Source organism: [Bacillus] caldolyticus (genome assembly GCF_003595605.1).
In the GTDB taxonomy this organism is placed as follows: domain Bacteria; phylum Bacillota; class Bacilli; order Bacillales; family Anoxybacillaceae; genus Geobacillus; species Geobacillus thermoleovorans.
This window is the reverse complement of the sequence record NZ_CP025074.1, coordinates 346,029-573,045: the sequence shown is the minus strand read 5'-3', so window position 1 is coordinate 573,045 and position 227,017 is coordinate 346,029. Positions and strand designations below refer to the sequence as shown.

The following is a 227,017-nucleotide window of genomic DNA, read 5'->3' as shown; positions in this document are numbered from 1 at the left end:
CTCAATGGGTTGCGCGACCGCGTCGTTCTAGAAACCGACGGCAAATTGATGACCGGCCGTGACGTTGTGATGGCGGCGCTGTTTGGGGCCGAAGAATTCGGATTTGCGACGGCACCGCTCGTCGTTTTAGGCTGTGTCATGATGCGCGTCTGCCATTTGGATACATGCCCGGTCGGCGTGGCGACGCAAAATCCGGAACTGCGTAAAAAATTCACCGGGAAGCCAGAACATGTCGTCAACTTTATGTACTTTGTCGCTCAAGAAGTGCGGGAAATTATGGCGGAGCTCGGCTTCCGCACGATCGACGAAATGGTCGGCCGCGTCGATGTCTTGAAGGTAAGCGAGCGGGCGAAAGCGCATTGGAAAGCGAAACATCTCGATCTGTCGCGTCTTCTGTACCAAGTCGATGGACCGCGCACTTGCATCAAAGGGCAAAACCATCGTTTGGAAGAGACGCTTGATCATACAGAAATTTTGCCGGCGGTGCAGCCAGCGCTTGAACGGCAGGAGCCGGTCGAACTTCACCTCGCCATCCGCAACGTCCACCGCACGGTCGGGGCGATGACCGGCAGCGAGATTTCGAAACGCTACGGTGAGGAAGGGTTGCCGGATGATACGATCCGCCTCCATTTCACCGGATCGGCCGGGCAAAGTTTTGCGGCGTTTGTGCCGAAAGGGATGACGCTCGAGCTCGTCGGCGACGCGAACGACTACGTCGGCAAAGGGCTTTCCGGCGGCAAAGTGATCGTCCGTCCGCCGCATGAGGCGCCGTTTGCCGCAGCGGACAATGTCATTATCGGCAACGTCGCTTTCTACGGGGCGACGAGCGGCGAGGCGTACATTCGCGGCCGCGCCGGTGAACGGTTCTGTGTGCGCAACAGCGGCGTTCATGCCGTTGTTGAGGGAGTCGGCGATCACGGGTGTGAATATATGACCGGCGGCCGCGTCGTCATCCTCGGTTCGGTTGGCAAAAACTTCGCCGCTGGCATGTCCGGGGGCATCGCTTACGTTCTCGCTGACGAAGACAGCTGGCAGCAAACCGCCAACCTTGAGCTCGTCTCGTTTGAGCGGCTCGAAGACGAGGAAGAAATTCGCGACGTGCGTCGGATGATCGAAAACCATTACCGCTATACGGGAAGCCCGCGGGCGGCGTTAGTGCTCGAAGAGTGGGATGCGTATGTCCGCCGGTTTGTCAAAGTCATTCCACACAACTACAAACTGATGGTGGAAACGATTCAAGCGCTCGAACAATCCGGGTTTTCGTATGATGAAGCTGCCTTGGCGGCGTTTGAAACGGTGGCGAAACGGAAAAAAGCGGCTGCCGTCGGTGTCCATGTGTTGCAAGCGGCCGCGAAATAAGGTCTTCCTTTCGGGCGGCTGTGGCATGGCGGCGCCGCTTTGGCCCCGCGGCCGCGCGGGGCTCGCTTTTTGACTGGCCTAACAGGCGGGAAGGCCGCATCGGGGAGAAGAGAGGACGTGTACGGAAAGAAGGAGGGGGAACCATCGTGGGAAAAGCAACAGGGTTTATGGAATATGCACGCGAGGAGGAAAAAAAGCGCGACCCGCTTTCCCGTCTTGATGATTGGAAAGAATATACACAGCCGTTTTCGGAAGAGGTGCTGGCCCGCCAAGGCGCCCGCTGTATGGACTGTGGCACGCCGTTTTGTCATATGGGATTGGAGCTGAACGGCCTTACCTCGGGGTGTCCGGTGCACAACTTGATCCCAGAATGGAACGATTTGGTGTACCGAGGGCGCTGGAAAGAAGCGCTTGACCGACTTTTAAAGACCAATAATTTCCCGGAATTTACTGGACGCGTCTGTCCGGCGCCATGCGAAGGATCGTGCACGGTGGCCATTTCCGACCCAGCGGTTGCGATTAAAGGAATCGAACGGGCCATTATTGATAAAGGGTTTGCTGAAGGATGGGTGAAACCGCGCATCCCGAAGACGCGCACGGGGAAAAAGGTGGCCATCGTCGGCTCCGGCCCGGCCGGGTTGGCCTGCGCTGACCAACTCAACCAAGCCGGCCATTCGGTGACGGTGTATGAGCGGGCTGACCGCATCGGCGGCTTATTGATGTACGGCATTCCGAATATGAAGTTGGAAAAAGAAGTGGTCGAGCGGCGGGTGCGTCTGCTCGAAGAGGAAGGCATCACGTTTATTACGAACACCGAAGTCGGCAAAGATATTATGGCTGACGAACTTCGTGCTCAGTACGACGCCGTCGTCTTGTGCATCGGTGCGCAAAAGCAGCGCGATTTGGCCATTGAAGGCCGGGAGCTTGAGGGGGTCCATTTTGCGATGGATTATTTGACCGGCGTGACGAAAAGTTTATTGGATTCGAATTTTGCCGACGGCCAGTTTATCGATGCCAAGGGAAAACGTGTCATCGTGATCGGGGGCGGCGACACGGGGGCCGACTGCGTGGCGACCGCGCTGCGCCAAGGCTGCAAAAGCGTCGTCCAGTTTGGCAAACACCCGGCTTTGCCGGACAAGCGCCCAGACAATAACCCTTGGCCGCAATATCCGCTCGTTTTCACGCTTGATTATGCGTATGAGGAAGCGAAGGCGAAATTTGGGGCAGACCCGCGTCAATATTGCATTCAAACGAAAAAAATCGTAGGCGACGAGCACGGCCGCGTGAAAGAGCTGCATACGATTCAAATGGAAAAAATCATTGATGAAAACGGCAAAGCGATCTTTAAAGAAATTCCGGGGACGGAACAAGTATGGCCGTGTGATTTGGTGTTTATCGCCATCGGGTTTGAAGGGCCAGAGCAGCCGTTGTTGAAGCAGTTTGGCGTTGAAACGATCAACAACAAAGTGAAAGCCCCATACGGCAAATATACAACAAACATCGAGGGCGTGTTTGCGGCTGGCGACGCCCGCCGCGGCCAAAGCCTGATCGTTTGGGCGATCCACGAGGGCCGGGGGGCGGCCCGTGAAGTGGACCGGTTCCTGATGGGAGAGACGAAGCTGCCGTCGTAACGGTTGTTTCCTCCTTAAAAAGTGTTGCTTTTTAAGGAGGATTTTTCTTTTGTTCATGAAAATATATTAAGTTATAATGAGGAACTTTCAATGTTTCCTTTTGGTTTGATCTCCGTACAAATCGACTTTGATATCCAGTGGTGGGCAACCGACTGATGCGGTTGTGAGGAAGCATCAACAAGGAGTGAGTCAGAGTGAACCGACGATTATGGATGATAGCGGCTGTCGGCGCGGTCTTTTTTTTGGCTGTTTGGGCAAGCGTGGCAGCCGGGGTGACAAAGGCGGCTGACGAAGGTGGGCTGCAGCTGTTTGATTCATGGCAATGGCTCGATCCGTTTACGTTTCTCGGCAATGGGAAAACAATAGGCATCATCAGTGTGATGCTTGTCATTGGTTTATGGTTTTTCCGCCGCGATGTCTATGGAATGGTGTTGGTTGTCGTCGCTGTTGGTGGGGGGTATGGCATCAACGAATGGATCAAGCATGTTGTGGGGCGGGAGCGCCCGCCGCATGCCGAGATCGGGGGGTTCAGTTTTCCGAGCGGCCACGCGATGATCGGGACGATTTACTTGTTGCTTTTAGCGTATTTTTTGGCGCAAACGCGCACCAAGCGTGGAGAACGGGCGGCCATTTACGGCGTGTTTGCGGCGCTGGCGCTCTTAACTGGCTTAAGCCGGTTAAGCTTGCAAGTGCATTATCCGTCTGATGTGCTTGGCGGGTTTGTGCTTGGCGGTGCTTACTTGGCGGCCTGTCTTGCTCTTTATCGGATGTGGATTCATCGAGGCGGCCGTTTGTAGCTGATCATCAAAAAATCATTTTTTGCCCCATGTTGATTTGATGATGAAGCCGATTCATCGGTTTGATTTAGCGTCTGATCTTGTCGAAAAGGAGAAGAAAATCTCTTTTTCTATACTATGACGTTGTGTGGGACAATGATACAATGGGGGAAAGGAGGTGAGAAACGATGAGCCAAGCCGAACTCGTGCAACTAATGGCTGAATTGCTTGACCAAAAGTTGAATCCGATCCACATGCGGCTCGATCGGATCGAAGGCGATGTCCGGGCCCTTCAAGAAGGACAAGCGCGTTTGGAAGGCGAGATCCAAGCGCTGAAAGAAGGACAGGCGCGCTTGGAAGGTGAAGTGCAGTTGTTGCAAGAGGGGCAAGCCCGCTTGGAACAGCGGCTTCACCGGGTGGAAGAGGATGTGCGCACATTAAAAGCGGACATGGACATGGTCAAAGGCGACGTGCAAACGTTGAAAGCGGACATGGACGCGGTCAAAGGCGACGTGCAAACGTTGAAAGCGGACATGGACGCGGTCAAAGGTGACGTGCAAACGTTGAAAGCGGACATGGACGCGGTCAAAGGCGACGTGCAAACGTTGAAAGCGGACATGGACGCGGTCAAAGGCGACGTGCAAACGTTGAAAGCGGACATGGACGCGGTCAAAGGCGACGTGCAAACGTTGAAAGCGGACATGGACATGATCAAGGGCGACGTGCAAACGCTCAAAGAAGGGCAACAACGGCTTGAAGCGAAAGTTGAACGGGTCGAAGAAAAAGTTGACAACCTCGCAACAGAAATGCGGAGCCACTTTCGCCACATCGAGAACATGCTTCATAAGCATCAGGCCGCTCTTGATCTGGCTTCGCGCGAGTTCTCTTCCAAACAGGCATCCATCGATTATTTGATGAAAAAAGTGACAGAGCATGATATGGAAATTTTCCACTTAAAAAATTATCTCCAACCATAATGTTCTTCACCGCAACAAAGAAAAAAGTCTAAAAGGCCGGTGGTAACTAGGAAAATGCGATGGAATAAGGCGTGTTTTCACTGGTCTTCTAGACAGCTTTTTCAGCATATGCTTTATAGAGGAAAGATCTGAGTCACAGGGAGGAAGCGATATGGCGGCCCGGATCGTGAAAACGGGGTATGCGTTGGCGTTTTTGTGCATCATTGCCGGCATTGTGTATTTTTTTGCCGCCAACTGGCCGGGGATGGGGCGAGAGGTGAAAGTCGGAATCAGCATCGGCATGATGGCGGCATTTTACATCGCAAGCGCGGCGCTTTGGGGCCGCCATCGTTTCTTAGGGCGCTGGATGCTGATCGGCGGGGTGTTGTCATTTGGCATTGCGTTGGCGTTGCTTGGACAAATTTACAATTCGCATGCTGACAGTTATTGGCTGTTTCTTGCCTGGCTTGCGCCGACCGCTTTGTTGGCGCTGCTGACAAAAGAACGGGTGCTGTCCGTGATCGCGATTGGGTTGTTGCAGCTTGCGTGCTGGTTTTATTATTTTCCGTCCGCTTATCGGATTGAGTGGACGGAATGGTCGTCGTTTGGTTTGCTCTTATTGTTTGCAGCGATCAACGGCGTGCTGGTTGGTGTCAGCCGTACGCCGTTAGTCGCCCATCTCGCTTATATTGCCATGCAAGGTTGGCTGCTTGTGATTGACGTAACCGGTTTTTCCTATGGGCGCGACGCATGGTGGCCATACGTGTATACCGTGTTGCTCGCCGTGTTGCTTTATTATTTTCTTGTCATCGCCAAGCAGCGGCCGTACGTGTTGTTGACGAGTTTGTTTGCTGGACTGTTTTTGTTCATTCAATACATTCGCTTGCTCGCAGATCATTTTGAAACGTGGCTGCTTCTCATTGGGCTTATGGCGGCCGCTGCTGTGCTGTGCGGCGGCGTTGTGCTATTGCGGCGGGCTGGGCTGTTTTCAGCGGAGACGAAAGCTGGAAGGCGTTTTTTGGCGTCGTTTCAAGCGATTGTCACGCTTGCGGCTTCCGCGTTGGCCATACAAAGCCTGCTTGGCTTGTATTTCCTTTGGACAGAGTCATGGTCGCCTTACGTGCTCTTTTTCATTTCCATCTTTGGATTTGTCGTTCCCGCCTCATTTGGCCGGCATTGGAATCCGGTCGTTCGTTATACACTGCTTGCTATTGGTTACGGGCTCGGGGTGGCGATGGCGTGGGAGGTCTCGCGGTCGACTCTGTTCCTCTATGCCATTGGGCTTGCGATTGGCGTCATCCGATCATCAGACAGCGGAGTGCGCCGGTTGACGACGGCGGCGCTGACGGTCTATTTAGGGATCGCCTTAAGTTCGGTGATGGATGACGGCCGGATGGTGTTGCTCACCTTGGCTTTGGTCAACGGCGGGTTGTATGCGTATGGCCGCTTTCGCGAAACGCCGTTTCTCACTCCGCTTGTCTTGGCGTTCGGCGCGCTTGGGATTGCGACAAGCGTTGATGTGTTTGCGGCTGATGGACTGTACGTGACGTTGAATATCGCCATGATTTTGGCGCTTGCCTTCTTTCTTTTCCGCGGTCGGCAACTGGAGCGGAAGACCGCTTGGGTGTACACAGCGCTTTATCTCGTGCTGAAATATTATGAACTCGCATGGAATTTGCTTCATAAATCGGTCAGTTTGCTGGCGGCGGGAGCGGTGTTGCTCGCATGGGCGGTATGGCTTGAGAAACGAAATGGCTTCACATGGAGGCTGGGCGTGCGCTGGGGGCGGCGCGTTTCGTTGTTGACGCTCATAGTCGTGATCGCTCAATTTTCATTTTTAGGTTATACCGTGTGGCAAAAAGAACGATTGTTGCGATATGGTGATGTAGTAAAGTTGGAACTTGAACCGTTGGATCCACGCTCCATGTTGCAAGGGGATTATATTCAGCTTCGGTACGATATTTCCACCATTCCGTCGCTTGACGGAAGCGGACGGGTGCAAGTCGGGCTGCGAAAAGGAGAGGACGGGGTGCACCGTTTGGCTGGCGTATATATGGTCAATGGGGAAAAAAGGCCGGGATACACGCCGCAACCGGGGGATGTGATCATCACCGGTACGTTTCACGGCCCGCAAGTCGTGTATGGCATTGAATCGTATTTCATTCCGGAAAAAACGGGGATGAAACGGCAAGAGAATGTTCGGTTTGCCTATGTGCGCGTGAGCGAAAACGGTGATGCGCTGCTCGAAGCGATCCGTGCTGAATAAGGATGGCGGGGGAAGCAGGAAAAACTACTCCCCCGCGTAACGATCCAGCACGCGGTCAACCGCGCTGCCGTATGTTTCGCCAAATAAATTTAGATGAACGAGCAAGTAAAACAGCTGGTAGAGTGGTTTTCGGCCATGATAATCAGCCGAGAGCGGCATAAGCTCGCGATAGCTCTCATAAAACCGGACTGGGAAGCCGCCAAACAGCTCGGTAAACGCGATCTCAAACTCATGATGGCCATACAAAACAGACGGATCGATCAAATACGGCACTCCGTCTGGCCCTGGAATCCAGTTGCCGCTCCATAAATCGCCATGCAAAAGCGATGGAAAACAGTCATCCGGGAGCCATTGGTCAAGCCGCTCGAGCAGCCATTCGAGACGTTTGCGCCGCTTGACGGGCAGGAGGCCTCTCTCCGCCGCTCGCGTCATTTGTGGTCTAAGGCGGGCGTCGCGGTAATAGTCGGTCCAGCGGCCGTACCAGCCGTTGCGCTGCGGCAGCATGCCGATATAGGTATCGCGGTCAAGGCCAAACGCCGGCCCGCGGCATTGATGGAGGCGGGCAAGGCCGCGGCCGAGCTGTTCGGCCGTCTGTGTCGTTTCCGTTCCTTCGACCCATTCCAAGACGAGCCAGCCCCAGCCGTCCGCTTCCCCGAAGCCGAAGGTATGCGGAACGTCGATGGCGCGTGCTTGCCTGATCAGCTCGAGGCCCATCTGTTCGGCAGCGAAAAATCCACTCGGCGGGAAACGTTGCATTTTGATAAAGTACGTTTGTTTGCCGCTTTGGACGCGATAGACGTCATTGATGTCGCCGCCCGAGACGCGGCGCCAATGGCGGATGCGGGAGTGGTCGCCGATCGATTCGAGCGCCATTTGCAACATCGTTTCTTTGTTCATTCCGCCGCCTCCGTCAACTGCCGCTCCAGCTCGTTCAGCACCTCGCCGATTTTCCGGCCGTGAATGACAGCGTCGGCGAGATCGTCCAAGTCAGTCGGCTCCCAATTGATGATGACAAGCTTCGCACCGTTTCGTTTGGCGACAAGCGGCAGTTGATTGGCCGGCGACACTTGCAGGGAGGAGCCAAGCACGAGGAATAGATCAGCCTGTTGGGCAGCCTCCCATGCTTCCGTGATGGCTTTCTCCGGCAGCGGCTCGCCAAACAGCACGACCGACGGGCGCAAAACTCCGCCGCATTCGCACGTCAACACACCGTGCAAATAGACAAAGCTGGGTTTTGACTCCCCGCACCGCTGACAATGGACGGTGCGGAGCGAGCCATGAAGTTCGATGACGCGTCGGCTTCCCGCTTCTTGGTGAAAGCCATCGACATTTTGCGTCACAATCGTTTGCACGATCCCGCGCCGCTCCCAATCGGCCAATAAGCGGTGTCCGTCATGCGGTTGGCATTGTTGCAAGGTGCGAATGCGATATTGGTAAAACTCGACGAACGATTCACGGCGATGGTACAGCGCATCGATGGTAGCGAGTTCGCTCGGGTTAAAACGCGCCCACAGCCCGGTGCGCGGCGAGCGGAAATCGGGCAGCCCGCTTTCGGTTGACATGCCGGCGCCGGTCAGCACGACGGTGTGGCGCGAGGCGGCCAGCCATGAGGTGATGGTCATTCTGTTTCCCTCCTTACTGTCGCAACCATAGCGACTCTCGTTTCTGCTGCTTCATACCTTTCCACCAATCATTTTACTTTTCCTTTTCACTCGTTTCCAGTATGATAGAAATGAAAGAAAAAAATGGACAAGGAGGCGGGAATCCATGAGCAAAAAAGTGCTGATCATCACGGGTGATGCTGTTGAGGCGCTTGAAGTATACTATCCGTATTACCGCTTGCTTGAAGAAGGTTATGAAGCGACGATTGCCGCGCCGAAGAAAAAGAAACTGCATACGGTCGTTCACGATTTTGCCGACTGGGATACGTACGTGGAAAAGCAAGGCTATTTGATCGACGCCCATGCGTCGTTCGCCGAAGTCGATCCGGCGCAATACGACGGATTGGTCATTCCGGGCGGGCGCGCTCCGGAGTACATTCGCCTTGATGAGAACGTGCAGCGCATCGTTCGCCATTTCTTTGAGGCGAATAAGCCGATTGCCGCCATTTGCCACGCCTCGCTCATTTTTGAAACAATGCCGGATTTGCTGAAAGGACGGAGTTTGACAGCGTATATTGCCTGCAAGCCGGGGGTTGAGGCGCTAGGAGCGACGTATGTGTCTGACCATACAGTCCACGTTGACGGCAACCTCGTCTCCGCCCATGCGTGGCCGGATTTGCCGGCGTTTATGCGTGAGTTCCTTCGATTGCTCCAATAGCCAAAAAGCGGTCTCCCTTTGGGTGAGGGGAGACCGCTTGTGCATGCAACAGGGTTTTGGGTGCGGCGGGCGGCGCTGTTTTTCATGGCTAAAGGTTCCCGCTTGTGATGGCGGGTTTTATTTTTGATGATGCTGTCCGCCAAACGGCCCGGCCGTCATCCTGCGATATCCACTTGTTCCGTCTTCACTTTCGGCGCTTTTGTCGCCAAATAGACGCCGAACAAGACGATTGCGCCGCCGGCCAGCTGCAGGACGGATAGAGCACCGCCAAGCAAAAACGTGATCACAGCGGTAAATACGGCAATTAAGTTTAAATATACACCGGCATGGCTCGGACCGACTTTTTGCACTGAGATGTTCCAAAATAAGAAGGAAAGAATGGACGGAAACAAGCAAATATAGACCAATCCGGCGAGCCCAGCTGCACTTATGTGATCAGCTGGAAACGGATAAAAGAATGCGAACGGCCACAGCAGCAGCAAGCTAAAAAAAACGGAGCACGTTGTCGCTGTAATCGGTGGGACGGGTAGTTTTTTGCCGATGATCGAATAAAGCGCCCAGACGACACCGGCGGCGAGCATCATCAAATCACCGCGGTTGTAGTTCATTCGGAAGACGTGTGCTATATGCCCATCCGTTAAAATAAACAATACACCGGCCAGCGACAACAAAAAGCCGGCAATATTGGTTTTTGACAGCCGCTCCCGCAGCAGCGCATACGACAACACGACGATGATCGCCGGATTGAGCGAATTGACGATCGCTGCGTTCATCGGCGATGTATAGGCGAGCGCGCCGTATAAAAGCAAATTATAGCCGATGACGCCAAGAATTCCGGCTGCAGCGAGCGGCAGCCAATATTGTTTGATGATGTCCTGGTAGCGCGGCCGCTCAAGCCAGTACGATACGGGCGCCAACACGATAAAAGCGGCGCACCAACGGATCAACGTCAGCCAAAATGGGCCCGTTTCCGCAATGATGGACTTCCCGATGACGTAATTGCCGGCCCAAAACAAGTTGGCCAGCACGAGAAACAGCTTTTCTCTCATTCTTTTTCGCTCCTGTCTAGTTTTTCCTTTCTTTTACGTTTACTTCATTGCTGCTCTGATTTCCTTCTTGCATGTTGTTTTTCTGCCGTCAGCCACCCCTGTTGCTGTTTTGCCAACAGCGGAACATGAACGGTGGGAAGAAGGCTGCGCTGGCTCAGGACGCATGCTGTTTCACGTTCGGCGGAAAGATGCATGTGTTTGCCGAAAGGGGTGTACAATAAGGGTTGTCTTTTTCCGGTTCATAGGATAACATTTGTACCGTAAGATGATTTACTGATTTAAACAAAAATAGAGAAAAGGAAGGACGATTGTTATGGCATTACCAGGCGGGGCAGCGATGAACATTACGATTCGTCTCCAGTTCGAAAAAGATATCGTCTCGTTCAGCGATATCGCCGCCGCAATCGGCAAAGCGGGCGGGGACATTGTCGGAATTGACGTCATTTCATCAAGCAAAGTTCACACGGTGCGCGACATCACCGTCAGCGCCCTCGACACGAAGCAGTGCGATTTGATCATTGAGGCGCTGAAAAAAATTCGCGGTGTCAAAATCATCAACGTTTCCGACCGCACGTTTTTGATGCACATCGGGGGGAAAATTGAAACAAATTCAAAAATCCCAGTGAAAACGCGCGACGACTTGTCGCGGGTGTACACGCCGGGCGTGGCGCGCGTCTGCACGGCCATCGCTGAGGATCCGCGCAAGGCGTATTCGCTGACGATTAAACGGAATACGGTCGCCGTTGTCTCGGATGGCACGGCGGTGCTCGGGCTTGGCGACATCGGCCCGTATGCGGCGATGCCGGTCATGGAAGGGAAAGCGATGCTGTTTAAGGAATTTGCCGGAGTGGACGCGTTCCCGATTTGTTTGGATACGAAAGACACGGAAGAAATCATTCAAATTGTGAAAGCGATCGCCCCGGCGTTTGGCGGCATTAATCTCGAAGACATTTCCGCTCCGCGCTGCTTTGAGATTGAAAAGCGGTTGAAGGAAGAGCTTGACATCCCGGTGTTCCATGACGACCAACACGGCACGGCGGTCGTGCTCTTGGCCGGGTTGCTTAATGCGTTGAAAATCGTCGACAAAAAGCTCGAGGACATTAAAGTGGTTCTCACCGGCATTGGCGCCGCTGGCATCGCCTGCACGAAAATTTTGCTTGCGGCCGGCGTACGCAACATTATCGGGGTCGACCGCCACGGCGCCATCCATCGCGATGAAACGTATGAAAATCCGTATTGGCAAGAATATGCGCAAATCACGAACCCGGATAATCTGAAAGGAAGCTTGTCCGATGTCATCGCCGGCGCAGATGTGTTTATTGGCGTCTCAGCTCCCGGCATTTTAAAAGTGGAAGATGTGAAAAAAATGGCGCGCGACCCGATCGTGTTTGCGATGGCCAACCCGATTCCGGAAATTGATCCGGAGCTGGCCGAACCGTACGTGCGCGTTATGGCGACCGGACGTTCTGATTATCCGAACCAAATTAACAACGTCCTTTGCTTCCCGGGCATTTTCCGCGGGGCGCTCGACTGCCGGGCGAGAGAAATTAACGAGGAAATGAAGCTTGCCGCTGCGAAGGCGATTGCCTCTGTCGTGACGGAGGATGAATTGAACGAAACATACATCATCCCGAGCGTCTTCAACAGCAAAGTCGTTGAACGCGTCAGACAAGCGGTCATCGAAGCCGCTTACCGCACTGGGGTGGCGCGGAAGGACAATATCCCGGTTGGCGGATATACAGGGCAGTAAAGCAAGGAATGCGATGGAACCGACGGACGGCTTCCTTTATAGGGGAAGCCGTTTTTTTGGCTGCAGGAGCGGGTCTAACTGTGGCTGCGGCGGGCTAAATCTAGTTTAGGGATAGGAAATCAAGCGCTTAAGGGGCGAATGGCCGATGATCAATCAATATTTCCAAAAAATCAATGAACATCTGGAACTCGTTTTAAGCCATGAAAAGGACAATCCACGAGTGTTGATTATCCAAAATTAGACATACGCCTTCCATAAATTTGGGCATACTCAAACAAAGCAGCGGCCATCCCGGATTTCCAATCGAGAGGAAGCTGCCCAGAGAAAAAACGGCGAACGAACGAAATGAAGGAAAGAGAGACGTTCGTCTGTTTTTTGGTTTGATCATACAGCCATCGCAGCAACACATACGCGATGAACGCCGCAAACAGTTGGTTGTATACCGCATTTTCCGTCGTGCCAAACAAGGTCGGGACATTCAGATATTGCTTCACCCAACGGAAAAAGACCTCAACAGTCCAACGTTGTTGGTACATGTCGGCAATGGTTTCCGCAGACGCATGGAAGAGGTTCGTCACGACCCGAATGTCGCGGCCATTCGCATCTCGAAAGATCACCACCCGGTGACGCTTGGTGGAGCGGCATTGTTTCGTCCCCAACTGGCACGTGAAGTCGGCTTGAACCGATGAGGATGTGCTGGAAAGGCGTTTCAAGCTTTTTTTCTGATGAAGTTCGATGTTGTCCTTCATCCGAATGACAAAGAGCTGATGCTGCTCCACAAATCGATCGAGGCGTTCGATTTTGAAATACGCCCGGTCTTCCACCAGCACTTGTTGAGCGTTCGTCAACTGTTCTCCCACCGGGCCATCATGACGCAGTCCGATGGTTTCCACCACGTCTGCCGGCAACGAGGATTCCGGCGAATACGCGACGTGCAGCTTCACTCCGGCGCGTTCGCCGTGATACGGCGCCCATGGCAGGCGGTTTTTCCCGACCGTGACGGTCGTCGAATCCACCACCCGAAGCGGTTTGGGAAACCGAAGCGAACGGCGGGTTTGGCGGTTGCACTTGGAAATGATCAACGCCAACAAGCGTTTCATGATGTCATAGGGAACTTCTTTCGCTTTCTTGGATACAGTTGAATAATGGAATCGCGGCAATCCATACAGAGGCCCCACATCGGCTCCATGGCGAAAGCTTTTCCATTGATGCATGGCGGCCAGCAGGAAGAAGTGAATCAACTCGCGCAACGTAAAGGTTCGAGACGAATCACGATACCCAACCGCTTCGGCAATCCGTTGAATCTCTTCATCCGAAACAAGTTTTTGCATCAAATTCGGGAGTGTGGTATGCTTGTTCATAGAGAGCACCTCCTGGGTTTGTTTGTGTCGCTACTCACATTCTACAGGAAAGGTGCTCTTTTTTCTATACCCTTTGGATTTTATTGGATAATCAACACGCCTGAGGACAATCTAAAAAAGGCCGCCCATATGGTAAGCGAAGCGATTCAAAACGGCGGAATCGTTCAGTTATTCGGATGCGGCCACTCCCATATTTTGACAGAGGAAGTGTTTTACCGGGCGGGAGGGCTTGTTCCGGTGAAACCGATCTTTGTCGAGCCGCTGATGCTTCACGAAGGGGCGGTGCGGTCGTCCATGTTGGAGAGAATGAATGATTTGGCACAAAATTTTATCAATCATGAGGATATCCGTCCTGAAGATGTGTTTTTTGTTTTGTCCACATCGGGGCGCAATCCTGTTCCGATTGATGTGGCGTTGGCAGCAAAGGAGAAAGGGGCGTACACGATCGCGATTACATCTTTGGAATATTCGAAGAGTCAACCGTCGCGGCATAAGAGCGGTCGGTTATTGTATGAAGTGGTGGACTTGGTGATTGACAATCATTGTGTGAGAGGAGACGCGATTTTAGCTCATCCGAATGTTTCCGTTCCATTTGCCCCTACTTCGACCGTGATCGGCAGCGCGATTTTAAACGCCGTTTTCGCCGAGGCGATTGTCCTCATGGCGGAAAATGGAATAGAACCGCCGATCTTTTTAAGCGGCAACATTGAGGGGGCGGACGAACATAACCGCCGATGGGTGGAGAAATATAAAGAACGCATTCCGGTGTTGGTTAAGGGGCATCAACTATCGCAATAGAAGAGGCGCTCTATAGCCAACCGCCATCCGTTCTTGCTAAAATAGTAGCAAACGATGAGACGGTGGGGGATGGAGATCGATGCGCTTTGACGAACGGGTGCGGCTGTATGCCGATAAGCTCCTCTTTTACAATTCAACGCCAACGATAACGACGGCGGCGTTCCAATGGAACAAGCCGTTTTCGGGCGTTTTTCGCGCGAATCTCAACGAGGAGCCGCTTGACTCGCTCGCGGCGGACGAATGCGGGACGTTTGCCGTCGAGGTGAAGCCGAATGAAGTGCAAACGGTGCTCGTTGTCGACTAGGAACGAAAAAGATCATGACAGAAGCTGGGGCTGATCGCCACCAGCTTCTTTTTTAAAACAAGAATGTGAATATCTCCCCTGTTTTGTAACACAGCTGTAACAATTGTTAAACGAAATGGTCCAAAAAAGAGGCTGTCAACTCCCTTTTTCCTAGAAAAATGTGGGTGGCTAGAATAATAGAGGGGAAAAAGGAAGGGCAGTTAGTGAAAGGATGCCGCTTCCAATCGTTGCAACTGCCGTGATGGGCAGCCAACTGGCAATGAAAACAAGCGCTTGTTTTTCCGGGTGTTGCCAGCCTGCGTTTTTTTCCATTTTAGCCCAAAAATATTACAAAAAACCCGTGTTATAATGAGGGCGAAGGCGAGGGAACAACGAAACCGTTCCTCTTCGAATCTCATCGTGTAGGCATGACTGACGGACGCAATATCTCTGAAACTTTCAAATAGAGGATACAAGGAGGAATTCCGATGAAGAAAAAAATGGTAGCAACAATCGCAGCTTCGGTCGCACTCGCCGGCGCTTCGTTCGCGGCAACGAAAACGGAAGCAGCTGGGACGACGTGTCCGACAGCGAATGCGTATCAAGTAAAATATGTCAGCACAAACGTTCAAGATTTTGAGAAATGGCTGCAACAATACTTCCCGTTCGTGTCGTTCCAACCCGTAAAACCGGCAACACAACAACCGGCGGCAAAACAGCCAACGACAAAACCGCAAGCGCCGGCAACGGTCAAACAGCCAGCGACGAAACCGGCTGCGAATACGCCAGCACCGGCGAAAACGCCAGCGACGGCCCCAACAGCAGCACCGCAAAAAGCAACTGGCTTAAACGCCTATGAGCAACAAGTCGTTGAACTGACGAATAAAGAGCGGGCAAAATACGGCTTGCCGCCGCTTCAAGTTGACTTGGCCCTCAGCAAAGTCGCACGCGAAAAATCGCGCGATATGGCCGTGAACCACTACTTCTCGCACAACAGCCCGACGTACGGTTCTCCATTTGAGATGATGAAAAAATTCGGCATCTCGTACACGGCTGCCGGGGAAAACATCGCCAAAGGCCAACGCACACCACAGGAAGTCGTCAATGCGTGGATGAACAGTGAAGGCCACCGCGCGAACATTTTGAACAAAAACTTTACGCACATCGGCGTTGGTTTTGAAGAAAATGGATATATTTGGACGCAGCAATTCATCCGCAAGTAAGAGACAAAAGAAATGCAAGTCGAGGGTGTCCCAAAAGGATCGGGACACTTTTTCCGTGAAAATCCCCACCACTTGGTGAGTGCGGTATACGCTCCTGATCCGTGAGGGTATACTGAAAATGGCCAAAAAAGGCAATAGGAAAGCAGAGGTGCCCGATTTTAGGCATCTCGTATAACCTGTCTGCCTTTTGGCTAGACTAAATAAGTTGTGGTTGGCGGAACGGCTCTTTGCGGGAGATCATGCAAAAGATGATCACCAACATCCGCCGAGCAATGGCGATGAGGGCTTTTTTCTTCCCGCACCGGGCCGCCAACGACCAAAACTTTCGGGACAAGGGATGCGTCTTGGATCGAGCTGCTGACCATGCCGCCTCGCATAACGCCGATCGGAGATGGGGATTGCCTTTTGTCGTGCGCGTGCTCTTTCGCTTTCCGGCGCTTTCATGGTTGCCGGGGGACAATCCAGTCCATGAAGCCGCCCGTTCCGGCGTTTCAAAGACGCTCATGTCGGTTCCCATCTCGGCTATGATGACGGCGGCGGTTTGTTTTTTCACTCCGGGCATGGTCATCAGCAGGTTCACTTCCTCGCGATACGGCTCGAGCAGGCGGTCGATGTGTTGGTCGACTTCTTCGATGAGCCGCTCCAATTCCTCAACGTGTTTCCACAAGAGGCGAAGGAGACGGAGCTCGTGTTCGGTCAAGGTGCCCAGCAGTGAATCGTACACCGCCTGCTTTTTCGTTTTGAGCCTGCCGCGCAGGCATTCATCCAACTCGTCCTTGTCCACGTATCCCTTCTCCAGCAGCCGGGCAAGGATGTTTCTTCCGGAAACGCCGAAGAGATCGGAGAGGACCGAGCTGAGTTTGACATTGGAAGACTCGAGCACTTTTTGAATCCGGTTTTTCTCCGACGTCAGCTGTCCGACCCATTTTTTGCGGAGGCGGGTAAAATCCCGCAATTCGCGAATATCCGCCGGGGGGACGAAACTTTTTTCAACGAGTCCATGGCGGAGCAGCTTGGCGATCCACTCGGCGTCCGAGACATCGGTTTTTCTTCCCGGGACATTTTTGATCCGCTGCGGATTGGCCAGTGTCAAGTCGACATAGCCCTCGAGGAAGGCGAAGACCGGTTTCCAATACACGCCGGTGGATTCCATGGCGACATGGGTGACGCCATGTTCTTCGAGCCACTCGAGCAGGTCACCAAGTCCCTTCGAGAACGTGGAGAAGGTTTGAATGTCCTTTTGAATGTGTCCATCTTCTTCCCATAGCGCGCAGGCGACGATGGTTTCGGCATGAACATCCAATCCTGCGCAGCGAGGATAGATGACATCCATGATGAAAATCCTCCTTTTCGATGATCGAGTGCGCAAACAGCGAATCCACGGGAGAAATGCGGCAGTTTTCCGTTCGTCGTCACCTTTCCTCCGCATCGGGAAAGGGCGGACAATGGGTGGTGCACCCAGTGGATTCGAACGCTTTTCTGTACAGGGTCCAAGCCACCATTAAGTATAACGTCCTATTGAGCTGTTTGCGCCTACTCTTCATTATGGGAAGAAAAGGGGGATTTTCATGCCCGGGTGGAGAGCAAAAATTGCTCATGGAACTTTTCCGTGAAAATCCCCACCACTTGGTGAGTGCGGTATACGCTCCTGATCCGTGAGGGTATACTGAAAATGGCCAAAAAAGGCAATAGGAAAGCAGAGGTGCCCGATTTTAGGCATCTCGTATAACCTGTCTGCCTTTTGGCTAGACTAAATAAGTTGTGGTTGGCGGAACGGCTCTTTGCGGGAGATCATGCAAAAGATGATCACCAACATCCGCCGAGCAATGGCGATGAGGGCTTTTTTCTTCCCGCACCGGGCCGCCAACGACCAAAACTTTCGGGACAAGGGATGCGTCTTGGATCGAGCTGCTGACCATGCCGCCTCGCATAACGCCGATCGGAGATGGGGATTGCCTTTTGTCGTGCGCGTGCTCTTTCGCTTTCCGGCGCTTTCATGGTTGCCGGGGGACAATCCAGTCCATGAAGCCGCCCGTTCCGGCGTTTCAAAGACGCTCATGTCGGTTCCCATCTCGGCTATGATGACGGCGGCGGTTTGTTTTTTGATTCCAGGCATGGTCATCAGTAAGTCCACTTCCTCCCGATACGGCTCGAGCAGGCGGTCGATGTGCTGGTCGACTTCTTCGATTAACTGCTCCAATTCCTCAACGTGTTTCCACAAGAGACGAAGGAGACGGAGCTCGTGTTCGGTCAAGGTGCCGAGCAGCGAATCGTACACCGCTTGCTTTTTCTTTTTGAGCCTTCCGCGCAGGCATTGATCCAACTCGTCCTTGTCCACGTATCCCTTCTCAAGCAGCCGGGCGAGGATGTCTTTTCCGGAAACGCCGAAGAGATCGGAGAGGACCGAGCCGAGTTTGACATTGGAAGACTCGAGCACTTTTTGAATCCGGTTTTTCTCCGAAGTCAGCTGTCCGACCCACTTTTTGCGGAGGCGGGTAAAATCCCGCAATTCGCGAATATCCGCTGGGGGGACGAAACTTTTTTCAACGAGTCCATGGCGGAGCAGCTTGGCGATCCACTCGGCGTCAGAGACATCGGTTTTTCTTCCCGGGACATTTTTGATCCGCTGCGGATTGGCCAGTGTCAAGTCGACATAGCCCTCGAGGAAGGCGAAGACCGGTTTCCAATACACGCCGGTGGATTCCATGGCGACATGGGTGACCCCATGGTCTTCGAGCCACTCAAGCAGGTCGCCAAGTCCTTTCGAGAACGTGGAGAAGGTTTGAATGTCCTTTTGAATGTGTCCATCTTCTTCCCATAGCGCGCAGGCGACGATGGTTTCGGCATGAACATCCAATCCTGCGCAGCGAGGATAGATGACATCCATGATGAAAATCCTCCTTTTCGATGATCGAGTGCGCAAACAGCGAATCCACGGGAGAAATGCGGCAGTTTTCCGTTCGTCGTCACCTTTCCTCCGCATCGGGAAAGGGCGGACAATGGGTGGTGCACCCAGTGGATTCGAACGCTTTTCTGTACAGGGTCCAAGCCACCATTAAGTATAACGTCCTATTGAGCTGTTTGCGCCTACTCTTCATTATGGGAAGAAAAGGGGGATTTTCATGCCCGGGTGGAGAGCAAAAATTGCTCATGGAACTTTTCTGTGAAAATCCATAAAACCCGGTCAACTCTGTATATCCTGTGATCAGTTTGGATACACTACAAATGGCCAAAAAAGACAACAGGAAAGCAGAGGTGCCTTATTTTTAGGCATCTCGTATATTCTGTATTCATTTTGGCTATACTAACTTACTTGTGGTCCCCAAAACGGTTCTTTTCGGGAAAGCATGCAGTAAATGGTGACAAGCATTCGGTGCGCGATCGCAACGAGTGCTTTTTTCTTTCCCCGGCGAGCCGCCAATGACCAAAATTTCGCCGCCAACGGTTGATTCCTGCATCGGGATAACGCCCATGCCGCCTCGCATAACGCGGATTTAATATGAGGATTACCCTTTACCGTTCGTGTACTTTTGCGTTTTCCAGCGCTTTCGTGATTTCCCGGGGCCACCCCAGCCCAAGAAGCGAGGCGCTGCGGTGTCGGGAACTGTCCCATATCCACTCCGATTTCGGCGATGATGACGGCGGCGGTTTCCTTTTTCACTCCAGGAATCGTCATCAGAAGATCCACTTCCTGTTGATACGGTTGTAAGAGATGGTCGATGCGTTGGTCCATCTCCTGAATCAAGCTTTCCAAATACTCGATGTGCTTCCACGATTGGCGAATCATGAACAACTCATGTTCGGTTAATGTCCCAAAGAGCGATTCCTGAATTTGTTGCTTTTTCCCTTTCATTCTTCCGTGAAGGCAAGCGTCGATATCGGCTTCTTCGATGTACCCCTGTTCCATTAAACGGGTCAAGAGTTTTCGGCCCGATACTCCGAAGATGTCGGAAATCACCGTACCCAGCTTGATATTGGAACACTCCAATACTTTATGAATTCGGTTTTTTTCCGCAATCAATTGACCCACCCACTTTTTGCGTAAACGGGTCAAGTCCCGCAATTCTCGAATTGGCGCGGGTGGCACAAAACTCTTTTCAATCAGTCCATAACGCAATAATTTAGCGATCCATTCCGCATCGGATACATCCGTTTTTCTCCCTGGGACATTCTTGATTCGCTGAGCGTTGGCCAAGGTAATGTCAAAGTAGTCCTCTAAAATGTTAAAGACCGGTTTCCAGTAAACCCCCGTACTCTCCATCGCTAGATGAGTGATTTCTCGATCCTCGAGCCATTTCAGGAGGCGAAACAAGTCTTTGGTAAACGTCGAAAACGTTTCGATCTCCTTTTGAATGTGGTCTTCTTCTCCCCAAAGCGCACAAACGACAATCGTTTTGGCATGAACATCTAAACCTGCGCAACGATGATAAAGCACATCCATGATCCGGACTCCTTCCATTGATGAATTCGCAAACAGTGAGTCCACTTGTTCGTTAGGCATTTTTCTGTTCGTAGTCACCTTTTCCAAATGAAAAGGGCTTACAATGGGTGGAACACCAAATGGACTCAAACAGTTTTTTGTACAGGGTCGAACCACCATTAAAAAGCACGTCTTTCCAAACTGTTTGCGTTCATCCTCCATTATGGAAGGAGAGATAGATTTTCATGCCTGGGTGGGGAGTAAAATTTACTCATGGATGTTTATTATGTATATAGGCATGAAACAATATGTTGTGTTTGGTTTAAGGAAAAACACCCTTTTGGGTCAGCCCTTTTTTATTTGAAAAATATTTCTCCGATCCCCTATAAAAATATGATATAATTTCCAAAGAAATTCGAAAGACGAAAGATTAGGGGGACAGCGGATGCGAATACGCGATTGGGACCGCAACCTAAAAGTGCGCCTGTTTGGCGAGGCGCTCATGAATACGACCTTTTGGATGTTTTTTCCGTTTATATCGATTTATTTTGCCGATGCCTTTGGCAAAGAGACAGCGGGGTTGTTGTTGATTGTTTCGCAGTTGTTCTCGGTCATCACCAATTTAATGGGCGGCTATTGTGCTGATGTATTCGGACGCAAGCGGATGATGGTGTTATCCGCCTACGGACAGGGGGCGGCGTTTTTCGTTTTCGCCTTGGCCAGCTCCCCGTGGTGGTCGTCGCCGTTTGTTGGATTTCTTAGTTTTACAGAAAATGCCGTCTGAAAGCCCACGGTTTGAATCGTGGGATGAAAGACGGCGTTGCTCGGTAATCTCTTCATGGGATTGCTTAGAGCAACCATTTTTTATCTTTAATTGTTTGAGTATGACCATTAAACTGATACAATTAATAATATGGAACAAAAATATCGAAGAACGAAAACAACTGTATCTTTAATTAACTACCATTTTGTTTTTTGCCCGCGTTATCGAAGAAAAGTGTTAGTGAACAAAGTGGAAGAGCGATTCAGGCAGTTAGTAGAAGAAATTTGCCAAGAGAATGATTGGATTATTCTTGCTTTCTTGCTATGGAAGTGATGCCTGATCATTGTCATTTGTTCTTGAATGGCCTCCCTTCTGATTCTCCATCAGATATGATGACAAAAGTGAAAGGAGTGACTTCCCGACGATGAAGGGAAGAATTTCAACACTTGTCTCATCTGCCAAGTCTTTGGACACGCTCTTTCTTCGTGAGTACAGCAGGGAATGGATCAAGTGAAATCATCAAACGCTATGTGGAATCTCAAAAGAAAAGGGGGTGAATCCATGCCGACGATCACGCTAAGGCTGGAACTGCACAACCCAACGAAAGTCAAACAGGAAATGTATGAACGGATGACAGAAGTGAACACAGAGTTTGCGAATTGGCTGTTGGATCATCCAGAACTGAATCAAGCGACGAGTAAAATTTTTAAAGCGTTTTCGTCACAACGATTTCCTTCCGCCGTCGTGAATCAAACGATTCGAGAAGTGAAGTCCCAAAAGAAAAACCAGAAAACAAAGAGGTTTCGAACATTATGGTGTTGCTTTAACAATCAAAACGTGAAGGTGGAAAAGAAAGGAGAGTTCTACACCGTTTCATTCCCAACATTAGAGAAGCGAGTCGGTGTGCCGGTGGTCACGCGTCCCTATCAAGAAGCATGGCTGAATCGATTGTTGAACGGAACCGCCAAACAAGGGGCGGCCAAGCTCTACAAAAAGAGAAAGAAATGGTGCTTGGCGATCGCGATCACCTTTGAAGTCAAGCCGCGACACGAAACAAAGGTGATGGGGGTTGACCTTGGACTTCGCTATCTCGCTGTTGCCAGCGTGGGAACGAAATCGTGGTTTTTCAAAGGGAACCAATGCGCCTTTGTACGCCGACGATATGCGGCTTTGCGAAGGAGATTAGGAAAAGCCAAGAAGCTCCATATGATTCGCAAAATCGGCCGTAAAGAGTCCCGCTGGATGAAGGATCAAAATCACAAAATCAGCCGTCAAATCGTGAATTTTGCGCTCGCCAACGGTGTTGGCGTGATTCGAATGGAAGAGTTGACGGGCATTCGGAAACGGGCAACATCGGCCAAAGAAGCAGGACGAAGCCTTCATGCTTGGGCGTTTCATCAACTGCAAATGATGATTGCCTATAAAGCGGAAATGGCGGGTATTCGGGTGGAGTGGGTGAAGCCGACCTACACGAGCCAAACGTGTAAATGTGGACATCGGGAAAAGGGAAATCGCAATGGCATCCACTTTCAGTGTAAAAAATGCGGATACACCCTCCACGCCGACTTAAATGGCGCCATCAACATCGCCAAAGCAATTTCGGGCTTCGCCGCCTAACCTAGCGCACTGGTCACAGGTGCGCCGCCCATCGGGGTACATTCTAACCCGATGGGACGGGGTGATGACACACCCCTGATCTTGGGCGTGGTCCGAACCAGAAATGGATGAGGACGCGAATGACCCAAGAATCCCACGGCTTTAGCCGTGCGGAGTGTCAAACAGCTTGACTTGCTGATCCCGGTATATACAAAAGAAACGGTCGAAGCCGAAACATTGGCAGGATGGACGATTGACGGCGCGAGCGCCTTTAGTTGGCTCATTGCCGAAAACGGTCTGTTGGTCGCACTATGCACGGTGGCTGTGACGCGTTGGATGTCTCGCTACTCGGAGCGGCAGGCGTTTGTCGGTTCATCCGTCTTATACGGCATCTCGATGTGGCTGTTTAGTCAAACGTCTTCGCTGCTCGGATTGATCGCGGTCATGGCGCTGTTTACGCTGGCTGAGTTGATGACAGCTGGCTTGCAGCAGTCGTTCATTTCCCGCTTGGCTCCGGAGGCGATGCGCGGCCAATATTTTGCCGCCGCCAGTCTCCGTTTTACGATTGGGCGGATGTTGGCGCCGCTGTCGCTCGCCGCGGCGGAATGGATCGGCTATGCATGGACGTTTGTTGTCCTTGGGATGCTGGCGCTAGGAAGCGCGGCCTTATACGCCTGGATGTTTCAACAAGTCGGGCGGCGAATGGAGCAACCGAACGCTTCGTTTTCGCGATAATGGGCGGTGCAAACGGCTATCCGTTTTTCGCTCAGGCGGGTATAATAAAAAGCGCACCGTTGTTCGTGTAACATATATTCCCTGTCTCTGACATAAAGTGGAACTAGGCAGCGAGAAGGAGAGGGGAAGCGCTCATGAAACCGCGCGTGTTCGAACCGGATGCCATTGAGGGGGAAACGGGAAGCCGCGGCGGTCAGAACGGCGCCGCGGCGTTGGCGCGCAGCGAAAAGAGGCAGCAGGCGCGCGTTTTGTCTCGGGAAAAGAGGAGAAAAAAGCAATACCGTCTCATCGGCTGGCTGCTTGTCGCCATCGTCGTTCTGTGGGGGGCGAGCACGCTTCTTTGGAGCGGGTATGGGGCGTTGAAGACGGCCGCGAGCCGAGAAATGGCCATTATGCGTTTAAAAGATGCGATCGAAGACCGCGATGTGGCCGCTTTGCAGGCGATGCTGCGGGTGACGGAGGAAAGCGTGCCGATCAACGAGAAAACGTTGGCGCCGTTGTTCGCGTATGTGGAACGGCACCCAGAAGCGTATAAACAGCTAGATCGGGAGTTTGCCCGCCAGCGCAAGAGCGGCCACGTGTATATTAAAGGATTGACATCTTACCCGCCGGTGTTTACGATTCATGTGTTTGAGGACCGGTATGTGTTTGAGCCAGCCCTCTATTTTCTCCATGTGCGCGTCGATGATCCGGAGGCGTCGCTTGTCGTCAATGGGGTGAAAACGGAAGAGGAGGCGACGAAAGACCCATTTGTCAAAAAAATCGGCCCGTATTTGCCGGGCGCGTACGCTGTGACCATCGTCCATTCGAACGGGAAAAAGAAAACCACCCGCGTCGAGCTGTTTGGCGGCGCTCGTGTCCATGAAGTCGACATCACGAAATGAACGAATAAGCAAATACCGCTTCCACGACGGCGGTAATGACAACATCTTGCGTCTGCACAGGCGGCGCTGATGAGGGAACGCTGAGAACAGCCGGACCGTATGGCGTCGGCCGGATCGATGACTGTTCTTTCAGTTCAATCGGCGTGTCATAAAGAGGCAAGCTGAGAGCGCGGGCGATGGCCAGCGCTTTTTCTTTGGCGTTTTTCACGGCCAACGCCAATGCCTGCTGGTAATAGGCTTGTTCGTTTGCTAGACGGAATTCCAAGCCGCGGGCGAGGTTTGCTCCATGGGCAACGGCCGCCTCGTAAATGGCGCCGGCTTTTTTAGGGTCGCGGACGGTGATTTCAAGCCAATGTTCGACTCCATAGCTGGATAATACGTCGGCTCCATTGTGATGTTCGTATTGGGGATAGATGGAAAACGCCGTCGTCTCCAAATCTTCTGTTTGCACGCCAAGCGCCTTGAGTGCTCCAATGACTGCGTCGGTGCGTTTCGCGTTGTCAGCAAGCGCTTCTTGAATATGGACGTGTTCGGTGCGCACCCCGAGCGCAATGAGGACGGTGTCTGGCTTGGCGATGACTGTCCCTTGGCCGGTGACGGTCAGTGCGGCGCGGGAGGCGGTTGGCGGTGTGGGGCGGTGCCAAGGCTGCATCGTGTTCCCTCCTTCTGCTGTTAGGCAGTTTTTTTGTCATCATCCGCCGCCTGCCAATAGTAGACGCGCGGCAGTCCGGCATAGCACCAATATTCTTTCAACAGCGAGATCGCGACAAAGGAGACAAGCTGCCAATTGATCGCTTTCATCCCGATTCCCCTTTCGATGGCCCTGTTACTATAGCCTATTCGAAACGGCCATTGTCCTATGCGCGCCGTCCAGTTGGCGATGAAACTTCTTTGGGCGCTTGTACGTATCATGGAATGGACATGCTATAATGAAAGAAAAGATAAAGAAGGAGAGGGACAATGAAGCAGCTGCTTCGTACGATATGGCGTTGGTTTGTCTCATGGAACGCAGGGGTCATCGTCGCGGTGATCGTATTCATCACTGCTGATTTTCGCTTTTGGCCTTCGATTTTATCCGGAATGGGGGCGATGTGGGGGGTGTCCGCCATCATGAAAAGGCGGCATCATCGCCTGCCGGCTGATGTGTCCGCTGAGGAGCTTGTCTACGTTCGCAGCCAGCTTGGCGAAGCGCGCGCGTTATGGAAGCGGCTGCGTCGCGCTCGCTATCGGCTTCGTTCTGTGGTGATGTGGCAAACGGTTTCCCGGTTGAGTGCCATCGTCGATCGAATCATTCGCGCCATCGAGCAACAACCACATCAACTGCGCCTCGCCCAGCCATTTTTCTTAAACGAATGGCCGACGGCGGTGGAGATGGTGGAGAAATACGTTTATTTGGCGCAGCAGCCGGTGCAAAGCGCCGATATGGCAAAAGCGTTGCAGGAGACGGAAAGAGTGCTTGACGAGCTGACTTCAGCGGCTGAACGGCAGTTGCTTGAGGTGTTATCGAACGACATCTGGTCGCTGCAAACGGAAGCGAAATGGCTCGAGCGATCGCTCCGACAATCGGATGGGCTTCGTCTGCCGCTGTCAAAGAAAGGAGAATGACGATGGACGAACGGAATCACGGGATGGAATCGACGGATTGGCTGCAAGGGCTGGAACGGACAAGTTCCCTTGATGAGCTGCTTGCAAAGCCGTTTTCTTCGCCGGCCGAATCGCGGCTCAAGGAGGAAGAAAAGCCGGCGCGCGCGCTTGATGCGTTGAAGCCTGAGCATCGGGAAAAAGCGCTTGCGCTCGCCAAACAAATCGACCCGGCCAACCATCAGGCCGTCTTGCAATACGGTGTGGCGGCGCAAGCCGAGCTGTCGAAGTTTTCTCATGCGATTTTGCATCATGTGCAAACGAAAGACGCTGGGCCGGTCGGCGAAGTGATCAGCGAACTGATGGCCAAAATTAAGGAGGTCAACCCCGATGACCTAATGCCGGCGAAAAAAGGGTGGCTGTCCCGCTTGTTCGGCGCAGTGGCCAAGCCGCTGCAAGAGATGGTGGCGAAATACCAAAAAATCGGCGTTGAAATTGACAAAATCGCTGATCGGCTTGAGAAGCACCGGCATTTGTTGCTTCGCGACATCATGATGCTTGAGACGCTCTATGAAAAAAACAAAGACTATTTTGAAGCGCTCAATATTTATATTGCGGCAGCGGAATACAAACTCGAAGAGCTGCGGACGAAGACGATTCCAGAAAAGCAAGCGGAAGCGGAGCGCTCCGGCGACCAAATGGCATGGCAGGATGTACAGGATTTGCGGCAGTTTGCCGAGCGGCTTGAGAAGCGGGTGCATGACCTAAAGCTCAGCCGGCAAGTGACGATTCAAACGGCACCGCAAATCCGCATGATTCAGCATATGAACGAAACGCTTGTCGAGCGGATTCAATCGTCGATTTTGCATGCCATCCCCCTTTGGAAAAATCAAGTCGTGATTGCCTTGACGCTGTTTCGGCAGCAAAGGGCGGCTGCGGCGCAAAAGCAGGTCGCCGAAACGACGAATGAGCTGTTATTGCGCAATTCGGAGATGTTAAAAACAAACAGCATCGAAATCGCCAAGGAAAACGAGCGTGGCTTGGTTGATATCGAAACGTTGAAGCGAACACAAGAAAATTTGATCGCTACGCTCGAAGAAACGTTGAAAATCCAAGCGGAAGGCCGCTTAAAACGGCAGCAGGCCGAACGCGAGCTGGCGGCGATGGAAGCGGAATTGAAACAGACGCTGCTTGCGCTGAAGCGACCGGAGCAATAAGGGCGGATAGGAGATCGTCCTGTTTCGGCTTGCGGCCAAACGTCCGATGGATCCGCCCATGGCTGTAGAAGAAAGCGCCGAAAAACCAAAGATCCTCATGCGAAACGGGTGTCTAGCGAACGAGAAGACACCCGTTTTTTCGTTCGCCATCTGTGTTATGATTTCCCAATTGAAGCTCCCCCACTTCCCTTTTGTACAGGGCGCAACCCAAAACGAAGTGGAGATGCAGCCATTGAATGTTCCAAACAAAGGTGGAGTCATTCACGTTGAAGCCCTGTTTGGAAGGAAGGAGAAGCGGCTGGCGTCTCAGACTGCAGCCGCCAACATTTGTTCCTCCTTCATAGGATGGGGGGATGGGGAGGCTCTTGATGATGCTGTTCATCCTCTTGTTCCGCTCGTTCACGATCGTTGCCGTCCGGGCGGGCGGCGCGGACATCAAACTCTTCTGCCGCCTCCGTTTGCCATTGGCGGCCGATGAGCGGGGCGTCTTTTTCACCGTGCTCGACAGTGACAAATCGCAGCACATAGGCGTGAAACAGCAATTCTCCGAACGCTGTAAGCAGAGCAGAGAAAAACGCCGCGTTTAATATGGCGGCGCCGGCGATGTCATAAAACGCACCGATGCCGATCCATACCGCCACAAACACAAGTCCAAAGTCGGCAATCGTCGCTGAGACGTTGCCAAGGCGCCGCAGAACGTACAAGTCGCCGAGCGCATAGGCGACAAGCGTCAGCCAAAGGCTGAACCATAAAATCTCTGCCGATGAAATGCGCAAAAACAGCGGTAAAATGGCAAACATCACCGTGGCGGTCAGCAAATATTTCAGCACTAACGCAAGCAAATGTCTCATTGGGATTCGCCGCCTTTATTCTGCTGGATGGTTTGGACCTTCTAGTTTTTTATCGCCGCATCCCGGCTGTTTTTCCCTGTCTTTGTCCGGTTGCTGCTTTTTTTGTTGCTGTTCAACGCTGTCGTTTCGTGTTGGCTTTCTCATCGGGGCTATCATCCTCTCTTGATCGTTGTTTATTCGTTAGTTTGCCACGTTTGCCTTTCTATATGCATTCATCATCCATAAACTTCCTCTGTTCATTTTTCGCTCTTGTTTTCACACTAATCACGAAACAGCATTCATGTAGGAGGAATGGTGGATGACGAAAAAGAAACGGCCCGTTGCGATTGCGGGGCAGCAATACGATCCGGCAGATGGCGGGGACGAGTCGTTTGTGTATGAGGCGCTCTCTGAGACGCGCGAACAGGTAAGCGATGTGTATGCAGAAGGAACGATTGAGGCGGCAGTGAATCAAGAAAATGGTTCGAACATCCCCCTTTCGCAGTAGTAAGAAACGTCAAGGAGCTGTTCCTTGGCGTTTTGGTTTATGTTTGTGAAACGGGAGGGGAAAAAGGAAAGAAAAACAGTTCGTACTTTCCCCCATCGTCGTCTATACTAGTAGTGCGCACGGCGATTCACCGATATAAGGGGGATGATCATCGTGAGATGGCAGCGGGCTTTATTGGCGTTGCTCAAAGAGCGGAAAGACCATTCCATCGCGTTGGCGATCGACACATCAAACCGTCCGGAGCGGCCAATGCTCATTCAAAACATTGTGAAGCTGTTTGAAAAGCTGCGTCCGGATACGCTGCTCGTCCAAGCGGATTTTAAAATTCGCGATGTCTCTCCGGTTGGCGTGGCGACGATTAAATATTTCAAGCACGGGAAATCGTCGTACACCGAAGTGTTGGAATGGGCCGCTGCGCAAAAAATCGATACGTTGTTTTACATTACCGATGTAACCGGCTATTTTTATGAAGAACTCGAAGTCGACTATGAAGTGTTTTGGCTTGTGCCGGACGATTATATGCCGCGCGTGCCGTTTGGCAAGCCCATTCGTGTGGCGTAACACTGTGAGGAATGCCCCTCGTGATGAGGGGCATTCTTTTTTTGTTAAGAAATTTAACAAACTTTTTGTGTTTGAAACCGATTGCAACCAAAAACACGCGTTGCTTTTGGTCGGTTTATGTTATATATTATGACATATAAAAGGGATGATAAATGACAAAAGGGGGATGCGTAAAATGGATGAAAAAACGTTGACGCTTGGGCTGGATGCACTCTGGGTCATGCTTTCGGCGGTGCTCGTCATCGGCATGCAGGCAGGGTTTGCTTTGCTTGAGGCCGGATCAACGCGCATGAAAAACTCCGGGCATGTGGCTGGCAAACAAATTTTAAGCTTTGCCATCGCCTCATTGGCGTTTTGGGCGTTCGGCTTTGCGATTACGTTTGGGGCTGGGAATAGCTTCATCGGGACGGAAGGATGGTTTTTAAAAGAAGGAAAAGGAACGTTTGACTCGTTGTCGTGGGCGAATGTGCCGCTCGAGCTCAAATTTTTATTCCAGCTCGGCTTTGCCGGCGTGTCGCTGGCCATCGCTTGGGGCGGCTTCGCTGAGCGGGCGAAACTGTCTGTTTATTTTCTTTTCGGCACGATTTTTACGATCGCCATTTACCCGGTGATCGGCCATTGGGTGTGGGGCGGCGGCTGGCTTGGAAAAATGGGAATGCAAGATTTCGCCGGTTCGACCGTTGTTCACTTGCAAGGAGCGATTGCGGCGCTCGTGGCTACAATTTTGCTTGGGCCGCGCATCGGCAAGTTCAATAAAGATAAGACTCCAAACGTCATTCCTGGGCATAACCAAGTATATACGGTCATTGGCGGATTGATTTTATGGATCGGCTGGTTCGGCTTTAACGCTGGCAGCACGATGGCGGTTGGCGACGGATTTTTCGGCTATGTCGCGCTGACGACGAATTTGGCCGCCGCGGCGGGAGCGATCGCCGCGATTGTGACGGCGAAAATTTTGGTCGGCAAAGCGGACATTCCAGCGATGGTCAACGGCGTGCTCGCGGCTTTGGTTGCCATTACCGCCGCGTGCGCGTTCGTCGAACCGTGGGCGGCGGTTGTGATCGGTGCAGTGGCGGGGTCGTTTACGTTCTGGACATCCATCTACTTTGAACGCAAAGGGATTGACGATCCGATTTATGCTTTTTCCGTCCATGGTGTCGCTGGCATTATTGGCACGATTTCAACCGGGTTTTTCGCCTCGCCGCGTTTAGTCGAGATCACGGGCATCGGGAAGGCTGGACTGTTTTACGGCGGCGGATTTGATCAGCTGATTGTGCAAACGGTCGGGGTGCTCGGCGCTGCGGTGTATGTCGCTGCTGTTTCGTTTGTCATCTTATATGCCCTGAAGAAAACGATCGGGCTGCGTGTCACGGCGGAACAAGAAATTTCAGGTCTTGATATTAGCGAGCACGGTTCTTATGGCTATCCGGAACAGCTCGATCCGGCGTATCAGCCCAAGACCCTCGCCCAGCAGTAGCCAGGAGGGGAAAGGTGATGGAATCGTTGGCGGCAAAGGTGGTCGAGCGGCTAAACCGAGCCGAGTCGGCCGCCGAACTTCGTTTTTGCCACGATGAACTGGCGCGCGAACTGCGGCGCTGTCTAGCACCTGAACAAATGAAGCAGCTTGCAGGCGACGTCGTTTGTGTGCATGAAGCCATCCTTCGCCGCGCGTTCTTCCTTGCGGAGCGGGAGACGATGAAACGGTCGGTCGGCATTCGTCCCCCGGCGTGGTGCTGGTATGTGATGGGAAGCATCGGCCGGTGTGAGCCGACGATTTGGACGGACCAGGACCACGGCATTTTATTCAACTGTCCTGAGGAAGAGGAGGCGGCTTGTTATGAATTCATTCGCCATATGGCGGCGGTTGGGGTGGACATGTTGCATGAGGCCGGCTATCCGTACTGCTCCGGTTACGTGATGGCGACGAACAAGCGGTGGGCGCAGTCGGTCCGCGGTTGGGAGCAACAACTTTCTTCCTATTTAGACAGCGGGTGGCCGAACGACATTCGTTTTTTGTTGATTGCAATGGATATGCGGCCTCTTTATGGGGAAGCAGAATTGGCTGAGAAGGCAAGAAAGGCGCTGTTTGCGGCGTTGGCCAAACGGCCGCCGCTGTTGGCGCGCATGGGCGAGCACGTTCAATTTCCTCCGGTTCCGCTCGGTTGGCTGGGCAACGTGCAAACGGAGCGATGGGGGCCGTACAGCGGGGCCGTTCATATGAAACAAAGCGGCTACGTGCAACTCACTAACGCTCTGAAATGGTTGGCCTGTTTTGCGCACGTCCCGACGGCGGGCACAGCCGAGCGGCGGCGGGCGCTTGAAGCGAATGGCGTATTGACGGCGCCGCTTTCCGACGCCGTTTGCGAGGCGCTTTCTGTTTACTATTCGATTCGCCTTAAGTACAGCACTGAGGCGGGGGACGGACGTGAATATGTGTTATGGCGGGCGCTTGAGCGGACGGAACAAAAGCAGCTGAAACAAGCGATGCGCACCGCAAAACGGTTGCAGCGCTTTGTCGCCCGGCGGGTGGCTAACATTCATGCATGAGCGGCACCGGTTTTGGCAACGGGCGCTCCGCTTGTTGTCGCTCGGCGTTCCGCGCGAGGCATCATCCGCCTTATTTGGGCATGACCATTCGCTGCAACAGGAAACATGGCTTCGCTCGCTGCAAAAGGAAAAACAGCACATCATCGATTGGCATGACCGTTTGACTGACATCCCGTTTGTCATCATCGATATGGAAACGACCGGCTTTTCCCCGGAGCAAGGCGATGAAATTTTGGCCATGGCGGCAGCGAAAACGGTTGGAGGAGTCGTGACGGATGCGTACATGACGCTCGTCAAGCCGGAAAAGCCGATTCCGGAACATATTTCCGCCTTGACCGGGATTGAGGCGAAGGATGTGGTGTTCGCTCCGCCGCTTGCCGAGGCGCTGCGCACGTTTGTGCCGTTTATTGCCGCCGGCGTCTTAATTGGCTATCATATCGGCCATGATTTGGCGTTTTTGCGCCATGCCCTTTGGCGCCATTATCGGCAAAAATGGAGCGGACGTTTTGTCGACTTGCAGCCGATGATGACGCTGATCGGCCATTCGTGCCCGACGTTTGACGATGCGTTAGCTTGTTATGGCATCCGTTGCCCGCGCCGCCATACGGCGGATGGCGACGTCGAAGCGATGGCGAAGCTATGGGCGATCTTGCTTGATGAATTCCGCCAGCGCGGCATCGAAACATTGCATGACTTGTACGCCGCGCTCAGCCGGTGTTGATGTTGCCTGTGCGAAGCCTTTGTGAACTCTCCTTGAGAGGAGCGAAATCCAGTTTCAGCAGCCTTGTTTCTGTTGATCGAAAAGCAGTGGGCGCTCGGTGGGGCAAACGGGGGACTGGCTGCAATGAAAAAAGCGCCGGATTTGGCGCTTTTTTTCGTTCGTATTAGAGCGGCTTTGTCGGCGTCGGTTCGGCGTAGCCTTCTTTATATTTTTCATCGATCATATGCCGAATGTCTTTGATCGATTTCCCTTGATCGTAAGCGGCGATCGATTCAGCGGCGATGTCGAGGCAGACGCCGCATTTGGTCGCATGATCATCCCAGACGACCGAGCCGTCTTTTTTATTTTCATAGACAAAGCAGTCATAATTGTTCTTATGGCCAGCTGATTGCCCGCAGCCGCAATAGCAAGGGATATTCTCAAGCAGCTCGCGGTGTTCAGCAGCCTGTTGGTACAAGGCAGCCATCTCTTCTTCAAACGCACTCAAAAAGCTTGGCAAATGCTCGATCGATTTTGTCGTCTCCCGAATATCGCCGGTGGCGGTTTTCGTCATCTGCGAGTGGCTTTGTTCCTGAACGCCGTCATCGGTGCAGCTTGAGAGCAGAACGCTGAATGACAATACACATGCGGTGATGAAGGTAGAGCGTTTCACCATCTTTCTTCCTTTCCGTGCGAGGTTTGCATTTTGAATGTACCATACCGATGGATAAGCAGCAACTATATAGATGCAACAAAGAAGTTTAACATATCCTTGACAGAAAAGTGGTTTGCCCATTTTCGACTGTCGAAGGCAAGCGTGTGGCTTGCCTCCGTCACGCCTTAGCGTGACGGAAGACCGAACAACGACTCGCTTCACAGACCCATTCATGGGTCTGGAAGCGGCGTTGTTCGGTCACTCGACAGTCGGATGCAATGACCGGCAAAGACGAAAAATGTTAAAGCTTTAAATTGCATCTATATATTTTTGCCCTTGGGAAATGAAGTTAGCGTCGAGACGAGCCACAGGGCAGGAATGATGGAAGAGGGAAAAGGCAGAAGCAGCTGACCGCTTCTGCCTTTCGTTAGCGGGCGATTATTGCCTTTGCAAGAAATATTTCTCAATATCATCCAACATCAAATGAGCCGCGAGCACACCGCCGTGTGAGTAAAATATTTGTGGGTGACATTCCGAAATGATCCCCGACGAGGGTTGCGAACTTTTGTTCGCGACGCTCGTCGGGGCCACCAAGCGAAGCGCGGTAGAAAAAAGCAAATGTCATGCAAAAAGGACTCTCTCCCTGCTATGATGGTGATTGTCAACATCAACCGAAAACAGGAGGGAGAGAGTCCATGAAACATCTTACCACAGAATGGCCTTTATTAAAAGAGCTGGAGGAACAATTAGTCAGAACTCTTCAAAAGGTGTTCGCTGTCTTGTTGGCGGCCCTTTTGGAGGAGATTGATCAACAACTGGCGGAAGCGCGGGACAAGCGCCGGTATCAGCTGAAAGACAAACGGCCGACTACGATCCAAACGCTGTTTGGAGAAGTGACGTTTCGACGGAACTACTACTATGACCGGCAAACGGGGAACTATACCTTCTTGCTGGATGCCGAATTAGGCTTTGATGGGGCCCGATCGATCAGTCCTTGCCTCGAGGAAACGGCGGTCGAGTTGGCCGTAGAGTGCTCTTCCTACCGCAAAGCGGCCCGTACGTTGGAGTCGATCGTGGGGTATGCGGTCATGAGCCACGAGGCGATTCGCCAACTGGTGCTGGAGGCCCCTGTCTCGCTGCACCGCCCTGTTTCCCAACGGCACGGCCGGGTGCTGTTTGTGGAGGCGGATGGACTGTTTATTTCCCGCCAGGGGAAAGGGAAACGGGCGAAAGAAGAGAAAATCCTGGCGGTTCACGAGGGATGGAAACGAAACGGTTCGCAGCTCGAGCTCGTGAACCGGCGCCACTACCTCCATGAAGGGGAGGGAGACGTGTGGGAACGGTTCGAAGAGTGGCTGATGAACGAATATGCCTATGATCCGTGCCGGGACCTGTTGATCATCAACGGCGACGCGGCGTCGTGGATCACGGCCTGCCGGGAGTATTTTGGGAAGCGGGCGTGCTTTCAGCTGGATCGATTTCATGTGGCGCGGGAGCTGCGTCAGTGTCTGTCCGGCCATCCGCGTTGGCGGGAGGTGCGGAAGAAGCTGGCGAAACAAGACGAAGAGGGGCTTCTCGTGGAGCTGAACAGCGCGGTCGGCACGTTGGAGGACGAAGCGAAAGAGAAGCAGATGGCTGCCATGATCCGCCGGATCGAGTCGATGCCGGGATGCATCCGGGACTATCGGGAGTGGCTGTCGGAGCAAGGGGTGGAGACGACCGGCATGCGTCCGATGGGCCACGCCGAGAGCGTGATGAGCCGGTTTGCGCATCGGGTGAAATCCCGCCGCAGCTGGAAAGACCAAGGGCTTCGGGCGTTTCTGAGGGCGATGGCGGCCCGAATCGACGGGATTTGGCGGAGAAATGGGCAGTTGGTGGAGGAAGAAGAGACCCGAACGGCGGCCTCGGCCTCAACAAAGTCCAAGCGGATCGAACAGGCCAAACGGAAGGCCGGACGGTTATGGGCAGATGTGGTGCGTCAGAATCTACCGTGTCTGCAGCGGTCATCCGGGACACCGATCCATCAAGCGTTGTCGGCGCTCCGGGATGGTGGTTGGGTGTAAAAAAATGGAATATCGTATCATCGCCTCAAGATGAGGGATGAGAGTCCGAAAGCGCTTACGATATTAATTCCTGAAAATGGTTCGCTAACTAGTGATTGACAACGCCCGTAGTGAACCGAAAAAATGTTCTCCACAAAGTCTTGACTGACTCCACACCGCCAGCCGTGTTCCAAATCGTGTCGCTCACTTTGTATACTTTTCCTTGTTTAGCGACATTTAAGTTTTGAAAGAGCGGGTCGTTGATCCATTCTTTTTCAAGTTCGCTCGCTTTGCCGTCCCCCGTCTCATATGTAAAGTAGAACAGGATGTCGCCATCCATTGCTGGAATGCGTTCTCTCGTCACGCCGGTTTCCGCAAAGTCGTTTACGTTTTGCGATTCCGGGCGGGCGAAGCCAAGTTGATCCAAAATGACGCCGGAGAACGAGTCTTTATGGTAAATGCGCACGTCGCCGGCCATAAAGCGGACGATGGATACTTTCATCTTCAGCTTGTCACCGAGTTTTGCTTTTAAGTCTTCAATGCGTTTGTCATATTCTGCAATGACTTGTTTCCCTTTTGCCTCTTGGTTTACGGCTTTCGCATAGAGCATAAAGTTGTCTTTCCAGTTGCCGCGCAGCGTTTCAGAGAAAACGGTTGGAGCGATTTGTTTCAACTGTTCATAAATTTTTTCATGACGCAGTTTGTTGCCGATAATCAAATCTGGTTTCAAGGCGGCGATCGCTTCAACGTTCGGCTCTGATTCCAAACCGAGCTCTTTGACGCCGTCCATTTTGTCTTTAATATGGTCGTACCACGGATCGCCCGTCCACGATTTGACGGCGCCGACCGGCTTTATGCCTAGCGCCAGCAACGCTTCTGTTCCTTCGTTTGTCAATACAACAACCCGTTTGGGCGTGCCTTTGATTTCGGCCGTGCCCATGGCGTGTTCGACTGCGTAGCTTGCTTCTTTCGATTGATTGCTGTCCTTCGGTTTGGCCGTTTCTTCCTGTTTTCCGCCGCAGCCGGCAAGAAGCAGGAGGGAAAGGATGAAGGCGGAAAGAAGGGTGAGATGTCGTGATTTCACTAGCCAATCCCCCTTTGTATTTGATAATGAATTTCATTTCCGTGTTATATAGTAATAAAAGTGAGAATCATTGTCAACTATAAAATGAAAAAATGATAAAAAAATCATAAGAAAACGTGAAAAAACATTGACGATGAGAGTCATTATCAAATAGACTTGACGATAGAGATATAGAAAATGAAGCAAGGGAGATCTCAGAGATGCTGGTGACAAACCGTCAAAAAATGGTTGGCCTCATCGGTTTGCTGATTGTGCTGCTTGCCGCCATGTGGATGAGCATCGTTTGCGGATATACCGATACGAGTTGGCGGCAGGCGGTGGCGGCTCTCATCGACAATGATGGATCGAATGCCCATTTAGTCGTGGCGACGGTTCGGCTGCCGCGAGCGTTGATTGCGGCTGCCGTTGGCGCCAGCTTGGCGATGGCCGGAGCGCTCATGCAAGCGCTGACGCGAAACCCGCTCGCTTCGCCAGGCATTTTCGGCATTAACGCCGGGGCCGGTTTTTTGATTGTTGTGATGGTCACCTTTTTTTCCATTTCTTCATTGCAAATGTTGTCTTGGGTCGCATTTATGGGGGCGGCGATGGCGGCGTTGATCGTGTTTGTGATCAGCGCCGCGGGGAAAGACGGGCTGACGCCGCTCAAAATGACGCTTGCCGGCACGGCGGTCGCGGCTTTATTTGCCTCGCTGACGCAAGGGATGCTGGCGATGAATGAAAAAGCGCTTGAAGAAGTGCTCTTTTGGCTGGCCGGGTCGGTCGCCGGCCGGAAGCTCGAGCTGTTGGCAGCCGTCTTTCCGTATTTGGCCGCCGCCTGGCTTGGGTCCATGCTGCTGGCGCGCCATGTCAACATCTTAATGATGGGAGACGATGTAGCGAAAGGGCTCGGGCAGCGGACAACCTTCATTAAAGCGGCCGCCGCTCTCTTAGTTGTCCTGCTCGCCGGCGGTTCGGTCGCTGTTGCCGGTCCGATCGGCTTTATCGGCATCATGGTGCCGCATATGGCGCGGGCGCTGGCCGGCGTCGACCACCGCTGGCTGCTTCCGTATTGCGCCTTGCTTGGCGGGATTTTGCTTCTTATGGCCGATATTGGGGCGCGCTACGTTCTGATGCCGCGCGAAGTGCCGGTCGGCATCGTCACCGCCTTGCTCGGCGTTCCATTTTTCATCTACATTGCCCGCAGGGGGATCGCCGCAAAATGAAAAAATACATCACGGTCCGAATGGGAAAACACATCTCGTTTTTCTATGACAAAAAAGCTGTTGCGGTGCTCGCCGCGCTCATAGCAGCGGCCGTCTTACTTTTCCTGATCAGCATTGGCAGCGGCGAAATGCGCATGTCCCCGCTTGAGGCCGCTGCCGCGCTGTTCGGATACGGAGAGGAAATTCATCAGACGGTGATTGTGACGTTCCGCCTGCCGCGTGTGCTTGTCGCTTGGTTGGCCGGAATGGCGCTGGCTGCCGCGGGTGCCATTTTGCAAGGAATGGTGCGCAATCCGCTCGCTTCGCCGGATGTGCTCGGCATCACCGGCGGAGCGGCGGCCGCGGTCGTTGGCTTTTTGGCGCTGTTTAGCGATGAAAACAACTCTTTGACCGTCAGCATCCACTGGCTGCCGCTTGCCGCCTTTCTCGGCGCAGCGGCCGCTGCTTGGCTCGTGTATATGCTGGCGTGGAAAAACGGCCTCGCCCCGCTTCGGCTCGTGCTTGTCGGCATCGGCGTTTCTGCGCTCATGCAGGCGTTGACGACACTGTTGATGATCACAGGACCCATCTATCGGGCGAGCCAGGCAAACGTGTGGATTACGGGCAGTGTGTATGGAGCTTCTTGGCAGCACGTTTCGCTCATGGCGCCATGGGTCATCGGACTGCTCCTTGTGGCGATATTGGCCGCGCGGCATGTCAATGTGCAGGAGCTGGGCGATGAGCTGGCGATTGGGCTTGGCGGCGCGGTCGAACGGCAACGGCTAGGCCTTGTTTTGCTTAGCACCGCGCTCACCGGCGGCGCGGTCGCTTTCGCCGGCGGCATCGGCTTTGTCGGGCTGATGGCGCCGCATATGGCGCGCCGCCTTGTCGGTTCGGCGTTTGGCGCTCTTCTTCCGACCGCTGCGCTGTTAGGCGGTGTGTTCGTCATGGGGGCGGATTTGGCTGGGCGGCTGCTTTTGGCGCCGACGGAAATTCCGGCTGGGGTGTTTACCGCGGCGATTGGAGCACCGTATTTCATTTATTTATTGTACCGAAGTCGGAAATTATAAGGAGGGATGCGCATGCATGGGTTGCAGGCGAAAGAGTTGACGCTATCCTATGGCGAGGCGATCGTTATTGACCGTTTAGACTTGACGATTCCAAAAGGAAAAATCACGGTGTTCATCGGCGCGAACGGCTGCGGCAAGTCGACGTTGCTGCGCGCCTTGGCCCGGCTGCTAAAACCAACAAGCGGCGCTGTGCTGCTGGATGGAAAAGAAATCGCCAAACAGCCGACAAAAGAAATCGCCCGCCGGCTCGCCATTTTGCCGCAGTCGCCTATGGCTCCGGAAGGACTGACCGTGTTGCAACTTGTGAAGCAAGGGCGCTACCCGTATCAAACGTGGTTCAAGCAATGGAGTGACGAAGATGAGCGGGCGGTTGTGCGGGCCCTAGAGGCAACTGGACTCGCCGAATTCGCCGAGCGGCCGGTCGATTCGCTTTCCGGCGGACAGCGCCAACGCGCATGGATCGCCATGACATTAGCGCAAGAAACGGACATCATTTTGCTTGACGAGCCGACGACGTATTTGGATCTCGCGCATCAAATTGACATTTTAGATTTATTGTTTGAGCTGAATGAAAAAGAACGGCGGACGATCGTCATGGTGCTTCACGATTTGAATTTAGCGTGCCGTTACGCCCATCATCTCGTCGCCATTCGCGATAAAACGGTGTATGCCGAAGGAAAGCCGGAAGACGTCATTTCCCGCCAGCTCGTGAAAGATGTGTTCCAAATGGATTGCCAAATCACGTACGATCCGATCTTTGGCACCCCGCTTTGCATTCCGTATGGGAAAGGACGGCGAATTTTACAGAAAGAAGGCGTATCGTGATGAGACTGCGTGAAGACGAAATGAAAGCGTTGGAAACGTACCGTTTTTCAAGCGGGGCGGCTGATGTCTCGTCGTCGATGTTGTTTGCTTGGCTGCTTCATGACGACGGGCAGCTCGCGAAGTATGTCGCGCACGTCCGCACCGAGATGGGAGCGGCAAATGACGCCGTTGCGGCGTCGATGCTCGTCAAACGATTAAGCTTTTTGGCACCGATGACGCTATACGCCATGTCGGTATGGAACAAGCGGCTTGTGCTCGATCCTGGGCGAATTTGGCTTGACACGGACGGCGAAGGGGAGATGTGGATGCCGCGGTTTCGCTTTGAGCCGCCGGAAGCGGAGGCGTGCGGCATTGAGCGCAGCCGCTGGCGCGAGCAAGTCGTTCGCGACGTGTTCGCCGGCTTGTTCGCTCCGCTCATCGCTCGGTTGCGGCGTCTGACGCGCATATCGCCGCTCGTCTTATGGGAAAATGTCGCGATTTACGTGTATTGGGTATATGAACGTTGGCTTGAGGATGAGTCGCTTGCCCCGGTCGCCGACCGGCTGCGCGATGATTTCCGCTTCCTTATTCATGAAGCAGACGGCCGGTTGTTTGGACAAAAAGACAACCCACTTCGCCGCTTTTTTAAAGGAGCAAGCGGCATGCAGCGGACGACGTGCTGCCTGTACGTGCACACAAAAGGAGGGACGTGCTGCCAAACGTGTCCCACTCGCGCCCGCCAGCGGCAAACCGGGTGACCGGAAGGCCGCCGGTGGGCAGTTCCATATTTTTGACAAAATGTTTGCGAAATTTGTTGATTTTTGCCGTGATTTTCGTGAAAATGGAAGTGTGGACATCGCTTATTTTGGTGAAACGGCGAGGTAGCAATTGCATGGACAAATATACGGCCTTTTTCCATCACTTCACAGAAGCAGTGGTCATCTTGAATTTGCAAGGCGTGATCATTTACAACAATCCGGCTTTTGCCGGCTTGGCGCTGAGTGAAGAAGAACAGAGGACGCTGTCCGTCGAAGGACGGGCGTTGGTTGAACGGGTGAAACAGCGCCCGGCTGCCTTTCGCTGGGAGTTGCTTGACGGCTTATTGGTTGCGGGCGTGTCGCCGATCATCGGTGAAAACGGACAGACGGCCGCCGTCTTATGCGTTCTTCGCCGCCAAGCGGAGGAGAGCGGCCTGCAAGCGCGGCTTGCCGAAGCGGAACGGCGTCTGCAGCTGATTGTTGAGCATTCGAACGATTACGTGTTGATTTTTTCTCCCAATCGTGAGTTGTCATACATTCCGCCGTCATGGAAGCGAAAAACAAACAAGCGCCTTCCAGTGTCATACGAAGAGGTGCTGACATTTGTCCACCCTGATGACGCCCCGGTCGTGGCACAAAAATTGGCTGAGCTGTACGATACATACGAGACGCAATCCGCCGAATTTCGCAAGCAAGGCGAGAAAGGCGAATGGGTTTGGATGGAGGCGCAAGGGAAGGCGATCATCGATGAAGCGGGGACGCTCGATTGCGTCATTGTGACCGTGAAAAACATCAGCGAGCGGAAGCGGTACGAAGAAAAGCTGCGCCAACTTGCCTATTTCGATTCGCTCACGGGCATCGCCAACCGCAGCTATTTCGAGCGGCATATTCATGAGCTGATCGCGAGTCAGACGCCGTTTGCTCTTTGTTATTTGGATTTTGACAAATTCAAATGGATCAACGATCATTTTTCCCATCAAGCCGGCGATTACTTTTTGCGCGAGGCGGTCAAGCGCGTCGAGCGGGCGTTGCGTCCCGGCGACTTTTTTGCCCGCATCGGCGGTGATGAGTTTGTTCTCTTGCTGCCGAACATAACGAAAACAGAGATGACCGCCTTGGCGGAACAGCTTGTCAGTTCGTTTCACGAGCCGTTTTATTACGAAAAACAGCTGATTCAATCAACATTGTCGATCGGCATCGCTTTTTTCCCGAAAGACAGCGATCGGATCGAGCAAGTGATGAAATATGCCGATCAAGCGTTGTACGAAGTGAAAGAGCGGGGGCGGAACGGCTATGCCTTTTACCGGCCGACCGAGCATCGGCATGCGGTGATCGAGCAAGATTTGCCGTTTGCCATTATGCGCGGGCAGTTGTATTTATGCTATCAGCCGAAAGTGCAACTTGCTAAAGGAAAGGCGATGGGGGTTGAGGCGCTTTTGCGCTGGCGTCATCCGTCGCTCGGTGAAATTCCGCCGCTCGATTTCATTCCGTTGGCGGAGGAAAGCGGGTTTATTTTTGAAATTACATTATGGGTGTTGGAACAGGCGTCCCGTCAAGTGAAAGAGTGGGAAAGAAAATTTCCGGGCCTCAAGCTCGCAGTCAACTTGTCGCCGTTTTTGCTCAATCGTCCGGAGCTCATCGAGCATGTGAAGCGCATTTTGCGGGAGACGGGGCTTTCGCCCGATCGGCTCATTTTGGAAGTGACCGAAAGCGGACTGATGGAAAACATCGAAACAGGGCAGCACATTTTAACCGAATTGCAACGTCTCGGTGTGCAGGCGGCGATCGATGACTTTGGAACCGGTTTTTCATCATTGGCTTACATCCGCAATTTGCCAGTGTCGCTGTTGAAAATCGACCGCAGTTTCATTGAAGGCATTGCGGAAAACTCGAAAGATGCAACGATTGTTGATACGATCATTCATTTAGCAAAAAGCCTGGATATTGAAGTATTGGCCGAAGGGGTGGAGAGTGAATCGCAAGTGGCGCTTCTTTCGCAAATGCATTGCGACTATGCACAAGGGTTTTACTTCAGCCGCTCGCTCGAAGCGGAAAAGTTGCAGCAATGGCTTGAGGAGTACAACCGCACGGCTTGCAATGGGCCTTCGTCATAAGTCGGTCATTTCCACTCATGAGTTTCCTCGGCTTGCCGCAAACTACACTTGATGACTAGGCAAGAGGAGGAAAAACCATGGAATTTGCGCCAAGAAGCGTTGTGATCGAGGAGTTCATCGACACGCTCGAGCCGATGATGGAAGCCTATGGACTCGACCAAGTCGGCATTTTTGAAGAGCATGGTGAAGGCAATCGCTATTATGTCGGCTATACGATCAACAAAGACGATGAGATGATCACCATTCACATGCCGTTTGTAAAAAACGAACGCGGTGAACTGGCGCTTGAGAAGCAGGAATGGACCGTTCGAAAAGACGGTCGGGAGAAAAAAGGCTTTCATTCGCTGCAAGAGGCGATGGAGGAAGTGATTCATTCATGATAAGCGGCCGGGCTCGGCCGCTTTTTCGCCATCGAAAGGGAGAGGAGCATGATTGCGGAACTTCACATAGCAGACGACGAAACGGCCGTTAAGGTGCTGCACCTACAGCGGCGCGCGTATACGATCGAGGCGCAGATCATCGGCAGCACGGCGCTCCCGCCGCTTCACGATACGATCGCTTCTCTGCAACGATGCGGCGAGCGCTTTTTCGGCTATTTTCAAGGGGAACGACTCGTTGGGGCGATCGCTTGCAAGCGGAATGGGAAGACGCTTCGCCTTTGCCGGCTGATGGTCGATCCGGATTGTTTCCGCCAAGGGATCGCCAGCGCGTTGCTCGACTTTGTCATCAAGCAAGAGCCGTCGATAAGCGAGATCGTCGTGACGACCGGAAGCGGCAACGCGCCGGCCATTCGCTTTTACGAACGCCATGGGTTTCGTGCCATCGAGCGCATCGAAACGCCGGAAAGAATCGAGTTAACGAAACTCGTGAAACGAAGCGGATGACACGCGGGTACGAGTTTCCGGTTGTGTATGATGCCGATTTTGGCCATACAGATCCAATGGCAGTGTTGCCAAAAGGCATTCAAGCAGAGATGAAAACGGACAAAAGCGGATCTGTTGCGTTTCGCTTGCCTGAGCGGGCGGTTGAATGAGAGGTAGATTAATAGAGAGGAGACATGAGGGAAGACATGGCGACAACCTTGTATTTGACCAGACATGGGGAAACGAAGTGGAACGTCGAAAGGCGGATGCAAGGCTGGCAAGACTCGCCGCTCACGGAAAAAGGGCGGCAAGACGCCATGCGGCTTGGAAAGCGGCTTGAAGCGGTGGAATTGGCCGCGATTTACACAAGCACAAGCGGCCGGGCGCTTGAGACGGCGGAGATTGTCCGCGGCGGGCGGCTCATTCCGATCTATCAAGACGAGCGGCTGCGCGAGATTCATCTTGGCGATTGGGAAGGAAAGACGCATGACGAGATTCGGCAAATGGATCCGATCGCGTTCGACCATTTTTGGAACGCGCCCCATCTGTACGCTCCACAGCGAGGCGAGCGGTTTTGTGACGTGCAGCAGCGGGCGCTTGAAGCGGTGCAGAGCATCGTTGATCGGCACGAGGGAGAAACGGTGTTAATCGTCACTCACGGCGTCGTGCTGAAAACGCTCATGGCGGCGTTCAAAGACACGCCGCTTGACCACCTGTGGTCGCCGCCGTATATGTACGGCACGAGTGTGACGATCATTGAAGTTGACGGTGGGACGTTTCACGTGGCCGTTGAAGGAGATGTGTCACATATTGAGGAAGTAAGGGAAGTATAGCGCTGAATAATTGATTAAGACAGGAAGGACGGACGCTTGACCGTTGCCCGTCTTTTTTTTTGTGAAACAACAGCTTCTTAAATATAGGTCATAACGATCCATCGCAACAATGTTGGATGGCTGACTCCATTGTTACGTAGGGGTTGCGGCTATGAAAACGGAGATGTCTATGCATCATCATCCGTTTTTTGTTTGTCTGTCGATCGCTATTTCATTTTTCGCTTCGTTTTTGACATTGTTTATCCTGTTTGTTGCCTGCCGTGTAAAGAACGATCAGTTTTTAAAAAAGGCGGTTCGTTCCGTTGTCCTGGGAGGAGGAATCGCAGCAATGCATTATATATCGATGAAAGGAACATTGTTCCAACTGCCTTATGGCCAAGAAATAATGCGAGCGGAATCGGCATCCTTGATTTCGGTTAATAGTTTGGCTTACATCCTCGCTTTTATTACAATGGCTATATTGATCATGACTAATGTAATTGCTTATCTCGAACGGCGTGAAGTTTTGCGAAAAAAAAAAACTTTACTGAAGCTCATTACAAATGTTTAGTCGATTACAATCCGCATCTTGTGTTGTCTGCTGACCTTAAGGGGGAAATTGTAAGCATCAATCCAAAGGCGATGGAGATCCTGCATGTTCATCAAGATGCACCGTTGACCAGTTTATACGACCTATTTTATGAGCATGATGATGAAAAAATTGATGAATGCTTAAGAAAAGTAGAAAAAGGTCAATCATGTTTCTTTAAGGCTTCAGTGAAAACGTCTCGGGAAGAAAGAGTCATCATGGAGTTTACTTTTATTCCGATAGTGGAAAAGAAAGATGTCATAGGGTTGTTTGTGGTGGGAAAAGATATTACAGAGCTAATAAAATATCAGGAGCGCATCAAAAAAGTGCAACGAGATTTATGGAATGCCATGTGCCAGCAGCAAGGCATGATTTTTAAATTTGTGAAAAGAGAGGAAAGTTTTATTCATACGTTATGCGGAGGGGAGTTACTCAATGATTTCGGCATAGATCCTAAACAAGTGCTAGGTAAGAGATTACATGATTTTTTACCGGAGCCTATTGCCGATCAAAAAGAACAATATTATCGGTATACATGGGAAACCGGGGAAACATTGTACTATGAGGGGAATATAAACGGGATTGATTATTTAGTCAGTTTACGTCCCATAAAAAAAGATGGCAAAGTGATTGAAGTGGTTGGTTCGGCGATCGATATTACAGAAAGAAAAATGATGGAACAAGAGATGCTGCGGGCAAAAGAGGAGGCGGAGAAGGCCAACCAGGCGAAATCTAATTTAATTTCACGCATGAGCCACGAAATTCGAACGCCATTGAACGGAGTGCTAGGGTTCGCCCAATTGTTGGAGATGGATCCTTCCTTAAAGGGCCGGCAGCGGGAGTTTGTGCAAGAAATATTGGGAGGTGCCCGCCATTTATTAAATTTAATCAACGAAATGTTAGACTTGGCAAGGATCGAAACAGGAAGGCTGCCCTTAACTTATGATGTAGTCCATCCAGACGACATTATTAAAGAAAGCATTAAATTAGTCGAACCGTTAGCCAATAAGAAAAACATCGACATTCAAGCTCGATCGAGCTTCAGTGAACAAGTGTATTTATACACAGATGCGACGAGAGTGAGACAAGTGTTATTAAACTTGCTTGACAATGCCATTAAATACAATCGTGATGGCGGTACCGTCCTCATTGAAGGGAAATATGATCAGGAAAAAGTGGTTATACATGTAAAAGATAATGGGATAGGCATCCCGGATGAAGAACAAGAAAATATCTTTGAACCATTTTATCGCATAAAAGGCACTCATGTCGACGGCAATGGCATTGGGCTCGCTTTTGTCAAGCAGATTATCCGTCTTTTGGGCGGCACGATTGAGGTGAAAAGCAAGTTGGGCGTGGGAAGCGACTTTTCGTTCAGTCTTCCGGCTGTCAGTTATTTTCACAGCTGGCCGCATTCATCACGAAACAAACCGGTGAATCAGGAGAGGCTATTGAAGCTTGGAAACAAAAAAATTTTATACATCGAAGATCATATATCCAACTTGAAACTGTTGGAGCATATCTTGAAGCCGTTTCCCAATCTTTTGTTAACGTTTGCCTGCAATGGCGGCGAAGGCTTGCAAAAGGCTATCAGTGGCTGGTTTGATTTGATTCTCATCGATATTCATCTCCCAGATATAAGCGGATATACGGTGTTGGAGATGTTGCAAAGCGATGAACGAACAAAGCATATTCCGATGATTGCGCTCAGTGCCAATGCGGTACCAAAAGAGATTGAAAGGGCTTTAAAAGCAGGATTTACGGATTACATGACAAAACCGTTGGAGGTAAACGTGTTTCTTGAAAAACTAATACACATATGGGAGGAAAAGCGCCCTCATAAGTAAGGGGCGTTTTTGCATTTTATGACAAAAAATAACGAAAACGAGAGTTGAACATGTCGTAAAAAGTCGAAAAAAAGGTTTTATATGTCCTTTTGTGTGCTTCTAAAGTCTGTATAGATGCTTCATGTGCGAGAATGGAGTTAGACAGGTACATGAAAAAAGGTTAAGGTTAAAACAAAAGGTGTATTAGGTGAATTGTCCCATTCATCGATGGTGTGTATAGGATTAAATGACTATGGAAGGATAGTGAAAGCGTGATCCCGGTCTCTATCAGAGAAATGATCGACAAACGACAGTTTGAACATGTTTACCAGCCGCTGTGGGACTTGTTTAACTGGAGCATCTTTGGATATGAATCGCTGTTGCGGGTAAACGGGATCAATAACGTTGAGCATCTTTTTCAAAAGGCTCGGGAGGAAGGATGTTTATACGAACTCGATCTCGCACTGCTGGAAAGTTCCATCTTTCAGTTTCCTTTTTTAGAGAATAAGGGAAGGCTGCTTTTTTTGAATGTATATCCCTCTACTATTTTGCATCATGAATTTAAACCGTTTTTGGAAAGAGTAGTTGAACGCTTTCCGTATATTGAAAACCGAATTGTGTTCGAATTGAACGAGACAAAAGAAGAAGAGGGTATATGGAAGGATGGAGAGTTAAAAGCAGCTATAGAGTTGATGAGAGGGTATGGTTTTTACATTGCTATTGACGATGTTGGCAAAGGGGCATCGACCTTGCAAAAAATTATTGAATTGCAGCCTGATTATGTGAAGTTGGATCGGTACTTTGCTCAAGGGCTGGCAGCCAATGAAGAAAAACAAAAAATGGTCAGTTTGTTGGCAAGCTACTGCGGCCGCAAAATGGTGCTCGTTTTAGAGGGAATTGAGGAAGAAGTGGATCTCGCCCAAGCGAAGCTTTTGAGAGTGCCGGCAGCGCAAGGGTATCTTTTAGGAAAACCGGGTAAGTTAACATAAGCAAAACATCAATGTTGGCAGGTGTATAAATATTGCTTTACTTAACACGTACAATTGCATTTTCGGCAGCACACCGGTATTGGATTGAGGATTGGAGTGTGGAAAAAAATAAAGCTGTTTTTGGCCTATGCAGCAACTTGAACGGGCATGGCCATGATTATCAGCTTGACGTGACGGTAAAAGGGCTTGTCAATCCGCTCACCGGTATTGTCGTTAATATCACTCAAGTCGATGCCATTATGAAAGAAGTAGTTTCTGCCGAATTAGACGGAAAATTTCTCAATCAAGAACATCCATATTTTCAAACACATATTCCGACGACTGAGATGATGGTCACGTACATTTGGGATGTTTTGCAAGGAAAATTTAGCTGCTGTCAACTTTGCAAAGTGAAACTGCAGGAAAATGAGACGCTTTATGCAGTCAAGGAGGAACAAGAGTTGGTCCAATTGACGAGAAGGTACTATTTCAGCAGCGCCCATCGGTTGCATAGCGATCAATTGACTAATGAAGAAAACCAAAGGTTATTTGGCAAGTGCAATAATCGTTACGGCCACGGCCACAATTATTGTCTGGAAGTCACTGTAATCGGAAAACCCGATCCGATTACTGGGATGGTGGTAAACTTAGCGGAATTAGATGAAATTGTAAATAGGGAGGTTTTAGTGAAATTTGATCATAAACATCTTAACCTGGATACAGATGAATTTAAGCAAATCAACCCGACGGCAGAGAATATAGTGATCGTCATTTGGGAGCTTCTTGCCCCGTATCTTTCGTCTCTTTATAAAATTGGACTATGGGAGACACAGAAGAACTATTTTGAATATTTCGGACCGCATAAGGAGAAGTAAAAACATGTTTGATATGAAGGCATTAAAAGGAAAAAACATTGTTATTACGGGGGCAAGTCGCGGCATTGGGTATGAAACGGCGAAACAACTAGCAAAACTTGGATCTAATTTAGCGTTAGGCAGCCGGACGATAAAACAGATGAGCCCAGAACAGTTCAGCAGTTACGGGAATGTTTTCTTGGCGGAAGTGGACGTTGCTGACGAACGTTCAGTCAAAGATTTTGTATGCGATGTGGTTAGCACGTTAGGCTCGGTCGATGCCTTGATTAACAGCGCGGGGGTCGGAACGTTTGCGAATGTGCTCGATTCACAGACCGATGAGTTTGATACGATGATATCGGTGAATTTAAGAGGAACGTATTTATGCTGCAAACATTTTGGGCGGCATATGGTGGAGCGGAGAAAAGGAAGAATTTTAAATATGGTATCCGTCGCGGGCGTCACCGCAATTCCAGGATGTGGAGGGTACTGCGCCTCGAAGTTTGGAGTGCTCGGTTTAACGAAGGTGCTTCAGTCGGAGTTAAGAGCCCAAGGTGTATATGTTTCCGCCGTCATTCCTGGGGCGGTAAGAAGCAGTTTTTGGGATCGTATCGACCATCAACTGGATGTCAAGCAAATGATTCCAGTTGAAACATTAGCGAAGCATATTGTTTACATGCTTGCCCAACCGGAAGATGCCTTGATCGACGAAATCGTCATTACCCCGCCTCTTGGAATATTATAGGAGAGAAGGTGGGATGGTGGCGAAACTGTTTAAAAGCTTCTTTCGTCGCTCCGATGAAGAAACGGCCTCTTTTCCCTTGTTTTGCATGCCTGAGCTGCCGCTGCCGGAGTTGTTACATCGAACGAAACGAGCGTTTCTTGCTAGAAAACTAGGCCAATATATTGGGATTAGGGCACGGGGTGTGGATCGTTTCTTTTATGAATCGCTAGCCACGAAAACATTTAAAAATAACAAGAAAGACTTGGAAAGTTATGTCCTTTATTTAAGTGAATTGATGCTCGAGTGGGGCGAGAATGGACAGGATATTCAACAAGAAATAAAGGAGTTAAACGAAACAGCCATTTTCACTAATGCCATGTTAAAAGCGTATGACATATACAAGGATGAGCTGTTTGGCCGCCCTGCGCATTCCTGTTCTTGTCAGCCAAAATGCAATGTTCGTGATATTGATGAGAAAAAGTGGGAAATATACCGCGATGTGATGCACGCCGCCACTCAAGGGAAATTTCTGCTCGTTAAGGAGGAAGAAGTGGGGCGGCTTGAACAAGGAACGATCATTTGCCGGGCCGGAATCCGCTCCCGCTCAGACATTCCGAAATGCAGGGAGTTGGCCAAGCAGGCGTTTGAAGCTCTCGGCGTTGGCCCATTGGCCCTTGTCAGCTGGTTGCTTGCCGTCTCCGAAGCAGTGACAAATGTCATTAAACATGCGGAATGGGGAGAAATGTCGCTGATCCAGGACAAGGCAAGCAAGGAGTTGCGGTTGATTGTGAAGGACCAAGGACCTGGATTCCCGATGAAGGAACTTCCGAAAATGGTGCTTCTATCCGGATATTCAACAAAGAAATCGCTTGGTCAGGGATTTACGTTAATCATGAGAATAGCCCAAAAAGTGTTTCTATCTACTTCCTCGCAAGGTTCCGTGCTTGTTTTAGTTTTTTACGCCGAGGAGGGAGCCAATGTCAACGGATTGCTTAAAGACGATGCAAAAAACGATCATCGCCGCCAAGTGGATTGATGGTTTTTGGGACCGATGGATTGTCCATGGGGTGGAGAAGGACGATATTTCTTCGATCCGCTCTTTTTTGGTCGATAAAGAAAGCTGGGTGGAAACATGGGGGGCGCTCGCCCGTTCATGGGCTGAAAGAGCGGTGAGTTTGCCGGCTGCGGAGGCGGAAACCGCTTGGCGGAAGGCGAGCCTTTATTACCATTTGGCGCAATGGATCATCCCGGAACGGAATGAGGAAAAGAAGGAATGGCTGTTAAAAAGCTTGCAAGCCGCCCGCATAGCTGATGAGCTGTCGCCGCTCGAAACTCATTACGTCCAACTCGATGTGGAGGGTAAGACGTGTTTTGGAAGGGTTCGGCTGCCCGTTAAGGCCAAAGGGGCGGTCATTATCATCAATCCGCTTGATTCAACGAAAGAAGAACTTTTCACATATGAGGACGATTTTTTGCAAAACGGGTTTGTGACTGTCAGTTTTGACGGCCCTGGCCAAGGCGAAACGTATGTGCATAGCGGCTTAAAAGGCGCCGCCGGGCGTTGGGAGCAGTTTATTCATTTATTGATCGACTGGACATCTTCGCACTTTTCGCTGCCGATTTGCGTATTTGGCACCAGCTCTGGCGCTTCTTGGGCCATTTACAGCAGCGGCCATCCGAAAGTGAGAAAAGTGGCGGCTGTTTCTCCAGCGTTCGAGAGTAAAGAAATTCAGCTGCCTGCCTATTTTGTTGAGAGGGTACAGTTTGTCAGCGAAGAAAAGGGGTCGGTTTGGCTCCCACAGTTAGAAAGGACAACGTTTCGCCATCCGGTTTTGCTTGTGCATGGAAAACGGGATACTATGGTGCCAAGCGAGCACATTTATCGCCTATATGATCGGTTGCCCGTTGGAAAACAACTGCTCGAATTCGACGATGAAGGACATTGTTGCAATTATAAACTGCACTATATTCGCGGATATGCCGCATCATGGTTTCAAGAATAGCGGGGGATATCGATGGGGTTTTCTGACTTTTGCCAATTGATTGCTGAAGAGGCAAAAGTGCCGGTGGAGCAAGTAACCGCCGAATCTTCGTTTCAAAATGACTTAGGGGTTGATTCGTTGCAACTTGTTCATTTGCTTGTCGTATTGGCTGAAAAGCTTCAGTTAGAAATTGGGCAAATTCCTCACGATTTGGACTTCCGAACCGTTGGTGGACTGTACAAGTCGTTAGTTGGGAAAGGAGAAATAATATGAGCCAGCTATACAAATGGATATTTGAGGAAGGGAAAAACGAAGATGTTCATAAGACGATTTTAACGTCGCAAACGGGCAGCTATTCGCTAGACGATATACGGCAGGAAGTAAACAAATACTGTTCTCTCCTGACGCAGCTCGGCCCCGTCCAAAGAAAAAGAGTAGCGTTTATGATTCCATATGCTTCCAGTTTCCTTAGTTTACTGTTGGCCGTTAACCGCCTCGGAGCGGTTGCTGTGCCGATCAGTCCGTTTTTAAGAAGCGAAGATTTATCCCGCTTGCTCGAATTCATAAATCCGCATGTGATTTTGACCATCAGGCAACATCAAAATTTTCAATTTTTCAATGCCGTTTCCCAATGGGCTCATGGCACGGGAGAGGAAACGATCATTTATGATTCGGTAAAAGGGGATCATTGGAAAGCAACGGTCGTTGCCGGGATGCCTAAGCCGGTTGAAAGCGAGCCTGTTGACATCATTGCGTGTACGTCAGGGAGCACTGGGGTCCCAAAAGGGGTGATGGTTGATTTCAACTTTATCCAATTTGGCGATGCAGCGTTATCTGCTGCGCTGTCTCTTTCTGCATCGGACAAAGTGCTTGGGATAGTTCCGTTTTCAGGATTATTCGGGCTATGTTTAATGGTAGTATCGATCAAAAAACGGCTGCATTTTGTTGCTACTGAATCATTTCACTTTCCCGATATCATTCGACTGTTGCACACCCATCCTGTCAATAAGTTGGTGACAAGCCCGTCACTATTTCGATCGCTGTACTTGTTGGCGAAAAAACCGGTGCTCGAGCCGCTCGAGCTCATCGGGTTGGCGGGGGAGAGGATTACGGCCGATTTTATCGAAGCCGTGCGGCCGATTGACCATTGCCGCATCATAAGCATATATGGCTTGACGGAGATTGGCGGTGTGATGTTTAGCAAAAACGATGTTCGCCAAGGAATGGATTGGGAATTAGTTCCAGGGGTTGAGGCGGCCATCGTCAATGCTCCGGACAAAAGGGAGATCGGTGAATTGGTCGTCAAGACGCCTAACGGATTTTTAGGATATTATCAGCGCCCGGATTTAACGCAGGAAGCCTACCGGGATGGATGGTTTTATACCGGAGATGTAGCGCGGATGACAGAAAGCGGGGCGATTGAAATCGTCGGCCGCAAAAAAGAAATGATTAAAAAAGGTGGGCAACAGGTGATTCCGGGAGAGATCGAGAGTTTGTTGGCCAGTCATCCGAGCATTTTTGCGGCAGCGGTTGTGGGGATTCCTCATCCAATTTTTGGAGAGCAAATTGTCGCCTTCGTTGTTCCGAAAGAACATGTAAGCGATACGAATCTTTACTCATTTTGCCGCGAGCGGCTCGCTTCTTATAAAGTGCCCGATCATATTTTCACCATCGATGAGATCCCGGTCAGCCAAGGGAAGGCCGATAAAGTCAAATTGCAGCAGTTGGCGACGAAGCGGATTGCTGCCCGTGAATAGCAGGCGAAGGAGTTGGATGGATGAGGCGAATAACGTTAAGAAAGCGGTTTTTAGTGCAAGTATTTTCTTTGCTTATCGTCATTGCGTGCCTGTTTGGTATATTGCAAGTTTATTTTATGAATCGGCAAATCGAAGCCGATATTTATGAAAAGTCGTTGCTCATAGCTCGCGGCGTCGAGCAAGGGATCGAGGAAACAGAGCTGGCGTCGAAAATGATCGAGCACCAAATTGACTTGCAAATGGTAGCGGTCGCACGGCATATCGGCGATCTTCTCCGTACGCCGGAAGCCCGACATATTCGCCATGAGCAGTTGGAAGAGATGAAAGAGAGGTTTCAACTGGCCGGGCTGACGATTTTTGAACGAAAGGGCGACGATATTGTAGCGACGAAGTCGACGGATCCAAAAGATATTGGATTCAGCACCAAAAGTTACGGAAAAACCGTGTATGCATACGCGGACACCCTCTTAAAAGGGGGAATGCCGCGGGTTGCCGGGGAGGAAGGGTATGCGAGCCAAAACATCTTCGTGCTCCCAATTGTCCAATCCGGCTCCCATAAGGACAAGCCGCGCTTTTTTAAGTACGCCTACTATCATCCGCCCGGATCGGATTATATTATTAACCCGTTTATTCAAGCGGGGGACGTATACCAGTTCACCAAGCAGGCGGGTCCGGATCAGTTGATCGAACAAATCAAGCGAAGAAGCTCCTATATCAAGGATATTTCCGTATTAAATGCGGCGGTATTTAAAAACCCTGCTTTGGAAACAAACTTTTATCCGCCGGTGAAGAAAATAGAATACGGCGAGTTTAAGTACCATACAAAACAAGATATTGATATGATGAAAGAGTTGGTAGACAATCCGGCAAAAAAACTGTCTGTCCAAGAAGTCAACAGCGAAAAACTGTATAAAGTTTTTCTGCCGATCAGCGATCATCGCATTCTTTATTTAGTGTTGGACTATCAAAAAATGACTGCGCCATTCTATAACTATTCGATTATTTTAATCGCTTCAAGCTTATTGTCTTTGCTGTCGCTGTTTGTAGTGACGATTCCATTTTTTAACCGCATTTATGAAAACATTCAAAAACTGAAACGGCAAATGCAACAGTTGGCGGCTGGGGATTTGACGGTAAAAAGCCATGTGAAGGATGGCAGCGAGTTAGAAGAACTTTCAAACGATGTGAATCAAATGGTTCAAAAGCTGAATGTGCTCGTCACAGACGTAAAGGAGCAGGCGGTCAAAACTCAGCGTTCATCCGTCGTGCTTGAAGCAGAGGCTTCGCGGTCGGTCGAGAAAATGTATGAGTTGGCCGTGGGAACAACGCTTCAATCGAGAGAATGGCTGAATGAAATCCATGCATTTTTAGACGAAATGGCAAATGTATTAAAAGCATTTCCGGGGGATCAAAAGGTGATGACTGTTTTGGAGAAGGTTGAGCAAATGAGAGTGATCGCCAATGACCGAACGGCGGTAGTCACAGAGATGACGATCCAATTGTCTGATTTACTGAAAGAGCTTCATGGTCAGTCAAAAGAGCTTTCATACATCTCTAATGCGCTGCTTCAACAGATGAGCCGTTTTATCCTTTAATTTTGTTTAGATAGGAGTGAAAAACAGCTGCTATGGGGTTACAGATCGGGTTGCACTTCGATGATGAGGCAGCCAATTTGGAAATCAGGGGAATACTTGATATATCGACCGCCCATATATTGGAAGGTTATATACAAAAGCTTATAGGCATCAAGGGGTTGACTATTGATCTTTCTGGATTGGAATTTATTGACTCTACAGGGGTTGGAGCGATCATGGAAATCATTTATCATTCCATCGAACATTCATTTTCAATCGAACTAAAAGGGATGAGTGGGCCAATACACGAGATTTTAGAAACGGTCGGTTTATTGACGATGTTGGAGACGATTGCCGGGAGGGCGGTTTGATGTATTTCAGTGAGAACATCTATCTATACGGTCGGCCGCTCGCCAATAAACCGGATATGGAGAAATGGCTGGAGCGAGAAATTCAGTTGGCGAAAAATATTCAAACGAAATTGTTGAATGGCTCGGTTCCTGATGTAAAAGGTGCAGAAGTGAAGGGCCTTTCCATTCCAGCTAGGTTGATTGGCGGAGACTACTATGATTTTTACCCGCTCGGCAACGGAAAAGTCCGTATCGTGATTGGCGATGTGATGGGAAAAGGGATTCCCGCGGCAATGTTAATGATTTTGACGCGCGGAGCGTTTCGCAGCGCCTCAGAAAGCAGTAAAAGCCCAAGTCAGACGCTGACGGCGATGAACAAAGCTCTCTGTCAAGATTTGCGCTCCTTGAAATCGTTTGTCACACTAGTTTGTGCTGATTGGGACCCGCATACGAACGTTCTGACATATGCGAGCGCCGGCCATATGATGCCTTTGCTGTTGAAAAGCAAAGAAAGGAAAGTCGTTGAACTTCCTAAGACGTTGGGGATCATGGTTGGCGCGTTCCCTGAATATGTGTATGAAGAAAAAGAGATCGCTCTTGAAACGGACGATGTCGTGTTGTTTTATACTGATGGCATTATCGAGGCGGAAAACCGGAAAAAGGAGCAATTTCAGCGTGATCGTCTTATCCGCGCATTATTAAAATACGCCAGCTGTCCAGCGCATCAGGCGGGGCAGCGTGTGATAGAGGATATTTACACCTTTACGGAAGGCGCTATGCAAAAAGATGATATGACCATGGTGATAGTAAAAATTCATCAAGAAACATAAACTTTTGGCAAGGGGGGGCGGCGATGGGGCAAACGATCATTTCGAAAGGAAAAAACATCGATGAGGCGATTCACGTTGGCCTAGCGATTTTGCAAAGCAAACGTGAAGAGGTGCAGATCGAAATTATCCAACGGGAAACAAAAGGAATTTGGCGCATCGGTTTCAAACCAGCAATTGTAAAGCTGACGAAAGTAGAAAGGCAGGTTGAGCCGTCTAGCGTTGCTGAAGAAGAAAAATCCGATTCGGCCAGTGTGGGCGGAGCGCGGTCCAAAGTAACTGAGGATCATTTGAGCGGAAAAGCATGGGTACGAGGAGGGCAAATTTTTTATCGTCCATCGCCGCTATGCTATCCGACCATTACCGTGGGGCAAGGCGTTCTGCTTTTAAAAAATGGCGAGCCAGTGACGGGGACGACGGTCATCACGGAAGGCGACCAATTAGAAATACAAACGGCGGAGGAAACGGTCGAGACAAAATGGGATATCATCGTTGATGAAGACAAGCTGCACGCCATCTTGCGCATAGAGCCGGGGGTGAAAAAACGCTTTCAAATAAAAGATATCGACCCTGATTACCATATTGAGTTAAAAGCCGAACAGCACATTGAAGTGCAAAACACTCTCGAGTACAAACCGGTTTTGCAAAAACTAAAATCGTTGAATATTGTCCAAGGGCTTGATTTTATCGCGATGGCTGAAGCGGCCAAAACGACAAAACCGGGTGATTTCGTCATTGCTAGAGGAGTGAAACCGCAGCAAGGAAAAAACGGTTGGGTGGAGTTAACGGTCAATTTGGACAGTAAACAGGCGGGGCCGAAACTGCGGGAAGACGGCACTGTTGATTTCCGCGAAGTAAACAATATTCCTTCCGTTCATCCGGGGCAAGTCATCGCGATCGTTCATCCCCCGGTCCCGGGCGTTCCGGGCGTGACGGTGACGAATGAGCCGATTCCGCCTAAACCTGTCTACCCGGTGGCTGTCTATTTAGGAAAAGGAGTAACGGCGATTGAAAATGGAACGAAAATTGTGGCGTTGGCCAACGGGCGGCCCGTATTTCGGCAACAAGGGCTAGATGTGCATATATTTATAGTGGACAAGCTTACTCATCAAGGCGACGTCGATTTAGGTTCGGGCAATATTCGGTTTCATGGCGACGTCGACATTACCGGCAACGTCGAAGACGGGATGAGCGTCGAGGCGGAGGGCAATATTACGATATTTCAAAATGTCACTCGAGCGACGATTACGTCAAAACAAGCTGTCTTTATCAGACGAAATGTCATTGGAAGCGTCATCTCGGCGGGAACAGGCCATATACTGACTTCCGAGCTCGCGCATTTGTTAATCACAATCGAAGGATATATTGAAAAAATGATTTCCTCTATAAAGCAGCTAGTCAGTTCCCCGGCGTTTAAAAGGACAGATTGGAAACAGAACGGACTGTTCCCATTAATCAAGCTTTTAATGGATTATAAATTCCGCCCTTTAGTTGCAGTAGGGCACAAGTATATTGAGGTGACCAAAAGGGGCGACCGCCAGCAGTTTCATCCGGTTTGGTTCGATTTAGCTGAGCGGTTTCAACGCTGTTTTTTCTCGAGCATCCCGAACGAGCTCCATTCCCTTGAACAGCTCGCCAAGCTGCTTGAGGACATAAAGACAACAATGAAACAATACACGGATGTCAATGGCGAAAGCAGTTATATCGAGATGGCCTACGCGTTGAATAGCACGATCTACTGCAGCGGCGATATAACCGTTTTTGGCCAAGGATGCTATAACTGTACGATTCATTCCGGCGGTTTTCTAAACGTAAAAGGGGTTATGCGCGGCGGCCGCGCCTACGCCCGAAAAGGGGCGTCTATTCAAGAGGCTGGTTCAGATTCCGGGGTCGTTACACACATTGCCGTGCCTGAGGGCCAAACAGTGAGATTTGGTGTGGTGAAAGAGGGGACAATAGTTCAAATCGGTAAAACAGCTTACACGTTCCAAAAAGAACATCGCCAAATTGAAGCGGCGTTAGACGAAAACGGACAAATGATTTTCGATTAAAAAAGTTGAGGGGGATACAATGTTTTTATATGAGTTGGCGAAAAATGGGCAGAATGTAGATGTTTATTTTAAAGGGGACTTAGATATTGAGGCAACAGAGGCAATGGAAGCGATGTTTCAAGAAATCAGGTGTTTCCATACGGTTTCTTTCGATTTGTCAGCTGTCCCTTTTGTTGATTCGACGGGGATCGGGCTGCTCGTTCATTTCATTGATGCCTTAAAGGAGGACGGAAAACAAGTGATGATTTTCGGAATACAACCGGAAGTAAATGAAGTATTTCGCATTGTTCAGTTAGAGGAAATTTTAGGAGTGCCGATGTTCTGTCAATCGCGAGGGGATCAGTTGGAATAGGAGGATAGAAAGAAGGGAAGGAAGCAATGAATGATTTAAAAATCGTGATTGCTGATGATGATGTGTCTTCAAGAACGATTTTGCGGCATTTTATCCACTTATTCCCCAATTACAACGTTGTGGCTGAGGCGACAAGCGGAGAGGAGTTTTTGCAGCTTGTGCTCCAAGAACAGCCGGATATTGTATTGGTCGATATCAATATGCCTGGGCTCGATGGCATGGAGGCGGTCAAGATATGCAGGCAGCTTTTGCCTGCCCTCCAGGTGATTTTTATTACTGGATACGATGAATTTGCCGTAGAGGCTTTTGAAGTGTCCGCTACGGATTATATCGTGAAACCGATTGAGCGAACGCGTCTCTTTTATGCGTTGGAAAAGGCCCGCAAATTGATTGAAATGGCCAAGCAATGCGCCGCTGTAAAAGCGAAACAGCCGAGCAAAAGGCTTGGAATCCGATCGAAAAACTCTATTGTTTTGCTGCTGATGGAAGATATTTTATTCGTGGAAAAGGAAAGCAGAAAAACGGTCATTCACACGGCAAATGAGCAATATGAAACAACGGAGACGCTGAACGAAATTGAAAGGGAGCTGGACAATTGTTTTTTTAAGACTCACCGCTCTTATATTATCAATTTAAAAAAAATAATAAAAATTACCCAAGTTGGCGAAACGTATTTGGCTCATTTTTTCGATAGTGAGAAAGTCGCATATATTTCGAAACTGAAATTTCATGAAGTGCAGAGAAGAATTTTCGATATGAATAATTAGGTGAGTTTTTCAGCAGGAAGCAGAGAGCAGCACGGAATTGCTGAAAGACAGCGCTGGGCAACCTACAATCAGCATAGGAATCGTTGTTTGCCCATCGGATGGAAACACCTCGAAAAAAGTTGAGCGTCCACGCCGACCAGGTCTTTATCAAGCAAAGGGGGAGCGCAACAATTATACGTTTTATGGCCGGAAGGTTCGAAGGCTTGTCAAGAAGGCTCTATATGATCCGCAGGTGTTAGCAAGGAACATCGATGCCAAACATGAAGGATGTCCTCAAAAAAAGCGGGACATCCTTCTTTATTGTCGGCACTACTTACTGAGAAGCCTCTCCTCTTGAAACAGAAGGTGAGAGGAGAAAGTTCGGAGCGGGACAGCCTGTTAAGCCAGTCTCGAGAAGAGATCAAATAAGCCCCAACCATCTCGCCAGCTGTGCGGTCGTAAAGGTGACCGCAATGGCAATCGCTGTCGGCAAGGCAAAGGCGACGAACGTCCATTTCGCGCTTTTCGTTTCTTTGTAAATGTTGACGAGCGTCGTGCCGCATGGGTAGTGAAGCAGGGAAAACAGCATCATATTGAGGGCGGTGAGCCACGTCCAGCCGTGGTCAAGCAAAATTTGTTTTAGAGAATGCAGGCCATCGACTTCAGTGAGCGCCCCCGCGGATAAATAGCCCATCAGCAAAATCGGCACGACAATTTCATTGGCTGGCAAGCCTAAAATGAACGCCATCAAAATGTAGCCATCCAATCCCAATGCTTTGGCAAATGGGTCAAGCCAGTCGGCTAAATACGCCAGCACGGTCGTATCTCCCACGTGAACGTTGCCGAGCACCCATGTCAGAATGCCGGCCGGCGCCGCAACCGTTACCGCCCGTTTCAGCACATAGAGTGATTTGTCGAGGGTGGCCCGGATGATCGTCTCCATGATTTTCGGGCGTCGGTACGGCGGCAGCTCCAGCGTGTAATGGGTCGGAATGCCGCGCAAGGCCGTCTTGGATAAGACCCATGAAACGGTCAACGTGACGACGATGCCAAACAACACCATGGCGACGACCACACCCGCCGTAACGAACGTTTTCCATCCGCCTGTATAGCCGGCTGCCATAAATAAGGACGAAAGCAGGATCAGCGTTGGCCAACGTCCATTGCAGGGGACGAAGTTGTTGGTCAAAATGGCCAGCATTCGTTCGCGCGGTGATTCGATAATGCGCGTCGACATGATGGCCGCCGCGTTGCAGCCGAAGCCCATGGCCATCGTCAGTGATTGTTTGCCATGCGCCCCCGCTTTTTTAAACAAGCGATCCATGTTAAAGGCGACACGCGGCAAGTAGCCATAATTTTCGAGCAACGCGAATACGGGAAAGAAAATGGCCATCGGCGGCAGCATCACGCTGACGACCCAAGCCGTGCCGCGGTATAGGCCAAGTACAATGAGGCCGTGCAACCAGTCGGGGGCGTGCATCGCTTGAAACGCCATGGTGAGATACGTTTCGATCGTTCCGAACAAGCGGGCGAGCGAATCGGAAAAGACGTTGGCGCCGGCGATTGTCATGTACAGGACAGCGGCGAGCAGCGCCAGCATAATTGGAAATCCCCACCGCTTCGACGTGACGATCCGGTCAATTTGTTCCGTTCGATCACGTTTTGCGACCGCTGTATGCGTGACACATTCTTGAGAAAGCGCAGCTGACGTTTGGAAAATGGCAGAAACGATCTGTTCACGCGTGTCAGCCGGTGCTAATGACTTGGCTTCTTTCATTAGCTGGTCAAACTGATTTGACAGATCCGCAGCAGGCATACGCGTTCCCCTCCTTGATCAATGGTTGCGGCGGTTGTTTCAGCGCTTGAAGCAGCGATGTATCGCCGTCAAGGAGACGAAGAGCGATCCAGCGAGCAGGATACGTGTCTCCCATCACGTCTTTCACGAGTGGAAGAAGTTTGGCAATGCCTCGTTCGATTTCCGGGCTGTACCGGATGGAAAGCGGGTTGGTGTTGATGCGGCCATGCGCCATGGCATCCACTGTATCAAGCAGTGCATCGATTCCTTCCCGGTTGCGGGCCGAGATCGGCACGACCGGCACGCCGAGTTTGACGGCTAATTTTTTTGTATTGATATGAATGCCTTTCTTTTTCGCTTCATCCATCAAATTGATAGCGATAATGACGCGGTCGGTCATTTCCAATACTTGAAGCGCTAGATTCAAGTTGCGTTCTAATGCCGTAGCGTCGACCACAACGACCGTGACGTCAGGACGTTGAAACAGGAGAAAATCGCGCGCCACCTCTTCATCGGCTGAATTGGAATAGAGCGAATACGTTCCCGGCAAGTCGACGATCCGGTACAACGTGCCGCGGTGGCGGCATTCTCCTTCCGCATGAGTGACCGTTTTCCCGGGCCAGTTGCCGGTATGTTGGCGCAGGCCCGTTAAGACGTTGAACAACGTGCTTTTGCCGGTGTTCGGATTTCCCATTAAGGCAATCGTATACGTCATATCAGTCATGGCTGATCTTCTCCCCGTAAATATAGTCACTTTCTTCTTTCCTTAATGCGATCGTCGTGCCACAAACGCGATAGGCGGTCGGGTCGCCAAGCGGGCTTCTTTGTCCAACCTTCACTTCCCCGCCGGGTACAAATCCCAAATCAAGCAACCGCCTTTTTAACATAGGATCAGGAACATCAACCTTTTCGATGCGAAAGCGATCGCCCGGTTTCATATCGGAGAGGCGGCAACGTTTTCCTTGTGCCATAAAAGTTTCCCTCCGGTTAATATTTTTTATAAAAGACATTTTTTTTGCTTAGACCAACTTTTGTGTTTATCATATTCCAGTTGCCTCGCTGTTGTCAACAAATTTGTTTCATCTTTTTCTGACAGAGTTGTCGAACTGGCGACTATTCAAAACAATAGGAAATCATGTTATCATATGAATAGTCTGAACAAACTATCGGCAGAAAGGCGGTGACGGCGTCCATTGACGCACGATGAAATGAAAGCGATTACGGAAGGGACGATTCTTTGGCAGCCGACGGAGGAGCAAATTCGGCAATCGAACATTCGACGGTATATGGACTGGCTGAAAGAGAAAAAGGAGTTGTCATTTAACTCGTACCGCGAACTATGGACATGGTCAGTTGAGCATCTTGAAGAATTTTGGGAAACGGTTTGGGAATATTGTGGTGTTCAGGCGGCAACGCCGTATGAGTGTGTGCTGCGGGAGCGGAAGATGCCAGGGGCGGAGTGGTTTCCAGGCGCTGCGCTCAACTATGCGAAACATATTTTCCGGCATGCGCGCGCCGACCGCCCGGCCATCATTTTCCGCTCGGAACGCGTGCCGTACCGGGAAGTGTCATGGCAGGAGCTCGGCGAAAAAACGGCGGCGATCGCCAAAGCATTGCGAGCGATGGGAGTGAAGCGCGGCGACCGCGTCGTCGCGTATATGCCGAATATCCCCGAGACGGTGATGGCGTTTTTGGCGTGCGCCTCGATCGGCGCCATTTGGTCAAGCTGCTCGCCGGATTTTGGCGCTGGCAGCGTCATTGACCGGTTCGCGCAAATCGAGCCGACTGTCTTGTTTGCCGTCGACGGCTGCCAATACAACGGCAAAGAATTTGACAAAATGCCGGTCGTATCCGAATTGCGCGCCAAATTGCCGTCATTGAAAAAGACGGTGCTGCTTCCGTATTGGCGCGGGCAGATGGAAGCACCGGATGAGGGCGTCGTGCTGTGGGATGATGTCGTGGCGGACAAGGCGGAGCTCGTCTATGAAGACGTTCCGTTTGACCATCCGCTTTGGATTTTGTATTCTTCGGGAACGACCGGTTTGCCGAAGCCGATCGTCCAAGGGCATGGCGGCATTTTGCTTGAACATTTGAAAGCATTGACGATTTCAGAAAACTTGACGAAAGACAGCACGTTTTTCTGGTTTACGACGACTGGATGGATGATGTGGAACTTTCTCGTCGGCGGACTGCTGGCCGGGTCGACCATCGTGCTCTATGACGGCAGCCCGACGTATCCGGATGGCAACGTTTTATGGGAGCTCGCCGAGAAGGCAGGCATCACCCATTTCGGCACAAGCGCGGCGTTTATCAACATCTGCATGAAGCTCGGCCTGAAGCCAAAAGAGCAATATGACTTGTCAAAGCTCGAGGCCGTGCTCTCGACCGGTTCGCCGCTGACGGTCGAAGGGTTCGCCTGGGTGTATGAAAACGTCAAGGATGACATTTGCCTGGCATCATGCAGCGGCGGAACGGATGTGTGCACCGCGTTTGTCGTCGGTTCGCCGATTTTGCCGGTGCGCGCCGGCATCCTCTCGTGCCGCGCGTTGGGCGCGGATGTGCAGGCGTTTGACGAAAACGGCCAGCCGCTTGTGAATGAAGTCGGTGAACTTGTGATTACAAAACCAATGCCGTCGATGCCGCTCTTTTTCTGGAACGATCCAGACGGCGAACGGTATCGGAACAGCTATTTTGACACGTACCCGGGCGTCTGGAAGCACGGCGACTGGATTAAAATTGACGAACAAGGGGGATGCGTCATTTACGGACGCTCCGACTCGACGATCAACCGCGCCGGCGTCCGCATGGGCACGAGCGAAATTTACCGTGCGGTCGAAGCGGTCGACGGGGTGTTCGAAAGCCTCATTGTCGATTTGGAAATGATGGGCAAGCAATCGTTTATGCCGCTGTTTGTCGTCCTCAAGCCGGGCGCAGTGCTCGATGACGAGCTGAAAGAACGCATCCGCCAATCGATTCGGCAACACGTCTCGCCGCGCTTTGTTCCAGATGAAATTTACGAGGTGAAGCAAATTCCGAAAACGCTAAATGGAAAGAAAATGGAGATTCCGATCCGGAAACTGCTCTTAGGCTTCCCGCTCGAAAAGGCAGTCAACCCGGGCTCAATGGCCAATCCAGAGGCGCTCGACTTTTTCCTCGAGCTGGCGAAGACGCTGGCGGCGAAGACGCAGACAAGCTGAAATGCGAAAGGTTGTTATTAAGTGACGATGCTTAATAACAACCTTTCTATGTATTAGTGAATTATAAATAGAGGAGTCGGGGGCATGGAAGAAAGCAAGCGGACTAGGCCAGTTTGGAAATCCATCGGTGATTGAGGAGCGGACGACGGTGAAAGAGATGTTGGGGCGATGAGACGAGACGGTGTCCGTTTTCATGATGAGAAAGTCCGGAAGATCTGTTTAGGAGAACCTTCCGGGCTTCATTTGCGGCGACGATGATTCGGAGTTTTAGTATGACGTAAGCAGGGGGATGTTGTTTGATGATGGCTATGTTCACACAGGATATGGAACAAGCTTTAAACGTCGAAGAGATCAACGAAATGGAGCGGACTGACGTCTAGTACATATTGAGCGCCGTCTTGACCCGCTTGATCTCCTTTTTGTTTTCGAACAGCTCTTCAACTAAAATGTTTTGGCCGTTGGCGACATCGGTGATCCGTTTGTCCATGTCGGCCACTTGCTGGCTTAATTGGTTGAGTTGCTCATTCGTTTGCTGCACTTGTTTGGCGAGCTGGTCGACTTGCTCATGAGTTTGCTGTACTTGGTGGTTCAGCTGCTGCACTTGGCTGTTAAGGTGTTGGACTTGTTGGCCCAGTTGCTGCACTTGCTCATTTGTTTGTTGCACCTGTTGGCCCAGTTGCTGCACTTGCTCGTTTGTTTGTTGCACCTGTTGGCCCAGTTGCTGCACTTGTCCGTTCGTTTGTTGCAGCTGCTCGGCAAGTTCTTTAATGGCTTGCCAAATCATTTCATTTGAGATCGCTCCCATTCGACAATCCCCTTTCTGGTTCGATTCTCCTTCTATTATACATGACGAAAGAAAGAGATGATAGAAGAAAGATGACGAAACGTTTTTCTTTGCGGCGCGTCCTTCGAATGTGATATAACAAAAGAATGTCAGTAGTATGCACATACTGGAGGATGAACATGGTGATCCGTGTCAGCCATTTGCATAAATCGTTCCGCGTCCATCGCCGCGAAGCGGGATGGCTTGAGGCGGCGCGCAGTTTATGGCGGCGCGACTACCGCGTCATTGAGGCGGTGAAGGACGTTTCGTTTACGATTGAAAAAGGGGAGATTGTCGGCTTTTTAGGTCCAAACGGGGCGGGGAAAACGACGACGATGAAAATGCTTGCTGGCCTCTTGCATCCGACATCAGGAGAGATCACGGTCGGCGGGTTTGTGCCGTTTGAGCAAAAGCCGGAGTTTAAAAAAATGATGAGCTTGGTGATGGGGCAAAAAAGCCAGCTCATTTGGGACATCCCGCCGATGGAGACGTTTTTGGTCAATAAAGCCATTTATGACATCGACGATCGGGCTTTCCGCCAGACGCTCGAGGAATTGACGGAACTGCTCGACTTGGCGTCGCTGTTGGACAAGCCGACGCGCAGTCTGTCGCTCGGGCAGCGGATGCGCTGCGAGCTGGCGGCGGCGCTTTTGCATCGGCCGCAAGTGTTGTTTTTGGATGAGCCGACGATCGGGCTTGACGTTCATACGCAAGAAAACGTGCGTCGCTTTATCGTTGACTACAATCGGGAGCACGAGACGACGATTTTGTTGACATCGCATTACATGGGTGATGTTGCAGCGCTTTGCGACCGGGTGATGATCATCAACTACGGGCGATTGATTTACGACGGGGAACTGTCAGTGCTGACGGAGAAGCTGGCGCCGTACAAGCGATTGGAAGTCCGGTTTTCACGGGTTCCGGACATGGATTGGGGAGAGTATGGCGAAGTGGCGGAAATCGAAGAAGGAACAGTCGTATTGCGGGTGGCGCGCGAGAAGGCGGCGGGGACAGCAGCGCGGTTATTAGAGCGGTTTGATGTCCGCGACATCAATATTGAAGACCCGCCGCTTGAGGAAGTGATTACGCGCGCGTTTCAGGAGGAGCGTGTATGATTCGCAAATATATCGCTTTGTTGCGGATGAAATACATCGAAATGCTCGCGTATCGTTTGGCGACGTTCGTCTGGATGACGGGTGCGATCACGCAGCCGCTGATCACGATGTTTGTCTGGATGAACATTCATCCGGAAGAGAGCGATTCGTTTGTCTTTTATTTTATGGCCGTCATTTTTGTCGAACGAATGACGAGCGCGTGGGATGTATGGGAGCTGGACCGTGAAATTCGCGAAGGGACGTTTTCGAATTGGTTGCTGCGGCCGCTTCACCCGATCCATTGGGCGATCGCGGAAAACATCATTTATAAATGGCTGTTTGCCGTCATTTTAGTGCCTGTCTGGGTAGTGGCAGCGACATTTTGGCCGGCGCTTCGTCCTCACATGACGGCAAGTCAAATCATGTTGTTTTTGATGGCGGTTGTATTGGGTGCGGCGCTTCGTTTTTTGCTTAGTTACTCGTGCGGGTTGCTTGCGTTTTGGATGACGAAAGTGGCGGCTGTGTACGGCGTGATCGACGTCATTTCGTTGTTTTTGTCAGGACGGATCGCGCCGCTTGAGCTGCTTCCGCCGCAGCTTCGCGAATGGAGCGAGTGGCTGCCGTTTCGCTATATGATCAGTTTTCCGATCGAAATCGCCACCGGGGCGGCGGATGGAGGAGAGTTGGCGCGCGGCTTTGCGATCGCCGCCGGGTGGATGATGGCGCTGATTGGTGCTTTGCAATGGCTGTGGAAAGCGGGGATGAGAAAAAATCAGGCGGTAGGTGGATGAACATGCGGCGATACGGGCGGGTGTTCCGCGAGTTTTTCCGCGCTTGTTTGGTCGAGGAAATGGAATACCGGAGCGAATTTTTCGGCAATTTTATCGCCAGCTTTTTTGGCATCGCAATCGCTCTGTTGACCGTCCATATCTTTTTTTACCAGACGGATCGCTTAGGCGGCTGGACGTATGGGGAAGTGCTTGTGCTGCTCGGCGTCTTTAATACGCTGCGCGGATTCATCGATTTTGCGCTCCGCCCGAACATGCCAAGGCTGCTTGAGCATGTCAGGCGCGGCACGCTCGATTATATTTTGACGAAACCGGTCGACAGCATGTTTTACGTCAGCTTCCGCCACCTTGTCTTTTGGCGGCTTATCGATGTGGCGCTTGGCATCGGCGTCATCGGCTTCGGCTTGTATGTTGAACGCTACGTGCCATCGGCGGCCGACGTATGCATGTTTCTGATCGTGATGGTCGCTTCTCTTTTGCTCATTTATTCGCTATGGATGATGTTGATGACGACCTCGTTTTGGGTCGTGCGCATCGATGACTTGTCGTTTATTTTCGATTCGTTTTTTGATACGGCCCGCTTTCCCGGCAGCATGTACCGCGGGGCGGTGCGGTTGGTGATTACCTACATCTTGCCGGCGGTGTTGATCACCAATACGCCGGCTTTGGCGCTGCTTGGAAAATGGCGCATCCCGACAGCGCTGGCGGCTTTGGCTGCGGCCATTCTCTTTTTATGGCTGGCCCGTCGCTTTTGGCGGTTTGCCTTGCGCTTTTACACCGGGGCGGGCGGGTGAGGAAACGGCTCCTTAGACAGGGGCTTTTTTCTTTTGTCATGGTGATTTCGCCAGGGAATCAGCGGCGCGTATATCGACCCATGCCGTCCGATTCGCTTCTGGCCGCCATGAATAATGGAAAAGCGTTTCAGTGCTGATGACCTGTGCGTTCGGTCGACTGTCTCTTTCTTTGCATTGGCTTAGGATGTCTCCTTTCGCCGACGGCTCCCAGATCCATTTTTTCCATATTGATGGTTGGATGGCGGAGAGAATGGACACGGAGAAGGGGGAGGATGACTGTTTCTTTGCTTTCATATTCGTTGACTTTTACGTAAACGTCAATTAAAATAAAATTCAGAATATTGATTCTAGAAAAGGGATGGCCATGCACTATTTCACCATTTCCGATTTGGCGCAAGAGTTTGATGTGAGCACACGGACGATCCGCTATTATGAAGAACGCGGATTGCTCTCCCCAATCCGGACCGAGTCAGGGCAGCGGCTGTATACGAAAAAGGAGCGGGCGAAACTCAAGCTCATTTTGCGCGGCAAACGGTTCGGCTTTTCGCTTGACGAAATTCATGAGATGATTGCGCTGTTTGATGAGGATCGCACGGGGAAGAAACAGCTTGAAAAAACGGTCGAATACGGGCGGCGGAAATTGAAGGAGGTGAGCGAGCGGATCGAGGATTTGCTTCAGCTGAAGGCGGAGATGGAAGCGCTGCTTTCCGATTTTGAACAGCGATTGCGAGAATGGGAGGAATCGGATGGATGAACATTTCAGAGCTGCTCGCCCGGAATGCGAGGAAATTTCCAGAGAAAACGGCGGTCATCGAAGGAGAATCATCGCTGTCGTATGCCGAGGTCAACTGCATGGTCAATCGCTTGGCCTCATCATTGGCTCGGCTTGGTGTGGGACGCGGCGATAAAGTCGCGCTGTATATGCCCAATACCAAGGAGTTTGCCGTTTCGTACTTTGCTGTTTTGCGCCTTGGCGCGGTTGTTGTGCCGATTAACGCGCGCTTGACGGCGGCTGAGGTGCAGTATATTCTCGGCCATAGCGAGGCAAAGGCGCTCATCGCCCACGATTTGGTGCATCAAGTGCTCGCCCCGCTTGTCGGTGGAAGCGATGGAATCTGGGTGAAGACCGGGAAGGCGGAAGGCGGTTGGCTGTCGCTCGAGGAGTTGATCGATTCGGGTGATCCAGAAGAGATCGTCTGCCCAGCCAAAGAGGATGATGAGGCGACGATTTTGTATACATCGGGGACAACGGGGCGGCCAAAAGGGGTGTTGTTCACGCATCGCAATGTGATCACGGTTGCGGACATGATCGTGATCGAAACGAAAATCGACCGTCAAAGCCGCCTGCTGCATCTCATGCCGCTCAGCCACTCAGCGCCGCTTCATTTGTTTTTCATAGGCGGCACGTACGTCGGTGCGACCCATGTCCTAGCGCCTGCGTTTTCCCCGGATGCGTTGCTCGAACTGGTCGAGCGTCACAAGATCACCCACTTTTTCGGCGCGCCAGTGGCGTATTTGTTGACGGCGAAGCATCCGCGGTTTGACGAATACGACCTTTCTTCGGTCCGTTGCTGGATGTACGGCGGGGCTCCGCTGTCGCGTGAGGAAGTGAAGTTTGTCGCCAGCCGCTTTGGCGCCGGGCGGATGATGTGTTTATACGGTTTGACCGAAGCCGGCCCGAACGGGACGTACTTGTCTCCTGAGGAGCATGGCGAAAAAGCGGGGAGCGTCGGCCGAGATGCCGCTCTTCATTGCGAGGTGGCCCTCGTCGATGAGAACGGACAGGAAGTTGCGCCCGGCGAGGTCGGGGAGATCGTGCTGCGCGGGGAGAGCATCATGAAAGGATACTACAAGGACGAAGAAAAAACGAACGAGGTGATCAAAGACGGCTGGCTGTACACCGGCGATTTGGCGCGCCGCGATGAAGACGGCTACATTTGGATCGTCGACCGGAAAAAAGATGTCATCATTTCCGGCGGTGTCAACATTTATCCAAAGGAAGTCGAAGATGTGCTGCGAACGCATCCGGCGATCGCCGATGTTGCCGTGATCGGCGTGCCGCATCCGGAGTGGGGCGAAACGGCAAAAGCGTTTGTTGTATTGAGCCAACCGCTCGAACCGCTTGCGGAAGAGTGCAAGCGTTTCCTATCTGACAAGCTGGCTGACTATAAAATTCCGCGTCTGTATGAGGCGATCGCTGAACTGCCGCGCAATGCGACGGGAAAAGTGTTGAAACAAGTGCTGCGGATGTGGGAGACGACGGCGCAGGGAGCACAGGGACGATAAGAAGAGGGGAAAGGGGAGAGACGATGAAACCGCTTTATGAAGTCGATCCGAATTTGCTGGCGAATTTGAAACGGCATTTGGATGACGAATTGTATCGGTATGCGGAAGAAAAGCTCGCGTCGTTTTACGAATTTTGCTTGACGGACGTCGACCGCCGCGCCGTGCACACCGACCGCGAAGGGCAGCCGCGCCTCATCAAGTACGACCGGTTTGGGAACGACATTTCCGAAGTATGGGTAAACGAAGGATACGTGCAGACGGCAAAACAGACGTACGAAACGGGCATTGTCGGTTATGTGCACAAACCGATTCCCGAGCTTGGAAGAAAAGGAAACTACATGTATTCGTACGCCCAAGGGTACATTTTATCCCAAGCTGAGCCCGGGTTTTATTGTCCGGTGACGCTGACGATGGCAACCGCCTATGTGCTTGAACATTTCGCCGACGACGAGTTAAAAGCACGGTACTTGCCCCATGTCACTTCCACCGGTGAGGTCGAACTGTATGAAGGGGCGACGTTTTTAACCGAGCGCCAAGGCGGGTCGGACGTTGGCGCCAACGCGGTGCGTGCTGTGCCGTGCGGCGACCATTATAAACTATATGGGGAAAAATATTTTGCCAGCAATGCCGGCCGCTGCGGCGTGGCGCTTGTATTGGCGCGCATCGACGGGAGCGGGCCGGGGACGAAAGGGCTGAGCTTGTTCCTTGTCCCGTGGCGCAAGGAGGATGGGACGTTAAACGGCATCTCGATTCGCCGCCTGAAAGATAAGTTAGGAGTGCGCGCCGTGCCGTCGGCCGAAGTCGTGTTTGACGGGGCCGAGGCGTATGTGGTCGGCGATCCGCGGAAAGGCTTCTACTATATGATGGAAGCGCTTAATCTCTCGCGCGTCTGCAATGCGGTTGCTTCCGTCGGCATCATGAAGCGGGCGCTTGAAGAGGCGAAACAATACGCTGAGCGACGCACTGCCTTTGGCCATGTCTTGACGGATTACCCGATGGTGCGCGAGACGCTTGCCAATTTGACGGCGAGACAGGAAGTGGAAACGAGCGCCTGCTTTGACATGATCGCCTTGTTTGACCGCGTCATGGCCGCGCCGCATGAAGCGAGCGAGGCGGAGAAAGCATGGCTCAGGCTGCTGATTGCGCTCCTTAAGATGCGCACCGCCGAAGAGGCAATCGCGTTCAGCCATGAGGCGATTGAAATGCATGGAGGCAACGGGTATATTGAAGATTTTGTCACGCCACGCCTGTTGCGCGATGCGCAAGTGCTGACGGTTTGGGAGGGGACGGCGAACATTTTGGCGCTCGAGGTGCTGCGGTTGATGCGCAAATATCGCATCCACGAACGGTTTGCCGCCGAGATGCAGGAGCGCCTTGAGCGTTTGGCAGCTGACGTGAAGCCGCTCGCCCGCCCGGTCGAAGAAGGGCTTAAGGAATGGGGGGCAGCACTGGCGCGTCTTAACGGCCAGTCGGAAGAGGTCCAGACGTTCCACGCGAAAGCGATCGCCAATCGGATGTGCGATCTGTATTTGAGCATCATCGCCCTTGAACGCGGGCAAGAAGACGAACGGAACAGGTTGATCGCTGAGCTGTTTTTGCGCCATGTTTGGGAGCGCGGGCTCGTCGATGAACGCATGACGTCGGTGCGCGAGTTTGACTTGATCGTCAGATGTAAAGGAGCGTCTGCGCCGCTCGCGCATTCGTAAGTTGGCGGCATGAAGCGGGCCATGGGCGAAAGGGATGTTCGTTTTTGGCGGACATCTCTTTTTTTGACTGCCAAATGAGCAATTCAACAAGTAGGATGAAAGAAAGGAAGGGGAAAACGGACATGGAAGTGGTGCGCACGCCGCGCCGGACAAAACGGCGCGTTTGGATTTCTGCGGCCATTGGCGTTGTCATTTTGGGGTTGCTCGCCTGCGTCGGTTTGTCCGTTTATGTCGGCTGGCAGCTGACGCATAAACCGCGCGAGCCGGTTACCATGACGCCGAAAGACTATGGCATGGCGTATGAAAGTGCGACATTTACAAGCAAAGATGGGAAAACGGCGCTCGAAGGCTGGATCATTCCGCCTAAAGGAGCGGCGAAGATGACGGTCATTTTTGCCCATGGGTATGCCGGCAACCGGATTCAGAAAAACGTGCCGTTTTTGCCGCTCGCCAAGCGGCTTGTTGACGACGGGTACCGCGTCATCTTGTTTGATTTTCGCGCGAGCGGCGAGTCGGGAGGCGATATGATTACGATCGGCGTCAAAGAGAAAGACGATCTGCTTGGCGTCATCGATTACGCGAAGCGGCACTATCGCGAGCCAGTCGCCTTATACGGCGTTTCAATGGGGGCGGCGACATCGATTTTGGCGGCGGCAGAAGACAGCGATGTTCGCGGGGTGATTGCGGACAGCCCGTTTAGCGACCTCGAATCGTATTTGCGCGCCAATATGCCGGTATGGACGCACTTGCCCGATGTGCCGTTTACGTATTTGATTTTAGCGATCGTCCCGGCGCTTGCGGATTTGGATTTGGGTGTGTCTTCGCCCATCCATGCGGTCGATCGTGTCGCGCCGAGGCCGATTTTGTTCATCCACAGCAAAGACGACCGTTCGATTCCATACAAAGAAAGTGTGAAGTTGTACAACACCCATCCGCATGCGTTTCAACTATGGCTGACGGACAAAGCGGATCATGTGAAAAGTTTTTCTCTCTACAGCGATGAGTATGTAGAAAGAGTGTCGGCGTTTTTGCGCTCATTGGTAAAAACTTCTTCGTAAGGCGGCTGCGATTCGTGTTCGGCCGCTTTTTGTATTATAATGGAAGAAATAGAGAATGAAGATGGCATTGATCAACGAATCGAGGAGTGAATGCCATGTGCGGTCGGTTTACGTTGACAGTTGATTTGGAAACATTGCGGGCGTTGTTTCGTTTCCGTTATCAAGGTTCGCTTGCGCCTCGGTTCAACATCGCCCCGAGCCAGGAGGTGTTGACGGTCATTGTGGAAGAAGGGGAGCGAATCGGCAAAATGATGCGCTGGGGGCTTGTGCCGTTTTGGGCGAAAGATGATCGCATCGGTGTCAAAATGATCAACGCCCGGGCGGAAACAGTCGATGAGAAGGCGAGTTTTCGCCATGCGTTCAAGCGGCGGCGCTGTTTGATTTTAGCCGATGGATTTTATGAGTGGAAAAAAGAGGGATCGAAAAAAGTGCCGTATCGGTTTACGCTTGCAACGGATGCGCCGTTTGGGTTTGCCGGTCTGTGGGAGCGCTGGGAGGGAGCGAGCGGGCCGCTTGAGACGTGCACGATCATGACGACGAGGGCGAACGAGCTCATCGCCCCCATTCACGATCGGATGCCGGTCATATTGCCTCCCGAGCAGCATGAAGACTGGCTGGATCCGCGTTTAGACGACAGCGAGTATTTGAAATCGTTGCTGCGTCCGTATCCGAGCAGCGAGATGCGCATGTACGAAGTGGCGCCGCTGGTCAACTCGCCGAAAAACGACGTGATCGCCTGCATCGAGCCGGTCGACAGCCGGTCAATGGAGGGAACGTGATGCATCCTGTCATCTTATTTGATGGCGATTGCCTGTTTTGCCATGCGAGCGCACACTGGATCGCCGCCCGCGACCGCCAGGCGGTGTTCCGCTTTGCGGCGCAACAGAGCGCCGTTGGTCAAGCATTGTTAGCCAAGCAGGAGATGTCAGCGGGAGACAGCGTCGTCCTCATCGAGAACGGGTGCTGTTATGTAAAATCTGATGCTGTCCTGCGCATCGGACGTCGTCTTGCTTGGCCTTGGAATTGGCTGGCAGCGTCTGGATTTCTCATCCCTCGGCTGTTGCGCGATCATATATATGACACGGTCGCCAACCATCGGCATCGTCTCACTCTGAAGCGCGATCATTGTCAGCTGCCGCCGCCTGAGCTGCGATCCCGCTTTCTTGATGAATGGCCGCTGTGGTGAAGAAGGAAAATACGCCCGTTTGTCGTATTGAAAAGGGAAAGAAACGTGGGAGGGGAAATGGATATGGCAAACGGAACAACACGGTGGCTTGATGAATGCACGCCTCGGGCGCTTGAGCGTTTTGCCGATGAATTGATCGCTATGGCCGAGCAAAGGGAGAACGAGGATCGGCGCCGGTTTTACGAAGGGATGGCGGTGGCGGCGAAACTCATCGCGCTCCGTTGGGAAGGAAAATGTGCCTATATTGATGATCATTTGCTTGATAACGTATACGAGGCGTTGGCTGTCTTCTCATTGGAAAAACTTGAGGAAACGCTGGCCTTGGAGGCAGAAGAGGCGCATGGCGGCGGCCGCTGCTCGTTTTGTCTCAAAGAAAAACCAAGGCTGGCCAAAGGTCCGCTGGCGGCAATTTGCGACGATTGCCTGCAGTTTGGGCTGCAAGTGATCGCCAAGCAGCCGTAATCGAGGCGGCGGTCATCGTGAAGGCGATGGCCGTCGTTTTTCTGCATAGCGGATAAGCGGGTAGGACAAGGCGAGCAACACGGCGATAAAGGGATGACGCCGCTCCAATGAAAATGCGCCTAGACGCAGCCGCCGGCTGTTCCGGCAAGGCTTCCCTAAATCATACATTGATGATGGGAAGGCGCGGCAGGGAATGCCAAACGTTTCATGAACGCTCCATGAAGACCGTTCCATCGGACATCGTGGTTCGTTCTCAAAGCCTGATTCTCCCATGGCCAACATGTGCAAAAGATGGAGCGCCAAAGGGGACGAAGGCCAAAAGAAGAGAGGAGGAAGGAGAATGATTCCGGTCGTAACATCTGATGAAATGTACGCCATCGACCGAGAAGTGACGGAGCGGATCGGCATCAGCGCTGATTCGTTGATGGAAAACGCAGGGCAGGCGCTGTTTCGGGTGCTGAAAGGGCGGATTCCGCGCGCTGATAGGGTGGCGGTGCTTGCCGGGGCGGGCAACAACGGCGGGGATGGGTTTGTCGTTGCCCGTATGTTGAAAAGCTGCGGCTACGAAACCGATGTATGGCTCATTCCACCAAAGGAAAAGGTGAAAGGAGCGGCGCGCACCGCGCTTGAGGTGTACGAGCGGTCCGGGTATTCGTGGATTCCGTATGAAGGGAATGAACAAGAGTTTGCGATGCGTGCGCCGCACTACGACGTGATCATTGATGCGCTCCTTGGCATCGGCGTGAAAGGCGAGGTTCGCTCTCCGTATCAAGAAATCATTGAACAACTGAACCGCTCGCGGGCTGTTGTGTATGCAATCGATGTGCCAAGCGGGGTGCCGGCGGATGGCGGTGATGTCGCCGCGGCCGTTCGCGCGGATATGACGCTCACCATTCAATGCCCGAAGCTTGGGGCGTACACATTCCCAGCGGCCGATTATTACGGGGAACTCGCCGTTGTAGATATCGGCATTCCGCCGCTCGTGGTCAAAACGAATGCAGCCCGTCGGTTCGTGTGGGAGCGAAGCGATGTCATGCGGACGATGCCAAAGCGGAGGCGGTCCTCGCATAAAGGAACGTATGGCAAACTGCTTGTAGTCGGCGGATCGAAAGCTATGGCAGGAGCAGTGACGCTCGCCGCCAAGGCAGCGCTGCGAAGCGGGGCCGGACTTGTGACCATGGCTGTTCCAGAAACAGTGTACGAAGCGGTTGCCAATCGGATGCCCGAGGCGATGTGCAGGCCATGGCCGGCCGAAGGGGGAGCGTTTGCCGGCGCGGCCGATTGGGACGGGCTGGATGTCGATGCGCTCGCCGTTGGTCCAGGCATGGGGAGAACGGAAGGGGTGCGCCGTCTTGTTGGGGAGTTGGTGCGAAAGCCGGTGCCCCTTATCCTCGATGCCGATGCCCTATTTTTCTGGGATGATTACGCTGAACAGGTGCGCCGCCGAAGCGCGCCGACGGTGATCACCCCTCATCCGGGGGAAATGGCGCGCATCGTCCGTCGCTCCATTCGCGAGGTCGAGCACGACCGCTTTGGGTTATCCAAGCGGTTGGCGATGGAATATGGCGTGTATGTCGTGTTGAAAGGGCCGTATACGATTGTTACGGCGCCGGATGGATCGCAATATGTCAACACGACCGGCAACCCGGCTTTGGCGAAAGGCGGCAGCGGTGACGTGTTGACGGGCATCGTGGCGGCGTTTTTGTTGCAGCACGAGGCGGTGCAGCCTGCGGTGAGCAATGCGGCGTTCGTGCATGGAAAGGCTGCTGATTGGCTTGTTCAACACGGTCATTCGCCTTGGGATGTATTGGCGTCGGACGTTGTGGAGGCCTTGCCGGCTGTGCTCGCTTCGCTGGCGTGATCAACCGGTCCATTGAAAGGGGCGCTGGGGGATGAAAACGATCCAGCTGGCTTGCGAATAACCGGCTGGCGTTTTCTTTCTCCCAGCCTTCTGCGCATAAGGCATGTGGTTCGGGCGCAAACTTTACCGCTGAGGCCGTATTTGCGGCTGCAGCTGTAATCGTTGGTTTATCAGCCGACAATCTTCCACTGATCGCTGGGCTGCGCCCTTCACGCGCCTGAAGCGGGAGTCTTCTTTCGAAACGATGATCAACGTTGCGGAAAGGCGGAAGTTCCATTTTTGGACAAACATGGATATCATGAATGTAGAAATAGAAGAAGGGAGATGGGAGTCATGCCGCAATTTGTTTGGCTCGAGACGGAGGAGGAAGTAAGAAGCGCTTTTCCGGTCATGCGGGAGCTGCGCACTCATTTGGATGAAGAAACGTATGTCGCGCTTGTGCGTGAAGCGCAAGAAAAAGAAGGGTATAAGCTTGCGGCGTTATATGATCAGGACAAAATGGTTGCCGTTGTCGGATTCATGCCGATGATCACGCTCTATAACGGCCGTTTTATTTGGGTTTGCGATTTGGTCACGACATCAGCCGAACGTTCGAAAGGGTATGGAAAAGCGTTGCTGTCGCATGTGCACGAATGGGCGAAGGAGCACGGCTACGGGATTGTCTCGCTGTCATCCGGCCTGCAGCGGGTTGACGCCCATCGCTTCTATGAGGAAAAAATGGAATATCAAAAAGTGAGTTATGTGTTTTTGAAACGCTTATCGATTTGAATCCAACGGCGTCCGTTCAGCGGGCGCTTTTCATTTTGTGGTAGAAAGTTGTTCCACTTTTCATTATAACTCACATTTCGCACCCTCCCAACGAAAATCGGGAGGATTTTTTCGTTCCGATGTCGAATGAATCCTTGACACACAAGGAAAGTGAAGGAGTTTTTCTCTCATGAACGTTCAAGTCAAAAAGGTCTATCGTAATGATTATTTGAATATAATAAGTGCCCTATTCAAGAAACTGGGCCTGCCCCAATTGATTGACCATCTCGTTCCCGTTGATCCACAGTGCCAGACTCGAGTCAGCGATGCCGTTCAGGCCATCATCTACAATCTGTTTGACGGCCGGCAAGCCCTCGTTCACGTGGAACGATGGGCTCAGGAGATCGATCTAGAGAAACTCATCCGTCCCGGTCTCCATCCTTCCTGGTTGAACGACGATGCCTTGGCTCGTCATCTCGACCGCTTGTATGAGGCCGACATTCACAAGGTGATCAGCACTTGCTTGATTCACATTTATCGCAAAGAAGGCCTTTCCCTCCGAGCCTTTCACGCCGATACGACGGACAAGACGGTTTACGGCGCGTATGAATCGGCCTCATTAGAGGCTTTGCAGATCACACATGGCTATAACCGCCATCATCGTTGGCAAAAACAGATCGGCTTCGGACTGGTCGGCAACGAGGACGGCATCCCGTTTTACGGCGATGTGCACGACGGCAACCTGCCTGACAAAACGTGGAATCCGGAGGTGCTGTCCCGTGTCCACGAACAGCTCAAACAAGCCAAGATGGAAGACGAATGGATTTACGTGGCCGATTCCGCCGCGATGACAAAAGACACTCTGGCGCAAACCAAAGCGGCCAACGCCTTTTTGATCACCCGAGGCCCTTCGTCGCTTCGGATCGTGAAACGGGCATTAGCGGAGGCCGATTCGCCTCACATCCCGTGGAGCGAACCCTTTACCCTGGCGGAGAGAAACGGCGCCACGTACCGGGTATGGGAAACATCCTCCACCTATGAAGGCCACCCCGTTCGGCTGATCGTCGTCGAATCGAGTGCGCTCGACCAGCGAAAAGGAAAGACGCTCGAAAAAGAACGAACCAAAGAAGCGGAGCTTCTTCGCGAGGAACAAGCCCATTGGGAGCGCCACCCTTTCTCCTGCCGGGAAGATGCCGAACAAGCCTTGGCGTCCCTCAAGGCGTCCCTTCGCCCCCGGTTTCATCGGGTTGAGGCCGCGGTCGAAGAGATCGTACGCCCGAAAAAACGGCGCGGACGGCCGAAAAAAGGGGCGGAACCCGAGGTGGAGACGCTGTATTTCTTGCACCTTGACGTCGAATTCGACCAAGACGCGTGGGAACAGGCGAGACGGAAAGCGTCCCGGTTTGTCCTTGTCACGACCGTTCCGAAGGAATGGAAGGGCCAACCCATGGATGCCCAAGAGATCTTGAAGCTGTATAAAGGGCAGATCTCGGTGGAAATGAACTTCGCTTTTTTGAAAGATCCGTTTTTCACGGATGAGATTTACGTCAAAAAACCAGAACGGGTCGCAGTATTAGGCTATTTGTTTCTGTTGGCCTTGGCTATTTACCGCGTTTTTCAGCGCCGAGTGCGTCAGTTTATTACTCCAGAACACCCGTTGAAGGGTCCTGGAGGCCGCAAGCTGACCCGGCCGACGGGACAGGCGATTTTTCAGCTGTTTCAATATGTGAACGTCGTCCTGTTCAAGCTGCCGGATGGGCGCATCCAACGCTCACTGGATCGCTCCCTTACCCCTGATCAGCGAAGGATTCTGCAGGGGTTGGGGCTGGATGAGAGCATTTACGTGTAACGTCATACGGAACGACCAGCGATGGTAAAAAAAGGATTGCCATCGCTCGTTGTGTTGGTCAAAAAGTTATTCTGAAAAACTAAATAAAAAATCCTTTGTTTTGACCTTGTTAGGGTGCGAAATGTGAGTTATAATAAAAAATATATAACTCGTATTTTGGAATTAATATTCTGATATTCGGAACAGAGGGGCAATGATGAATAAAACGGTCTTAAAAACAAAAGAACTGCTTGATTTGTTTCTCGATTGCGAACGGTTGACGCTGCCGGAAATGGTCGAGCGGCTTCGGATGCCCAAAACGTCGGTGTACCGGATGGCGCAGTCGCTTGTTGTCCTTGGTTTTTTGCAAAAACGAGGCGATTACTATGAGCTCGGTTTAGCCTTCTTGACGTTTGGCGCGCTCGTCGCCGAGCGGCTCGATATTCGCCGGGCGGCGCTGCCGGTGATGAAGCGGCTGAAAGAGGAGACGAACGAAGCGGTGAATCTTGTCATTCGCGACGGCGATGAGGCGCTGTATATTGAAAAAGTCGAGACGTCCGAGCCGGTGCGCGTCTATACGAAAGTCGGGCGGCGCGCCCCTCTGTATGCCGGGGCGTGCCCTCGTGTCTTGCTCGCGTTTATGGACAAGGCGGATCGGGAACGTTATTTAGAACAAGTCGAGCTTGTCAAAATCGCCAAACATACGGTGACCGACAAAGAAGCGCTGCGCCGGTTGTTGGAAGAAGACCGGGACCGCGGCTATACGGTCAGCTATTCTGAGCTGGAAAACTATTCGGCCGCCGTTGCGGTGCCGATTTTCAACCATGAAGGCGCGGCGGTTGCCGGGCTGAGCGTTGCCGGGCCGGAACAGCGCTTTTCGCCAGATGATGTGGCGCGCATCGTTCCGCGATTGAAGCAGGCGGCGATGGACATTTCGCGCGAACTCGGCTTTCGGGGGAAGGGATGACGGTGGAGTATACGTTGTTTCCATTATGCGAATATGCGGTGACGGTTCGGTTTTCAGACCGCATTGACGAGGACGTGAATGATATCGTCCACCAAACGGCCGCCCGGCTTCAGGCCGAGCGAAAAGAAGGCATCGAGGAGATCGTGCCGGCGTTTTCGTCACTCACCATCTACTATGATCCATTGGTGATCGATTACATCGGCATAGGCGCATGGCTAAGGAAAAACATCAGGCGGTCTGAACAAGCGGTGCGGCGTTCGGCGCGGACGGTCGTCATTCCCGTCTGTTACGGCGGCGAATTCGGTCCGGATTTGCCGGATGTCGCTCGTTTCCATGGGATGACAGAAGACGAAGTGATAGCGCTCCATTCGGCCGGACGCTACCGAGTTTATATGATCGGCTTTTCTCCTGGATTTGCCTATTTAGGAGGGCTGTCGCCGCGCTTGGCGACGCCAAGGCGGTCGGTGCCGCGCACAAAAGTGCCTGCCGGTTCGGTCGGCATCGCCGGCGGACAGACGGGCGTCTACCCGCTTGCGACGCCGGGCGGCTGGCAACTGATCGGTCGAACGCCGCTGAAGCTGTTTGACCCGCACCGAGAGAAGCCAAGTTTGCTTGCGGCTGGCGATATCGTCGCGTTTCAGCCGATTGGGGCTGATGAATTTGCACGTTGGAGCGAGGAACATGATTGACGTCATCGAGGCTGGGTTGTTTACAACCGTGCAAGATGGCGGGCGTTTTGGCTACCGGCATGCCGGCGTGCCGGCGGGCGGGGCGATGGATGCGTGGGCGTATCGCCTGGCTAATGCGCTTGTCGGCAACAACGGTGATGAGGCGGTGCTTGAGGCGACGATGGCCGGACCGACGCTTCGGTTTCGCGTCGAGGCCGTCGTTGCGGTATGCGGCGGCGATTTCCCGTGCACGCTCAATGGGCAGCCGATTTCCCTTTGGAAACCGGAGATCGTCAAATCGGGCGATGTGCTCGAAGTAGGGGTGTGTCGGACGGGGTTTCGGGCGTATATCGCTGTATCAGGCGGCATCGACGTCCCGCCCGTGATGGGCAGTCGTTCCACGTACGTTCCAGCCCAGCTTGGTGGGCTTTCAGGCCGCCCGTTGCAGCGGGGCGATGCACTGCCGGTCGGCGTTACTCATGGGCGTCGTGTTATCGGCCGGATGCGTTGGGGTCTTGCTTCGGCCGCCCGCCGCTATATTGGTGGGAAAACGAAAACGGTGCGCGCGGTTCCCGGTCCGGAGTATGACGAATTTACGCCGGCGAGCCGCCGCCAGTTTTTCGCCGCCCGCTATGAGGTGACGACGCAGTCCGATCGGATCGGCTATCGGCTTTCTGGACGGGCGTTGGCGCTTGTGCGCGAGCGGGAGATGGTCTCGGAAGCGGTCGTTTTCGGCACGGTGCAAGTCCCGGCATCCGGCCAGCCGATCGTATTGATGGCGGACAGCCAGACAACCGGCGGCTACCCGCGCATCGCCCAGGTTGCGTCTGTGGATTTGCCGATTCTCGCGCAGGCTCGTCCGGGTGACTTTATCCAATTTCAGCCGATCGAGCCGGAAGAAGCGATGTGGCTTTATCGGGAACAACAGCAACGGCTGGCTCGATGGATTGCGGCCATTCGCCGTCAATGGGAGGGAGAACGGTGAGGACGATTGATTTGAATTGCGATTTCGGCGAAAGCTTTGGGGTGTATAGGCTTGGGCAGGAAGAAATCTTATCGTACGTGACCTCTGTCAACATCGCCTGTGGGTTTCACGCCGGCGACCCGCTCGTCATGCGGCGGACGGTGCAACTCGCCATCCAGCATGGCGTTGCCATCGGCGCCCATCCGGGGTTTCCGGACTTGTTTGGCTTCGGACGGCGCGCCATGGCCGTTTCGCCAGAGGAGGTATACGCCTATGTAGTCTACCAAATCGGCGCGCTGGCTGCGTTTGTGAAGGCGGAAGGCGGCGTGATGACGCATGTTAAGCCGCACGGCGCCTTGTACAATATGGCGGCGAAAGACGCGGCGCTGGCCGAAGCGATCGCCAAAGCGGTGCATGATGTCGATCCGATGCTTGTCTTATACGGCTTGTCGGGAAGCGAACTCATCCGCGCCGGCCGCGCCTGCGGCTTGCGGACGGCGAGCGAAGTGTTCGCCGATCGGACGTATCAGGCGGACGGTTCGCTCACCCCAAGAAGCGATCCGCGCGCCATCATCGCGGATGAAGACGAAGCGGTCACGCAAGTGCTTATGATGATCCGCGACCGGCGCGTTCGCTCGGTGCAAGGGACGGACGTGGCGATTGAAGCCGACACCGTCTGTCTCCATGGCGACAATGAACAGGCGGTGCGATTTGCCAAGCGGCTCTATCAAGCCTTGCAAAACGAAGGAATCGCCATTCAGGCGCCGCGCCGAGAGGAAAGACGATGAAGAAAGCCGGAACACCATATTTGGCGCCCTTGCCGTCTTCTTTAATGGTGTATATGGGCGTGTGCACTGCCATGCAGCAGCTGCCGAATAAGCGCCTTAAGCAGGAAACTCGCTTAGGGCGCTGTTTTCATTTGGAGCTGTTTATTGCTTCTTCTTAACTTATACCGATTTTTTGGCTGGCTCAATGAAATGGCCTTCATGACAGTCGATCTTCAATTGGTTACAATAACAAAGAGAGGTGACGGAACGAGAAAGGAGTACAAAAGGATGCACTACGCCATTCCGACAGTGGTGGTCAGCGAATGCCTCGGCTTTTCTGCCTGCCGGTATAACGGCGATATCATTCACAATTCGTTTGTCTCTCGTTTAGGGGAGTTTGCTCGGCTTGTGCCTGTATGCCCAGAAGTGGCCATTGGGCTTGGGGTTCCGCGGGAGACGGTCCGACTTGTGAAACGAGGCGAGGAAAGGCGGCTTGTGCAGTCGTCGACGAACCGAGATTGGACGAGGGAAATGAATTTGCCACCTCCTTTGTTTTTGACAGAGGCGGAGCGGGCCGCGCCCCCTGGATACTCTTTGTTCAGCGCGGTGCAGTTTGGATACGTTTTGATTTTGGCTGCCGCTTCGGCCGAACGGAACGAGTCGAAGAAAAAGCTGGCTGCGAGCGCAAAGGAAAGGACAAGCGGGATCACGAATCTCATCATGTGTTCCTCCTCTTTGCAACATAATGGTAAGCTTTTCCGGAATCATATTTTGCCATATTGGCTTTTGTCTATCAACCAAAAACGAACAAGCAAATGATGACGGGCCAAGAAAGGGGAAACGGTATGCACGGAGCAGACATCAAAGCGATCGTCTTTGATTTGGACGGAACATTATACGAGGAAACGGAGCATTTTGACTATTATGCCGAGCAGGTGGCGAAACGTCTTCGTGAAGCAGATCGGCCGCGCTTTTGGGACGACTACCGCGCCGTGCTCGCCGCCTGTTGTAGGCGGTGTATTTTTGTTTTGTATATTCAGAAAATTATTGAAAATATTTATGAAAGCGTGTACAATAAAAAATAGTCGGCTATATACCAACTGGTCAGTAAAAAAAGCTATCCAATGCTGCTTGCGTGGAGGCTGCCGCAGTGAACGATCGCGTGAAAAGGAGGAGGAAAACGGAATGAATACGAGACATTACCCGTATTGGCCGAAACGGCTCTCAAAAACGCTGGCTGTGCCGGAGACGACGCTGGTCGACCATTTGGAAACAACGGCGAAGCGCTATCCGAACAAAACGGCGATTTACTATTACGGAGCCGTGTATTCGTACAAACAGCTGCTCGATGAAGTGAACGCGTTGGCCGGCTATTTGCAGCAAAAGCTGTCCGTCAAACCGGGCGACCGCGTTCTATTGTACATGCAAAATTCTCCGCAGTTTGTCATCTCCTACTATGCCATTTTGCGCGCTGAAGCGATCGTCGTGCCGATCAATCCGATGAACACCTCAGAGGAGCTTTCCTTTTACGTCAATGATTGCGAAACGAGAGTCGCCATCGTTGGGCAGGAGCTGCTTGACAAAGCGGCCCCGCTCCTTGGACGAACGGCGTTGGAACAAATCATCGTCGCCGCTTATTCTGATTATGCTTCCGATGAATCGCCGGTTTCGCTTCCGGCTGAAGTGGCGGCGCCGCGGCGGGCCATTGGGGATGAGCGCATTCTTTTATGGGCGGACTGCCTCGGCGCCCAATTGCCGCCGCTTCCATACAACGGCCATGTTGATGACATCGCCGTCTTGCCATACACATCCGGGACGACCGGGGTGCCAAAAGGCTGCATCCACCCGCACCGGACGGTGAACGCCAACATCGTCGGCGCCTACCACTGGGGCAATGTGACGAGCGATTCGGTCGCGTTGGCGACGCTGCCGTTTTTCCATGTCACGGGGATGGTCCATAGCATGCATACGCCGATTTTCGCCGGCGCCGCCATGGTGTTGATGACGCGCTGGGATCGGGACGCGGCCGCCCGGCTGATTGAATTGCACCGCTGCACGCATTGGGTGAACATCAGCACGATGCTGATCGACTTTTTGGCCAACCCGGCGCTTGGCCGGTATGACATTTCCTCGCTTTCGAGCATTTCCGGCGGCGGAGCGGCGCTTCCGGAAGCGGTCGGGGAAAAATTGTTCCAGCTCACCGGCGTCCGTTATTTTGAAGGCTACGGGCTGACGGAGACGATTTCGCAGACGCATTTCAATCCGCCGGACCGGCCGAAATTGCAATGTCTCGGCGTTCCGTCGTTTGACGTCGACGCGCGCATCATCGACCCGGCGACGGGGCGGGAGCTTGGCGTCGGCGAAGTCGGGGAGATCATCGTTTGTGGCCCGCAAGTGTTCCGCGGCTATTACCGGCGTGAAAAAGAAACGGAAGAAGCGTTCATCGAGCTCGACGGCAAGCGGTTTTTCCGCACCGGCGACATCGGGCGGATGGATGAGGAAGGCTACTTTTTCATCGTCGACCGCGTCAAACGGATGATCAACGCTTCTGGATACAAAGTGTGGCCGACCGAAGTCGAGTCGCTTTTGTACAAACATCCGGCTGTTCAGCAGGCGTGCGTTGTCGGCGTGCCGGATCCGCGCCGCGGCGAAACGGTGAAGGCGTTTATCGTCCTTCATGACGAGTATGTCGGCAAAGTAACGGAAGAAGAGATCATTGAATGGTCCAAGACGCAAATGGCGGCGTACAAATATCCGCGCCTCGTTGAATTCCGCTCATCGCTGCCGATGACGTCAAGCGGCAAGCTGCTTTGGCGGAAACTGCAGGAAGAGGAGTATGAAAAAGCGGGGAAAGGGGTGAACAACTGATGGCGGAGATGGTAGAAACGGTATGCGGGCCGGTGCCGGTGGAACAGCTTGGCAAAACGCTCATCCACGAGCATTTCCTCTTCGGTTATCCAGGGTTTCAAGGCGATGTGACGCGCGGCACGTTCCGTGAAGACGAGGCGCTTCGCGTCGCAGTCGAGGCGGCGGAAAAGATGAAGCGGCACGGCATTCAAACGGTTGTCGATCCGACGCCGAACGATTGCGGGCGCAACCCGGCGTTTTTGCGGCGCGTCGCTGAAGAGACGGGGCTGAACATTATTTGCGCCACCGGCTATTATTATGAAGGGGAAGGGGCGCCGCCGTACTTCCAATTCCGCCGGCTTCTCGGAACAGCAGAAGATGACATTTACGACATGTTTATGGCCGAGCTGACCGAGGGCATTGCCGATACCGGAATCAAGGCGGGTGTCATCAAGCTCGCCTCGAGCAAAGGGCGCATCACCGAGTACGAAAAGATGTTCTTCCGCGCCGCCGCCCGCGCGCAAAAAGAGACGGGCGCGGTCATCATCACCCATACGCAAGAAGGAACGATGGGGCCGGAACAAGCCGCCTATTTGCTTGAGCACGGCGCCGATCCGAAAAAAATTGTCATCGGCCATATGTGCGGCAACACGGACCCGGACTATCATCGAAAGACGCTTGCTTACGGCGTTTACATTGCGTTTGACCGCTTCGGCATCCAAGGGATGGTCGGCGCGCCGACCGATGAGGAGCGGGTGCGGACGCTCCTTGCTCTGCTCCGCGATGGGTACGAGAAACAAATTATGCTGTCGCATGACACTGTCAACGTTTGGCTCGGTCGTCCGTTTACGCTGCCGGAACCGTTTGCGGAAATGATGAAAAATTGGCATGTCGAGCATTTGTTTGTGAACCTCATTCCCGCGCTGAAAAATGAAGGAATCCGCGACGAAGTGCTTGAGCAAATGTTCATCGGCAATCCGGCGGCGCTGTTCTCGGCTTGACGCCGTTTGTAAGGTCGGTAAAAACCGCGCTTTCTGCAAAATCGTTGTTGCGAACGCGCGGAAAAGCGGTTGTTTATCATCCTAAACCGAGAAAACCCCCACTTCCACGCGTGAGCGTAGGTGGGAGAGCGTTCAAGAGCGAAATCTCCATGGTTCGCGCGTTTTTTCGTTCCATCACCAGCTTTTTGGGCAACGTTGTGTTGCATGCAAAAGGCTGATCGAAAGGTAAATAGACGAATAGAAAACCGCCGTCATCAGGCTTCATCCGGCCGACGGCGGTTTTTTGTTTGGACAGGGGTCCGTTTTTTTCCATTCTCATGAATAATTTTCCTGTTGGGTTGAACAATAAAGAAAGACAAGAGCCGGGCGAAAGGGGGAGAAAAGGTGCCGGCCATCGAAAAGCGAATCCTGATCTTCTCTTTCGTTGTCATCGCCTTGTACGTGTCGCCGTATTTTGTGCTTGGCGAGGATGCGCATATGCGCGTCCACGACAATTTGGATTCGAACATCGCCTGGTATAAGGTGCTCACTCGAAGCGGTGAGCTGTTCGGACCGGTCGATGGCGTCATTCCGCAAATCATCAACGGCCTGCCGCGCAACGCGTTCGGCACAGAATTCAGCGGCATCGTTTGGCTTCACGCCCTGTTTCCATCCATTTACGCCTATGGGCTCAGTCAAGCCGCAACCCGCGTATTGGCGTTCATCGGCATGTATTTGCTGCTGCGAAAACATGTGCTGCCGGGCGAGCGCTGGGGATGGATTCGCATCGGCTCTTCGTTGACGTTTGCCTTGACGCCGTTTTGGCCATCGGGAATGTTAAGTACGCTCGGGATGCCGCTTGCGCTTTGGGCGTTTTTAAACATTCGGGGCGGCGAGCGTTCATGGGTGAACTGGGCGGTGTTGACGCTTTTGCCGCTCTATTCGAGCTTCGTGCTTGGATTTTTCTTTTTCTTGAGCGCGCTTGGGATTTGGTGGCTCATTGATGTCATCCGCGGCAAGGGTTGGAATTGGCGGTTTTTGGCGGCCATCGTCTATATGACGATGCTCTATTTGGCGGTCGATTACCGGCTTGTCCATTCGCTCTTGTTTTCCAATGAGCCGACAAGCCGCGACGAATATTTCCACGCCCGTCTGCCGCTTTGGCGCGTCATCCGGCTGACGTTCAAAAACTATGTGCTCGGCCACACCCACGTCATGACCGTGCATGGGCTCGTCATTTTACCGGTGACGCTCGTTGCCTTGTACATTGTATGGAAGCGGAAAAGCTGGCGGCGGGAGAAACTGTTTTTGATTTTGCACGGGTTGAACTTCGCGCTGTCGACATGGTATGCGTTTTGGTTTTACAAAGGATGGCTGCCGCTCACCGAACGGTTTGATTTGCTCGATAAGTTCAATTTCGCCCGCTACCATTTTTTGCGGCCAATGGTGATTTACGTCTTGTTTGCACTGGCGCTGAAAATTTTTTGGCAGGAAGGCCGAAGGTGGCGGGCGGTCGGTGCGGCGGCCATTGTCTTGCAGCTTGTCGTGCTTGCTTTATGCAATGAGGAAATCGTCTACCGCGACAAGCCGTCGTTTCGCGAGTTTTACGCGGAAAAGCAGTTTGCCGCCATTCGCCGCTATATCGGCCGCCCGGTGCATACATACCGTGTCGCCAGCATCGGCATCCACCCGGCGATCGCTCAATACAACGGCTTTTACACACTCGATACGTACAACAACTTTTATCCGCTCGAATACAAGCATCGGTTTCGCCGCATCATCGCCAAGGAGCTTGCGAAAAACAAAAAACTGCGCGAGTATTTCGATGAATGGGGCGGGCGCTGCTATTTGTTCGTCGATGAGCTCGGCAAGCGGTATATGTTTCAGAAAAACTCGAAGCGGACGATTCGCAGCTTGGAATTGAACACAAACGTGTTTTATAACATGGGCGGGCGCTACATTTTTTCAGCGCTGCCGATTGAAAATGCCGACGAAAACGCCTTGCGCCTTGAGCGGGTGTTCCGTTCCAAAGAGTCCGCGTGGACCATCTATTTATACAAAGTCGTGCCGGAGGGAGGAAGGTGACATGTTCGAACCGACGTTGGCTATTGTTGTGCCGTGTTACAACGAAGAAGAGGTGCTGCCGGAGACGATCCGCCGCTTACGGGAGTTGCGCGAACAATTGATTGAAGAGCAGCTCATTTCATCCAACAGCGCGCTTTTGTTCGTCGATGACGGCAGCTGTGATGACACATGGAAGATCATATACAAAGCGAGTTTGCGTCACCCGGAAGTGAAAGGGCTGAAACTGGCGCATAACGCCGGCCACCAAAACGCGCTGCTTGCTGGGCTGTTCGCCGCGAAAAGGCATGCCGATTGCCTCATTTCGATCGACGCCGATTTGCAAGATGATGTAGCGGCGATTCGGGAATTTGTGCAAAAGTTTCGTGAAGGCTATGACATCGTCTACGGCGTGCGCCGGCGGCGCGATGCCGATACATGGTTCAAGCGCCATACGGCGCAAGGGTTTTATCGGTTGATGAAGGCGTTTGGCGTCGATCTCGTTTACAATCACGCCGACTATCGCCTTATGAGCCGGCGCGCTGTGGACGCGCTTGAACAGTTCGGGGAAGCGAACTTGTTTTTGCGCGGCATCGTTCCACTTTTGGGCTTTCGGTCGGCGACGGTTTATTATGACCGAAAAGAGCGGCTGGCCGGGAAAACGAAATATCCGCTGAAAAAAATGATCGCCTTTGCGCTTGACGGCGTGACGTCGTTCAGCGTCACCCCGATCCGTTTCATTTCGCTCGTTGGGTTTCTCTCGTTTGTCGTCAGCTTGATGTTTGGTGCCTATTTTCTTTTCCTCAAATGGGTCGGGCATACGGAAACGGGTTGGACGTCGCTCATTACGTCCATTTGGCTGTTAGGAGGGTTGCAACTGATGGCGCTCGGGCTGATTGGTGAATATATTGGAAAAATTTACAAAGAAACAAAACGGCGGCCGCGCTATATCATCGATTTGGATTTGTGGAATTGGCCGCTGCCGCAGCGGCTGTCGCCGGCGGCGCCGTCCGAAGAGGGAGGGGCGGCCGAATGGACGCGTTCGTAATGGAACAAAAAGGGAGGTGCGCTTTGGCGGCCGCCTTTTTTCTTTGTCTTGCAATTCAAAAAAAGAAAGAGTAGACTGATGGATGGGGAGAATGGATCATTCTATTGGCCGAAAGTACGGCGAAAGCCAGTGTATGGCCGGCGAAAGGGCTTGGAAAGGGGAGAAACCGGAAATGGCCAATTGGCATGAATGGGCGGAACTGCTCGAGCGGGTAAGAGAGGAGAATCCGCTCGTCCATAATATCACGAATGTCGTTGTGACGAATTGGACGGCGAATGGATTGCTTGCGCTTGGCGCTTCGCCGGTGATGGCGTATGCGAAAGAGGAAGTGGGCGAGATGGCGAAGCTCGCTGGAGCGCTTGTCCTCAATATTGGGACGTTGAATGACAAAGAGGTGGAAGCGATGCTTGTCGCCGGCCAGGCAGCCAATGAAGCCGGCGTGCCGGTCATTTTCGACCCGGTCGGGGCCGGGGCCACGCGCTACCGGACGGAGACGGCGCGCCGCATCGCGGAACAAGTCAAGCTTGCCGTGATCCGTGGCAATGCGGCGGAGATCGCCAATATGATTGGTGAGGCGTGGACGATTAAAGGAGTCGATGCCGGCGGCGGCAGCGGCGATCGAGTGGCGTTGGCCAAACGGGCGGCGGAGCAGCTCGGCGCCGTTGTCGCGATTACTGGAAAAGAGGACGTCGTTGCGGACGGACAGACGACGTATCTTATTCAGAACGGCCATCCGTTGTTGACGAAAGTGACCGGAGCGGGCTGCTTGCTGACATCGGTCATCGGAGCGTTTGCGGCCGTTGAGCGCGATGCGGCGGCAGCGGCGGTGGCCGCTCTTGTGTATTACGGCGTCGCAGCGGAGCAGGCGGCGGCCAAAGCCGGGGAGCGCGGACCGGGCAGCTTCCAGACGGCGTTTTTGGACGCGTTGGCGTATACAAGCGTCGATGATGTCAAACGGCATGGCCGGGTGGAACAACGGTAAAAGGGGAGGAGAAACACGATGGTGTACAAAGCGTTGACGATTGCCGGGTCGGACAGCGGCGGCGGCGCCGGCATTCAGGCTGACTTGAAAACGTTCCAGGAGCTCGGCGTCTTTGGCATGTCAGCGATCACGGCGGTGACGGCGCAAAACACCCTTGGCGTGCAAGGAGTCTATCCGCTCTCGGCGGAAGCAGTCGCCGCCCAGATCGAATCGGTGGCCGCCGATTTAGGCGCGGATGCGGTGAAAACCGGCATGCTCTTTAGTGCCGAGATCATTCGTACGGTTGCTGAACAAGTGAAAAAACATAAATGGGAGCGGCTGGTCGTCGACCCGGTGATGATCGCCAAAGGCGGCGCTCCGCTGTTGCAAGAGGAAGCGGTGGCCGCGCTGAAAGAAGAGCTGCTGCCGATGGCGCTTGTCATTACACCGAACATTCCAGAAGCGGAAGCGTTGACGGGCGTTGTCATCCGCACGATGGATGACCGCCGCGAAGCCGCGCGCCTCCTCCACCGGATGGGCGCCCGCTATGTCGTCGTGAAAGGCGGCCATGACGATGATGGCGAAGAAACCGTCGACTTGCTGTATAACGGCAGCGAATTTTCCTATTTTAAAAGCAAGCGAATTGACACGCGCCATACGCACGGAACCGGGTGTACATTTGCCGCGGCGATCGCCGCTGAGCTGGCGAAAGGGCGGCATCCTGTCGACGCTGTCGCGACGGCGAAGGCGTTTGTGCAATCGGCGATTGCCCACCCGCTCGGCATCGGCCAAGGCCATGGGCCGACGAACCATTGGGCGTACCGCCAATATGGAGAGTGAGAACGATGGTGCGCATCGCGAGCGGCGAAATGAAGGAGCGGCTGGCTGTTTACTTCATTATGGGAAGCCAAAACAGCGAACGTCCGGCCGCCGATGTGCTGAAAGAAGCGCTTGACGGCGGTGTGACGTTGTTTCAATTCCGCGAAAAAGGGCCGGGCGCTTTAAAAGGGGCGGACAAAGAGGCGCTCGCCCGGCAGCTGCAGCGCCTTTGCCGCGCTTATGGGGTGCCGTTTATCGTCAACGATGACGTCGAGCTGGCCCTCGCCATTGATGCCGACGGCGTCCATGTCGGTCAAGACGATGAGGACGCGCGGCGCGTGCGGGAAAAAATCGGCGATAAAATTTTGGGCGTCTCAGCGCACAACGTCGAAGAAGCGATGGCGGCCGTTGAGGCGGGCGCCGATTACCTCGGCGTCGGCCCGATTTACCCGACCAGTTCGAAAGAGGATGCAAAGGAAGCGCAAGGACCGGATGTTCTCCGCCGCTTGCGCGAAGCCGGCATCACCATTCCAATCGTCGCCATTGGCGGCATTACGGCTGCGAACGCCAAAACCGTTGTGGAAGCCGGGGCGGATGGAGTATCCGTCATCAGCGCCATCGCTTCGGCTCCGTCGCCAAAGGCGGCGGCCGCCGCCTTAGCGGAAGCGGTGCGGGCAGCCCGCACGCGCTGAATGAAAAAGTCGGTTTCCACTTGTAGGCAAAGCGCCATAAATGGAAAAAGGTGTCCCGTTGATATTTCGGGACACCTTCTTTTTTGACTGCTAGGTCGTTGTCTGCCGCCAGTTCGGCCATCGCCATTCCAACAGCGGCCGCACGAGCCGGACGACCGGCTTGCTTCCAAGGATGAGCATCATGGCAACCGACAGTGCAAGCAGAAGCGGATAGCCGTGCACATCCATAATAAAGTCTGGGAATGGCGTCTCGTGCAAATATTTTAAAATAAACCCGTGCAAGATATAGATGTAAAACGTGCGCGCCCCGAGCACGGAAAAGAAGAAGCGACGGCTCGGGATGAGCGACAGAAAGCCAAACATCATGAGCAGGCTCGCCCCATAAATGGCGAGGCGGCTCGCAATGCCGGCTGATTCCGAGACGCCGAGCGTATCGTACGATTTCGAGCCGTACAGCCAATCTTGCGGCAAATCCGGAAACCCGAAATGGATGACGAAAAACATGCCAACAAGCACGAATAGCGAAACGAGGCGCACTGGGGCGGCAAACAAGCGCTCGATCGCCGACTTTTGAAAGAAAAATCCAAGCAAAAAGAACGGGAAAAACGTGAGCGTTCGCGACAAGCTCAGCCATTTTTCCACTTCCATCATCCCGCCGGCAAGGCCGAAAAGAAGCGCCATCGGCAATGCGATCCGCTTTGGCAGCCGGCCGAACCATAACAGCAGCACGTTCCAGCTAAACAGGCTGAGCAAAAACCATAAACTCCAATGCGGGGTCAATAAGTCAAGTTCCAGCGACTGTTTGTCATACAGGAAGAAATAGTAGATCGAATACACCAGCTGGAACAGAACGTACGGGATGAGCAATTTTTTCGTGATCTTTTGCAAGTAGCCGTGCTCGTCGAATTTTTTTGCGAAATAGCCGGAAATGAAAACGAACGCCGGCATGTGGAAAAAGAAAATCCACGTATACAAGCTGTGCACCCATAAGACGTCATCAATGTACGGGCGCAGAAAGTGGCCAAACACGACGAGGAGCATGAGCGCGCATTTTGCGTTGTCAAAATAATAGTCCCGCTCCTTCATAGTGTTTCCTCCTTTCTGTACACACCAATTCGAATCATACTCCTTCTTTTTGAGGGAGTCAACGCAGGAAACGAAGCGATGGGATGTCCGCTGTCATCAGTTTGCCAAAGAAAGGTGATGATTCGGTGAAAAACGATCGGCGCGAAATAGGCGATATGACGCAGTTGCTTGAAATCATCAACGCCAAAGGAGACGAAGGCGAGCTTCATGAGATTGTCTGCAACGACGAGTTGTTTTGGAAAAGCTTGCGGGCACAGGCGGAAGACAGTGCGAAAGGAGGGGAGTAAATGGAACTGTTGCGGGCGAAGCGAATGGCTGAAGCCGGGGAGATCGTTCCGGTGATGTATAAAGGGAAACAAGTGGTGATTCAGCACGTCGATGATGAGCGCGAAATGGCTCGCGTTTATTTCACCGATGAGCCGGAACACGAACAAGACGTACCGGTGCGACTGCTTGAGGAACAATGAGAGATGTGCAAATTGTCGCCGTTTTGTCAAGGGGTGTGAGTAAAATATTTGTGGGTGACATTCCGAAATGATCCCCGACGAGGGTTGCGAACTTTTGTTCGCGACGCTCGTCGGGGCCACCAAGCGAAGCGCGGTAGAAAAAAGCAAATGTCATGCAAAAAGGACTCTCTCCCTGCTATGATGGTGATTGTCAACATCAACCGAAAACAGGAGGGAGAGAGTCCATGAAACATCTTACCACAGAATGGCCTTTATTAAAAGAGCTGGAGGAACAATTAGTCAGAACTCTTCAAAAGGTGTTCGCTGTCTTGTTGGCGGCCCTTTTGGAGGAGATTGATCAACAACTGGCGGAAGCGCGGGACAAGCGCCGGTATCAGCTGAAAGACAAACGGCCGACTACGATCCAAACGCTGTTTGGAGAAGTGACGTTTCGACGGAACTACTACTATGACCGGCAAACGGGGAACTATACCTTCTTGCTGGATGCCGAATTAGGCTTTGATGGGGCCCGATCGATCAGTCCTTGCCTCGAGGAAACGGCGGTCGAGTTGGCCGTAGAGTGCTCTTCCTACCGCAAAGCGGCCCGTACGTTGGAGTCGATCGTGGGGTATGCGGTCATGAGCCACGAGGCGATTCGCCAACTGGTGCTGGAGGCCCCTGTCTCGCTGCACCGCCCTGTTTCCCAACGGCACGGCCGGGTGCTGTTTGTGGAGGCGGATGGACTGTTTATTTCCCGCCAGGGGAAAGGGAAACGGGCGAAAGAAGAGAAAATCCTGGCGGTTCACGAGGGATGGAAACGAAACGGTTCGCAGCTCGAGCTCGTGAACCGGCGCCACTACCTCCATGAAGGGGAGGGAGACGTGTGGGAACGGTTCGAAGAGTGGCTGATGAACGAATATGCCTATGATCCGTGCCGGGACCTGTTGATCATCAACGGCGACGCGGCGTCGTGGATCACGGCCTGCCGGGAGTATTTTGGGAAGCGGGCGTGCTTTCAGCTGGATCGATTTCATGTGGCGCGGGAGCTGCGTCAGTGTCTGTCCGGCCATCCGCGTTGGCGGGAGGTGCGGAAGAAGCTGGCGAAACAAGACGAAGAGGGGCTTCTCGTGGAGCTGAACAGCGCGGTCGGCACGTTGGAGGACGAAGCGAAAGAGAAGCAGATGGCTGCCATGATCCGCCGGATCGAGTCGATGCCGGGATGCATCCGGGACTATCGGGAGTGGCTGTCGGAGCAAGGGGTGGAGACGACCGGCATGCGTCCGATGGGCCACGCCGAGAGCGTGATGAGCCGGTTTGCGCATCGGGTGAAATCCCGCCGCAGCTGGAAAGACCAAGGGCTTCGGGCGTTTCTGAGGGCGATGGCGGCCCGAATCGACGGGATTTGGCGGAGAAATGGGCAGTTGGTGGAGGAAGAAGAGACCCGAACGGCGGCCTCGGCCTCAACAAAGTCCAAGCGGATCGAACAGGCCAAACGGAAGGCCGGACGGTTATGGGCAGATGTGGTGCGTCAGAATCTACCGTGTCTGCAGCGGTCATCCGGGACACCGATCCATCAAGCGTTGTCGGCGCTCCGGGATGGTGGTTGGGTGTAAAAAAATGGAATATCGTATCATCGCCTCAAGATGAGGGATGAGAGTCCGAAAGCGCTTACGATATTAATTCCTGAAAATGGTTCGCTAACTAGTGATTGACAACGCCCGTAGTGAACCGAAAAAATGTTCTCCACAAAGTCTTGACTGACTCTGTCAAGGGAAAGACGATGACACTGTCTGTTCTTCTATGGTATAATGATTCAAGAAACGACGCTTGAACATTGGAGTGACAAACATGAACATCGGCTTTGGAGAAATTGCGCTCATCGTCTTTTTCGCTTTGCTCATTTTCGGGCCGAAAAAGCTGCCGGAGTTAGGACAAGCGGCCGGGAAAACGCTGCGCGAATTTAAGAATGCGACAAAAGGCATCATCGACGATGACGAGACGACAAAAGCGCAAAAATAAGAGGTTGGGCATAGAGGCCTGGCCTCTTATTTTTGCATTTCGTCCGTGACCAGCCATTTCCTCCGCGATGCGGCAAAAAAGAGACAAGCTCTGTCAAGGGGCGCCATATACATATATATGGAGGCATGTTGGCTCGTTGGGATAAGCCGTGGCGGAGGGGTTTCGTGATGATCAAAAAAATGGCGGCGGTGATTGTCGGCAGTCTGCTTCTTGGCGTTGGCATCAACGTCTTTTTAGTCCCTCACCATTTGCTTGATGGGGGGATGATCGGGCTCGGGCTGATCGCCAAATACGTGTGGCACGTTCAGGCTGGGTTGACGATGATCGTCTTAAGCGTTCCGCTTTATGCAGCCGCATGGTTTTACTACCGCCCGTTTTTTTACAACAGCTTGCACGGACTTTTATTTTCCTCATGGATGATTGACGTATTGTCCGTTTTGCGCGGCGTGGTGGTGTTGGATCCGCTTTTGAGCGCGGTCATCGGCGGGGTGCTGGTCGGCGCGGGCATCGGCTTGATGCTGCGCGAGGAGACGAGCACGGGCGGGACCGACCTGCTCGCCCAGTTTATCGCTAGATGGACGAACTGGAACGTCGGGATCATCATTTTTGTCATTGACGCCTGCATTATTTCAGCTGGGAGCATGATCATCGACTCAGTGCCGTTTGTCCACTCGCTTGTCGTCGTCACGGTCGTCGGAGCGGTGACGACGATGTTGACGTGCGAAAAAACGATGGGGGTATAGCCCGAATCCCCATCGTTTTTCGTTTCAGCAGAAATTTAGGCGCGCCTCTATGGAATATGGCATCGCTTGCCGGCGTGGGCTGTTCGCCCCCAGAGGCGCCGTTTCCGGCTGTTTGCTGATTTATGCTGTGGGGGAGTTTTAACATCGTTCGCACAGGAGATGAGAATTTTGTCCGTTTGACCTTTCCCAGCGACGAGTTCCCCAATCATTGGCGGAAGGAGCATCGGTTATTGCTTAGCCAGCTCGAGCGCGCGGTAGACGTTAATCAGCCCATAGCCGTAATACGGATCTTTTCCTCTCTCTCCCAAATCGTCAGCGCTTTCGAGAATAATGTCGCGCACTTCATCGTTCGAAAGCCGCGGGTTGACGGAGCGGATCAAAGCGGCGAGCGCGGTGACGTGCGGCGCGGCCATCGACGTGCCGGAAAGGGCGGCGTACCGGTGGCCGGCAAACGTGCTGGCAATGTTCGTTCCAGGCGCGACGACATCCACATAGTCGCCGTAGTTGGAATAAAGCGCATAGGAAAGATCCGGGTTGACAGCGCCAACACTGATCACTTCTGGATAAGCGGCTGGGAAGCTCGCCTGCGACGTGCTGTCGTTGCCGGAAGCGGCGACAAGCACGACATCATGAGCGTCGGCGTAGCGGATCGCTTCCTCAAGCACCGAGGACGGTTGGTAGTTGCCAAGGCTTAAATTGATGACCTTTGCCCCGTGGTCGACCGCCCAGCGGATTCCTTTCGCTACATCAATGCTCGTTCCATAGCCGTCCGCATTTAATGCTTTGACGGCCATGATCGGGTTGAACCATGTCATGCCGGCGACTCCTTCGCCGTTGTTCGGCTGTGAGGCGATAATGCCAGCGACATGGGTGCCATGGCCGTTTTCGTCATTCGGAGAGCGGTCGTCGGCCAATACGTTATATCCGGGCAGAAGGCGACGGGTTAAATCGGGATGGGTCAAATCGACTCCGCTGTCGATGATGGCGACAGGCACATTCCGCTTGCCGCGCGACAGCGTCCAGCCGTCTTCGGTATGAATGGCCGGCAAGTTCCACTGGTAGCGGGCGTAAAACGAATCGTTCGGCACCGGCGCCGGCTTGTTCCACTCATTTTGCATGTAAATGTAGTGCGGTTCACAATAATCAACCGTTGGAAGAGAGCGGAAATAGCGGCGCATTTCCTCATACGTTTGCTCGCGCGAGCGGAATACAAACACGTGGTCGACCTGCTTGATGAACTGGCCGGCGATGGCTGCCTCCATTTGTTGAAGACGGCTTTCCGATGGCAATGCCCGAAAGCGGACCACGATCTCATTGGCGAAATAATGGCTTCGGTCACCGCGGCGATTATGGAGGATTTCCCGAATGCGCGGGTGCTTGTTCAACTGCTGTTTCAGCTGCTCGCCTGCGCTTAAGCTGTCTAAGGCGACAACGGTTGGATGGGTGGGTGCGACCTCGGCGTCAAACGGCTTCAGCCGCGGTGGAGCCGGGGCGTTTTCTTCTGGAGCCGGTCGCCCCAAGACGGCTGCGGCAACGAGTAGAGCAACAACCGCGCTGGCCGCGGCCCATATTCGGTATCGGCGTTTCACGCTGTTCACCTCCTTTGTTGTTAGGATGGGCGATTGACGGACAAATCATGAAAAATGGGATTCACCTTTTGCCATGGTGAAATCCCATTTTCTTCTTCAGCGGCCGACCGATTGCATACAGATGCAATTTGAAGTTTTCACATTTGCGGCTTTTGCCGAGCATTTGATCGACTGTCGGGAGACCGAACAACGCCGCTTTCAGCCTCATGTATGGGTCTGAGAAGCGGATGGTTGTTCGGTCTTCCGTCACGCCAAGGCGTGACGGGGGCAAGCCTGTGGCTTGCCCTCGACAGTCGAAAAATAGATAAGCGGCTTTTCTGTCAAAGATATGTTAAACGTTTTGATTGTATCTAGACAGCACTTGCTGCGCTGCTTGCAGATCGAGGCGCAGCTGCTCTTGAACGTTCGTCGGATGGTAGTACCCTTTGTTGACCATATATTGGCTGATCTGTTCATGGAATGTGATCGCGTCATTCAAATGTTGCTTTAACGTGTTGCGCACTTCTGGGGTGGAAGCTTCGGCAATGGCCATCGCGCATCCTTTAATGGCGTTTTTCGCACTGATCAGGCAATCAGCGGCGATCATTTGATCGTTCAATACGCCGGTCGGTGTCATCGTTGCCTGCATCGTTGTCCCTCCTTTTGTCCTTATGACAGCAAGTTTTGCAAGTCGCGGATGTGCTGCTGTGTCTTTTGCATGTCTTGTTGAATGAGCGATTTCAATTGTGGATCGCTTGCCATTTGCTGCATGGCGGCACTTTTGGCAAGACAGGTGCTTTTAAACATAAGCAGTTCGTGCAGCTCAAGCGTTTCGTGTGTTCCTGCCGCGTTCATTCTTCTCACCACCTTCCGTGACATAGTATGTGTCCGGCTGTTTGCAGTATGGGTGGGGAATGATGGGAAAAGCGGGTCGTGGCGCTTTGAACGATCGCGACAATGGGGAAAAGAAGGAGTCCGCGCGCTCAAGTTTTGCCTAGAGCGGGGCATACTATGGGCGCAATCCGCTTTATGAAGGAGGTAGGGAAACGGGTGAGAAAAACATTCATTGTGCTAAGCGTTGCTGTTCTCCTTCTTTTGGTTGCCGGGGCCGTTCTTCTTTTGCGCCGAGGCGAGTATGCGTTTGTGCCGGATGGGAGCGATATTGCGCCGTATGAAGCGAGCAAACAGACTGGAATCGATGTGTGGGGGCGATGGATCGCAGCGGATGACCGCCGCATCCAAGCGTTGTCGGCTAGAAACGAGCATTTGCAAAAAGAGGAAGGGGCGGTTGTCGTCGATGACCGGTTGCTTCGTCTCGGCAAGGAGGTGTTTTATAAAGAAACGTTCGGCAATGAAGTGTTTTTGACCGACATTATGGGTATTGTCGACGGGCCGCTGACGCTTGCCAATATGGCCAAAGCTATTGTCGCATTAAAAGGAGAAGGGACGACGAATTTGCGCGTGCCGCTTGCCGAAGATGTGACGATCGGCGGACGCACATATAAAAAAGGCGAGTTGATCGACACGGGCATCGACGTGCCCAAAGGGTCATACTTGCCGCTCGGGATGCCGATCGTCACCGACGGCGGCCGCATGCGCGTCGGCATCAGCTGCGCCGCCTGCCATGCGACCGTCGATCCAGTGACCAAAAAAGTGGTGGAAGGGGCGCCGAACAACGATTTGAATGCCGGAATGCTCATGGCGTTGGCGACGAATTCGAGCGCTTATTTTACTCATGCCAATATCCGCTCGCTGAAAAAATATATCCGCTCGTTCGATCGGACGATCATCGATTCGCACGGGCGCAAAGCGGCGCTGCCGGATCCGGAGCTGCTTGAGCGGGACGTGGATCGCATTTTTGCCAGCTGGCCGCGCGGCAATTTTGATTCGACGATCGATATGAAAGCGAATCCGGCGCAAATTCCGGATTCGTTTACACGCGGCGACCATCCGTACGGGTGGAGCGGCTTTGCCGCCGCCGGCTCATTCCATGGCTTGGCTGCTTTCAGCAACAACGTGCACGCGCAAAATGCCGATTCGCTCGCGCAGGCGGAAATTAGCGATGCGCTGTTTGGCATTGATAAAGAAGTGTATCTCGGCACGATTTTGCAAAACGCCGCCCATCCGCGGTTTCGCTATCAGCCGACGACAAAGGAGAAACCGTCCGCCTTTTTCGCGAAAGTCGACCCGACGCCGAAAACGGCCGGCGTTAATCAGTTTGTCGCGCCGCCGCAGTTTCCGAAAGTATCGCTCGTCGCTCCAGATGGGTTGATCGTCAGCGAGCCGGGTTATCGGTTCAATGAGCAAAACAATGCCGTGGCCGCTTGGCAAAATACGCTCAATCCGCCGCCGCCAAATGAACGGATCAGCGAGGAGCGGGCGGCGAGAGGAAGAGAGGTGTTTGTCCGCGCCGGTTGCATCCGCTGCCATGCCGGGGCGTATTTGACGAACAACCGAGTCATCGCTGCTGATGTAGTGGGCACCGAGCCGTCGCGGGCGAAAGCGCTGAAGAAAACAGAAAAAGTGTTTGGAGAGCCGGTGTTGTACGCTCCTGACACGCCGGTGCCGATTCCAAAAGGGGCGAAAGTGTTGAAAGTGCCAACTGATCAGTTAGACCGAGAACAAATCCGGCTCTCCTTTGCTCATGGCGATTCACCGGGAGGGTATAAAGTGCCGAGCCTGATCGGGCTCGCTTGGAGCGCTCCATACTTGCATGATGGCGGCGTGGCGGTTGGGCCGAACGGTGAGCTCGGGCTTTCGGGCACCGTTCAAAAAGGCATCGCCCCTGATGCGCGCAACAGTCTGCGGGCGCTGATCGACCGGACGTGGCGCGAGCGCGTCATCGCCGCCAACGCCAAGGACTCCGACTTGCGGACGGTGCATGTGACCGGCGCCGGGCACCGTTATTGGATCGACCGTCAAGCCGGATTTACGAAGGAAGAGCAAGAGGCGGTATTGGACTATTTGTTGTCGCTCACCTCGCGCTGACCGCATCGAGCGTCGTTTATTCTGCGCTCATGCCGCTGGGAATAGTTCCCTTGCAACGCTGTTATAAGACGGCTCACACTAATAGGCAAGGGAGGGAAAGCGATGAGCGAAACATGTTTTTACTGTCAGTGCGAGTGCGATGACAAGGTGCATTACGTATCGTTCCATACGAATGGCGAAGAACGCGAAGAAACGCTTTGTCCGGAATGTTACCAAGAATGGCTGCAGGGCATGCAAGGTTGACCTTTCTTCCTGCTTTCGTTTCGCTTGGAAGCGGGGCTTTTTCGCGAAATGATGATGAAAAAACCGCACCGTGGTCAAACCGGTGCGGTTTTTTGGGACAGCGGCGGAGTGGCGATGATGTCCGCCAAATCGCCGTCTTCGTCATAGGCGCGGTAGACAGCGGCTTTCGTACGCGGAGCATGGACCGATAAAAAGAGAATGCGCTCCTTGCCTTCGCGGGCGACTTTCGTTTCCATTTTCAATGACACTCCGTTTATCGTGAGCGAGTAGAACCGGTACGTCAAGCCAAGCCATGTGCGTTCTGACCGCAGGGTATCTGGATGATGGCGGATGAACGCAGCGAGCTCGGCGAACGAATGCGCTTCCCGCTCGAGCCATTCGCGGATGGCACTTGCCGCCTGCTCCAACCAGCTTTTCCAAGACGTTTTCATCGGCATCACCTTTTTTCATCCATCTTGCCCATTTTCGCTGTTCGTCATGCAGGGAGGCGGATGGAAAACGTCGTCATGTTGTCGTCGGAAGAACAGCAGATATCCCCGCCGTGGTCTTCGATCACTTTTTTGCAAATGTACAGGCCGATGCCGGTTCCGAGTTTTTTCGTTGTAAAAAACGGCTCGAAAATCGTTTCCACAATGTCGGCTGGAATTGACGGACCGTTGTTGGCGATTTCGATGATGATGCTTCCGTCTTGGCAACGGGCGGCGATGTTGATCCGCCGCGGTTTTTCCCTCTCTTTCACCGCTTCGATCGAGTTGAGCAAAATGTTTACCAGCACCTGGCGCAGCTGATCTTTATAGGCAAATATATGTATGGATTCATCGATCGCCACCGAAAGGTCGACATCGCTGTCGACGATCGTGGCGTATAAAAACTCGATAATTTCCTCCAACAACTGGTACAGCGAAAACGTTTCTTTTTCGCTTTCAACAATTTCTTTGCGTGAGGCATGCAAAAATTGCGAAATGCGAAATTTCAGCTGCTGCAACTCATGGTCGATAATGTCTAAATAAGGAAGATGCGGATGCTCAAACTTCAATAATTGAATAAAACCAATAATAGCCGTAAGCGGATTGCGAAACTCATGGACAAAACTCGATGACATTTGCCCAAGCAGCGTCAGCCGGTCTTGATGCGATCTGGCAATGAGCGCGTTTTTTTCATGCAGTTCTTTTTCCTTTAACTCATTGTATTTTGTGATGGCATGAAACAGAAATTGGTCAAACAGCTCGTTCAAATGGTCGATGAGCGGGGACAGCTCGTCGACCGGCAGCGGCGCGGCGAGCGCGTGGTTGATGACGAGCCGCCTCCCAAGGTTGACGTTGTAGACGAGAGCGCCGATGCCGACATTCATTTCCGCACGTTCTTTCGCGATTTTGTTGGCTAACCGTTCGACCGTCTCGCTAGATAGCGACCGCAACAGCGCTTCTTTGACCAGCTCAAACACTGCTAAGCCGTTTTGTTCGACATGATCGATGTATTTGTCATCGTCGGCAATTTTCATATGTTGCCGCCAATAGGCGAGAAAGTTCGGCAAATGGGCTTCTAAATGGGTGACGAGCTGCTGTGCCGCAGATGCCAAAAAAGCCACCTCGCTTTCCATCATTTATTTTTTATTATAAGGGGGAATATCGGACTAGAACAGGGGAAAAATCGCAATCGGTCCGGCCAAACGAACGTCCTTTTGCGAAAAACGATCAAAAAACCTGGTGCTGCGGGCGGGACAGACTGTTTGAACGAAAAAAGAAAAATCATTTATAATGAATGAGGCAAACAAATATTTTGCTAAAGGTTGGGGACGATCGTGAAATTGTATGACTCGATTTTAGATTTGATTGGCGGCACGCCGATTGTAAAGTTGCAGCGTCTTCCTGACCCGGACGGCGCGGATGTGTATATGAAGCTTGAATCGTTCAATCCGGGCGGCAGCGTCAAAGACCGGCCCGCTTGGGAAATGATCCGCCGCGCCGAGGCGGAAGGGAAAATTGCACCGGGAAAAAGCACGATCATTGAACCGACGTCCGGCAACACCGGCATCGGCCTGGCCATGGTGTGCGCCGCCAGAGGTTACCGTTGCATCATTACGATGCCCGACAATGCGACGGTCGAACGGGTGAAAATTTTAAAGGCGTACGGAGCCGAAGTCTATTTGACGCCGGCGGAGAAGCGGATGCAAGGGGCGATCGATGAGGCAAACCGGCTTGCTGGCGAAATCCCTGACAGCTTTATTCCGATGCAGTTTGAAAATCCGGCCAATCCGGATGCACACCGGCATACAACAGCGGTGGAAATTTATGAAGCGTTTGATGGACGGCTCGATGCGTTCGTGTTAACCGCCGGCACCGGCGGGACGGTGACCGGAACAGGGGAGGAGCTGAAAAAACGCATCCCGAATTTGCGCATTTACGTCGTTGAACCGTACGGTTCGCCTGTGTTGTCGGGCGGCAAGCCGGGGCCGCACAAAATTCCCGGCACGGGTCCGGGGTTTATCCCGAAAATTTTAAATCGCTCGATTTATGATGACATTTTTTTGATCAAAGATGAGGATGCCCAACAGATGGCGCGCGAACTGGCGGCGAAGGAAGGCATTTTGGTCGGCGCTTCGGCCGCTGCCAGTGCCTATTACGCCATCAAAGTGGCGAAACAGCTCCCCAAAGGCGCCCGCGTCCTTTGCATGGCGCCCGATTCCGGCGAGCGGTATTTGTCATCCGATTTATTCGCTGATTAAGCGGACGGCGCATCGGCGAAAAAGCGAGGGCCGTTGGCTTCACTGCTCCTTGCCTTTCATGGGAAGAGAAGCATTCCTCTCTGCTAAACAGGAGAGGAATGTTTTTGTTTGGTATTTCTGATGCAATTTAAAGCTTTAACATTTTTCGTTTTTACCGGTCATTTCATCCGACTGTCGAGTGACCGAACAACACCGCTTAAAGACCCATGAATGGGTCTTTAAGCGAGTCGTTGTTCGGTCTTCCGTCACGCCTTAGCGTGACGGAGGCAAGCCTATGGCTTGCCTTCGACAGTCAAAAATGGATGAGCCACTTTTCCGTCAAGGATATGTTAAACGATTTCGTTGCATCTATATAGTTTGCAGAAAGCGGATAGTAGAGCAACAGTTGCCGTCCCTTTTTGCCTTCGCGCCGCCGTCCGCTGTCGATAAAACCGGCAGTCAAGTACAATCGCTGCGCTGTCAAGTTTTGTTCATTGACAGCAAGCACAATTTCGTTGATGTAAGGTGGAGAGGAAGTGTTCGCTTGGCTTTGGAAAGACAACAAGGGCGGAACAGCATGGCGCGCATCGCGTTGACGCTGGTGATCGCGGCGCTCGGCGGCTTCATTTTCGCCTTGTTTGGCGTTCCGCTCCATTGGATGCTCGGTCCAGCAGCTGCGTTGCTTTTGGTTGGTCGTTTTTTGAAGGGAAAGTTGTATTGGCCGGTCGGCATTCGCAACGCTGCGCTCATTCCGATCGGCTATACGCTAGGGACATCGATGACGGCAGGAACGCTTGTGGAGATGGGCCGACAATTGCCGGCGATGTTGCTGGCGACGGTGTTGATTTTGTTGTTTAGCTTCCTTGTTTCTTGCCTTGTCGCGAGATGGACAAGGATTCCGCTCCGTTCGGTTGTCACCGGCAGCATCCCCGGCGGATTGTCGCAAATGCTTGTGTTGGGCGAGGAGCTCGACGGTGTCGATGCAACGATTGTCACGTTTTTTCAAGTGATGCGCCTGATGGGCGTCGTGTTTCTCGTCCCGCTTATCGCCTTAAGCCCGTTCTTTTCCGGCGGCGCTGAGGCGGGGACGGGCGCAGAATGCGGACAAGGGGCGCATTGGAGCGTCGGTCTTGTTTGGCTGTATTTGATCGTCACGGTTGCCAGCGCGATCATCGGAAGGCGCATCAAACTGCCGACTGCCTATTTGCTTGGCCCGATCATCGGAACATCGGCTCTGGTCATTGCCGGGACGCCGGCGCCCCATTTGCCAGCTCCTTTGTTAGATATCGCGCAAATCGCGATGGGCGCTTATCTAGGCTTAATGCTGAAACCGGCTCGCATCGCGGAAAAGGGAAGAGCCGTGCTGGCGGCTGTGGTTACCGGTCTTGCGCTCATTTTGTTTTCCATGGCTTCGGCATTTGTCTTAACGGCTCTGCATGGCGTGCCGTATTTGACAGCGTTCATCGCCTTGGCGCCGGGGGCATGGATCAAATGGGAATTTTGGCGCGGGAAGCGCATGCCGACCTTGCCGTTGTGACAAGTTATCAAATGTTCCGCATTTTTTTCATTTTGCTTGTCGTTCCACCGGTGCTGAAAAAACTGTTTGCCGCCCGCTGGTTTCGATGGATCGAACGATGGGCCATACATCATGGTGGACGGTCCATGCAGTCTGCGTCAATCAAAAAGAAAGGGCTGTGACAAGAAACAAATATATGCTAAACTAGAAAGAAAAAGGAGGGGGTTGCCATGAATCATTCGACCGTTTATCGTCCGCATAGCCCAGTGGCGAAGTTGGCGGTTTCCTTTTTAGCGGCGCTGGCCGTCGCGACGGCGGGGCTGTATGCCGGGCAATGGGTGCCGGCTGGCCTGTATTTGCCCCTTTACGGGCTTGAACTTGTGCTGCTGTTGGTCATGATGTTCGCCCGCGTGAAAAAAGCTGTCGGCTATCCGCTTATGTTTGCGTTTATGTTTGTCTCGGGGGCGACGCTCTATCCGCTCATCGGCTATTACATTTCCATCATCGGCGCGGCGGCGGTGTTCAAAGCGTTTGCGCTGGCCGTTGTATCGTTTTCCGGCGTTGCCATTTACGCAGCGAGAACGAAAGAAGATTTTTCGTTCCTCGGCGGGTTTTTGATGCTGGGCGCGTTTGCGCTCCTTGGCTTGCTGATCATCCAATGGTTCATCCCATTCTCAAGCGTAGGGCAAATGGGCATCGCCGCTTTGGGGATTTTGATTTTCCTTGGCTTTACGATTTACGACATCAACCGTTTGGCCCGCTATGGCTTTACGGAAGCGGACATCCCGATGATTGTGGTCAATATTTACCTTGATTTCATCAACTTGTTTGTCTACATTTTGCGTTTTTTCGCCAGCGATGAGGATTGAGCGCCAAAAAGGGCTGCTTTTGGGGCAGCCCTTTTTCCATGACCGTGGCATTGATCAAAGCGGCAAGTCGAAATGGTGCGGCTGTTTTTTTACGGCATTAAAGGGGAAACGCGGTGAGGCAGGAATCGGCAAACGGTGGGGCGAATATAGAGAAAGAAATGGAGAAGAAAGGAGCCTCATGATGAAGTTTGCCGTCAATGTATCGACGATTTTCACGGAAGCGCCGTTTCTCGCCCGGTTTGCCAAGGCGAAGCAGCATGGGTTTTCGCACGTTGAATGCCAGTTTCCGTACTCGGTGGCTCCTGAGGCGATTGCTGATGAACTCGAGCAGCTTGAGCTGTCGCTTGTTTTGCTGAATTTGCCCGCTGGCGATTGGGAAAAGGGGGAGCGCGGGCTCGCCATTTTTTCTGACCGTCATGATGAATTCCGGCGTGCACTGGAGGAAGGAGTGCGTTATGCGCTCGCGCTCGGTGTACCGAATCTTCATTGCATGGCCGGAGTGTTGCCAAGGGACTTGCCGCGCGAGCGGGCGAAGGAGACGTATATGCGCCGCATTGACGAAGCGGCTGCAACGCTTGCTGTTCATGGTTTGACGCTGACGATTGAACCGATCAATCCGTTCGATATGCCCGGCTACTTTTTAACCGATATTGAGGAAGCGGCGGCGATCATCCGCGATCTCGGCCGGACGAATGTGAAATTGCAATATGACGTCTATCATATGGCTCGGCTCGGACGCAATGTGACAGCGATGTTTGCCGACTACGTACCGCTCATCGCGCATGTGCAATTCGCTGATGCCCCCGGGCGGCATGAGCCGGGGACGGGAGAGCTTCCGTATCGCGAGATTTTCGCATTTTTGCAAGAGCACGGCTACAATGGAGCGATTGGACTTGAGTACATTCCATCAGGGAAAAGCAGCGAAAGTTTTGTCTGGTATGATGAATACCGCGGAATGAAAGGGGGAGGCGGACGATGACACGCGTCGGCTTTATCGGATTGGGCGTGATGGGCTCGCGCATGGCTAGACGGCTGCTTGAAGCGGGATTCAATGTCACGGTGTACAACCGTACGACAGAAAAAGCGGTTCCGCTTGTCAACCTTGGCGCCCGACAGGCGGCGACAGTGGCAGAGCTGGCTGGCGAGGCGGATATCATTTGCACGTGCTTATCGATGCCGGATGATGTCATCGAGGTGTATACAGGTGAAGGCGGCGTCCTTAGCGCGGCCTATCCGGGGACGATTTGCCTTGATTTTACAACCGTCGGTCCGAAAACAAGCCGGTTTGTCGCTCGGCGCGCCGATGAGCACGGCGTCGCCTATTTGGACGCGCCGGTAAGCGGCGGGCCGGAAGGGGCGGAGCAAGGGGCGCTGACGATCATGGTCGGCGGGGCGAAAGAAGCATGGGAGCGGGTGCGTCCGCTGCTTCGGGTGTTAGGAAAAACGGTTGAATATTTAGGAGAAAGCGGCGCCGGCAGCGCGGCAAAAGCGATCAACCAGTACTTGGTCGCCGTCCATTCGGTCGCCGCGGCGGAAGCGATGGTCGCTGGCGTCGCTTATGGGCTTCATGCCGGGAAGCTGTATCGGCTGTTAAAAGAAAGCTATGGAGACAGCCGGATGTTGCGCCGCCATATGGAGCAGTTCGTGTTGCCGCGTCGATTCACTCCTGGCGGGGCGGTCAAGTATGTACATAAAGATGTGCGCTTGGCGAACGAGTTGATGGATGAAATCGGCCTTGGCCGCCGACTCGGCATTCAAGCAGAAGAAGCGTTTGCCGCAGCGATCGCCGCAGGCCTTGCCGACTTGGATATGGCCGCGGTCATTCAGCCGCTCGAGCAGCGGGTCGGAGTGGTGGTGGAAGAGACGGAATGAACAAAATGATCCCTAAATTCAAAAAATTCATTGAAAAAATGGATGAGCGATGGTTTAATAGAAGTAGCAGGAGGGCTGGCCCCAAAGGTTGTTTTGGGCTAAATCACTTGTATATATGACGGTGATCGGAAAAGGTGTCCCGATTCTTTTGGGACACCCTCCGCCTGATAAAGAAAACGGTTCGAGCGGCTCGCTTTTTTTTACTGATAAAAAGAAACGATGTTTCTTATTACGAAACGGAGGAGGGCGCTCATGCTTTCATTGACATGGATTGAGGAGCTGCAGGCGTTTTTGCATCCAGAACAGATCAAACGGAATGAATCGTTCCACCCCCTCGGCAATGATGGGGCGGTGACCGTCTATCCGCGAACAGAGGAAGAAATCGCTGCGGTGCTCCGCTATGCCGACCGCCATGGCAAAAAAGTCGTCATCGCTGGACGCGGCACAAAACGGGGGTTTGGCGGGCATCGGGAACAGGCGGACATCTTGCTGTCGTTGGAACACTATGCCGGCATTGTCGAACATGCGGCCGCCGATATGACGGTCACTGTCAAAGCCGGAACGGTGTTTGGTGATTTGCAGCGCGCGCTCGCTCCGCATCGGCAAAAGGTCGCCTTGGACCCGTTTTGGCCGGAGGAAGCGACGATCGGAGGGGTCATTGCCGCGAACGATAGCGGTCCGAAGCGGCTCGGCTATGGGGCAGCGCGCGATTCGGTCATCGGGCTGCGCGTCGTCTATCCGAACGGGACCGTCATTCGTTCCGGAGGCAAAGTGGTAAAAAATGTCGCCGGCTACGATATGAATAAGTTGTTCATTGGGGCGATGGGGACGCTCGGGGTGCTGAGCGAGATTACGCTCAAGCTTCGACCGCTCGCGAAATATGAAAGCGTTGTGTTGCTGTCGTTCCCAAGCGGCGATCTTCATGACATTCGCTCGTTTGCCGTTTCGTTCCTTGATACAATGATGGAGCCGATTTGTTTTGAACTGCTCAACCCGGCGCTTTCCGAGCGGCTGACGGGACGGCCGGTTTATACGCTTGTGATCGGGTTTGAAGATGTGGAAAACGCCGTCCATTACCAAGAGCATTGGGTTGAACGACTGCGGCCGAAAGCGGTGGAAATGTCCATTTTAGCCGGCGAAGAGACGGCGGCGTTTTGGCGGACGTTTTACACGATGGCACCGAACGGGCGTCTGGAGCAGGCGGAAAACGGTGTTGAAGCGGCAGTGAAAATCGGGGTTGTCAACTTGGATGTACTCTCCATCTTGCGTGAAAGCGTTTTAATCGCTGACCGTTGCCATGTCCGCATCGAGGCGCACGGCGGATTGGGCCACGGGCTTTGTCAGGCGTATATGCACGGCGGCGAAGAGGGAGTGTTGACCGCAATCGAGGAGCTGCGCCAAACGGCGGTTCGCCTTGGCGGCTACGCGATTGTGAAACATTTGCCGCTTTCGCTGCGCCAGCGCGTCGACGTCTGGGGCGGAAAGCCGTCGTACTTTTTCTTGCTCGAAGGCATTAAGCGGAAAATCGATCCGAACAAAACGGTCAACGATCAACGCTTTATTGGGGGGATTTAATGATGAGCACGATGACCAATGAACGGGCGGACAGCCCGGCGTGTGCGACCGCGAGTCTTGGCAACTATCGTTTTCACGATTTGCCGGACCCGAGCAAGTGGGCTGATTGCGTTCATTGCGGCATGTGTTTAGAATCATGCCCGACGTACGAACAGACGGGTGAAGAACAGCACTCTCCGCGCGGCCGCGTTCATTTGATGAAGTCGGTCGGCGAAGGGAAGCTTGAGTTGACGCCTGATTTGCTCGATCCGATTTTTACGTGCTTGGATTGCCGTGCATGCACGATGGCTTGCCCGGCCGATGTCGATGTCGGTGGGCTCATTGAACAAGTGCGCGGCCAGCTCCGCCAGGCGGTTCCGCTCACCGGTTGGAAGGCGCTTGTCAGCGACGTTTTCTTAAAAGGCATTTTTCCGCATCCGTCGCGCCTCGATTGGCTCGGCCGCCTGCTGAAATGGTACCAAAAAAGCGGCTTGCAGACGGTGGCGCGCAAAACCGGACTGCTGCGTGTCATGCCCGATCACTTGGCTGAGATGGAGGCGATTTTGCCAGCGGTCGGTACGCCGGTTCGGAGAAAGTATAAACATCAGCCGCTCATTAAGGCGAAGGGGGAAACAAAGCGAACCGTCGCGATTTTGACCGGATGCGTCATGGATGTTATGTTTAGTGATATTAACGAAGCGACGATCCGTGTATTGACCCATAACGGCAACGATGTCGTCATCGTCCCGAACCAGACGTGCTGCGGGGCGCTTCACGTTCACGCCGGCGACCGCGAAACCGGCCGGAAGCTCGCCAAGCAAAATATTGAGGCGTTTCAACATGTCGACCATGTCATCGTTAACGCCGCCGGCTGCGGCTGCATGTTGAAAGAATATCCGGAACTGTTCCGCCATGACCCGGAATGGCATGAAAAGGCGGAGCAATTTGCCGCCAAAGTTGAGGATGTGTCCAAATTTTTGCATGACACGGGCTTCAAACCACCGAAAGCGGAATTGAACGTGCGCCTCACCTACCATGATGCGTGCCATTTGGCCCATGGCCAGGGCATCCGCCAAGAGCCGCGCGCTTTGATTGAAAGCATTCCGGGGGTGGAAATGGTCGCCATGCCAAACGCCGATCGTTGCTGCGGCAGCGCCGGCATTTACAACCTCACCCATCCGGAGATGGCACAAGCGGTGCTTGAGAGCAAAATGCAACACGTGCCGCAAGAGGTGGAGCTGATCTCGATGGGCAATCCAGGTTGCATGCTGCAAATGGCGCTTGGCGTCATGAAACATGGACGAAACCAAAAAATCGTCCATACGGTGCAGCTGCTCGATTGGGCGTACCAAAAAGAAGAAGGGAAGGACGTGCGCATATGAGAAAACGGCCGATTGCAACGAACGACCCGCACATCCAAGCGCTCGCCCGCATCGTTGGGGAACAGGCGATTTTATACCGGAAAGAAGATTTAATGGCGTATGACTGCGACGGCTTCACCGTCCACCGCCATTTGCCAAGGGCGGTTGTATTTCCAAACAGCACGGAGCAAGTGGCGGCGGTCGTCAAATACTGCCATGAGCATGATCTTCCGTTTCTCGCCCGCGGCGCCGGCACGGGGTTAAGCGGCGGGGCGATTCCGCTAAACGGCGAAGTCGTCATCAGCCTAACGCGGATGAAGCGGCTGTTGCACGTCGATCTCGAAAACCGGCGCGCCGTCGTCGAGCCGGGGTTTGTCAACTTGAAGTTGACGAACTCGGTCGCCCACCGCGGCTATTACTATGCGCCCGACCCGTCAAGCCAATATTGCTGCACGATCGGCGGCAACGTCGCTGAAAACGCTGGCGGCGCCCACTGCTTAAAATACGGAGTGACGACGAACCATATTTTAGGGCTTGAAGTCGTCTTGCCGAACGGCGAAGTGATTGAAATCGGCGGAAACGGCGTTCCCGATCCGCCAGGCTACGATTTGCTCGGGCTGCTGACCGGGTCGGAAGGGACGCTTGGCATCGTGACAAAAATCACCGTCCGTTTGTTGAAAAATCCCGAGGCCAAACAGACGGTGCTCGCCTATTTTGACGAAGTGGAAGATGCGAGCCAGACCGTTTCCGACATCATTTCCGCTGGAATCGTGCCGGCGGCGCTCGAGATGATGGACCAAACGGCCATCGAGGCGGTCGAAGCGGCCGCGTTTCCGGTCGGGCATCCGAAAGACATCGCCGCGCTGTTGCTCATTGAAGTGGATGGCATTTCCGCCGGGATCGACGAACAAATCAACGATATTTTAACGATTTGCCGCCGCCATCATGTGCGCGAAGTGAAAGTCGCCCAGTCAGAGGAAGAACGGGCCCGCTGGTGGGCGAACCGGAAAACCGGCTTTGGCGCCATGGGGGCGATTTCGCCTGACTATTTAGTGCAAGATGGCGTCATTCCGCGCAGCCGTCTGCCGGAAGTGCTGCGGGAAATCGCCGATATCAGCCGCAAGTATGGACTGAGAATCGCAAACATTTTCCACGCCGGCGACGGCAATTTGCACCCGCTTGTGCTGTTTGATGCGAGCAAGCCTGGGGAGACGGAGCGGGCGCTTGCCGCCGGAAGCGAATGCCTCAAGGCGTGCGCGGCGGTCGGCGGATCAATTACAGGGGAACATGGCGTTGGCATTGAGAAAAAAGAAGAGATGCGCTTCATTTTCACTGATGAGGAAATTTTGGCGCAAACGGCAATCCGCGACGTGTTTAACCCGAAAAACTTGCTCAACGCCGGCAAGCTGTTCCCGACGCCGGGGCGTTGTGTAGAGACAAAGATGCCGTCGACAGTGAAATGAAAATTTTTTGAAAACGATTGCCAGTCATTTCGTTTCATGGTATCATCTTTTTAGAGAAATTGAGAAACGATGTTTCGTAATAAGAAACAAGAGAGGGGAAGAGAATAATGGGCGAATACGTACAAAAAGGGAACATCCAAGTCGCCAAAGTGTTGTACGACTTTGTCAACGAGGAGCTTCTGCCGAACAGCGGGTTGGATCAAGACAAGTTTTGGAGCGATTTCGGCGCGCTCATTTCCGACTTGACGCCGCGCAACAAAGAATTGCTCGCCCGCCGCGACGAAATTCAAGAAAAATTGAATGAGTGGCATAAAGCGCATCGCGGCCGCTTTGATTTTAACGAATATAAAGCATTTTTGACAGACATCGGCTATTTGGAGCCGGAAGTCGAGGACTTTGAGATTACGACCGACAATGTCGATGATGAAATTGCCGTGCAAGCCGGGCCGCAGCTCGTCGTTCCGTTGACGAACGCCCGCTATGCATTAAACGCTGCCAACGCCCGTTGGGGCAGCCTGTACGACGCGCTGTACGGCACCGATGCCATCAGCGAAGAAGACGGCGCCGAGCGCGGTTCGTCGTACAACCCGGTGCGCGGGGCGAAAGTCATCGCCTACGGGCGGCAGTTTTTAGATGAAGCGGTGCCGCTGGCGCAATATTCCCATAAAGACGCTGTCCAGTACGCCATTGTTGATGGCCAGCTTGTCGTGACGACAGAAGGCGGGGCGACGACGGGGCTGAAAGAGCCGGAAAAATTCGTCGGCTTCCAAGGCGACCCGCAACATCCGACAGCGGTGTTGCTGAAGAACAATGGCCTTCACATTGAAATTCAAATCGACCGCGAGCATGCGGTCGGAAAAACGGATCAAGCCGGGGTCAAAGACATTGTCCTAGAAGCGGCCGTGACAACGATCATGGACGGTGAAGATTCGGTGGCGGCCGTTGACGCCGAAGACAAAGTGCTCGTTTACCGCAACTTGTTTGGTCTCGTTAAAGGCGATTTGACAGCGACATTTGAGAAAAACGGCAAAATCATGACGCGCTCCCTGAACCCGGATCGCGTATACAAAACGCCGGATGGCGGGGAGCTCGTGCTGCCGGGCCGTTCGCTCATGTTCGTGCGCAACGTCGGGCACTTAATGACGAACAACGCGATCTTGCATGCGAATGGCGAGGAAGTGCATGAAGGGATCATGGACGCCGTCATTACAAGCTTGATTATGAAACATTCGCTCATCGGCAATACACGCTACTTGAATTCGCGCAAAGGTTCCATCTACATCGTCAAGCCGAAAATGCACGGATCGGCGGAAGTGGCGTTTGCCAACGAGCTGTTTGACCGTGTCGAAGATATGCTCGGCCTTGAGCGGAATACGATTAAAATCGGCGTGATGGACGAGGAGCGCCGCACGTCGCTCAACTTGAAAAACTGCATCTACCAAGTGCGCGACCGCATCATTTTTATCAACACCGGCTTCCTCGACCGGACCGGAGACGAAATTCATACGTCGATGGAAGCGGGGCCGATGCTGCGCAAAAACGAGATGAAATCATCGACTTGGCTGCAGGCGTATGAAAAATCGAACGTCGCCGTTGGGCTTGCCGCCGGCTTCCGCGGCCGGGCGCAAATCGGCAAAGGAATGTGGGCGATGCCGGATTTGATGGCAGAAATGCTGAAGCAAAAAGGAGCGCAGCTCAAAGCAGGCGCCAATACGGCATGGGTGCCGTCGCCGACAGCGGCCACGCTCCATGCGCTTCATTACCATCAAGTGAACGTCTCCGCTGTGCAAAGCGAACTGGCGAACGATCGGAACGATTATCGCGACGACATGTTGCAAATCCCGGTCGTTGACCATCCGCAATGGACAGCGGAAGAGATTCAAGAAGAGCTCGACAACAACTGCCAAAGCATTTTAGGCTATGTCGTCCGCTGGATCGACCAAGGGATCGGCTGCTCGAAAGTGCCGGACATTCACAACGTCGGACTGATGGAAGACCGGGCGACGCTTCGCATCTCGAGCCAAATTCTCGCCAACTGGCTCCATCATGGCATTTGCACGAAAGAGCAAGTGCTTGAGACGCTCAAGCGGATGGCGAAAGTCGTCGACGAACAAAACGCCGGCGATCCGAACTATCGTCCGATGGCGCCGAATTACGATGATTCGGTGGCGTTCCAAGCGGCGTGCGATCTCATTTTCCGCGGCTATGAACAGCCAAACGGCTATACCGAGCCGATTTTGCACCGCCGCCGTCAAGAAGCAAAAGCGAAATTTGCCGCCATTCAGCAATAAACGCCAAAAGCTGTATAAGGAACAAGGGATGGATGACCTTGTTCCTTCCTATCTATTATGATCAGAAAATTAAGAAAATAAATGGAGAAAGGAGGCAGCTCCTAGTTACTACTGGCCGGTTGTCAAACGCAAAGCAGCACAAAAGGCGGTACAAGGGGATGGGGAAGGCTAGTAGCTAGGGATCAGTGATGGAACATTTGCGAGAACGAGCGTTGCTTGTCCATCGGCAGGCAAGAGGAAAGCTGTCAGTTGAAGTGAAAGTGCCGGTCGTGAATGCCAGTGATTTAAGTCTCATTTATTCGCCGGGAGTGGCTGAACCGTGCAAAGAAATTTACGTCGACCAAGACGAAATGTACAACTATACAGTGAAGGGCAATTTTGTCGCCGTCGTCTCGAATGGCACGGCGGTGCTTGGGCTTGGCAACATTGGCGCGCGGGCGGCGCTTCCGGTCATGGAAGGGAAAGCCGCCTTGTTCAAAGCGTTCGCCGGGATCGATGCCGTGCCGCTTTGCCTCGATACTGAAGATCCGGAACAAATCATTCAAACGGTCAAGTTGCTGGAACCGGCGTTTGGGGGCATCAATTTGGAAGATATCGCCGCCCCCGCCTGCTTTGTCATTGAAGAGCGTCTTCGCCAAGAGATGGCGATCCCGGTGTTTCATGATGATCAGCATGGCACGGCGATTGTCGTGGCCGCTGGGCTGACGAACGCCTTGAAAGTGGTTGGCAAACAGCTTGCCGATTGCCGGGTTGTCATCAACGGCGCCGGCGCTGCCGGGGTGGCGATCGCCAAATTGCTGCTGTCGATCGGAGTCGGCGAACTGATCGTTTGCGACACAAAAGGAGCGATTTATGAAGGGCGCTCGCATGGGATGAACGCTATCAAGGAAGAAATCGCCCGGCAAACGAATCACCGCCGTATCTCCGGGACGCTTGCGGACGTCATTCAAGGCGCGGATGTGTTTATCGGTGTCTCGGTTGCTGGGGCGTTGACGCCGGCGATGGTTCGGACGATGAACCGCGGGGCGGTCGTATTCGCCTTGGCCAATCCGGTGCCTGAGATCATGCCGGATGAGGCAAAAGCCGCCGGCGCCGCCGTGGTCGCGACCGGCCGGTCGGATTTGCCGAACCAAGTGAACAACGTGTTGGCGTTCCCTGGCATTTTCCGCGGCGCGCTCGATGTGCGGGCGACGCAAATTAATGAGGCGATGAAAATTGCCGCTGCCGAAGCCATCGCCGGGCTCATCCAGCCGGAAGAGCTGACGGAAGAGTATGTCATCCCGAACCCGTTTGACCGGCGCGTCGTCGAGGCCGTCGCTTCCGCCGTCGCCCGTGCCGCCATGGAGACCGGGGTGGCTCGAGTCAAGGAAAAAGTTGAGGAACAAAATCGTGTCAGAGAGGGGTAGCCATCGATGAAATTTGCCCGTTTTCTCGCTGATGGCGCGATTCGCGCCGGTGTGGTGAACGGTGAAGTGATCCGCGAAATCGAAGGAAATATGTTCACCGCTTGGGATTATACGGGAAACGTATTTCGCTATGATCGCGTTTCGCTCGTGGCGCCGCTTGCGCCGCGCCATGTGATCGGCATTGGCGCCAACTATGTGGCCTCCAGTGAACAGCTGCCGGTGGAACTGCCAGATATTCCTGTCTTTTTCTTTAAACCATCCTCGTCGGTCGTCGGGCCGGAAGCGGAGGTGGTCATTCCGAGCGGGGTTGGTGAAGTGAAATTTGAATCCGAGCTGGCGGTTGTGATCGGCAAAGAGGCAAAACAGGTGAGCGAAGAAGACGTGTGGTCGTATATTTTCGGCTATACGGTCGCCAACGATGTCACCGCGCCGCAGTTTTTCCACCCGGACGGCCATTGGACGATCGGAAAATCGTTCGATACGTTTACACCGCTCGGCCCGGTCATTGAAACAGAGCTCGATCCTCGGGCTGTATCGGTGAAAGCGCGGGTCAATGGTGAAGAAAAGCAGAACAGCTCGACCAAGCTGATGATCATTTCCATCAGCAAAATGATTTCGTATTTGTCTCATGTCATGACGCTGCAACCGGGCGACGTCATTTTGACGGGAAGCCCGGTCGGCGCCGAGCTTGTCGGCCCGGGGACGGTCATTGAATGCGATGTGGACGGCATCGGCACGCTCCGCAATACGTTCGTCGCCGCCAAAGCGCCAGCCGTTTCCATCCAACGTTCATAACGAACCTGCGGCATCTCTGGGCCAAACAAGGCATCAGGCGCGTCCTGACGGTGAATACGTTCCGTCCGTTAAGGCGGCGCTCGCTGCCATGCGCGCCTGCGCTGCTCTCCCGCCTGCAAAAGCCCGGCTGTTCGTGTATAATGGCGAGCGGAGAGAACAAATCGAGGTGAATGCGATGGAACGAGAAAACACGGTCAAATCGGTCCGCCGGGCGCTGCAAATTATCGAAATCGTCAGCACGAAAAAGGACGGGCTGGGCGTGACGGAAATCGCGAAACAAATGGACATCAACAAAAGTTCGGTGTACCGCATTTTAACGACGCTTGCCCAATACGGCTATATCGAACAACATCCGGAAACGGAGCGGTATAAGCTCGGCTACAAGTTTTTAGAGCTCAGCTCAAAGCTGCTTGATTCGATCGATTTGCGCCAAGAGGCGAAGCCATATTTGCGCGAGCTCGAAAAAGAAACGAACGAGGTCATCCACCTCGTCGTCTATGATCAAGGGGAAGTCATTTATATTGAAAAATTGGAAGGAACGGAGACGCTGCGCATGCACTCCAAAGTCGGCAAGCGGGCTCCGATGCATTGCACGGCGGTCGGCAAGGCCATTTTAGCCCATTTGCCGCCCGCGGTGGCTGCAGAGATCATCGATCGGAAAGGACTGCCGAAGCATACCGATTGGACGATCACCGACCGCGAGGCATTTTTCCGCGAACTTGAGACCGTCCGGCAAAACGGGTATGCGCTTGACTTGGAAGAAAACGAGTACGGTATCCGATGTGTTGCCGTTCCGATTTTTGACTATACTGGCGGCGTCGTCGCGGCGATCAGCGTTTCCGGCCCGACGATCCGCATGACGGACGACCGCATCACATCGCTCACTGTGCGCATGCGGCAGATCGGCAAAGAACTGTCGGCAAGGCTCGGCTATCGTGGAGCCCATTCCGTCCAGCTGTAGCGGCTGGACGTTTTTTTTGTGCCAAGAAGAATGACCTATGTGGATGCCGCCTTGGCGGGGAAGATGAGAGGAAGGCGTCCTTTTTCCAAAACCGTTCAGATACAATCGAACGTTCTGTCGTTCGGCCGGCTCCGATATATCGGTTGTCTGCCAGTTTGAAACGAGAGAGGACTGCCTCTTGGTGGGCGTTTTTTGTAGTGCAAACAAACGGAATGCATGTAAAATAGAAACGAGGTGATATGCGACGTGAAAAAACAGACGCTGTCGGAATGGATCGAACAGCTTCGCCAAGATCCGAATGTCGTGCATTGGCATGAAATCGAACCGAAAGAAGCGAGTTTCGTTCCGTTTCCAGACGAACTCGATCCGCGGCTTGGCGCGGCGCTCAAAGCGCGCGGCATCGCTTCGTTGTATACGCACCAGGCGGCCGCTTATGACGCGGTCCAAAGCGGGCGGAACATTGTCGCCGTGACGCCGACCGCTTCAGGGAAAACGCTTTGCTACAATTTGCCGGTGCTCGATGCCATTGCCAAAGAGCCATCGATCCGCGCCCTGTATATCTTTCCAACGAAGGCGCTCGCTCAAGATCAAAAAAATGAACTAAACGAGATCATCGCCGAGATGGGGGTGTCGATTTACAGCCATACATACGACGGCGACACGGCGCCGGCGCTGCGGCAAAAAATCCGTCAAGCGGGCCATATTGTCATCACCAACCCAGATATGCTCCATACGGCCATTTTGCCGCACCATACGAAATGGATTTCTCTTTTTGAACAGCTGCGCTACGTCGTCATCGATGAACTGCATACATACCGCGGCGTATTCGGCAGCCATGTGGCGAACGTCATCCGCCGCTTAAAGCGCATTTGCGCCTTTTACGGGAGTCGACCAACGTTTATTTGCACGTCGGCGACGATCGCCAATCCGAAAGAGTTGGCGGAGCGGCTGATCGGTGAACCGGTGGCGCTTATTGACAACAATGGGGCGCCGCGCGGGCGGAAATATTTCGTGTTTTACAATCCGCCGGTTGTCGAGCGGACGATGAACATCCGCCAAAGCGCGACAAAAACGGCCGTTGAGCTCGCAAGACAGCTGCTTGTCAACCGCATTCCGACGATCGTTTTCGCCCGCAGCCGCGTCCGTGTCGAGTTGATTTTAAGCCATTTGCAGGCGGGGGTGAACGAACGAATCGGCGATACGACGATCCGCGGCTACCGCGGCGGCTACTTGCCGAGCGAGCGGCGCGCCATTGAAAAAGGGTTGCGCAGCGGGGAGATTATCGGTGTGGTGAGCACGAATGCGCTCGAGCTCGGTGTTGATATCGGCCAATTGCAAGCGTGCATCTTAACAGGGTATCCGGGAACGATCGCCAGCACGTGGCAGCAAGCCGGGCGCGCCGGCCGGCGCCAGGGCGATTCGCTCGTTGTGATGATCGCAAGCGCAAGCCCCCTCGATCAGTACATCATCTCCCATCCAGAATACTTTTTCGCCCGCTCGCCGGAGGCGGCGCGCATCAACCCGGACAATCTGCTCATTTTGGTCGATCATATCAAATGCGCCGCCTATGAGCTTCCGTTCCGGCGCGGCGAGACGTTCGGCGGCGTCGAGGTCGAAGAGGTGCTCGACTTTTTGGCCGAGCAAGGGGTGCTAAACGAACGCGCTGGGCGCTGGCACTGGATGAGCGACGCGTTTCCCGCGCATGATATCAGTTTGCGCTCCGCGGCTCAGGAAAACGTCGTCATCATCGATATTTCCGACACCGCCCACCATCGCGTCATCGGCGAAATGGACCGCTTCAGCGCGATGACGCTGCTTCATGATGAAGCGATTTATTTGCACGAAGGAGCACAATACCAAGTTGAAAAGCTCGACTGGGAGGAGAAAAAGGCGTACGTCCGCCAAGTCGATGTTGAATATTTTACGGACGCCAATTTGGCTGTCCGGCTCGATGTGCTGTCGGAAGACCGGAGCGAAACGCGCGGACAAATGGCGGTGCGTTACGGTGATGTATCGGTCCGAGCGATGGCGACGATTTTTAAAAAGCTGAAGCTGTCGACGTTTGAAAACATCGGATCAGGGCCGATCCGCCTTCCGGAGGAAACGCTTCATACGTCGGCGGCGTGGATCGAGTGGGAGGCGGTGCCGTCACGGTTTTCCCCGGCGCTGTTTGAACAACTCCTTGTCGGCATCGCCAATGTGCTTGGTCATCTCGTGCCGGTGTTTGTCATGTGCGACCGCTCCGATCTTCACGTCGTGCCGCAGCTTAAGGCGCCGCATTCCGGACGGCCGACGATTTTCCTTTATGATCGCTATCCAGGCGGAGTCGGCCTGTCGGAGGCGGTGTTTGAACGGTATGAAGAGATCATGAAACATGTGAAAGAATGGGTCAAACGCTGCCCGTGTGCGGACGGCTGCCCATCGTGCATCGGCATTTCAAGCGCTGACGGACCGTCGTTGAAGCGCGAACTTGTCCAGTTTTTGGACGAACAACTTGCCGTTTGGGCCGGTCCGTCCGTTTAAGCGTCGTCATGCGTGTTTTTGCCGAGTGTGGGAGAATCAACTTATAGAAGCAAGCCGAGGTCAAGCAAGGAGGGGGTGAACGGATGAAGCCGAAGTTGGCGCAATGGAAAGAATTGCTTGCCGCCCGGCATAAAAAGGAGAACGATGAAGAAAAAGAAGAGGAGAAACCGGACGGACGACCTGTGACGGACGTGCCGTATGCCGACGTTTGGCGGGAGTACGGCGCCAAGCCGTATTGGTTTGCCGGCGATTACTGCCTCATTCGGGAAACGGTGTATCCGCTTGACTATCAGCACGGCCGCTATCGGCTCGGAGCGCTGTATGAAGTGCACGAAAGATGGCAGGAAGCGCCGTTTTCCCATCCGCTCTCCTGCCGCGGCTTTGCCGTTAGCGACTTATTCTTTTTTGACACGGAGACGATGGGACTTTCAAGCGGGGCGGGAAACATCATGTTCTTGCTTGGCCACGCCCGCATTCTTGGCGATTTCGTCATCATCCGCCAGCACCTTCTGCCATACCCAGGGGCGGAAGTGGCGCTCTATCAAAGTTTTTTGTCTGACGTCGATTATACGACGCTTGTTACCTATAATGGAAAAGCGTTCGACTGGCCGCGCCTGAAAACGCGCCATGCGCTTGTCCGCAACATGGTGCCAAAACTGCCAGCGTTCGGTCATTTTGATTTGTATCACGCCGCCCGCCGCTTATGGAAAGACAAATTGGATTCGCTGCGCCTTTCGGAAGTGGAGCGGCACATTCTCTATGTCGAGCGGGGCGATGATGTGCCGGGCTTTTTGGCGCCGATGATGTACAAGGAGTTTTTGCAAACGCCCCATCCAGACCGGCTCATGCCAGTATTGCGCCATAACGAGCGCGACGTGTTGTCGCTCATTGCTCTCTACATTCACCTATCCGTTCAGCTGCTTGAAGCGGACCGGCTCGCTGACCCCAAGGAGCAGTTGGCCGCCGCCCGTTGGTTCGAAGCGGTCGGGGAAACAGCGGCGGCAAGGGGGGTGTACGAGGAGGCGAGCGGCAAAGGGGCGAAGGAAGCGCAGACGGCGAAATGGCAGCTTTCTCTTTTATACCGAAAAGAAAAACGATATGAAGAGGCTGCTCTCCTTTGGCGCGACTTGTTTATCCACGGAAATGGCTATTGGAAGGCGAAGGCCGGGCTTGAACTGGCGAAGGTGTATGAACATTATTTCCGGGATGCGGCCGAAGCGCACCGTTATGCCGTTATGGCATATGAAGCGTGGCGGTCGCTCGCTAGGATGAGCCGACAACATAGCGAGAAAGAAGAAGCGGAATGGCGCAGGCGGCTCGCGCGGCTTGAACGCAAGAAAAACGGGTGAGAACTCGTCCATTTCCCTGGCAAGCGCAAAATATGACAGAAAACGAAAATGTTTCGTCTTTTTGTTGTGAATCTTGTAGAAAAAAGAAAAAACGTGTACAATGGCATCGGAATGAACGAAAACGATGGCAGGGAGAAGAAGACGATGCGGAGCATGTACAAAAAAATTTTGTATCTCTTTTTTATTGTCGTCGGTTTGACGTTTGTCGTGTTCAATTATATCTATTAATGAACGTCAGAGAGGCCGGCGCCGCATAACGGATTCAAAAAGACGAATGACTATGCCAAAACGTCCGAAGCACCGGAGCGAGAGAGCCGGTAGATTGTTGGCGCGAATGGCTCTTCAAAATGGGTGTTTATACTAGTACGAGTCCACTCCGTTCATCATAGGCTAGTATTGTCAAGCAACAGCCTAAATTGATGAAAGGAGAGGAATATGATGCATTGCCTGCCGAATGTAACGGCGCCGATCGTTCATCCGCCTCGTTGCAACGTTTTGCATCATTTCGAAGCAACGATTGTGCCGCATATCCATCCATCGCATACGATGCATGTTTATCATCACCTGTATGAACATCAACATTATTTCCCGCATACGGAATCGGCGGTGGCTCAGGCTGCCAATCGCCATCTGTACTGCCCGGGTCCGGGACCGATGCCATTTCCGCCGTTTCCGCTGCGATAGTAAGGGCCAAAAACAGAAGCCGCTTTGTCGGCTTCTGTTTTTTTACGGATGGAAAACGCCGGCAGCCGGCGGCGTTTGGGCGGGAGGACGGCGTTTCGGCGCCGCCGGGAAGTCTGCGTGGGCGCCATGCGGCTTCCCGATCGATGCGGCAAGCCAACCGTCAATTGACAACCGGCTGAATTTCTGAAAAAATAAAGAGAAGATGATCGTTGAATGCGGATTGAGGTGAAAAGCCATGTCAGCCCATCAAGTGAAACTGACGCCGAAAGACATTTTAGAAAAGGAATTTAAGGTAAGCATACGGGGGTACAACCAAGACGAAGTGGATCAATTTTTGGATCTCATTATTAAAGATTATGAAGCATTTCAGCAAGAAATTGACGAGTTGCGCCAGGAAAACGCCCGGCTGAAGCGGCAAGTCGAGGAGCTTCAAAAACGGCCGGCGATGTCGGCGGGAACGACGAACTACGACATTTTGCAGCGCCTTTCCAACTTAGAAAAGCATGTGTTTGGCCGGAAACTGTATGAATAACCAGCCGGCAGGGCGAAGTTGATGCAGGGATTTCTAATTTTTTCTTCTTGATTCTCACACCAAGATCAGCTATACTGTAAGATGCTCGCAGCGTTAATCATGTTCGGGTAATCGCTGCGGCCGGTTTCGGCCGTAGAGGAAAGTCCATGCTCGCACGGTGCTGAGATGCCCGTAGTGTTCGTGCCTAGCGAATCCATAAGCTAGGGCAGTCTGGCTTCGGCTGGGCTGACGGCGGGGAAAGAACCTACGTCCGCATGCGGATATGGTTCGATTACCCTGAAAGTGCCACAGTGACGCAGCTCTAAGGGAAACCTTAGAGGTGGAACGCGGTAAACCCCACGAGCGAGAAACCCAAATGATGGTAGGGGCACCTTCCCGAAGGAAATGAACGGAGGGAAGGACAGGCGGCGTACGCTGCCTGTAGATAGATGATTACCGCCGGAGTACGAGGCGAAAGCCGCTTGCAGTACGAAGGTACAGAACATGGCTTACAGAACATGATTAACGCGGTGATTGGAATCGTGGGAAAGCCCTCCTGCAGGAAGGAGGGCTTTCTCTTTTGTGTGTTTTCCTTCCATATGACTATAATGGAAGTATAGGCCATGAATGAGGATACATACATCTATCAGATAGGGGGAACAGGATGACTTCGTTTTCGCTGATTGCCACGGCCGCGATGGGGCTCGAATCAGTCGTCGCGGAAGAAGTGCGCCGGCTTGGCTATGAGTGCCAAGTGGAGAACGGCAAAGTGACGTTTGAAGGCGATGCGCTCGCCATTTGCCGGGCCAACCTTTGGCTGCGCACCGCTGACCGCGTGAAGCTGAAAGTCGGTGAGTTTCGAGCGACGACGTTTGAGGAGTTGTTTGAACAAACGAAGGCGTTGCCATGGGCCGATTACTTGCCGAAAGATGCCGAGTTTCCGGTGATCGGGAAGTCGGTCAAATCAACGCTGTTCAGCGTTTCCGACTGCCAAGCCATTGTGAAAAAGGCAGTCGTCGAAAGCTTAAAAGCGCGCTATCATTTGTCGTGGTTCCCGGAAACCGGGCCGTTGTATCGGATCGAGGTGGCGCTTCACAAAGATATCGCTACGTTGACGATCGATACAAGCGGCGCCGGGCTGCATAAACGCGGCTACCGTGCTCGCCAAGGGGAGGCGCCGCTAAGAGAGACGCTCGCGGCCGCCTTAGTGTTGCTCACCAATTGGACGCCCGAGCGCCCGTTCGTCGATCCGTTTTGCGGGTCGGGCACGATTGCCATTGAGGCGGCGCTGATCGGCCAAAACATCGCCCCAGGGTTTAACCGGGATTTCGTCTCGGAGCAATGGCCGTGGATCGGGGAATCGGTATGGGAAGAGGCGCGCCAAGAGGCGGAACAGATGGCGCGTTACGACCAACCGCTTGATATTTGCGGGATTGACCTTGACCCGCACATGGTCGAGATCGCCAAGATGAATGCAGCCGAAGCGGGGCTTTCCGATCTCATTTCTTTTCGGGAGGGCCGCGCCGAGCAGTTTCGGACCGATGCACAATACGGGGTGATCGTCGGCAACCCGCCATACGGCGAACGGCTTGGCGAACAACGGGAGGTCGAAGCGCTCTATCGCGCCATCGGCCGCGCCTTCGCCGCCTTGGATACGTGGTCGGTGTACATTTTAACCGCCCACCGCGGTTTTGAAACGCATTACGGCCGCCCGGCGACGAAGCGGCGCAAACTGTTTAACGGCTTTATTGAAACCCATTACTACCAGTACTGGGGGCCGCGGCCGCCGCGCGAAGCTCGAAGTTGACTTCTCGGCGGCCATCGATCATAATATTGTTTTGTTACTAGGGATCGAGCGCGCAACAAACTTGTTGCGCGCTTATGCATGATATGCCGGGGGAGTTTATGCCAATTGGAGGGGTGGCGACGATGGGCCATGAACGTTATCCGTTTGTTGTAGAAAAAAATGAAAACTTTTTTGATAAGTTGAGCCAGTGGATCGGCGATGTTTTTTATGACATTTTGCCGGAAGCCGGCTTTGAGCTGCGCGACGAGCAAATTTATATGGCGTTTCAGCTCGAGCGGGCGTTTCGAGAAAAAAAGGTGATCTTCGCCGAAGCGGGAGTTGGCACAGGGAAAACGATCGTGTATTTGCTGTATGCAGTCTGCTACGCCCGCTATACCGGCAAGCCGGCCATTATCGCCTGCGCCGATGAGACGCTCATTGAGCAGCTCGTCAAAAAGGAAGGCGATATTGCGAAGCTATCCAACGTGCTCGGGCTGGAAATCGACGTCCGGCTGGCGAAATCGCCAGATCAATATTTATGTTTGAATAAACTGGAAGAAGTAACGACGTATGACGATGACGACATCGAGCTGTATGAGCAAATTTACGATGAACTTCCGGCCTTCGTCCATGACAACAAACCGCTGCAGTCGTTCTACCGCTACGGCGACCGAAAAGAATACGCCCACCTGACTGATGAGCAGTGGAAAAAAATCGCCTGGGATCCGTTTCAAGACTGTTTCACGTGCGAAAAGCGGCATCGCTGCGGACAGACGCTTTGGCGCGACTATTACCGGAAGGCGGCGGATTTGATCGTCTGCTCGCACGATTTTTATATGGAACATGTTTGGACGTATGAAGCGCGCAAGCGGGAAGGACAGCTGCCGCTGTTGCCGGAAGCGAGCTGTGTCGTGTTTGACGAAGGGCATTTATTGGAGTTCGCTGCGCAAAAGGCGTTGACATATCGAATGAAAGAGACGACGCTTGAGACGTTGCTGACACGTCTTCTTGAAAACGACATCCGTGAAGAGCTCGCCTATTTAATTGAGGAGACGCTGGAGACGAGCACGCGCTTTTTTGATGAGCTGAAAGCGTGCGCGAAAGACGTTCCGGGTTCGAACCGGAAAGAAATTTTGCCGTCGCCGCGTCTTGAACAATGGGCGAAGCGGCTCCGCGGCCAAATGGTCGAAATCGGCAACGAGCTTGTGTTTGAAAGCGAGACGTATACGATCGATCATTACCAGCTGAACATTGTGGATGAATATTTGGACCAAATCCAGTATTCACTCGATTTGTTTTTGAAAAACGCCGACGCCATTACGTGGCTTGAGTCGTCGCGTCAAGAGGCGACGTTTGTCGTCATGCCGCGCACCGTTCAAGAAGTGTTGCGCGAAAAAGTGTTCAGCAAACGAATGCCGTTTATCTTTTCGTCAGCGACGCTATCGAGCGGAAAATCGTTTGCCTATATCGCCCAAAGCTTAGGCATTGATGACTATTTATCGTTCAGTGTGCCGTCGCCGTTTGATTACGACGAACAGATGACGATTTTTATGCCGACGTTCCGCGCGGATGAGACGCTGTTTGCCAAAAAATACGCATATGCGCTTGAAAAATTGCGCGAAACCGGAGGCCGGGCGCTCATCTTGTTCCCGACGCGCGAGGAGCTTCTTCAGTTTAAAGAGGCGGCAGCCGGCGAACCATTTTCGTTTTTGTTTGAAGGCGACCGTGAAATCAGCGATTTGGTCGCCGAGTTTCAGCGTAACGAGGAAACGGTGCTTTGTTCCGAACATTTATGGGAAGGACTTGACATCCCGGGGCCGTCGCTTTCGAACGTCATTATTTGGTCGCTGCCGTATCCGCCGAATGATCCGGTGTTTCAGGCGAAGCGAAAAGCGTATAGCAACCCGTTTTGGGACGTCGATGTGCCGTATATGCTTCTTCGCCTTCGCCAAGGAGTCGGACGGCTCATCCGCACGCGCGATGACCGCGGCATTGTTTCCATTTTCGTCACCGACAGGGAAGATGAACGGGTCATTGCGGCGATCAAAGACGTGTTGCCGACAGCGGTGAGGGAAGAATGATATTCTTCCCTTTTTCATTTTCCACAAAAATAGCATTTTCTCGCTGGCAAGCAGGAAAATGGCACCTTGTTATGGAAATGATGATACGGCCATGAAATACATAGGGGGACTGAGTATAGTGAAACCAATCGAAGCGCAGTTTTTGCAATACGTGAAAAAAATGACGGGCTACCGCGAAGCGATTGGCCTCATGTATTGGGATTTGCGGACTGGCGCCCCGAAAAAAGGGGTCGAGCAGCGATCAGAAGTGATCGGCATGCTGTCAGAAGAAGTGTTTCGCATGTCGACATCCGAGGAGATGGCAGCCTTTATCGCCAAGCTGTCGCCCAAAGCCGTCTACGAGCAGCTGAATGACGTGACAAAGAAAACGCTTGATGAATGCAAAAAAGAATACGAGCGCAATAAAAAAATTCCAGCGGATGAATACAAAGAGTTTGTCGTGCTTTGTTCCAAAGCGGAAAGCGTTTGGGAAGAAGCGAAAGCGGCTGCTGATTTCGCCCGGTTTCGCCCGTATTTGGAGCAAATCATCGAGTTTCAGCGCCGCTTTATCCGTTATTGGGGGTATGAAGGACACCCGTACAATACGCTGCTCGATCAATACGAGCCGGGCATGACCGTCGATTTGCTTGACGAACTGTTCAGCCGCCTGCGCGAACGCATCGTCCCGCTTGTGCACGCCATTTCCGCCGCGTCCGACAAGCCGGACACGTCCTTTTTGTTCGCGCCGTTTCCAAAAGAAAAGCAGCGCGCTTTTCTGCTTGAGTTGCTTAAAGAGCTCGGCTATGATTTTGGCAAGGGGAGACTTGATGAGACGGTCCATCCATTTGCGATCGGGCTCAACCCGAACGATGTGCGCATTACGACGCGCTACGACGAGCGCGACTTCCGCACCGCGGTGTTTGGCACGATCCATGAATGCGGCCATGCGCTGTATGAACAACACATTTCCGAGGCGCTTGTCGGCACTCCGCTTGCAAGCGGGGCGTCGATGGGCATTCATGAATCGCAGTCGCTCTTTTTTGAAAATATGATCGGACGCCACTATGCGTTTTGGAAGCGGCATTACCCGCGCCTGCAGCAATACGCGCCCACGCAGTTCGCCGACGTTTCGCTTGATGCGTTTTACCGGGCGATCAATGAAGCGAAGCCGTCGCTCATTCGTATTGAAGCGGACGAACTGACGTATCCGCTCCATATTATCATCCGCTATGAAATCGAAAAGCAGCTGTTTGCTGGGGAGCTGGAAGCGATCGACTTGCCGGATGTATGGAATGAGAAATATGAACAATACCTTGGCATCCGCCCGCACAACGATGCGGTCGGCGTGTTGCAGGACGTCCATTGGTCCGGCGGCAGCTTCGGCTATTTCCCATCGTATGCGCTCGGCTATATGTATGCGGCGCAATTCAAGCAAGCGATGGAAAAAGAGTTGGATGTAGCTGGGCTGCTTGAAGAGGGGAACATCGCACCGATCCGTGAATGGCTGACCGTTCATATCCACCAGTTTGGAAAAATGAAAAAGCCGCTCGAACTTGTGCGCGATGCGACGGGCGAAACGCTGAAAGCCGATTATCTTATTCAATATTTAGAAGAAAAATATAAGGCGCTTTATCGATTATAGAAACAGGCGCGTCAGTGCAAACATCGTTCTTACGCTGTTCGTTTAGTTTTTCTGTCGACAAAGTCCTATTGTGTCTCGGTTTTATGCACATAAAGAGGAAGGTGTCCCGATCGCTTGGGGACACCTTCTTGTTTCACCATAATTTGTATCCTTTCGACCCCGGCGGAGCGTTTTGAATGATGTCGATGATCGGCACCGTATAGGCGATCAAAATGAGCGCAACGACGAGGCCGATCCAAAGCTTCCAGTTTTCAAGCGCCAGCGCAGCCCGTTCATACGGAGCAGCTGCCTCGGCGACCGGAAACTCCGTTTCGCCTTTCGGGGCGAAAAAGGCCAAGTTGATCACGATGACGAGAATCAAAATAATGCCGATGAACAAGATGGTGCCGCCGACCGCTTGCGCGATTTGGTACGGAATCCATTCAAGCGCTTGCGGCGAATTGCTGTACGTTGAGAACGCCGAGCGTCGCGGTGCGCCGAGCAGACCGGCAAAATGCATCGAGCCGGACATGAACGTCATCCCAACCGCCCAAACGATCGTTTGAATGATGGCGAGCCGGTTCATCGCTTTCGTCATCACCCGGCCGGTCAAATGCGGAATGAGCCAGTATGACGCACCAAAAAATGTTAGGACGACAGTCGTTGCCACCGTTAAATGGAAGTGGCCGGTCACCCAAATCGTATTATGGACGACTTGGTTGAGTTGGTGCGAGGCGTTAATAATCCCGCCGGTGCCGGCCGGAATAAAAAACAGCATTCCGACAAACGGGGCGAAAAAGCGGGCGTCGCTCCACGGGAGTTTCCGCAGCCAGCCGAACAAGCCGGTCGCTCCCTGCGAGCGGCCGTACGATTCAAACGTCGCAAACATGGCGAACGCGGTCATGAGCGACGGAATGATGACCATGAACGTCAAGACGACTTGCACGTATTTCCAAAACGGCGAAATTCCCGGCTCAAGCAATTGGTGATGGAAGCCGACCGGAATCGAAAACAGCAAAAACAAGATAAACGCCAGCCGTGCGAGTGAATCGGAGAACATTTTGCCGCCGATCACTTTCGGAATGACGGCGTACCAAACCATATACGCCGGCAATAGCCAGAAGTAGACGAGCGGATGCCCAAAATACCAAAACAGCGTCCGGCTCAAGAGCACGTTCACCCGATCCGTGAGCCCAAGCGACCACGGAATGAGCTGGAAGACGACGGTGGCGGCGACGCCAAGCGAACAGACGAGCCATAGCACCATATTCGTCACTGACATGAACGCCAGCAGCGGGCTCACTTGACCGCGGTGCGTTTTCCGCCAGCGGGCATAATGAGCGAACATCGCAAAGCCGCTCACCCAGCTGCCGACGACGACAAGCGCCAAGCCGATGTAAAAGCCGGCGTGCGCTTGCAGCGGCGCGTAAAACGTATATAAGACAGATGCCTTGCCGGTTAAGATGAAAAACGCACTCATGGCTGTTCCGATTGTCATCAGCCAAAAACCGATCCAACCGGTCCGGCGCGAACCGTCTGAGAGCGCCCCGGTTGTACGGCTGACCGCGGCGAACTGAAAGCCGATAATGAAAAACGTCGTCAGCACGAGTCCAAGCAAGACGCCATGCGTCGTCAAAATCGTGTAATAGCTGATCCCAGCCGGGAGCTCAAACTTGCCGGAACGGACTAATGTTTGCAATAGGCCGGCGAACCCCCCGAGCGCGAGGGCGGTAAAGGCGACGAACAAATGGGCAAGCGCCAGTTTCGCATCGCGGCGATCGACTTTTTCCAACGGTTGTGCCATGTTACTCCACCACCTTTATGCGCGCCGTCATCATATGGTGGCCGGCGCCGCAATACTCGTTGCAAAGAATCGTATATTCGCCCGGTTTGTCAAACGTGGTTGTTAAGCTGTTCACATAACCGGGTTCGACCATCATGTTCACGTTCGTTCCCGGGATTTCAAATCCGTGGATGACGTCTTTCGAAGTGACGTTGATCGTCACTTTCGCTCCTTTTGGAATTTCGATCGCATTCGGTGTAAAAGAAAACGCGGCGACGACGATGTTCAACTCGTATTCCTTGTCTCCTTTTTTGACGAGCCCCGGATGATCAAACGGCGGGGTCGAATCGACTTTTTCTGGATCGATCGTCGTCAGGCAGCTCGGCGGCTGCTGTCCGGCGGCGAATGCACTTACGCCGACGACCGTCAAAAAAACGATCAAACAGCCGATGCCAAACGCAAGCCAAATTTTTTCATACTTATGGATGTGCATACCGATTCCCTCCTTTGCCGCTTACAGGCGGTGCAAAAATAAAAAGTAGACGCTGACCCAAGAAAAAATGATGAAAAAGCCGAGCAGAAACACAGAGGCCAGCGTGCCTTTGAGCGCCGGCTCTTTTTCCTTTTTCGTTTGCCGGGCCGCTGTGATCAGTTTTGCCATGCCGTATCCCTCCTCTTTGTTGGATTCATCCCCCATAACAGCAATTCGGCAGGTGCGCCAAACGGCCAATTTCCCTGCTTTGACACTATCATAACTGTACAAAACTGGGGCAACAGTGACTTTTCTCACAAAAACGATGCTGGAAGTGTGAACAAATGGTGACGTTTGTGAAAAAATGATGAAGACGTCATTTTCTCTCGCGGCAGCAGAGCCCGCCAATGTTCTTTTTGCTGGCATGTAAAGCGCCGGCGATTGAACAGGCAATGCGATGCAGCAAAGAGATTAAGCCTATCGATCATTGATGATTTTTTAGCCAACGGCCAAGCGGCGCTCGGAATGGTGGAGATCATCGAGCAAGCGGGGGCTGATATGGTCGGCATCGGCATTGTCATTGAAAAAGCGTTTCAAGACGGCGGCCGGCTGCTTCGTTCGCGCGGCTTCCGCGTTGTGTCGCTCGCCCGCATCGCATCGCTTGATGGTGGCGCCATTCAATTTGCTGACGAGGTGATGAGTCGATGAAGATGAAATGGTGGCAAGTCGGATCGCTCGGCATCCAACATGTATTGGCCATGTACGCCGGGGCGATCGTCGTTCCGCTCATCGTCGGCGGGGCGATGCTCGCGATGTTCGGCATGGTCATTGCCTACGGTGTGAAAATGTTAGGCCAAGTTGACCTAACTGTGCAAGAGAACTTGCTGATCATCGCCTGCTCGGTCGGCGTGGGGCTTGGGGTGACGGCGGTGCCGAACTTGTTTGCCGAGCTGCCGACCGGCTTGCGCATTTTAACCGACAGCGGCATCGTCGCCGGCAGCATGACCGCCATCATCTTAAACGCCGTCTTCCATTTCGGTAAGGCAAGAAAATCGGCTGCACTGCCGCTGCAGGAACAAAAAATTTCATAATGGTGTTGATCGCTTTTATAGCCATCTTCGTTTTCCGGCCACTGCTCGGGAAATGGGGGTGGCTTTTTTATTGGCGTGTCGATTGGCAGAGAAAATGATAGAAACTGGTGGAGGGATGATGGTATAATGGAAAGCGAATAGGAAAGGGGGTGAAACAATGGATGAATGGGTGGAGCGCCTTTTCGATGAGCTGCGGCAAATACGGAATCAGATGGCGACCAAACAGGATGTTGTACGGGTGAATGATCGCATCGATCGGCTTGAACAAACGGTGAGCGCGACGAAAGAGGATGTTGCGCGGTTAAATGGACGCGTCGGGCAACTCGAAGAGACCGTGGCAGCGACGAGAGAAGACGTTGTCCGGATGAATGATCGCATCGGGCGGCTTGAGCAGACCGTGGCAGCGACGAGAGAAGACGTCGCAGCGCTGGATGGGCGCATCGGGACCATCGAGCGGACGATGGCAACGAAAGAGGATGTCGCAGCGCTGGATGAGCGCATCGGGACCATCGAGCGGACGATGGCAACGAAAGAGGATGTCGCAGCGCTGGATGGGCGCATCGGGACCATCGAGCGGACGATGGCAACGAAAGAGGATGTCGCAGCGCTGGATGGGCGCATCGGGCAACTCGAAGAGACCGTGGCGGCTAACAGAGACGACATTGCGGCGCTCGACAGCCGGATTGGGCGCATGGAACAAACGATGGCGACGAAAGAGGACGTTGCCGAATTGCCGTTTATTCGGCAAGCTGTCGTGGAAACGTTAGAAACGCTCCATGAAATTTCGGCGATGAAACAAACCCTCACAGAAATGCAACAAAAAGTCAATGAAGTCATTGCCGGACAAGCGCGGCAAGAGCTCGTACTTCAATCCCTCGCTTTGCACTTGCTCGAGCATGAAAGTGAAATCCGCGCGCTAAAAGCGAGATAAATAACGAACCTCTCCTATTGTACATCCTCGCTGATGATCATGTTCCTTCCAAAACAGGCCGGTTTTGTCCGCGCCTGTTTTTTGATTGCAGCAACTTTTCATAACTTTTTTTGGCTGCGAAAACTAGAAATCCATTCGCTGTTCCTGAAAAAACGGGTGTACAAACATATTTTCCATTGCATATAGTTTGGCTTGTTGCGCATCCTAATAGAATAAAGAGGAACAGACCGAGGTGTTTGTATGCCGGTTCTTTTATCTGTCGGCACAGCAAGGATGCCGTATACGGCCGCCCAAGACGAGGTGAAGCAGCATGTCGCCGGGCTGTTCGCCGGTCGAATGGCGCGTGCGGAGCGGCTGCTGCAGGCGTTTGACAACAGCGGCATTCATACGCGCACGTTTGTCCAACCGCTTGCCTGGTACAGCGCGCCGCGCGGTTTCGGTGAAAAAAATGGGGTGTACATCGACCGTGCCGTCCGCTACAGCGCAGAGGCGGTCAATGACTGTTTGCGCAAGGCTTCGTCCGGCCCTGTTTTGCATGAGGAGATCGATGCGCTGTTTTACATCTCAACGACAGGGCTGTCGACGCCGAGCATCGAGGCGCGGCTGATGAACGTATTGCCGTTCTCCCCTCATGCCGTAAGAGTGCCGATTTGGGGGCTCGGTTGTGCGGGAGGGGCGGCTGGGCTCGCCCGGGCAGCCGACTATTGCCGGGCGTTTCCGAATGCCAAGGCGCTTGTGATCGCCGTTGAGTTTTGCAGTTTGACGTTTCAACTCAATGATTGGTCCAAAAGCAATGTGATCGGTACGTCGCTTTTTTCCGACGGCGTGGCGTGCTTGCTTGTGGCTGGCGACGGAGCGGCGCCGACAGCTGGCGCGCCGCGTGTCATCGCCGCCCGCTCGGTGCTCATGCCCGGCTCGGAAGACGTGATGGGCTGGGATGTTCGCGACGAAGGTTTGTTTGTCATCTTTTCAAAAGACATTCCGGCGATCGTTCGCTATTGGCTGCGCCCGCAAGTCGAGTCGTTTTTGCAGGAACATGGGTTAGGGCTTGGGGATATTCATCATTTCATCGCCCACCCGGGCGGGAGGAAAGTCATTGAAGCGTACGAGGAGGCGTTCGGATTCGGTCCGGAACAGACAAAAGCCGCTAGAGACGTGCTCGCCCGCTACGGCAACATGTCGTCGGCCACCGTGTATTTTGTGCTCGAACAGATGATGCGGCAGCCGCTTTCGTCCGGGCACGGCCTGCTTATCGCTCTCGGCCCGGGCTTTAGTGCGGAAATGGTGCTGCTTCAATGGGGGGATGATCGTGCGGTTTTGGTTCGTGTTTTTGGCGGTTGCCGGCATGCGCGTCATTGAGCTTCGGCTTGCAAAACGGAACGAACAGTATGTGAAAGCGCTCGGGGCGCGGGAGTTCGGCGCTCGCCATTACCCGTTGATCGTATTGATGCATGTCGGTTTCTTTTTGTCGTTGGCTGTTGAGGCGCTTCGAAAGGGCGCGCGCCCGTCGCGCCGCTGGCCGCTTTTGTTTCCGCTTTTTCTTGTCGTGCAAGGGCTGCGCGTATGGACAATTGGGTCGCTCGGCCGTTTTTGGAATACGAAAATTTTGATCGTACCAAACGGCCAAGTAGTGAAAAAAGGGCCGTACCGATGGCTTCGCCACCCGAACTATGTGGTTGTCGCCTTAGAGATTGCGCTGTTGCCGCTTTTGTTTCAAGCGCCGATCACCGCGCTTGTCTTTTCGCTTTTGAACGCATTTTTGCTGTCGATTCGCATCGCGGTTGAGGAAAGAGCGCTGGCGGCACTCACCGACTACCGGGAGGCGTTTCGGGAGCGGCCGCGTTTTTTGCCCCGGTTAAGGGGGGAGGCTGCCATCCGCAAGATGCGGCAAGCTGAAAGCAGCGGACAAATAAAAAAACAGCCCTTGAGCCGTCTATAATGGCATCTGTTCGCCGTTCGCCTGCGGGCGGCGGCAGGGCGTTGCCTCTTTCTCTATGTCATCCTGTCGGGTTACGGCAGGATTTTTCTTTTTTTTCTATTGGGAAACGGGGCGAAATGCAGTAAAATGAATGTAAATGACATTGAGGGAGACAAAGGGGTTTTGGTCATGGGGCATATTGCGATTGAGCGGCCGTCATTGCGGCTGTGGCTTTCGAAAATGATCGACATGCACGATCAGCTTCAGTCCGCGGATGACCAGGAGCATGCGGACAAAGTGAAGCAGCTCATCGAAAAAGCGGCATCCGGTGAGCTCATTGTCGCGTTTTGCGGTCATTTTTCCGCCGGCAAATCGAGTTTGATCAACGCGTTGCTCGGCGAGCCGATGCTGCCGTCCAGCCCGATTCCGACGAGCGCCAATCTCGTCAAAGTGAAAGCCGGTCCGGACTATGTGCGCGTCTTTTTCCACCGCGATGAGCCGGTCGAGTATGAACCGCCGTACGACCCGGACTTGATTCGCGCCCAATGCCGGGACGGGGAGACGATCGAATGGATTGAAATCAGCCGAACGACGGACGCCATCCCGCCGGGGGTCGCGATCCTCGATACGCCGGGCATCGATTCGACCGATGACGCCCACCGGCTGGCGACGGAGTCAGCGCTTCATTTGGCGGATGTCGTCTTTTACGTCATGGATTATAACCATGTGCAGGCGGAATTAAACTTCCAATTTACGAAGCAATTAACAGATGAAGGAAAGACCGTTTATTTGATCATCAACCAAATCGATAAACATCGCGACGACGAGCTGCCGTTCGCTGAATTTCGCGCCTCGGCCGCCGAGGCGTTCCGGCGTTGGGGAGTTGAGGCGGCCCGTTTGTTTTTCTTGTCGCTGAAAGACCCGTCACATCCGCACAACGAATGGCATGAGCTTGTCGCTTGTTTGCGCCGGTTGTTTGCCGACAAGGAGGAATGGCTCGTCCGCGGCGCCGAGTCGGCGTTAAAACGGATCGCGGACGGCCATCTTGAGCATCTCCGCGCGCGGCACGAGCTGCTTGAGCAAACGATTGAGACGCGCCTCGAGGCGCTTGGCGGCGCCGATGACGAGGCGGCGGCCATCGCGGAGCTCGATCGCCTTGAGGCGGAGCTTGCCGATTGGCAAACAGCGCCGTCGCGGGCGGAGGAGGCGTTCCGTTCGGAGCTTGAGCGCGTGCTGCAAAACGCGTACGTGATGCCGTTTGAGACGAGGGAGCGGGCTGAGGCGTACTTGCAGGCGATGCAGCCGAATTTCAAAGTGGGCCTGTTGTTCGCGAAGACAAAAACGGAGCAAGAGCGCAAGCGGCGGCTTGAGGCGTTTTATGAAAGCGTCAAAGCGCAAGCGGCGGCGCAGATCGAATGGCACGTCCGCCAGCTCCTTGTTCAGTTTGGAAAGGAATGGCATGCTGATGACGCTTGGCTCAGCGAGTGCCAGCAATGGACGGCGGAGTGGGATGAGACGATGCTTGCCGGCCTCGTCAAACAAGGGGCGGAATCAAGCGGCGCCGCGCTATTAAATTATACGGATGAGGTGGCGGCGGCGCTGAAAAAACGCTACCGCGACTCGGCGCTCGCCTTGTTTGCCGAACTGAAGGAACAAATCGCCAAACGGGCGGCCGCCCAAACAGAAACATTGAACGGACAGCTTTCGGCGGCGCGCGAAAAAGTGGAGCTCGCCGCCCGCCTCGCCCGCCTCAGAGCCGAGCGGGACGAGCGTCGGCGTGCGTTCGAGCAGCTGATCGCTGCTCCATGCGAGTCTGCATCGCTTGATGAAAACCGTCTCGCCGCGTTGACGGCGCCGCCGGTCTTCCGGAAAGCGCGTCATGCCGAGACGGCAAAACCGCAAGCAGCATCCAAGCCAGCGGAAACAAGCCGTCTTTCCGTCAAAGAGCAAGCGCTCGGTCAGGAAGCGGCCGGCCTCGGAGTGAGCGAAAGAGCGGACGAAGCTCGGACGCTTTCAAGCGGCGGAAAACAGCGGAGCGAAGAGGCGGCCGATCGGCTTGAGGAGGCGGCGGCTTGGCTTGAACGGTCCGAAATGCTTGGCCGCTTCGCTGGACCGTTGCGCGACAAGGCGCGTCGGCTTCGCGAGCGATCGTTTACCGTCGCCTTGTTTGGCGCCTTCAGCGCCGGCAAATCGTCGCTGGCGAACGCCTTGCTCGGCGCCCCGCTTCTGCCATCGTCGCCCAACCCGACAACCGCCGCCATCAGCAAAATCGCCCCGCCCGATCACAAGCACCCGCACGGCACGGCGGTGGTCAAGGTAAAAAGCGAACTGCAAATTTGGGCGGATGTGCAATCGTCGCTTCGGCAGTGCGGCCATGAGGCGGATACATGGGATGAAGCGCTCCGCCTTTGCGCCCGCCTGGCCGAATCGGGAGCCGAACATCCGGCGCAAAAGCCGCATGTGGCTTTTTTGGCAGCTGCCGCGGCCGGCTATGAGCGGATGAACGGTCGATTCGGGGAGATCGTCTCCATCGGTTGGGAAGAACTCGAGACGTATGTCGCTGACGAAGCGGTGTCATGTTTCTTAGATGAGGTCGTGTTGTACGCCGACTGTCCGCTCACCTGCCAAGGGGTGACGCTTGTCGATACCCCGGGGGTGGATTCACTTAACGCCCGCCATACGGGAGTGGCGTTTCATTACATGAAGCATGCTGATGCGTTGTTGTTTGTGACGTATTACAACCATGCGTTCTCGAAAGCAGACCGCGAGTTTTTGCTTCAGCTTGGGCGCGTGAAAGACACGTTTGCGCTTGATAAAATGTTTTTCGTCATCAATGCGGCTGATTTGGCCCAGTCGAAAGAGGAGCTTGAGGCCGTCATTTCCTATATGAACGGAGAGCTCGCCCGCTTCGGCATCCGCTTCCCGCGCCTTTATGCGCTCTCAAGCCGCTTGGCGCTGGCGGAAAAAATGGGGGCCGAGCCCGGTCCGCGCGGCGTCTTGGCGGACTCCGGCTTGTCTGCCTTTGAAACCGACTTCTTCCGCTTCTTAACGGAAGAACTGGCGGAAGTCGCCGTCGAGAGCGCATATGCCGAGCTTGAGCGGGCGCGGCGGGCGGCAGAGGAATTCGCGCGCGCCGCTGGGCAAAGCGAAGCGGAAAAAGCGGAGAAACGTCAGGCGCTTGAGGCGGTGAAAACGAAGATGCACGCCGTGCTTGCTGGCATTGATGATGCCTACGGCCGGCAGGCGCTTCGCCAGGAAGTCGACGAATTGCTCTATTACGTCAAGCAGCGCGTCTTTTTCCGCCTCAACGATGTGTTTAAGGAGGCGTTCAACCCGGCGGTGCTCCGCGACGACCAAGGCCCGGCGCGTCGGGCGCTTGAGCGTTGCCTCGACGAGTTGCTCGCATCGGTTGGCTTTGATTTGGCCCAAGAGTTGCGGGCGACGAGCTTGCGTGTTGAGTCGTTTTTGCACAAGCAGCTGGCCGAGCAGTTCTCGCGCCTATTCCATGAGCTTCGTCGTTTCGATGATGCGCTCGCGCTCACGCCGCCTGAGCCGTTTGCCTTTTCGGCGCCGGAGTTTGCCAACGCCCTTGGGGATGTAGACCGGGTGCGGTTTACCAAGGCGCTTTCGCTGTATAAAAACGCCAAATCGTTTTTTGAGCGCGACGAAAAGCGGCGGATGAAAGAGGAAATTGAGGCGGCGCTTGTCGAGCCGATCGACGCCTATTTGGCTGAGCAAAAAGAGCGGCTTGTGGCGACGTACGCAGAACAATACAAGGCTGCCGTCGCCGCACTTTCGGCCGCTCTCGCGGAACAAGTCGACAGCTATATGGAGGGCTTGCTTGCCGCGCTCGCCGAAGCGGCGGATCATGAGGCGCTCGCCCGCATCGAAGCGGCGCTTCGCCGCCTTCTTTCGGGCCGCGGCGGGGAGGCGCGTTGATGAACCGGTTTCACGCTTGCGCTACATGCATCCACTACCGTATAGAAAAGCGAGCCGACGGGCTGTACACGTATTGCCGCCGGCTCGGCTATGCGACGAAACCGAACTATCGGTTCAACTGTTGGACGCCGAAACCGAACGTCCGGCGTTTGATGGAAAAAGAAGCAGGAAAGGACGAGGACCATTGAGCGAAGTGCATCACGCGATCACTGCCCATGTGCAAAAACAGCATACCATCTTGAAGCAATTTGCTATGCTCGACGCCGAGCGCGAGCGGCTCATCGACGAAGCGGTCGAGCGGTGCCGCCGCGGCGAGTCGTTTACGGTTGATGGGATCAATGAAGTGACGAAGCGGATGAACGAACTGGCCAAAAGCGGCCTCGTGCCGGCGCGCCGGTGCGTGACGCCGGAGATGGTGCGCGAGTACGTGAGCCGGCTTGAAGGGAAAGAGCGATCGTGACGATGGCGAGCGCTGGCTGAGCGTGTCGGCGCCGCCGGCGTCCTGTTGATGATTGGCTGCTTTCCGTTCCGATCAAGAAACAACGTTTGGCGTCAGCAAAAACAAAGAGGGGGAGGACATATGGCGTCGCTTGTTTCCCATGAATGGCTCCTTCGCCATTTGCACGACGAAAACACGCGCATTCTTGATTGTCGGTTTTGGCTTGGCGATCCTGCGAAAGGAGCGGCCGTTTACCAGGAAGATCATATTCCTGGTGCCGTGTATATGGACTTGGAACGCGACTTGTCGGGCCCAGTCGGAGAGCACGGCGGCCGCCACCCGCTCCCGTCGGCCGAGCAAGCGGCGGACGTGTTTGGCCGGGTCGGCATCGATGAAACGGTGACCGTTGTCGCTTACGACGACCAAGACGGGGCGATGGCGGCGCGTTGCTGGTGGCTGCTTCGCTATTTCGGCCATGCCCACGTATACGTATTGGACGGCAATTATCGTGAATGGAAGAAGAAAGGGCATCCGGTGACGAACGTCGTCCCTGCTGTGGCGTCCCGCCCGTTTCGGCCGCGTCCGGATCGGTCATGGCTGGCGACGGTTGAGGATGTGCGCGCCGCCGTCCGCGATCGCTCGGTTGTGCTCATTGATTCGCGTGAATGGAAGCGATATGCCGGCCTGGAAGAACCGATCGACCGCCGAGCCGGCCGCATCCCAGGAGCGGTGCACCGGTTTTGGAAAGACGGAATGACGGAAGGCGGCTACTGGAAAAGCGCTGTCGAGCAGGCGGCTCGGTTTGCCGATTTTGACCGTGGGCAGCCGTTGATCGTTTACTGTGGTTCCGGCGTCACCGCCTGCCCGAACGTGTTGGCGCTCCACGAAGCTGGTTATCACAACGTTCGGCTGTACGTCGGCAGTTTCAGCGACTGGATTTCCTATCCGGACCACCCGATTGAAACGGGTGACCCGTCATCCGATGCTTAGTTTTCTCCGATTCGGGCTGAAACATCATTCGACGCCTCGGTGTTGTCGGATGGAACCGTTGTTTTCTTTTCGTTTTCTTTTTTCGGTCCGCATGAGGTCGAAGCGTTGTTGATTTTCAACGATTTTCACCTAGTGTTTGTTTCGCTTTTCTTCCATTGTTTCGGCCGCCGGTTGAAGCCGCTGTATGCATAGTTTTTTGGCCGCCGGCGGATACTATAGGTGAACCGACGGAAGCAGAGGAGGAGACGCATGGGCCGGACAAAACTTGGCAATGCCAATGCCCAACGAAACAACAACGCGAAGAAGAAAAACGGCTTTAACGAATGGAGGAGCGAATTCGCTTCGTACGCAGAAGTCGAAGCGGAGAAAATGAAAAACGATCATAAAAACATCCGATCATGATGAGGGCGCGCCCCTCGTTTTTTCGTTTTAAGCACGATGGTTGGCAAATGGCAAACGTATGTGCTATAATCGTGGACAGAGCGGCGGGAGGCGCCGGTAGGGAGGGGACAACGTGCGGAAATGGCTAGTCGTTCTTTTGTTCTTGGCTGTCGCCGGCTATGGCCTTTGGAATGTGATGGCGGCTGACAAACCGAATGAAGCAAACGGAGCCGGTCCGGAAGTGGATCAGACGGCTCCCGACTTGACCTTGCCGGCGCTTGGGGGCCAGTCGGTTAAGTTGTCGGCGCTGCGCGGCAAAGCGGTCGTCCTCAACTTTTGGACGTCGTGGTGCCCGCCATGCAAAAAGGAAATGCCGGAGCTTGCCAAGTTTTACGAGCGGCATGGCCGCGAAGTTGCGCTCCTTGCCGTTCATTTGACGACGCAAGATACGTTGGACAACGCTGAGCGGTTTGCGAAAGCGAACAGGCTCGTGTTTCCAGTCGGCCTCGATGTGCGCGGCGAAGCGCTTCGTCAATATCGAATCCAAACGATTCCAACGACGTATATTATCGATCCAAACGGCGTCATTCGGCGAAAAATTGTCGGCCCGGTGACGGCGAAGCGGCTCGAGCAGGAAACAGCGCTTTTTCGTTGAGCAGATGGCTGCAGCGAAAGGCGCTTTCTTCGTGGTTCGTTATTTTTCAAAAAGTTGTCATAATTTTTATCTTTTTTGGGCATGAATAAGATTACAATAAAAGTGAGGGGAGGTTGAAGCGATGAGACGATCCCGCAAAATGACTCTCCAAGAACTGATCAGCGAGAACAAACGGCAATTGTTGAACGATCGGGAAGCGCTCGAAAAAATCGAGAAAAAGCTGGAAGAGCGGATGCTCAAAAAAGCAGAATGACCCATGCATAGCGGTTCTCCGGGCGGACAGACTAGATGGCGAGGAGGCGAAGACAATGAGCAATCCGAAAGGAAGCCGCAAACATTTTGTGCCGAACCATATCGGCACACAGCCTCGCGCCGCAGGAGGAAACAAGGGCAAACAAATGCAAGACCAGTCCGGCCAGCACGCCCAAGTCATCCAAACGAAGGGCGAATAGCCGGAAACTCGCGCAAAGGAGGAAGCGTTCATGCCGCGTCCGAAACCGGATGACCGCAGCGACAATGTGGAAAAGCTGCAAGAAATGGTGCAAAACACCATTGAGAACATAGAAAAAGCCGAAGAAACGATGCAGTTTGCGTCGCCGGAGGAGCAGGAGAAGATCCGTGCGAAAAACCGCCGCCGCGAAGAAGCGATCGCTGCGATGCGCGCGGAAATCCGAGACGAAGCAGCTGCACGGGAACACGGCTGCCAGTAAACGAAGCAGCCCTCATGCGGGGGCGGCTTCGTTTTTTTGTCTACCGCTTGAGCGAGCCGACGGGCGAATGGTAACATAGAAGAGGAGGCCCGGTAAAAAATGGAGGGAGAACGAACGTGAAAGTGGCAGAAAAACAAATTGAAGTGCGTTATGCGGAAACAGACCAAATGGGCGTCGTCTACCACGCGAACTATTTAGTTTGGATGGAAGTCGGGCGCACGGAATTGATCAAACAGCTTGGCTTTCATTATGCTGACATGGAGAAAGAAGGCATCATTTCGCCTGTTGTCGATTTGCAAGTGTCGTACAAAAAGCCGCTTCACTACGGGGAAACGGCGACTGTCCGCACATGGATTGACGCCTATGACGGCATCCGCGTGACATACGGCTACGAGATTCTCGCCCCGGACGGCGAGGTGGCGGTGACCGGAAAGTCGCAGCATGTTTGCGTCAAGCGCGATACGTTTCGGCCGATCGTGATCCGCAAATATTTTCCTGACTGGCATGAAGCATATGAGCGGGCGAAGCGGTAAAGGGGAGCGGTGCGATGGCGTTTGGCATCCGCCGACATGAGCTCGCGGCATGGAAAGAGAAAGTGAAGCGCGGTGAAATCGCCTTTTTGACCCACTATTGGTACGACGAACGGTTTCCGCATTGCACGACAGTGACGAAAGTCGGCTGCGCCGATGTCGAAAAACTCGCCGCTTGGGGGCGGCAGTACGGGCTGAAGGAAGAGTGGATCGATCGGCGCGGTGAGTTTCCGCATTTCGATTTGCTCGGTGAGACGCAAACGCGCATTTTGCAGCAGGAAGGACGGCTGTTTGAACTGGAACGATTCACGAAACGGGGGAAGAAGGAATGATGATCGATTTGGCCGTTGTGAAGGAAATGTCGAAACATACGTTGATCGATACGCTCGGCATCGAAATTGTTGAGGTTGGCGAAGGCCGCGTCGTCGCGACGATGCCGGTCGACTGGCGCACGCACCAGCCGGCTGGGCTGCTGCATGGCGGCGCCTCAGTCGCCTTAGCGGAGACGGTCGCCAGCATCGGCGCGTACGCGCTTGTGGACCCCAACACGGAAAACGTCGTTGGATTGGAAATCAACGCCAATCACGTCCGCGCCGTTCGCCGCGGGACGGTGACGGCGACAGGGACGGTGTTGCACCGCGGTCGGACGACGATGGTGTGGGATGTGCGCATTACGGACGAACAAGGGGAGCTCGTCTGCATCTCCCGCTGCACGATCGCCATTATTCGAAAAAGCGAGCGCCAAGGCTAGCTTTTTCAATCGCCGCGGGACATTCAATGGACGAGAAAAACCGGCTCATTGCTTTTTTCGTCCAAATCCACAGTCAAATCACGTCCATCGAAATACCATTGGTCGCTCTCTTCAATAAAAAAGGTGATGCCATCAACCGTCGTCTGCGCCGCCGGCTTGTCGACCAGTTCGTCTTTGGCCATGCCAAGCGAAAACCCTTTTTGCACGGTGCTGCACCCGCCGTAGCGGGCAAAAAAGCGGATCGCATCGCCCGGCTTCAGCCCGAGCTCCCGCTTGTACCAATCAAACGCTTTTTTTGTAATCATGATGTTCATGGCTTCCCCTCCTCACTTGTTTATTATAAGTGAATGGACGGCGCCGGTAAAACGATTGTGTGAACATTGGCTGACAATTTGAGGGCGAAACAATTTCCATAAAATGGATTAACCTAGCCCTGACTGGCTCGAGTAAAATGCCGGCCGACGGCGAACAGTAAAAGCGAGGGGGGTGAAGACGGTGAGCAAGAAGCGGCCGTTTGCGCCAAGCTATGAATCGGATGGGGTGATGGGCGAAAAGAAAGAGCAACGCCCGCGCCGTTCCAACCGTCGGCAAATTGACAAACAAGCGCCTGATTTTTTCAACACGACGCCATCGAGCGAATAAAAAAGCCGAATCGAGCGGGCGATGGTTGAACATCGCGCTGTTTTGTGAATAAAGTAGCCAGTAGGCTGCTTTTTTTTTATGGCACCTACTATACAAACGGGCCGGTCCGCGCTATCATTACTTGAGGGACATCTTTTTCGAAAGGAGTGGCGTTTTCGTATATGAGTAGTTCAAGCCCGAACGAACCGGAACCGGAATATAGCGGGGAACGCGGCCTGTTCCTTTTCTTGTCGGCTGCTCATCATACGAAAACGGGCTCCGGACGGAAAGGAAGAGGCGCCGCCTTCCTCGCGTGAAAAGGAGGAAGGATGCCAGATGATGAAAATGTATTTGTCCGATGCCAACGGCAAAATGCGCGAAATCGATCATATTGAAAATGGCTGCTGGATCAATCTCGTTGCCCCGACGGAAGACGAAATTCGCTACATCGCCCACCATTTGGACATTCCGATCGATTCGATCAAAGACGCGTTGGATGACGAGGAGCGGTCGCGCGTCGAAAAGGAAGACAACCATGTGCTCATTATCGTCGACATTCCGATTGTCGCCCATGATGAAGTGGACGGCCCGATTTACGAGACGATTCCGATCGGCATGATCATTACGAACACGTGTTTTATTACGGTTTGTTTGCAGGAGAATCCGATTTTCGAAGAATTCTCCAAAAACAAAATCAAAAACTTTTACACGTTTATGAAGACGCGGTTTGCGTTGCAAATGCTGTACATGATTTCAACGTATTATTTGCGCTATTTGAAGCAAATCAATCGGCGGACGAGCGAAATCGAAAAAGAATTGCACCAATCGATGAAAAACAAGGAGCTGTTTTCGCTTCTCAGCATGGAAAAAAGCTTAGTGTATTTTATGACGTCGCTGAAGGCGAACAACATCGTCATGGAGCGGCTCATGCGCCTCAATTATTTGCGCATGTACGAAGATGACCAGGATTTGCTGCAGGACGTCATTATTGAAAACAAGCAGGCGATTGAAATGGCCGAAGTATACAGCAGCATTTTAAGCGGCATGATGGACGCGTTCGCTTCGGTCATCTCAAACAACTTAAACATTGTGATGAAGTTTTTGACGGCCATTACGATCGTCATTTCGCTGCCGACGATGGTGGCGAGTTTCTACGGCATGAACGTACCGATTCCGTACCAACACTCTCCGTACGCCTTTTTGATCGCGATGGCGCTCGCCGGTTCACTGTCAGCGGCGACGGCGTACATCTTTTGGAAAAAGCGATACTTTTGACGGCCAGGCGCGTTTTGGATGGCCATGCGAACGGCTGCCCTGTCATTGGGGCAGCCGCTTTTGCTTTCGGACGGCCACACCGCCGGAGAGGATGAATTTCATCGCCTCTTCCGGCGAGATGTCGACGACTTCCACTTGCTCTTTCGGGACGAGCAGGGTGAGCCCGGCGACTTGAAACGCCTGCGGGATATAGACGGCGACGTAGTCGGCGAGAGGATCGTGCCAAGCGCCGACATCATCCATTGTCATGAAGCCGAGGCATTTCCAGCCGCTTTCTGGCATTGTAACGAGCACAACTTGCGAAAACGATCGTTTTTCCCCGACGAAGGAAGCGATTGTATCTTTGGCGACGGAATAAACCGTTTTCATCAAGGGAATGCTTTCAAGCAACCGGTCGATCAGTCGAATGAGGCGGCCGCTTACGTATTGCGTCGATAGCCAACCGCAGACGGTAATCAGCGCGACAGTCGCCAATAGGCCTAGGCCGGGAATGTAGCGGCCATCCAAATACGGACGGACGTATTGGCCAAGCAGCCCATCCAAAACGGTGAACACTTTGTAGCACACATAGACGGCGAGTAAAATTGGCACGATCGTCAGCATGCCGTTTAGAAAATGTTTCACGAAAAAACGCATCCCTTTCCCTCCCCGCTATTCATTCTCTACCACCATACCAATTTTTTTGGCTTTATACAACTCTCTATTATATCGAACATTTTCTGTTGTATTCGGTAAGAAAGTTCGTGTTTTTCCTTGACGAACTGCCAAATGTTCCGTATACTTTCGAATGGAACATGGGAAATGGGGGATGGATCATGAACAATCATTACGATGTGATCGTGGTCGGCGCCGGGCCGGCCGGCATTTTCACTTGCTACGAACTGACGCTCAAACTCCCTGGAGCGAACGTGCTCTTAATCGATAAAGGGCACGATATCTATAAACGCAATTGTCCGATTTTGCAAAGAAAAATTGAAAAGTGTCCGCCGCCGGCCGGCAAAAAAGACTATGCCGGCTGCGTGCCGGCCTGTTCGATCACGAATGGATTCGGCGGAGCGGGGGCGTATTCGGACGGCAAATTCAATATCACGAGCGAATTCGGCGGCTGGATGACCGACTATTTGCCGGCTTCGACCGTACTTGAGCTCATCCGCTATGTCGATGAGATCAACTTGAAGCACGGAGCGACGACATCGATCACCGACCCGATGACGGATAAAGTGAAAGAGATCGAGCGGCGCGCCTATGCGGCCGGGCTGAAGCTATTGCGCGCGTACGTCCGCCATTTGGGTACAGAGCAAAATTTGGAAATTTTGAAAAGCATTTTTGAATATTTGCGCGAGCGGATTGCGATGCGCTTTACAACGGAAGTGGATGATATCGTGACCGAGCGGACGGAGAGCGGCCATCGAGTGAAAGGCGTTGTGCTGAAAAACGGAGAAACGTTGACAGCGGAAAAAGTCGTCATCGCTCCGGGGCGCGATGGCTCGGTTTGGCTGAGCAAAATCTTGCGCAAGCGCCGTTTGCGGATGATCAACAATCAGGTTGACATCGGAGTGCGCGTGGAAACATCGAACATCGTCATGCAAGAAATTAACGAACATCTGTATGAAGGGAAATTCATTTTCAACACGTCGGTTGGGACACAAGTGCGCACGTTTTGCAGCAACCCGTCCGGACATGTCGTCGTCGAAAACCATTCCGGCATCATGCTCGCCAACGGCCATGCGTACAAAGATCCAAAGCTCGGCAGCAACAACACGAACTTTGCCCTTCTTGTTTCACATAAGTTTTCCGATCCGTTTGACAAGCCGAACGAATACGCCCATGAAATTTCTCGGCTGGCGAACGCCTTGTCCAACGGCGGCATCATCGTGCAAAAATACGGCGATATTTTAAAAGGACGGCGATCGACGGAAAAGCGGATCAAAGAAGGGTTCATCGAACCGACGCTAAAAGAAGCGGTGCCGGGCGATTTAGGCCTCGTTTTGCCGTACAACACGATGAAAAGCTTGATCGAAATGACGGAGGCGCTCAACCACGTCACTCCGGGGCTTGCCTCTGAGCATACGCTCTTTTATGGGGTGGAAGCGAAGTTTTATTCGGCGCGTCCGAAACTGAACGACCGCTTTGAAACCGAAATCGCCGGGCTGTATGTCGGCGGCGACGGCGCCGGCGTTACGCGCGGCCTTGCGCAGGCGAGCGCCTGCGGCGTCTGGATCGCCCGCGACATCGTCGAGAAATTGACGCATTAGGTGAGGAACCGAGGGCAGGCCCCTTCAAACGGGGGCCTGTTTTTTTGCTGTCTGCCTGGGGACGGATTAAAAAGTAAACTGAAATGAAAATATAGTTGACAAATATGCGGCTGGTCCGTTACGATAAATGTAATGATATGGAAAGGGGAGAGGAGAGATGGCAAACTGGCTGGTGTTGGCCGAGCAAGTGTTGGGAGGCCACGAGCTGACCGATGAGGAAGCATTGGCGATATTGGATTGTCCGGATGAGGAGTTGCTCCTTTTGCTGCAAGGGGCGTACCGGATTCGCTCCGCCTATTATGGAAACAAAGTGAAGCTGAACATGATCATCAACGCCAAATCCGGCCTCTGTCCGGAAAACTGCGGCTACTGTTCGCAGTCCGCCGTATCGACGGCGCCGGTGAAAACGTATAAAATGGTCGACAAAGAGACGTTGTTGCGCGGCGCGGAAGAAGCACACCGTTTGCGCATTGGGACGTACTGCATCGTCGCCAGCGGCCGGGGGCCGAGCGATAAAGAGATCGACACCGTTGTGTCCGCGGTCAAGGAAATTAAAGAGCGGTTCGGGCTGAAAGTGTGCGCCTGCCTTGGGATCTTAAAGCCGGAGCAGGCGGCCCGGCTGAAAGAGGCGGGGGTGGATCGCTACAATCATAACATCAACACATCGAAGCAGCACCATCCGAACATTACGACGTCCCATACATACGACGATCGGGTGCGGACGGTGGAAACGGTGAAAGAAGCTGGTCTTTCGCCTTGTTCCGGCGTCATCATCGGCATGAAAGAAACGAAGCGGGATGTCGTCGATATGGCGCGCAGTTTGCGGGCGCTTGACGCCGATTCCATTCCAGTCAACTTTTTGCATGCGATCGACGGCACGCCGCTGGCTGGCACGAACGAATTAAACCCGCGTTACTGTTTGAAGGTGCTGGCCCTTTTTCGCTATATGAATCCAACCAAAGAAATCCGCATCGCCGGCGGGCGAGAAGTGAATTTGCGCTCACTTCAGCCGCTTGGCCTGTATGCCGCCAACTCGATTTTTGTCGGCGACTATTTGACGACCGCCGGGCAAGAAAAGTCAGCCGATTATCAAATGCTTGAGGATCTTGGGTTTGAAATCGAATTTGCCCCGGCTCCGCAAGCCGGAGTCGTATCATGAACGATGCCGCCGGAAGATGGCGGCTTTTTGTATGTGCGCTCACCGAGGACAAGACCTAGCGAAGCGGGAGGCATGGGAGGCGCCATGCGGTTTCAGATGGGACGCCACGATGGCGCATCGCAAGCCTTGGCGAGAAGCGGAGCGCATGATAAGACGGTGGACTTGGCCTGCCTATGCTCTGACGAGAAAAGCGGATTGAACCCCTATTGCGCCGTTTGACGCGCTTTTTTGGCATGAAAAGCCAACCCGACGCGTACGATGGGAATACAAGCTGCGAAAAAAGGCTTCACAAACAGCCAAAAGCTCATTATAATAGCAACAAAAGGAAAGGAAGAGGATGGGGGACATGGCAAAGTCATTCTACCGTTACTTGCTGCGCTTCCGCCATGGACACCAGGAAGATCCGGTCGTCCGGTTTGCGAACGGAGCGTATGAAGACCACAGCTTTCCAAAAGGGTCGACGGACTATGAAGAACTGAGCGGCTATTTGGAGCTTAACGGTGACTATTTGGAAAGTATGGTTGTGTTTGATGAGCTATGGGAGCAATTTTTGCATGAAGCGTAACTAAGGGAGCGTTCCCATTTCATAAATTGGGAGCGCTTTCAAATAGCTTTTTTCCGCGCGGTTGCAGGTGTCCACCCTTCTCTGCATGCATATACTATACTAACTATTTGTTCCAAAGGGTGGAGATGCCAATGAGCGCGCCGAAACGCCCGAAATTTTCCGTCGGCGACATCGTCGTCAATACATTGTACGGAACGGTCGGAACGATCACCGATATTCAGCAGATTGACGGTGTGTTTTTATACGAAATCAACCATGGCCATAGCTTGTTTGCCGAGCAAGCGCTCATTTTATTGTCTGAGTTTGTGGGTGATTTATGGATCGCGGAAGAGATTGAAATTGAGTTGCCGTTTTTTCTCGGCGAAATTGTCCGCGTCCGCGATTATGGCGGCCATTTGTTCAAAATCGTCGGGGTGCGGACAGAAATTTACCGCTACTACGGGGAAGGATGGGAAGAGACGATTTACGAATTGAAACGGCTGACGGATGGTTGGGAGATTGAAGTCCATTTGGAAGACATCATTCCGCTTGCCGACGGAGAGGAGACGTCCGTCACGCTCGTGCAAGATATTGTCATCGCCGCGCCGGTGAAAGCGTCGCTTCTATTGCCGCCGGCCGACAGCGGAGAGAAAGGGCCGTCGGTCGACGAGCTCCTTGACATGTACAACGATTATAAAGCGTTATATGAATGGTTCGGCGATGAACAGTACCAACGGATGATGGAAACAGTTGTAAAACGTTTGCGGACAATCGCCAATCACCAGGATAGAAATTGATAAAGAATAAAAAGAAAATAAGGAATGCCGGCGAAAATGACGATCGCGCCCAATCCATTGACAACTGTTTCCATCATTTTATCGATCGCAGTGAATTTGTCCATTTTGTCCGCCTCCGTGTTTTTTGTTTTGTTGGTACATATGTATGGGGGAGACTGAAAAAATAGTACAACATGATTTTTGACATAAAACGGAAGGCGGCGACATACAACATTACAAAGGGGGCGAGATGCGGTGAAGGAAATTGAAGTGATTATCGATACGGAAGAAATCGCTGAGTTTTTTTACCAAGAACTCATCCGCCGCGGCTTTGTGCCAACGCAAGAGGAGCTTGAGGAGCTCGCGGATATTACGTTTGACTATTTGCTTGAAAAATGCATCATCGATGAAGAGATTGACATCGATGGGGAGTAGTCCTCGTCGTTTTATGATGAAGTTGATTTGGCCGCCGCGATGGCGGCTGTTTTCATCATGACCAAATGCCGCTCGTAGCGGCTGGTCATGTCGCCCGAGGCCGGAAGCGGGAGCGTTTCAAGCGCCTGCATGATCGCCTCATCGGTGAACCAATCGCGATGATCGTGGAACGGGTGCGCAAGATCCGGCCAAGCTTCCTCAAGGCGGGGGCTGTAAAAGCGGTGCCCATCAGGCGTTTCAGCGAACGATTGCGGCCAGAAGTCGGCGCGTGAGCCGCTGTGGGGGACGCAGCGGGCAAAGCGGCAGGCGCCGCGAAACAGCCGGGCGTCAAACAGCAGCAGACTGTACAGCGTTTTGCCGATATGGATGCGGTGGTGGACGTCGGCGAAATCGCGCACGGTCGTTCCGGCAAGCGCTACGCGGCGGCCTTTGGCATATGGGATGAGCACATCGTTGAACCCGAGCCATTGCTCGACAATAAACGGCCAGCTTGACAGCACGCGGGTGCGGAAAAACGGATGTTCGATGACGCGAAGCTGGATGTACTGCTGCTCGTTGATGATCAGAGCAACCGTAAGAAGCGCGGCATTCCCCGTTTCCCAAAAATGTTCCCACATCGGCTTCATAAACGAAGACACCGCTAGCGCCGGCAACAAATGAAACAGCGGCGTCTCCCTCCGTTTGCTTTCTTCGTACAGCAGAAGCTGCGGATAGGCATCATGAAAAATGAGGGCATTGGCGCGCTCCAAAAACAAAAAAAGGGGTGCAATGATTTGTTCCGGCAGCAAAAACGGAAGAAGGCCGCCGCGCAAATCAGTCATGTTCCAACCGCCGTTGCGCGAGACGAGATGGGCTAAAAACGCCCAATGAATTTCCCGATGGCGCTCAAAAAACGCTAAGTAGGCGGCGGTGCGCGTCACGTTGTTGCGGTTATGTTCCGCTGTTTTCCGGCGAATGGCGGCAACAATGCCCTTTTCTTCCGCGCTGAGCGGTCCGTCAGTCGGGACAGTTGTGCGGGCGGCCATCCGGCGAAGCAGGCCGTCATCGGCGAGGCGGACCGGATGGCGGTACAAAAAGGAGCGGTAGGCATACTGAAGCGGATGGCGCAGCCAAGCGAACGGGCGAGTCGGCATCAGGCTGTCTCTCCTTTGCATCATTTGTGGACTTTTGCCAGAAGACCGCGATCGTTTCGACAAAAGGAGTGCTCGTTTGCTGAAGGAATCGACACGCCAAATCACCAAATAAGTATAATACACGTTTGTCTCGGCTCCGAAGACGATTCGCGATCGAATTCGACATCAACCATAGTATGGGGCGCGGAGGGCCGATTTATTGGGAGAAGGGAGAGGAAAACAATGGTTCGTTTATGGGGGAAACGGATGTGGATGACAAAACGTGCATATGAGGCGGTCGTTTTTCAAACACCGCGCTTTGGGGAAACGAAAGGCTACCGGCAAGTGTGCCGCATGACGGTGACGGCGGCCGGACATGATGAAGTGCTGGCGGTGTTGTATCGGATGTTTAATGTCGCCGATCTGATGCCGAAAAACTGTCAAGCTCGATTTATGCGGACTGGGGACGTTGTGCTGATCGATGAAGGGCGGAAAGGACAGACGTACTATCGCCTTTGTCCAGACGGATGGAAACAAGTGGAACGACAGCTCATCTGTTGACCGAATATTCAAAAATATAGTCGCCAGCAAGAGCTAGAGATGATATAATATGAATAAAGCCCCCTTGTTTCGGGAACGGATAAGAAAGGAAAGGGGGCGGACTTGATGGAACATGACGAACGGCGGCGCGACATGCCGACGGTGGCCCCGGGCATCGACGACGATGAGGAGCTGAATGAAAGAGCGACAAAAGAGCATTCCCGTTAGGAGCTTTTCCGGGGACTTGATCAAAAAAAGCCCTCTTGGTATGATGCAGGGGTGTCAAACACATCACTCACCATACCAAGGAGGACTTCAGATGAATTGTACACAAAACTATAAAATTGATCAAGTCACCGAACAAACGCTTGTCGTGGGCATCGATATCGCGAAACGAACCCACTACGCCTGCTTCGTGGATGACCGGGGGCGTGTCCTTCGCAAATCGTTCCCGATCTTCCAGTCGAAAGAGGGCTTTCGCCAGCTGTATGAAGCGATTCAGGAGGCGATGCAAGCGTTCGGGAAGTCAGAGGTGATCGTCGCGGTGGAGCCGACCGGGCACTACTGGTTGAACCTGGCCTACTTCCTCGAGGAGCACGGGATCCCGTTGGTCATGGTCAACCCGGCGCATGTGTGCCGGTCGAAAGAACTCGATGACAACCTGCCGACGAAACATGACGCCAAAGATGCCCTAGTCATCGCCAGACTGGCGAAAGACGGACGATTCCTCGTCCCCCGGCTGCTGCACGAGATCGAAGCCGATTTGCGCGTGGGAAGCACGCTCAAAGAGAAGCTCCGCAAGGAACAGACGGCGGTGAAAAATGCGATCATCCGCTGGACCGACCGGTATTTTCCGGAGTTTTGGATGGTGTTTCGCGATCTGGGAAAAACGGCGCTTTCGGTGTTGGAGTGGACGCCGTTTCCGGCCGATATGGCGGGTCGGACCGCCGAGGAGCTCATCGAGGTGTACCGGCAAAGCGAAGGGCTGAAATGCCCGCAGAAGGCCAAAATTCAGGCGTTGATCAACGCCGCGAAGGACTCGATTGGGGTGACGGAAGGGACGACGATGGCCCGGTTTGAGATCGCCGCGCTCGTCCGCCGATACCGCCAATTGGAGGCGGAGATCGCCGCACTGGACGCCGAGTTGAAGGCATTGGTTCAAACGACGATGGAGTATCAATGGTTGAAAACGGTCGACGGGTTGGGAGACGCCACGATTATCGATCTTCTGGCGGAGATCGGCAGCTTCGCCCATTATCGGGACCCGCGTCAATTGGTGAAGTTGGCGGGCCTGACGCTCAAGGAGAACTCCTCCGGCCAGCGCAAAGGGCAAAAGCACATCTCCAAACGGGGACGGAAACGGCTGCGATCGGTGCTGTTTCGGGCGATGATTCCGCTGATTCGGCACAACGAGGCGTTTCGCGAGCTGCATGAATATTACACGACCCGATCCGTCAACCCGCTGACCGGAAAGCAATCCATCGTCGCCTTGTGCCGGAAGCTGTTGAATGTGCTGTTTGCGATTTGTACGAAGAAACAAGCCTTTGACGCGGAGCGAATGAAACAGGACGTCTTGTCCCAGGTGCAACGGGCGGCCTAAGGCCTCCCCCTGCGAACGGAAGAATCGTTGGACAACCAGATGACACCGGAGAAGCTGGCGTGATTTTATCCATTCGACCTTGAGTCCCCAAAGGAGCTTGGCCGGCCTCCGCCTGATGACGAGACCGAACGAGGGAATGTTGGCGCGAAGACGCCCGGAGACATGGGAGGGTTCGTCCTCATCAGCGACGCGGAGATCCAAAGGGTGCATCGAATACGCTTCTCCCCACGGAAGGAAAATATCCCCAGCCGTGGCCGCGAAGCGCACCCTAGGTCTGTAAGATATCCACAAAACTGAAAAAGGATGTAAGGGATTTTGTCGAAAAATATTTTTTGGACACCCCTGAGAGGCCGAAAAGCCTTGATACATCAACATTTCTAGAGGGAGGAAATTGAACGCGGGGAATATACAAAAGTCGTCACGCTTGCTTGGGACGAATCCGAGCCGTCGGAACCGCGATAGAAACCCTTGTATCGCACAAGGGTTTCTGCGGTTTGTCACGATTCTGGATTGTCGTGATGGCCCGGACCGTTTTTCCGGCCGCCGGCGGCGGAATATTCTTTGGCATGCGCCTCATCTTCAGCGATCAATGCTTCTTTTGGAATATGGTTGTTCTTTTTCTGCCCGTTAATGCGGTTGCGGTGTTTTTTGCCCATCGTTTTCCCTCCTTGAACCGTCGTTGTCGTTAGTGTATGCGGTCTGGCGGCGGTTCATCGACGGAAAATGTTTGCAGGCGGCATCATGCGGCGGGCGCAGGAGAAAAGAGGGAAGGGGGCGAAACGATGGCCGCACTGGCGCTGTCGCTGCTCTTGTGCGTCGTCTCGATTGCGGCATTGCTTTGGGTCAAAGGGCAAGTTGAGCGACTCTTGTTCCGCTGGAGAAGCGTGCCCCTTCTCCATGCGGTCAACGTCGTCATCATCGCTGCCATCGTTGCTGACATGTACTATCGGCTCAGCGGCATCGACGTGTACTTGCGCGATTTGGCCGATATCAACGGTTTTTGGTATGTCTTTGCCGGCGCGATGCAGCTCGTCTTTCCACTGTATTTGTTTTCCTGTTGGCTTGTCGCCAGGCGGCGCGAGCGCGAGAAAAAATATACGCGCAGCAAAGACAAAAAGGTGCTGTATATCAATGAGCGGTATTTGGCGCGCCGCCATCGCAGCGATTACCGCCGATCCAAAACATCATAAAAGAGAGCGGCTCCCCCGCAAACGACTCACCCACCTACGCGAGTGCATAGGGGGAGCTTTCAGCGATTTGCATATGTGCCAAACGACAAGCCGCACAAGGACCCTTTCCGCTTCCCTTCGTTTCGAAGGTGCCCGTTTGAACAACATGTGATTCGATCCGACAGCGATTGCCGGCCAACATTCATCTCCCACATGGACGGGTGCTCGTGCACCTTCACGTTTCGAAGTGGGAGACTTCTTTCGGAATGATGTTAGAATTTGGTCTTTTCCTTTTTCGATGTGGACGGCTGATTGTTTGATTTGGACGATGGATTGGTTTTGTTGGCGTATTCCACCGCTTGTTCGAGTTTCTTTTTCATCGGTCTTTTCCTCCTTTCTCCTCGGGCAGGCACACATAGTATGCCCGTTCGCCGCCTCGGCTACTCGAAGGAAGACTGCCATTTTCCGCAAACATATGATATGATAGACGAGGGCATGGCCCGACAACGATCGTTCAAACCAAAGGAGGAATCCCATTGAGCGTACATATCGGAGCGAAGACAGGGGAGATCGCGGAGCGCATTTTGTTGCCGGGTGATCCGCTGCGCGCCAAATACATTGCTGAAACGTTTCTGGAAGGAGCGGTATGCTACAACGAAGTGCGCGGCATGCTCGGATTTACCGGGACGTATAAAGGGGAGCGCATTTCCGTGCAAGGGACCGGCATGGGCGTGCCGTCCATTTCGATTTATGTGAACGAACTGATCCAAAGCTACGGCGTAAAGACGCTCATCCGCGTCGGAACGTGCGGAGCGATTCAGCCGGATGTGCGCGTCCGCGACGTCATTTTGGCGATGAGCGCGTCGACCGATTCCAACATGAACCGGCTCATTTTCCGCGGCCGCGATTATGCGCCAACCGCCGATTTCCATCTGCTGCGGACGGCGTATGAAGTAGGTGTGGAAAAAGGGCTGGCGCTAAAAGTCGGCAATGTGTTCACCGCCGACATGTTTTACAATGATGAACCGAATTGGGAAACGTGGGCGCGCTACGGTGTATTGGCCGTCGAGATGGAAACGGCGGCGCTCTATACGCTGGCGGCGAAATTCGGCTGCCGGGCGCTGTCGGTGCTGACGGTCAGCGACCATATTCTCACCGGAGAAGAAACAACGGCTGAGGAGCGGCAAATGACGTTTAACGAGATGATTGAAGTGGCGCTTGAAGCGGCGATCCGCAATGGCGCGTGATTGGGATGCCGGGCGCTTGGGCCTGGGAAAACAGAAAAGGAGAAGGAACATGAACCAGCGATGGCAAGCGGCGATGTTGGTATGCCTGCTGCTCGCCGGCTGCCAAACAGGGGAGAGCGGCAGCAACGGTGCGGCCGGCCCGTCCGGCCAGCCGCCGGAAAGCGCGGTGCACCCAAGCGATTATCAGCAGGGGAAAACGAGCCAGAGCCCCGTCGATCCCGATTTGCAGCTTGAGGCGAAATATTGGAACATCGTCAAGGTGCAAAACGGACAAAAAGTGATTCAAAACCCTGACAACATTTTGGTGCTCGTCAATAAAGAACAGTCGCTCCCGCCTGGCTATAAGCCGGCGGACTTGGTCGTGCCGCGCGTGCCGTTTGTGTGTGCTGACCCGAACGCGGAAAAACGGCATATGCGGGCCGAAGCGGCCGCGGCGCTTGAGGAGATGTTTGCCGCCGCACGCCGCGATGGCATTGAGCTGGTGGCCGTGTCCGCTTATCGTTCATACGAGCGGCAGCAGGTGATTTTTGCTGAAGAAGTGCGGCAAAAAGGGAAGGAAAAAGCGGTTCAAGCGGTCGCTCACCCAGGGCAGAGCGAGCATCAGACAGGGCTGGCGGTCGATATCAGCAGCCGCTCGGCCGGCTGTCAGCTGACCCAATCGTTCGGGGCGACAAAAGAAGGGCAATGGGTAGCCGCCCATGCGCACGAGTACGGATTCATCATCCGCTACCCGAAAGGAAAGGAAGCGGTGACCGGCTACAAGTATGAGCCGTGGCATCTCCGCTATGTTGGGCGGAAGGCGGCCGCGGTGATCAAAAAGCGCGGCTTGACGCTTGAAGAATATTTCAAAGTAGTGAAAAAAGTGTGAAAACGGCGTCTCGTCGAGGACGCCGTTTTTCTTGCCAGCTATGGTTCGCAGCAAAAGACGCAATAGCCAAGACGGTCGCCGAATTGAGCTGTCAACTGTTGGTGCATCTGCCACATGCTCGCCATCTCCGGTGTCGGCGGAAGGGCGATGACGATGGGTGCCCCAAGGCTTGGCGCTTCGGCCGCAGCCGCGTAGGAAAACTGGCGGCAGCCAAAGCCGCTTTGTTCGAGCACTTCTTTCCACTCCGCTGATGTCATTAGCTGACGGAAGCCGTAAAAGGCGGCGATTTGCTTTTGCTCGGCGGCGGTCAGCCGCTCATGACACGCTTCAATGCCGACGAATAGGCCATCGTTTTTGAGCACGCGGCGGATTTCGGCGAGCGCGTTTGGCAATGAAACGAAAGCAAGCACCGATTCAGAAAGCGCAAGGTCAAACGTCCCGGCGGGAAACGGGAGCGCTTCGACCGAGGCGCGATGCAAACGGACTGAGACCGCCTTGGAGGCAAAACGCTGTTTCGCCTTGGCAATCATCGTCGGGTGGATGTCGATGGCGGTGACGTTGGCCCCGTACTGTTCGGCGATATAAGCCGCCGTCTGTCCGGTGCCGCAGCCGACGTCAAGCACGGATGTCGAACGGTCGATCTTAAGTTTACGTAAGATTTGTTTTGTTAACTCAAAACCGCCTGGGTGAGCGCCATCGATCCCCATGTCCGCCAACCAGTCTAAATATGCAGACATCTGTTCCTCTCCTTTTTTTGTTTCGACTTGGTTTATCATACGCAAATGCGCTCGATTTTGCCTTTAGACAAAAAAATTTGCTTGTCCCTATTCTTATGAAAAAAGGAAATTTTCTTGCTGTAGACCCAACCGGCTTCAAGCTGGTACACTGATACGTGCAAGAATGAGATGGCTAGGTTGGTGAAGAAAGTGGATCGAAAACAAGGAGCCGAGGCGGGCGCACTGCTGAGCATTTTCGTCTATCTTCTCCTTTCGACCGGCAAGCTGTTGGCTGGGGCGGTGTTCGGCTCGGATGCGGTGGAAGCGGACGGTTGGAATAATTTGAGTGATATTATCGCTTCCTCGGCAGTCTATATCGGCATGAAAATCGCTAAAAAACCGCGTGATTGCAACCACCCGTACGGACATTCGCGGGCGGAGAACATCTCCTCGCTGTTGGCCGCTTTTTTGATGATGTCCATTGGCATTGACGTGATCACAAGCGGCATCCGCTCGCTGTTCGGCAAGGAAAAGGCAGCGGCTCCTGACGTTTTAGCGGCTGTGGTTGCGCTCGCCTCGGCGGCCGTTATGATTGGCGTTTATGCAATCAATCGCCGGCTGGCGCGGCGGACGAACAGCATGGCGCTGGCGGCCGTGGCGAAAGACAATTTATCGGATGCGCTGGTGAGCATTGGCGCCGCCATTGGCATCGCCGGCGCGCGGCTTGGGTGGCCATGGCTTGATCCGCTGGCGGCGCTTGTTATCGGGGCGATGATTGGCAAGACGGCGTGGGAGGTGTTTATGGAGACGGCGCATACGCTCACCGACGGTTTTGATGAACAGCAGCTCGCCGTTTATAAAGACGAAATCGCGGCGGTGAGCGGCGTGCGCGATGTCGCTGACATTAAAGCGCGCATGTTAGGCAACGACATTGTGCTGGAAGTGACGATCCGCGTTGACTCGCATTTGACGGTGGCAAAAAGTCATGAAATCGCTGATGAAGTCGAGCGTTTGATGCGAAACCGGCATAACATTCGGGCGACGCACGTCCATGTGGAACCGGAAGCGGTGCGCTGACTGGCTTCGGGCGCATTGGCGGGCGGACGCGGCGAGGCGCCTAGACAGCGAATGACTTGTCGGGATGTGACGCTTTGCAGCCGGGATGCAGCCGGGAGAAGCTGCTTGTCGCCAACAGCGAGCGGATGCGGCCAAACCGTTGCCGCTGACTTGTTTTTGGCGGCGGGAGGGGAGTAGTTTTGCGGCAAACAGCAAACAATACAATTAAAATCGTTTGCATGGAAAGGACGTCAGTCTATGGCGATCGAGCATAACTTTCGTTTGACGGTTGACGGAACGTACAAACGCCATGCGCCGGCAGGCAGCCAGTCGTGTTGGCTTCATTTCACCGCCGCCGCCAAGCCGGATTTGGAGCAGCTTCTTTCTTCGCTGTCCATTCACCCTCTCGCCCAACAGCGGCTGATGAACGGGACAGATATTCCCACGTTTGACGAATACGAAGGATGTTTCTTCTTATCGCTGTTTATCGTTCGTCCGTCCGGCCGGACAGTGAACGTTCGTTTGCTGGCCGGCAGCCAATATATGATCAGCTATATGGATGAAAACGATCCGCTTGTTGATCAAGTGAAAGAACGTTTGTTGAACCATCGCGGTCAGGCGCTGTATCCTGGGTACGTGCTGTATCACTTTTTAGACTTGGCCGCCATCCGTTTTTTGCAAGTCATCGATCAGATCGCTGACCGCATTCAGACGCTTGAACGGCAAGTGTTTGCGACCCCGTTTGCCAACGAAATCGGGCGCGAGATTTATCGGATGAAAACACATCTTCATGAGCTGCGCCAAATCGCCGAGGCGCAGGAAGAAGCGATCAAAATGATCCGCCACGCTGATTTGCCGTATATCAATCAAGAGACGAATCCGTATATCGAGGAAGTGGCGTCGCGATTCTCACGCGTGCCCGCCGCGCTCGACGCGTTTAAGGAATCATTGTCCGCCATTTTCGATTTGCAACTGTCGCTCAAATCAGATCATATGAACGTCATTATGAAGACATTGACATTGGTGAGCGTCATATTTTTGCCGATGACGTTTATCGCCGGTGTATACGGCATGAATTTTGCGTTTATGCCAGAGCTGAAATGGAGATACGGCTACCCGTTTGCCTTGTTGCTCATGGCAACCGTTGCTATGCTCATCGCCCTCTATTTTAAGCGAAAAGGTTGGTGGGGAGAGACGGGGACGAAAGAAAAATAGGCGTTTTTCTAGAAGGTCGGTGATTTAACGGAGAAAACGCTCCAGCAAGGAGCTTTCGCCAATGGATCAACGGCTCTTCCGTGCGTTCGTGGACCAATCTTTTTGAAGAAAACGCAGTTTTTCACCAATCTTCTAGAAATTTGGGCATTCGCCCGGCCGTTTGGGCGGGCGGGCGCATATGATGGCCCTGTGAACCGATGAAGGAGGTGCCCGCCGTGAGCGGTTTTGTCAACAGCGGTTATACGGTCGTCATCGTCCTGTTCATTTTACTGATTATTGTTGGCTGTGCCTGTGTCGCTTGATGAGCGAAAAAATAAGAAAGGACGGCGGTCAAACGGGCCGCGAAGGGGGGCGGGTGCTCATATTCAGCTGCGCCCCTTCTCCATTGGGCAACCGCGTCGAGCGATGCGGGTGAGTGTTTTGATGGATAAAGTGAAGCGGCGGCGGTATAATGAAACAGAAATGATCATGGAAAAGGAGAAGACGACGTGGGGCATTGGAGCGAAGAAAAGCAAGGCATCTTGTATACGGCTGCTTCGTACTTGCTGTGGGGAGTATTGCCGCTGTACTGGAAGCTGCTAGAGGCGCGCCCGGCGCTTGAGATTTTGGCGCACCGCATCGTGTGGTCGTTCGTGTTTATGGCCATCCTTCTGGCAGCGAATGGGCAGCTTGGCGCCTTCCGCCGGGAGCTTCGGGCGATGCGCCGTAAGCCGGCTAAGGCATGGGGGATCGCCGCTGCTGCCGTGCTCATCAGCGCCAACTGGTTTGTCTACATATGGGCGGTGAATCATCATCATGTCGTTGAAACGAGCCTCGGCTATTATATCAACCCGCTTGTCAGCGTGGCGCTTGGGACGATCGTATTGCGCGAGCGGTTGAGCGTTGGGCAGTGGGCCGCTGTTTTTCTTGCCGCCGCCGGCGTGGCGGCGATGACGGCGGAATATGGCGCGTTTCCGTGGGTCGCCATATCGCTCGCGTTGACGTTCGGGTTTTACGGCTTAGTGAAAAAACTGGCCAGCGTTGACTCGTCCATTGGCTTGACGCTTGAAACAATGGCCGTCATGCCGCTTTCAGCCGTTTACTTATTATGTGTGTACAACGAAACGCCAGCCCTCGTCAAGACGGCCGAATGGTGGCAATGGGCGCTGTTGGCTGGAGCCGGGCCAGCGACGGCCGTGCCGCTTTTGTATTTCGCCAAAGGGGCGAAGCGTGTGTCAATGACAACACTTGGTTTTTTGCAATACATTTCGCCGACGATCAGCCTTCTCCTTGGCGTCTTTTTGTTCGGCGAGCCGTTTACGAAAGCGCATTTTTATGCGTTTAGCTGCATCTGGACGGCGCTTATTTTGTTTTCCGCTGTTCAAATCAAGCAAGCGCCGGGGCGGAAAAAATGGAAGCGAAACTCGCTCGGAGCATAACATCGGTCCGCGGATGGACCGTTTTTTTTTACGTTGCGGCAAATACCCATTTTTGCCGAAACATCTAACCATTTCCTCGGCTTCTGAATAGTCTACTAGTACAAAAACGAAGGAGGTGCTGGCAAATGGGTGCAGCTTACGGCGGCGGATTCGCGTTGATCGTCGTTCTGTTCATCTTGTTGATTATTGTCGGATGTGCATGTATCGGTGGTTGGGTGTACTGATGCCTCTTACTTGCTAGCAAGGAGGTGACGAATATGCCATATGGCTTTTATGGCGGCTGGGGCTGGGGCGGCTATGGCTTCGGTTATCCGGGTTACGGCGGCTACGGCTACGGCTTTGTGCTGATCGTCGTTTTGTTTATTTTGCTCATTATCGTCGGGGCAACATGGTGCTAGGCGGATGATGGGCATGCGGGGGGAGACGGCCGGGCAACGGCTGTTTCCCCCGCTTTTTTTGTGAACAGGCAGGAACAACGAAAGGAAGTGGAGAAATCATAAACGATGAGAAAATGGAAAGCATATGGAGGACGGGGAAATGACACATATTGCAAAAGACATCGTCGCGACGTTTTCGATCGTCGCGTTCGATCCGGCGACCGGGGAGCTTGGCATCGCTGTTCAATCGAAATTTTTAGGCGTTGGTGCGGTTGTTCCGTGGGCGAAAGCGGGCGTCGGAGCGGTGGCGACGCAATCGTACGCCAACACGTCGTACGGACCGCGCGGCCTCGAATGGATGGCAAAAGGGAAATCGGCGCAAGAAACGCTTGAGTTGCTCGTTGCCGATGACAGTGAGCGCGATTTGCGCCAAGTCGGCATCGTGGATGCGAAAGGACGGGCGGCGACGTTCACCGGGAAAAAATGTTACCCGTGGGCCGGGGGCATCACCGGGCCGAACTATGCGGCTCAAGGCAATATTTTAGCCGGCGAGGAAACGGTGCTGGCAATGGGAAGGGCGTTTGAGCAGACAAAAGGTCCGCTCGCCGAGCGATTGTTAAAGGCGCTTCAAGCTGGTCAGGCAGCGGGGGGCGACCGCCGCGGGCAACAGTCGGCCGCCTTGCTTGTCGTGAAAGAAGGAGGGGGATATGGCGGCTACAATGACCGTTATATCGACTTGCGCGTCGATGATCACCCGCGGCCGATCGAGGAGCTTATTCGCTTGTATCAGTTGCGCCAGCTTTACTTTGAGAAACCGCGTCCCGAAAAAGTGGCAGCGATTGAAGGAACGGTAAAGGAAGAGGTGGCCGCCCACTTGGTCCGTCTCGGTTATTTGTCGAAAGAGCGCTCGGCGGATCGCGAGGCGCTTCATGAGGCGCTGACCGTGTATATACATACAGAAAATTTTGAGGAGCGCCAAGTGGAGAAAGGAAAAATCGACCTCGATGTATTACAGTATATGAAGCAGCAGCCGTCGCCTAACGAGGTCGGCTAAGGGAAACCGGCCTTGTCGACTGCATGATCCATCATGCTGCAACAAAAAGGATGTCCCTAGAACTGGGCGGGACATCCTTGTTTATCGACCGCTCCCTCTTAAAAGGCGCATGGCGCACGCCCGCTGTCATGTCTGCGCCAAACGGCCCGCAGGCGAAAGCTGAGAAACAGCGCGCCCGTTGCCAATCCGGCGATCAGGCCGATCCAATAGCCGAACGCCCCGGCGGCAGTCAGTAGAGCGAGCGCGCAGCCAAGCGGAAGCCCAACGCCCCAATAGGCGAGAAGAGCGGACCAAAAAACGGCGTTAACCTCTTTATAGCCCCGCAGCGCTCCTTGGATGGGAGCGGCGATGGCATCGGAAACTTGAAAGAAGATCGCATAGAGCAAAAACTTCCCTGTCAACGCCGCCACTGTCGGATCGTTTGTATACAGCCGGGCGACATGGCTGCGGAAGGCGGAAAGGAACAGCGCTGCTGCGGCGGCGACGGCCAAGGCGAGGGTGATGCCGATCAAGCAATATTGTTTGGCGGCTTCATAACGGTTGGCCCCGGCTTCAACGCCCACGGCGATCGTCAGCGCCATCGATAAGCTGAGTGGAATCATATACAACAGTGAAGCGAAGTTGAGGGCGCTTTGATGCGCGGCGACCGTTTCCGCGCCAAACCGGCCGACAAGCAGCGTCACAGCAGCGAAAATGCTCGTTTCAAAAAAGATGGCCGACCCGATCGGCACCCCGGTTTTCAGCAACTCTTTCCATGCGGCCCATGACGGACGGTAGAAACGGACGAGTACACGATAGGGAGCCAAGCGCCGAAATTTCAAAGCGGCAAAGGCAGCGGCCGCGAAGCAGTACGCATACGTGATCGCCGTCGCGTAACCAGTGCCGATGCCGCCAAGGCGCGGAAATCCGCCATGCCCGTAAATCAACAACCAGTTGAACAGCATATTGACCGGCAAGGCGGTGAGCGTAATCCACATCGTCACTTTCGTTTGCCCAAGCGCATCGATGAAATAGCGGAGCACAGAATAAAGAAACAGAGGGATGATCCCAAACGACAAGGCGCGCAAATAATGAAAGGCGATATGCCGAACGTTTTCATCCAAAGACATCTGTTTCAAGATAAACGGCACGGCAGCGGCGCCGATCAGGACAATGGCGACAGCAAGCGCGACAGCCAAGTAGAGCGCCTGGGCGACGGCGCGAGTGATCGAGTCATGCCGTCCGGCGCCGAAATGGTGTGAGACGATCGGGGACAGGGCGAGCAAAATGCCGCCGGCGCCGGTAAACACCGGCACCCATAGGCTTGAGCCGATCGCGACGCCGGCAAGATCTTCGGCGCTCGCATGACCGGACATGGCGACATCGACAAAGTTCATGGCATATTGACCGGTTTGCGAAACAAAAATGGGAAGAAACAAGGCGAACAGGCGCCGCCATTTGCCGTTGGGCGGAGCGGTCGTTGCCATAATGGCTCCTCCTTTTCTGTGATAAAGTGACACATTGTTCTAAATCATCAATCTCCCCACTTCCGAAGCTGGGATGGCCCCCTCTTCGGAAGCGATTTATGACGAAAGAAACGGCGGTTGGCTGCAAAGCGGGAATTCGATCAAAAAACATGTGCCGTGCGTGTCGCTTTGCACTTTCATCGTCCCGCGATGCAGTTCGACGATTTTTTTCGATAATGACAGGCCGAGCCCAGTTCCCGTTTCCTTCGTTGAAAAAAACGGATCGAAAACATGGTCGATGACCGACGGCGGAATGCCGGGTCCATCGTCGCAGAAGCGAAGCTGAACGAGATGGTTGATTTTTCGGCTGCAGATCGACACCCTCATCGTTTTCGCCACTTTTGCTTCCACGGCGTTGCGAAATAAGTTTAAAAACACTTGCAAAAGCTGGCTGCGGTCGCCGTTCATTTCGTAATCGTCAAGCTGGTCATCAAGGTCAAAATGGACGTCGACGTTATGCAATAGCGCTTCGCTTTGCAATAGGACGCCGACATCGTCGCGCAAAAAGCGGTGCAAGTTGAACGTCTCCATTTTGACGTCCGCCGGCTTGGCGATATTCAAAAAATCCGTGATAATGTCGTTCGCCCGGTCGAGCTCAGGAATTAAAAGCCGCTCAACGAGCGAGGCGATGCGATCCGGCAAGTCGCTTTTCAATAGTTGCAAATATCCGCGCACCGTCGTCAGCGGATTGCGGATTTCATGGGCGATGCCGGCGGCGATGCGGCCAGCGACCGCCAGCTTTTCTGTTTCTTTCATCATATTGAGCGACTGAAACATACTGATGACTCGTTTGATCGATCCGTCATCGTTGTAAATAAAACGGGTGTTGACGATGCCGTAAAATCGGTCGAGCACTTCGTAATTGTAAAGCGGCTCGCCTTTTTCAAGCGATTCGAGCGTTGCGATCAGCTCGTCAGGCAGCTTCAGCAGCTCGCGAATATGTTTGCCGATGATGGCGTCGCGCTCGACGCCCGTGTCAATGGCCGCCTGCAAATTGCAAAGCGTGATGATCCCTTTGTCGTCGACAAAAACGATATGGTGCGGCACGAGATCGAGCAACGGCGTCAAAAAGGCTTCCACTTTTTCAAACGGTACGTCGTGATACAAGTCAATATCCCACTGCCATTTGGCTTCCTTTTCAAGGGACGGTGGAATGGTGCGAAGGTGCGGCCGGACGTCGCCGCGCTTTTTTTCGATGGCGATTCCACTTTCGTAATCGGCAAAGGTGAACGGAAACGGAAGCGTTTCGATGAGCCGCTCATAAGCGCGCAGCTTTCGTTCGAGCTCTTCGATTTGCGATTGTACGAGTCGATCGTTCATCTTTCCAAACTCCTTAGCTGCACATTTCGTTTTTTATTTTACAAAAACCGCCCTCCGTTGGCTATGGCGGACATCCTGACGACATATGTTTCGCCGCCTTGGCGGACGCTTGTCATCGCCGTTGTCCACGCGGCAACATCCGGCGCTGTATAGTACAACTTTTTCGTCACAATCGCTTCATCCTTTCGTATTCCGAATGCTTTTCTTTCATATTAGCAAATTCGCTCGCATTTGCCTATCGTGGATCTTCCCAACCGCTTTCTCCCATCAAACGGGCGAAGGATTCCATTGGCGCTATTAGGTTTTGATGGATCACAGCCAAATGAAGACAAATTTCCTAATTGATAAAACAATGTGCTAAATCATCAATGGAATGAACAAAAATGGTTTTTGCATACCATGCCAAAGTTCGTCAAAAAAGAGAAGACGATTGTACACAGTTTCTCAACTGGAAAAGAATCGGTTTTGCGATGGTTTTTGTCAAATCCCCTACCTTCAAGCAGCTGACAAAATGCAACGGATCGCAGTGATGGGTTCGTTCAACAATATATTTTATAATAAAAAACTATGTGCTAAATAATCAATAAAAAGAGTGACCATCCAAAAGAAAAGCAACATTTGTCGGCGGCGAAATGCTTTGTATATAATAAAACGGAGCGAAAACGAACCGATCGCCGATCAGAAAGGGTGGTTTGATGATGTTGACATTAGCAGACATTGAACAAGCGCGAGCGAAAATGAAAGGCATCGTCCATCAAACGCCGCTTGAGCATTCGCAAACGTTCAGCCGGCTGTCTGGCAATGATGTATATATGAAACTCGAAAATTTGCAAAAAACGGGCTCGTTTAAAGTAAGAGGTTCATTCAATAAAATTATGTCGCTCACGGAAGAAGAGAGGGCGCGCGGCGTCATCGCCGCTTCGGCCGGCAACCACGCCCAAGGGGTCGCCTATGCGAGCGGCATGCTTCATATTCCGTGCACGATCGTCATGCCAAAAGGCGCGCCGCTCAGCAAAATTGAAGCGACGAAAAGCTACGGGGCGGAAGTCGTGCTGTACGGCGATGTGTTTGACGAGTCTTTGGAATATGCGTTAGAGTTGCAGCGTGAACGGGGGATGACGTTTGTTCATCCGTTTGACGACTTGGCGGTGATGGCCGGCCAAGGGACGATCGGCTTAGAGCTGATCGAGCAGCTTCCCGACGTCGATGTCGTTCTTTGTCCAGTCGGCGGCGGCGGGTTGCTTGCGGGGGTGGCGCTTACGTTAAAACAGCTGAAGCCGTCGGTTGAAGTGTACGGCGTTGAGTCATCGGCTTGCCCCGGCATGACGGCGGCCATACGCCATAAACAGCCCGTCTCCATTGCCGCATCGAATACGATCGCCGATGGGATTGCCGTGAAAAAGCCGGGCAATATTACGTACCAATACATTGAGCAATACGTCGATGGCGTTGTATGCGTGGAAGAGGCGGAAATTTCGCGGACGATGCTGTATGTGCTCGAGCGGAACAAGCTGTTGATCGAAGGGGCGGCAGCTTGTCCGCTGGCGGCATTGTTGTATCAAAAGCTGCCGTTTCGCGGCAAAAAAGTCGCCGCCATTTTAAGCGGCGGCAACGTCGATGTGACGCTCATTTCCCGCATCATCGAGCGGGGGCTCGTCGAAGCCGGGCGATTCGTTACGTTTACAACGGTCATCTCCGACAAGCCGGGCCAGTTGAACAAGCTGCTGCGCATTATTGCGGAGCTTGAGGCAAACGTGATGTCGATTCATCATCAGCGCATCGGCGCCAAAGTGCTGCCAGGTCAGGCGGAAATTCACTTTTCGCTCGAGACAAAAAACGAAGACCACATTCAGCAAATCTACCAAGTGTTGTTGAAAGAAGGCTACGATGTACAGTTTTACCGATGAGCGCGCGATGGAAAACGGTTTGTGTTTCGCCACTGTCTGTTAAGCAAACAGTGGAAAAGCCGTCTTGGAAATCATGTTCACAGGGCTGCCAAGTCAACTACCCCCACTTCGCGAACGCTTGAAGTGGGGGCTTGCAACTCCCCAGAAGTGCAAACGGACTTCGTCCTCCTTCCTTGACTTGGGGTTGCATCAGGGGGCAGGTTGACGACTGCCCAACGACGCAGGTCATGCCTGCATCGTTACCGATTCTCTCGGTGTGTCTGTTGGCAGTACTTGGCTTCCACACACAACAGACAGACCTACGCTCGATGTTTTACGGTTGCAACGTTTCCTGCAACCAACTCCATCCATCGAGCAGCCGTTATTGGAGTGCCTTTATTGAACGGTTTTCTCCATGCCTTTATTATATCATACACAAAAGAAAGGGGGAACGCACATTCCTCTCCCACTTACTCCCTTTGGTCGTTGAAGTGGGAGTCTCCTGCGCGAAATAGGATGAATACGAAACCATCATTTGCCCAACATAACGGCTGTTCCTTATGACATGGGGGACAGCCGTTTTGTTTTGTCAATGCACGCGCGGCGCATCTTGCGGCCGCGTCGCGCCGAGGCCTTCGCGGGCCATTTTCGCTTTCAAGCTTTCCAGGACATACAAACCGAACATGCCAAGCAGCTCTTCATCAGTCATCTCACCGATCAGCTTGAGCACATCGCGGCGGTCGAGTTCATCCAAAATCGACATCGCCACCGCTTCGGCGTCTTCTTCATCTCCGGTCAGTCGATCTTTATAGTATTCGTACAGATCGTCAGTAAACTTCATCGGCATCGTCGCCTCGCTTTTTTGAGAGCGGGCTTCCTCCTTTCTTTGCAGTTGGCCGATGCAGACTTAGGGGCATCGGCAGTCCTCTCGGTTTGACGCCACAAATGCCATTGGCAACAGGGATGATTCATAGTATAATGGAAAAAATATCATTCGAAAAGCGGGGGAATTCTATGATTCGCCGGTTAACGGCCGAAGACGATCAACAAGTATTTTCGTTTTTGCGGCAAGATCCGTCGTTCAATTTATTTATCATCGGCGATATTGAGTCGTTTGGCTATGACGCCGATTTCCAAGACGTTTGGGGGCAGTTTGACGATGCCGGCTCGCTGAAGGCGGTGCTGCTCCGTTATTACGATTCCTACATTCCGTACGCGCCTGGCGATTTTGATGCCGATGGCTTTGCTCGTCTCATCCGCGAGACAGCCCAATCATCGTCCATCCAGCTGTCCGGCAAGGCGGACATTGCCAGGCAGTTCGAAGAGCGGCTGCCGCTTGGGGAGAAGCGAACGCTTTACTTTTGCGAGTGTCGGACGGATGAATACGCCCGTCAAGAAATGGGGGCGTTCGCCGTCAAAAAAGCCGAATTGGCCGATGTCGACCGGATTCTCGACTTGCGGCGCCGCATTGCCGAATTTGAAACGAGGCCGTCGTCCCGCGATATGCTAGTGAAAGGGATGGAAACCAATTCAGCTAGAACGTACTACATTGAACAAGACGGCCGAATGGTGGCCGCCGCATCGACATCAGCGGAAAACTCATTGTCGGCGATGATCGTCGGCGTCTGCACGGATCAAGGACATCGCGGGAAAGGATATGCGAGCGCCATCGTGGCGAAGCTCGTTTGCGATTTGCTCGCTGAAGGGAAGATGCCGTGCTTGTTTTACGACAATCCAACCGCCGGCCGCATTTACCATCGCCTTGGTTTTCGCGATATCGGATTGTGGGCGATGTACCGTTAGAAGGGCGGAAGTCCCGCCAGCTTGCTTGTGTACAAAAGCAGGCTGGCGGTTATTGTCCGTCTGCGCCGTTGGGCGTGCCGCGGCGAATGTGCTCGCCGCCGCGCTCTTGCATCGCTTTTGCCTTGTCGTTGACGAGCTGTTTTTGGTCTACGATGGAAGAAGGTGTTTGTTTTTTGTTCGCCATATGGAATCACCTCAATGGAGACGATTTTGCGCGCTGAATGAACATGTCCGCATCTTCGATCAGCCCGCAGACGCCGCATTGGACGCGGTAGCTCGGGCCGCGGTACGGGAGATGGAACGGTTCGAGCGCTTCGTTTGTGTATTCGTGCTCGATGTCGCCGGTGTGCGGATCGAGCTTGACCGCACGCGGGTGCTGCTCAATGAGATGAAACCGCGTCCGGTTCGTTTTGCAGTTTGGGCATAGCATCGGTTCCAATGAAAGCCACCTCCGGTTTTTATCTTTTGGAAAAACGGCCGTGATTATGTATAGGTCATCTGTTTTGTTTCAGTTCGTGCGGCTAGGGGATAGGGCTCGCGCAGCCGATCGGACGATGTGCGGCGAAAGACGCCTCCATTTTTCGGGCGCCGGAACGATTTTTGTTGACAATGGCTGCAACTGTCGAGTATCTTAATAAACAAGAAGAAGATTTTGCTTTTTTCGAAATGTTTTACAGTTCAGGCGAAGGAGACTGTTATGGCAGAGAAACCGCTTCGAGACCGCATTATCGACACCGCTCTTCATTTGTTTGAGAAATATGGCTACCATGGCGTGACGGTCGACCGCATCGTCGCGGAAAGCGATACGTCGAAAGGCGGGTTTTACCATAATTTTAAATCAAAAGACGAGTTGCTTTACCATATTCATGACGTCTTTATTACGTATGCGCTGACAAAAGCGCAGGAGGCGTATGAGGGCTTCCCTACGCCGACCGAGCGCTTGTACGCCATCGTTCAGTCGTTTGTCAAAGTGTTTCATTTGTATAAACCACACATCACCGTGTTTTACCAGGAAAGCACGTACTTAAAACCGGAATACGCCGAACCGATCAATGAAAAGCGCGAAGAATTTAAACAAATTATTTTTCGCGTCATCCGCGAGGGAATCGAGGCCGGCGAGTTTCGTCCGGAGCTGTCGGTGGAGATTACTGGCATGTCCATTATCGGCATGGTCAACTGGACATACAAATGGTACAATCCGGATGGTCCGTTGTCAATTGAGGAGATCGCGGCGTATTTTGCCGATTTCATTTTGCATGCGGTGCTCCGCACACCAGAAAACCCAGCGGCGGCGCGGTTTTTGTTGCGGCCGGCCGCCGAATAAGTTGTTGATCGTATACAGACCAACTAGTCGGTTTTGAAAACGCTTCAAAAATCAAAACCGTTTACACTCGTTTTCTTACTAAAACCGACTAGTCGGTTCAAATGATAGAACATTTTCTATGGGGGAGAGGGACAGGATGAATTTTTCATTAACAAAAGAGCAACAAATGATTAAAGAAATGGTTCGCGACTTTGCTGAGAAGGAAATTGCCCCATACGCGGCGAAATGGGATGAAGAGGCGCATTTTCCGCTGGATGTCTTCCGCAAAATGGGCGAGTTGGGGCTATTGGGTTTGCCGTTTCCGGAAGAATACGGCGGCGCTGGAGGCGATACGATTTCGTATGCCATCGCCGTTGAGGAAATCGGCCGCGCCTGCGGCGGCACCGGGCTAAGCTATGCGGCCGCCGTGTCACTTGGGGCGAGTCCCATTTATTACTTTGGAACAGAGGAGCAGAAACAAAAATGGCTCGTGCCGATGGCCAAAGGAGAGACGCTTGGCGCTTTTGGGCTCACGGAGCCGAACGCCGGATCGGACGCCGGCGGCACGCGCACGACCGCGGTGCTGGACGGCGATGAATATGTCATCAACGGCGAAAAATGCTGGATCACGAACGCCCAATACGCGCGGCAAGTCATTGTCACCGCCGTGACAGGCAAAGATGCGCGCGGCAAAAACATCATCACCGCTCTCATCGTGCCAACTGACTCCCCAGGATTTACGATCCGTTCGAATTACGACAAGATGGGCGTGCGCGCGTCCAATACGTGCGAGCTTGTTTTCGAGAACGTCCGCGTGCCGAAAGAAAACGTCTTGGGCGACCCGCAAAAAGGGTTTAAACAGTTTTTGTACACGCTTGATGGCGGCCGCATTTCCATCGCAGCTTTAGCCGTCGGCATCGCGCAAGCGGCGTTTGAGAAAGCGCTTCAATACGCGAAAGAACGCGTTCAGTTTGGCCAGCCGATTTCCAAGTTTCAAGCGATCCAGTTTAAGCTCGCTGACATGGCGATGGAAATTGAGCTTGCCCGCAATATGGTGTACAAGGCGGCTTGGTTGAAAGACCAAGGGAAACCGTTTACAAAAGAAGCATCGTTCGCCAAGCTGTTTGCGTCGGAAATGGGGTTCCGCGTCTGCAACCAGGCGATTCAAATTCACGGCGGATACGGCTATATGAAAGAGTACGGCGTTGAGCGCCATTTGCGGGATATCAAGCTCATGGAAATCGGCGAAGGCACATCAGAAATCCAACGGCTCGTCATCGCCCGCCAACTGGGATGCTAAAAGCGGAAATGCCTGCATATCCATAACAATGAATTCGGACAAAGGGGAGGAAACGGCCGATGTTGACGGTGACGGTGGGGAAATTGTTGGAAGAGCGAGCCAGGCAATATGCGGATCGCGAGGCGGTCGTGTATGCCGACCGCGGCTTGCGTCTGACGTATCGGCAGTTTAACGACTATTGCCGCCTCGTTGCGCGCGGGTTGATGCGGCTTGGCATCGAAAAAGGGGAGCATGTCGCCATTTGGGCGACGAACGTTCCGGAATGGATCGCCTGCCAGTTTGCGACCGGCAAAATGGGAGCCGTCCTCGTGACGGTCAATACGAACTACCGCGCGGCGGAGCTTGAGTATTTGCTTCGGCAGTCCGACTCGACAACACTGTTTTTGATCGAGCAATACCGCGATTCGTCATACATCGATATTTTGTACGAAATCGTTCCCGAGTTGCGCACATCAGCGCCCGGACAGCTGCAATCGAAACGGCTGCCGAAGCTGAAAAACGTGGTCTTTCTTGGCGACAAACGGCACCCGGGCATGTTTACATGGAACGACATCTTGGCGATGGCGCACGACGTATCGGAAGAAGAACTCGATGAACGGATGGAGAGCCTCGACCCGCACGATGTGATCAACATGCAATACACGTCCGGGACGACTGGATTCCCGAAAGGGGTGATGTTGACGCATTACAACATCGTCAACAACGCCCACCAAGTGGCGCAATGCATGGGACTTGGCGAAGGCGATCGATTGTGCATTCCGGTGCCGTTTTTCCATTGCTTCGGCTGCGTCATGAGCACGCTTGCATGCGTGACGGTCGGGGCGACGATGGTGCCGGTTGTGGAGTTCCATCCGAAGCGGGTTCTCGAGACGGTGGAAGCGGAGCGGTGCACGGCGCTTCACGGCGTGCCGACGATGTTCATCGCCGAGCTCAACGACCCGGATTTTGCCAAATACGATTTGTCGTCGCTGCGCACGGGCATTATGGCTGGCTCCCCTTGCCCGGTCGAAGTGATGAAGGCGGTCATCGAGAAAATGGGGATGAAAGACATTACGATCGCCTACGGGCAGACGGAAGCGTCCCCAGTCATCACGCAAACGCGCACCGACGATCCGCTTGAGCTGCGTGTCGAAACGGTTGGCCGCGCCTTGCCGGGCGTCGAGGTGAAAATCGTCGAGCCGGGAACGAACAAGGAAGTGCCGCCCGGTGTGCAAGGGGAGCTGTGCACGCGCGGCTATCATGTCATGAAAGGGTATTACAACAACCCGGAAGCGACAAATGAAGCGATCGACCAAGACGGCTGGCTGCATACCGGCGATTTGGCGACGATGGATGAAAACGGTTACTTCCGCATCACCGGCCGTCTGAAAGATATGATCATCCGCGGCGGCGAAAACATTTATCCGCGTGAAATCGAAGAGTTTTTATACAAACATCCGAAAATTTTGGACGTCCAAGTCGTTGGCGTGCCGGATGAGGTATACGGTGAAGAAGTGATGGCGTGGATCATCTTAAAAGACGGCGAAACGGCGACCGCTGAGGAGATTCGCGAGTTTTGCCGCGGCCACATTTCCCGGCATAAAATCCCGCGTTATATCGAATTTACCGACTCGTACCCGATGACGGCATCTGGGAAAATTCAGAAATTCAAATTGCGGGAAATGGCGAAACAGCGCCTCGGCTTGACGACGTAAACCGCCGTGCCGGGCGGTTTCGTCCGCCCGGCGGCATTCTCAGTTTTCGTGAAAGGGTGAGACGATGTTTTCGAAAGTATTGATTGCCAACCGCGGCGAAATCGCCGTCCGCATCATCCGCACGTGCCAAAAGCTCGGCATCCGGACCGTCGCCGTCTATTCCGAAGCGGATGCGGATTCGCTCCACGTCTCGCTCGCGGATGAGGCGTATTTGATCGGCAAGCCGCGCGTCGCGGAAAGCTATTTAAATATCGAAAAAATCATAGAGGTTGCCAAAACGGCGAAAGCGGAGGCGATCCATCCCGGCTACGGGCTGTTGTCGGAAAATCCAGCGTTTGCCCGCCGCTGCGAGGAAGAAGGAATCGTCTTCATCGGTCCGAAGGCGGACGTCATCGCGGCGATGGGCAGCAAAATCGAAGCGCGGCGGACGATGGAACAAGCCGGCGTGCCGATCGTCCCAGGCGTCTCCTTTGCGCTTGATAGCGCCGATGAAGCGGCCAAAGCGGCGGCTTCGATTGGGTATCCAGTCATGCTGAAGGCGTCAGCCGGCGGCGGCGGCATCGGCATGCATATCGCTCGCGATGAAGCTGAGCTGCGCCAAGCGTTTGAAGGGAGCCAAAAACGGGCCGCTTCGTTTTTCGGCGACGGGACGATGTACATTGAAAAATATATTGAACGCCCGCGCCATATTGAAATTCAGCTTCTTGCCGACCAAAATGGCAACTGTGTTTACTTATGGGAGCGTGAATGTTCGATCCAACGCCGCCACCAAAAAGTGGTCGAAGAGGCGCCGTCGCCGTTTTTGGATGAAGAGACGCGGCGGAAGATGGGGGAGGCGGCGGTGCGGGCTGCGCGTTACATCGGTTATGCAAATGCCGGTACCATTGAATTTCTCGTCGATGAACAGAAAAATTTTTATTTTCTTGAGATGAACACTCGGCTGCAAGTCGAGCACCCGGTGACAGAAGAAATCACCGGCATCGACATCGTCGAAGAGCAGCTGCGCATCGCCGCGGGCGAGCCGCTCCGCTATAAACAAGAAGAGATTCGCCGCGACGGTCACGCCATTGAAGTGCGCATTTATGCCGAAGATCCGAACACGTTTTACCCGTCGCCCGGCCGCATTACGGTGTTTTCCGCCCCACAAGGCGAATGGATTCGTCATGAAACGGCGGTTCAAAGCGGCATCACGGTCACGCCATTTTATGATCCGATGATCGCGAAATTGATCGCCAAAGGGCCGGATCGGCAAACGGCGATTGAACGCTTGCTCGAAGCGCTTCGAGACTATCGCGTTGAAGGGATTAAAACGAACATTCCGCTGCTTGAGGCCGTGTTGTCCCATCCGGCGTTTCAAGCGGGGGATACGACGACCGATTTCCTTTCGAAACATTGGAAACCAATAAAAACGAAATGAAGCAGAAATGAATGGGGGAAGAAATGATGAATCAAATAACCGCAACGATGGCAGGAAGTGTATGGAAAATTGTCGTCGCCGTCGGTGACCGTGTGGAAGAAGGGCAAGATGTCGTCATTTTGGAATCGATGAAAATGGAGATTCCGATTGCCGCGGAAACGTCTGGCGTCGTGAAGCACATCCACGTGCAGGAAGGAGATTTCGTGAACGAAGGCGACGTGCTTGTCGAGATTGAGTAAAAAGGGGGAGCAGAGCATGAGCCGATGGCCGGCGAAGGTGACGATCAAAGAAGTCGGCCCGCGCGACGGCCTGCAAAACGAAGCAACGCCGATCGCGACCGCCGATAAAATCGCTTGGATCAACCTATTGTCAGAAACGGGGCTGTCGTACATTGAGGTGACTTCCTTCGTCCATCCGAAATGGATTCCGCAGCTTGCGGACGCCGTTGAAGTGGCAGCGGGCATTCGCCGAAAAGCCGGCGTCACGTATGCGGCGCTCGTCCCCAACGAAAAGGGGCTTGAGCGGGCGCTTGGCGCCGGGGTCGATGAAGTGGGCGTCTTCATGTCAGCGAGCGAAACGCACAACCAAAAAAATATTAACAAAACGATCGCTGCCACATTTCCGGTGCTTGAAGCGGTCGTGAAAACGGCAAAACAAGCAGGAAAAACGGTGCGCGGCTACGTTTCCACCGTTTTTGGCTGCCCGTATGAAGGGCCTGTCGCCGTCGATCAAGTGCTGATGGTGGCGGACCGGTTGTTGGCGATGGGGGTTGACGAACTGTCGCTTGGCGATACGATTGGCGTCGCGACGCCCAAGCAAGTCGAAGAGGTGCTCACAATCGTGCTCCGCCGTTTTCCGGCTGATCGGATCGCGATGCATTTCCATGACACGAGAGGGACGGCGCTGGCCAATATTTTAGTGTCAATGGAAATGGGGATTACGACGTTTGACAGCTCGCTCGGCGGCCTCGGCGGCTGTCCGTACGCTCCCGGAGCGTCGGGAAACGTCGCCACCGATGATTTAGTATATATGCTTCACGGCATGGGGATTGAAACCGGCATCGATGTCGAGCAGCTGACGAAAGCGGCTTTGTTTATCCGCGACAAAATCGGCCGCCCGCTTCCGAGCCGCTATTTGCAAACGGTTTGATCATAAGGGGGGGGAGAAAACGTGAGCACACTTGTATCGTTTGAAACACAAGAAAACGGCATCGCCATTGTGACATTAAACCGTCCGGAAGCGGCCAATGCGCTTTCAAGAGCGCTTCTTTTCGAGCTTGGCGCGCTCTTTCAGGAGATCAAATTTCGCAAAGACGTGCGCGTCGTCATGTTGACCGGGGCCGGAGACAAAGTGTTTTGCGCCGGAGCCGATTTGAAAGAGCGGGCAGGGATGAACGAAACCGAAGTCCGTCAGGCCGTCGCTTTAATCAGCAAAACGATCAACGAGGTCGAGAAAGTGCCGCAGCCGGTCATTGCCGCGTTAAACGGCTCGGCCTTTGGCGGGGGGCTTGAGCTGGCGCTCGCCTGCGACATCCGGTTTGCCGCCGACGATATCCAGCTCGGGCTGACGGAAACGTCGCTCGGCATCATTCCGGGAGCGGGGGGGACGCAGCGGCTGCCGCGCCTTGTCGGTCTCGGCAAAGCGAAAGAGTTGATTTTTGCCGCCAAACGGATTACAGCGCAGGAAGCCGAGCGAATCGGCCTTGTCGAATACGCCGTGCCGCGCGCCGAGCTCATGGATCGGGCGCTTGAATTGGCGCAGCAAATCGCTGACAATGCGCCGATAGCCGTCCGCCAGGCGAAACGGGCGATCCAAAGCGTATTCAACGTTGATTTGGAGACGGGCCTCGCAATTGAGCAGCTCGCCTATGAGGCGACAATCCCAACGAAAGACCGTCTGGAAGGTCTGCAGGCGTTTAAAGAAAAGCGGAAGCCGGTGTACAAAGGGGAGTAAGCCTGCGCTTGGGCAGGATGAGGCTGTTCGGATAAGGAAAAAGCCGCACGGAGCGCTTGTTCTGCACCGACATTGGCACGACAGCCAAAAACGGCCCCAACCGTGCTCCCGGCCGAACACGCGGGATGGAACAGCAAGATCTATCAAAACAAGGAGGGGAAACAAAGAGATGAAGGAAACAGCCAATCAGCAAGACACGCTCGCAGCGGAGCTGGAGAAAAGAGCGGCGGAAATCAAGAAAGGCGGGGCGCCAAAATATCATGAAAAAAATGCGGCCCAAGGGAAATTGTTTGTCCGCGAGCGGCTGAATTTGCTGCTTGACGATGGCTTGGAAGTGGAAGACGGCTTGTTTGCCAACTGTTTGGCGGATGGCCTGCCGGCTGACGGGGTGGTGACCGGGATCGGCAAAATCAATGGCCGCACCGTCTGCGTGATGGCGAACGATTCGACCGTCAAAGCTGGCTCGTGGGGAGCGCGCACGGTCGAAAAAATCATCCGCATTCAAGAAACGGCGGAAAAACTGCGCTGCCCGATCATTTATTTGGTGGACTCGGCCGGCGCACGCATTACGGACCAACTCGAAATGTTTCCCGGCCGGCGCGGGGCAGGGCGCATTTTTTACAATGAGGTGAAGCTGTCCGGCAAAGTGCCGCAAGTGTGCCTGTTGTTTGGCCCGTCAGCAGCCGGCGGCGCTTATATTCCGGCGTTTTGCGACATCGTCATCATGGTCGAGGGCAACGCCTCGATGTACTTGGGCTCGCCGCGCATGGCGGAAATGGTGATTGGGGAAAAAGTCACGCTCGAAGAGATGGGCGGCGCTCGCATGCATTGCACCGTCTCCGGCTGCGGCGACGTGCTCGTGAAAACCGAAGAAGAAGCGATTGCCTATGCGCGCCGTTATTTGTCATATTTTCCGTCCCATTACGGCGAAAAACCGCCGGTGGTCGAGGCGAAGCCGCCGAAATCGTTCGACAAAACGATCGAAGACATTTTGCCGGAAAACCAAAATGCGCCGTTCAACATGTATGATTTGATTGAGCGAATCATTGACGAAGGATCGTTTTGCGAAATCAAAAAACTGTTTGCGCCGGAAATCATTACGGGACTGGCGCGCCTTAACGGCCAGCCGATCGGCATCATCGCCAACCAGCCGCGCGTCAAAGGCGGTGTCTTGTTCCACGATTCGGCTGATAAAGCGGCGAAATTCATCACGCTTTGCGACGCGTTCCATATCCCGCTTCTGTTTTTGGCCGACGTCCCTGGCTTTATGATCGGCACGAAGGTCGAGCGGGCCGGCATCATCCGCCATGGAGCGAAAATGATCGCCGCCATGTCGGAAGCCACCGTACCGAAGATCTCGGTCATCGTCCGCAAAGCGTACGGCGCCGGGTTGTATGCCATGGCCGGCCCGGCGTTTGAACCGGACTGCTGCCTCGCGCTTCCGAACGCGCAAATCGCCGTCATGGGGCCGGAGGCGGCCGTCAACGCCGTTTATGCGAACAAAATCGCCGAGCTGCCGCCGGAAGAGCGTGCGGCGTTTGTCGAACAAAAACGCGAGGAATACCGGCGCGACATCGATATTTATCGGCTCGCTTCCGAATTGGTCGTTGACGGAATTGTCGCGCCGAACGATTTGCGCAACGAGCTCATCCGCCGATTTGACGCGTATATGTCCAAGTATATCGTCTTTTCTGAGCGGAAGCATGGGGTGTATCCAGTTTGAAAAAATGGATGGCTGTCCCTCTTGCCAAGGGACGGCCGATCATGTATCATAATAATCACCAATCCGCTGCTGCGTTGTGCGTTGTAGAATGAAGTTTCAACCGATGGCAATCAAAAGGGAGTTCTACATTGAAGCGGGAATGTCATGCCCCTTATTCGTCTGCGGGGACGACAGGAACGCTTCTGCGAACACCCACCTGGTGGAGCGTGGTTGAGAAACTGCATTCAGCCAACGGCAACAGCGGCGCGGATTCACGAATGAGGAGTTGGCAAAAGAGTCCAACTGGATGCAAAACATCCGGTTGGACTCTTTTTCGTTGCGTATGTTTTCTCAAAAAGACATGAAACAATATAGTTGATTTTCCCTGTTTTCATGTTATAATCATATTTCGTGCAGGAATAATTCGTATTGAAACTATTCCAACAAGAAAGATGAGGCAAGGAGGGGGGATGAATGGAAGGGATCAGCCGGGACATCATGTACGCTGTCTTCCGGACGCAAAAGGCGCTTTATCGCCTCATCCGCGAGGACGCCGCCCGCGTCGGGGTGACAGAGGTGCAGCTGATCGTCTTATATACGCTGCTGAAAAAAGAGCATATTCGCCTGAATGACTTGGCGGAAAAATTAAACTTAAGCAACAGCAATGTCAGCGGCACGGTTGACCGGCTCGTCGGCGCCGGCCTTGTTGTCCGAGAGCCGTCGAAGCAAGATCGGCGCGCGGTCATTTTGAGTTTGACGGAAAAAGGAAAAGAGACGGTGTCGGAAGCGTTTGGCGAGCAGTCGGTGCTGCGCCGGCGGCTTGGCCGCATTCAAGAACTCGTCTCTCCAGAGGAGATTGAACAGTTTTTGCATCTTCATGAAAAAATTAAAGCGATTTTACTCGGGGAGGAATAGACGGTGAACGTGAAACGATTGGTTGCGCTGAACATCATTGTGCTCATTTTGCTTGTCGGTGGAGGCTTTGCCGCCTACTACTATGTGAACGAAGCGACGAATTACATTAAAACAGACAACGCCCGCATCGACGGCCAGGTCATCTCCGTCGCTGCGCCGCTGTCCGGGAAGCTGACATCCTGGCGGGGCGACACGGGAAAAACCTTCTCAGCTGGGGAAGAAATCGGCGAGGTGTTTGACGGCAAAACAACGATTCCGGTGACAGTGCCGCATCGGATGACGATCGTGCAGCAAAACGCAGTCAAGGACTCGTTTGTCGCCGCGGGGATGCCGCTGGCCCGCGGGTTTGATTTGAACGATTTGTGGGTGACGGCGAATATTGAAGAGACGGATATTGAAGACGTGAAAATCGGGCAAGACGTCGATATTTATGTCGATGCGTATCCGGATCGCAAATTCAGCGGCAAAGTCGAAAAAATCGGCAACGCGACAGCGAATACGTTCAGCCTGTTGCCAAGTTCCAATGCGACCGGCAACTACACGAAAGTGACCCAAGTGATTCCCGTTACGATTTCCATTGACAATTACAGCGGAGCCGGACTTGTGCCGGGCATGAACGTCACCGTCCGCATCCATAAGTAGGTGATTGAGGATGACAGCATTTGTCATTGGTTATATTGTGTTTGCCGTTTTGGTCTTGGCGGCGGTCAACATCGCGCTGCGCCGCCGCAAGCCGGCTTCAGCCGCGGTGAAGGCGGCAGATGAAGCGGCGGAAGCCAACGCTCAACCGTTAGCGGAAACGAAAGCAGAGCCGTCGACAGGAACGGATGGGCGTCCGGCCGCTCCAGCCGGTCAAGGCGGCCTTGGGGATATCGGCAGCCGCGGCAAGGTTGTGGCGACGGTCATGCTTGGTGCGTTTGTCGCCATTTTGAATCAAACGTTGATCAACGTCGCCTTGCCGCATATGATGCAAGATTTCAACGTGGAAACGTCGACGATTCAATGGCTCGTGACCGGCTATATGCTCGTCAACGGAGTGCTCATCCCGATCAGCCCGTTTTTAATCGCCAAGTTTCCAGCGAAACGGTTGTTTTTATCGGGCATGTCGTTTTTCGCCATCGGCGCGTTTGTCTGCTCGATCGCTCCGTCGTTTGCCGTCATGCTCACGGGGCGGTTGACACAAGCGGTCGGGGCCGGCATTATTATGCAGCTGATGATGGTCATTATGTTGTCGATTTTCCCGCCGGAACGCCGCGGGGTGGCCATGGGAACGGTCGGAATCGCCATGATGTTTGCGCCGGCGGTCGGGCCGACGCTGTCTGGCTGGATCGTTGAACATTATACATGGCGGCTGTTGTTTTACGTCGTGTTGCCGATCGCGATTTTAGACATTGTGCTTGCCTCCGTCTGGCTGAAACATACGCCGCGTAAAGGCAATCCAGTGCTGGACGTGCAAGGGGCGGTCTACTCCACGATCGGGTTTGGCGGCGTTCTGTATGGCTTCAGCGAGGCCGGAAGCAAAGGATGGGGCGAGACGGAAGTGGTTGTTTCGCTTGTCATCGGCGCCTTGTTCCTCATCATGTTCACATGGCGTTCGCTGCGCTCGGAGCATCCGGTGCTCAATTTCCGTGTGTTCCGCTACCCAGTGTTTACGTTGGCGACCGTCATCGGTTCGGTCATTAACATGGCGATGTTTGCCGCCATGGTCTTGCTTCCGGTGTATTTGCAAAACTTGCGCGGCTTTACGCCGCTCGATGCCGGTTTGCTGTTGCTGCCGGGGGCGATCGTCATGGCGGTGATGTCGCCGATCTCTGGTTGGGTGTTTGACCGCATCGGCGCGCGGATGCTCGCTATCGTTGGCTTGATCATCACCGCCGTGACGACGTGGGAATTCAGCAAGCTGACGATGGATACGCCATACAGCCAGTTGATTTGGCTTTACATTTTCCGCATGTTCGGCATGTCGATGCTCGGGATGCCGATTATGACCGAAGGGTTAAACGCCTTGCCGCGCCATCTGTACAGCCACGGCACGGCGATGTCGAATACGATTCGCCAAGTGGCTGCTTCGCTCGGGACGGCGTTTTTGGTGACGATCATGTCCAACCGGACGAAATTCCATGTGGAAGCTTATCGCAATGAAATGACGGAAAACAATCCGTTGTTCATGAGCCTTGTCGGCCAACTGAAACAGGCCATCCCAAGTGATGAGGCGATCGCTCAGCTGTTGTATGGACTTGTGCAGCAACAGTCAACGGTCGAGGGGATCAACGACGCCTTTTTCGTCGCCACCGGCTTGACGGTATTGGCGTTAATGATGGCGTTTTTCTTAAAGGGAAAAAAGCATAAATCGCCATCAGCGTAAACAAAGGAAGCGGCGCAGAAGCCTAACGGGTTCGGTTGTTGAGTACAAAATTAAAAAAAGTAATACAAAAGGGAGTCCAATTCGCATATGAAATGGACTCCCTTTTGTTTCTTGATATATCAATGTTTTATTTAATTTATGACCATTAATCGCATTATAATTAGCATCTTAATTAGCAAGTGACTGCTGACCAACAGACAGTATTCCAAATATGTGTTAAAATTGATGCTAATTGGACATACTAAATGTATGACGATTTTTATTGCGAGGTGTAAATAAAATGAAGTTTATTAAGCCCAAAAATAACAATGCGAGTCGTGTTGATTGGCTTATTTCTGAGCGAGTAAGAGCGATTATAAAAACCTATTCAGAATACACTGAGTACACGGAAAGCGAAGTTGTTGATACATTTCTTCTCAACTTGTTAGAAGATAAAGATTTCATCAAATGGATTAGCAAAAAACGAAATAACAAAAGAATTGTAAAACAACTGGAAATCGAATATTTATTGGAGAGCGATAACTTTGGCTAAATTAAAGAGATTGGCTACCAAAGAAGATAATCTTGTGAATGTACATTCCCCTGTTTCGATGGCAGAAACAGCAGAAAGAACAAAAGATTACGAATTGTTAACACCAAAGCAGTTCGGAACTAAATACAAAGATTTACTGTTCAAACCAACTGAATTCACTTGGAACGGAAACATCTACAAAATTCAATACAATCATTGTTCCAATCCGTATTGTAAGTGGCACGGTCTTCCTCAAGAAAGATTTGAAACAAAAGGGAAACCAAGTCGGTATAAATTATCAGGAACTGGAACGGACAAAACCATTAAATGCAATCCAGACCCAATTAATCTAACAAAAGGAGCTACTTTGGACTGCCACGCCATAACACTATCGAATTGGTCTATCGCACAAGAAATTGAACGATTAATCAGAATCAACAGTATCCAAGATGTTGAACCCGATTATCAATTTCATAAAGATTGTTGTATTGCGGAAGATTGTACGCCTTTTAACGAACCAAAGGCATTCTATAAACGTGGAAAAAGCACAGGTAAATCACAAAGATGGCAATGTAAGACGTGCAAGAAGTTTACCAATGTATTACCTAACCGTAAGCAATCTATCACATACAATCAAAAACGAAGTGATATTCTTCTTTGGTTTACAAAGTTATTGTTAAGTCGGGTTCCGATTACCAGAACTTGCGAACTTTTGGAAATTGGGAGAGGTACCTATTACGATAAATTAGAATTTGTTTATCGAAGATGTTTGGAGTTTTTGGAACGGCACGAAACAAAACCGCTTCAAAATATGCAGTTTAAAGAAATATGGCTCAATACCGATAAAATGACCTATTTCCTCAACAATGTTCGGAAAAAAGGAATGGGTGGCAGCCAGTATGATGATTTAGAGGAAAGTCAATTCCCAACCAATGTGGTGATTACTGCCGATTTATTCTCAAGGTATGTGTTCCGAAGCGATGTGGCATTTGATTGGGATATTTCATTGAGGGATATTGCCCTTGATACCGTTCTTTTAAAAGAAGACCACCTAAATGAATTTGCCAAGAAACACGCTCGCATTCCGAAATATTCTCATTATCCGATGCCTCCGTCTAAAAATGACACACAAACTTATGTCGAGTATCAAGCCGAATTAGATAAAATTGAACACAGAGCCAAGTATATTGATGGATTACACATTAATTCAACTTATACAACGATTGCTCATTATTGGCTTATTAAACAGCTTGTAAAGGCTTCAGAGTGGCGTTTTGTGACAGATAAAGACAATTCATTGATGACTTCCCTTTATCGTGTATTTGCCAAAGAAATTCGCTTATCTGATGCCCACCATTTTCTTTGTCAAACGGATAAAACAAAATCTCGGAAACAAGCTCGTGAGGAATTTGTTCAAGCAAGAGTGGATTTAATCAACTGGGGAATTAACTCTGGTTATGATACAAAGTCTTTGCGAAAATTGGCTTTTCTAAAACTGGAAGAATTATTTCATACACACCAATTTCATAAAAAAGTCATTTCAGATGGCAGCAGTCATTATGAATACGCTGATAATCCGATTGAACATCCGCTTGCGACAATTGACAGAGGATTTCGATGGGTTGATTGTACAACCAATCTTTCATCATTCGAACCGAAGGACATTGCCAATCTTGTTTTAAATGTGAATGACAACGCCACGAATACCTTTATCCAGCACATTCGAAGACGGCTATCTATTTTAGAAAGACCATTGACAACAGCTCGTGGTGACGGAAAAAGCTATATCTATTCAAACTTTAACCCAAAGTATGCTCAAATGGCTCTTACCATACTTCGGACTTACTACAATTTTTGTTTAGCATACAAAACAAAAGAGACAGTAGGAACACCTGCTCAACGATTAGGCATTGCAAAAAAACGATTTGATTTAAAAGAAATAATTTATATGCAATAACCATAATTGAAAGGGATTTGATATTTTATAAGACCAAATCACCATACGATTTGGTTTTTTATTTTTGTTGAAATATCAATATTTTTTGACGAAATCCTTTTTAAGGATTTTAGTATTTTATGTTAAACTAAATATATAGATTACTTAGAAAATTAGCAAAGGGAAAATTAACCCACGAGGAGGGAAGTGTATGAAAAAGTTTTTAATTCCATTATTAGTATTAATTGTGTTAGGCATTGGTGGTTATTTTGTTATTGGACTATTTAGTGCTAAACCACCTTTACCAACCATAACTGTTGGAGAAAAAAAGGTAGAAGTGACACAAGGTTCGTATTGTTGGAATGGATTACTTAATTCTGTTTGTGCTGATACAAGTTCTCCGCCAGAACTCATTAAAAATCAAGAACTAAAACCTGTGGTTGTACCACCAAATTCCCAATTGAAAATAGAATTCAAAGACGAGCCTAAAGAAAATACATTAGTAGTAAATAGATGGCTTACAAATATAAAAACAGAAAATGTTCCAATAAATGATAATGTGATACTATTACCAAAAGAAAAAGGTGTTTATGTGTATGATGTTTCAGCAAGATGGGAAAAGGGAGATTCAAGTTATGCCTTTGTAATTGAAGTACGGTAGTAACCTTTTAGTAACAGTCTTGATTTAACAAGTCAATATAATTTTAGTTTAAAACGCTTGGAATAAACCCAAGCGTTTTAATGTGCTTTTTACCTTGTTAAATTTAGTTCGAATTTTGTGCTAATTACGCTGTTATTTGTACTGTTTTTTTTGATTTTGTACTTCTGAACCGAACCCGTTAGCAGAAGCCGCTTCTTTTTTTGTTTTATCTTAATTAGGCGAGAAGACTCCCACTTCAACGAAGCGAAGCGGAGTAAGTGGGAGATGAATCGCCTTAACTCAGGCGTGTTGATTATCCAATAAAATCCAAAGGGTATAGAAAAAAGAGCACCTTTCCTGTAGAATGTGAGTAGCGACACAAACAAACCCAGGAGGTGCTCTCTATGAACAAGCATACCACACTCCCGAATTTGATGCAAAAACTTGTTTCGGATGAAGAGATTCAACGGATTGCCGAAGCGGTTGGGGATCGTGATTCGTCTCGAACCTTTACGTTGCGCGAGTGGATTCACTTCTTCCTGCTGGCCGCCATGCATCAATGGAAAAGCTTTCGCCACGGAGCCGATGTGGGGCCTCTGTATGGATTGCCGCGATTCCATTATTCCACAGTATCCAAGAAAGCGAAAGACGTTCCCTATGACATCATGAAACGCTTGTTGGCGTTGATCATTTCCAAGTGCAACCGCCAAACCCGCCGTTCGCTTCGGTTTCCCAAACCGCTTCGGGTGGTGGATTCGACGACCGTCACGGTCGGGAAAAACCGCCTGCCATGGGCGCCGTATCACGGCGAACGCGCCGGAGTGAAGCTGCACGTCGCGTATTCGCCGGAATCCTCGTTGCCGGCAGACGTGGTGGAAACCATCGGACTGCGTCATGATGGCCCGGTGGGAGAACAGTTGACGAACGCTCAACAAGTGCTGGTGGAAGACCGGGCGTATTTCAAAATCGAACGCCTCGATCGATTTGTGGAGCAGCATCAGCTCTTTGTCATTCGGATGAAGGACAACATCGAACTTCATCAGAAAAAAAGCTTGAAACGCCTTTCCAGCACATCCTCATCGGTTCAAGCCGACTTCACGTGCCAGTTGGGGACGAAACAATGCCGCTCCACCAAGCGTCACCGGGTGGTGATCTTTCGAGATGCGAATGGCCGCGACATTCGGGTCGTGACGAACCTCTTCCATGCGTCTGCGGAAACCATTGCCGACATGTACCAACAACGTTGGACTGTTGAGGTCTTTTTCCGTTGGGTGAAGCAATATCTGAATGTCCCGACCTTGTTTGGCACGACGGAAAATGCGGTATACAATCAGCTGTTTGCGGCGTTCATCGCGTATGTGTTGCTGCGATGGCTGTATGATCAAACCAAAAAACAGACGAACGTCTCTCTTTCCTTCATTTCGTTCGTTCGCCGTTTTTTCTCTGGGCAGCTTCCTCTCGATTGGAAATCCGGGATGGCCGCTGCTTTGTTTGAGTATGCCCAAATTTATGGAAGGCGTATGTATAATTTTGGATAATCAACACTCGTGGCCTTAACTATATTTTGCTGAAAATAGGATAGATTCAGTAAAATATAGTATAATATAGTTAGATGGGAGGTGAAAAAATGTATTTTTGTATCAAACAACAGCTAAATGGTTTGACCAAAGAAGAATACTTGACTCTTCGAGAACTGTGCCATATTGCCAAGAACATGTACAACGTCGGATTGTAAATTGGCAAACTTGTCATTGGCTATGCGGAAACATGGCAACGCAATATTAATCTAGGAAAAAAGACAAATCAAAACTTTGTCAATATTCCTCTCGGTAACATAAAAGAAAAACTAGAATATCTTTGTGAATTTTACGGCATTGAATTCTTGAAACAGGAAGAATCATATACGTCTCAAGCCAGCTTTTTTGACGGCGATGAGATTCCTGAATATAATGCCGACAATCCAAAAGAATATAAGTTCAGCGGCAAACGTATTAAGCGCGGCTTGTATCGAACAAAGTCTGGCAAACTAATTAATGCTGATGTCAATGGCGCATTAAACATCTTAAAGAAAAGTAAAGCTGTAGACCTGAGTGTCTTATGCTCTAGCGGCGAAGTGGACACGCCTCAAAGAATAAGGATTGCTTGAAGCAGTCAAACTTCTTTGGAAGCCCCCACTTCAAATTTTCGCTAGAAAATTAAGTGGGGGTAGTTCACGCCATATGGACAACAATGTTCTTGCTCCCTTTTTGCACACATATACATCATAAAGACAAGCGGATGACAAAAGAGGGGGGGGAGCGCCATGGCGCATTTCGGCTCGAAAGGATGGCTTGTGGCTGAGTTGAAAAAGGCGGGCATCGCCCGTCATCCGGTTGGACGGAAAAAAATTGAAACGTACAAGGCGGCGGAGCTGTACGGGCTGTACCGAAAATATGTGCAGAAAACATGCTGAACCGGATGAAGCGATCCGGCTTCTTTTTTGAGGTACAATAGTTATAAGGAAAGGCCGTGAAGCCTTGATATGTCAACATTTCTAGTGGGAGGAGGGAGGGCGCGCCTCTTTGGCCAGGAAAGCGATGAAGAAAAAACGGTTTACTGTAGCGGAAGGGGAAACGATCGCCGCCTGTTTAGCGCGAATGAAACAGGAAGGCTACCGCCCTGTCCGCCGCATCGAGCAGCCAATTTTCCGCGAAGTGGAAACGAACGGCGAAACGATGGTTGAGCCGTGCGGGCGCATCATCGAATTTGAGGGGGTGCGCGATGAGCCGTAGCAACAGGTCGTTAGCACGGTTGCCCGCCGCCGCCAACGATTTGAGGCGTCGGCCATAGCGGCAAATGGCGAATGGGACGTTGCAGCCGGTTGTCCGGGTCGCTACAATAAAGAAGGGGAAAAATATAAAGAGAAGGAGATGACGCCATGATTCATCACACATGGGCGACCCGGCCGACGATCAAAAAAGTAAAGTGCGTTCACACGAACGCGGAAAAGTACATGGTCAGCAATGTATTGACGCCGGGCAAAGTATATGAAGTAAAAAACGAAACCGACGAGTTTTATTTTGTCATTGACAACAGCGGAAAAGTCGGCGGGTTTTACAAAGATTATTTTGAGGAAGTCAAATGATCGCGCCAATCACCAAGAAAAAACGGATGTCCAAAACAGGGCATCCGTTTTTTCGTTCAGCCGACGGCGCTTTGTTCTGCCGTCGGCGGTCCCACCCGACTTGCCGGCAACGTGATCGTCAACGTCGTCCCTTTTTGTACGGCGCTTTCGATCGTCCACGTTCCTCCCATTTGTTCGATGATTTTGACGGCGACCATCGCACCAAGCCCAGTGCCTTTTTCTTTTGTGCTGAAGTATGGCTCGCCGAAGCGGCGCACTTGTTCTTTCGTCATGCCAACGCCGTTGTCGGAAATGGTAATGACGACTGATGCCCCCCGGTTCTCAGCCGCGACATGAAGCGTGCCGCCGTTTGGCATCGCCTCAATGCTGTTTTTCAACAAGTTGAGAAAACACTGTTGGAAATATTGTACGTTTCCGATGACGATGCCATCTTCGAGGGAAGAGGATACATGGATCGAATGCATATGCGCCATTGGCGTAATCATTTGCAACACTTTCTGAAGCTGGGTGGACACATTAATCGGCTCGGTTTCTTTCGGCGCCGGTTTGGCAAACGTCAAATAGTCGCGGATGATGGCTTCCGCCCGCTCGAGTTCCTCTAAGGCGATGCGAATGTACCGCTCTTCGGTTTCGCGCGGCAGCCGACCCGTTTGCAGCAGCTGGATGAATCCTTTGACGACGGTGAGCGGGTTGCGGATTTCATGGGAAATGCTGGCCGCCATTTGGCTGACGATCTCCATTTTTTCCATCTTCATCAGCTCTGCCCGAGCGAGCTGCGCCTCATGAAGCGTCTCCATCAAATAGACAGCGAACATCATGACGAACGGCGGCATCATAATAAAATACACGATATATGGCTTCGTTACCGGAAAATCAGCAACAATCACGGCGACAAATGTCGTCAGCACCGCGAGCAAAAACGTCAGCCACAGCGCAGTCAGCAGCTTGCCGGACCGGGGCAGTTTCCGAAACAGCGGGGCGGCGGCGGCCGCTGCCGCGAACATAATGGCATAGACGACCACTGTAAGTGGCTGAAAACCGTACAATATGGTGCGCGCACCCATCAAGAAAACAAACAGCACCGCCCCAACTGCGCCGCCGCCATACAATGTTCCAAGCAAAAACGGAATTTGCCGGAAATCATGGACGCACAGCGGATCCATGTAAATCGGAAATTTCATGCACAACACGGCCGCCAACGCCAAACAAACCCCAAGCAGCGCCCGGCCATAGAGCGGGCGCTGCCGGATCGCTCGACTATGGTCATAAATAAAGGAAAAGGCAAAGATCGTGACCAAAATATAAAATAAGTTGTTCAAGACGTGCTGGTTAATGTATAAACCGGCCATACGAAAAATCTCCTAACTGAATAGACATCATCACCTTTCATTATAGCGGAAAGAGATTGAAAGAAAAATATGCATTGGCTATGTCCGGTCTTTCAGCAGCCAAACCGCCAAGGCGCCAAGGAGCGGCAGCGAGCGTAAACGAAGCCGCCGTCGAGCGCAAAATCGGAAAGAGCGCCGGGATGACCGCCTGCATCGCATCGTTCAAAAAGTGGCCGAGGCTGATGCGAACAAAATCGGGTAGACGGTCATGCTGACGGCGCTTGTTCGTTCCGTATGAACCCCCATCGTTCTCCCCCGTTCCAACCATAGATCTTAATATGGCTAAATTATACTTGATCCTTGCCACCAGAGAAAGCCCCATTTCCCAGCGTGAGCGCAGGCAAGAGGGCGCTTCATTTTTGTCTTTTCAATCGCCAGCGCGGTAATTCAGCTTTTCTTTTCCAGATGCACTGATGACGAGCTCGACGTTTACGAATAGCGTGTTGTTATGGAGTGGGATGAGGCCGTTGATCTGATGTTTTTTCCAGAGATCCGGACGCTGGCGATACAGTTGCTCCGCTAGATTCAATATATCGATCTGTTGCTCTTTCCCAAGTTTATATAAGCGGTGGATTTCTTGTTTCACCGTTTGTTCCGCCAGTTTGGTCAGTTGTTTTCGTGAGAGCGGTTCACGCAGTTCGAGGAGATTTCCTTGCGCCTTGACGTTTACAGTAAAAGCATACTTTCCGTTCTTCACGTCGACCGACCACTTCGTTGTTGGATTATGGACGATTAGGGAGGCAACGGTTTTCTCTTTTTGCTTGACATAAATCGGGGTGCGCCGAACGTCCTGCTCCAACCAACGAAGCCCTTGCAAATCGGAACGGCCCTCGCATCCTTGCAGGCGGTAATCGTGAAGAAAACAAATGCCGGATATAGCCAACATTTGTTTTGGCTTCTTATTTTCCACCCAACGATTGTCTTCAATTGTTAAATAAGGGAGTCTAGCTACATCAGCTTTTTCATCCATCGCAGCAATCAATTGGCTGAGACGGATCGGGCGGATAAACGAACTTTGTTGAAAGATTTCTTCCGGATTGGACAACAGCGAATAATACGAGGAAGCGTTCAACAACGGCGTCGCTTCAAACAGCTCGGACAGCGGCTCATCGGTCGCGTACACCCACGCCGTATGGCGAATTTCATTGTAACGGTTCAGCACGTCGATCACATCGGCTACGATGCCTTTTTGCAAGGCCCGTTTCGTAAAGACAATGCTTTTTACATGGCCCCATGACACCCTTTGTTGAATGGAAGGGTAGATTTTGTCGGTCGCGATATTAAACGTTTCGCCAGCGGCTTTGCCGACGGAAATCGCCGCTTTTTCTCTGCCGCCCCCCGCTTCGACTTTGGCAAGGGCGGTGAAATCGATCAATTGCACGTAGGCGATTACTTGGCCATCTTTGTAGTCGATCCCGATTGAATGAATGTAGACAGTGTGATCGATGTTGCGTGTGTCCCAGCAACCGCCAAGCAGCATGATAGAGGCGATGATGGGAATGACTCGCTTCCTCATTTTCGTTCCCTCTCTTTTGCAATGAGATCATTTGGACGGACAATGCGGTCGCGCGTGCGGAACTGCTTCCATGTGCTCGGGATAAACGCTTTCCCGATATCTTTGGACGGCGGCGCCAGCGGCGTCAAGTACGGAATGCCGCAGGTGCGCAAGTTGACTGCATAAGTCAAGATGAAAAACAGCGACAGAATGAAGCCAAACAGGCCAAGAACGGTGGAAGCCGTCAAGACAATAAACCGCAGCAAGGTGACGCTGCCGGCCATGTTTTGGTTGACGAGCGTGAATGTCGAGATGACGGAAATGGCGGCGATGACGAGTGTGGCCGGGGCGGCAAGCCCCGCGTTGATCGCCGCCTGGCCGATGATTAAGCCGCCGACGACGGACAGCGTCTGCCCGATGGCGATTGGCAGACGCATCCCGGCTTCCTTAAACACCTCAAACAAAATCATCATCACAAACATCTCCAGCGGCACTGGAAGCGGCACTCCTTGGCGCGACAAAATGAGCGTCGCCAGCAAGGTGAACGGAAGCTGGTCCGGATGGAAGGAGGTCAAGGCGACCCAGGCGCCCGGCAAATAAATGGCGACCGAAGTGCCGACGAGCCGAAGCAGGCGCTGAAATACGACAAACAAGAAAAACGTGTTGTTATCTTCCGACGTGTTCAGCAAAAACGTTAAATTGCCCGGGCCGATCAAGGCGGTCGGCGCCCCGTCGACCAAGATGATAAAACGGCCGTTGAGGAGCGAATTGACGGCAAAATCGGGCCGCCCGGTATAACCGAACATCGGGAACAAAGAAAACCGGGTGTCAGACAACCACTCCTCAATTTGATTGGTGCTTGTCACCGAGTCGATGTACAAACTGAGCAGACGGCTTCTCACCTCATCGATGATGGTCGTGTTGGCAATATCATCGACATAGAGGAGCCCGACTTTTGTCTGGCTGCGCGTGCCGATGACAAACGGTTCATAGACGAGCCGGTGCGAGCGCAGCCGCTTGCGGATGAGCGCCACGTTTTTGCTGATTTCTTCAATAAATCCATCTTTGGGTCCACGGATCGATACTTCCGTGCTCGGCTCTTCCGGATCGCGGTTTGGCGGGCTGGCGAGCGGCATCGTGTACAAGACATCGGCTTCGTGAAAATAAATGAGCAAATCACCGCTAAACAGCTTGAAGTTGAGATCATCGATCCGCACTTCTTTTCCCATATACTCAAGCGCCGCCGGTTTGCGGGCCTCGATGTCGGCGGCCGAAAAGCATGGATGGTGTTCGCACAGCTCGCGGAACATCGGATAAATGGCCTTTTGCAGCATTTGCGTATCGCACAGTTCTTCACAATAAATAAACAGCAAGTGCACCACAGCCGCCGAGCCGTCAGGCAAAGAGGATGGAATCGCGGCTTCCGTCATGATGACATCCGGGCATTTGGCGTACATCGTGCGCAACGCCTCTTCGGAGATGATGACGGTCTCGAGCCCTGTGTAATCGTCTTTCAACCGCTTGCCTTCGGCGGCGCGCATGGGTCGTTTCATCCTGCCACCCCTCTTTTCTTTTTTCGGTATGCCAACAAAGCGAAACCACTTAACACAACGGACAGCGCAAGACTAAACAGCAGCGATGCCGGCAGCACCCCATGTTTGACAAAATACAAAAACTGTTCATCGCTGACCGGCGCCAGCGCCGCCAATGTGATCGCCAAGTAAAGGACAATGAGCACCCAACGGCGGGTTTGCGGATGGCGGATCGGGAACAGCTCTACAATGAGCGCCATCGACAAGGAGATGCGGATAAAGGCGCCTGATATCCACTGGTAGATCGACATAAAGTCGACATGTTCAATGTACGTCCCTAAACTGACCATCCGCCATTGCTCAAATGCCGGATAGCGAAGGCGCGTCGCCTGCTCGGGGCCAAACTCGGTGATGGCGCCAATCGTCGGCCCGATGCTCAGCCCGGCGGTGAAGAAGGCAATCGCGGCAAGCGCCTTCCATGAAAATGGGCGAGGCAGGCGATGGGAGAGAAACAATAGAACGATCACTTCCACATATCCCGCTCCGGCGTACATCATGCCGTTGAGCACAGGTCCAACACCATGTTCAAGCGTTGGTCTGAGCAGTGAATAATCTTTATGAGGCGTGGTCGAGAGCATAACGAAAAAACCAAACACGATGACGAACGGGCAAATGATCATGGAAGTGTTGGCAATCGAGTCGATGCCTTGGTACGAGTTATAAAAACAAACGGCCACGATGACCAAAATCAGCGCCCATCTCGGCGTCGCCGTCAAATAAGAGGTGGTGGTAAACGTGACCGTATCGTTTAACGTGACAAAACTATGAAGAAGCAAGAATGCGCTGCTGACACCGGCCACCGCATAAGCAGCCGCGCTCGAAAACCGGGCCTTGAGCCAGTCAAACAGCCGCTCGCCGTTCAGTTGTCGGATGGTGAAATAAAGCAGCGGCAGCCAGAGGAGCAAACCTCCCAACGCTCCCAAGGCGGCGATCCACGCATCGCGGTGGGCGGCCTCAAGCATAAAGGGGATGATGATGACATGATTCATCAGCCCGACCGACAGCATGATCATGAATAACAATTGCAGGGCGCTAAGCGGTTGTCCGTTCATCATGAATCCCTTTCTTTCCGTGCAATCTCCAAAGGGCGGGGGATGTAGGGCAAAAGGCTGCTGATTCCAGAAACCTTGCTGAACCGGCTTCTTTTCTGATGAAATGCCGCTGATTGGCTTTCTAAAACGATAGTGTTTCCAGTCCAGGGGAATTTATCCGTTCCAACGGCAAACCAACAGCGAAACTTCTCAGGCGGCAGGGGGCACAATACAGGGAAGAAAGGGCGAACATCAACGGCATGCAAGGGGGGCGCAGCATGAAATGGCTTCATTTGACGATCGGCGTGAAGATTTCCGTCTGCCACCCCACCCGGTGTATGTCCCGGTGACGCTGATCCGGGATGGCCAGCTGTTGGCAGACGAATTAGCGGAGCTTGGGAAAACGGAGCAATGGCTGGCCGCCAAACTGCAAAAACAAGGAATTGCCTCGCCAAAAGACGTGTTGATCGCCGAGTGGCTCGAAGGAGATGGGCTGTTTGTTCAGACGTATCAGCCCGCCGAGCGGCAACGGTCAACGCGGCGGCCGACGGCGTCGGAATGAGAGGAAGAAAGAATCCAGGGATGGATTCTTTCTTTATTTTGGAAAAAACTCTTGCCTTTCTTCTGTTTTATGTGTACTATTAGTTATAGTACGGTTGTGACAATGAGAGGAGGAGGGGAGATGTTTGAGCTTGATATCCGCAGTCGCCAGCCGATTTACGAACAACTGATTGACAAAATGAAAGAAATGATCGTCCGCGAACTATGGCAGCCGCACGATCAGCTGCCATCGGTCAGGACGATGGCGAAACAGCTGATGGTGAATCCGAACACGATTCAAAAAGCGTACCGCGAACTGGAACGCGACGGCTGGATTTATTCGATTCCAGGGAAAGGCAGCTTCGTTGCCCCGCGCTCGAAAGAACCAAACATCGAGGCGATCGCTACGGTCCGTGAGCAGCTTGTCCGCCTTGTCAAGGAAGCACGGTTTTTAGGGGTGACGAATGAGCAGTTATGGCAATGGGTTCGAGAAGGAGAGAAAGAGGGGGAGAATCGTGATTCAACTTGTGGACGTGACGAAAACGTTTGATCGGTTTGCGGCCGTCAAGGGCGCGAACATGATGGTGCCAAAAGGAGCGATTTACGGGCTGCTCGGCCCGAACGGCGCCGGAAAAACGACGCTGCTCAAGATGATGGCCGGCATTCTCCGCCAAGATCGCGGAACGATTACAGTGGACGGGGAGGATGTGTGGGAAAATGTCCGGGTGAAGCAACGCCTTTTGTTTTTGCCGGACTTTGTCTACTTTTTTCCGCACGCGACGATTCGGCAAATGGCGGATTTTTACGAGCAACTGTACCCGTCGTTCAGCCGCGGGCGGTTTACAGAATTGCGGTCCGCTTTTTCGCTTGATGTTGATCAAAAAATTCAGCAGTTTTCCAAAGGCATGCAGCGCCAAGCGGCGTTTTGGCTCGCCTTTTCCGTCCAGCCGGATGTGCTCATTATGGATGAGCCGCTTGATGGGCTCGATGCATTCGTCCGCCGTCATGTGAAGCAGCTGCTCATAGAAGAAGTGGCCGAACGGGAGATGACGGTCGTCATTTCGTCGCACAATTTGCGCGAGCTCGAAGATTTATGCGACATCGTCGGATTGATGGCGCAAGGGACCGTACGGATGGAGCGCGATTTAAACGAGCTGCGCGCCGGGATGCATAAAATTCAAGTCGCGTTTCGCGGCGGATTTCCGAGCGAGTTGGCCGAACGCCTTGACATCGTGCATCGCGAGGAGCGCGGCAGCATCGTTCTTCTTGTCGTCCGCGGCGAGAAACGATCCATCGAAGAGACGGTGAGTTCGTTTGCTCCGCTCATTCTTGACGTCTTGCCGTTGTCGTTGGAAGAAATTTTTGTGTATGAAATGGGGGATGTTGTCGATGTCCGCGAAACGGTTGTCGGCTAACCGCGCCATGTGGACGCAAAATGTTCGCCAAATCGGCTGGATTGCCATCATTCATCTGCTGTTATGGCTGGCGGCGATCGTATTGCCGATTGGGCTTTCGTACTCGCAATATGATCCAAAAGTCGGAAATGTGCCGCAATGGAAGAACGTATACTATATATCCAATGGGTTTGAGACGCTGATTGCTTGGCTTGTCCCGATCTTGGCGGCGGCCGGTGTGCTTCGCTACATGCACGAGAAACGGTCGGCTGATTTCATCCATAGCTTGCCAATCCGCCGCACCGAACTGCTTGTGGGGCAAGTGCTATTTGGCTGGATGCTTTTGATTGTGCCGCTTGCAGTGACAGCGTTGGCCGCCATTGGATGCCTGTATGGGCTCGATCTCCCGTGGCCGATTGGGGCGGCGGATGTAGGGCGTTGGTTCGGTGAGACGCTGGTGATGGAAACGGTTATTTTTGCTTTTAGCATCGTTATTGGGGTGCTTGTCGGCCAATCGGTGCTTCACATTGTGTTGACAAACATTTTTCTCGTTTTTCCGGCCGGCATCATGGTCCTTATGTTTAGCAACTTGTCGCTATTATTATACGGATTTCCGGATATGTACTATTTATCAAGCGAACTGGAACAGTGGGTGATGCCGATTCGTTATGCGATGCTGACGGATCAAGCGATGAGTGCGGGAGAAATCGGGATGTTGTTGCTGTTGTCGCTTCTATTTTTCGGTTTGTCCATTTGGCTGTACGAGCGGCGGCCGACGGAAGCGGCCGGGCAGGCGCTCGCCTTTTCAGTGCTTCGCCCGCTGTTTGTGTATGGAGTGGCATTTTGTTCTTGGCTTGTTGGCGGTTTCTATTTCGGAAACGTGGAAAGCAAGTGGAGCTGGACGGTATTCGGCTATATCAGCTTTTCCTTGATCGGGTATGCCATTGCCCAGATGGTGATTGCGAAAACGTGGCGCGTCTTTCACCGTTGGAAAGGATATATCGCGTTTGCGGGAGCGATGGGGGTCATCTGCCTGCTTGTTCATTTGGATCCCCTCGGTTACGAACAGCGCGTGCCGGCGCTGGCGGACATCAAACAAGTATATTTCGGCCAATCGACCATGAATTTTGAACATCCTGAAATGATAGGCCGCTCATTTCAAGAAGTTGATCAGTTTTTGCGCAGCCAAGACAACATCAAAGCTGTAAGGGCGTTCCATGAGCAGCTTGTGCACGATCAGCCGTCGCCGCCTCGGTTTGCCAACATCCGGACAGTTGTGATCGGCTATGTGCTGAAAGACGGCACGCGCCTCCTCCGCCGCTACGTAGTGCCGATTGAACCGTACATGCCGTATTTTCAGCGCATCATGGGTTCAAAAGAATATAAGCAGCAATATTATTTGCTGCTTCGCCCAAGCGGCTATGCGCCGATCCGTCAGGTGACGATCCGAAATGTGGAAACTGGGCGGGCAGAGGTTGTGCTTGCCGAGCCGAAGGAGATCGAGTCGTTTGTCCAGGCGCTCAAACAAGATTTATGGAATGAGCCGGTGGAGGACATCATCGGCGGGGGGCGCGCATGGCAGGGGAATATTGAATTGCTGCAAAGCGACGGCGATTCATTCAGCCTCCCACTCGATGAATACAACCTCCATGTGCGTCAATGGCTAGAAGAGCGGCACATGTGGGAGAAAATCGAAAAATGACAGGCAAACGGGCAGGGGAAGATTCCTGCCCGTTTCATTTTTTGTCAAGAAGCCGTTTTTTTCCGCCGCCAAAGCCATACGGTCAACAAATCGAGCACCCACAAAAGAAGGAACAGAAATAAGATGAACAGCTCAGGCGTCTCCATGACGCGAAACGGATTGATGACGTTATGGAGCGATTGGTATAACGTCAGTCCCATCAGCCTGTCCATTCCGACGGCGGTAGTGATCAGAAGCAAGAGAAAGGTGAGAGAGACAAAAATGATTTTCAACGCCAGACACCTGCCGCTTTTTGAGGTTAGTGTTTGCTAGCAAGAAGGAAACGATACGCTGTCGTATACGTTTTTGGCCGCTTGTCTATAATGGATGATAAAATGATGCGGAGCGAGGAGGAGAGGGGCATGCTGTTTCAATGGGGGATGAGCCGGCAGAAAAAGCGAATGGACGTCAAGCAAGAAGGACCGGACCATAGCGGCGAGGCGTCGGATGTCCCGCAAGAGCCGCTTTCTGCTGAACTGGCCGTCAATATTGACATCATTCGCCAAAAGACCGGAGAGAGCAACGATGTTGTCATTCGCCGTTTTGCGTTGGGCCAGGAATGGCAAATCAAGGCGGCTATCATTTTTGTCGACGGGCTTGTTGATGAGAAAAACGTGTACGAGTTTGTGCTGACGCCGCTGCTTCAAGCGTCGTTTCCGCTGGCGCTTGAGGAAAAAGAGCGGTTTCAATGGATCGAGAAAAAGCTCGCCGCGGTCGGCGGTGTGAAACATATTTCTGACTGGAGGAAGCTCTTTTTTGAGCTGTTTTCCGGAGCGACGGTCATGCTCATCGACGGGGTGCCGTTTGCCATCAGCGCGAGTACGAAAGGCGGGGAATATCGTTCGATCGAAGAGCCGCAAACGCAAATCGCCGTCCGCGGGCCGCGCGAGGGATTTACGGAGTCGTTGCGCACGAACACAGCGATGATCCGCCGTCGCATTAGAAATCCGAATCTTTGGCTGGAGACGATGCAAATCGGCACCGTGACGCAAACGGATGTCGCGATCATGTACATCAAAGGCATTGCCAATGACGAGGTTATCGAGGAAGTGAGAGCGCGCCTGCGCCGCATTGATACGGACAGCGTGCTTGAGTCCGGTTATATTGAACAATTAATCGAAGATCAAACGTTTACGACGTTTCCGACGATCTATCATACCGAGCGTCCCGATGTGGTAGCCGCCAACCTGTTGGAAGGACGGATAGCGATTTTTATTGATGGGACGCCGTTTATCTTGATCGTGCCGGCTTTGTTTATCCAATTTTTTCAAGCGGTAGAGGATTATTATGCCCGTTTTGATATCGCCACTGCTCTTCGCTTTTTGCGCGTATTGATTTTTTTTCTCTCGCTCGTTGCGCCGGCCATTTATATAGCGGCGACGACGTTTCACCAAGAAATGATCCCAACTCAGCTTGTCATCGCCATTGCCGCCCAGCGTGAGGCCGTACCGTTTCCTGGTTTTGTCGAGGCGTTGATGATGGAAGTGACATTTGAGATTTTGCGTGAAGCGGGGATTCGGCTGCCGCGTGCAGTCGGACAGGCGGTGTCGATTGTTGGCGCCTTGGTCATCGGGCAGGCGGCAGTGGAAGCTGGGTTCGTTTCCTCGGCGATGGTGATCGTCGTTTCGATCACGGCGATCGCCAGCTTTGCGACGCCGTCGTTTGCCATCGCCATTTCAGCCCGTCTCATCCGCTTTGGGTTGATGTTTTTAGCAGCGATGTTCGGGTTTTACGGCATCATGATGGGGTTGTTGGTCATGATTCTCCATTTATGCAGCTTGCGTTCGTTTGGGGTGCCATACATGTCGCCGCTCGCTCCGTTCACCCCATCTAATATGGGCGATACCCTGTTTCGAATCCCGACATGGATGTACCGCGAGCGGCCGCGCCTGATTAACCAGAAAAATATCATTCGCCAATCAGGGGGTCAGAAACCGCAGCCTCCGGCACCAACACGCCGGGAAAAGGAGGATGGATCATGAAACGATCTATCGCCATGTTTGTGTCCTTTTTTGTTTGTGCGCTGTTGCTGGCTGGTTGTTGGAGTAAAAAGGAGCTTCCTGACTTAGCGTTTGTCATTGCCGTTGGCCTTGATAAAACAGAAGACGGCAGATATTTGGCCTCGTTTCAAGTCGTCAACCCGGGCAACGTCGCCGGCGCGACCCAGCGTGGCGGCGGGGCGGCCGGCGTGCCCGTTTCCATGTATACGTCGACCGGAGACACGTTGGTCGAGGCAAGCCGAAAAGCCTCGAAGAAGTTGTCACGCATTCTGTATTATGGCCATACGAACTTGGTGGTCATCGGCGAAGAGGTGGCGCGTGAGGGGTTGAATGGGGTATTCGATGCGATGGAACGGAACAACCAGTTTCGCACGACCTCACGGCTGGTTGTTGCCCGTGGCCATTCGGCGAAAGATGTGCTAGCTGTGTTGACACCGATTGATAAAATTTCCGCCAACCAAATTATTAAGACGTTGGAGTTTTCCGAGATGGCCTGGGGGCAGACAATCAACACCGATGTCTGGTGGGCGATTCGTAGCTTGTCTGGAGCCGGAAGAAATCCGGTGATGACCGGTATTACCATTGAAGGGGATCCCCAGCGCGGCAAACGGCAAACCAACGTCCAGACATCGGTCCCGAACGTCCGAATCAGTTTGGACGGATTGGCATTATTTAAAAAAGATCACCTTGTTCGCTGGGTGAGCGGGTCGACATCAAGGGGCGTGCTTTGGGTGCTGGATCGAATTAAACAAACGAATATCACGATCCCCTGGAATGGAAAAAAAGAAGCGATTGGCTATCGAACCGTGCGGGTGAAAACAGAAGTCAAGCCCCAATGGAAAAAGGGAAGGCCATCGATTTTGGTTCACATTCAAACGGAAGGAGATATCAGTGAAGCATACGTTCCGATTCGTTTGGATGACTACCGGCAATTGTTCCAATTGGAAAAGGCCATTGGCCGGGATATTGAACGGGAAGTGAAACAGGCGATTGAAACGGCCCAGCATGAAAAAACGGATGTTTTTGGTTTTGGCGAGGCGGTGCATCGCGCCGATCCCCTCTTATGGAAGAGAATCAAAAAAGAGTGGGATGACCGCTATTTCCCTCATCTTCGGGTGACAGTAAAAGTGGATGCTTCCATTCGACGCACGGGATTGCGGAATACGCCATATATCAAATAAGCGTTTTCGGCTCAAAAACTTGGATACGGTGGAGTGAGGAGCGATGGAGCGAGATGGAACATAGCAAAATCAATGTGCGCCAGCTGTTTGTCCTGATTGTGTTGTTTGAGCATGGCAGTGCGATGGTCATTCCACTCGGCGTCAGCGCCAAGCAAGATATGTGGATCGCCATTTTGCTCGGTCTGGCGCTTGGGCTGTTGCTGTTTTTGGTTTACGAGCGTTTGTTTCATTATTACCCCGATCAGCCGCTGACTTCCTATGTGACACATATCGTCGGCAAGCCGCTCGGCAAGGTGTTGGCGGTTCTCTATATTACCTATTTTTTCTATATCGCCGCCCGTGTGTTGCGTGACTTTGGCGAACTGTTGCTCACGTTTGCCTATCCGGAAACGCCGCTGTTTGTTTTGAATGTCCTTATGGCCATGACGGTCATGTACAGCGCCTATAAAGGCATTGAAGTATTGGCGCGCACCGGCGAACTGCTTTATACGTTATTGCAAATACTGGCGGTTGTTGGATTCATCTTAGTTATCGCTTCCGGAGTTGTTGATCTCACCCAGCTCCAACCGGTATTAGAGGAAGGGTGGAAACGGGTGTGGAAAACGGTGTTCACGGAAACGTTGTACGTGCCGTTTGGCGAAATGATCGTGTTTACCATGCTGTTTCCATACTTGAATCGTCCGGAAAAAGCGCGGCGGGCCGCCGTTGCCGGGATGGTGTTGACCGGGATCAACCTGGCGATCATTATGGCCGTTAATACGGCCGTCTTGGGAGCTGATGCGGTGTCACGTTCATCGTTTCCGTTGCTCGATACGATCCGCCGCATTCAAGTCGCTCACTTTTTAGAGCGGCTTGATATCTTTTTTATGGTCGCTCTAGTGATCGGGGGGTTTTTCAAAGTCTCCATCTTTTTTTATGCCGGCATCGTGGGGGTGGCTCATGTATTCGGGTTTTCGAACCACCAGCGGCTTGTTTATGCGTTTGGGGCGCTTGTCTTATTGTGGTCGGTGGCGATGGCCAGCAACTACTGGGAACATATTCATGAAGGATTAAAGATTGTCACGCTCTATCTGCACATCCCGCTGCAAATCATCATTCCGGTGCTCTTGCTTGTGATTGCGGCGATTCGCCGGCGGTTTGGACAATCAGCAAAATAAGAAAAACGGACTAGAAGATTTATGCGGCAGCAAGCAGGAAAAACCGCAAAAAAACACGAATACAACAATAACCTGTTCCTATGAGGAACAATGGGGCGAAAAGTGGTGCTGAACATGCAACCCGAAGGCGGGGTGGAAACAACCCGGCGCCGATGCGCGTGTTTGTTTCGGGAAGCCGGTGTCAGCTGAAGGCTATTGATTTTGATTATAACGAAAAAGGGTTGAACGATGGTGAAGGCGAATGTACAGGCGATCGATCAGCTAGACGCGGAACAGTTGGGCAGCGGCATGGTGATTACCGACCGTCAACTTTCGATTGTTGCGGTCAGCGAACCGACGCCAAGATGGCTCGGATTTGCCAAAAACGAATTAGTCGGGCGGCCGGTCGGCGTTCTGTTTTCAGCTGAGTGGTCGGCCGCGTTGTTAGATGGCATCGCCGAGGCGGTAAAAAGGGACGGGTGCTGGCAAGGAGAAGCGCGCCATGTAGCGAAAAGCGGGAAAACATGTACGAGTTGGATGAACGTCTATCGGCTATCAGGCAGCGAAGGAGAATGGCTCGTTTGGCATTTTGTTGAACAAACCGCTATGCCTCCGGCTGATCGACCGACGCCGTCTGAGTTGCTTGAGGTCATTTACGATTCCGCCCCGTTCGCTGTTGTTCCGGTGGCGGCGGACGGAACCGTGCAAGATTGGGGGCTTAGTGCAGAGCGGCTGTTTGGGCGCCGAAAAGAAGAGGCGGTCGGCCGCCCGATATGGTCGCTCTTTCGTTGCGGCAGCCAAACATGGCTTCCGTTTCCTCCCCAAGAGCAGCGATGCGGCGAAGGGATGGTGCAGCGCCGGGACGGCACGTCCGCCAATGTCGCCTATACGGTCATTCCCGTGCTTCAGGGGGACGGATATATCGTCCTTATCGAAGATGAGACGAAGCAAAAGCAAAAAGAGGCGGAGCGGCGGCGCCAAGTCGAGCTGGCCAAAAAAATTCAGCACAACTTGTTGACGCCGCTCATTCAAAACGAGGCGGTGACGATGGATGCCGTCTATATTCCATCCGATGATTTGTCAGGCGATATTTACGCTTGCTATCAAATCGACCTGTACCGCTACGGGGTGATCGTCATCGATGTGATGGGACACGGCATTTCGTCAGCCTTGGTGAGCATGCTGCTTCGCTCGCTTTTGCGCGGGTTGATCGTGCGCGTCATCGACCCGGTCTCGGTGGCGAGCGAACTGGAAAAGCATGTGCAAACGTTGTTTCCTGATGAGGCCAACGACATCCGTCACCTGTTTTCCATGATTTATTTAGTGATTGACACGAAAGAGCGAAAAATTGAATATACGAACGCCGGCCATCCGGCTGGGCTGCTCGTGTTTGACGATGGAAGCGTCCATGAGTTGGACAAAGGCGGTTTGGCGATTGGCAGCCCGTTTTCCTTGCCGTTTGAAAAAGGGGTGATTCATTACGACAAGCGGGCCCGCCTCCTTTTGTATACAGACGGCATTTTAGAGGAGATCGATCCGTCGATTTTGCAAAGCATTGAAAAAATTCGCTTATGTACGCAAATGTGCCGCCATTTGCCGGATAAACGCTTCCTCGAACGTTTAATCAGCCAAGGTCCGCCGCTCGTCAGCCCTTCCGACGACATTTGCTTATTGTCCATCACGGTTCATGGATAGGCGGGGCGCTTTGTGGTGTGTGCATGGATCGTGCGCTGCCGGGCGGACGAAGAAGCGGTTTTGGTTTGCCATCTCCTTGCGGAGCAGGCTGCTTCGTTGTTTGCTGTCCGTGATGCGGAATTGTTTGTGTTGGCGGTGCATGAAGCGGTCGTCAATGCCGTCAAAGCGGTTCAACGGGCGGGGATGGAGGCGGGGACGATTTCGCTCTCCTTTTTCGTCACAAGCGCTGATGTGGCCGTGGCGGTTGAGGATGAGGGCGGCGGCGTTCCAGCGGACGTGATCGAGCAGCTCGATCAAATGACGCTCTCTGATGTATTGCTCGCCGAATCGGGACGAGGGTTGCTATTCATCCGAGAAATTATGGATGACGTTATGTGGGTTGAGCAAAAGGGCGGCCGTCGGATGCTTGTCATGAAAATGAGTCGGAATGCAACATAACGGGCTTTGGTGCCATGATGCACCCATGTGATCGGAACGAATGCGGGTGGTGGCCGAGGGCAAGGCATGGCTGGTCAACGATAGGGGGATACAATGAAACAGCATCGGTTGTCGTTTGAATTGGAAATGGTTGTAGAACGCGCATACGAATGCATCAAGCTAACTGGACGGCTCGCCTATGATACGCAGCTCGCGGCGGAACAAAAGCTGGCGACGGCGGTGGCTGCTGTCAAGCGCCGCCTTGTCGTTGTCGACGTGAGCGGCCTTCGATTTTTGGACAGTACGGGATTAGCGCTCCTTGTCCGCTTTTTTAAGCAAATCGTCAGCGAAAGACGCGCCATGGCCATCGTCGTCCGGGATAACGCCGCTATCGAAAAGATTTTGCGGATGGCCAAGTTCGACCGGCTGTTGCCGATCGTTGGCGATGAACAACAGCTGTTGTCCCTTGCACCGCCGAGCTCTTTCGACCATATGAGCCAGGAGGCGCTTTATTCGGCATGGCGTCAGCGTTCGTCATAGACATGGCTCTCATGCCGAATCAACTGGAAGATTTCACATTTCGCTGGCCCAAAAGCGTGTCGTCTATTTTTCCGACTGCTGAAGGCACGCCACAGGCTTGCCTTCGTCGCGCCAAGGTGTGACGGAAGACTGAATAACCACCTGCTTCCCAGACCCATGCATGGGTCTGGAAGCGGTGTTGTTCAGTCACCCGCCAGTCGGGCATCTCGATCGAAACGATTGAACAGACCAGTTGTTCCCCTATTGCCGCCGATGGCCCCCGAGCGATGAGACATTCGTTCGGGGGTTTTGTTCCTCTTGGCCGGGAGCATCTCCGCTTCTGCAAATGCATTCTCATTGTCAAATAAATATTTCGGGTTTAGAGTGAACTACCCCCACTTAATTTTCTAGCGAAAATTTGAAGTGGGGGCTTCCAAAGAAGTTTGACTGCTTCAAGCAATCCTTATTCTTTGAGGCGTGTCCACTTCGCCGCTAGAGCATAAGACACTCAGGTCTACAGCTTTACTTTTCTTTAAGATGTTTAATGCGCCATTGACATCAGCATTAATTAGTTTGCCAGACTTTGTTCGATACAAGCCGCGCTTAATACGTTTGCCGCTGAACTTATATTCTTTTGGATTGTCGGCATTATATTCAGGAATCTCATCGCCGTCAAAAAAGCTGGCTTGAGACGTATAGGATTCTTCCTGTTTCAAGAATTCAATGCCGTAAAATTCACAAAGATATTCTAGTTTTTCTTTTATGTTACCGAGAGGAATATTGACAAAGTTTTGATTTGTCTTTTTTCCTAGATTAATATTGCGTTGCCATGTTTCCGCATAGCCAATGACAAGTTTGCCAATTTGATTTTCAATACAGTAGTTAATGATGTAACGGCAAGTCTTGTTGATATAATCATTCACTTTATTATTGCGATTCATAGCAAGCAAAGCCTGTTTACGAGTGGTGCCTTTGATTTTTTGCTTATCTTTTATGCTTTGAAGTCTGGCATTTTCTTTGTTAAACCATTGATTTATACTTTTTAATCTCCGCCCATCAATGATGAATGATCTGCCGTCTGATGTGACACAAGTGGCAAGATTGTTTAATCCTAAATCAATTGCCAGTGCTTTTTGGTCGTTTAATTCTCTTTGATCTTCAGGCATTTCATATTTGTACTGAATCTCAAAGAACCTGGCATGATGCTTAGGAATGATTTCAATCTGCTTAATCTTTTTGTCCAGTAACACAGGCGGAATCGTTATCGTGATAGGCTTGTGAGTCTTTTTAAATAGGCGAGAATACGGTATCGTGAATTTGTTGCCGTCTATACGAATCTGGCCAATGATCAGTGAATGAAAGCCATCTTTTTTAAGATATTTTGGAATACTGATAGCCTTGTGGTCATATTTTCCTTGTTTGGCAAGACTGATCAAACCAAAGAAAGATTTAAAGGCTTCATTGACCTTTTTTAAAATTTGCTGTGCCATGTTGCTGTTTAACAGCTTATAGTTTTCGTTAGTTTTGGCAAGATGATAATTTTTCTCATAATTAAGAAATTCCTTGTGTTCAAAATAGTATTGTCTGACATTGTACAATCCGACGTTGTACATGTTCTTGGCAATATGGCACAGTTCTCGAAGAGTCAAGTATTCTTCTTTGGTCAAACCATTTAGCTGTTGTTTGATACAAAAATACATTTTTTCACCTCCCATCTAACTATATGATACTATATTTTACTGAATCTATCCTATTTTCAGCAAAATATAGTTAAGGCGATTCATCTCCCACTTACTCCGCTTCGCTTCGTTGAAGTGGGAGTCTTCTCGCCTAATTAAGATAAAATTATACACAACGATGAACGGCGGCTGGGCCCCGCGATCGGAATGGAGAGGAGAGTGGCGCAGACATGGGGCGGGTGCTGATCTATTTGCGGCCATATGGGAAGTGGATGGCGTTGGCTTGGTTGTTTATGTTGACGGAGCTCATCATCGAGCTTTGGCAGCCGCTGTTGATGGGGAAAATCATCGACGATGGTGTCATGAAACAGGATGTTGCGGCCATTTTCACGTGGGGAGCAGTGATGCTCGGGGCGTCGCTGTTGGCGTTTGCCTCAGGCATCGCCAACTCATTTGCCGCAGCCTACGTCGGTCAGGAGTACGGATTTGCGCTGCGGACGGCGCTGTTTGCCAAAATTCAATCGTTTTCGCTTGCGCGCATCGAGCAGTTGGCGCCGGCCTCGCTCATCACCCGGATGACGAACGATGTGACCCAAGTGCAAAACATGTTGTTTATGAGTTTGCGCATCGCCTTGCGTGCACCGCTTCTGGTCGTCTTTGGCGTCGCGATGGCGTTTGTCGTCCATGCTCGTCTGGCGTTGGTTTTAGCGGTCGCGGTTCCGCTTTCCGCCGCTTTTTTATTGTGGGTTGTGCAAAGGACAGCGGCGTCCTTTTCCGCCGTCCAACGGGCGCTCGATCGCGTGAATGGCGTGATGCGTGAAAATTTGGCCGGCATGCGCCTCATCAAAGCATGGATGAGAAAAGAATATGAAGAGGAGCGATTTGCGGCGGCGAACGATGCGCTGATGGAGCGGACAATGAGTGTGCTTCGCCTCGTGGAGACGATCACGCCGGTGTTGTTGATGGTGATGAACACCGCCATCGTCGCCGTTCTCCTTTTTGGCCGCCACCATATCGAGGCCGGGACGGCGAGCGCTGGGCAAGTCGTGGCTGTCATCAATTACGCCACAAGGACGACGGCGGCGTTGTCGATGTTTACATTTATTACGATGGCGTTTTCACGGGCGCGCGCCTCGGCCACCCGCCTCGCTGAACTGCTTGAGGTGCCGGAAGAGCGAAGCGGGGAGCACAGAGCCGATGAACCGATCGTCCGGCGCGGGGAAATTCGCTTTGAGCACGTTTCGTTCCGTTATCCGTCGAGTCCGCGCGAGGCGCTTTCGGACGTGTCGTTCGTCATCCGTCCGCATGAGACAGCCGCCATTTTAGGAGCGACAGGGGCCGGCAAATCGACGCTTCTTCAGCTGATTCCCCGGTTGTACGAACCAAGCGGCGGGCGCGTGTTGATTGATGGCGTCGATGTGCGCGAGTTTTCCGCCGAACAGCTGCGGACGGCGGTGCGCTTTGTCCCGCAGGAAGTGCTGCTGTTTTCAGGGACGGTCGCGGACAATCTCCGCTTTGGCAACATCACTGCGTCGATGGAAGAACTTGTGCAAGCGGCTCGCGATGCACAAATTCATGAAACCATCACTCGGTTTCCGGATGGATACGACGCACGGATCGGTCAAAAGGGTGTCAATTTATCAGGCGGGCAAAAGCAGCGGCTGTCGATCGCCCGCGCCTTGGTGGGGCAACCGCGCGTTTTGCTTTTGGATGACAGCACAAGCGCGCTCGATGCAGAGACGGAAGCAAAGCTGCTCGCAGCGTTGCGGAAGTATGCATGCACGACGGTGATAGTGACGCAAAAGGTGAGCACCGCGATGGCGGCGGATACGATTTTGCTTTTGGAAGACGGCCGCCTGATCGCACAAGGAAGCCATGAACAACTGCTGGCGACGAGCGACCTGTATCGACGCATCGTCGCCACGCAGGAAGGAAAGAAGGGATCGGTGGATGTCACTACGGCATAGCCCGCACGGAGCACGTGTTGACGCAAGTCCGCAGCGGGCGAAAAACAGCGTTGGCACGTTGCGTCGGCTATGGGCCTTTATCGCTCCGCAAAAGCGAAAGCTGTTTGCGGCCGTGGCTATGGTGATGGCCAGCTCGGTGTTGGCGCTTGCTGGGCCGTATGTCGTTGGCCGGGCGGTTGATTCGTACATTGTGGAACGAAAAACGGATGGATTTTTCGCAACGCTCATTTTGCTTCTGGCCATTTATTTGGCCCTTGGGGCGGCGACGTTTTGGCAAAACTATTGGATGATCGATGTCGGCCAGCGGACGGTGCGCAGCATTCGCGAGCGGTTGTTTCATCATTTTCATGAGCTGCCGATTTCGTTTTTTGACCGCCGCCAGCAAGGCGAACTCATGAGCCGGATTACAAACGACATCGACAATATGAGCCAGACATTTAACAGCACGGTTGTCCAGGTCGTCTCGAGCACGTTGACGTTGATGGGCGCTATGGTGGTTATGCTTTCACAAAGCGTTGTGTTGACAATCGTAACGCTTGTTGTCGTGCCGCTCATGTATGTGGGCATGCGCTGGATCACAAACCGGACGCGGGTGCGTTTCCGTGAGCAGCAACGGGCGCTCGGAGAGATGAACGGCTTTATCGAAGAGGTCATTTCCGGACAGAAAGTGGTGAAGCTGTTTTCCCAAGAAGAGCGGATGGAGGAGGAATTGGCGCGCAAAAATGCCGAGCTGAAACAAGCCGGTTTTTGGGCGCAAACGTATTCCGGCTTTATTCCGAAGCTGATGAACTTTTTAAACAACTTGAGCTTCGGCTTGATTGCCGTTGTCGGCGGATGGCTGGCGGCGAAAGGGACGATATCGGTCGGGACGATCGTCGTGTTTGTCGAATACGCCCGCCAGTTTACCAGACCGCTTAATGACCTGGCCAATCAATGGAACACACTGCTGTCGGCGTTGGCCGGCGCCGAGCGGGTGTTGGAAATTTTGGATTTGCCGGAGGAAGAGGAAGACGAGCGGGAAGCGGTGGTCTTGGACCGGCTTGATGGACGCATTGAGTTTCGTCAAGTCGTCTTTTCTTACGACAAACAGCGTCCGGCGCTTCGTGATGTCACGTTTTCCGTCTCACCCGGGGAGACGGTCGCGCTTGTCGGTCCGACTGGAGCCGGCAAAACGACCGTATTGCAGCTGTTGACCCGCTTTTACGATCCGGACGAAGGCGTCATTTTGATCGATGGACGCGACAGCCGGACGATCAAGCGGGCAAGTTTGCGCCGCCACATGGCGTTTGTGCTTCAAGATGCGTTTTTGTTCGCCGGAACGATCCGCGACAACATTCGCTACGGCCGGCTTGAGGCGACCGATGAAGAAGTCGAGGAGGCGGCGCGCCAGGCGAACGCCCACTCGTTTATTATGAAGCTGCCGAACGGCTATGACACCGTTTTGACCTCGGGAGGAGGCGGGATCAGCCAAGGGCAGCGGCAGCTGTTGGCGATCGCCCGGGCGATGATCGTCGACCCGGCCATTTTGATTTTGGACGAAGCGACGAGCAACATCGATACAGTGACCGAAGTGCGCATTCAAGAAGCGCTCGCCCGGCTCATGAACGGGCGGACATGTTTTGTCATCGCCCATCGGTTGAACACGATTCAACATGCCGACCGCATCGTTGTGCTCAACGAAGGCAACGTGATCGAACAAGGAACGCATGAAGAACTGTTGGAAGCAAAAGGATTTTACTTCCAATTGTATCAGCGCTATTGGTTGCGCAATGTGCAACAGGCATAACTGTATGGTGTTCACGTTTGCGGAGGACTTCAGATGAATGCGTGTCTCCTCCATGCGAACTCGAGTGCTCAGGAAAGGAAGAGTGGATGAAAAAAACAATTAAACAAAAATATAAAGATATTTTGTTAGTCATTTCCGCCGCTTTGTGCTTTACGGCCGGGGCCGAGCGGCGAGACGCTTTTGAAACGTTTCGCGCCAGCTTGCGGATAAGGCCGGATGGCTGGCGATTTGCTTCATGGCAGCAGCATTGTCGCGCTCATGATAGTAAATGTGATTGATATACGCGATAGACAGCGCCCCCACGCCCCGTTCGACGAGAACGAGCGGCGCGCCCGGCTCTACGACGCCTTCTTGCAAGACGCGGAAATAAAACCCGCTTTTTCCTGTCTGGCAGACGGCTTTCGGCAAATCGGGCAGCTGATGTTTGAACGCCAATTTGGAGCACGGCTGGCGCGGCTGCGACACTTGCACGAGCGCTGTGCCGGCGGCATACATGTCGCCAAGACATACATCGTCTTCCGTCAACCCGAGAAGCGTCCAGTTTTCGCCAAACGCCCCCGCCGTAAATGGGCGGCCGTATCGCTCTTCCCAATAGACGAAATGCTCGGACGGATAGGCGCAAATCGCTTTATCTTCTCCTCCGTGATGGACGAGGTCGGCTTGTCCATCTCCAACCAAGTTAAGCTTGCCGACAGCGACCGGCCCGGCGACCGGCGTTTTGTCAATGCCGGTCACTAGCCGCTCGCCATTTACCTCTATTGTTTTCGGCTTTCCGACATTAATCGAAACAATTTGCATTGGTTCACCCCCATACCGCCTCGGCGATGAGCCGGAAGCTTGCGAGTTTATCCTCGAAGTCGTATGTAATCGTCACGAGCATGATTTCCTCTGTTTCATACGTTTCGCTCAGCCGATACAGCTTGTCTTTGACGCGCGTCGGACTGCCGACGATCATCCGCCGCCGGTTGTCTTCCACCCGTTTGCGCTCATACGGGCTGTACGGATACGCAGCCGCTTTTTCCGGGCTTGGCGTGCCGTTCAGCGCCATCCCTTGCTCGATCATAAGAAGCGACAGATCAAGGCTGCCGGCGATCCATTCCGCTTTTTCATCCGTTTCGGCGCAAATTGCAAACACCGCGACCATTCCGCGCGGCTCGGCCAAATACGGCGATGGAACAAACCGGTCGCGGTACAGCCGCATATAATGTTCGCCGCCTTCCCCGTTGATAAACTGGGCGAACACGTACGGCAGCCCTTTATCGGCTGCCAGCTTCGCCGTTTCCGAACTGGAGCCGAGCAGCCATAGTTCCGGCGGGGACTGCACGATCGGCGTCGCCTTGACGCCATACAGCGGGTGAACCGGCGGCAAGGCGTCATACAAATAGCCGAGCAAGTCGTCAATTTGCTCCGGATAGCGGTCGACCGACCGTCGTCTGTCGCCTTGCAGCGCGATCGTCGCCCGGGGCATGCCGCCGGGTGCCCGCCCGATGCCGAGATCGACGCGGCCGGGATGAAGGCCGGCAAGCACATGGAAGTTTTCCGCCACCTTGTACGGGCTGTAATGCGGCAGCATCACGCCGCCTGAGCCGATGCGGATGCGCGACGTTTTCGCTCCGATGTGTCCGAGCAGCACTTCCGGCGACGAACCGGCAAGGCTGTTTGTATCGTGGTGTTCCGACACCCAAAACCGCTTATAGCCGAGCTGCTCAACGTGTTGGGCGAGCTTGACGGTGTTCTCGAGCGCTTCTTCTGCCGTCATGCCTTCGGCGATCGGCGACTGGTCGAGGACGCTCAGTTGCAGCGCCATTGCGATTCCTCCTTCTTCCGCCGCAGCGGTGGAAAAAATGATTAGTTTCTATTATGCGCTGTTTTGCTTCGGTTTGTCCATTCATTTGCCCACCCGTCTAGCAAAAACCGATCCGCCGTCGGCGGATCGGCCAATCTCGTCAAGATGCGCGGCAGTTCACAAGCTGACGGACTGCTTTTGTTCAGCCGCCTGGCGGTCGGGTTTGGGGCCGCGCTTAGGGAAAAAGGAATGAAACAGCTGTCTGACGCTGTCGACGATAAACGAACACCGTTCATACAGCGCCTCTTTTAAACTGTCAAGCTGGCGGGTGACTTTGTACTGCGCGGCCTCTTGCGCTTCAAGCCGTTCGATGACCGTCTCATGGAACACGTGCTGCAGCTCGAACTGCTCGATCAACTTTTGGTACAGTTTTTCCTGCCCTTCGAGGCGGGCGGCCATTCCTTCGGCGAGCTGTTCACGTTCAGCCGTCCGCTGCTCGAGCCGGCGCATCGTGTCGCTTTGCACGGTGAGCGCTTCGATGACGGCCTGCTGCGCCGCTTCTTCTTTGGCCAGCTGCTCTTCCCACCGCAATTGTCGCCTTTCCTCCCGCTCCTGCTGGGCGATGACCGACTGCTCGAGGCGTTCGAGCGTTCCGGCCAAGGCGGCTTGCCCCGCCTGTGCTTCCATAAGCAGCCGCTCGAGGCGGGCGAGCGCTTCCGCCCACTGCCCGCTTTGCGCTTCCTGTTGCTTTTGCCCGGTTTCGGCCGCTTGCTGAAGCGAGGCAACTATGGCGGCCATTTCTTCGTAATAATGGGTTTGGGCTACTTGTCCAGCAGTCACCGTTTGTCCGAGCTCGGACAGCGCCTCGGCAAGCCGTCCGCTTTGCCGCGCCCAGCCGGCCGCAAGCGACTGTTCGAGGCGGGCGAACATGTCCGCCATTTGTTCGCGTTGTTCCGCTTGGTGCTTTTGCCCTTCTTCGATGGCGTCCTCAAGTTGAGCGAGTCGTTCCGCCAACTGATCGAACTGTTGTTTTTGCTGTTCGAGCATTTGTTGCGCGGTGGTGCGGCGATAATAAAACATCGGGTGGGATGCGGGCGGTGCGGCAGCTGGCCCGTACACGCGCGGGGTCATGTGTTTATTCATATAAATCAATGCACAAACGCCTCCTTTCCGTCGTCTATGTGGCATCATATGCCGAGCTGTGCAGTTCGGTTTGGGCGCTGGATTTGTGACACCCGCCTTCCTTTTGATATAATGAAAGAAAATATTGGAGAAAGGGTGTTGTTGATGCCAGCTGTCGAATCGAACATGTTTCCCCTCGGCAAACAAGCGCCGTCGTTTTCCCTCACGAATGTCATCGATGGCAACGTCGTCCGTCTTGAGGATGTGAAATCGGACGTCGCAACCGTCATTATGTTCATTTGCAATCACTGCCCATTTGTCAAGCATGTCCAGCACGAGCTTGTTCGCCTCGCGAACGATTATATGCCCAAAGGGGTGTCGTTTGTCGCCATCAACTCCAACGATGCGGAACAGTATCCAGAAGATTCACCCGAAAACATGAAAAAGGTGGCGGAAGAGCTCGGCTATCCGTTTCCGTATTTGTACGATGAGACGCAAGAGGTGGCGAAAGCATACGACGCCGCTTGCACCCCGGACTTTTACATTTTCGACCGGGATCTGAAATGCGTCTACCGCGGCCAGTTGGACGACTCGCGCCCGAACAACGGCATCCCGGTCACCGGGGAGTCGATCCGCACTGCGCTGGATGCTTTGTTGGAGGGCCGCCCGGTGCCGGAAAAGCAAAAGCCGAGCATCGGCTGCAGCATTAAATGGAAACAAGCACTGTAACAATGTGCTTGACTTTTCATTGTGAAGCGGGTATGATGAAAAAAGCATCATTCGTTCGTTGCGGAATCGCCACCGCCGTGCCGTTGGCTTGCGAGTGCAGCCGGCACGGCATTTTTGTGGCCGCGATCTACTGAACAAATTCACACTGGCGCCGCCTCGGAGCGGCAAGGATGGATGAGAGGAAGGGCTTTCATTGTTTTTGTTTCCTTTCCTTGAGTTTTCGTAATTTATGTTATGTAAACAAAAGGAGAACGAGGAGATGGCGGAAGGGCGATATCGGGTGTTTGTGTATGGAACGTTGCTGACTGGCGAAGAAAACCATGAAGTGGCCGCTCCATACGTTCGCGCCGCGTGTCCAGGGAAAGTAAACGGCCGCTTATACAATGTCGGTCCGTACCCCGCGCTTGTGCTTGGAGAAGAGGGGGAAGTGGAAGGGGAGTGGCTGACGGTGACGGAAGAAGGGCTCAAGGCAATGGATGAGCTCGAGGATTACGTTGAAGGGCGGCGCGATAACGAATACGAACGGGTGTGGGTTCGCGACGCGTGCAAACCGATCGAAGGATATGTGTACGTCTATCCGCCGGAAAAAGCGGCCGGCTTGCCGCTTATTCCGTCCGGATCATGGCGGCAGCGTGAGGAGAAAATGTAACATCTAGAAACAGCCTATGAGGAACGGTCATCCTCTGGGCTGTTTATTTTTTACATGAATATGAAAACGATTGCAAAAAATCGTTATAAAAATACAGAAAAATTGCTAAAAAAGTGTTGCCAAACGGCCACTCTTTTTCTATAATAAAAGCATGTTAGAAAAATAAACGTACGAATGTGAGGTAATGTGACATGTCAAAAACGTTCGTTTCCTCCACCCAAACGGAATTGCTCGAACAAATTAAAGAAACGATCCAACAAAAGAACGTTGAACTTCTTCATTTGCAGTTTGTCGACATCGAAGGGATTTTAAAACATGTAACGGTGACGGCGGAACAGCTTGATGACGTCGTCGAAGGGAAAATCATGTTTGATGGTTCGTCGATCAAAGGCTTCTCGCCGATCAACCGTTCCGACTTGTATCTTCTTCCGGATTTGAATACGTTTGCTGTTTTGCCGTGGACGGTCGAGGAAGGGTATGCGGAAGCGCGCTTCCTCTGCTCCGTGACCAATCCGGACGGCACGCTGTTTGAAGGCGACCCGCGCAACGTGTTGAAAAAAACGATCGAGCGGGCGGCGGAAAAAGGATATACGATCTCGGTCGGTCCGGAGCTGGAGTTTTTCCTGTTCAAAGCCGATGAAAACGGCAATCCGACGCTCGAGCTCCATGATGGCGGCGGTTATTTCGAACCGTCTCCGAAAGACTTGGGCGAACGCGTTCGCCTTGAAATTTACCGCGCCTTAAAAGCGATGGGCTTTACGATTGAAGCGTCGCACCATGAAGTGGCGGAAGGCCAGCATGAGATCAACTTCAAATATGCCGATGCACTCGGTGCGGCGGACAATGCAACGACATACAAATGGGTTGTCAAAACGATCGCCAGCAAGTTCGGCCTCCATGCGACGTTTATGCCAAAACCGGTGTTTGGCATCAACGGTTCAGGGATGCATGTCAACATTTCCCTCTTCAAAGATGGGGAAAATGCGTTCTTTGATCCGAACGATGCGAACCAGTTGTCAGAAACAGCGTACCAATTCATCGCGGGCTTGCTGAAAAATGTGAAGCACTTTGCGGCGGTTACGAACCCGCTTGTCAACTCGTACAAACGGCTTGTGCCAGGGTATGAAGCGCCTTGCTACATCGCGTGGTCCGCTTCGAACCGTTCGGCGCTTATCCGCATTCCGGCGAAACGCGGCGTTGCGACGCGCGTTGAGCTCCGTTGCCCGGATCCGTCAGCGAATCCGTATTTGGCGTATGCCATCATCGCTGCCGCTGGCCTTGACGGTGTCGAAAAAGGGTTAACCGCTCCAGCACCGGTTGATGAAGATATCTTCCATATGTCGGAAGAACGCCGTGCGGAGCTCGGCATCGACAACTTGCCGGAAAACTTGGGTGCTGCTGTCGCTGCGTTCGAAGAAGGCGAAATCGGCCGCACGACGCTTGGCGAGCACGTATTCAACGAATATGTCGCGTTGAAAAAAGAGGAATGGAACAGCTACCGCACGGCGGTTCATGCTTGGGAAGTCGAGCGGTATCAAGGAAAGTTCTGATCGAAAGCCACCATCCAAAAGGTGTCCCGTCGCCATATTCGGGGCGCCTTTTTTCTGCAGGCAGCTGTTTGTCTTGATGGACGGTCGCGCGGCGCCTTCCGCCCGTCGGCCGCCAAGCTGCCGGCGTTCGCAACGTCATCTTGCGCGTGGGGAGGAAAAGATGACTGCATTTTTTTTATTTTTTAAATTCATAGTTGACATCTATGAATAATGGGATTTAAATTATAAGTAACACGCTCAACTATTGCAAGCGGAGGGAAACCAATGAAAAAACTGATCGTTTTTGTGTTTGTAGGATTTATCGCCCAGTTGATCGACGGATCGCTCGGAATGGCGTACGGCGTCACCTCGTCGACGCTGCTGTTGACGTTTGGCATCGCTCCAGCTGTTGCCTCGGCGTCTGTTCATTTGGCGGAAGTGGTGACGACAGCGGCGTCCGGCGCCTCTCACTGGAAATTTGGCAATGTCGATCGCGCCATGGTCGGGAAGCTCATTATTCCCGGATCGGTCGGCGCGTTTATCGGAGCATGCTTTTTAAGCAACTTGCCAGGGGATGTGATCAAACCGTATGTATCGTTGTTTTTATTGGCGCTTGGCTTTTACATTATTTATCGATTTTTAGTGTTGAACGGCCGCGCGCCGTCGGCGTCAGGAAAACAGTGGTCCAATAAGCAGCTCGTCCCGCTCGGCTTGGCGGCCGGTTTTCTTGATGCGACCGGCGGTGGGGGCTGGGGGCCGATTGCGACGCCGGTGCTGTTGGCCAATAAAAACATGGAGGCGCGCAAGGTGGTTGGCACGGTCGATACGTCCGAATTTGCCGTTGCCTTGTCGGCAACGCTCGGATTCGTCATTTCACTCGGTTGGGAGCAAGTGAACTGGTATTGGGTGCTGACGCTGATGGCGGGCGGGGTCATCGCTGCGCCGATCGCGGCTTGGCTTGTGCGTAAACTGCCGTCCCATTTGCTTGGAGTGTTGGTTGGCGGATTGATTATTTTGACAAACGTTCGCACGCTTCTGCACGCTTGGGAAGCCCCGGCGCCGGTTTATCCTGCTGTGTACGGCCTCATCGTCATCGGCTGGGCGGCGGCAGTATGGGTGGCGATCAGAAATGGACGGAAAGGAAAAACAGCTAGTGGGGAGTTGGCGTCGTAGATTAAGACGGGGCGCCAACCCCTGTTTTTGGTTAAGGCTCGTGTTATTTCGTTTCGCCATCCTCTTGAGTGGGGAAAGAAGGAATTTTTCGCGGCGGTGTCGAATTCAATTTTGATATGAAAAGGGGGAGAGAAGCGAATGAACCGTCCAATCGATTTAGGCCGCCGCATTTCACTCATCGATTTGTACGACTTGCGCATGTCGCAGCGCACCGGTACATACGTGCTTCATGAAGACGATGTGGCGATCGTGGAAACAGGGCCAAGCCCGTCGGTGCCGCACTTGCTTGAAGGGTTGAAAGCGCTTCGGATCGATCCGGCTGAGATTCGCTATATCATCGTTACCCATATTCATTTGGACCACGCCGGCGGTGTAGGGCTGCTTCTTCAGCATTGCCCGAATGCGATGGTTGTCGTCCATCCGAAAGGGAAGCGGCATTTGGCTGATCCATCGCGCCTCATCGCTGGAGCGAAGGCGGTGTACGGCGCGCAGTTTGAGTCGCTCTTTGATCCGATTCTTCCGGTGCCAGAAGAGCGATTGATCGTGAAAGAGGACGGGGAAACGTTGGAGTTGAGTGCGGAGCGGACGCTTGTGTTTTATGATACGCCGGGGCATGCGAACCATCACGTTTCCATTTATGATTCGTACAGCCGCGGCGTGTTCACCGGCGATACGATCGGCGTTTTTTACCCGCAGCTGCAAGAAGCGGGGCTTACGTTTTGCCTGCCTTCAACATCTCCGAACCAATTTGACCCTGAAGCGATGGAGCGGTCGGCTGAGCGGCTCGAGAAGTTGAATCCGTCGCGCATCTATTTTGGTCATTTTGGCATGCTCGATGACCCGCAGGAAGCGTTCCGTCAGCTTCGCGTTTGGCTGCCGAAATTTGTGGCGGCAGGAAAAGAAGCGATCGAGCGAAATCCGGAAGCATCGCCCGCAGAGCAGGCGAAAGTCGCTGCACAACGGTTGCGCCGCGATGTAGAAGCGTTTTTGAACGAATATGGCGTCCCGTCTTCGTCGCCGGTGTATGCGGCGATCGAGCTGGATTTGCAGGTGTGCGCGATGGGGTTGATCGATTACTGGCATAAGCGGCGGTGATAGGGGTGAATGAACGGTGTCCCAAGCATAAAAGGGACACCTTTTCTTTGTTAATACGTATAACGATGATGATGACGAATCCGTCTGCTTGGTTTCATGCCATGAGGCCGGTTTTTCTCCTTCCAAACGGTGCGTTTTGCGGTTTGGGAACAAGACAGGCGTTGGTTGGCGGCGAAACGCACGGCTTCAGGCGCGCCGTTTCGTGAACGGGAGATGGATATGGTAGAGTGGGAGTGCAGAATCCCAATCTTCGTTCGCAACCACGACGCCATAAGGAGGTGGGGACGTGAAGCAAGAGAAACCGGTTCTGTATCGCATTGGCATTGGCATTGGCCTCATCATCGCCTCGTTCGTCGTTTGGGTGGCGGTGCCGATCGCGCCGTTTCTGCCGTTTTCAGCCGCTGTCAAGGCAACGATTGTCGCCACGGTCATTGCGGCGGCGGAAGTCATGTTTTGGCTTGGGGTGCTGCTGGCTGGAAAAGAAGCAGCGAGGAAGCTGAAAGCGTATTGGAATCCGAAGCATTGGCGCATAAATCGGCAACGGTTGGATCAAACCAATGATGTTAAGCAAAAAGAGGAACGGTTGGAAGAAAGCCAATAAAGAGATGAGGTGGTGGCATGAGACGGAGAGCTGTTTCGTTTCTCATCGTTGTTGCCGCTCTGTCCGGAGCGCTTTGGCTTGGCGGCCTGGCATTGGCGGTGCAAGATCAGTTTTTTGCAACCGCCAAGCCGCCGACGAAAGAACAACGGCCGTCAACGGCTGAAACAAGGCAACATGACGAGAAAATGGATATTGTTGCTCTTGGCGACTCGTTGACGAGAGGAACGGGCGATGAAAGCGGAAAAGGGTATGTCGGCTATATGGTCGATGCGCTTCGCCGGCAAACGGATAGGCCGATCCGTGTGACGAATTTGGCGGTTCGCGGCCTTCGCTCCGACGGACTGCTTCGCCAGCTTGGCCAGCCTGAGATTCAGCGGCAAGTCGCCATGGCGGATTTGATCGTGATGACGATCGGCGGCAACGACTTGTTTCAAGGGGGGGAAGCGCTTCGGTTGAACGCCAAGCAGCTGGATGAAGCGAAGCGCCGGTATGTGGAGAACCTTGACCGCATTTTCGCCGCGCTGCGCCGCTTCAACAGCGAAGCGGTCATTTTTGCGATCGGCTTGTACAACCCGTTTGGCGATTTAGACGATGCCAAATGGACGTCGGCGGTTGTGCGCGATTGGAATTTTGCATCAGCGGAAGTGGCGGCCCGCTATCCGAACATCGTCGCGGTGCCGACGTTTGACTTGTTTGCCTTGCATGTCAATGATTATTTATATAGCGACCATTTCCATCCAAACAAAGAAGGGTACAAGCGGATTGGAGAGCGCGTCGCCTCGCTCATCACGTTGACGGAGGAGGACGAGCGATGACCAAACGGGCGACATTGATGGTCAAAGAGCTGCGAAAAACGATTCGCGGCAAGGAAATTATTAAAGGCATTTCGTTTGAGTTGCATGAGGGGGAAGTATTCGGTTTTTTAGGGCCGAACGGCGCGGGAAAAACGACGACGATCCGCATGCTCGTCGGGCTCATTCGGCCGACGTCGGGGACGGTGGCGATTTGCGGGTATGATCTTCACCGCCAGTTTACCGACGCGATCCGCCAGATCGGCTGCATCGTCGAAAACCCAGAAATGTATCCGTATTTAACAGGCTGGGAAAACCTTGAACATTTCGCCCGCATGATGCCGGGAATTGGTGCAGATCGGATCATGGAAGTGGCGAAGCTCGTCGGCCTTGAACAGCGCATCCATGACCGAGTGGGCACGTATTCGCTCGGCATGCGGCAGCGGCTCGGCATCGCTCAGGCGCTGCTTGGAAAGCCGAAGGTGCTCATTTTGGACGAGCCGACCAACGGCCTTGACCCGGCCGGCATTCGCGAAATGCGCGCCTTCATCCGCTTTTTGGCGGAAACGGAAGGGTTGAGCGTCCTTGTTTCATCGCATTTGTTAAGTGAAATTCAATTAATGTGCGACCGCGTCGCCATTATGGCGAAAGGACGGCTCTTGGCCGTGGACACGGTTGAGCGGCTGTTAAACCAACAGGCGCGCGTCGTCTGGAAAGCCGCTCCAACGGATCGGGCGCGGGCGCTGTTAGCGGCGGAAACCGAGGTGTTGCGCGCCGATGAAGAGACGATCGTCACGCCATATGAGCCGTCGAGACTAGCCGCTTGGAACGCCAAGCTTGTCCAAGCCGGCGTCTCGGTTTCGGAAATTGAACCGCGGCTGCCGACGCTCGAGGACTTGTTTATCGAGCTGACAGGGGGCGAAACGATTGAGTAAGCTCGTGTATAATGAAATGTTGAAAATCGTCCGCAAAAAGCGGCTATGGGTGATCGCCGCCATCATTGCGGTGCTCGTCGCCTTGTTTACATACGCCCAATACCGCGAGACGGAAGAGTTGAGAAAACGGCTTGGCACGACCGACTGGCGGACGCAGCTGCAGCAGCAAATCGTCGATTTGCAAAACCGCTTGCAGTCGCCGAGCATGTCTGAGGAATGGCGGAAATACTTGCAAATCCGCCTCAAGCAGCAGCAGTACTACTTAGAGCACAACATTAATCCATCCGCCCCTGGAGCGCCGACGTTTATGCGCACGTTTATCGAAAACGCCATCGACTTGTTTTTGCCGCTTTTAGTGATGGTGGTTGCGGCCGATTTAGTGTCGTCCGAGGCAAGCGCTGGAACGATCAAGCTGCTTCTCGTTCGGCCGGTGAAGCGGTGGAAAATTTTGTTGAGCAAATATATCGCGTTGCTCCTGTCGGTGTCGCTCATTATGCTGATGGCGGCGGTGCTGTCGTATGCCATCTCCGGACTCGTGTTTGGATATGGCGGCTTCCGTCTGCCGCTATTGACCGGATTTGTCCAGCAAGGAGAGGATCTCAATACAGCGAATGTCCACATGATTCCGCAATGGAAATACATTTTGATCGAGCTCGGGCTGGCAGCGTTTGTGAGCGTTGTCGTCGGCACACTGACGTTTATGTTTTCCGTGCTGCTTAGGAGCACGGCGGCGGTGATGGGCATCATGCTGGCAGCATTGATTTCTGGCGCGATTTTGTCGAACATGGTGTCGTCGTGGCATTCGGCAAAATATTTGTTTATGGTCAATTTGCGGCTGACGGATTACATAAAAGGAGCGGCTCCGCCGATTGAGGGGATGACGCTTGGCTTTTCGATGGCCGTGCTGGCTGTCTGGGGGCTTGCAGGGCTTCTTGTCGCTTTTTTTGTCTTTATGCGGCGAGATGTCTATTGAAAACGGCAGAGCGGCGAAAACCCGAGGGGGTGTTCCCTCGGGTTTTTCAGTGAAAGGGGATGAAATGCCTATCTATTCGGCTGCTTGTCGTGAACGCCGGCGAGTCCAAGCGCGTGATGGCCCCGCAGCAACTGCTCCACGGCCGGCCATTGCTGTTCATCGCAACGGATGAGAAGCACGATATCAGCGCCTGTGCGGCTTTGACGGTGGCGTGGATTTTCGGCTTACCCACCATTTGAGCAAAATGCCGATTCCGATGCCTGAAACCGCCCCGATAATCCCCCAAATGATCGGACCCCATGCCAACACATAGCCGTAAATCGCCCCTAGCAGCATCAAGCACGTTCCTAAAATCGCCGCCAAGTCAAGGAAGCTGAACCCGTTGGCGTGATGGAGCGTATCAAGCAGGCGCGGCGGTTCGGCAGAGCGGTTGAGCGGGACTGCAAAAATCTGATGTTCAGCAATCCCTTTTTCTTGAAGCGCTGAAATCGCCAGTTCAACGAATAGGTGGCTCTCGAAAGTGGCAATGACAATCATGAAACGCCTCCCATCAAATCGGCCATGCGAACCGTTTCGGCTGAAAGCGGCGCCGCAAATAGTGGGCTAGTTCTTTTTCAAACAACTTGTTGTATTCGACCGCTGATACGTAAGCATCGTAAAAGATGAACGAGTGAACTACCCCCACTTAATTTTCTAGCGAAAATTTGAAGTGGGGGCTTCCAAAGAAGTTTGACTGCTTCAAGCAATCCTTATTCTTTGAGGCGTGTCCACTTCGCCGCTAGAGCATAAGACACTCAGGTCTACAGCTTTACTTTTCTTTAAGATGTTTAATGCGCCATTGACATCAGCATTAATTAGTTTGCCAGACTTTGTTCGATACAAGCCGCGCTTAATACGTTTGCCGCTGAACTTATATTCTTTTGGATTGTCGGCATTATATTCAGGAATCTCATCGCCGTCAAAAAAGCTGGCTTGAGACGTATATGATTCTTCCTGTTTCAAGAATTCAATGCCGTAAAATTCACAAAGATATTCTAGTTTTTCTTTTATGTTACCGAGAGGAATATTGACAAAGTTTTGATTTGTCTTTTTTCCTAGATTCATATTGCGTTGCCATGTTTCCGCATAGCCAATGACAAGTTTGCCAATTTGATTTTCAATACAGTAGTTAATGATGTAACGGCAAGTCTTGTTGATATAATCATTCACTTTATTATTGCGATTCATAGCAAGCAAAGCCTGTTTACGAGTGGTGCCTTTGATTTTTTGCTTATCTTTTATGCTTTGAAGTCTGGCATTTTCTTTGTTAAACCATTGATTTATACTTTTTAATCTCCGCCCATCAATGATGAATGATCTGCCGTCTGATGTGACACAAGTGGCAAAATTGTTTAATCCTAAATCAATGGCCAGTGCTTTTTGGTCATTTAATTCTCTTTGATCTTCAGGCATTTCATATTTGTACTGAATCTCAAAGAACCTGGCATGATGCTTAGGAATGATTTCAATCTGCTTAATCTTTTTGTCCAGTAACACAGGCGGAATCGTTATCGTGATAGGCTTGTGAGTCTTTTTAAATAGGCGAGAATACGGTATCGTGAATTTGTTGCCGTCTATACGAATCTGGCCAATGATCAGTGAATGAAAGCCATCTTTTTTAAGATATTTTGGAATACTGATAGCCTTGTGGTCATATTTTCCTTGTTTGGCAAGACTGATCAAACCAAAGAAAGATTTAAAGGCTTCATTGACCTTTTTTAAAATTTGCTGTGCCATGTTGCTGTTTAACAGCTTATAGTTTTCGTTAGTTTTTGCAAGATGATAGTTTTTCTCATAATTAAGAAATTCCTTGTGTTCAAAATAGTATTGTCTGACATTGTACAATCCGACGTTGTACATGTTCTTGGCAATATGGCACAGTTCTCGAAGAGTCAAGTATTCTTCTTTGGTCAAACCATTTAGCTGTTGTTTGATACAAAAATACATTTTTTCACCTCCCATCTAACTATATTATACTATATTTTACTGAATCTATCCTATTTTCAGCAAAATATAGTTAAGGCGATTCATCTCCCACTTACTCCGCTTCGCTTCGTTGAAGTGGGAGTCTTCTCGCCTAATTAAGATAAATCGGTGGCAGATAAAGCGCCCACTGCATATCGATGATCTTCGTTGCACAATCGAATCGGCCCGTCAGCGTGTACGTAATCGCTTCGGGCAAGTGGGCGAAATACGATACCAAAATGGTAAAGGTGAAGATAAACAGGCCGGTGATCACTTTATGGACATACAAATGGCCAAGGCCCGGGGCGAGCACCGACTAGACCAGCGCCAGCCAAGGCTCGCGCTTGTCCAAATAATTAATATCCCATATTCCCATTCGGATGGAAGAGATCGGCGCATCTTCGCGGTCGGCGAGCAAATACAGCTTGTTCATGTCGACTGAGCCGCGGTAGCTGTCCCAAATGCTGTACATGTAGATGGCCACATAAAACATGAGCCATCGTTCGTCAAGAACGGCTTTTGCCTTTTCAAAATCGCCAAGCAGCGAGTATAATATACCTGTATTGATATGGGCTTTTGTGTTGATAATTCAGAAAAAAGATAAATTTTCATCCGTTATGGCGAAAAAAAGATAAAAAAACTATTGACTTTCCTTTGAGGTTCATATAGAATGTGAATTGTCGCAAGGTAAACCAGCCTGTGTCGGGAAGTAGCTCAGCTTGGTAGAGCACACGGTTCGGGTCCGTGAGGTCGCAGGTTCAAATCCTGTCTTCCCGATCATTAATTTGGGGCCTTAGCTCAGCTGGGAGAGCGCCTGCCCCGCACGCAGGAGGTCATCGGTTCGAATCCGATAGGCTCCATTTTCATACGGAGGAATACCCAAGTCTGGCTGAAGGGGGCGGTTTCGAAAACCGCTAGGGGTGTCACAGCCCGCGGGGGTTCGAATCCCTCTTCCTCCATTTCTAATATCCGATCCTGTCAAATTGTAAATCATGAAACCCTTGATACGACTGCGTTGGCAGTCGTTTTTCATTTTTTGGGAATCCTTTTGACTTTTCTTCAAATCCTTTAACATGTTCAGCGTCTTATCATCAATCGTAATCGTTCGTTTCGAATCGAAAACACCGTCTCGATGGCATCTTTTTTTGAATTTATGTATATACTATGTATATACGAAATGAAAGGAGAGAGGTATAATGGAATTAAACAAACAGAAAGGAGTGTCAATCATGACAATAACCGTTCAAAAATGGGGAAACAGCCTTGCGGTTCGTATCCCAAGCGTGATTGCTGAACGTTTAGCGCTTCATCAAGGATCAGAAGTGGAGATGATCGTTGAGAACCAAGCGATCAAGTTGATCCCGAAAAAGAAAAAGCCGACATTGGAGGAACTTTTGGCTAAAATCACGCCGGAAAATCGCCATGCTGAAATTGATTTTGGAACAGAAGGGAATGAATTGTTCTGATGCAAGCGCCGGATCGCGGGGATCTTGTTTACGTCAATTTCAATCCACAAGCAGGGCATGAGCAGGCAGGAAAAAGGCCCGGCATCGTTCTATCACCAAAGCGGTTCAATCAATTGACAGGGTTTGCGGTGCTTTGCCCGATCACCCGGCAACAAAAAGGATATCCATTTGAAGTGGAATTGCCATCAGGCTTGGCCGTTGAAGGCGTGATTTTAACCGATCAGGTCAAAAGTTTAGATTGGCGCGCCCGACAGCTTCAAATAGTAGGACGGGCGCCCAATGAAGTTGTTTCGGATTGCTTGGATCTGATTCATACTTTTCTTTCGTGAAAGGCCATTTATGTTGGCCTTTTGTTCACTTTTAGCATACTTTTTGCGTACATTTTTGCCCTTCACGCTCCTTGAGGCGGGAGACTTCCTTCGGATATTTTGTGAAAAAGGCAGAATTGAGCAACGAAAAGAAGGCGGATCGTCCCGCTTTTTTGCATGGATTGACACACTGGAGATTATTTTGCACAAATTTTGCACGTGATGAACGAGCATGTCCATTCATCCTTGAAATATCAATCGTTTTATGGTGGGATTGGAATCCCTCTTCCAACGTCCACCTGCCGAGTGCCGGCAGGTTTTTTGTTTTTTGCGAGCGGTATGGCCGCCATTTTTCAGGCGGATGGCTTGCCTGTTTTTCGTTGAATCCGGTACGATGAAGGGGGGAGCGGTTTGCCGATTGAGCTGCACTCCTTCCGGCAACGGCCGGGATTGCGCAACATAAGGGAGGAGAGGTTATGGCGATTCAACGCCGCATTCGTCGCGTGAAAACCGTGCAAATGACGACCAACAGCCCCATTCATCAGAGCGGTTCGGTGCTTGAGCCCGGGAACTGGCAAGAGTATGATCCGTTTTTGTTGCTGATGGAAGACATTTTTGAGCGAGGAACGTTTGACGTCCATCCGCACCGCGGCATTGAGACGGTCACGTATGTGATCAGCGGCGAGCTTGAACATTTCGACAGCAAAGCCGGCCACAGCACGCTCGGCCCCGGGGATGTGCAATGGATGACGGCCGGCCGCGGCGTCGTCCATAAGGAAGATCCGGCGCCCGGTTCGACGGTGCACAGCTTGCAACTTTGGGTCAACTTGCCGAGCGCGTACAAAATGACCGAGCCGCGCTACCAAAACTTGCGCTCCAAAGACATGCCCGTGCGCAAGGAAGAGGGAGCGACGATCCGGGTCTTTTCCGGGTCATCGAAAGGCGTCAAAGCGCCGACGAAAAACATCGTTCCCGTCACGATGGTGGAAATGATTGTCGAACCGGGAACAACGGTCGTGCAAGATTTGCCGGGGCATTACAATGGGTTTTTGTACATTCTTGAGGGGAGTGGCGTGTTCGGTGCCGACAACATCGAAGGAAAAGCCGGGCAAGCGCTGTTTTTCAGCCGCCACAACCGCGGCGAGGAAACGGAGCTAAACGTGACCGCCCGCGAAAAACTCCGCCTTCTTCTTTATGCCGGCGAGCCGGTGAACGAACCGGTCGTCGCCTACGGGCCGTTCGTCATGAACACGCCGGAACAAATCCGCGAAGCGATTCGCGATTACCAGGAAGGGCGGTTTGGGCGATAACGGAAGGGAAAGAGCCGATTCGTTGTATGGCTCTTTCTTTTTTGTTATCATGTTCACAAAAAGAAGCCGTTGGGCTGTTCAAGGAGGACATAGTCATGAACCAAGTCATCGAAGCGATTCTCCAGCACCGTTCGATCCGCCGTTTTGAAGACCAGCCGCTCACGGACGAACAAATCCGCACGATCGTTGAATGCGCCCAAGCGGCGTCGACATCAAGCTACGTTCAAGCGTACTCCATCATCGGCGTGAAAGATCCGGAGAAAAAACGGAAGCTCGCCGAGCTGGCGGGAAATCAATCCTATGTCGAGCATAACGGCCATTTCTTTGTCTTTTGCGCTGATTTTCACCGCCATGAGCTCATCGGTGAAATGGAGGGAAAAGACGTGATTCCGTCGCTTGAGAGCACGGAAAAGTTTATGGTCGCGCTGATTGACACGGCGCTTGCGGCGCAAAACGCCGCCATTGCCGCGGAGTCGATGGGGCTTGGCATCTGCTACATTGGCGGGCTGCGCAACAACCTGCCAGAAGTATGCCAACTGCTTAACATACCGAAACGGGTCATTCCGCTGTTCGGGCTTGCCGTCGGCTATCCTGCGCAAACGCCGGATCCAAAGCCGCGGTTGCCGTTTGAACACGTTTATCATGAGGACGAATACAACCAAGACCGCGCCCGATTCCTCGAACAATTGCAACGCTACAACGAAACGGTTTCGGCGTATTATGAGCAGCGGACAAACGGCCGCCGCCGCGACACATGGACCGGGCAGATGGCCGATACGCTCAGCCGCCAAGTCCGGATGTACATGAAGGAGTTTGTGGAAGGGAAAGGGTTCAATTTACGGTAGCCTCGCTGCAGGCGGGAGCCCCCAGCTCCCATTCCCGAAGTCCAAGAGGTTCGTAAGAAAGGAGAGAACGAGAGTGGGCAAAATCCGGCAACTGGCGCAATGGATCAAAGAGGCGAATACAATCGCCGTCCTGACCGGGGCCGGGATGAGCACGGAGTCCGGCATTCCTGATTTTCGCAGCGAAAACGGCCTTTACGCCCAAGAGGACAATGTCGAATATTATTTGTCAGAGCATTATTACAAAAAAGATCCGGTTGATTTTTGGCGTCGATTCAAGCGGATGTTTTCATTAAAAATGATGGGCGGCTTTGCCCCGAATGACGGGCATCGGTTTCTCCGTTGGCTTGAGGAGATGGGCAAGACGGTGACGATTTTGACGCAAAATATTGACGGGCTGCATACAAAAGCAGGGAGCACGAATGTCATTGAGCTGCACGGCACGCTGCAGACGGCGACATGCCCGTCATGCGGCAACAAGTATGATCTGTCGTTTATCAACCGCCACGAGGTGCCGCGCTGCGAAAAGTGCCAGACGATTGTCAAACCGGATGTCGTCTTGTTTGGCGGGCTTGTTCCTCGTATCGAAGAAGCGTTCGCTAGAGCGGCGGAGAGCGACTTGCTTCTGGCCATGGGAACAAGTTTGGAAGTGGCGCCCGTGAATCAAATCCCGTTTTATGTTGCCGCCGAATCGCCGGCAACAAGGAAAGTATTGATCAACAAAACAGCGACAAGAATGGACGGGATGTTTGACCTTGTCATTTATGGCGGAATCGGGAAAACGGTCGCTAGCGTGCGCAAGCAAATACAGGCGGAATAGATCGATAGATTCCATGCCAACGGGAAGAACGCATATGGCGTTTTCCCGTTGGACGAAAATCAAAAAAGGTATTGTACTTTTCAGAACATTCGAATATAATAAAGATAACATACCAACCGGTTGGTATTTTGATGAGTGGAGTCGAGCATAAAGGCGTAACGGAAAAGGGAGGGGACCATCATGTATTTGCGCTTAACGGACGAGCAGCGCATGGTGCAAAAAGCGATCCGCAAGTTTGTCGAAAAAGAATTGATGCCGCTCGAAAATGAAGTATTGCGCAATGAGCGCGAAGGGAAGCCTGGGCTCCCGCCCGAAAAATTAAAAGAGCTGCAGCTCAAAGCGAAGGAAGCGGGGTTTTGGGGGATCAACACGCCGGAGGAATACGGCGGCGCGAATTTGGGCCATGTCATGCAGGCGATTGTGTTGATGGAAGTGTCGAAAACGCTTGTTCCGTTCCAGTTTGGCGGATCGGCGGACAACATTTTGTATTACGCGAATGAAGAGCAAAAGAAAAAATATTTGATCCCGACGATCAACGGCGAGAAAAAATCGTGCTTTGCCATGACCGAGCCGGGAGCAGGATCAGATACGCGCAACATTAAAATGACGGCGGTGAAAGACGGCGACGAGTGGGTGTTAAACGGGGAGAAGACATTCATTACCGGCGGCAACGACGCCGATTTTGTCATGGTGATCGCCATCACCGACAAAGAGCGTCACCAAGCTTCGAACGGGCGTGAAGGGGTGACGTGTTTTATCGTCGACCGCGAGATGGGCTGGCGTTCGGAACCGATACATACGATGGGACCTTCCACTCCAGCCAGCTTAATTTTCGAAAACGTGCGCGTGCCGGAAGAAAACATTTTAGGCGAGCTGCATCACGGCTATAAGCTTGGGCTTGAGTGGATCGGCTACGCCCGCTGGGTCGTCGGCGCCCGTGCGGTCGGAGCGGCCGAGCGGCTTTTGCAAATGGCCATTGACTATGCGAAGGAGCGTGTCACATTCGGC

The 227,017-nt window shown here is 52.8% G+C and carries 232 protein-coding genes, 3 tRNA genes, 2 other RNA genes and 9 pseudogenes (2 of these 246 only partly in view); 191 read left to right on the top strand and 55 right to left on the bottom strand.

Features of this window, described 5'->3' with window-relative positions; translation table 11 throughout:
- From gltB to CWI35_RS03055, 5 genes are all read left to right on the top strand, one after another.
- Positions 1-1,359, top strand: the 3' portion of a protein-coding gene (gltB, locus tag CWI35_RS03075; RefSeq protein ID WP_020278735.1) for a glutamate synthase large subunit. 3,201 nt of this gene lie to the left of the window's left edge; only the last 1,359 of its 4,560 coding nucleotides appear in the window; its start codon lies off the left edge, out of view; its stop codon occupies positions 1,357-1,359.
- Positions 1,360-1,505: 146 nt separating this feature from the next.
- On the top strand, positions 1,506-2,990 hold the full coding sequence (locus tag CWI35_RS03070) for a glutamate synthase subunit beta (RefSeq protein WP_011230928.1): 1,485 nt from the start codon (positions 1,506-1,508) through the stop codon (positions 2,988-2,990).
- Between the two features lie 212 nt (positions 2,991-3,202).
- On the top strand, positions 3,203-3,787 hold the full coding sequence (locus tag CWI35_RS03065) for a phosphatase PAP2 family protein (protein WP_020278734.1): 585 nt from the start codon (positions 3,203-3,205) through the stop codon (positions 3,785-3,787).
- A gap of 167 nt (positions 3,788-3,954) precedes the next feature.
- Positions 3,955-4,743, top strand: a complete 789-nt coding sequence (locus tag CWI35_RS03060) for an ATP-binding protein (protein WP_062898572.1) — start codon at positions 3,955-3,957, stop codon at positions 4,741-4,743.
- Positions 4,744-4,894: 151 nt separating this feature from the next.
- Positions 4,895-6,988 (top strand): GDYXXLXY domain-containing protein, encoded by a 2,094-nt coding sequence (locus CWI35_RS03055; RefSeq protein WP_062898573.1) that lies wholly within the window; start codon positions 4,895-4,897, stop codon positions 6,986-6,988.
- 24 nt (positions 6,989-7,012) lie between these two features.
- Here CWI35_RS03055 and CWI35_RS03050 read toward each other — a convergent pair whose 3' ends face one another.
- Together CWI35_RS03050 and CWI35_RS03045 are read right to left on the bottom strand one after the other, a co-directional pair.
- Positions 7,013-7,885 carry a fructosamine kinase family protein gene (locus tag CWI35_RS03050; protein ID WP_042381822.1) on the bottom strand — a complete coding sequence of 291 codons (873 nt, stop codon included), beginning with the start codon at positions 7,883-7,885 and terminating at the stop codon, positions 7,013-7,015.
- On the bottom strand, positions 7,882-8,610 hold the full coding sequence (locus CWI35_RS03045; protein ID WP_042381819.1) for an NAD-dependent deacylase: 729 nt from the start codon (positions 8,608-8,610) through the stop codon (positions 7,882-7,884). Before CWI35_RS03045 ends, CWI35_RS03050 begins: the two co-directional genes overlap by 4 nt.
- A gap of 145 nt (positions 8,611-8,755) precedes the next feature.
- On the opposite strand from CWI35_RS03045, the gene CWI35_RS03040 reads away from it, so the two are divergent.
- On the top strand, positions 8,756-9,307 hold the full coding sequence (locus CWI35_RS03040; protein ID WP_023634140.1) for a DJ-1/PfpI family protein: 552 nt from the start codon (positions 8,756-8,758) through the stop codon (positions 9,305-9,307).
- A 155-nt stretch (positions 9,308-9,462) separates the two neighbouring features.
- On the opposite strand, the gene CWI35_RS03035 is transcribed toward CWI35_RS03040, so the two are convergent.
- Positions 9,463-10,356 (bottom strand): DMT family transporter, encoded by an 894-nt coding sequence (locus CWI35_RS03035; RefSeq protein WP_023634139.1) that lies wholly within the window; start codon positions 10,354-10,356, stop codon positions 9,463-9,465.
- A 313-nt stretch (positions 10,357-10,669) separates the two neighbouring features.
- Between CWI35_RS03035 and CWI35_RS03030 the strand changes: the two genes are divergently transcribed.
- Both CWI35_RS03030 and CWI35_RS18795 read left to right on the top strand, forming a co-directional pair.
- Positions 10,670-12,106, top strand: coding sequence for an NAD-dependent malic enzyme (locus tag CWI35_RS03030; RefSeq protein ID WP_014195615.1), 1,437 nt, complete (start codon positions 10,670-10,672; stop codon positions 12,104-12,106).
- A 145-nt stretch (positions 12,107-12,251) separates the two neighbouring features.
- Positions 12,252-12,320, top strand: a pseudogene (locus tag CWI35_RS18795) (SIS domain-containing protein); the annotation flags it as partial.
- A gap of 13 nt (positions 12,321-12,333) precedes the next feature.
- On the opposite strand, the gene CWI35_RS03020 reads toward CWI35_RS18795, so the two are convergent.
- The gene (locus CWI35_RS03020) at positions 12,334-13,467 is read right to left on the bottom strand and encodes an IS4-like element IS5377 family transposase (protein ID WP_075039814.1); all 1,134 of its coding nucleotides are present in this window, start codon (positions 13,465-13,467) and stop codon (positions 12,334-12,336) included.
- Positions 13,468-13,533: 66 nt separating this feature from the next.
- Here CWI35_RS03020 and CWI35_RS03015 point away from each other — a divergent pair, with 66 nt between their 5' ends.
- The 3 genes from CWI35_RS03015 (at position 13,534) to CWI35_RS03005 (ending at position 15,771) form a co-directional block, all read left to right on the top strand.
- Positions 13,534-14,265 (top strand): SIS domain-containing protein, encoded by a 732-nt coding sequence (locus CWI35_RS03015; RefSeq protein ID WP_119877999.1) that lies wholly within the window; start codon positions 13,534-13,536, stop codon positions 14,263-14,265.
- 79 nt (positions 14,266-14,344) lie between these two features.
- Positions 14,345-14,569 carry a glycosyl hydrolase-related protein gene (locus CWI35_RS03010; protein ID WP_013145591.1) on the top strand — a complete coding sequence of 75 codons (225 nt, stop codon included), beginning with the start codon at positions 14,345-14,347 and terminating at the stop codon, positions 14,567-14,569.
- Between the two features lie 467 nt (positions 14,570-15,036).
- Positions 15,037-15,771 (top strand): CAP domain-containing protein, encoded by a 735-nt coding sequence (locus CWI35_RS03005; RefSeq protein WP_011230938.1) that lies wholly within the window; start codon positions 15,037-15,039, stop codon positions 15,769-15,771.
- A 196-nt stretch (positions 15,772-15,967) separates the two neighbouring features.
- Here CWI35_RS03005 and CWI35_RS03000 read toward each other — a convergent pair whose 3' ends face one another.
- From CWI35_RS03000 to CWI35_RS02990, 3 genes are all read right to left on the bottom strand, one after another.
- Positions 15,968-17,104, bottom strand: coding sequence for an IS110-like element ISGka2 family transposase (locus CWI35_RS03000; protein WP_119877472.1), 1,137 nt, complete (start codon positions 17,102-17,104; stop codon positions 15,968-15,970).
- Positions 17,105-17,521: 417 nt separating this feature from the next.
- Positions 17,522-18,658 carry an IS110-like element ISGka2 family transposase gene (locus tag CWI35_RS02995; protein WP_050367852.1) on the bottom strand — a complete coding sequence of 379 codons (1,137 nt, stop codon included), beginning with the start codon at positions 18,656-18,658 and terminating at the stop codon, positions 17,522-17,524.
- A 417-nt stretch (positions 18,659-19,075) separates the two neighbouring features.
- Positions 19,076-20,212: an IS110 family RNA-guided transposase gene (locus CWI35_RS02990; RefSeq protein WP_020959521.1), complete on the bottom strand. Its 1,137-nt coding sequence runs from the start codon at positions 20,210-20,212 to the stop codon at positions 19,076-19,078.
- Positions 20,213-20,636: 424 nt separating this feature from the next.
- Here CWI35_RS02990 and CWI35_RS02980 point away from each other — a divergent pair.
- From CWI35_RS02980 to CWI35_RS02960, 5 genes and pseudogenes are all read left to right on the top strand, one after another.
- Positions 20,637-20,960 (top strand): annotated as a pseudogene (locus CWI35_RS02980) (MFS transporter); the annotation flags it as partial.
- A gap of 144 nt (positions 20,961-21,104) precedes the next feature.
- Positions 21,105-21,511, top strand: a pseudogene (gene tnpA / locus CWI35_RS02975) (IS200/IS605 family transposase).
- A 4-nt stretch (positions 21,512-21,515) separates the two neighbouring features.
- Positions 21,516-22,571, top strand: coding sequence for an RNA-guided endonuclease TnpB family protein (locus CWI35_RS02970; RefSeq protein WP_119877470.1), 1,056 nt, complete (start codon positions 21,516-21,518; stop codon positions 22,569-22,571).
- Positions 22,572-22,730: 159 nt separating this feature from the next.
- A pseudogene (locus tag CWI35_RS02965) lies at positions 22,731-23,285 on the top strand (MFS transporter); the annotation flags it as partial.
- A 134-nt stretch (positions 23,286-23,419) separates the two neighbouring features.
- Positions 23,420-24,169 carry a zinc ribbon domain-containing protein gene (locus tag CWI35_RS02960; RefSeq protein ID WP_011230940.1) on the top strand — a complete coding sequence of 250 codons (750 nt, stop codon included), beginning with the start codon at positions 23,420-23,422 and terminating at the stop codon, positions 24,167-24,169.
- Here the strand turns inward: CWI35_RS02960 and CWI35_RS02955 are convergent.
- Both CWI35_RS02955 and CWI35_RS18685 read right to left on the bottom strand, forming a co-directional pair.
- The gene (locus CWI35_RS02955; RefSeq protein WP_014195621.1) at positions 24,159-24,821 is read right to left on the bottom strand and encodes an SIMPL domain-containing protein; all 663 of its coding nucleotides are present in this window, start codon (positions 24,819-24,821) and stop codon (positions 24,159-24,161) included. The genes CWI35_RS02960 and CWI35_RS02955 overlap by 11 nt on opposite strands.
- A 20-nt stretch (positions 24,822-24,841) precedes the next feature.
- Positions 24,842-24,970 carry a hypothetical protein gene (locus CWI35_RS18685; RefSeq protein WP_013145587.1) on the bottom strand — a complete coding sequence of 43 codons (129 nt, stop codon included), beginning with the start codon at positions 24,968-24,970 and terminating at the stop codon, positions 24,842-24,844.
- Between the two features lie 159 nt (positions 24,971-25,129).
- On the opposite strand from CWI35_RS18685, the gene CWI35_RS02950 reads away from it, so the two are divergent.
- Together CWI35_RS02950 and CWI35_RS02945 are read left to right on the top strand one after the other, a co-directional pair.
- Positions 25,130-25,774 (top strand): 5-bromo-4-chloroindolyl phosphate hydrolysis family protein, encoded by a 645-nt coding sequence (locus CWI35_RS02950; RefSeq protein ID WP_014195622.1) that lies wholly within the window; start codon positions 25,130-25,132, stop codon positions 25,772-25,774.
- A gap of 2 nt (positions 25,775-25,776) precedes the next feature.
- Positions 25,777-26,967, top strand: coding sequence for a toxic anion resistance protein (locus tag CWI35_RS02945; protein WP_014195623.1), 1,191 nt, complete (start codon positions 25,777-25,779; stop codon positions 26,965-26,967).
- 338 nt (positions 26,968-27,305) lie between these two features.
- On the opposite strand, the gene CWI35_RS02940 is transcribed toward CWI35_RS02945, so the two are convergent.
- Together CWI35_RS02940 and CWI35_RS18680 are read right to left on the bottom strand one after the other, a co-directional pair.
- A complete protein-coding gene (locus CWI35_RS02940; RefSeq protein WP_013145584.1) occupies positions 27,306-27,818 on the bottom strand; it encodes a YndM family protein in 513 nt (170 codons plus the stop codon).
- Positions 27,819-27,833: 15 nt separating this feature from the next.
- The gene (locus tag CWI35_RS18680; protein WP_014195625.1) at positions 27,834-27,962 is read right to left on the bottom strand and encodes a hypothetical protein; all 129 of its coding nucleotides are present in this window, start codon (positions 27,960-27,962) and stop codon (positions 27,834-27,836) included.
- 154 nt (positions 27,963-28,116) lie between these two features.
- On the opposite strand from CWI35_RS18680, the gene CWI35_RS02935 reads away from it, so the two are divergent.
- The 5 genes from CWI35_RS02935 to CWI35_RS02915 all read left to right on the top strand — a co-directional run bounded on the left by CWI35_RS02935 (position 28,117) and on the right by CWI35_RS02915 (position 32,134).
- Entirely contained in the window at positions 28,117-28,305 is a 189-nt protein-coding gene (locus CWI35_RS02935) for a YozQ family protein (protein ID WP_014195626.1), read from the top strand.
- Between the two features lie 153 nt (positions 28,306-28,458).
- Complete coding sequence (locus CWI35_RS02930; RefSeq protein ID WP_014195627.1) at positions 28,459-28,866, top strand: VWA-like domain-containing protein; 408 nt, start codon at positions 28,459-28,461, stop codon at positions 28,864-28,866.
- Positions 28,867-29,041: 175 nt separating this feature from the next.
- Complete coding sequence (locus CWI35_RS02925) at positions 29,042-30,343, top strand: ammonium transporter (RefSeq protein WP_020756901.1); 1,302 nt, start codon at positions 29,042-29,044, stop codon at positions 30,341-30,343.
- Between the two features lie 17 nt (positions 30,344-30,360).
- Entirely contained in the window at positions 30,361-31,413 is a 1,053-nt protein-coding gene (locus CWI35_RS02920; RefSeq protein WP_119877469.1) for a DUF294 nucleotidyltransferase-like domain-containing protein, read from the top strand.
- On the top strand, positions 31,406-32,134 hold the full coding sequence (locus CWI35_RS02915) for a 3'-5' exonuclease (RefSeq protein WP_014195630.1): 729 nt from the start codon (positions 31,406-31,408) through the stop codon (positions 32,132-32,134). The genes CWI35_RS02920 and CWI35_RS02915 overlap by 8 nt, the downstream gene beginning before the upstream one ends.
- Positions 32,135-32,297: 163 nt before the next feature.
- Here CWI35_RS02915 and CWI35_RS02910 read toward each other — a convergent pair whose 3' ends face one another.
- A complete protein-coding gene (locus CWI35_RS02910) occupies positions 32,298-32,789 on the bottom strand; it encodes a PCYCGC motif-containing (lipo)protein (RefSeq protein WP_014195631.1) in 492 nt (163 codons plus the stop codon).
- 674 nt (positions 32,790-33,463) lie between these two features.
- Here CWI35_RS02910 and CWI35_RS02900 point away from each other — a divergent pair.
- The gene (locus tag CWI35_RS02900) at positions 33,464-34,831 is read left to right on the top strand and encodes an ISLre2-like element ISGsp3 family transposase (RefSeq protein WP_015374689.1); all 1,368 of its coding nucleotides are present in this window, start codon (positions 33,464-33,466) and stop codon (positions 34,829-34,831) included.
- Positions 34,832-34,919: 88 nt separating this feature from the next.
- Here CWI35_RS02900 and CWI35_RS02895 read toward each other — a convergent pair whose 3' ends face one another.
- On the bottom strand, positions 34,920-35,894 hold the full coding sequence (locus tag CWI35_RS02895; RefSeq protein ID WP_240432131.1) for an ABC transporter substrate-binding protein: 975 nt from the start codon (positions 35,892-35,894) through the stop codon (positions 34,920-34,922).
- 200 nt (positions 35,895-36,094) lie between these two features.
- Between CWI35_RS02895 and CWI35_RS02890 the strand changes: the two genes are divergently transcribed.
- The 24 genes from CWI35_RS02890 (at position 36,095) to CWI35_RS02775 (ending at position 58,117) form a co-directional block, all read left to right on the top strand.
- A complete protein-coding gene (locus CWI35_RS02890) occupies positions 36,095-37,096 on the top strand; it encodes a FecCD family ABC transporter permease (protein ID WP_014195635.1) in 1,002 nt (333 codons plus the stop codon).
- Positions 37,093-38,145 carry a FecCD family ABC transporter permease gene (locus tag CWI35_RS02885; protein WP_014195636.1) on the top strand — a complete coding sequence of 351 codons (1,053 nt, stop codon included), beginning with the start codon at positions 37,093-37,095 and terminating at the stop codon, positions 38,143-38,145. Before CWI35_RS02890 ends, CWI35_RS02885 begins: the two co-directional genes overlap by 4 nt.
- A 12-nt stretch (positions 38,146-38,157) precedes the next feature.
- Entirely contained in the window at positions 38,158-38,970 is an 813-nt protein-coding gene (locus CWI35_RS02880) for an ABC transporter ATP-binding protein (protein WP_011230957.1), read from the top strand.
- Positions 38,970-39,707: an IucA/IucC family C-terminal-domain containing protein gene (locus tag CWI35_RS02875; RefSeq protein ID WP_011230958.1), complete on the top strand. Its 738-nt coding sequence runs from the start codon at positions 38,970-38,972 to the stop codon at positions 39,705-39,707. Before CWI35_RS02880 ends, CWI35_RS02875 begins: the two co-directional genes overlap by 1 nt.
- Positions 39,708-39,841: 134 nt before the next feature.
- Positions 39,842-41,821: a putative bifunctional diguanylate cyclase/phosphodiesterase gene (locus CWI35_RS02870; RefSeq protein ID WP_025039196.1), complete on the top strand. Its 1,980-nt coding sequence runs from the start codon at positions 39,842-39,844 to the stop codon at positions 41,819-41,821.
- A 77-nt stretch (positions 41,822-41,898) separates the two neighbouring features.
- On the top strand, positions 41,899-42,201 hold the full coding sequence (locus CWI35_RS02865) for a DUF5634 family protein (protein WP_013145569.1): 303 nt from the start codon (positions 41,899-41,901) through the stop codon (positions 42,199-42,201).
- Between the two features lie 48 nt (positions 42,202-42,249).
- Entirely contained in the window at positions 42,250-42,705 is a 456-nt protein-coding gene (locus CWI35_RS02860; protein ID WP_011230961.1) for a GNAT family N-acetyltransferase, read from the top strand.
- Entirely contained in the window at positions 42,702-42,854 is a 153-nt protein-coding gene (locus CWI35_RS02855; protein ID WP_013145567.1) for a peptidase U61, read from the top strand. The genes CWI35_RS02860 and CWI35_RS02855 overlap by 4 nt, the downstream gene beginning before the upstream one ends.
- Before the next feature lie 36 nt (positions 42,855-42,890).
- Entirely contained in the window at positions 42,891-43,517 is a 627-nt protein-coding gene (locus CWI35_RS02850; RefSeq protein WP_031212871.1) for a histidine phosphatase family protein, read from the top strand.
- A 151-nt stretch (positions 43,518-43,668) separates the two neighbouring features.
- Positions 43,669-44,067: an MHYT domain-containing protein gene (locus CWI35_RS02845; protein ID WP_119877467.1), complete on the top strand. Its 399-nt coding sequence runs from the start codon at positions 43,669-43,671 to the stop codon at positions 44,065-44,067.
- A gap of 20 nt (positions 44,068-44,087) precedes the next feature.
- A complete protein-coding gene (locus tag CWI35_RS02840; RefSeq protein WP_119877466.1) occupies positions 44,088-45,932 on the top strand; it encodes a PAS domain-containing hybrid sensor histidine kinase/response regulator in 1,845 nt (614 codons plus the stop codon).
- Positions 45,933-46,183: 251 nt separating this feature from the next.
- Positions 46,184-46,900, top strand: a complete 717-nt coding sequence (locus tag CWI35_RS02835) for an EAL domain-containing protein (protein ID WP_011230965.1) — start codon at positions 46,184-46,186, stop codon at positions 46,898-46,900.
- A gap of 32 nt (positions 46,901-46,932) precedes the next feature.
- Positions 46,933-47,754 carry a 6-carboxytetrahydropterin synthase gene (locus tag CWI35_RS02830; protein WP_119877465.1) on the top strand — a complete coding sequence of 274 codons (822 nt, stop codon included), beginning with the start codon at positions 46,933-46,935 and terminating at the stop codon, positions 47,752-47,754.
- Between the two features lie 4 nt (positions 47,755-47,758).
- Positions 47,759-48,478, top strand: a complete 720-nt coding sequence (locus tag CWI35_RS02825; protein WP_011230967.1) for an SDR family oxidoreductase — start codon at positions 47,759-47,761, stop codon at positions 48,476-48,478.
- Positions 48,479-48,491: 13 nt separating this feature from the next.
- Positions 48,492-49,493, top strand: coding sequence for an ATP-binding protein (locus CWI35_RS02820; RefSeq protein ID WP_011230968.1), 1,002 nt, complete (start codon positions 48,492-48,494; stop codon positions 49,491-49,493).
- Positions 49,435-50,460 (top strand): alpha/beta hydrolase, encoded by a 1,026-nt coding sequence (locus tag CWI35_RS02815; RefSeq protein ID WP_011230969.1) that lies wholly within the window; start codon positions 49,435-49,437, stop codon positions 50,458-50,460. Before CWI35_RS02820 ends, CWI35_RS02815 begins: the two co-directional genes overlap by 59 nt.
- A gap of 12 nt (positions 50,461-50,472) precedes the next feature.
- Positions 50,473-50,712 carry a phosphopantetheine-binding protein gene (locus CWI35_RS02810; RefSeq protein ID WP_023634119.1) on the top strand — a complete coding sequence of 80 codons (240 nt, stop codon included), beginning with the start codon at positions 50,473-50,475 and terminating at the stop codon, positions 50,710-50,712.
- Positions 50,709-52,196, top strand: coding sequence for a class I adenylate-forming enzyme family protein (locus CWI35_RS02805; RefSeq protein ID WP_023634118.1), 1,488 nt, complete (start codon positions 50,709-50,711; stop codon positions 52,194-52,196). Before CWI35_RS02810 ends, CWI35_RS02805 begins: the two co-directional genes overlap by 4 nt.
- 20 nt (positions 52,197-52,216) lie before the next feature.
- Positions 52,217-53,791, top strand: coding sequence for a HAMP domain-containing protein (locus CWI35_RS02800; RefSeq protein WP_119877464.1), 1,575 nt, complete (start codon positions 52,217-52,219; stop codon positions 53,789-53,791).
- Between the two features lie 32 nt (positions 53,792-53,823).
- Positions 53,824-54,141 carry an STAS domain-containing protein gene (locus CWI35_RS02795; RefSeq protein ID WP_011230973.1) on the top strand — a complete coding sequence of 106 codons (318 nt, stop codon included), beginning with the start codon at positions 53,824-53,826 and terminating at the stop codon, positions 54,139-54,141.
- Complete coding sequence (locus CWI35_RS02790) at positions 54,141-54,950, top strand: PP2C family protein-serine/threonine phosphatase (protein ID WP_023634116.1); 810 nt, start codon at positions 54,141-54,143, stop codon at positions 54,948-54,950. The genes CWI35_RS02795 and CWI35_RS02790 overlap by 1 nt, the downstream gene beginning before the upstream one ends.
- 23 nt (positions 54,951-54,973) lie before the next feature.
- Positions 54,974-56,998, top strand: coding sequence for a FapA family protein (locus CWI35_RS02785; RefSeq protein WP_023634115.1), 2,025 nt, complete (start codon positions 54,974-54,976; stop codon positions 56,996-56,998).
- Positions 56,999-57,017: 19 nt separating this feature from the next.
- Complete coding sequence (locus CWI35_RS02780; RefSeq protein WP_011230975.1) at positions 57,018-57,350, top strand: STAS domain-containing protein; 333 nt, start codon at positions 57,018-57,020, stop codon at positions 57,348-57,350.
- Between the two features lie 26 nt (positions 57,351-57,376).
- Complete coding sequence (locus CWI35_RS02775) at positions 57,377-58,117, top strand: LytR/AlgR family response regulator transcription factor (protein WP_119877463.1); 741 nt, start codon at positions 57,377-57,379, stop codon at positions 58,115-58,117.
- Positions 58,118-58,517: 400 nt separating this feature from the next.
- Here CWI35_RS02775 and CWI35_RS02770 read toward each other — a convergent pair whose 3' ends face one another.
- The 3 genes from CWI35_RS02770 to CWI35_RS02760 are packed head-to-tail and all read right to left on the bottom strand — an operon-like array spanning position 58,518 to position 60,862.
- The gene (locus CWI35_RS02770) at positions 58,518-59,912 is read right to left on the bottom strand and encodes a nucleoside recognition domain-containing protein (protein WP_119877462.1); all 1,395 of its coding nucleotides are present in this window, start codon (positions 59,910-59,912) and stop codon (positions 58,518-58,520) included.
- Positions 59,881-60,615, bottom strand: a complete 735-nt coding sequence (locus CWI35_RS02765; protein ID WP_119877461.1) for a FeoB small GTPase domain-containing protein — start codon at positions 60,613-60,615, stop codon at positions 59,881-59,883. Before CWI35_RS02765 ends, CWI35_RS02770 begins: the two co-directional genes overlap by 32 nt.
- Complete coding sequence (locus CWI35_RS02760; protein ID WP_011230980.1) at positions 60,608-60,862, bottom strand: FeoA family protein; 255 nt, start codon at positions 60,860-60,862, stop codon at positions 60,608-60,610. Before CWI35_RS02760 ends, CWI35_RS02765 begins: the two co-directional genes overlap by 8 nt.
- Before the next feature lie 237 nt (positions 60,863-61,099).
- Here CWI35_RS02760 and CWI35_RS02755 point away from each other — a divergent pair, with 237 nt between their 5' ends.
- Entirely contained in the window at positions 61,100-63,088 is a 1,989-nt protein-coding gene (locus CWI35_RS02755; RefSeq protein ID WP_162924036.1) for an acetoacetate--CoA ligase, read from the top strand.
- A gap of 376 nt (positions 63,089-63,464) precedes the next feature.
- Here the strand turns inward: CWI35_RS02755 and CWI35_RS02750 are convergent, their stop codons facing one another.
- Positions 63,465-63,893 (bottom strand): hypothetical protein, encoded by a 429-nt coding sequence (locus tag CWI35_RS02750; protein WP_011230982.1) that lies wholly within the window; start codon positions 63,891-63,893, stop codon positions 63,465-63,467.
- Between the two features lie 161 nt (positions 63,894-64,054).
- Between CWI35_RS02750 and CWI35_RS02745 the strand changes: the two genes are divergently transcribed.
- The 22 genes from CWI35_RS02745 to CWI35_RS02635 all read left to right on the top strand — a co-directional run bounded on the left by CWI35_RS02745 (position 64,055) and on the right by CWI35_RS02635 (position 84,935).
- On the top strand, positions 64,055-65,026 hold the full coding sequence (locus tag CWI35_RS02745) for an ABC transporter ATP-binding protein (protein WP_025039199.1): 972 nt from the start codon (positions 64,055-64,057) through the stop codon (positions 65,024-65,026).
- On the top strand, positions 65,023-65,796 hold the full coding sequence (locus tag CWI35_RS02740) for an ABC transporter permease (protein WP_014195648.1): 774 nt from the start codon (positions 65,023-65,025) through the stop codon (positions 65,794-65,796). The genes CWI35_RS02745 and CWI35_RS02740 overlap by 4 nt, the downstream gene beginning before the upstream one ends.
- Positions 65,797-65,798: 2 nt before the next feature.
- Positions 65,799-66,587, top strand: a complete 789-nt coding sequence (locus CWI35_RS02735) for an ABC transporter permease (RefSeq protein WP_025039200.1) — start codon at positions 65,799-65,801, stop codon at positions 66,585-66,587.
- A gap of 364 nt (positions 66,588-66,951) precedes the next feature.
- Positions 66,952-67,341, top strand: a complete 390-nt coding sequence (locus CWI35_RS02725; RefSeq protein ID WP_011230986.1) for a MerR family transcriptional regulator — start codon at positions 66,952-66,954, stop codon at positions 67,339-67,341.
- Positions 67,338-68,873 carry a class I adenylate-forming enzyme family protein gene (locus CWI35_RS02720; RefSeq protein WP_011230987.1) on the top strand — a complete coding sequence of 512 codons (1,536 nt, stop codon included), beginning with the start codon at positions 67,338-67,340 and terminating at the stop codon, positions 68,871-68,873. Before CWI35_RS02725 ends, CWI35_RS02720 begins: the two co-directional genes overlap by 4 nt.
- Before the next feature lie 23 nt (positions 68,874-68,896).
- Complete coding sequence (locus CWI35_RS02715; RefSeq protein ID WP_011230988.1) at positions 68,897-70,579, top strand: acyl-CoA dehydrogenase family protein; 1,683 nt, start codon at positions 68,897-68,899, stop codon at positions 70,577-70,579.
- A gap of 122 nt (positions 70,580-70,701) precedes the next feature.
- Entirely contained in the window at positions 70,702-71,637 is a 936-nt protein-coding gene (locus CWI35_RS02710) for an alpha/beta hydrolase (protein WP_011230989.1), read from the top strand.
- Positions 71,638-71,732: 95 nt separating this feature from the next.
- Positions 71,733-72,416: an SOS response-associated peptidase gene (locus tag CWI35_RS02705; protein WP_014195652.1), complete on the top strand. Its 684-nt coding sequence runs from the start codon at positions 71,733-71,735 to the stop codon at positions 72,414-72,416.
- Positions 72,416-72,823 (top strand): thiol-disulfide oxidoreductase DCC family protein, encoded by a 408-nt coding sequence (locus CWI35_RS02700; RefSeq protein WP_011230991.1) that lies wholly within the window; start codon positions 72,416-72,418, stop codon positions 72,821-72,823. Before CWI35_RS02705 ends, CWI35_RS02700 begins: the two co-directional genes overlap by 1 nt.
- A 63-nt stretch (positions 72,824-72,886) precedes the next feature.
- Entirely contained in the window at positions 72,887-73,285 is a 399-nt protein-coding gene (locus CWI35_RS02695; protein ID WP_021322568.1) for a hypothetical protein, read from the top strand.
- A gap of 340 nt (positions 73,286-73,625) precedes the next feature.
- On the top strand, positions 73,626-75,146 hold the full coding sequence (locus CWI35_RS02685; protein ID WP_020278847.1) for a bifunctional ADP-dependent NAD(P)H-hydrate dehydratase/NAD(P)H-hydrate epimerase: 1,521 nt from the start codon (positions 73,626-73,628) through the stop codon (positions 75,144-75,146).
- Positions 75,147-75,479: 333 nt separating this feature from the next.
- The gene (locus CWI35_RS02680; RefSeq protein WP_011230994.1) at positions 75,480-75,914 is read left to right on the top strand and encodes a GNAT family N-acetyltransferase; all 435 of its coding nucleotides are present in this window, start codon (positions 75,480-75,482) and stop codon (positions 75,912-75,914) included.
- A gap of 169 nt (positions 75,915-76,083) precedes the next feature.
- Positions 76,084-77,742, top strand: coding sequence for an IS1634 family transposase (locus tag CWI35_RS02675; protein WP_011229657.1), 1,659 nt, complete (start codon positions 76,084-76,086; stop codon positions 77,740-77,742).
- A gap of 196 nt (positions 77,743-77,938) precedes the next feature.
- Positions 77,939-78,688, top strand: coding sequence for an IclR family transcriptional regulator (locus CWI35_RS02670; RefSeq protein ID WP_013145506.1), 750 nt, complete (start codon positions 77,939-77,941; stop codon positions 78,686-78,688).
- Positions 78,685-79,377, top strand: a complete 693-nt coding sequence (gene pxpB / locus CWI35_RS02665) for a 5-oxoprolinase subunit PxpB (RefSeq protein ID WP_013145505.1) — start codon at positions 78,685-78,687, stop codon at positions 79,375-79,377. The genes CWI35_RS02670 and pxpB overlap by 4 nt, the downstream gene beginning before the upstream one ends.
- Positions 79,370-80,341: a 5-oxoprolinase subunit C family protein gene (locus tag CWI35_RS02660; RefSeq protein WP_014195657.1), complete on the top strand. Its 972-nt coding sequence runs from the start codon at positions 79,370-79,372 to the stop codon at positions 80,339-80,341. Before pxpB ends, CWI35_RS02660 begins: the two co-directional genes overlap by 8 nt.
- The gene (locus CWI35_RS02655) at positions 80,338-81,108 is read left to right on the top strand and encodes a 5-oxoprolinase subunit PxpA (RefSeq protein ID WP_011230998.1); all 771 of its coding nucleotides are present in this window, start codon (positions 80,338-80,340) and stop codon (positions 81,106-81,108) included. The genes CWI35_RS02660 and CWI35_RS02655 overlap by 4 nt, the downstream gene beginning before the upstream one ends.
- Entirely contained in the window at positions 81,105-81,266 is a 162-nt protein-coding gene (locus CWI35_RS18205; RefSeq protein ID WP_014195658.1) for a hypothetical protein, read from the top strand. Before CWI35_RS02655 ends, CWI35_RS18205 begins: the two co-directional genes overlap by 4 nt.
- A 109-nt stretch (positions 81,267-81,375) precedes the next feature.
- On the top strand, positions 81,376-81,906 hold the full coding sequence (locus CWI35_RS18790; RefSeq protein WP_014195659.1) for a 2-thiouracil desulfurase family protein: 531 nt from the start codon (positions 81,376-81,378) through the stop codon (positions 81,904-81,906).
- Between the two features lie 26 nt (positions 81,907-81,932).
- Positions 81,933-82,172: an HAD family hydrolase gene (locus CWI35_RS02645; protein WP_011231000.1), complete on the top strand. Its 240-nt coding sequence runs from the start codon at positions 81,933-81,935 to the stop codon at positions 82,170-82,172.
- Between the two features lie 100 nt (positions 82,173-82,272).
- Complete coding sequence (locus tag CWI35_RS02640) at positions 82,273-83,955, top strand: long-chain fatty acid--CoA ligase (RefSeq protein ID WP_014195660.1); 1,683 nt, start codon at positions 82,273-82,275, stop codon at positions 83,953-83,955.
- Positions 83,955-84,935 (top strand): phosphotriesterase family protein, encoded by a 981-nt coding sequence (locus CWI35_RS02635; RefSeq protein WP_014195661.1) that lies wholly within the window; start codon positions 83,955-83,957, stop codon positions 84,933-84,935. Before CWI35_RS02640 ends, CWI35_RS02635 begins: the two co-directional genes overlap by 1 nt.
- A gap of 76 nt (positions 84,936-85,011) precedes the next feature.
- Here the strand turns inward: CWI35_RS02635 and CWI35_RS02630 are convergent, their stop codons facing one another.
- Entirely contained in the window at positions 85,012-85,254 is a 243-nt protein-coding gene (locus CWI35_RS02630) for a hypothetical protein (RefSeq protein WP_025039201.1), read from the bottom strand.
- Between the two features lie 65 nt (positions 85,255-85,319).
- On the opposite strand from CWI35_RS02630, the gene CWI35_RS02625 reads away from it, so the two are divergent.
- The 5 genes from CWI35_RS02625 (at position 85,320) to thiE (ending at position 90,495) form a co-directional block, all read left to right on the top strand.
- Positions 85,320-86,999: a DUF6044 family protein gene (locus CWI35_RS02625; protein ID WP_011231003.1), complete on the top strand. Its 1,680-nt coding sequence runs from the start codon at positions 85,320-85,322 to the stop codon at positions 86,997-86,999.
- 1 nt (position 87,000) lies between these two features.
- Positions 87,001-88,023: a glycosyltransferase family 2 protein gene (locus CWI35_RS02620; protein ID WP_023634543.1), complete on the top strand. Its 1,023-nt coding sequence runs from the start codon at positions 87,001-87,003 to the stop codon at positions 88,021-88,023.
- Between the two features lie 172 nt (positions 88,024-88,195).
- Complete coding sequence (thiM, locus tag CWI35_RS02615) at positions 88,196-89,005, top strand: hydroxyethylthiazole kinase (protein ID WP_011231005.1); 810 nt, start codon at positions 88,196-88,198, stop codon at positions 89,003-89,005.
- An 18-nt stretch (positions 89,006-89,023) separates the two neighbouring features.
- Entirely contained in the window at positions 89,024-89,824 is an 801-nt protein-coding gene (gene thiD, locus CWI35_RS02610; RefSeq protein ID WP_011231006.1) for a bifunctional hydroxymethylpyrimidine kinase/phosphomethylpyrimidine kinase, read from the top strand.
- Positions 89,825-89,829: 5 nt separating this feature from the next.
- Complete coding sequence (gene thiE / locus CWI35_RS02605) at positions 89,830-90,495, top strand: thiamine phosphate synthase (protein WP_011231007.1); 666 nt, start codon at positions 89,830-89,832, stop codon at positions 90,493-90,495.
- A gap of 90 nt (positions 90,496-90,585) precedes the next feature.
- On the opposite strand, the gene CWI35_RS02600 is transcribed toward thiE, so the two are convergent.
- Positions 90,586-91,581: an acyltransferase family protein gene (locus CWI35_RS02600; protein ID WP_014195665.1), complete on the bottom strand. Its 996-nt coding sequence runs from the start codon at positions 91,579-91,581 to the stop codon at positions 90,586-90,588.
- 125 nt (positions 91,582-91,706) lie between these two features.
- Between CWI35_RS02600 and CWI35_RS02595 the strand changes: the two genes are divergently transcribed.
- The 5 genes from CWI35_RS02595 (at position 91,707) to CWI35_RS02570 (ending at position 94,789) form a co-directional block, all read left to right on the top strand.
- The gene (locus tag CWI35_RS02595) at positions 91,707-91,868 is read left to right on the top strand and encodes a hypothetical protein (RefSeq protein WP_011231009.1); all 162 of its coding nucleotides are present in this window, start codon (positions 91,707-91,709) and stop codon (positions 91,866-91,868) included.
- Entirely contained in the window at positions 91,869-92,048 is a 180-nt protein-coding gene (locus CWI35_RS02590; protein WP_011231010.1) for an H-type small acid-soluble spore protein, read from the top strand.
- 224 nt (positions 92,049-92,272) lie between these two features.
- Positions 92,273-93,640 (top strand): ISLre2-like element ISGsp3 family transposase, encoded by a 1,368-nt coding sequence (locus CWI35_RS02580; protein WP_015374689.1) that lies wholly within the window; start codon positions 92,273-92,275, stop codon positions 93,638-93,640.
- A gap of 235 nt (positions 93,641-93,875) precedes the next feature.
- Positions 93,876-94,046 (top strand): twin-arginine translocase TatA/TatE family subunit, encoded by a 171-nt coding sequence (locus CWI35_RS02575; protein WP_011231011.1) that lies wholly within the window; start codon positions 93,876-93,878, stop codon positions 94,044-94,046.
- Between the two features lie 167 nt (positions 94,047-94,213).
- Positions 94,214-94,789 (top strand): YitT family protein, encoded by a 576-nt coding sequence (locus CWI35_RS02570; protein ID WP_014195667.1) that lies wholly within the window; start codon positions 94,214-94,216, stop codon positions 94,787-94,789.
- 227 nt (positions 94,790-95,016) lie between these two features.
- Here the strand turns inward: CWI35_RS02570 and CWI35_RS02565 are convergent, their stop codons facing one another.
- The 3 genes from CWI35_RS02565 to CWI35_RS02555 all read right to left on the bottom strand — a co-directional run bounded on the left by CWI35_RS02565 (position 95,017) and on the right by CWI35_RS02555 (position 97,212).
- The gene (locus tag CWI35_RS02565) at positions 95,017-96,378 is read right to left on the bottom strand and encodes a S8 family peptidase (protein WP_011231013.1); all 1,362 of its coding nucleotides are present in this window, start codon (positions 96,376-96,378) and stop codon (positions 95,017-95,019) included.
- A 331-nt stretch (positions 96,379-96,709) separates the two neighbouring features.
- Complete coding sequence (locus CWI35_RS02560; RefSeq protein ID WP_011231014.1) at positions 96,710-97,006, bottom strand: spore coat protein; 297 nt, start codon at positions 97,004-97,006, stop codon at positions 96,710-96,712.
- A 20-nt stretch (positions 97,007-97,026) separates the two neighbouring features.
- Complete coding sequence (locus CWI35_RS02555) at positions 97,027-97,212, bottom strand: DUF892 family protein (RefSeq protein ID WP_011231015.1); 186 nt, start codon at positions 97,210-97,212, stop codon at positions 97,027-97,029.
- Between the two features lie 195 nt (positions 97,213-97,407).
- On the opposite strand from CWI35_RS02555, the gene CWI35_RS02550 reads away from it, so the two are divergent.
- Positions 97,408-99,345: a hypothetical protein gene (locus CWI35_RS02550; RefSeq protein ID WP_011231016.1), complete on the top strand. Its 1,938-nt coding sequence runs from the start codon at positions 97,408-97,410 to the stop codon at positions 99,343-99,345.
- Positions 99,346-99,447: 102 nt separating this feature from the next.
- Positions 99,448-99,588, top strand: coding sequence for a hypothetical protein (locus CWI35_RS18200; RefSeq protein WP_020278855.1), 141 nt, complete (start codon positions 99,448-99,450; stop codon positions 99,586-99,588).
- Positions 99,589-99,662: 74 nt separating this feature from the next.
- Here the strand turns inward: CWI35_RS18200 and CWI35_RS02545 are convergent, their stop codons facing one another.
- Together CWI35_RS02545 and CWI35_RS02540 are read right to left on the bottom strand one after the other, a co-directional pair.
- Positions 99,663-100,019: a hypothetical protein gene (locus tag CWI35_RS02545; protein ID WP_011231018.1), complete on the bottom strand. Its 357-nt coding sequence runs from the start codon at positions 100,017-100,019 to the stop codon at positions 99,663-99,665.
- Between the two features lie 44 nt (positions 100,020-100,063).
- Positions 100,064-101,167, bottom strand: coding sequence for a sensor histidine kinase (locus CWI35_RS02540; protein WP_014195670.1), 1,104 nt, complete (start codon positions 101,165-101,167; stop codon positions 100,064-100,066).
- Positions 101,168-101,389: 222 nt separating this feature from the next.
- Between CWI35_RS02540 and cysK the strand changes: the two genes are divergently transcribed.
- The 15 genes and pseudogenes from cysK (at position 101,390) to CWI35_RS02445 (ending at position 120,936) form a co-directional block, all read left to right on the top strand.
- A complete protein-coding gene (cysK, locus tag CWI35_RS02530) occupies positions 101,390-102,313 on the top strand; it encodes a cysteine synthase A (protein WP_011231021.1) in 924 nt (307 codons plus the stop codon).
- Between the two features lie 556 nt (positions 102,314-102,869).
- Positions 102,870-103,990, top strand: a pseudogene (locus CWI35_RS02515) (AbrB family transcriptional regulator).
- Positions 103,991-104,038: 48 nt separating this feature from the next.
- Entirely contained in the window at positions 104,039-104,677 is a 639-nt protein-coding gene (locus CWI35_RS02510) for a Bax inhibitor-1/YccA family protein (RefSeq protein ID WP_011231023.1), read from the top strand.
- Positions 104,678-104,858: 181 nt separating this feature from the next.
- A complete protein-coding gene (gene hyi / locus CWI35_RS02505) occupies positions 104,859-105,656 on the top strand; it encodes a hydroxypyruvate isomerase (protein ID WP_081472554.1) in 798 nt (265 codons plus the stop codon).
- The gene (locus tag CWI35_RS02500) at positions 105,653-106,549 is read left to right on the top strand and encodes an NAD(P)-dependent oxidoreductase (RefSeq protein ID WP_014195674.1); all 897 of its coding nucleotides are present in this window, start codon (positions 105,653-105,655) and stop codon (positions 106,547-106,549) included. Before hyi ends, CWI35_RS02500 begins: the two co-directional genes overlap by 4 nt.
- Positions 106,550-106,801: 252 nt before the next feature.
- Entirely contained in the window at positions 106,802-108,124 is a 1,323-nt protein-coding gene (locus CWI35_RS02495; RefSeq protein WP_011231026.1) for an FAD-binding oxidoreductase, read from the top strand.
- A complete protein-coding gene (locus CWI35_RS02490; RefSeq protein ID WP_119877458.1) occupies positions 108,124-109,485 on the top strand; it encodes a (Fe-S)-binding protein in 1,362 nt (453 codons plus the stop codon). Before CWI35_RS02495 ends, CWI35_RS02490 begins: the two co-directional genes overlap by 1 nt.
- The gene (locus CWI35_RS02485; protein ID WP_014195677.1) at positions 109,482-110,927 is read left to right on the top strand and encodes an FAD-linked oxidase C-terminal domain-containing protein; all 1,446 of its coding nucleotides are present in this window, start codon (positions 109,482-109,484) and stop codon (positions 110,925-110,927) included. Before CWI35_RS02490 ends, CWI35_RS02485 begins: the two co-directional genes overlap by 4 nt.
- A 107-nt stretch (positions 110,928-111,034) precedes the next feature.
- Positions 111,035-113,218, top strand: a complete 2,184-nt coding sequence (locus CWI35_RS02480) for a malate synthase G (protein WP_011231029.1) — start codon at positions 111,035-111,037, stop codon at positions 113,216-113,218.
- Positions 113,219-113,406: 188 nt separating this feature from the next.
- A complete protein-coding gene (locus CWI35_RS02475; protein WP_014195679.1) occupies positions 113,407-114,624 on the top strand; it encodes an NAD(P)-dependent malic enzyme in 1,218 nt (405 codons plus the stop codon).
- A gap of 6 nt (positions 114,625-114,630) precedes the next feature.
- Positions 114,631-115,419 carry a fumarylacetoacetate hydrolase family protein gene (locus CWI35_RS02470; protein WP_011231031.1) on the top strand — a complete coding sequence of 263 codons (789 nt, stop codon included), beginning with the start codon at positions 114,631-114,633 and terminating at the stop codon, positions 115,417-115,419.
- A gap of 175 nt (positions 115,420-115,594) precedes the next feature.
- A complete protein-coding gene (locus tag CWI35_RS02465; RefSeq protein WP_031213154.1) occupies positions 115,595-116,380 on the top strand; it encodes an IclR family transcriptional regulator in 786 nt (261 codons plus the stop codon).
- A 246-nt stretch (positions 116,381-116,626) separates the two neighbouring features.
- On the top strand, positions 116,627-118,903 hold the full coding sequence (locus CWI35_RS02460) for a DEAD/DEAH box helicase (protein WP_014195681.1): 2,277 nt from the start codon (positions 116,627-116,629) through the stop codon (positions 118,901-118,903).
- An 83-nt stretch (positions 118,904-118,986) separates the two neighbouring features.
- Positions 118,987-120,252 (top strand): ribonuclease H-like domain-containing protein, encoded by a 1,266-nt coding sequence (locus CWI35_RS02455; protein ID WP_014195682.1) that lies wholly within the window; start codon positions 118,987-118,989, stop codon positions 120,250-120,252.
- Between the two features lie 438 nt (positions 120,253-120,690).
- Positions 120,691-120,936: a CotD family spore coat protein gene (locus CWI35_RS02445; protein ID WP_014195684.1), complete on the top strand. Its 246-nt coding sequence runs from the start codon at positions 120,691-120,693 to the stop codon at positions 120,934-120,936.
- 42 nt (positions 120,937-120,978) lie between these two features.
- Here CWI35_RS02445 and CWI35_RS02440 read toward each other — a convergent pair whose 3' ends face one another.
- The gene (locus CWI35_RS02440; protein WP_014195685.1) at positions 120,979-121,173 is read right to left on the bottom strand and encodes a hypothetical protein; all 195 of its coding nucleotides are present in this window, start codon (positions 121,171-121,173) and stop codon (positions 120,979-120,981) included.
- Between CWI35_RS02440 and gpsB the strand changes: the two genes are divergently transcribed.
- The 5 genes from gpsB to CWI35_RS02415 all read left to right on the top strand — a co-directional run bounded on the left by gpsB (position 121,172) and on the right by CWI35_RS02415 (position 126,935).
- Positions 121,172-121,468 carry a cell division regulator GpsB gene (gene gpsB, locus CWI35_RS02435; protein WP_011231037.1) on the top strand — a complete coding sequence of 99 codons (297 nt, stop codon included), beginning with the start codon at positions 121,172-121,174 and terminating at the stop codon, positions 121,466-121,468. The two genes, CWI35_RS02440 and gpsB, sit on opposite strands and share 2 nt — an antisense overlap.
- A 99-nt stretch (positions 121,469-121,567) precedes the next feature.
- Positions 121,568-121,964, top strand: an RNA gene (gene rnpB, locus CWI35_RS02430) — RNase P RNA component class B.
- Between the two features lie 147 nt (positions 121,965-122,111).
- Positions 122,112-123,254, top strand: a complete 1,143-nt coding sequence (locus tag CWI35_RS02425) for a THUMP domain-containing class I SAM-dependent RNA methyltransferase (RefSeq protein ID WP_014195686.1) — start codon at positions 122,112-122,114, stop codon at positions 123,252-123,254.
- Between the two features lie 122 nt (positions 123,255-123,376).
- On the top strand, positions 123,377-125,314 hold the full coding sequence (locus tag CWI35_RS02420) for an ATP-dependent DNA helicase (RefSeq protein ID WP_011231040.1): 1,938 nt from the start codon (positions 123,377-123,379) through the stop codon (positions 125,312-125,314).
- A gap of 118 nt (positions 125,315-125,432) precedes the next feature.
- Entirely contained in the window at positions 125,433-126,935 is a 1,503-nt protein-coding gene (locus CWI35_RS02415) for a carboxypeptidase M32 (protein ID WP_011231041.1), read from the top strand.
- A 133-nt stretch (positions 126,936-127,068) separates the two neighbouring features.
- Here the strand turns inward: CWI35_RS02415 and CWI35_RS02410 are convergent, their stop codons facing one another.
- From CWI35_RS02410 to CWI35_RS02400, 3 genes are read right to left on the bottom strand one after another with little or no spacing between them, the layout of a single operon-like run.
- Positions 127,069-128,718, bottom strand: coding sequence for a b(o/a)3-type cytochrome-c oxidase subunit 1 (locus tag CWI35_RS02410; protein ID WP_011231042.1), 1,650 nt, complete (start codon positions 128,716-128,718; stop codon positions 127,069-127,071).
- Between the two features lies 1 nt (position 128,719).
- Positions 128,720-129,190: a cytochrome c oxidase subunit II gene (locus CWI35_RS02405; RefSeq protein ID WP_011231043.1), complete on the bottom strand. Its 471-nt coding sequence runs from the start codon at positions 129,188-129,190 to the stop codon at positions 128,720-128,722.
- A gap of 21 nt (positions 129,191-129,211) precedes the next feature.
- Positions 129,212-129,358, bottom strand: a complete 147-nt coding sequence (locus CWI35_RS02400) for a cytochrome c oxidase subunit 2A (protein WP_011231044.1) — start codon at positions 129,356-129,358, stop codon at positions 129,212-129,214.
- Between the two features lie 294 nt (positions 129,359-129,652).
- On the opposite strand from CWI35_RS02400, the pseudogene CWI35_RS02395 reads away from it, so the two are divergent.
- The 17 genes and pseudogenes from CWI35_RS02395 to CWI35_RS02320 all read left to right on the top strand — a co-directional run.
- Positions 129,653-129,877, top strand: a pseudogene (locus CWI35_RS02395) (xanthine phosphoribosyltransferase); the annotation flags it as partial.
- 80 nt (positions 129,878-129,957) lie between these two features.
- Positions 129,958-130,260, top strand: a pseudogene (locus tag CWI35_RS02390) (solute carrier family 23 protein); the annotation flags it as partial.
- 157 nt (positions 130,261-130,417) lie between these two features.
- Entirely contained in the window at positions 130,418-131,191 is a 774-nt protein-coding gene (locus CWI35_RS02385; protein WP_119877456.1) for a hypothetical protein, read from the top strand.
- Positions 131,192-131,431: 240 nt separating this feature from the next.
- Positions 131,432-132,550: a type III polyketide synthase gene (locus CWI35_RS02380; protein ID WP_050582823.1), complete on the top strand. Its 1,119-nt coding sequence runs from the start codon at positions 131,432-131,434 to the stop codon at positions 132,548-132,550.
- Positions 132,495-133,130, top strand: a complete 636-nt coding sequence (locus tag CWI35_RS02375; protein ID WP_023634568.1) for an isoprenylcysteine carboxyl methyltransferase family protein — start codon at positions 132,495-132,497, stop codon at positions 133,128-133,130. The genes CWI35_RS02380 and CWI35_RS02375 overlap by 56 nt, the downstream gene beginning before the upstream one ends.
- Before the next feature lie 168 nt (positions 133,131-133,298).
- Complete coding sequence (locus CWI35_RS02370; protein WP_119877455.1) at positions 133,299-137,048, top strand: dynamin family protein; 3,750 nt, start codon at positions 133,299-133,301, stop codon at positions 137,046-137,048.
- On the top strand, positions 137,048-137,236 hold the full coding sequence (locus tag CWI35_RS02365; RefSeq protein WP_013145453.1) for a hypothetical protein: 189 nt from the start codon (positions 137,048-137,050) through the stop codon (positions 137,234-137,236). The genes CWI35_RS02370 and CWI35_RS02365 overlap by 1 nt, the downstream gene beginning before the upstream one ends.
- The gene (locus CWI35_RS02360) at positions 137,233-137,508 is read left to right on the top strand and encodes a YpbS family protein (RefSeq protein WP_020279120.1); all 276 of its coding nucleotides are present in this window, start codon (positions 137,233-137,235) and stop codon (positions 137,506-137,508) included. The genes CWI35_RS02365 and CWI35_RS02360 overlap by 4 nt, the downstream gene beginning before the upstream one ends.
- Before the next feature lie 120 nt (positions 137,509-137,628).
- Complete coding sequence (locus CWI35_RS02355) at positions 137,629-138,477, top strand: sulfurtransferase (protein WP_014195692.1); 849 nt, start codon at positions 137,629-137,631, stop codon at positions 138,475-138,477.
- 249 nt (positions 138,478-138,726) lie between these two features.
- Positions 138,727-138,879, top strand: coding sequence for a hypothetical protein (locus CWI35_RS18195; protein ID WP_011231053.1), 153 nt, complete (start codon positions 138,727-138,729; stop codon positions 138,877-138,879).
- Between the two features lie 112 nt (positions 138,880-138,991).
- Positions 138,992-139,513, top strand: coding sequence for a TlpA family protein disulfide reductase (locus tag CWI35_RS02350; protein WP_011231054.1), 522 nt, complete (start codon positions 138,992-138,994; stop codon positions 139,511-139,513).
- Positions 139,514-139,634: 121 nt separating this feature from the next.
- Positions 139,635-139,766, top strand: coding sequence for an FbpB family small basic protein (locus CWI35_RS02345; protein ID WP_011231055.1), 132 nt, complete (start codon positions 139,635-139,637; stop codon positions 139,764-139,766).
- A 55-nt stretch (positions 139,767-139,821) separates the two neighbouring features.
- A complete protein-coding gene (locus tag CWI35_RS02340; RefSeq protein WP_011231056.1) occupies positions 139,822-139,965 on the top strand; it encodes an acid-soluble spore protein N in 144 nt (47 codons plus the stop codon).
- A gap of 30 nt (positions 139,966-139,995) precedes the next feature.
- The gene (gene tlp / locus CWI35_RS02335) at positions 139,996-140,223 is read left to right on the top strand and encodes a small acid-soluble spore protein Tlp (RefSeq protein ID WP_014195696.1); all 228 of its coding nucleotides are present in this window, start codon (positions 139,996-139,998) and stop codon (positions 140,221-140,223) included.
- A 116-nt stretch (positions 140,224-140,339) separates the two neighbouring features.
- Positions 140,340-140,756, top strand: coding sequence for an acyl-CoA thioesterase (locus CWI35_RS02330; RefSeq protein WP_011231058.1), 417 nt, complete (start codon positions 140,340-140,342; stop codon positions 140,754-140,756).
- A 14-nt stretch (positions 140,757-140,770) separates the two neighbouring features.
- The gene (locus CWI35_RS02325) at positions 140,771-141,085 is read left to right on the top strand and encodes a hypothetical protein (protein ID WP_011231059.1); all 315 of its coding nucleotides are present in this window, start codon (positions 140,771-140,773) and stop codon (positions 141,083-141,085) included.
- The gene (locus tag CWI35_RS02320; protein WP_020279119.1) at positions 141,085-141,504 is read left to right on the top strand and encodes a PaaI family thioesterase; all 420 of its coding nucleotides are present in this window, start codon (positions 141,085-141,087) and stop codon (positions 141,502-141,504) included. Before CWI35_RS02325 ends, CWI35_RS02320 begins: the two co-directional genes overlap by 1 nt.
- Positions 141,505-141,527: 23 nt before the next feature.
- On the opposite strand, the gene CWI35_RS02315 is transcribed toward CWI35_RS02320, so the two are convergent.
- Complete coding sequence (locus tag CWI35_RS02315) at positions 141,528-141,818, bottom strand: HesB/YadR/YfhF family protein (RefSeq protein ID WP_011231061.1); 291 nt, start codon at positions 141,816-141,818, stop codon at positions 141,528-141,530.
- A gap of 181 nt (positions 141,819-141,999) precedes the next feature.
- Here CWI35_RS02315 and CWI35_RS18190 point away from each other — a divergent pair, with 181 nt between their 5' ends.
- Positions 142,000-142,146: a hypothetical protein gene (locus CWI35_RS18190; RefSeq protein WP_011231062.1), complete on the top strand. Its 147-nt coding sequence runs from the start codon at positions 142,000-142,002 to the stop codon at positions 142,144-142,146.
- Between the two features lie 315 nt (positions 142,147-142,461).
- Entirely contained in the window at positions 142,462-143,400 is a 939-nt protein-coding gene (locus tag CWI35_RS02310) for a magnesium transporter CorA family protein (RefSeq protein ID WP_014195699.1), read from the top strand.
- Positions 143,401-143,442: 42 nt separating this feature from the next.
- Here CWI35_RS02310 and CWI35_RS02305 read toward each other — a convergent pair whose 3' ends face one another.
- Positions 143,443-144,036 carry a DUF502 domain-containing protein gene (locus tag CWI35_RS02305; RefSeq protein WP_011231064.1) on the bottom strand — a complete coding sequence of 198 codons (594 nt, stop codon included), beginning with the start codon at positions 144,034-144,036 and terminating at the stop codon, positions 143,443-143,445.
- A 179-nt stretch (positions 144,037-144,215) separates the two neighbouring features.
- On the opposite strand from CWI35_RS02305, the gene CWI35_RS02300 reads away from it, so the two are divergent.
- The 4 genes from CWI35_RS02300 (at position 144,216) to CWI35_RS02285 (ending at position 148,155) form a co-directional block, all read left to right on the top strand.
- Positions 144,216-145,655: an NAD(P)/FAD-dependent oxidoreductase gene (locus CWI35_RS02300; protein WP_119877454.1), complete on the top strand. Its 1,440-nt coding sequence runs from the start codon at positions 144,216-144,218 to the stop codon at positions 145,653-145,655.
- Between the two features lie 157 nt (positions 145,656-145,812).
- Positions 145,813-146,814, top strand: a complete 1,002-nt coding sequence (bioB, locus tag CWI35_RS02295; protein ID WP_011231066.1) for a biotin synthase BioB — start codon at positions 145,813-145,815, stop codon at positions 146,812-146,814.
- A gap of 346 nt (positions 146,815-147,160) precedes the next feature.
- Positions 147,161-147,379 carry a YozE family protein gene (locus tag CWI35_RS02290; RefSeq protein ID WP_011231067.1) on the top strand — a complete coding sequence of 73 codons (219 nt, stop codon included), beginning with the start codon at positions 147,161-147,163 and terminating at the stop codon, positions 147,377-147,379.
- 131 nt (positions 147,380-147,510) lie between these two features.
- Positions 147,511-148,155: a hypothetical protein gene (locus tag CWI35_RS02285; protein WP_011231068.1), complete on the top strand. Its 645-nt coding sequence runs from the start codon at positions 147,511-147,513 to the stop codon at positions 148,153-148,155.
- Here CWI35_RS02285 and CWI35_RS18675 read toward each other — a convergent pair.
- Complete coding sequence (locus tag CWI35_RS18675; RefSeq protein ID WP_013145441.1) at positions 148,137-148,259, bottom strand: hypothetical protein; 123 nt, start codon at positions 148,257-148,259, stop codon at positions 148,137-148,139. The two genes, CWI35_RS02285 and CWI35_RS18675, sit on opposite strands and share 19 nt — an antisense overlap.
- Before the next feature lie 130 nt (positions 148,260-148,389).
- Here CWI35_RS18675 and CWI35_RS02280 point away from each other — a divergent pair, with 130 nt between their 5' ends.
- Complete coding sequence (locus CWI35_RS02280; RefSeq protein WP_011231069.1) at positions 148,390-148,569, top strand: YozD family protein; 180 nt, start codon at positions 148,390-148,392, stop codon at positions 148,567-148,569.
- A gap of 11 nt (positions 148,570-148,580) precedes the next feature.
- Here the strand turns inward: CWI35_RS02280 and CWI35_RS02275 are convergent, their stop codons facing one another.
- The gene (locus CWI35_RS02275; protein ID WP_011231070.1) at positions 148,581-149,702 is read right to left on the bottom strand and encodes a DUF2515 domain-containing protein; all 1,122 of its coding nucleotides are present in this window, start codon (positions 149,700-149,702) and stop codon (positions 148,581-148,583) included.
- Between the two features lie 222 nt (positions 149,703-149,924).
- Here CWI35_RS02275 and CWI35_RS02270 point away from each other — a divergent pair, with 222 nt between their 5' ends.
- Positions 149,925-150,242, top strand: coding sequence for a hypothetical protein (locus CWI35_RS02270; protein ID WP_013145439.1), 318 nt, complete (start codon positions 149,925-149,927; stop codon positions 150,240-150,242).
- A gap of 298 nt (positions 150,243-150,540) precedes the next feature.
- On the top strand, positions 150,541-151,821 hold the full coding sequence (locus CWI35_RS02265) for an IS110 family RNA-guided transposase (protein WP_119877354.1): 1,281 nt from the start codon (positions 150,541-150,543) through the stop codon (positions 151,819-151,821).
- A gap of 497 nt (positions 151,822-152,318) precedes the next feature.
- On the opposite strand, the gene CWI35_RS18185 is transcribed toward CWI35_RS02265, so the two are convergent.
- Positions 152,319-152,477, bottom strand: a complete 159-nt coding sequence (locus tag CWI35_RS18185) for a hypothetical protein (protein WP_008879283.1) — start codon at positions 152,475-152,477, stop codon at positions 152,319-152,321.
- A gap of 126 nt (positions 152,478-152,603) precedes the next feature.
- Between CWI35_RS18185 and CWI35_RS02255 the strand changes: the two genes are divergently transcribed.
- From CWI35_RS02255 to CWI35_RS02245, 3 genes are all read left to right on the top strand, one after another.
- A complete protein-coding gene (locus CWI35_RS02255; protein ID WP_011231073.1) occupies positions 152,604-153,011 on the top strand; it encodes a hypothetical protein in 408 nt (135 codons plus the stop codon).
- Between the two features lie 515 nt (positions 153,012-153,526).
- Entirely contained in the window at positions 153,527-154,237 is a 711-nt protein-coding gene (gene deoD / locus CWI35_RS02250; protein WP_011231075.1) for a purine-nucleoside phosphorylase, read from the top strand.
- Positions 154,238-154,286: 49 nt separating this feature from the next.
- Positions 154,287-155,105, top strand: coding sequence for a M15 family metallopeptidase (locus CWI35_RS02245; RefSeq protein ID WP_042379500.1), 819 nt, complete (start codon positions 154,287-154,289; stop codon positions 155,103-155,105).
- A 38-nt stretch (positions 155,106-155,143) separates the two neighbouring features.
- Here the strand turns inward: CWI35_RS02245 and CWI35_RS02240 are convergent, their stop codons facing one another.
- Positions 155,144-155,842: a class I SAM-dependent methyltransferase gene (locus CWI35_RS02240; protein ID WP_011231077.1), complete on the bottom strand. Its 699-nt coding sequence runs from the start codon at positions 155,840-155,842 to the stop codon at positions 155,144-155,146.
- 168 nt (positions 155,843-156,010) lie between these two features.
- Between CWI35_RS02240 and CWI35_RS02235 the strand changes: the two genes are divergently transcribed.
- The 7 genes from CWI35_RS02235 to CWI35_RS02205 all read left to right on the top strand — a co-directional run bounded on the left by CWI35_RS02235 (position 156,011) and on the right by CWI35_RS02205 (position 160,941).
- Positions 156,011-156,898 (top strand): cation diffusion facilitator family transporter, encoded by an 888-nt coding sequence (locus CWI35_RS02235; protein ID WP_031213137.1) that lies wholly within the window; start codon positions 156,011-156,013, stop codon positions 156,896-156,898.
- A gap of 237 nt (positions 156,899-157,135) precedes the next feature.
- On the top strand, positions 157,136-158,092 hold the full coding sequence (gene corA, locus CWI35_RS02230; RefSeq protein ID WP_011231079.1) for a magnesium/cobalt transporter CorA: 957 nt from the start codon (positions 157,136-157,138) through the stop codon (positions 158,090-158,092).
- Between the two features lie 197 nt (positions 158,093-158,289).
- Positions 158,290-158,394, top strand: coding sequence for a YjcZ family sporulation protein (locus CWI35_RS02225; RefSeq protein WP_013145431.1), 105 nt, complete (start codon positions 158,290-158,292; stop codon positions 158,392-158,394).
- A 186-nt stretch (positions 158,395-158,580) separates the two neighbouring features.
- Positions 158,581-159,510, top strand: coding sequence for an EamA family transporter RarD (gene rarD, locus CWI35_RS02220; protein WP_011231080.1), 930 nt, complete (start codon positions 158,581-158,583; stop codon positions 159,508-159,510).
- A gap of 125 nt (positions 159,511-159,635) precedes the next feature.
- Complete coding sequence (locus CWI35_RS02215; protein ID WP_011231081.1) at positions 159,636-159,734, top strand: YjcZ family sporulation protein; 99 nt, start codon at positions 159,636-159,638, stop codon at positions 159,732-159,734.
- 33 nt (positions 159,735-159,767) lie between these two features.
- Positions 159,768-159,908 carry a YjcZ family sporulation protein gene (locus CWI35_RS02210; RefSeq protein ID WP_011231082.1) on the top strand — a complete coding sequence of 47 codons (141 nt, stop codon included), beginning with the start codon at positions 159,768-159,770 and terminating at the stop codon, positions 159,906-159,908.
- Between the two features lie 139 nt (positions 159,909-160,047).
- Complete coding sequence (locus tag CWI35_RS02205; RefSeq protein WP_011231083.1) at positions 160,048-160,941, top strand: DUF1028 domain-containing protein; 894 nt, start codon at positions 160,048-160,050, stop codon at positions 160,939-160,941.
- A gap of 98 nt (positions 160,942-161,039) precedes the next feature.
- Here the strand turns inward: CWI35_RS02205 and CWI35_RS02200 are convergent, their stop codons facing one another.
- The 3 genes from CWI35_RS02200 to CWI35_RS02190 all read right to left on the bottom strand — a co-directional run bounded on the left by CWI35_RS02200 (position 161,040) and on the right by CWI35_RS02190 (position 163,936).
- Positions 161,040-162,407: an MATE family efflux transporter gene (locus CWI35_RS02200; RefSeq protein WP_011231084.1), complete on the bottom strand. Its 1,368-nt coding sequence runs from the start codon at positions 162,405-162,407 to the stop codon at positions 161,040-161,042.
- Positions 162,408-162,503: 96 nt separating this feature from the next.
- Complete coding sequence (locus CWI35_RS02195) at positions 162,504-163,766, bottom strand: two-component system sensor histidine kinase NtrB (RefSeq protein WP_119877453.1); 1,263 nt, start codon at positions 163,764-163,766, stop codon at positions 162,504-162,506.
- A 38-nt stretch (positions 163,767-163,804) separates the two neighbouring features.
- A complete protein-coding gene (locus CWI35_RS02190) occupies positions 163,805-163,936 on the bottom strand; it encodes a hypothetical protein (RefSeq protein ID WP_014195711.1) in 132 nt (43 codons plus the stop codon).
- A gap of 528 nt (positions 163,937-164,464) precedes the next feature.
- Here CWI35_RS02190 and ilvA point away from each other — a divergent pair.
- Entirely contained in the window at positions 164,465-165,673 is a 1,209-nt protein-coding gene (ilvA, locus tag CWI35_RS02185; protein WP_011231086.1) for a threonine ammonia-lyase, read from the top strand.
- A gap of 568 nt (positions 165,674-166,241) precedes the next feature.
- Here the strand turns inward: ilvA and CWI35_RS02175 are convergent.
- Positions 166,242-166,499 (bottom strand): DUF6154 family protein, encoded by a 258-nt coding sequence (locus CWI35_RS02175; RefSeq protein ID WP_015374743.1) that lies wholly within the window; start codon positions 166,497-166,499, stop codon positions 166,242-166,244.
- A gap of 167 nt (positions 166,500-166,666) precedes the next feature.
- Between CWI35_RS02175 and CWI35_RS02170 the strand changes: the two genes are divergently transcribed.
- A complete protein-coding gene (locus CWI35_RS02170; RefSeq protein ID WP_011231089.1) occupies positions 166,667-167,455 on the top strand; it encodes a GNAT family N-acetyltransferase in 789 nt (262 codons plus the stop codon).
- A 49-nt stretch (positions 167,456-167,504) separates the two neighbouring features.
- Here CWI35_RS02170 and CWI35_RS18670 read toward each other — a convergent pair whose 3' ends face one another.
- Together CWI35_RS18670 and CWI35_RS02165 are read right to left on the bottom strand one after the other, a co-directional pair.
- Positions 167,505-167,639, bottom strand: a complete 135-nt coding sequence (locus CWI35_RS18670) for a hypothetical protein (protein ID WP_014195715.1) — start codon at positions 167,637-167,639, stop codon at positions 167,505-167,507.
- A 6-nt stretch (positions 167,640-167,645) separates the two neighbouring features.
- Positions 167,646-167,894, bottom strand: coding sequence for a hypothetical protein (locus CWI35_RS02165; protein WP_013145420.1), 249 nt, complete (start codon positions 167,892-167,894; stop codon positions 167,646-167,648).
- Between the two features lie 258 nt (positions 167,895-168,152).
- Here CWI35_RS02165 and CWI35_RS02160 point away from each other — a divergent pair, with 258 nt between their 5' ends.
- The 20 genes and pseudogenes from CWI35_RS02160 (at position 168,153) to CWI35_RS02060 (ending at position 186,315) form a co-directional block, all read left to right on the top strand.
- A complete protein-coding gene (locus tag CWI35_RS02160; protein WP_011231091.1) occupies positions 168,153-168,779 on the top strand; it encodes a TetR/AcrR family transcriptional regulator in 627 nt (208 codons plus the stop codon).
- A gap of 136 nt (positions 168,780-168,915) precedes the next feature.
- The gene (locus tag CWI35_RS02155) at positions 168,916-170,058 is read left to right on the top strand and encodes an acyl-CoA dehydrogenase (RefSeq protein WP_011231092.1); all 1,143 of its coding nucleotides are present in this window, start codon (positions 168,916-168,918) and stop codon (positions 170,056-170,058) included.
- 59 nt (positions 170,059-170,117) lie between these two features.
- Entirely contained in the window at positions 170,118-171,752 is a 1,635-nt protein-coding gene (locus tag CWI35_RS02150) for an AMP-binding protein (protein ID WP_011231093.1), read from the top strand.
- A gap of 64 nt (positions 171,753-171,816) precedes the next feature.
- Positions 171,817-173,169, top strand: coding sequence for an acetyl-CoA carboxylase biotin carboxylase subunit (gene accC, locus CWI35_RS02145; RefSeq protein ID WP_119877452.1), 1,353 nt, complete (start codon positions 171,817-171,819; stop codon positions 173,167-173,169).
- Positions 173,170-173,195: 26 nt separating this feature from the next.
- Entirely contained in the window at positions 173,196-173,408 is a 213-nt protein-coding gene (locus CWI35_RS02140) for an acetyl-CoA carboxylase biotin carboxyl carrier protein subunit (protein WP_011231095.1), read from the top strand.
- Positions 173,409-173,424: 16 nt separating this feature from the next.
- Entirely contained in the window at positions 173,425-174,318 is an 894-nt protein-coding gene (locus CWI35_RS02135; RefSeq protein WP_015374747.1) for a hydroxymethylglutaryl-CoA lyase, read from the top strand.
- Between the two features lie 21 nt (positions 174,319-174,339).
- Complete coding sequence (locus tag CWI35_RS02130; protein ID WP_033012204.1) at positions 174,340-175,122, top strand: enoyl-CoA hydratase; 783 nt, start codon at positions 174,340-174,342, stop codon at positions 175,120-175,122.
- Between the two features lie 169 nt (positions 175,123-175,291).
- Positions 175,292-176,845: an acyl-CoA carboxylase subunit beta gene (locus tag CWI35_RS02125; RefSeq protein ID WP_060787797.1), complete on the top strand. Its 1,554-nt coding sequence runs from the start codon at positions 175,292-175,294 to the stop codon at positions 176,843-176,845.
- A 62-nt stretch (positions 176,846-176,907) separates the two neighbouring features.
- A non-coding RNA gene (gene ssrS / locus CWI35_RS02120) (6S RNA) lies at positions 176,908-177,096 on the top strand.
- 202 nt (positions 177,097-177,298) lie between these two features.
- Positions 177,299-177,739 carry a MarR family winged helix-turn-helix transcriptional regulator gene (locus CWI35_RS02115; RefSeq protein WP_011231100.1) on the top strand — a complete coding sequence of 147 codons (441 nt, stop codon included), beginning with the start codon at positions 177,299-177,301 and terminating at the stop codon, positions 177,737-177,739.
- A gap of 3 nt (positions 177,740-177,742) precedes the next feature.
- Positions 177,743-178,381, top strand: a complete 639-nt coding sequence (locus CWI35_RS02110) for an HlyD family secretion protein (RefSeq protein ID WP_014195721.1) — start codon at positions 177,743-177,745, stop codon at positions 178,379-178,381.
- Between the two features lie 10 nt (positions 178,382-178,391).
- A complete protein-coding gene (locus tag CWI35_RS02105; protein ID WP_014195722.1) occupies positions 178,392-180,104 on the top strand; it encodes a DHA2 family efflux MFS transporter permease subunit in 1,713 nt (570 codons plus the stop codon).
- A 280-nt stretch (positions 180,105-180,384) separates the two neighbouring features.
- Positions 180,385-180,636, top strand: a complete 252-nt coding sequence (locus CWI35_RS02100; RefSeq protein ID WP_014195724.1) for a hypothetical protein — start codon at positions 180,385-180,387, stop codon at positions 180,634-180,636.
- Entirely contained in the window at positions 180,629-182,572 is a 1,944-nt protein-coding gene (locus tag CWI35_RS02095; protein WP_014195725.1) for a hypothetical protein, read from the top strand. Before CWI35_RS02100 ends, CWI35_RS02095 begins: the two co-directional genes overlap by 8 nt.
- A 190-nt stretch (positions 182,573-182,762) precedes the next feature.
- The gene (locus tag CWI35_RS02090; protein WP_025039205.1) at positions 182,763-183,212 is read left to right on the top strand and encodes a hypothetical protein; all 450 of its coding nucleotides are present in this window, start codon (positions 182,763-182,765) and stop codon (positions 183,210-183,212) included.
- Between the two features lie 383 nt (positions 183,213-183,595).
- Complete coding sequence (locus CWI35_RS02080) at positions 183,596-184,729, top strand: IS4 family transposase (protein WP_119877451.1); 1,134 nt, start codon at positions 183,596-183,598, stop codon at positions 184,727-184,729.
- Positions 184,730-184,926: 197 nt separating this feature from the next.
- A pseudogene (locus tag CWI35_RS02075) lies at positions 184,927-185,337 on the top strand (zinc ribbon domain-containing protein); the annotation flags it as partial.
- A gap of 156 nt (positions 185,338-185,493) precedes the next feature.
- Complete coding sequence (locus CWI35_RS02070) at positions 185,494-185,643, top strand: YflJ family protein (RefSeq protein ID WP_011231104.1); 150 nt, start codon at positions 185,494-185,496, stop codon at positions 185,641-185,643.
- Between the two features lie 124 nt (positions 185,644-185,767).
- Positions 185,768-185,962 carry an NETI motif-containing protein gene (locus CWI35_RS02065; RefSeq protein WP_015374752.1) on the top strand — a complete coding sequence of 65 codons (195 nt, stop codon included), beginning with the start codon at positions 185,768-185,770 and terminating at the stop codon, positions 185,960-185,962.
- A 146-nt stretch (positions 185,963-186,108) separates the two neighbouring features.
- Positions 186,109-186,315, top strand: coding sequence for a DUF6501 family protein (locus CWI35_RS02060; RefSeq protein WP_014195730.1), 207 nt, complete (start codon positions 186,109-186,111; stop codon positions 186,313-186,315).
- A 56-nt stretch (positions 186,316-186,371) separates the two neighbouring features.
- On the opposite strand, the gene CWI35_RS02055 is transcribed toward CWI35_RS02060, so the two are convergent.
- From CWI35_RS02055 to CWI35_RS02035, 5 genes and pseudogenes are all read right to left on the bottom strand, one after another.
- A complete protein-coding gene (locus tag CWI35_RS02055) occupies positions 186,372-187,664 on the bottom strand; it encodes a sensor histidine kinase (RefSeq protein WP_014195731.1) in 1,293 nt (430 codons plus the stop codon).
- Positions 187,665-187,812: 148 nt separating this feature from the next.
- Positions 187,813-187,949 (bottom strand): annotated as a pseudogene (locus CWI35_RS18480) (MFS transporter); the annotation flags it as partial.
- Between the two features lie 121 nt (positions 187,950-188,070).
- Positions 188,071-189,219, bottom strand: coding sequence for a Ger(x)C family spore germination protein (locus tag CWI35_RS02045; RefSeq protein ID WP_014195733.1), 1,149 nt, complete (start codon positions 189,217-189,219; stop codon positions 188,071-188,073).
- Complete coding sequence (locus CWI35_RS02040) at positions 189,216-190,751, bottom strand: spore germination protein (RefSeq protein WP_014195734.1); 1,536 nt, start codon at positions 190,749-190,751, stop codon at positions 189,216-189,218. Before CWI35_RS02040 ends, CWI35_RS02045 begins: the two co-directional genes overlap by 4 nt.
- Positions 190,748-191,842, bottom strand: a complete 1,095-nt coding sequence (locus CWI35_RS02035; protein ID WP_021322393.1) for a GerAB/ArcD/ProY family transporter — start codon at positions 191,840-191,842, stop codon at positions 190,748-190,750. Before CWI35_RS02035 ends, CWI35_RS02040 begins: the two co-directional genes overlap by 4 nt.
- Before the next feature lie 262 nt (positions 191,843-192,104).
- Between CWI35_RS02035 and CWI35_RS02030 the strand changes: the two genes are divergently transcribed.
- From CWI35_RS02030 to CWI35_RS02015, 4 genes are all read left to right on the top strand, one after another.
- Complete coding sequence (locus CWI35_RS02030; RefSeq protein ID WP_014195736.1) at positions 192,105-192,383, top strand: YetF domain-containing protein; 279 nt, start codon at positions 192,105-192,107, stop codon at positions 192,381-192,383.
- Between the two features lie 120 nt (positions 192,384-192,503).
- A complete protein-coding gene (locus tag CWI35_RS02025; protein ID WP_021322395.1) occupies positions 192,504-192,911 on the top strand; it encodes a GntR family transcriptional regulator in 408 nt (135 codons plus the stop codon).
- Positions 192,877-193,776, top strand: coding sequence for an ABC transporter ATP-binding protein (locus CWI35_RS02020; protein WP_066233662.1), 900 nt, complete (start codon positions 192,877-192,879; stop codon positions 193,774-193,776). The genes CWI35_RS02025 and CWI35_RS02020 overlap by 35 nt, the downstream gene beginning before the upstream one ends.
- Complete coding sequence (locus CWI35_RS02015) at positions 193,751-195,457, top strand: ABC transporter permease (RefSeq protein ID WP_162924020.1); 1,707 nt, start codon at positions 193,751-193,753, stop codon at positions 195,455-195,457. Before CWI35_RS02020 ends, CWI35_RS02015 begins: the two co-directional genes overlap by 26 nt.
- A 44-nt stretch (positions 195,458-195,501) precedes the next feature.
- Here CWI35_RS02015 and CWI35_RS18180 read toward each other — a convergent pair whose 3' ends face one another.
- Positions 195,502-195,729: a YczF family membrane protein gene (locus CWI35_RS18180; RefSeq protein ID WP_041467851.1), complete on the bottom strand. Its 228-nt coding sequence runs from the start codon at positions 195,727-195,729 to the stop codon at positions 195,502-195,504.
- 129 nt (positions 195,730-195,858) lie between these two features.
- On the opposite strand from CWI35_RS18180, the gene CWI35_RS02005 reads away from it, so the two are divergent.
- From CWI35_RS02005 to CWI35_RS01980, 6 genes are all read left to right on the top strand, one after another.
- Entirely contained in the window at positions 195,859-197,478 is a 1,620-nt protein-coding gene (locus CWI35_RS02005; protein ID WP_119877450.1) for a spore germination protein, read from the top strand.
- Complete coding sequence (locus tag CWI35_RS02000) at positions 197,475-198,677, top strand: Ger(x)C family spore germination protein (RefSeq protein WP_119877449.1); 1,203 nt, start codon at positions 197,475-197,477, stop codon at positions 198,675-198,677. Before CWI35_RS02005 ends, CWI35_RS02000 begins: the two co-directional genes overlap by 4 nt.
- A gap of 53 nt (positions 198,678-198,730) precedes the next feature.
- Positions 198,731-199,834, top strand: a complete 1,104-nt coding sequence (locus CWI35_RS01995; protein WP_119877448.1) for a GerAB/ArcD/ProY family transporter — start codon at positions 198,731-198,733, stop codon at positions 199,832-199,834.
- Positions 199,835-200,062: 228 nt separating this feature from the next.
- Positions 200,063-201,508: a SpoIIE family protein phosphatase gene (locus tag CWI35_RS01990; protein ID WP_119877447.1), complete on the top strand. Its 1,446-nt coding sequence runs from the start codon at positions 200,063-200,065 to the stop codon at positions 201,506-201,508.
- 12 nt (positions 201,509-201,520) lie between these two features.
- On the top strand, positions 201,521-201,946 hold the full coding sequence (locus tag CWI35_RS01985) for an ATP-binding protein (RefSeq protein WP_119877446.1): 426 nt from the start codon (positions 201,521-201,523) through the stop codon (positions 201,944-201,946).
- A 93-nt stretch (positions 201,947-202,039) separates the two neighbouring features.
- Positions 202,040-202,465, top strand: coding sequence for an STAS domain-containing protein (locus CWI35_RS01980; protein WP_063330532.1), 426 nt, complete (start codon positions 202,040-202,042; stop codon positions 202,463-202,465).
- Positions 202,466-202,896: 431 nt separating this feature from the next.
- Here the strand turns inward: CWI35_RS01980 and CWI35_RS01970 are convergent, their stop codons facing one another.
- Positions 202,897-204,144, bottom strand: a complete 1,248-nt coding sequence (locus tag CWI35_RS01970) for an RNA-guided endonuclease InsQ/TnpB family protein (RefSeq protein ID WP_033016485.1) — start codon at positions 204,142-204,144, stop codon at positions 202,897-202,899.
- A gap of 209 nt (positions 204,145-204,353) precedes the next feature.
- On the opposite strand from CWI35_RS01970, the gene CWI35_RS01965 reads away from it, so the two are divergent.
- Entirely contained in the window at positions 204,354-206,090 is a 1,737-nt protein-coding gene (locus CWI35_RS01965) for an ABC transporter ATP-binding protein (RefSeq protein WP_119877444.1), read from the top strand.
- Positions 206,074-207,876 carry an ABC transporter ATP-binding protein gene (locus tag CWI35_RS01960; protein WP_119877443.1) on the top strand — a complete coding sequence of 601 codons (1,803 nt, stop codon included), beginning with the start codon at positions 206,074-206,076 and terminating at the stop codon, positions 207,874-207,876. Before CWI35_RS01965 ends, CWI35_RS01960 begins: the two co-directional genes overlap by 17 nt.
- Positions 207,877-208,026: 150 nt before the next feature.
- Here the strand turns inward: CWI35_RS01960 and CWI35_RS01955 are convergent, their stop codons facing one another.
- The 3 genes from CWI35_RS01955 to CWI35_RS01945 all read right to left on the bottom strand — a co-directional run bounded on the left by CWI35_RS01955 (position 208,027) and on the right by CWI35_RS01945 (position 210,814).
- On the bottom strand, positions 208,027-208,674 hold the full coding sequence (locus CWI35_RS01955) for an MOSC domain-containing protein (RefSeq protein ID WP_119877442.1): 648 nt from the start codon (positions 208,672-208,674) through the stop codon (positions 208,027-208,029).
- A gap of 4 nt (positions 208,675-208,678) precedes the next feature.
- Positions 208,679-209,683 (bottom strand): LLM class flavin-dependent oxidoreductase, encoded by a 1,005-nt coding sequence (locus CWI35_RS01950; protein WP_047818334.1) that lies wholly within the window; start codon positions 209,681-209,683, stop codon positions 208,679-208,681.
- Between the two features lie 156 nt (positions 209,684-209,839).
- Entirely contained in the window at positions 209,840-210,814 is a 975-nt protein-coding gene (locus tag CWI35_RS01945) for a coiled-coil domain-containing protein (protein ID WP_119877441.1), read from the bottom strand.
- Positions 210,815-210,949: 135 nt separating this feature from the next.
- On the opposite strand from CWI35_RS01945, the gene CWI35_RS01940 reads away from it, so the two are divergent.
- The 9 genes from CWI35_RS01940 (at position 210,950) to CWI35_RS01900 (ending at position 219,259) form a co-directional block, all read left to right on the top strand.
- A complete protein-coding gene (locus tag CWI35_RS01940) occupies positions 210,950-211,513 on the top strand; it encodes a thioredoxin family protein (protein WP_033012139.1) in 564 nt (187 codons plus the stop codon).
- Between the two features lie 259 nt (positions 211,514-211,772).
- Positions 211,773-212,162, top strand: a complete 390-nt coding sequence (locus tag CWI35_RS01935; protein WP_033012138.1) for a gamma-glutamylcyclotransferase family protein — start codon at positions 211,773-211,775, stop codon at positions 212,160-212,162.
- A gap of 191 nt (positions 212,163-212,353) precedes the next feature.
- Positions 212,354-213,712, top strand: coding sequence for a type I glutamate--ammonia ligase (glnA, locus tag CWI35_RS01930; protein ID WP_119877440.1), 1,359 nt, complete (start codon positions 212,354-212,356; stop codon positions 213,710-213,712).
- Between the two features lie 264 nt (positions 213,713-213,976).
- Complete coding sequence (locus CWI35_RS01925; RefSeq protein WP_119877439.1) at positions 213,977-214,864, top strand: sulfite exporter TauE/SafE family protein; 888 nt, start codon at positions 213,977-213,979, stop codon at positions 214,862-214,864.
- Between the two features lie 138 nt (positions 214,865-215,002).
- Positions 215,003-215,959 carry an MBL fold metallo-hydrolase gene (locus tag CWI35_RS01920; RefSeq protein ID WP_119877438.1) on the top strand — a complete coding sequence of 319 codons (957 nt, stop codon included), beginning with the start codon at positions 215,003-215,005 and terminating at the stop codon, positions 215,957-215,959.
- Positions 215,960-216,245: 286 nt separating this feature from the next.
- On the top strand, positions 216,246-216,560 hold the full coding sequence (locus CWI35_RS01915; RefSeq protein WP_119877437.1) for a transporter suffix domain-containing protein: 315 nt from the start codon (positions 216,246-216,248) through the stop codon (positions 216,558-216,560).
- 17 nt (positions 216,561-216,577) lie between these two features.
- A complete protein-coding gene (locus tag CWI35_RS01910) occupies positions 216,578-217,375 on the top strand; it encodes an SGNH/GDSL hydrolase family protein (RefSeq protein WP_119877436.1) in 798 nt (265 codons plus the stop codon).
- Positions 217,372-218,286, top strand: a complete 915-nt coding sequence (locus tag CWI35_RS01905; RefSeq protein WP_119877435.1) for an ABC transporter ATP-binding protein — start codon at positions 217,372-217,374, stop codon at positions 218,284-218,286. Before CWI35_RS01910 ends, CWI35_RS01905 begins: the two co-directional genes overlap by 4 nt.
- Entirely contained in the window at positions 218,279-219,259 is a 981-nt protein-coding gene (locus CWI35_RS01900; protein ID WP_011231139.1) for an ABC transporter permease, read from the top strand. Before CWI35_RS01905 ends, CWI35_RS01900 begins: the two co-directional genes overlap by 8 nt.
- 183 nt (positions 219,260-219,442) lie before the next feature.
- On the opposite strand, the gene CWI35_RS01895 is transcribed toward CWI35_RS01900, so the two are convergent.
- From CWI35_RS01895 to CWI35_RS18475, 5 genes are all read right to left on the bottom strand, one after another.
- Positions 219,443-219,796, bottom strand: coding sequence for a hypothetical protein (locus CWI35_RS01895; protein WP_119877434.1), 354 nt, complete (start codon positions 219,794-219,796; stop codon positions 219,443-219,445).
- Between the two features lie 13 nt (positions 219,797-219,809).
- Entirely contained in the window at positions 219,810-219,944 is a 135-nt protein-coding gene (locus tag CWI35_RS18665) for a hypothetical protein (protein ID WP_276121552.1), read from the bottom strand.
- Between the two features lie 53 nt (positions 219,945-219,997).
- Complete coding sequence (locus tag CWI35_RS01890; RefSeq protein WP_050368395.1) at positions 219,998-221,245, bottom strand: RNA-guided endonuclease InsQ/TnpB family protein; 1,248 nt, start codon at positions 221,243-221,245, stop codon at positions 219,998-220,000.
- A 130-nt stretch (positions 221,246-221,375) separates the two neighbouring features.
- Positions 221,376-221,576: a hypothetical protein gene (locus tag CWI35_RS18395; protein WP_198527193.1), complete on the bottom strand. Its 201-nt coding sequence runs from the start codon at positions 221,574-221,576 to the stop codon at positions 221,376-221,378.
- A 3-nt stretch (positions 221,577-221,579) separates the two neighbouring features.
- Positions 221,580-221,735: a hypothetical protein gene (locus tag CWI35_RS18475; RefSeq protein WP_233130410.1), complete on the bottom strand. Its 156-nt coding sequence runs from the start codon at positions 221,733-221,735 to the stop codon at positions 221,580-221,582.
- A gap of 231 nt (positions 221,736-221,966) precedes the next feature.
- Between CWI35_RS18475 and CWI35_RS01880 the strand changes: the two genes are divergently transcribed.
- The 9 genes from CWI35_RS01880 to CWI35_RS01830 all read left to right on the top strand — a co-directional run.
- A tRNA-Pro gene (locus CWI35_RS01880) sits at positions 221,967-222,040 on the top strand.
- Between the two features lie 10 nt (positions 222,041-222,050).
- Positions 222,051-222,123, top strand: a tRNA-Ala gene (locus tag CWI35_RS01875).
- Between the two features lie 9 nt (positions 222,124-222,132).
- Positions 222,133-222,222 (top strand) — tRNA-Ser (locus tag CWI35_RS01870).
- 237 nt (positions 222,223-222,459) lie between these two features.
- Positions 222,460-222,729: an AbrB/MazE/SpoVT family DNA-binding domain-containing protein gene (locus CWI35_RS01860; RefSeq protein WP_011231142.1), complete on the top strand. Its 270-nt coding sequence runs from the start codon at positions 222,460-222,462 to the stop codon at positions 222,727-222,729.
- Complete coding sequence (locus CWI35_RS01855) at positions 222,729-223,058, top strand: type II toxin-antitoxin system PemK/MazF family toxin (RefSeq protein WP_011231143.1); 330 nt, start codon at positions 222,729-222,731, stop codon at positions 223,056-223,058. The genes CWI35_RS01860 and CWI35_RS01855 overlap by 1 nt, the downstream gene beginning before the upstream one ends.
- A gap of 455 nt (positions 223,059-223,513) precedes the next feature.
- Positions 223,514-224,347, top strand: a complete 834-nt coding sequence (locus CWI35_RS01845) for a pirin family protein (RefSeq protein WP_068895472.1) — start codon at positions 223,514-223,516, stop codon at positions 224,345-224,347.
- 95 nt (positions 224,348-224,442) lie between these two features.
- Positions 224,443-225,192: an oxygen-insensitive NADPH nitroreductase gene (gene nfsA, locus CWI35_RS01840; protein WP_068895474.1), complete on the top strand. Its 750-nt coding sequence runs from the start codon at positions 224,443-224,445 to the stop codon at positions 225,190-225,192.
- Between the two features lie 73 nt (positions 225,193-225,265).
- Positions 225,266-226,009: an NAD-dependent protein deacylase gene (locus CWI35_RS01835; RefSeq protein ID WP_119877433.1), complete on the top strand. Its 744-nt coding sequence runs from the start codon at positions 225,266-225,268 to the stop codon at positions 226,007-226,009.
- Between the two features lie 180 nt (positions 226,010-226,189).
- On the top strand, positions 226,190-227,017 hold the 5' portion of the coding sequence (locus CWI35_RS01830) for an acyl-CoA dehydrogenase family protein (RefSeq protein WP_013523725.1). The gene runs 351 nt beyond the window's last position; 828 of the gene's 1,179 nt are visible here — the first part of the coding sequence; the start codon lies at positions 226,190-226,192; its stop codon lies beyond the right edge, outside the window.

What these genes read in the sequence shown, in the direction of transcription:
- CWI35_RS02810 (WP_023634119.1), top strand. Translation starts at nt 50,473, where the DNA reads ATGGGGTTTTCTGACTTTTGCCAATTGATTGCTGAAGAGGCAAAAGTG.
- CWI35_RS02445 (WP_014195684.1), top strand. Translation starts at nt 120,691, where the DNA reads ATGCATTGCCTGCCGAATGTAACGGCGCCGATCGTTCATCCGCCTCGT.
- CWI35_RS02800 (WP_119877464.1), top strand. Translation starts at nt 52,217, where the DNA reads ATGAGGCGAATAACGTTAAGAAAGCGGTTTTTAGTGCAAGTATTTTCT.
- CWI35_RS02100 (WP_014195724.1), top strand. Translation starts at nt 180,385, where the DNA reads ATGAAGTTTATTAAGCCCAAAAATAACAATGCGAGTCGTGTTGATTGG.
- CWI35_RS02320 (WP_020279119.1), top strand. Translation starts at nt 141,085, where the DNA reads ATGATCGATTTGGCCGTTGTGAAGGAAATGTCGAAACATACGTTGATC.
- CWI35_RS18185 (WP_008879283.1), bottom strand. Translation starts at nt 152,477, where the DNA reads ATGGGCAAAAAACACCGCAACCGCATTAACGGGCAGAAAAAGAACAAC.
- CWI35_RS02380 (WP_050582823.1), top strand. Translation starts at nt 131,432, where the DNA reads ATGCCGGTTCTTTTATCTGTCGGCACAGCAAGGATGCCGTATACGGCC.
- CWI35_RS02060 (WP_014195730.1), top strand. Translation starts at nt 186,109, where the DNA reads ATGATTCATCACACATGGGCGACCCGGCCGACGATCAAAAAAGTAAAG.
- CWI35_RS02790 (WP_023634116.1), top strand. Translation starts at nt 54,141, where the DNA reads ATGTATTTCAGTGAGAACATCTATCTATACGGTCGGCCGCTCGCCAAT.
- CWI35_RS02315 (WP_011231061.1), bottom strand. Translation starts at nt 141,818, where the DNA reads ATGAACATCATGATTACAAAAAAAGCGTTTGATTGGTACAAGCGGGAG.
- thiM (WP_011231005.1), top strand. Translation starts at nt 88,196, where the DNA reads ATGGCCAATTGGCATGAATGGGCGGAACTGCTCGAGCGGGTAAGAGAG.
- CWI35_RS02580 (WP_015374689.1), top strand. Translation starts at nt 92,273, where the DNA reads ATGAAACATCTTACCACAGAATGGCCTTTATTAAAAGAGCTGGAGGAA.
- CWI35_RS02490 (WP_119877458.1), top strand. Translation starts at nt 108,124, where the DNA reads ATGATGAGCACGATGACCAATGAACGGGCGGACAGCCCGGCGTGTGCG.
- CWI35_RS18205 (WP_014195658.1), top strand. Translation starts at nt 81,105, where the DNA reads ATGAAGAAAGCCGGAACACCATATTTGGCGCCCTTGCCGTCTTCTTTA.
- CWI35_RS02900 (WP_015374689.1), top strand. Translation starts at nt 33,464, where the DNA reads ATGAAACATCTTACCACAGAATGGCCTTTATTAAAAGAGCTGGAGGAA.
- CWI35_RS02000 (WP_119877449.1), top strand. Translation starts at nt 197,475, where the DNA reads ATGAAACGATCTATCGCCATGTTTGTGTCCTTTTTTGTTTGTGCGCTG.
- pxpB (WP_013145505.1), top strand. Translation starts at nt 78,685, where the DNA reads ATGACGGTGGAGTATACGTTGTTTCCATTATGCGAATATGCGGTGACG.
- CWI35_RS01935 (WP_033012138.1), top strand. Translation starts at nt 211,773, where the DNA reads ATGGCGGAAGGGCGATATCGGGTGTTTGTGTATGGAACGTTGCTGACT.
- CWI35_RS02750 (WP_011230982.1), bottom strand. Translation starts at nt 63,893, where the DNA reads ATGGGAGCGATCTCAAATGAAATGATTTGGCAAGCCATTAAAGAACTT.
- CWI35_RS02700 (WP_011230991.1), top strand. Translation starts at nt 72,416, where the DNA reads ATGCATCCTGTCATCTTATTTGATGGCGATTGCCTGTTTTGCCATGCG.
- CWI35_RS02160 (WP_011231091.1), top strand. Translation starts at nt 168,153, where the DNA reads ATGGCAGAGAAACCGCTTCGAGACCGCATTATCGACACCGCTCTTCAT.
- CWI35_RS02065 (WP_015374752.1), top strand. Translation starts at nt 185,768, where the DNA reads ATGAAGAAAAAACGGTTTACTGTAGCGGAAGGGGAAACGATCGCCGCC.
- CWI35_RS02630 (WP_025039201.1), bottom strand. Translation starts at nt 85,254, where the DNA reads ATGAGAATGGAAAAAAACGGACCCCTGTCCAAACAAAAAACCGCCGTC.
- CWI35_RS02040 (WP_014195734.1), bottom strand. Translation starts at nt 190,751, where the DNA reads ATGAAACGACCCATGCGCGCCGCCGAAGGCAAGCGGTTGAAAGACGAT.
- CWI35_RS02960 (WP_011230940.1), top strand. Translation starts at nt 23,420, where the DNA reads ATGAAACCGCGCGTGTTCGAACCGGATGCCATTGAGGGGGAAACGGGA.
- CWI35_RS02860 (WP_011230961.1), top strand. Translation starts at nt 42,250, where the DNA reads ATGATTGCGGAACTTCACATAGCAGACGACGAAACGGCCGTTAAGGTG.
- CWI35_RS02945 (WP_014195623.1), top strand. Translation starts at nt 25,777, where the DNA reads ATGGACGAACGGAATCACGGGATGGAATCGACGGATTGGCTGCAAGGG.
- CWI35_RS02715 (WP_011230988.1), top strand. Translation starts at nt 68,897, where the DNA reads ATGAAACCGCTTTATGAAGTCGATCCGAATTTGCTGGCGAATTTGAAA.
- CWI35_RS03050 (WP_042381822.1), bottom strand. Translation starts at nt 7,885, where the DNA reads ATGAACAAAGAAACGATGTTGCAAATGGCGCTCGAATCGATCGGCGAC.
- CWI35_RS02290 (WP_011231067.1), top strand. Translation starts at nt 147,161, where the DNA reads ATGGCAAAGTCATTCTACCGTTACTTGCTGCGCTTCCGCCATGGACAC.
- CWI35_RS02995 (WP_050367852.1), bottom strand. Translation starts at nt 18,658, where the DNA reads ATGGATGTCATCTATCCTCGCTGCGCAGGATTGGATGTTCATGCCGAA.
- CWI35_RS02420 (WP_011231040.1), top strand. Translation starts at nt 123,377, where the DNA reads ATGGGCCATGAACGTTATCCGTTTGTTGTAGAAAAAAATGAAAACTTT.
- CWI35_RS01855 (WP_011231143.1), top strand. Translation starts at nt 222,729, where the DNA reads ATGCAAGCGCCGGATCGCGGGGATCTTGTTTACGTCAATTTCAATCCA.
- CWI35_RS02485 (WP_014195677.1), top strand. Translation starts at nt 109,482, where the DNA reads ATGAGAAAACGGCCGATTGCAACGAACGACCCGCACATCCAAGCGCTC.
- CWI35_RS18685 (WP_013145587.1), bottom strand. Translation starts at nt 24,970, where the DNA reads ATGAAAGCGATCAATTGGCAGCTTGTCTCCTTTGTCGCGATCTCGCTG.
- CWI35_RS03020 (WP_075039814.1), bottom strand. Translation starts at nt 13,467, where the DNA reads ATGAACAAGCATACCACACTCCCGAATTTGATGCAAAAACTTGTTTCG.
- CWI35_RS02570 (WP_014195667.1), top strand. Translation starts at nt 94,214, where the DNA reads ATGATCAAAAAAATGGCGGCGGTGATTGTCGGCAGTCTGCTTCTTGGC.
- accC (WP_119877452.1), top strand. Translation starts at nt 171,817, where the DNA reads ATGTTTTCGAAAGTATTGATTGCCAACCGCGGCGAAATCGCCGTCCGC.
- CWI35_RS03005 (WP_011230938.1), top strand. Translation starts at nt 15,037, where the DNA reads ATGAAGAAAAAAATGGTAGCAACAATCGCAGCTTCGGTCGCACTCGCC.
- CWI35_RS03055 (WP_062898573.1), top strand. Translation starts at nt 4,895, where the DNA reads ATGGCGGCCCGGATCGTGAAAACGGGGTATGCGTTGGCGTTTTTGTGC.
- CWI35_RS02780 (WP_011230975.1), top strand. Translation starts at nt 57,018, where the DNA reads ATGTTTTTATATGAGTTGGCGAAAAATGGGCAGAATGTAGATGTTTAT.
- CWI35_RS01895 (WP_119877434.1), bottom strand. Translation starts at nt 219,796, where the DNA reads ATGATTGTCATTGCCACTTTCGAGAGCCACCTATTCGTTGAACTGGCG.
- CWI35_RS02375 (WP_023634568.1), top strand. Translation starts at nt 132,495, where the DNA reads ATGATCGTGCGGTTTTGGTTCGTGTTTTTGGCGGTTGCCGGCATGCGC.
- CWI35_RS02045 (WP_014195733.1), bottom strand. Translation starts at nt 189,219, where the DNA reads ATGAGGAAGCGAGTCATTCCCATCATCGCCTCTATCATGCTGCTTGGC.
- CWI35_RS02910 (WP_014195631.1), bottom strand. Translation starts at nt 32,789, where the DNA reads ATGGTGAAACGCTCTACCTTCATCACCGCATGTGTATTGTCATTCAGC.
- nfsA (WP_068895474.1), top strand. Translation starts at nt 224,443, where the DNA reads ATGAACCAAGTCATCGAAGCGATTCTCCAGCACCGTTCGATCCGCCGT.
- CWI35_RS02270 (WP_013145439.1), top strand. Translation starts at nt 149,925, where the DNA reads ATGGTTCGTTTATGGGGGAAACGGATGTGGATGACAAAACGTGCATAT.
- CWI35_RS02670 (WP_013145506.1), top strand. Translation starts at nt 77,939, where the DNA reads ATGAATAAAACGGTCTTAAAAACAAAAGAACTGCTTGATTTGTTTCTC.
- CWI35_RS02115 (WP_011231100.1), top strand. Translation starts at nt 177,299, where the DNA reads ATGGAAGGGATCAGCCGGGACATCATGTACGCTGTCTTCCGGACGCAA.
- thiE (WP_011231007.1), top strand. Translation starts at nt 89,830, where the DNA reads ATGGTGCGCATCGCGAGCGGCGAAATGAAGGAGCGGCTGGCTGTTTAC.
- CWI35_RS02200 (WP_011231084.1), bottom strand. Translation starts at nt 162,407, where the DNA reads ATGGCAACGACCGCTCCGCCCAACGGCAAATGGCGGCGCCTGTTCGCC.
- CWI35_RS01860 (WP_011231142.1), top strand. Translation starts at nt 222,460, where the DNA reads ATGGAATTAAACAAACAGAAAGGAGTGTCAATCATGACAATAACCGTT.
- CWI35_RS02090 (WP_025039205.1), top strand. Translation starts at nt 182,763, where the DNA reads ATGAAAAAGTTTTTAATTCCATTATTAGTATTAATTGTGTTAGGCATT.
- CWI35_RS02820 (WP_011230968.1), top strand. Translation starts at nt 48,492, where the DNA reads ATGGTGGCGAAACTGTTTAAAAGCTTCTTTCGTCGCTCCGATGAAGAA.
- CWI35_RS02560 (WP_011231014.1), bottom strand. Translation starts at nt 97,006, where the DNA reads ATGCAGGCAACGATGACACCGACCGGCGTATTGAACGATCAAATGATC.
- CWI35_RS02920 (WP_119877469.1), top strand. Translation starts at nt 30,361, where the DNA reads ATGGAATCGTTGGCGGCAAAGGTGGTCGAGCGGCTAAACCGAGCCGAG.
- CWI35_RS02170 (WP_011231089.1), top strand. Translation starts at nt 166,667, where the DNA reads ATGATTCGCCGGTTAACGGCCGAAGACGATCAACAAGTATTTTCGTTT.
- CWI35_RS02210 (WP_011231082.1), top strand. Translation starts at nt 159,768, where the DNA reads ATGCCATATGGCTTTTATGGCGGCTGGGGCTGGGGCGGCTATGGCTTC.
- CWI35_RS02760 (WP_011230980.1), bottom strand. Translation starts at nt 60,862, where the DNA reads ATGGCACAAGGAAAACGTTGCCGCCTCTCCGATATGAAACCGGGCGAT.
- CWI35_RS01960 (WP_119877443.1), top strand. Translation starts at nt 206,074, where the DNA reads ATGTCACTACGGCATAGCCCGCACGGAGCACGTGTTGACGCAAGTCCG.
- CWI35_RS01990 (WP_119877447.1), top strand. Translation starts at nt 200,063, where the DNA reads ATGGTGAAGGCGAATGTACAGGCGATCGATCAGCTAGACGCGGAACAG.
- CWI35_RS02275 (WP_011231070.1), bottom strand. Translation starts at nt 149,702, where the DNA reads ATGCCGACTCGCCCGTTCGCTTGGCTGCGCCATCCGCTTCAGTATGCC.
- CWI35_RS01980 (WP_063330532.1), top strand. Translation starts at nt 202,040, where the DNA reads ATGAAACAGCATCGGTTGTCGTTTGAATTGGAAATGGTTGTAGAACGC.
- CWI35_RS18790 (WP_014195659.1), top strand. Translation starts at nt 81,376, where the DNA reads ATGCACTACGCCATTCCGACAGTGGTGGTCAGCGAATGCCTCGGCTTT.
- CWI35_RS01970 (WP_033016485.1), bottom strand. Translation starts at nt 204,144, where the DNA reads ATGTATTTTTGTATCAAACAACAGCTAAATGGTTTGACCAAAGAAGAA.
- CWI35_RS01950 (WP_047818334.1), bottom strand. Translation starts at nt 209,683, where the DNA reads ATGGCGCTGCAACTGAGCGTCCTCGACCAGTCGCCGATCGCCGAAGGC.
- CWI35_RS02255 (WP_011231073.1), top strand. Translation starts at nt 152,604, where the DNA reads ATGGCCGCACTGGCGCTGTCGCTGCTCTTGTGCGTCGTCTCGATTGCG.
- CWI35_RS03030 (WP_014195615.1), top strand. Translation starts at nt 10,670, where the DNA reads ATGGCATTACCAGGCGGGGCAGCGATGAACATTACGATTCGTCTCCAG.
- CWI35_RS02795 (WP_011230973.1), top strand. Translation starts at nt 53,824, where the DNA reads ATGGGGTTACAGATCGGGTTGCACTTCGATGATGAGGCAGCCAATTTG.
- CWI35_RS02140 (WP_011231095.1), top strand. Translation starts at nt 173,196, where the DNA reads ATGAATCAAATAACCGCAACGATGGCAGGAAGTGTATGGAAAATTGTC.
- CWI35_RS02695 (WP_021322568.1), top strand. Translation starts at nt 72,887, where the DNA reads ATGGCAAACGGAACAACACGGTGGCTTGATGAATGCACGCCTCGGGCG.
- CWI35_RS02940 (WP_013145584.1), bottom strand. Translation starts at nt 27,818, where the DNA reads ATGAGACATTTGCTTGCGTTAGTGCTGAAATATTTGCTGACCGCCACG.
- CWI35_RS03060 (WP_062898572.1), top strand. Translation starts at nt 3,955, where the DNA reads ATGAGCCAAGCCGAACTCGTGCAACTAATGGCTGAATTGCTTGACCAA.
- CWI35_RS01905 (WP_119877435.1), top strand. Translation starts at nt 217,372, where the DNA reads ATGACCAAACGGGCGACATTGATGGTCAAAGAGCTGCGAAAAACGATT.
- CWI35_RS02880 (WP_011230957.1), top strand. Translation starts at nt 38,158, where the DNA reads ATGCATGGGTTGCAGGCGAAAGAGTTGACGCTATCCTATGGCGAGGCG.
- CWI35_RS02030 (WP_014195736.1), top strand. Translation starts at nt 192,105, where the DNA reads ATGGCTTCATTTGACGATCGGCGTGAAGATTTCCGTCTGCCACCCCAC.
- CWI35_RS02865 (WP_013145569.1), top strand. Translation starts at nt 41,899, where the DNA reads ATGGAATTTGCGCCAAGAAGCGTTGTGATCGAGGAGTTCATCGACACG.
- CWI35_RS01920 (WP_119877438.1), top strand. Translation starts at nt 215,003, where the DNA reads ATGAACCGTCCAATCGATTTAGGCCGCCGCATTTCACTCATCGATTTG.
- CWI35_RS02845 (WP_119877467.1), top strand. Translation starts at nt 43,669, where the DNA reads ATGAAAACGGAGATGTCTATGCATCATCATCCGTTTTTTGTTTGTCTG.
- CWI35_RS02155 (WP_011231092.1), top strand. Translation starts at nt 168,916, where the DNA reads ATGAATTTTTCATTAACAAAAGAGCAACAAATGATTAAAGAAATGGTT.
- CWI35_RS02150 (WP_011231093.1), top strand. Translation starts at nt 170,118, where the DNA reads ATGTTGACGGTGACGGTGGGGAAATTGTTGGAAGAGCGAGCCAGGCAA.
- CWI35_RS02635 (WP_014195661.1), top strand. Translation starts at nt 83,955, where the DNA reads ATGGCGGAGATGGTAGAAACGGTATGCGGGCCGGTGCCGGTGGAACAG.
- CWI35_RS02015 (WP_162924020.1), top strand. Translation starts at nt 193,751, where the DNA reads ATGTCCGCGAAACGGTTGTCGGCTAACCGCGCCATGTGGACGCAAAAT.
- CWI35_RS02770 (WP_119877462.1), bottom strand. Translation starts at nt 59,912, where the DNA reads ATGCCTGCTGCGGATCTGTCAAATCAGTTTGACCAGCTAATGAAAGAA.
- CWI35_RS02480 (WP_011231029.1), top strand. Translation starts at nt 111,035, where the DNA reads ATGGGCGAATACGTACAAAAAGGGAACATCCAAGTCGCCAAAGTGTTG.
- CWI35_RS02705 (WP_014195652.1), top strand. Translation starts at nt 71,733, where the DNA reads ATGTGCGGTCGGTTTACGTTGACAGTTGATTTGGAAACATTGCGGGCG.
- CWI35_RS18675 (WP_013145441.1), bottom strand. Translation starts at nt 148,259, where the DNA reads ATGGACAAATTCACTGCGATCGATAAAATGATGGAAACAGTTGTCAAT.
- CWI35_RS02225 (WP_013145431.1), top strand. Translation starts at nt 158,290, where the DNA reads ATGAAGGAGGTGCCCGCCGTGAGCGGTTTTGTCAACAGCGGTTATACG.
- CWI35_RS02640 (WP_014195660.1), top strand. Translation starts at nt 82,273, where the DNA reads ATGAATACGAGACATTACCCGTATTGGCCGAAACGGCTCTCAAAAACG.
- CWI35_RS02205 (WP_011231083.1), top strand. Translation starts at nt 160,048, where the DNA reads ATGACACATATTGCAAAAGACATCGTCGCGACGTTTTCGATCGTCGCG.
- CWI35_RS02310 (WP_014195699.1), top strand. Translation starts at nt 142,462, where the DNA reads ATGATGAAAATGTATTTGTCCGATGCCAACGGCAAAATGCGCGAAATC.
- CWI35_RS02710 (WP_011230989.1), top strand. Translation starts at nt 70,702, where the DNA reads ATGGAAGTGGTGCGCACGCCGCGCCGGACAAAACGGCGCGTTTGGATT.
- CWI35_RS01845 (WP_068895472.1), top strand. Translation starts at nt 223,514, where the DNA reads ATGGCGATTCAACGCCGCATTCGTCGCGTGAAAACCGTGCAAATGACG.
- CWI35_RS02265 (WP_119877354.1), top strand. Translation starts at nt 150,541, where the DNA reads ATGAATTGTACACAAAACTATAAAATTGATCAAGTCACCGAACAAACG.
- CWI35_RS02590 (WP_011231010.1), top strand. Translation starts at nt 91,869, where the DNA reads ATGGAACTGTTGCGGGCGAAGCGAATGGCTGAAGCCGGGGAGATCGTT.
- CWI35_RS02500 (WP_014195674.1), top strand. Translation starts at nt 105,653, where the DNA reads ATGACACGCGTCGGCTTTATCGGATTGGGCGTGATGGGCTCGCGCATG.
- bioB (WP_011231066.1), top strand. Translation starts at nt 145,813, where the DNA reads ATGGCAAACTGGCTGGTGTTGGCCGAGCAAGTGTTGGGAGGCCACGAG.
- CWI35_RS02925 (WP_020756901.1), top strand. Translation starts at nt 29,042, where the DNA reads ATGGATGAAAAAACGTTGACGCTTGGGCTGGATGCACTCTGGGTCATG.
- CWI35_RS02005 (WP_119877450.1), top strand. Translation starts at nt 195,859, where the DNA reads ATGCTGTTTCAATGGGGGATGAGCCGGCAGAAAAAGCGAATGGACGTC.
- CWI35_RS01940 (WP_033012139.1), top strand. Translation starts at nt 210,950, where the DNA reads ATGCCAGCTGTCGAATCGAACATGTTTCCCCTCGGCAAACAAGCGCCG.
- CWI35_RS02850 (WP_031212871.1), top strand. Translation starts at nt 42,891, where the DNA reads ATGGCGACAACCTTGTATTTGACCAGACATGGGGAAACGAAGTGGAAC.
- CWI35_RS02855 (WP_013145567.1), top strand. Translation starts at nt 42,702, where the DNA reads ATGACACGCGGGTACGAGTTTCCGGTTGTGTATGATGCCGATTTTGGC.
- CWI35_RS02300 (WP_119877454.1), top strand. Translation starts at nt 144,216, where the DNA reads ATGAACAATCATTACGATGTGATCGTGGTCGGCGCCGGGCCGGCCGGC.
- CWI35_RS03045 (WP_042381819.1), bottom strand. Translation starts at nt 8,610, where the DNA reads ATGACCATCACCTCATGGCTGGCCGCCTCGCGCCACACCGTCGTGCTG.
- CWI35_RS02720 (WP_011230987.1), top strand. Translation starts at nt 67,338, where the DNA reads ATGAACATTTCAGAGCTGCTCGCCCGGAATGCGAGGAAATTTCCAGAG.
- CWI35_RS03040 (WP_023634140.1), top strand. Translation starts at nt 8,756, where the DNA reads ATGAGCAAAAAAGTGCTGATCATCACGGGTGATGCTGTTGAGGCGCTT.
- CWI35_RS02410 (WP_011231042.1), bottom strand. Translation starts at nt 128,718, where the DNA reads ATGGCACAACCGTTGGAAAAAGTCGATCGCCGCGATGCGAAACTGGCG.
- CWI35_RS02600 (WP_014195665.1), bottom strand. Translation starts at nt 91,581, where the DNA reads ATGAAGGAGCGGGACTATTATTTTGACAACGCAAAATGCGCGCTCATG.
- CWI35_RS02685 (WP_020278847.1), top strand. Translation starts at nt 73,626, where the DNA reads ATGATTCCGGTCGTAACATCTGATGAAATGTACGCCATCGACCGAGAA.
- CWI35_RS03000 (WP_119877472.1), bottom strand. Translation starts at nt 17,104, where the DNA reads ATGGATGTCATCTATCCTCGCTGCGCAGGATTGGATGTTCATGCCGAA.
- CWI35_RS01995 (WP_119877448.1), top strand. Translation starts at nt 198,731, where the DNA reads ATGGAACATAGCAAAATCAATGTGCGCCAGCTGTTTGTCCTGATTGTG.
- CWI35_RS01910 (WP_119877436.1), top strand. Translation starts at nt 216,578, where the DNA reads ATGAGACGGAGAGCTGTTTCGTTTCTCATCGTTGTTGCCGCTCTGTCC.
- CWI35_RS02775 (WP_119877463.1), top strand. Translation starts at nt 57,377, where the DNA reads ATGAATGATTTAAAAATCGTGATTGCTGATGATGATGTGTCTTCAAGA.
- CWI35_RS02935 (WP_014195626.1), top strand. Translation starts at nt 28,117, where the DNA reads ATGACGAAAAAGAAACGGCCCGTTGCGATTGCGGGGCAGCAATACGAT.
- CWI35_RS02990 (WP_020959521.1), bottom strand. Translation starts at nt 20,212, where the DNA reads ATGGATGTGCTTTATCATCGTTGCGCAGGTTTAGATGTTCATGCCAAA.
- CWI35_RS02815 (WP_011230969.1), top strand. Translation starts at nt 49,435, where the DNA reads ATGTCAACGGATTGCTTAAAGACGATGCAAAAAACGATCATCGCCGCC.
- CWI35_RS18670 (WP_014195715.1), bottom strand. Translation starts at nt 167,639, where the DNA reads ATGGCGAACAAAAAACAAACACCTTCTTCCATCGTAGACCAAAAACAG.
- CWI35_RS02345 (WP_011231055.1), top strand. Translation starts at nt 139,635, where the DNA reads ATGAGACGATCCCGCAAAATGACTCTCCAAGAACTGATCAGCGAGAAC.
- CWI35_RS02620 (WP_023634543.1), top strand. Translation starts at nt 87,001, where the DNA reads ATGTTCGAACCGACGTTGGCTATTGTTGTGCCGTGTTACAACGAAGAA.
- CWI35_RS02070 (WP_011231104.1), top strand. Translation starts at nt 185,494, where the DNA reads ATGGCGCATTTCGGCTCGAAAGGATGGCTTGTGGCTGAGTTGAAAAAG.
- CWI35_RS02245 (WP_042379500.1), top strand. Translation starts at nt 154,287, where the DNA reads ATGAACCAGCGATGGCAAGCGGCGATGTTGGTATGCCTGCTGCTCGCC.
- CWI35_RS02955 (WP_014195621.1), bottom strand. Translation starts at nt 24,821, where the DNA reads ATGCAGCCTTGGCACCGCCCCACACCGCCAACCGCCTCCCGCGCCGCA.
- CWI35_RS02755 (WP_162924036.1), top strand. Translation starts at nt 61,100, where the DNA reads ATGAAAGCGATTACGGAAGGGACGATTCTTTGGCAGCCGACGGAGGAG.
- CWI35_RS02400 (WP_011231044.1), bottom strand. Translation starts at nt 129,358, where the DNA reads ATGGCAAAACTGATCACAGCGGCCCGGCAAACGAAAAAGGAAAAAGAG.
- CWI35_RS02680 (WP_011230994.1), top strand. Translation starts at nt 75,480, where the DNA reads ATGCCGCAATTTGTTTGGCTCGAGACGGAGGAGGAAGTAAGAAGCGCT.
- CWI35_RS02080 (WP_119877451.1), top strand. Translation starts at nt 183,596, where the DNA reads ATGAACAAGCATACCACACTCCCGAATTTGATGCAAAAACTTGTTTCG.
- CWI35_RS18475 (WP_233130410.1), bottom strand. Translation starts at nt 221,735, where the DNA reads ATGTACAGCATTTGGGACAGCTACCGCGGCTCAGTCGACATGAACAAG.
- CWI35_RS02440 (WP_014195685.1), bottom strand. Translation starts at nt 121,173, where the DNA reads ATGGCTTTTCACCTCAATCCGCATTCAACGATCATCTTCTCTTTATTT.
- CWI35_RS02645 (WP_011231000.1), top strand. Translation starts at nt 81,933, where the DNA reads ATGCACGGAGCAGACATCAAAGCGATCGTCTTTGATTTGGACGGAACA.
- CWI35_RS02735 (WP_025039200.1), top strand. Translation starts at nt 65,799, where the DNA reads ATGCGGCGATACGGGCGGGTGTTCCGCGAGTTTTTCCGCGCTTGTTTG.
- CWI35_RS02240 (WP_011231077.1), bottom strand. Translation starts at nt 155,842, where the DNA reads ATGTCTGCATATTTAGACTGGTTGGCGGACATGGGGATCGATGGCGCT.
- CWI35_RS02825 (WP_011230967.1), top strand. Translation starts at nt 47,759, where the DNA reads ATGTTTGATATGAAGGCATTAAAAGGAAAAAACATTGTTATTACGGGG.
- CWI35_RS03010 (WP_013145591.1), top strand. Translation starts at nt 14,345, where the DNA reads ATGCGCTTTGACGAACGGGTGCGGCTGTATGCCGATAAGCTCCTCTTT.
- CWI35_RS03065 (WP_020278734.1), top strand. Translation starts at nt 3,203, where the DNA reads ATGATAGCGGCTGTCGGCGCGGTCTTTTTTTTGGCTGTTTGGGCAAGC.
- CWI35_RS02510 (WP_011231023.1), top strand. Translation starts at nt 104,039, where the DNA reads ATGAATCATTCGACCGTTTATCGTCCGCATAGCCCAGTGGCGAAGTTG.
- CWI35_RS18200 (WP_020278855.1), top strand. Translation starts at nt 99,448, where the DNA reads ATGAGCGAAACATGTTTTTACTGTCAGTGCGAGTGCGATGACAAGGTG.
- CWI35_RS02105 (WP_014195722.1), top strand. Translation starts at nt 178,392, where the DNA reads ATGACAGCATTTGTCATTGGTTATATTGTGTTTGCCGTTTTGGTCTTG.
- CWI35_RS02575 (WP_011231011.1), top strand. Translation starts at nt 93,876, where the DNA reads ATGAACATCGGCTTTGGAGAAATTGCGCTCATCGTCTTTTTCGCTTTG.
- CWI35_RS02175 (WP_015374743.1), bottom strand. Translation starts at nt 166,499, where the DNA reads ATGCCGATGAAGTTTACTGACGATCTGTACGAATACTATAAAGATCGA.
- CWI35_RS02025 (WP_021322395.1), top strand. Translation starts at nt 192,504, where the DNA reads ATGTTTGAGCTTGATATCCGCAGTCGCCAGCCGATTTACGAACAACTG.
- CWI35_RS02970 (WP_119877470.1), top strand. Translation starts at nt 21,516, where the DNA reads ATGCCGACGATCACGCTAAGGCTGGAACTGCACAACCCAACGAAAGTC.
- CWI35_RS02365 (WP_013145453.1), top strand. Translation starts at nt 137,048, where the DNA reads ATGAACCGGTTTCACGCTTGCGCTACATGCATCCACTACCGTATAGAA.
- tlp (WP_014195696.1), top strand. Translation starts at nt 139,996, where the DNA reads ATGCCGCGTCCGAAACCGGATGACCGCAGCGACAATGTGGAAAAGCTG.
- glnA (WP_119877440.1), top strand. Translation starts at nt 212,354, where the DNA reads ATGTCAAAAACGTTCGTTTCCTCCACCCAAACGGAATTGCTCGAACAA.
- CWI35_RS02725 (WP_011230986.1), top strand. Translation starts at nt 66,952, where the DNA reads ATGCACTATTTCACCATTTCCGATTTGGCGCAAGAGTTTGATGTGAGC.
- CWI35_RS02875 (WP_011230958.1), top strand. Translation starts at nt 38,970, where the DNA reads ATGAGACTGCGTGAAGACGAAATGAAAGCGTTGGAAACGTACCGTTTT.
- CWI35_RS02660 (WP_014195657.1), top strand. Translation starts at nt 79,370, where the DNA reads ATGATTGACGTCATCGAGGCTGGGTTGTTTACAACCGTGCAAGATGGC.
- CWI35_RS02545 (WP_011231018.1), bottom strand. Translation starts at nt 100,019, where the DNA reads ATGAAAACGTCTTGGAAAAGCTGGTTGGAGCAGGCGGCAAGTGCCATC.
- ilvA (WP_011231086.1), top strand. Translation starts at nt 164,465, where the DNA reads ATGTTGACATTAGCAGACATTGAACAAGCGCGAGCGAAAATGAAAGGC.
- CWI35_RS02215 (WP_011231081.1), top strand. Translation starts at nt 159,636, where the DNA reads ATGGGTGCAGCTTACGGCGGCGGATTCGCGTTGATCGTCGTTCTGTTC.
- CWI35_RS02915 (WP_014195630.1), top strand. Translation starts at nt 31,406, where the DNA reads ATGCATGAGCGGCACCGGTTTTGGCAACGGGCGCTCCGCTTGTTGTCG.
- CWI35_RS02950 (WP_014195622.1), top strand. Translation starts at nt 25,130, where the DNA reads ATGAAGCAGCTGCTTCGTACGATATGGCGTTGGTTTGTCTCATGGAAC.
- CWI35_RS02785 (WP_023634115.1), top strand. Translation starts at nt 54,974, where the DNA reads ATGGGGCAAACGATCATTTCGAAAGGAAAAAACATCGATGAGGCGATT.
- gpsB (WP_011231037.1), top strand. Translation starts at nt 121,172, where the DNA reads ATGTCAGCCCATCAAGTGAAACTGACGCCGAAAGACATTTTAGAAAAG.
- CWI35_RS02470 (WP_011231031.1), top strand. Translation starts at nt 114,631, where the DNA reads ATGAAATTTGCCCGTTTTCTCGCTGATGGCGCGATTCGCGCCGGTGTG.
- CWI35_RS01925 (WP_119877439.1), top strand. Translation starts at nt 213,977, where the DNA reads ATGAAAAAACTGATCGTTTTTGTGTTTGTAGGATTTATCGCCCAGTTG.
- CWI35_RS02235 (WP_031213137.1), top strand. Translation starts at nt 156,011, where the DNA reads ATGGCTAGGTTGGTGAAGAAAGTGGATCGAAAACAAGGAGCCGAGGCG.
- CWI35_RS02495 (WP_011231026.1), top strand. Translation starts at nt 106,802, where the DNA reads ATGCTTTCATTGACATGGATTGAGGAGCTGCAGGCGTTTTTGCATCCA.
- CWI35_RS01965 (WP_119877444.1), top strand. Translation starts at nt 204,354, where the DNA reads ATGGGGCGGGTGCTGATCTATTTGCGGCCATATGGGAAGTGGATGGCG.
- CWI35_RS02135 (WP_015374747.1), top strand. Translation starts at nt 173,425, where the DNA reads ATGAGCCGATGGCCGGCGAAGGTGACGATCAAAGAAGTCGGCCCGCGC.
- CWI35_RS02885 (WP_014195636.1), top strand. Translation starts at nt 37,093, where the DNA reads ATGAAAAAATACATCACGGTCCGAATGGGAAAACACATCTCGTTTTTC.
- hyi (WP_081472554.1), top strand. Translation starts at nt 104,859, where the DNA reads ATGAAGTTTGCCGTCAATGTATCGACGATTTTCACGGAAGCGCCGTTT.
- CWI35_RS02195 (WP_119877453.1), bottom strand. Translation starts at nt 163,766, where the DNA reads ATGAACGATCGACTCGTACAATCGCAAATCGAAGAGCTCGAACGAAAG.
- CWI35_RS18680 (WP_014195625.1), bottom strand. Translation starts at nt 27,962, where the DNA reads ATGAGAAAGCCAACACGAAACGACAGCGTTGAACAGCAACAAAAAAAG.
- CWI35_RS02340 (WP_011231056.1), top strand. Translation starts at nt 139,822, where the DNA reads ATGAGCAATCCGAAAGGAAGCCGCAAACATTTTGTGCCGAACCATATC.
- CWI35_RS02740 (WP_014195648.1), top strand. Translation starts at nt 65,023, where the DNA reads ATGATTCGCAAATATATCGCTTTGTTGCGGATGAAATACATCGAAATG.
- CWI35_RS02870 (WP_025039196.1), top strand. Translation starts at nt 39,842, where the DNA reads ATGGACAAATATACGGCCTTTTTCCATCACTTCACAGAAGCAGTGGTC.
- CWI35_RS01890 (WP_050368395.1), bottom strand. Translation starts at nt 221,245, where the DNA reads ATGTATTTTTGTATCAAACAACAGCTAAATGGTTTGACCAAAGAAGAA.
- corA (WP_011231079.1), top strand. Translation starts at nt 157,136, where the DNA reads ATGGCGATCGAGCATAACTTTCGTTTGACGGTTGACGGAACGTACAAA.
- CWI35_RS03035 (WP_023634139.1), bottom strand. Translation starts at nt 10,356, where the DNA reads ATGAGAGAAAAGCTGTTTCTCGTGCTGGCCAACTTGTTTTGGGCCGGC.
- CWI35_RS02555 (WP_011231015.1), bottom strand. Translation starts at nt 97,212, where the DNA reads ATGAACGCGGCAGGAACACACGAAACGCTTGAGCTGCACGAACTGCTT.
- CWI35_RS02325 (WP_011231059.1), top strand. Translation starts at nt 140,771, where the DNA reads ATGGCGTTTGGCATCCGCCGACATGAGCTCGCGGCATGGAAAGAGAAA.
- CWI35_RS02355 (WP_014195692.1), top strand. Translation starts at nt 137,629, where the DNA reads ATGGCGTCGCTTGTTTCCCATGAATGGCTCCTTCGCCATTTGCACGAC.
- CWI35_RS01955 (WP_119877442.1), bottom strand. Translation starts at nt 208,674, where the DNA reads ATGCAAATTGTTTCGATTAATGTCGGAAAGCCGAAAACAATAGAGGTA.
- CWI35_RS02765 (WP_119877461.1), bottom strand. Translation starts at nt 60,615, where the DNA reads ATGACTGATATGACGTATACGATTGCCTTAATGGGAAATCCGAACACC.
- CWI35_RS02475 (WP_014195679.1), top strand. Translation starts at nt 113,407, where the DNA reads ATGGAACATTTGCGAGAACGAGCGTTGCTTGTCCATCGGCAGGCAAGA.
- CWI35_RS02425 (WP_014195686.1), top strand. Translation starts at nt 122,112, where the DNA reads ATGACTTCGTTTTCGCTGATTGCCACGGCCGCGATGGGGCTCGAATCA.
- CWI35_RS02385 (WP_119877456.1), top strand. Translation starts at nt 130,418, where the DNA reads ATGGATGAATGGGTGGAGCGCCTTTTCGATGAGCTGCGGCAAATACGG.
- CWI35_RS02465 (WP_031213154.1), top strand. Translation starts at nt 115,595, where the DNA reads ATGGAACGAGAAAACACGGTCAAATCGGTCCGCCGGGCGCTGCAAATT.
- CWI35_RS02035 (WP_021322393.1), bottom strand. Translation starts at nt 191,842, where the DNA reads ATGAACGGACAACCGCTTAGCGCCCTGCAATTGTTATTCATGATCATG.
- CWI35_RS02305 (WP_011231064.1), bottom strand. Translation starts at nt 144,036, where the DNA reads ATGCGTTTTTTCGTGAAACATTTTCTAAACGGCATGCTGACGATCGTG.
- CWI35_RS02055 (WP_014195731.1), bottom strand. Translation starts at nt 187,664, where the DNA reads ATGGCCGGTTTATACATTAACCAGCACGTCTTGAACAACTTATTTTAT.
- CWI35_RS02805 (WP_023634118.1), top strand. Translation starts at nt 50,709, where the DNA reads ATGAGCCAGCTATACAAATGGATATTTGAGGAAGGGAAAAACGAAGAT.
- CWI35_RS02675 (WP_011229657.1), top strand. Translation starts at nt 76,084, where the DNA reads ATGAACGTTCAAGTCAAAAAGGTCTATCGTAATGATTATTTGAATATA.
- thiD (WP_011231006.1), top strand. Translation starts at nt 89,024, where the DNA reads ATGGTGTACAAAGCGTTGACGATTGCCGGGTCGGACAGCGGCGGCGGC.
- CWI35_RS02285 (WP_011231068.1), top strand. Translation starts at nt 147,511, where the DNA reads ATGAGCGCGCCGAAACGCCCGAAATTTTCCGTCGGCGACATCGTCGTC.
- CWI35_RS18195 (WP_011231053.1), top strand. Translation starts at nt 138,727, where the DNA reads ATGGGCCGGACAAAACTTGGCAATGCCAATGCCCAACGAAACAACAAC.
- CWI35_RS02405 (WP_011231043.1), bottom strand. Translation starts at nt 129,190, where the DNA reads ATGCACATCCATAAGTATGAAAAAATTTGGCTTGCGTTTGGCATCGGC.
- CWI35_RS02890 (WP_014195635.1), top strand. Translation starts at nt 36,095, where the DNA reads ATGCTGGTGACAAACCGTCAAAAAATGGTTGGCCTCATCGGTTTGCTG.
- CWI35_RS02455 (WP_014195682.1), top strand. Translation starts at nt 118,987, where the DNA reads ATGAAGCCGAAGTTGGCGCAATGGAAAGAATTGCTTGCCGCCCGGCAT.
- CWI35_RS02370 (WP_119877455.1), top strand. Translation starts at nt 133,299, where the DNA reads ATGGGGCATATTGCGATTGAGCGGCCGTCATTGCGGCTGTGGCTTTCG.
- CWI35_RS02125 (WP_060787797.1), top strand. Translation starts at nt 175,292, where the DNA reads ATGAAGGAAACAGCCAATCAGCAAGACACGCTCGCAGCGGAGCTGGAG.